This window comes from Zunongwangia sp. (assembly GCF_048269745.1).
Classification (GTDB): Bacteria; Bacteroidota; Bacteroidia; order Flavobacteriales; family Flavobacteriaceae; genus Zunongwangia.
Genome location: NZ_JBLXIB010000004.1, coordinates 57,672 through 288,357 on the forward strand (window position 1 = coordinate 57,672; position 230,686 = coordinate 288,357).

Genomic DNA, 230,686 nt, shown 5'->3' on the forward strand with positions numbered 1-230,686 from the left:
CCAGCACCTTCTGCAACTCTACCCCACCTAGGATCTCTAGAAATATCTACCATAGGAGAGAAATTCCAGTTGATACCATCTGCGGTAGCTTCTAAAGCAGCAATTTGTGCTGTTTTTTTAATCATTTCTAAATCCCAACTAGCTGAAGTTCCTAATGGAATAGGGAATGTGGTTTTATAACCATGGATAACATCAGAACCAATTAAAAGCGGAATTCCTAAACGAGTATCGTTTACTGCGTAATCTTGTGCAATTTTTATTTTATCTGGGCCGGCAACTCCAAAAAGTCCGCCTACTTCTCCATCTTTAATTTTTTGCTGTACATTATCGCTAACCACAGCACCAGTTGCTACACCGCCACCGGGATTTAATAGATTTAATTGACCTATTTTTTCGTCAATCGTCATCTTAGCTAAAATCGAATCTACAGTAGCATTCATTCGCGATTCCTGGGTCTGTGAATTTTGCGCTACTACCTGACTGCTAGGTGCAAAAAAGCATCCGGTAATAAGCGATAATGTGATTAAACTTCTCTTTATCATATTTTGTTAATTTGGGTTAGACTTTTTTTCAATAGGTTTAATTCAGTTACTATTTCTCAAAATAACTAGCTAAACTTATTATGATTTCTTCTTTTGACTAAGCAACCATTTATAAAGTTCTGGATTGTTGTAAGTTTCTGTCCAACTATTATGGTTCGCAAAAGGATATATTGTAAACTTTACGTTACTATTTCCTGCATCTCTAAGAGCTTTTACCATATTGTTACTATTTTCAGGCAACACCACATCATCCATAGCACCATGAAATACCCAAATAGGCATTTCTTTTAAATGTTGCGCATTTCTATATATAGGTCTATAAATTGCGCCGCAAACTGGAGCCATAGCTGCAAACATTTTCGGATATTTACCACCAGTTGCCCAAACTCCATAACCGCCCATACTCAAACCTGTTAAGTATACTCGAGACGGATCAATATTCTCTTTTTTTATAATTTTTTTTACTAAAGCCGCCACTTCTTCTGGTTGCCAATAAGTTTCGGCAGGACATTGTGGAGCTAGAATTACAGCCTCAATTTTATTCCCATCTTTAAGATATTGAAAAGGTCCATTTACTTTAACTTTCTGAAGATCTGTTCCACGTTCTCCGGCTCCGTGTAAAAAAACAATTAATGGATATTCCTTTTTGCTTTTTTCATAACCGTCTGGTTTATAAAGCAGGTATCCTAAATCTACTGGTATCGTTACTTCTTCTTTAAATTGATTTTCTGAAGTTTGTGCTTCTGCAGAAAAAAAGGTACTAAAGAGTAAAATAACAATTAATGGATAATATGTGAATTTCATAAGTTATTGTTGAAAATTAAAATCTAACTTTCTTAATCCATTTTGAACTTCTGGAGCACTCATAAATAAGTCCCAAATAAGTCCACTTCGATAATTTTCTATCATAACAACCATTGGACCTTGATCTATTGCTAGATATCTTTTGGCTACCCAATCACCACCATCTAAACTAAATGCATCATAAAATCCGGCAGGTCCCCAAAGTAAATCGTGTTGATCTTCATAAAAATAACGGATTGCTTTTAAAGATTTTTCAGGAGTATATGGAATAGAACTTACTGCTGCTGTTGGAGACACAACTCCTTTATCTTCATCTGGAGAGTGTGCTGCGTATCCTATACTTCCATCTTCATTTTTAGTATAACTAGCTGTTAATCCCCAACTTTCCGGACTATAAGTTTTAAAATTATTTGGATTTTCCTGCGCATACTCATAATTAATAGTGGTATGGTTTACATTTAAATCCCAATAATTTGCATATCGATCGCTCAATCCTTTTGGATTTAAGCCTAAATACGAATAATGAGCCCAAAATAATGGACCTGCTTTGTCACCCGGAGTATTATATTTCAAAATCAACGGAATCCCATATGCTTTTTTATCAGTAGTTATATTTCCGCCACGTGCCCAGCCTTGGTGATATACTTCAGGTTTAATAGCATGATTTGGAGAACTTGCCGCCATTATGTAAGTGATTAAACATTCATTATAGCCTTCAATCATAAAATTCTTTTCAAATTTATAATCGGGAGACCAATGCCAAAAAATTCCATTTTTATGATTTGTATACCAGTTCCAATCGATATCCTTCCATAATTTATCGAATTTAGACGCTACAGCTTTTTCCTCTTCATTCCCATTTTGAAGATACTGGCGTACTACTAAAAATCCTTGTGCTAAGAATGAAGTTTCTACAATATCTCCTCCATTATCTTTACTATCTGAGCCAAAATCTTGAGTTATCGCAGTTTTTCCATTAATCCAATGTGGAAATGCTCCGTGATACTTTGGTGTATTTTCAAGAAATGTAGCAATTTTATCTAAGCGTTTTACAGCTTCTTCTCTAGGAATAAACCCTCTTTCGATTCCGGCTATAATCGCCATCAATCCAAAACCAGATCCTCCAGTAGTTACAATATTAGGATTGTTTTCTCCATAATCTCCATCTGGATGGTAGCGCTCTCTGGCCATTCCACTATTAGGCTCTGCAAAATCCCAGAAATATTTTAATGTTTGTTGCTGAATAGTATCTAAAAGTTCATCTTCGTTTAGTACTATACTATTTTTCACTGTCTGTTCTTGTTCTGATTTAGTTTCTTCTTTAGCATCTTTACAAGATGTAAATGCCAGAACTGACAATAAAAATATGGTTATGTGGTTATTTAGATTCATCGGTTAATTTTAATAGAGAGAAAGGTGTTTTGAAAACAAAACACCTTTCTTATTTTTATTAATAGCCAGGGTTTTGTTTTAGTAAACCACCTGATAAATTTATTTGGTCTTGAGGAATTGGAAATACTTCATTTTTCCCAGCTTGAAAGCCTAGAGGTCCAAAAACTTCAGCTCCTCTTCCTTGACGAACAACATCAAAGAATCGATCAAATTCCATAGCTAATTCAAGTCTTCTTTCTTTCCAGATAATATCTCGAAGTTCAGACTGTGAAGTTGTTGTAATTGCAGGTAGTTCTACTCGAGATCGTACTTGATTTAAACTTTCCAATGCCGCACCTGAATTTCCTAATTCATTATTTGCTTCAGCATTCATTAGTAATACATCAGCGTATCGCAAAATAATTAGGTTTTTTTCTAATGCATTTGCGCTTTCAGGACCAAAATACATTTTCTCGCTATAGTAAGGATTCGGTGCATCTTCACTAACTACAGCTGATAAATTTGCATCATCTTCGTACAAATCGTTATCATACATTACTTCTCCTCTAAAAATAACGGTGGCATTTTTACGTATCTTATCTCCAGCTGCATCAAACGCATCTACAAGGTTTTGAGAAGGAACATCGAAACCCCAGCCCCATTGTCCTCTTACACCGTGGTGCGTTGCCATGTTGTCTATTCCTATATTTTCTGAAGCACTACCTTGTACTTCAAAAATAGACTCTTCAGTATTTTCATTCTGAATCCTCCATAATTCTGCATAATTAGGATGAAGTGCATATTGTCCTGAAGCAATAACCTCATTAGTTAAGCGTAATACTTCTTCCCAATTACCTTGATACATTTGCACTTTTGCAAGCATCGACTTTGCAGATCCCTGAGTTACTCGACCAACTTGTGCAGGTGTTATTGGTAAATTTTCAGCAGCTTCAGTTAAGTCTTTTACAATAAAATCGTAAACTTCTTGCTTAGTATTTCTTGTTAATAAAGCTTCTTGATCGTTAGGATCGGTCTCCTGAGTAATAATTGGTACACCACCAAATACTCTAACTAATGTAAAATAGTGATAAGCTCTAAAAAATTTAAATTCTGCCTGGTATTCTGCAATTGTACTTTCCTCTAAGTTATTTGCAGGATTATTTACAATATTAATACCTGAATTAGCAGTAGCTACACCTTTATAGTTAGCTCCCCATAAACCTTCTACAGAAACATCAGTAGCATCGTGTGTAAAATTATCTAATTTTGCTTTATCGGCTCCTGTATCGCCAGGAGAACTTCCTTTATCAGCATCATCAGAAGTAATACTAAATACCCCCGAATACGAAAAGGAGTGCTGACTATAGTCTAACAGATGTGCATAAGAAGCTACAATTGCTTTATTTACATTAGCACCTTGAAAGTAACCACTCCCTACAGTAGGTTGACCTTCCGGATCGACATCTAAATAATCGTCTGAACAAGATAGCGTTAACATCGCAGTACAAACAAGTGCTGCTTTTGCTATCGTTTTATAATGAGTTTTAATAGTAATCATATTATCTATTGTTTTTTAAAAGTCAATATTTAAACCTAAAAGGAATTTAGCGGTAGTTGGATAAGCATCTAATTCTAAACCACTATCTAAAACTCCTCTTGGAAGTTCAGGGTTAAATCCGCTATAATCAGTAAAAGTAAATGGATTTTGTGCTGTAGCATACACTCTAAGTTTTGATAACTTAATAGTTTCTAAAATTTTATCACTAAAATTATATCCTATAGTAATATTATTTACCCGTAAGAAGTCGCCATCTTCTAAGTAATAATCTGATGGTAACGGAATTTCATTAAAAGCAGCTGGTCCAGAATTTGGATTCTCTCCTCCTTGGTATCTGTCTGCAAATAAAGCAGCATCTATATTTTCACCACTGAAACGTTGCGCACGCAACCCGTTATACACTTTATTACCCACGTTACCAAATAATGATGTAGAGAAATCTACTTGCTTATAAGTAACACCTAAATTAATTCCGTAATAAAAATCAGGTTGATATGACCCCATAAACTGACGGTCGTTTTGATCTATAGCCCCGTTTCCATCAGTATCTACATATCTAAAATCACCAACTTTGGCATTAGGTTGTGCACTTCCATCAATATCTGATTGTTTTGTAAATACACCATTTGTTTTATACAACCAGAATGTACCTAACTCTTTTCCTTCTACAGTACGAGTGACAATTTTACCATTATTAAGACTTCCACTCTCAATAAATGGAGTAGAATTTTCTATAACCGGATTAATAGCAGTTAATTCGTTTTGATTTGAAGTTAAATTGAAACCAATATTATAAGAAAAATCACCATCTTCAGATCTATCAGACCAAGCCAAAGCAACCTCTACACCTTTATTCTCGATATCTCCGGCATTAGTTATAAAACTATCATCTCCTGAAGTTTCCGGTAAGGCTAATGGAAATAAGATATCTTCTGTTTGCTTTTTGTAATAAGTAAATTCTCCTGTTAATCTGTTATCTAAAAAAGCAAACTCTAAACCTAAATCTAATTCTTTCGTTGTTTCCCACTTCAAGTTTTGATCGTACTGTTCTATTGAAGTACCTCCAATTGCTACACCAGAAGGGAATGGATATTTTACAAAATCGATAAGCTGTAAAAACTGTCCAGAATCAATTCTATCATTTCCTACTAAACCATAACTACCTCTTAATTTTAAGTTTGATAGTACATTTTGATTATCAAAGAAATCTTCATTATCAATATTCCATGCTAAACCAAAAGAAGGATAGTATTTGATACGCTCTTTATCTGAAAATTTAGAAGAACCTTCTCTACGTATAGTTGCATTAAAGACATATCTTTTATCGAAATTATACAGTAAACGAGAGAAATAAGCTAAACGAGTTGATTTATCACCACCGTTATCTAAAGTCTGCCCTTCTTGTTCACCAATACCTAAATACAACAAATTATCTGATGGTGGAACTCCTCTTCGGGAGCCTTTTAAATATTCTGAAGTTAAACGCTCTGAAGTTAGACCTAAATTTAATTGGAAATCATGTCTTCCAAATTTTTTATCTATCGTAAAGAAATTATCCCAATTGAAACGTTCAAAATCTTTATCCTCAACCGATAATTGTTGATTTTGATTATTAATTTGAGTACTACTTTCATTTTCGATTACATATCTAGCACCATAAGCACGTATTTTTTGACGATTTACATTTACCCCTAAGCTAGATCTAAACGTTAACCAATCAAATAAATCAATTTCTCCCCAAACATTTCCTAAAATTTTAACCTGTTCATTTACAGACTGATTATTTTCAATTTCAGCTACTGGGTTTCCAACATCATTTAAAATTGTACGAGCATAATTTCCATTTTCGTTTCTTACTGAGAAAGTTGGAGCTTGTTTATAAGCATTTGTGAAAGCTGCATATGGAATTATATCCCCATCATAAGCACTGGTAGATGGATTAAACCCTCGCTCTCTAATTAAACTTAAATTATGGCCAATTCGTATTTTATCACTTAAATGATACGTATTATTTAAACGAACAGTTAATCGTTCATATTTATTTCCTTTCAAAATCCCTTCTTCATCCATATAGTTAACAGAAGCATAGTAATCTAAAGCGTCTTCTTTACTACCTGAAATAGAGAAATTATATTTCTGATAGAATCCATCTTGCGTAATTTTATCCATCCAATCAGTAGTAGATAAATTACTAATTTCTTCTGGTGTAAATGCAGGATCATTACCTCCTCTAGCTAATGCTTCATTAGTATAGGTAGCATACTGCTGTGCATTTGCCATATCTACGGAATTAACTATAGTATTAATACCCGTTGTTGTACTCAATGAGATATTCATTTTTCCTTTTCCAGATTTAGTAGTGATTATAATCACACCGTTTGCTCCACGAGCCCCATAAATAGCAGTTGAAGAAGCATCTTTTAAAACATCAAAACTCTCAATATCAGAATTATCGATCCCACTAATATCATTAGTAATAACTCCATCTACAACATATAAAGGATTTGCTCCACCTAAAACAGAAATTGACCCACGTATACGTACATTACCAACAGATCCTGGTGAACCATTATTTATAATTTGAACCCCAGGAAGTTTACCTTGAGCAGCCTGTAAGGCTGAAGTTGTAGGAGAATCATTAATTTCTTCAGCTTTTAAATTACTAATTGTTCCTGCTAAATCTCTAGATTCTGCCTGACCATAACCAATTACAACAACTTCGCTTAAAGCAGAAGCTTCTTCTTGCAATACTACGTTGTATTGAGTTTCTGAAGTAACTGGCATTTCTTTTGCCTGAAACCCTAAAAAAGTAACTCTAAAGGTATCACCTTCACTCACCCCTTCCAACGTAAAATTTCCGTCAAAATCGGTAACCGAATAAATATTCTTACCTATAATTTTAACCTGCGCACCTGGTAAAGGCACGTCACTTGTATCGATCACTACACCACTAATGGTCTTTGTGTCTTGCGCCATACCTACAACGGAAATAAGCATGACGAAAAGTGTAATTAATTTTAATTTCATACGGTTTATGTTTACATAATTTTCACGAAATATACATCTTAACACCTAATTAACGCAAACGATGTAGCACACAACAATTACATCACTATTTTTTTTCATATAAAACACTTAAATACAGCAATTTAAACACTTTTTGAAGTAAAATATCAAGGGGGTTAAAAAATGATGTAGTAGTAATGTAGTAGTATTAATTTGGCAAAAAATGGTTATTTATGATAAATTTTAGAAATTTTTGATTAGATAATTTGTCAAATTCACATTTTTATCTAAATCAATTTTCTTACGTAATCTGTAACGATGAACTTCTACTCCTCGGATAGAAATTCCCATAAGTGGAGCAATTTCTTTAGAAGAAAGATTCATCTTTAAGTACGCACAAAGTTTTAAATCTTTGTTGGTAAGTTTTGGATAAGTAGCTAATATATTTTTGAAGAAATCTTCGTGAAGCTCATTAAAATTAGTTTCAAATACTTGCCACTCATCTTTATTTTTAACTGCGGCATTAATCTTTCTTGTGATATTTTTTAATCGATATTCGTTAAATTTCCCTTTCTCTTTATTTAACTCTCCCTGAATCTCCATTAATATTTCATTTTTCTTCGCTGCAACCATGGTAGAATTAGCCAGCTCTTTACGTTTTAGTTTTATTTCATCTAATAAACGTTCTTTTTCAAGGCGACTTACACGTTCTTTATGTTCTTTTTCAAACTTATCTTCTATTTGTTTTTGATGTTGATGTAGGCGATATCGATTATAAAAATAGATTAAAACAATTCCAGCTAGGAAGATTATAAAATAACATAATTTCATCCAATTTGATAAATACCAGGGTGGCAAAACTGTAAATTGAAATTTTTCAACTTCATTTTTTTTATGATTAGTAAAAGATTCTATAAGCAACTCATAATCACCATAACTTAAATTTTGAAATTGAATATCTCCAGAGGTAACCATTCCCTTCAAAGTATCTGTACTTCTAATAAGTTCATAACTTAATTTCTTTGAATCTGAAATAGGTAAACCTACACCTATCGTTACTTTATCAGCTTCTTTAAAAGGAATAGAAAAATATTGATTTATAGGATATTTATTTTTAGATGATTCAAACTTGGAAATAAATGGTTTTGTAGTAACTAATTTTTTTTGGTCTTCTCTGTAACTATTCATATTAATTCGAGCAAAACCATCTTTCAAAGTAATTAAAAATGTAGAATCTGTTTCTCTAAAAACTTGCTCGTTACCTTTTACTAATCTGTTTTTTAAAAATTTAGAAGAAACCTTAAAAAGATCTTTTTTTAGATTAGTATAGATTAAGTTATTGGTTTTAGTATTAACAAACCAAAAGATTGTGTCTTTTTGATATAACAGTCTATGGTTATCAAAACTAGATAATTCTTTAAAGTCTTCTAATTCATCTTTAAATGGGTTATACTTATACCATTTGCCTCTTGAATAAATTGAAATTTGATTATTAATTTTATAAATCTTAGGGTTGTAATGTTGTAATGTATCTAGACTTGGTAATTTGGTAACTTTACCAAATATGCCTTTTTTTAAATTTAGCTCTGCTTTATAAATACCTTCATAGGCATGTGCTAACCAAAGCGTATTAGAATCTTCAATTACAATTTGCTTTACAGGAAACGATACTCCCGGAATTCTTTTAAAAGTATTATTCTTTAAAACACCCACTCCAGTATATGTTCCAATAAATTTGGCATTATCCTGACTCTCAACAACAGTAAAACTACCTGTAGAAGTATCTATAGGATTTACTTTTCCTTTAGAAATCTCATAAGTACCATCATTACTATTACTATAAATTGTAGTATCAAATTTTTCTAAATTCCAGGAATGGCCTTTTAAGCCATTAATTAGTTGTAAATCTTCCTCATTTAATTGATAAACTCCTGTATTACTAGCCAGTAAAAAAGTTCCATCTAACTTATTTACATCATATACAGCTCCTAATATACCACTAGGTTCTTTGTAAAAGGAAATAGGAGAATTTACATCAAGCCTATCAATACCATTATCAAGACCTAACCACAAATTACCAAACCCATAAGCCATAGAGAGTACAGTATTATTTTGCAAACCACTGTTTCTAGAAAGGTAACTTTCTGTATTATTTTTTACATCATAAATTAAAATTCCATTTTTTACAGTACCAAAAACAAGTTTCTCATTAGAAACATTTAAAAGTTTGTTCAATTCAGATTGCTGAAAAAATTCTGAATATTTTGATGCAAAAACAGCTAACTTATCATCTTGTAATTGAAAAACTTCATTTTCTGTAGCAATTAATAATGACTGCTGAAAAGGGATAATCGATTTTATAGCAGTATTATTAAAATCTGCATTAGGAAATAATAAAACAGGTTTTTCATCTTTAATTTTAAACAATCCCTTACCTACTTTTGCAAAATAAAATTCACCATTAAAGACTGTGAAACCAGTTATAACGCCATTTGTAACTTTAGTAATATGCTCACCATCGTATTTATAAAGCCCAGCGAAAGAACGAAAATAAATAGTATCATTAAAGGAGGTAATTCCCCAAAATTCCTCATCAGCTAAATCAATTTCAGAAAATAAATCCGCTAAAGAATGATATTTAAAATCTCCAAATTTAGTTCTTTTCCAATATCCAAATTCCTTATAGGAACCAGTATAAACTCTATCTTTATAGCAATATAAAGATCGTATTATAGACTCGCTATTTAGAGTATATAATTGCCAATGTAAACCGTCAAAAACTAATAGTCCCTTATTATTGGCAGAAAATAAAACGCCTTCTTCGTTTAAAGCTATATCCCAATTTTGACTAGCTGCAGAATAATTAACTGAAGAATAATTCTGTATAGGTAATTTTAAAGTTTGTGCAGTTGCACTAAAAACACTTAAAAAACTAATTAACAATACATTAAAAACTAAAACAATACAATCATTTTTCATAAATGAGCAAGTAAAAAATAAAAACTTTTGACAAAAGTACGATAATTTTACACAAAAATTAAGACATGTAAATATGTATTATTTCCTATTTATTGGATTTATTCCTATTTTTGAAATTATAGCTTTATTATAAAAAATGAATTTTGAAAAAATTAAAGAAAAATTAGAAATACTTGCAGATGCAGCAAAGTATGATGTTTCTTGCTCTTCAAGTGGTAGTAATCGAAAAAATAAAAATAATGGACTTGGTAATTCAAAGAATATGGGAATTTGCCATAGTTATACTGAAGATGGACGTTGTATTTCTTTACTAAAAATTCTTTTAACCAATCATTGTATTTTCGATTGTATTTATTGTGTTTCAAGATCTACTAATGATATAAAAAGGGCAGCATTTAAAATTGAAGAAATCGTCGATTTAACTATCAATTTTTATCGAAGAAATTACATAGAGGGCTTATTTTTAAGTTCGGGAATTTTTAAAAATCCTGACTTTACAATGGAACGCTTAGTACGAGTTGCTAAAAAATTAAGATTAGAAGAAAATTTTAATGGATATATACATTTAAAAGCAATTCCGGGTGCGAGTGATGAGCTAATGGAAGAAGCAGGTTTATATGCAGATAGGTTAAGTGTGAATATAGAAATTCCTACTAAATCTGGCTTAAAACTATTAGCTCCGGAAAAAAAACATGAAGATTTTATAAAACCTATGGCTAAGGTTAGAAATCAAATCATTCAATTTAAAAATGAAAAAAAGCATTTTAAAAGCACTCAAAAATATGCCCCAGCAGGACAGTCTACACAAATGATAGTTGGTGCAGCCGGAGAATCGGATCGTGATATTATGTATTCTGCAGCTCATTATTATAAAACATATAAAATGAAACGAGTATACTATTCTGGTTATATTCCAACAACCGTAGATTCACGACTTCCTGCCATAACTGCTAAAGTTCCATTATTGAGGGAAAATCGATTATACCAGACCGATTGGTTATTGCGATTTTATGGTTTTGATATTCGAGAAATTCTAAACTCTCAAACACCTAATCTAGACTTAGAAGTAGACCCTAAATTAGGCTGGGCACTTCGCAACTTACATATATTCCCGATAAACATCAATAAAGCTGATAAACAAGTGCTAGCTCGTATTCCTGGGTTAGGGCTTACTTCTGTAAACAAAATTATTCAGGCTAGAAAATACCGTAATCTAAATTGGGATCATTTAAAAGCTATAGGAGTCTCATTAAATAGAGCTAAATACTTTATTGTTTGCAATTCGAAAATTTATGAAAGTAAAGACTTAACTGCTGAACAGATAAAATTAAAAATTATACAAAATTCAACAAGTAAATTTCGGAAAGACTACTCTACTCAATTAAGCTTATTCTAATATGAAGAGAGTTATTTTAATTTATGATGGAACATTCAACGGTTTTTTAACAACCATATTCGATATTTACGAAGAACGAATATCAGATTTCATCATCATTCCTCAAGGAACTGATCAGAATGTATTATTCGCTGAAAAAAAATTGATATATACAGATCAGGTTAAATCTAAACGTGTACTAAATGGTATAAAAAAATATGGCACTAAAAAAACCATTTTCTATTTATATAGAGTTTGGCTTAGTGAAATAACAGGTGTAGAACAATTACTGTATAGGTTTTGTAAATACTTATTCGAGGAAAAGAAAGATATATCCACCGACTATTCCAATCCATCTATTTTAAAAATTGCTCAAATAGAAAAAAAGTACGAAGAGAAAAACATAGAATGGAGGCTTTTGTTCGATTTGAGCTGTTAAAAGATGATATTTTTTTTGCAAAAATCAATCCGGATTTTAACATTTTACCACTAATTTTAAAACATTTTAAGACTCGATTAGCCGATCAAAAGTGGATAATTTATGATTTAAAAAGAAATATTGGCAGCTATTACAATTTAAAAAAAATAAGCTACATAACGATATATTTTAAAAATAAAGCGAGCATAACTAAAAATATAATAAAAAATAACGAAAAAAATTATCAAATTTTATGGAAATCGTATTTCGAATCAACCACAATAAGTTCTAGAAAAAACACAAAATTACACTTACAACATGTACCTAAACGTTATTGGAAATTTTTAACGGAAAAGACAGTTACAATTCAATAAAAATTAGTTTAAATTTGCTTACTGAACTAATTAAACAATTAACATGAAAAAATTTATCTTATTATTCGCTGTAGCCGTAATGTCAATTTCAGTATATTCTTGTAGAGAAACTACTAAAGAAAATGCAGAAGATAACATGGAACAAATGGGCGAAGACGTTGAAGACGGTGTAGAAAATGCTGCTGATGAAACTGAAGAAGCAGTTGATAAAGCCGGAGATAAAATCGAAGAAGCTGGTGAAGAAGTAGAAGATGAAGTTAAAAATACAGATGATAACATGTAATCTGTAATTTTTTAAAATTTACTAAGCCACTTTTAAAAGTGGCTTTTTTTAGTTTGTATTACTAATTAATAGTTTTTATTATGAAAAAATATTTTTTAACTATTCTATTTGCTGGGGTATTATTCAACTTTACTGCCTGTAGAGAGACCACTGAACAAAAAACAAAGGATGCGGTTGATGCTATTGGAGATGATATTGAAGATAATGTAAAAAAAGCAGGAGAGAAAATTGAAAAAGGTGCCGATAAAGTTAAAGAAGACGTAAATAAAGAAATTAAAGACACAGATGGTGTAAATTAGGAATAGAATTTAAATCATCAAAAATAAAGAACTATTAAAAGGTTGCGAATTAGCAGCCTTTATTTTTTTCTATCTATCACATAAGTTACCATTAATTCAAGCGAATCTTTATATGGAGAATCCGGATATTCTGCTAATAATTTTAAGGCTTCCTCTTGAAAAGCTATCATTTTAGAAGTAGCATAATCTAAACCGCCTTTTTCTTTTACAAAATCAATTACTTCTTTAACTCGCTTTTTATCCTTGTTGTGATTCTTAACTGAGTTAATTACCCAAGCTTTTTCTTTTTTAGAAGAAACATTTAATGCATAAATTAAAGGCAATGTCATTTTTTGCTCTTTAATATCTATCCCTGTAGGTTTTCCTATTTTTTCATCACCATAATCAAATAAATCATCCTTTATCTGAAAAGCCATCCCTATTAATTCTCCAAATTTACGCATAATTTCTACATCTGTAGATTCTGGTTTAACTGAAGCAGCTCCCAAACTACAACATGCAGCAATTAAAGTGGCCGTTTTTTGGCGAATAATTTCATAATATACCTCTTCCGTAATATCTAAACGTCTGGCTTTTTCAATTTGCAACAATTCGCCTTCGCTCATTTCACGAACAGCTACAGATATTATTTTTAGCAAATCAAAATCGTTATTATCAATAGAAAGTAACAAACCTTTCGATAATAGATAATCACCGACTAAAACAGCTATTTTATTTTTCCAAAGTGCATTAATACTAAAAAAACCACGTCTTCGGTTACTATCATCTACAACATCATCGTGTACTAGGGTAGCTGTATGAATAAGCTCTATAACAGAAGCCCCTCTATACGTTCGTTCGTTTACTTTTCCTTCTGCTACCATTTTGGCAACTAAAAAAACAAACATAGGGCGCATTTGCTTCCCTTTTCTGTTAACAATATAATGCGTTATTCGGTTGAGTAATGCAACCTTAGAAGTCATAGATTGAAAGAACTTTTTCTCAAAAAGTTCCATTTCTTTCTCTACCGGAAGTTTTATTTGCGCTATTGGCTTCATGAAGTTTTCAAAGATAGTTTATTTCTTAGAAAAAAAGTGAGGTTTAAGAGGCAGATTTATTGGCTAATTGCCCACAAGCTGCATCAATATCTTTCCCTCTAGATCGCCTTACTGTTACGGTTATCCCATTTCTCTCTAAAGTTTTTTGATACATATCGGTAGCTTTAGAAGCTGCTTGTTGAAACTCACCATCGTCTATTGGGTTGTACTCAATTAAATTAACTTTACATGGTACATAGTTGCAAAATTTCACTAATGCCAATGCATCTTCTCTAGTATCATTTATTCCTTTCCAAACAATATATTCGTAGGTTATTCTACTTTTAGTTTTAGAGTACCAATACTCTAAAGCTTCTCGTAAATCTTGTAACGGGAAGGTTTCATTAAAAGGCATTATTTTAGTTCGAACAGCATCTGTAGCTGCATGTAATGAAACTGCTAATTTTATTTTAGTTTCATCATCTGCCAATTTCTTTATCATTTTAGGAACACCTGATGTAGAAATTGTAATTCGTTTAGGCGACATTCCTAATCCATCTTCCGAAGTAATTTTTTCAACCGCTTTCATTACATTATTATAATTCATAAGTGGCTCTCCCATACCCATAAAAACAATATTGCTCAAAGGCCTATCAAAATATAATCTGCTTTCGTTATCGATAGCCATCACCTGATCGTAGATCTCATCCGGATTTAAATTACGCATCCGTTTAAGTCTAGCAGTTGCACAAAATTGGCAATCTAGACTACAACCTACTTGTGAAGAAACACAAGCTGTAGTTCGAGTTGGTGTAGGAATAAGCACCGATTCTACAGTAAGATTATCATGAAGTTTAACGGCATTTTTTATTGTACCATCGTTACTTCGTTGCATACGATCTACCCGAATATGATTAATTACAAAGTTATCGGTAAGCATAGTTCTAGTAGTTTTAGAAATGTTTGTCATTCCCTCAAAACTATGAGCACCTTTATGCCATAACCATTCGTAAACTTGAGAACCTCTAAACGATTTATCTCCTTGTTCTACAAAAAACTCTTGTAATTGCTTTTTTGATAAAGCTCGAATATCTTTTTTCTTTTTCTCCACAGTGCAAAGTTACAAACTTTAAAATGAACTTTTTAAAATAAGAAAAAGCCACAATTAGTAATTGTGGCTTTTCTTGTTATATTATCGCTAAATACTTATAGAATTAGCATCGCATCTCCATACGAATAGAAACGGTATTTTTCTTTTACTGCTTCTTCGTAAGCGCGCATTATAAAATCATGTCCTGCAAAAGCAGAAACCATCATTAATAATGTAGATTTTGGCGTATGAAAATTAGTTACCATACAGTTAGCAATACTAAAATCGTAAGGAGGAAATATAAATTTGTTTGTCCATCCACCAAACTCATTTAAAGTTAGGTTAGAAGAAACAGAACTCTCCATTACACGCATTACAGTTGTACCAATTGCACAAACCTTACGCTTTTCAGCTTTTGCTTTGTTGATTACATTTACTGCAGGATCTTCTATAAAAGCTTGTTCGCTATCCATTTTGTGTTTGCTTAGGTCTTCAACCTCAACAGGGCTAAATGTTCCTAAACCAACGTGAAGTGTTACTTCTGCAAAGTTAATACCTTTAATCTCTAATCGCTTTAACAAATGCTTAGAAAAGTGTAATCCAGCTGTTGGAGCTGCTACGGCACCTTCTTGTTTTGCATATATAGTTTGGTAACGATCTTGATCTTCTGGCTCAACTTCTCGTTTTATATATTTAGGTAATGGTGTTTGTCCTAAATCTTGTAATTTCTTTCTGAAATCAGTGTACGAACCATCATATAAAAAACGAAGTGTTCTACCTCTAGAGGTAGTGTTATCTATAACTTCAGCAACTAGACTTTCATCATCTCCAAAATATAATTTATTACCAATTCTTATTTTTCGAGCAGGATCTACTAAAACATCCCATAACTTTGTTTCAGAGTTTAGCTCTCTTAATAAAAATACTTCTATTCTAGCACCGGTTTTTTCTTTGTTTCCATATAAACGGGCTGGAAAAACTTTTGTATTATTAAGAACCATAACATCTTCTGGTTCAAAATAATCAATTAAATCTTTAAATTTTTTATGCTCTATAGTTTGTTCTTTCCGGTTAAGAACCATTAGGCGCGCTTCATCTCGATTTTCCGAAGGATACTCAGCAAGTAATTCCTTAGGAAGTTCAAAATTGAAGTTTGAAAGTTTCATTCCCATATATGTATTTTTAAAGATTGCAAATATACAACCTCAAAACAGGCGTTGTCAAGTAATTACCCAAATATTTCCTTATTAATAATTTTAATATAAAATATCTTCCTTTTAAAAACGTTCAATTACTTCTCATATTCTTTTTTTCTCAAAAAAACTAAAACTAATTTCTAGGTATATTTTATAAATTTATTGCCCCAAAACAACTTACTAAATTATGATAAAATCAATAATCAGTCTAGTATTCATATTTTGTAGCATTTATACTAGCTTTTCGCAAACAGTCCCTAAGGATCATGTTTACAAAACCTACTGCAATCCGGTAGATATCGATTATACTTACATGTCTCATTATGCATATCTAGGAGTCTCTTATCGATCCGGAGCAGATCCTGCTGTTATAAATTTTAAAGGAAAATACTACATGTTCGTAACCAGATCTCATGGTTATTGGGTTTCTGATGATATGAGCAACTGGAAATTTATCACTCCTAAAAACTGGTATTTTAATGGAAGTAATGCTCCTGCCGCTTCAGTACAAGGAGATGAAGTTATTGTCCTTGGAGATCCTTCTGGTCATGGTGCGGTTATAAAAAGTAAAAATCCAGAAGAGGGAATTTGGCAAACAACTTACAGTGTAATTCCTTTTGAAGTACACGATCCGGATCTATTTGTAGATACCGATGGCAAAGTGTACTTATACGAAGAATCTTCTAACATAAACCCAATTAAAGGGATTGAATTAGATGCTAATAACATGTATACCCCAAAAGGAGAAGAAAAAGATTTATTCCTATTACATCCTGAAAAACATGGTTGGGAACGCTTTGGGCAAAATCATAACTCCGATATAAAGCCATATTTAGAAGGTCCTTGGATGACTAAGCATAATGGCACTTACTATTTGGAATATAGCGCACCAGGTACGCAATGGAACGTATATGGAGATGGAGTGTATACCAGCAAAAGTCCTTTTGGTCCATTTGAATATGCTGCTTATAACCCGATATCTTACAAACCAGGTGGTTTTTTAACCGGCGCTGGGCATGGTAGTACTGTAAAAGATAATCATAATAATTACTGGCATTTCGCTAGTATGCCGATTTCGGTAAACTATAAATTTGAGAGACGAATAGGAATGTTCCCAGCTGGATACGAAGAAGACGGACAAATGTATGTAAATACAGCTTATGGAGATTATCCTCATTACTTATCAGATACTAAAGTAGCCAATAACAAAAACAGATTTACAGGCTGGATGTTATTATCCTATAAAAAACCAGCTAAAACCAATTCAGTAATAAAAAATGTAAAGCGAAATTTTATAGATGAAACAGACACTGGTTTTATGCAACAACAAGAAAAACCAGATTATAGTGCTTCTAAATTAACCGACGAAAATATTAGAACGTATTGGGTTGCTGAAAATAGCAGCGATTCTTTATTTGCTGAAATTGATTTAAAAAAGAAAATGACGGTTAATGCCGTTCAGATAAACTTCCAAGATTTTAATTCTGAAATTTTTGGAAGACCAGATACTTTAAAATATCAATTTAAAATTAAAGCTTCTGTTAATGGAAAAACTTGGAAAACTATAGCAGATTATTCTAAAAATGAATACGACCAACCACACGCTTATATCGAATTAAAAACTCCTGCTGAAGCACGATATATTCGATATGAGAATGTATATATTCCACATAAATATTTAGCAATTTCAGATATTCGTGTATTCGGAAAAGGCCACGGCCGTACTCCTAGAAAACCTCGTAATTTCACAGTACAACGACAAAAAGATAAACGAAATGCAAATTTATCATGGAAATCCGATAAAAAAGCAGATGGCTATGTATTGTATTGGGGTATTACACCCGATAAATTAAATAACGCCGTCCTTATTTATGAAGAAAATAACTATGAATTGCGAGCTTTAAATATCGATACTACGTATTATTATCAGGTTGAAGCTTTTAATGAAAATGGAATTTCAGAAAAGAGCGAAATTTTAGAAACCGAATAACTAATTATAAATAATCGATATTATCAAAATAAGGGTATGTTTACAAAAAAACATGCCCTTATTATTTTATGATTATTATCGGAATTAATGCTGCTCCAATAATTGCTCTATCGGCTGTTTAAATTCCTGATAAGCTTCAGGCAATTGTAAAAAAGGTTGAAGTGTAAAACTAAAGGATTTATCAGCATTAAAAATCCAATAATTACCGACCAATTTACCGGTTTTACTACTGATATTATCTTTAGAAATATTATTTATAGAAAATTGATTTTTAGGTGAATTATACCAAATTCCTAATATCTTTAAATCGTCTTGATTAGAATATTTAAGCTTTAAATGTGGCTGAATGTTTCCTTTTTTGGTTTCTAAATTGAAACTTTCAATAGTAAAAGCATTCATTTCTTTTCGTAAACCAGTATTCGTTTTTTCTGAAAATTGTAACTTATTCCATTCTGATAAAACTACTTCAGAATTTTCATCAGACTGATAAATTGAAAATAAATCTTCTTGTACAATTTCAATTTCTTTTGAATCCGGATTTATTGTAACTGTTGCTTTCTCAGATAAGATTTGTCCATTTTCAATTCCAAAAAAAGAAGCTAATAAAAAAAATAATACTCTTATTTCTACCATTAAATATGTTGTTAATATCGATAATGACCGATTATTTTATAATTAAAAAGACAGTCTTCTAAAACCTGTCCATTACCAATATTATGAACAATTAAGTTTCTTTTTTCGTCTTTAGATTTTTTATCTACTACAATTCCAATATGAGTTAAACCATTACCCAAATTCCATGCTACAACATCACCGGGATTATAGTCAGCTGAATTTTGGGTAATACTTTTTTCAGCTCCTGCTCTTGTAAAAAAAGTCATTAAATTAGGTACTCTTCTATGGTCTATGTTTTTATCGGTGCTTGTTAAGCCCCAATTATTCGGGTATTTATCAAAATTATTCTTCATATCTTCATGCACCAATTGTTGCAAGTCGATACCTTTCTTTCTATAAGCTCGAATAACAACATCGGTACAGACTCCTTTATTAGCAGGAACATCGCCGTTCGGATAATCTATAGAAAAATAACTCGGATCGTAACTTACCTGTTGTTGGGTTAATTCTAAAGCACAATCTGATAAACTTTTTTGTAGATCTTGAGATTGCGAAACACCTACAACGTTTGAAATCAAAAATAAGATTAAAAATACTTTTTTCATAAATTCCATAATTATATAAAAAACAATTTCTTGATCAGAAATTAGAGATATGTATGAAAAAATTCTTTAATCATAAATCGAAGAAATTCGCTTTATTTTTTAACGTAGATAAATCCTTTTTTATTGGATTGAAATCTAAATTCCACCCATTTATAATCAGCTACTTCATATTTATAATCTCCTGTTCAGTTAATTCAAAAAAAGTACCTTCTACTTGATCTTTTAGATTTCCTGAATAGTCTATAATCGGATGATATTTTTCTCCACTTAACGCTAAAACTTCCGGATCGGTAATCTCAAGCATTTTTATTTCGAAAATTTAATATGTATTGAATAAAAATTAAGCTTTATATAAAATTATATATCGCTTCCTTTACTCACTTCAAAATTAAGTTTCTCTAAATCTGAATAGAAATCAGGATAACTTTTAGAAACCACCATAGCATCTTTAATGATAATTGGTACCTTTAAAGCTAACGGGGCAAATGCCATAGCCATACGGTGGTCGTTATAAGTTTCTATTTCTATATTTTGATGTATGTTTTTTGAAGGTTTTAAAAATAACTGATCTTCTGTAACTTCAATATCACCTCCTAATTTTTCAATTTCGGTTTGTAAAGCTACCAACCTATCGGTCTCTTTAATTTTTAAGGTATGTAGTCCTGAAAGGTTACATCCAATACCTAAACCTAAACAAGTAACGGCGATAGTTTGAGCGATATCGGGCGCATTTCGTAAATCTTCCATTAATATATCGGGCAAATCAGTATTTGTTTTGGTTAAAATAATACTGTTTTCTTTATAAATAGTTTCAACGCCTAATTGTTTATAAATAGTGGCCAAGCAAGAATCACCTTGTAGGCTTTCTTTTCTGTAATTCGATAATTGAATACTGGAATTCTCATTTAATGCTGCTATACTGTAAAAATAAGAAGCAGAACTCCAATCGGACTCTACTGGAATTTTTTTAGATTCTACTGCAGAACAAGCTTCAATAGTAATTGTATTTCCTTCAAATGAACCCTGAATTCCGGATCGCTGTAACATTTCTAGTGTCATTAAAATATATGGCGTACTAGTAACTTCTCCTTCTAAATTTATGGTTAATCCATTTGGGAGTGAAGCTCCAATAAGCATCAATGCTGAAATATATTGGCTACTAATATTAGCTTGCAGCGAAACTGAATTAGCCGTTAATTTTTTTCCTTGAATACGTATTGGCGGATAACCTTCATTTTTTTCATATTCAATAACTGCGCCCATACTTCTTAATGCATCTACTAATAGTTTTATAGGCCGTTCTTGCATACGCTGGCTCCCAGTAAGAATAGTTTCTCGCCCCTCGTTTACGGCAAAATAAGCTGTTAAAAAGCGCATTGCCGTACCCGCATGGTGAATATCTACTTCTGTTTCTTCAGAAGTTAAAGCTTTTTTCATAACCTGAGTATCATCACTATTTGAAAGGTTTGATATTTCTAGATTATTAAAAAGCGATTCTATAATTAAAAGCCTATTAGATTCACTTTTAGAACCAGTAATTTGAAGATCACCAATAATTGGCGAATTAGCATGTTGTAAACCAAAATTCATAGGGAAACACGGGGATTTTAGAAAACCATTATTTTTTTAATTGTTCTTTATCTCTACGTCGAAACTGACCGTAGGTTACAAACATACCATATACAATCATTCCGGCTACTTGAGTAATAATAAATTTAACTAATTTTCCGTCAGCAGTTCTATTTGCAAAATATTCTTGAAAAGCTAGTGTACCATAATCTACAAACATCATTACAACATTATAAACTACAAGAAACAGCAAGCCTAAAATGGCTACCGATTTCCAATATTGTTTGCTAGAAAGCATTTCTTTAAACTTCATTTATTGTAATTTTTCGTTATTATGGTGCCTATCGTGATCTCTTTTGGTTTTTATATCCAATTTCTTATCAAATGCTTCTTGAAGATTAACCCCTGTCTGATTGGCTAAACACAATACTACAAAAACCACATCTGCCAACTCTTCTCCTAAATCTTTATTTTTATCGCTTTCTTTTTCGCTCTGTTCTCCGTAACGACGGGCAATAATACGGGCAACTTCTCCTACTTCCTCGGTAAGTTGTGCCATATTGGTAAGTTCATTAAAATAACGAACTCCATGTTCTTTAATCCAATTATCAACGGCTTTCTGCGCTTGCTCTAGATTCATCTTCTGTATTTATTTTAGACAAAACTAGCACTTCTGATTGTTTACTCACAATTTCATCATAAAAGTTTTTTAAGCTTTTATATTCCTCCGGTAAAAAAATATTTTTTTTCAAAGTAAAAGTTGACACAATACGGACATATCCATTTCCGCCATTTACTATAAATTTAAAATCAGCATCATTTTTATTTAACACAACATGAATACTCTCAGGTAACGAAGTAATTTCATACCCCTCAGGAAGTTTCATACTTGCCGTTTTATTAAAAAAGACAGGAAATTTCATATACACAGGATATGTACGCTCATCTGCTTTAAAAGGATTCTCTTTTCGAGCTAAAAACTGCAATGGGTTTATATAAATTTGTTCACCAACTTTCTGATAAGCATTTTGCAAAGTATATTCGTAAGATTCTTTAATATCGCTACCTATATTTTTTTCATTCTTTAATGAATAGTTATCCACTAAAATTTGATCGTTTTTTTCTTGCAGTAGTTTTATATATTCGTCTCTATCTAATCCTTTATAGTTATTCCTGAAAGATTTAGCCTCAAATCCGGAATAAATAGCCCGAACTCTTCCTCTTATTTCTTTATTTTCTAGATCGAACAAAATATTAACGTTTTGCATTTTTTTAGAAACTTTATTGGGATAAAGAGAAACCCACGAAGAAGTTCCATCATCTTTAATAAGTCTTCCTTGCCAATTCCTAGCTCTTTTGGGCAACTCTCCCAATCCTGCATATTGATCTGTCGCATCTAATAAAACATACGAATTTTCTAACTTTACAGCTGCAATCAAATAGTTAAACCCACTTTGTGTTGGGTATAATGGAATTCCATGATTTACTGTACTTACCAATACAGGATAAGCCTCAAATCCTTTATAGGTTAACATTGCTGTTAATAACAGATTAATATCAGCAACATTACCAACACCCTCTTTATAGCCTTTTTTAGTCCCATTATCCGGTAAATAACCTAGATAATTATTCCAGCCTATTTTTTGTTTTACAAAGGCTAAAATTGCCTGAAGTTGTTCAGTTTTATTTTGTGTATTGGCTAAGATACTTTCTAAATCATCTTCAAAAAAATTACTCCTTTTTAATTCTTTTAACAAACCACCTTCATCATAAAGTGTTTTGGCTACATTTTCCCAAGTAGTGCTTATGTTATTTATTGGTGAGTTAGGAAATTTGGTGTATTGTAACTCCCAGCTAATTTTTGCTGCATAATTTTTTAAATAATCTACATAATCTTCGTCCTTAAGTGCAGGAATATTCTCTTTATCTATTTTGTAAACATTTTGTAAATATTCTACTTTTCGCTGTACACTTTTAGTTTTAGAAACGTAAAAACCAGATCGCTCAGTATCTATATAAGAATATCTGAAATTTTCGGAAGACTGATCCATCGGTATTACTACTTTAGCTCGCTGGTTATAATGTGGAATATACCCCAAGAATTCTGGTAATTTTAAGGTTACTTCAATCTTATCTAACGGAATTGTATATTGAAGTTCTACAGGTGCTAAACTAGCAAAGAATGGAGAAATAATTTTATATTTATATTCTATAACACTTCCTTCTTTAATAGCTGGCATTGTAAATTTTACAGATTTGCGGAAACGACTAACATCTTCTTCAAAAACTTGATCTTTATCTAATTTTTCTTTACTGATTTTTCCATCACTTAAATTATAAGTATAAGCTTTAAGTCCGCTAATGGTTTCTTTATTACTATTTTCAAAATATAATGGAATTGTTTTGCTAGCCCATTCAAAACCGGATTTTTTATAGATTTTAATACGATTGTGATAATGGGTTATCAATTGTAAACCTTGCTTACTTATATCGAAAGTAGTGTACCTGTAACGATACAAAAATGCGGCTTCTGCTTCTGGATCTTCAGCATGAGCCGTTTGTTCTATCTCTTTCTTAGATACATTACCAAATTTATAATCTTGTGCATTTGTTACTGTGGCAAGTAATAAAAAAATTACTGCTAAAAAGGAGGAATTACGCATAGTAATAAAATTATTTTTTAATAAGAACAGCCTTTTGATTACTCAAAATATTAATATTATTGAAGAATTTTCGAAAAGTCTCGTATTTAGAAGTTTCCCATTTTCCCTGAACCAATTGAACATTTCTGGTAACTACTATTTGATTCGTATTTTCTTTTGATGCCTTAACGTCTAAATCGAAATTTCCAAATTCGTTTTCAACATGTATGGGTTTGGGTAGCGCTTCAATTTTATAATCTTCTGGTATTGTAAATGTAAATATGGCTTTGTTTGAAAATCCCCGACGCACTACAATAGGATAAAGACGATCTTTTTTATGAGGAACATTACTCACATCTGCTTTCATAAAATTAAGCGGCAATAGTAAACGGGTTCCCGCTTTTGTAAAAAAAGATTTTCCTGTTATTTCTAAATCTTCAGAAAATTTGGCATTTTTTTTATCATCTTCAAAATTCATTTTTTCTATATGAATTCCACGTAGATTTCTGAATAGTTTTTTATAATGCCTATCTTGATCTTCTTCGGTAGCTACTTGAATTCTAAAATTGTTTTCATAAAAAATACCTTTATTCTCCTTTACTATTTTTGCTTCAAAAGCATCCTGTTTCAAGACTATGTTGCAAGCAATATTCTCCGTATTTTCTTCTGATGAATATTCCGGAGTCTTTACAACTTCCCCGCCATCTTCTTTTACTAAAAAAACGTATCGATTATCGGTAAAATCTCCTAAATAATTAAAAGGAAGCGTTTGGCTGGTACATTCTAACCAAACATCAGCATCGGCTATATCTGGAACATTTAAAATAACATGATTCCCTTGCATTGATACAAAATCTGGATCCATACTTTTTTGTTCTTCTCCGGCATTTACCACAGCGTAATTTGATTTTATTCCTTGTGAAGCCAAAAGAGCTTTCATATAATTAGTTAGCCCCTTACAATCGCCATATTGCATTCGGTCGACTTCTTCTGCTTCTATAGGCTGCCAACCACCAATCCCTAATTGTACACTAATATAGCGTGTACGATTTTGCATATATTTATATATTAGCCTTGCTTTATCGTAATCGGTAGCTGCATTTTTTACTAATTCATTAACTTCTTGAATGGTCTTAGCGGGTAGTTGATCTCTACCCTTCAATAAATTTTTATATTGCCATTTCCCAAATTCCTGCCATGTTTTTGCATGCCCACTTACGCCAACCAAACTAAAATCTTCTAAAGCTACTTTAACTTTTGGGACTATTTCATAAAGTCCCGGGCTATATTTCTCATAAGTAAAAGCAGGAATGTTTTCAGCTTTATAAAAAACGTCAAATTTTGATACTTTTTTCTGAATTTCTTTATCTTCTAAATTAACCTCTTTATAACGTATTGGTATATGAGAGGGGTTTATAATAGAATATGTACTTGATGCTACACTTAAATAATATCCTGAAATTGGTTGCCAAGGTTGTATAAAAGCCGTGTTATTACTTTCTATTTCGCTTTCATAAACTACAGTATATGGATATTCGTTTGGGGTATAATCTAGATAACTTACACGATCGTCAGTATATAAATTTCCTTCTTGCACATAACTTCTATCTTTAAAATGACGTCCTTTAATCTTTTTAATTTCCTCTCCTAACTTATTGTAAACAAAGGCTTCCTGATCTTTTATAGTCCTACTTTCATCATCATAAAAATCGTACGCACCTACAAATTTATCGCCATATTTATTTAAAACAGTAACTACCCGATGCGTTTTTATGTGCATCTCATCTATAGATTCTATTTCAATTTTTATACTTTGCTCACGTACTACGGCATTAGCATGATTGGTTAAGGTAGTATCCAAAAACATACTTTGATAAGAGGATTCCTGTGCATAAGTTATAATACCACAGAGCATGAGCAAGAAGCTCGTAACTATCAGTTTCATTGCAAAAATCTAGAAGAGTTTGTTTTTGCAATATACGAAATTTTAAGAGTTTTTAACTTTTATTTTTAGAATCTATTAAGATAGTTACCGGACCATCGTTAACCAATTCTACTTTCATATCAGCGCCAAATTTACCAGTTCCTACAGGCTTCCCTAACTCTTTCTCGAAGGTGTTAATAAATTCTTCATACAACGGAATTGCAATGGTAGGTTTTGCTGCTTTTATATAACTGGGTCTGTTTCCCTTTTTAGTACTAGCGTGTAAGGTAAACTGGCTTACAATTATTGCATTTCCATTTATATCGAGAAGTGAATTATTCATTACCTCATCTTCATCATTAAAAATTCGCATGTTTACAATTTTGCGACATAACCAAGCAATATCTTCAGAAGTATCTTCTGGTTCAATTCCCACTAAAATAAGTAAGCCATCAGCAATTTCAGCATTAATTTTATTAGCTATACTTACCGATGCTTTAGTTACGCGCTGAACTACTACTCTCATTTTTTATAAATATCGGTTCTGTATGGATCGTCTTCGCCTTCAATTATTTGTAAATAACTTTTGTAACGAGACCAAGCAATTTCTCCTTCTTCCAAAGCATTTTTAACGGCACAATTGGGTTCGTTTAAATGAAGACAATTGTAAAACTTACACCCTTGTTTCAGTGCAAAAAACTCCGGAAAATAGTCTCCTAATTCTTCTTTCTCAATATCAACTACACCAAATCCTTTTATTCCTGGGGTATCTATAATTCTTGCATCAAAGCTTAAATCGAACATTTCAGCAAATGTAGTGGTATGCTGACCTTGCTTATGCTGTTCTGAAATTTCTAATGTTTTTAAATTTAAAGCAGGTTCCAAATTATTGATTAAAGTAGACTTTCCTGTCCCACTATGTCCGGAAAACATCGATGTTTTTCCGAACATCATTTCTTTAACCTTATCTACGTTTTTACCTGTTTTAGCCGAAATGCCTATACATTCGTAACCAATATCTCGATATAATTTTGCCAGATATTTAATCTCCAAAATTTCATCTTCGTTATAGGTATCTATTTTATTAAATAGTAATACAGCTTTTACATCGTAAGCTTCTGCCGTTACTAAAAACCGATCTATAAAAGTGGTAAAAGTAGGTGGATTATTAAGGGTGATAACTAAAAATACCTGATCTACATTAGACGCTATAATATGGGTTTGTTTTGAAAGGTTTACCGATTTCCGAATAATATAATTATCTCGCTCTTCAATCTTTTTAATAACACCTTGTGTACCTTCTGCTACTTCTTCCAGATCAAATTCAACTACATCACCTACGGCAACCGGATTAGTACTTTTTATTCCTTTTAATCGAAATTTGCCTTTTATACGACAATCATAAAATTTACCATTATCAGATTTTACCTGATACCAACTTCCCGTCGACTTATAAACTGTTCCTTTCATTAAATAAAATTTGCTTTTTAACAAATTTTTAAGATACCTTTATACCTCTCAAATACATTAATTTTTTACAAATGAACAAAATTACTTTTAAACTATTACTAGCAACTATATTGTTAGTAGGCGTAACAGTTAAAGCTCAAACTCATTTATTTGAACATCCAGATTTTGAAACTATTGCTAAAGACCACAAAACTATTGCAATCATTCCATTTTCAGCAAAGGTAAGTCTTCGTCCTAAACAAATGAAAGAAATTACTCCTGAACAATTAAAAGAGATGGAAATTGGTGAAGGACAATCCATTCAAACGGCAATGTACTCATGGTTTTTAAAAAGAAAAAAGCGCGGAAAACTTTTAATAAATGTTCAGGATCCAAACAAAACTAATGCTATTCTAAAGAAAAATGAAATTGACATGGAAATTACAACTCCTGAAGAACTTGCTAAATTATTAAAGGTAGATGCTGTAATAACCGGTAAATTTGAAACAGATAAACCAATGTCAGAAGGTGCTTCTATTGCTTTAGGCTTTTTAGTTGGTTTTTGGGGAACCACCAATTCAGCAACTATAAATATGAGTATACATAACGCTAAAGACGGTATGTTACTTTGGAATTACAACAAGCGTGTTATTGGAAGCTTAGGAAGCTCTAACGACCAGTTAATTAACAAGCTAATGCGAAAAGCTTCAAGACGATTGGCATATACTAAATAAGAAAGTCGAAAAACCAACCAAAATAAAAAGGCTGCTCTGGTAAAACGTGAGCAGCCTTATTTATTTTTGGAAAATTAAGAATTAGTAATTATTCGTTCCAATCTAAAACCAATCTTGGCATCGTTGTTTCAGAATCTAAATTTATTGGCTGACAAGCAGCTACACTTTCTCGAAACCAATTAGAAAACTCTGAATCATCATTTTTAAAATTCATCATAAAATTTTCATCTTCAGCTTCGGTATACACTACAACTTCAAAATTTTCTTCTTTTTGCTGTAAATACCAACTTTCTTTTAGCACACCAATTCGAGCATGCATTTCAGAAAATTCTTTATTTCGATTATTGTTCACCTCATCAACAAAACTTAACCAGTCTTCAACTTTATCTGCTCTTATGGCTAAAGAATATGCAAATTTTTTCATTAGAAAATTAGCTATCTAAAATAGCTTGTTGGTGATTAATAGATTCTTGGTGAACTGCTTTAAAAAGCTTCAACACAAATTCTTCACTTAAACCATGTTGCTCACCTTCTAATACCATTTTACCCAAAATTTCGTTCCAACGTTTTGTTTGTAAAATAGCAACATTTTTAGTTTTTTTTACATGGCCTATATCTTCAGAAATTTTCATTCTCTTGGCTAATAATTCAATTAATTGATTATCAGCAACGTCGATTTTAGCACGTAAATTGGTTAATTTATTTTGGTATTCTTCATTTTCAGATACTTCTTTTCTTATTTTAAGATCTTTCATTACCTGAATTAAAGTTGAAGGAGTAATTTGCTGTTTAGCATCACTCCAAGCTTTGTCTGGATTATGATGTGTTTCTACCATTAATCCGTCAAAATTAAGATCTAATGCAGTTTGGCAAAGATCAAAAATAATATCACGACGTCCTGCGATGTGAGAAGGATCTAAAATTAAAGGAAGATCTGGAAATTTATTTTGTAATTCAATTGCAATTTGCCACTCTGGGTTGTTACGGTATTTTGTTTTTTCGTAGCTAGAAAATCCTCTATGGATAACTCCTAAATTTTTAATATCTGCGGTGTACATACGCTCTACAGCACCTAACCATAATGCTAAATCTGGATTAACTGGGTTTTTAATTAAAACTGGTTTATCTGTTCCTTTTAAAGCATCTGCAATTTCTTGAATTATAAATGGAGATACAGTAGTTCTTGCACCTATCCAAAGAATATCGATATCATGTTTCAAGGCTAACTCTACATGATGGGGATTGGCTACTTCAGTAGTTGTCAACATACCGGTTTCCTCTTTGGCTTTTTGCAACCATTTTAAACCTAAAGCACCTACACCTTCAAAGTTTCCCGGACGTGTTCTTGGTTTCCAAATTCCGGCTCTAAGTACTGTTGCATCGGTATCTTTTAACTCGTGTGCAATTTTTAAAACTTGCTCTTCAGTTTCTGCGCTACATGGCCCGGCAATCACTAACGGATGGTCTAATCCGAATGCATCCAACCAATTTCTTAATTCTTTTTTATTTTCCATGAGTAAATTTTTAGCTAATTCCTTTTAATATTGATTTTATATGATTTGTACGTTCCATTTCGTTATACACTTCGCCAAATTCATCATTAGCGATTAAATCTCTAAATGAACTTAAATTCTGAATATATTCATTTAAAGTTTCTAGTACGTTTTCTTTATTTTGTTGAAAAATAGGTGACCACATTGCCGGTGAACTTTTTGCTAATCGTACGGTTGAAGCAAAACCACTACCTGCCAAATCGAAAATATCACGCTCATTTTTCTCCTTCTCAAGAACCGTTTTCCCCAACATAAACGAGCTAATATGCGATAAATGTGATACATACGCAATATGCCGATCGTGAGACTCCGGATCCATATACCGAATACGCATTTCTAATTTCTGAAATATATTCATTGCACGTTCCTGTAGTTTAAAGGCGGTTTTTTCTACTTCGCAAACAATATTAGTTTTGCCTTTATACAAATCGGGTATTGCTGCAGAAGGTCCTGAAAACTCAGTACCCGCAATTGGATGTGCCGATAAATAATTTCTTCGTTTTGAATGATTTTTTACCGCTTCACATAATTTAAATTTCGTAGAACCAGCATCGATTACCAAAGTATCGTCTCCGGCATGGTCTAAAGCTGCTGTTAAAACATTAATACTGATATCGACGGGAACTGCAACAATAGCAACATCGCTATCGTTCAGATCTTCCATGGTACCGGCTTTATCAATAAAACCAATTGATACAGCTTCTTTTAAGTGATCGTCATTTTTATCGATACCGATAATCGTACTTTCAGGAAACGATTCTTTAATCGCTAATGCGAACGATCCACCAATAAGCCCAACTCCAATTACACTTACTTTCATTTTTTTACTCGTTTAATGGCTTCTTCTATATTTTCTTCCGCAGTACATAATGAAAAACGAATATAGCCTTCGCCTTTATCTCCAAAAATGAAACCTGGTGCAGTAAAAATGCTGTATTCATACAGTAAATTATCAACAAATTCTTCGGAAGATTTTCCTTCTGGCACTTTACACCAAATAAACATTCCGGCTTGTTCTTTTCCTGGCTTGCAATGCAATGCTTCTGCTAGTTCTAAAATTTTTGTTCTGCGGCTTTGGTAAATAGCATTTATAGAATCGAACCAGCTTTTATCTAATTTCAATGCTGCGGTTGCTCCTGCTTGCACTGGATAAAACATACCGCTATCCATATTGGTTTTTACCTTTAAAACAGTATTGATATTTTTCTCACTTCCGCTTAACATCCCAACACGCCAACCGGCCATATTGAAACTTTTACTTAAACTGTTTAGTTCTAATACCACTTCTTTAGCTCCTTCAGCTTTTAAAATGCTTTTAGGATTATTGTTTAGAATAAAACTATACGGATTATCATTAACAATTAAAATCTGATGTTTTTTTCCAAAAGCAACCAGTTGCTTAAAAACCTCATCGGTAGCCGAAGCTCCTGTAGGCATATGCGGATAATTGACCCACATTAATTTAACCTTACTTAAATCTTTTTGCGCTAATGCTTCAAAATTCGGTAGCCAATTTCCTTCTTCATTTAAATCATAATAAACGGGGTTGGCTTCTACTAATTTCGATACTGAAGTATAAGTGGGATACCCAGGATTTGGGATTAAAACTTCGTCTCCCTTGTTTAAAAATGCCATAGAAATATGTAAAATTCCCTCTTTACTTCCCATTAATGGCACTGTTTCGGTTTCGGGATTTAATGATACCTGATAATATTTCTGATAAAAATCGGCAATTGCATTTCTAAATTCAAGCGTACCTTTATAAGGCTGATATTGATGCGCTCCTTTATGAGTTAAACCTCCATTTAAAGCAGTAATAACCTGTGTAGGTGGAGCCAAATCTGGGCTACCAATTCCTAAATTGATTATAGGTTTTCCTGCTGCTTGCAAATTACGTACTTCTCGTAATTTTGAAGCGAAATAGTATTCTTTTACGTGAGCTAACCTATTGGCTGGTATCATTATACGTTATTTTTATAGGTTCCAAAAATTCTTAATTGTTCGGTCATGATGCTTAATACTTCCATAGCTTTTAAAAACTGATTATAATCGCTGAAAGTAATATCAATAAAAAATGAATATTTCCAAGGTGTTTCAATAATCGGCATACTTTGGATTTTGGTCATATTCAAATCAAAATCGCGCATGATGTTGAGTACAGAAACCAAACTACCAGTTTTACTTTCTAATTCGAATTTTAACGAAGCTTTATCTATTTTTTCTCCGTTTGGCTCCTTTTTAGTTTTACCTATTATTAAAAAACGAGTAGAATTACTCTTTTTTGTATGAATATCTGAAGCTAAAATTTCTAACCCAAAAATAGATGCCGCTGCTGTACTAGCCACTGCAGCTATTCCTTTAGATTGTTTTTCTGAAATTCGGCGAGCGACCTCTGCAGTATCGGTATCTTCAATTAATTTAATATGTGGATATTTTTTAAAGAAAGTTTTACACTGTAACAGTGCCATAGGATGCGAATACACTTTTTTAATCTTATCAATTTGTTGCCCTTCAAGTGCCATTAAATTCATCGAAATTGGTATATAATGCTCTCCAACAACACTTAGATTATTTTCATCGATTAATGCATAATTCGGCAGGATGGCACCAGCAATCGAATTTTCTATAGCCATTACCGCTTCTTCAATTTCACCGTTCACTAAACTTTGAGTTAAACTTTGAAAAGACATGCATTCTTTTATTACTACATCTTCTCCATAATATTGCTGAGCAACTAAATGATGAAAAGATCCGCGTATTCCTTGTATTCCTATTCTTTTTTCCATTAAAAATTTATAAAAAAAAAGTCTCGATTTTTAGATCGAGACTTTTATATAATGTTTAAACTTAATTACATAGCATTCTCGATCCTACTCTTTAAAAAAATAGAAGAAAAAATAAAAGAATGCGTTCCAAGTAAATAAGTGGTTCATTTATTCGCTAATTATGGTTACTAAATTATAACTATATTTTTATTTGAAAAATCATTTGTTGTCTTTTTTTAAAAACAAGAGTTTTTTTACGAATATTGCTTCAGATGTTTTTAATTAGAACAAATATTTCAGTAAAAAAACTATAATTAGAATCATTTTTAAAGGAAAATCAATAAAATTGATCCTCATTTTTAAAGGATTATATTAAAAATCTCTTTTCAATAGCTCAATTTTATATGTACTTTTGAATAAAAAGTGTTAACATGTCCATTTCAGTAGAAAATATTTCAAAATATTATGGAGCTCAAAAAGCCTTACAATCAGTTTCATTTTCTATTGAAAAAGGAGAAATTGTTGGTTTTTTAGGACCCAATGGTGCTGGAAAATCTACATTAATGAAAATTCTAACCGGTTTTTTACAACCTTCGGAAGGAAAAGCATCTGTAAATGGTTTTTCAATCGAAAATCAGTTACACGATGTACAAAAAAGTATTGGCTACCTACCAGAACACAATCCTTTATATACGGAAATGTATGTACGGGAATATTTAGTATTTAATGCTAAAATCTACGGAATCAATAAAAATCGTATAGAAGAAGTGATTCAATTAACGAATCTTACTCCTGAAGCCAACAAAAAAATCGAGCAACTTTCTAAAGGCTATCGGCAACGTGTTGGGTTGGCTGCAGCATTATTACATGATCCTGAAGTGTTAATTTTAGATGAACCTACTACAGGACTAGATCCTAATCAATTAATCGAAATTAGAAACCTAATTAAAAATATTGCAGCTAATAAGACTATTTTTCTTTCTACACATATTATGCAAGAAGTAGAAGCCATTTGTGAACGTCTTATTATTATTAATGAAGGAAGTATTATTGCTGATAAAAAATTAACCGATTTACGACAAGACCAAGAACAAATTGTTTTAGTTGAATTTGATTACCGAATTGAAGAAGTTGCTTTAAAACGAATTCCGCATATCGTAAAAGCTAAAAATACAGGCGGATTCCGTTACGAACTTACTTTTGATACTAAAGAAGATATGCGATCTGCGGTTTTTGATTTTGCACATGATAACGGTCTAAAAACACTTCAACTGAATCAAAAAACTAAAAACCTGGAGAGCTTGTTTACCGAATTAACAAAGCAACAAAACGCTTAAACTAATTTTTTGATACGAGAATTTTCTTCTCTGGCATATCAAAAGTAATTATTTCACCTATCCAGTTAATTCCCATAATCCCTTCGTAGATTAGTCCGTCGATAAATGTTGCTCCAAAATCGGTATTTTCAACATTCTTTTTTAAATCGCTAAGTCTGGATACTTCAGCAAAATAATACTGGTTTCCTTGTTCGGGCTTAAAAGAACTTGGGATATATTTAGATTCTACCTGTGTAGAATCAATCCCAAGCGCTTTCATATATCTGGAATTAAACCGATAAACATCAAAACCGGCACCGCTATCTAAACCAACATGCAATTCTAAAGAATCCAGTTTCACCATAGTCCCGATGCTTACTTTTATATTTCGATCATTATTGATTTCCAATGGCATTTCAAACTCTATATTTTTTCGCCTTTGCTGAAGTGATTCTTCAGATTCGATAATCAATTTCCTTTCAGCAAAATCAATTGTAAAAGCTTTTTGCTGAAGTGGGGTTAAAGAAATTAATCCATCTAACGGAAAATCGACATCATAAACCGCAAATTGCTCATTTTCCACACTAAAATCTCCAATTTTTAATATGTTAGAATGATACAAATCTGAAGTTATCGCTTCACCGGTGGCGCGATGACCAGTATAAAAATGTGTTGTTTTTTCGAGATTATCGATTTTATCGGCAAAATCTTTGGTGAGCAAATTCATACCAGAACCAGTATCGAAAACAAAATTACCGGGAATACCATTTACGCTTGCTTTTATCATAATATGCCCATTCGGACTCAGTTTAAACGGAATTTCAATCTTTTCTTTGGTATAATGCTGTGCGTAAAAAACAATTGAAAACAATAAAAATGTAACTAGTAAAAATCCTTTCTTCATAACTTACTCTTTATTATTCCACGAATTAAAAGAAGATTTGTTACAAAAAAAGCCTCATATTTTATGCAATATGAGGCTTTTGGCATTTCAATTTTCAGCAATTAAAGTCTTTTATTTCTTTTCTGAAAGTTTTAAAATATCACCAAATACACCACGAGCAGTTACGGCAGCACCCGCGCCAGCTCCCTGAATAACAATTGGACGATCGCCATAGGATTCGGTATAAATTTCAAAAATAGAATCGGCTCCTTTTACTTGTCCCAAACTACTTTCATCAGGCACAGAAACCAGTTTTACTTCTAACTCTCCTTTATCCTGCTGCAAGTCTCCCGATAAATCGCCTATATATCGCAAAACATGATTAGGCTTTTGCTCTTCTTTTATTTTCTGATAGGTTTCATCTAATTCTTCCAATTTCACTACAAATGTTTTTGCATCACCACCACGTAAATCTTCCGGCACCAGGTTATTTATTTTCACATCAGTAAACTCATTATGAAGGTCAAGTTCTCTGGCCAAAATCAATAATTTTCGACCAACATCATTTCCGTTTAAATCTTCCCGAGGATCTGGCTCGGTAAATCCTTTATCGATGGCCTCTTTCAACACACTACTAAAGGATCGATCTTCCGCAGAAAATGTATTAAATAAATAACTTAGCGTTCCTGAAAACACACCACGAATTCGGGTAATATTCTCCCCGGAAAGATGTAAAATCCGAATAGTATCGATCAAAGGTAGGCCTGCACCAACATTGGTTTCATATAGATATTGCTTCTGATTTTTTTCTAAATTCTCACGCAATGCTGCATAAAAATCGAAAGTTAAAGTATTCGCGATTTTGTTTGAAGACACTAAATCAAAACCATGATCTACCAGTTTATTGTAATGCTGAACAAAAGCTTCGCTCGCTGTATTATCGACTGCGATCAGATTTTCTAAATGAAATAATTTGGTGTAATTAATCACTTCGTCTAAAGAAGCTTCCTGATCTGTTTGTTCAAGCTGTTTTTTCCAATCTTCGCCAATTCCGGTAGCATGAAGCAATAGTTTTCTGGAATTGGACACCGCAAAAATATTCAGTTTTACCTTTTTACGCTCTTCTATTGAAGCAGCCGAATTTAAAATCTGATTGATCAAGGTTCCGCCAACCGTACCATGGCCAAAAATCGCAATATTGATTTTTTTACAGATCTCAAAAATCTCTCCGTGAATTACGTTTAACGCTTTGTTCAATTGCGCTTTTTTAACCACTAAACTCACGTTTTTCCCAGTTACCGTATTATTGAAAAGCAACGGTACAATCTGGTTCCTAATTAAAGCATCGTAAGGTTTATGGAAAGTACTTAGATCCTGACCAACTATTGAGATCACGGAAACATCATCTACAACAGATATCTTATTTACGTCTTTGGAATAAAAATCACTTTCAAATTCTCGTTCTAAAGCTTTTACCGCACGTACGGCATTCTCAGCATCTACCACCAAACCAATTCCACGTTCCGAAGAACCCTGCGAAATAATACTTACACTTATTTGTGCATCCCCAAGCGCGCGGAAAATCCTTGCATCCACACCAGATTTCCCGAGTAGACCACGACCTTCTAGATTTAGCAAGGCTGTATGCTCCAAAACCGAAAGGGATTTCATTCCTTCTTTATTTGGTTTTGCCGTGATCAAAGTGCCCTGATTATCATTATTAAAGGTATTTAATATCCGAAGCGGAATATTCTTTTCGATTAACGGAATTATTGTTTTTGCATGTAAAATCGTCGCTCCAAAATTTGCAAGCTCATTCGCTTCGTTATAAGACAGCTGTTCGATGCGTTGTGCACTTGGCACTAAATCTGGATTTGCTGTATAAATTCCATCTACATGCGTATAATTTTGTAACTCTTCGGCATCCAGGTAATTCGCGATTAAAGAAGCCGTATAATTACTACCATTCCTCCCCAAAGTGGTGGTTTCATTTTTAACATTCGATCCGATAAAACCAGTAACGATATTCACAGTTTTACCATTGAATTGTTCAAAATGTTTTACGACATTTTCTTTAGAAAGCGCCTCTAAAGGTTGGGCATTTCCAAAAATATCATCGGTTTTTATCAACTGGCGGCTATCGGTGAAATTGGCTTTATAACCACGTTGTTTTAAAATTTCAGTAATCAATTTAGCCGACATTAGTTCACCCTGAGAAAGTAACTGATCTTTAATTTTAGGACTGTAATCACCAAGCAAACGAACACCTTCCAGTAGTTTCTCGATACTTTTAAATTCTTCGGAAAAATCTACAAAATCATATTCTGAGATCTGATAGGCTTTAAACTTCTCGAAAGCTGAGGCAAAATCTTCGTTCTCTGATGCTTTCTCCAATAAATTTTCAAGCTGATCTGTGGTTTTTCCTCTTGCTGAAACCACTACCGCAATACGTTCTTCGTTTTGAATCTTTTCCTCTATAATTTCTAAAACCGTATTGATACCTTCTCCGTTGGCTAGAGATTTTCCACCAAACTTTACTACTTTCATTTTTTTTGTTTTTTGAAAAATGCCTGCAATTATATTTTCCAGTTGTTTAAATTCGATTAAAAATGCATCATGACCGTGCAACGAATGAATTTCGCCATAAGTCACTTTGTTACTGCTTTGCGCCAGCTGCTTATAGGTTTCCCTGTTTTCTTCCGCTGTAAAAAAGAGATCTGAATCGACCCCAATAATGCAAATATTGGCTTTGATACTTTCTAAAACCTTATCCAGCTCTGGCCTGCCACGAGAAACATCGATCGTTTTTAAAAGTTGATTCATTAATTTATAAGCTCCCACCTGAAAACGTTCCTGAAGTTTTGCGCCGTGGTGCAACAACCAGCTTTCTACATTAAAAACCTGAAGTTCCTCATTTGTGGTTCTTTTAAAGCGGGACTTAAAAGACTCAGGGGTTCGGTAACACAGCATCGCATGCATGCGCGCATCATGTACCGGATGTTTGGAATTATTTAAAAACAATTCCTGAATCTGGCAATTGGCGATAAGCCAGTCGGTCGATTTCCAATCTGTTGCTACCGTGATTAAATTATCGGTAATTTCCGGACTAAGCGCCGCCATTTCCCAGGCAATTCCGCCACCCAAAGAACCACCAACTAAGGCAAAAAGATGATCGATTTTTAATGAATCTAAGCCTAAAAGGAATATCCTGGCAATATCTCTTGCGACAAAGTCTTTATAGTTCTCGATAAGAATTCCGTCATAACCATTACCGGGTACATTAAACGCCAAAATGGTATATTTATCGGTATCGATACACTTTTCTGGGCCTACAACATCTTTCCACCAACCGGTTTCACCGGCAACCTCAGAATTTCCCGTAAGGGCGTGATTAATCGTCACGATAGGTGCCGAATGTAATGGCTGGCCGAATATATGATACGACAGGGTGATGTCTTGTGTGCTACCACTTAATGTGGTAAAATCTTTAAGCTGTAATTGTAATAGATCTTGTTTCAACTTTTCTATTTTTTAAACTTTTAAAGCCTAAAACAGACTGACATCAGCATACATCCTTGTTATAGGAGTGCGCTTTGTTATGATCAAGAAAAGTTTTTGCGATTAATTCGGTGAAGAATCTTTCTGTTATCTATCCGAAAATCGGTAGAACGTAGCACCTTCTTTGTTTGCAAAGGGTTGCTAAGGCTTCTGCGGGTCTATTCCCTCAGCCTTTCTTGATAACAATCAGTAAGTTTCTGAACTTTGTAACCACAAATTACGGTAATAATTTACGATCAACCAACATTTTTTTGGGTTTAGTTTAGTAGGTAATATAGAGAATTGAGTAGTGATACTTTTTTGTGTTCTGCCTTTAGCTATCAGCGGAAAGATTTCTCCATTCCGCTACGCTTCAGTCGAAATAATAATCGATAAAAAAGCTCTGAACCTTCATTCAAATTCAACTTTTAGAATTCAAAATAATCTAATCCTGACTTTTGGTTCAGTCTCAATTCTAACTACTGACTACTAGAAAACCGCTTCAGCAATCTTTTTAATATTCGAGCTTTTTCCCATCGAATAAAAATGCAGTACCGGTACTCCCGCTTCTTTCAATTCTTTTGTTTGTTGAATCGCCCATTCGATTCCCACTTCTCTGACTTCTTTATTATTCTTACAAGCCTCTACATTATAAATTAGATCTTGTGGAAGATCTATACTGAACACATGAGGTAGCAATTGTAAATGCTTCTTTACAGCAATAGGTTTAATTCCAGGGATTATAGGTACATTTATGCCCATTTGCTTTGCTTTCTCTACAAACTCAAAATATGCCTGATTATTAAAAAACATCTGTGTTACCACATAATCTGCACCGGCATCTACCTTTGCTTTTAATTTTTTAAGATCGGTTTCTAAAGAAGGAGATTCTAAATGCTTCTCAGGATAACCGGCCACCCCAACACAAAAATCGGCATGATTATCAGAATCAATAACTTCATTTAAATATTTCCCTTTGGATAAATCTTTAATTTGACCTACAAGCTCATTAGCATAACAATGCCCCCCAGTTGTAGGTTCAAAATAACGCTGATGTTTCATCGCATCACCTCGTAAAGCCATCACATTTTCTATTCCTAAATAATGACAATCTACTAATACATATTCGGTTTCTTCTTTTGTAAACCCACCGCAAAGAACATGCGGAATAGTATCTACATCGTACTTTTGCTTTATTGCCGCACAAATACCAACTGTACCGGGACGCATTCTGGTAATTTTACGTTCTAGCAATCCATCTTCCCGCTTAATGTAGATATGCTCTTCTCTAGAAGTCGTTACATCTATAAACGGGGGATTAAATTCCATTAAAGGATCGATATTATCGTATAATTCCTGAATATTTTTTCCCTTTTGTGGAGGAACAATTTCAAATGAAAAAAGAGTTTTTCCTTTTGCGTTTTCTATATGCTCGGTTACTTTCATTGTCTTAAGCTGCTAATCACTGATAGCTGTTAGCCGTCAGCTTATTTTTAATCTGCAATATTTGGGTTAAGCCATTTTTCGGCCTTTTTATAATCAATGTCTTTACGTTCGGCAAAATCTTTAACCTGATCTTCTTTTATCTTTCCTAGTCCGAAATACCTCGCTTCAGGATTTGAAAAATAATAACCACTTACGCTGGCTGCGGGCCACATGGCTAAACTTTCAGTAAGTTTTACGCCAATGCGCTCTTCAACCTTTAAAATATCCCAAATGGTTAATTTCTCTAAATGATCTGGACAGGCCGGATATCCGGGCGCCGGACGAATACCTTTATAATTTTCTTTAATAAGTTCTTCGTTACTTAGATTTTCTTCGGAAGCATATCCCCAATCTTCTTTTCTGATTTTTTTGTGCAAATACTCAGCAAAGGCTTCGGCAAAACGATCGGCTAGCGCTTTGATCATAATTGAATTATAATCGTCATGATTTTTCTCAAATTCGGCTGCTAATTCCTGCGTTCCGAATCCCGTAGAAACACAAAAACAACCCATATAATCTTTAATGCCGCTTTCTTTTGGCGCGATATAATCTGAAAGCGCGAAATTAGGTTTTCCTGCATGCTTTTTTAATTGTTGTCGTAACGTTCTAAAAATGGCTGTTTTTTCTTCAGAATCTTGATTATAATACACCTCTATATCATCATGATTGATGGTATTGGCTGCAAATAAACCGTAAATTGCTTTCGCCTTTAGCAGTTTTTCATCTAAAATACGCTTCAACAAAACTTTAGCATCTTCAAAAAGCGATGTTGCCTGCTCTCCTACTACTTTATCTTCTAAAATATTAGGATAAAGTCCATGTAGATCCCAACTTCTAAAAAACGGACTCCAATCGATATAAGGTACTAATTCATTTAAATCGAAATCTTCAAGAATTTGAATTCCTAAACGATTTGGTTTCGTGATATTGGTTGTTTTCCAATCTATTTTATAGTTGTTTTCTCGAGCTTCTTCAATAGACAGAAAACTTTTTACTTTACTTCGTTTTCCAAAATTGTTTCGAAAAACCTCATATTCTGTTTTTAAATTTTCTTTGTAAGCTTCTCTTGTTTTTTTATTCAATAAATCCCCAACAACCGTAACTGCTCTTGAAGCATCGTTTACATGCGCGACTGCGTGCATATATTGTGGATCTATTTTTACTGCGGTATGCGCTTTAGAAGTTGTAGCTCCACCAATAAGCAGAGGCACATTAAAATTTTGTCGTTGCATTTCTTTAGCCAAAAAAACCATTTCATCTAAAGAAGGCGTTATTAGTCCGCTTAAACCTATAGCATCTACATTATTAGCTTTTGCAGCATCAATAATTTTCTCTGGCGGTACCATTACGCCAAGATCAATAATTTCGTAATTATTACATCCTAAAACTACGCTTACAATATTTTTACCAATATCGTGAACATCTCCTTTTACGGTGGCCATCAACACCTTTCCGGCAGGTTCTCGTTTACTGGTTTTATCATTTTCAATAAAAGGTAATAGATAAGCTACGGCTTTTTTCATTACCCGTGCCGATTTTACTACCTGTGGGAGAAACATTTTCCCACTTCCAAAGAGATCTCCAACCACATTCATCCCTATCATCAACGAGCCTTCAATTACATCGATAGGCCGCTCTGCTTCCAGTCTGGCTGCTTCTACATCTTCAACAATATAAGCATCTACTCCTTTAACAAGCGCATGGGTTATCCGGTCTTGAATACTACCCTCTCGCCAACTTAAATCGACTTTACTGGTTTTTGCGGTTCCTTTTACTGTTTCAGCAAAATCCAACAAACGCTCGGTAGCATCGTCTCTACGATCTAAAATTACATCTTCTACATGCTCCAGTAAATCTTTTGGAATTTGATCGTAAACCTCCAATAATGCAGGGTTTACAATTCCCATATTCATTCCGGCCTTTATGGCATAATAAAGAAACACAGAGTGCATAGCTTCCCGTACAGGATTATTTCCCCGGAAAGAAAAAGATACATTACTTACCCCACCGCTTACGCTACAATACGGTAAGTTTTCTTTTACCCATGCCGTTGCCTCAATAAAATCTATCGCATTTCTACGATGCTCATCCATACCTGTTCCTACAGGAAAGATATTTAAGTCGAAAATAATATCCTCTGGTGGAAAATTTACTTTATCTACAAGGACGTCGTAGGAACGTTTTGAAATTTCAATTCTGCGATCGTAATTATCGGCTTGCCCAACCTCATCAAAAGCCATTACAATAACTGCCGCTCCGTAACGCTTTATTTTCCTTGCATGTTCTATGAATTGCGCTTCACCTTCTTTTAATGAAATAGAATTCACTACGCATTTCCCTTGTACCACTTGCAAACCAGCCTCGATAATTTCCCATTTAGAACTATCTATCATTATCGGAACACGAGCAATATCAGGCTCGGCTACAATCAAATTTAGGAACTTTACCATGGCTTCTTTACCATCGATAAGTCCGTCGTCCATATTAATATCGATAATCTGTGCACCGCCATCTACCTGATCTCTGGCCACATCTAAAGCTTCATCGAACTTTTCTTCTTTGATTAACCTTAAAAATCGTTTAGAACCGGCTACATTAGTACGTTCTCCTACGTTTACAAAATTGCTATCTGGAGTAATAATTAAAGGTTCCAGACCCGACAATTGTAATGGTCGATAATCGGTTTTTCCTGAAGTATTATTGGCTAAATTATGATCTAATCCTTCCATTTTTAGGCCGAAGCTTTTTTATGTTGAAGACTTTTTATAGGTCTAGGTTTGTAATCTTTAGCAATATTTGCAATTGCTTTTATATGATCTGGTGTTGTACCGCAACATCCTCCTAAGATGTTAACCAAACTTTTATCGAGATATTCTTTAGTTTGAATCGCCATTTCATCGGGAGATTCATCGTACTCTCCAAAAGCGTTTGGCAAACCGGCATTGGGATAGGCGGAAACACCATATTGTGTTTTATAAGACAATACTTCTAAATGCGGAGTTAACTGTTTTGCCCCCAAAGCACAATTAAAACCAATACTTAATAATGGAATATGTGAAACTGATATAAGAAAAGCTTCTGCGGTTTGCCCAGACAAGGTTCTACCTGAAGCATCGGTAATCGTACCGCTTACCATCACCGGAATATCTAAATCTAATTCTTCTTTAAGTTCATCTATTGCAAAAAGAGCTGCTTTAGCATTTAAAGTATCGAATACGGTCTCTACCAACAAAATATCTACTCCTCCTTTTATTAAGGCTCTTGCTTGTTGTTTATAGGCAATTCTAAGTTGGTCAAAAGAAATTGCCCGAAATCCAGGATCATTTACATCTGGAGACATACTTGCTGTTTTGTTTGTAGGTCCCATTGCTCCGGCAACAAATTTAGGTTGATCGGGATTTGCTTCAGTTAATTCTGTAGCTACTTGTTTAGCGATTTTAGCCGACTCGTAATTTAATTCATCTACAAGCTCTTCCATTTGATAATCGGCCATTGCAATAGTAGTTCCCGAAAAAGTATTGGTTTCCACAATATCGGCTCCTGCCTGAAAGTATTTCTTATGGATTGTGGCTATTGCCTCGGGTTGGGTGATAGAAAGGAGATCATTATTTCCCTGTAATGACACCGGCCAATCTTTAAAACGATCGCCACGGAAGTCTTCTTCAGTAAATTTATATTCCTGAAGCATGGTCCCCATTGCACCATCAAGGATCAATATTTTTTCGGCTAATAATTCTTCTAATTTCGACATGTTATTATGTTCTAAACGCTATCAAAAAAGAAGAAAAAGGAAGTCTTGATGTTATCTATCTACGAAAAAACCGTAGTAGAAGGTAGCACCTTCTCCATAGTAAACAGAGGGTTGCTAAGGTTTCACCGGGTCTAATCCCTCAACCTTTCTTGATAACGCTATTATGTTAATGAACTCAGCCCGCTAATATACGGTGTTCTATTATAATTACAAGAGAATCTATAAAAATGTTAATTGAAAATCACCTTTTTTGATTTAAAAAGAATAGGAAACCCGCTTAGTAGACGGGTAGGAATTTCTATGACTCTACTTTTTCTCCATTTACATTTACTTCGTAAGATATTTCAGCTGCTTTTTCTAGCATTTTTGCAACAGAACAGTATTTATCCATAGAAAGCTCTACAGCACGCAAGGCTTTTTGTGGAGTAACATCGCCTTTCAGCATAAAATTTAAATGAATCTTTTTAAAAACATTTGGTATAGCTCCATCTTCTCTAAAGCCTTCTACTTCTACCTGAAGATCTTCTAGTTCTATTTTCTGCTTTTTAAGAATCATCACCACATCAATACTACTGCAACCGGCAATACCACGAAGAATTAAATCCATCGGGCTACCTCCCTGTGGATTTTCTTCAGATTTATTATCTAAATGAACAACATCTCCACGTTCATTTTTAGTCTCAAAGTGATAGGCATCGTTAAGCCTTTTTAGAAAGATTTTCATCTATTTTAATTTTGATGTAAATGTACACTGAATTACACAATTTGAAAAGTTTTGAATAACCATTAGTTTTTAGACTTTGATCGAACAGTTTATTATAAACAGGGTGAGATGCTGAAACTAGTTTAGCATGACGTAATTTTTTATTCGATTTTGATCATCTATTTGATCTATGTAATTCAAAATTAAGTATTCAAATTAGCGAATCTTGATTCTAAAATCTGACATCGAAAAGCGTTAGCGATCTAAATTCTAACTAGCCTATACTCTGTACCACTTCTTTTTTGGCTTCTTTTTTAGATCCATCGAATCCTTCTACTCCACCTACCGTAGTATATCTAAGTACATATTTTTTATCTGGAAAAATTCTTTGGTAGGCACTCTGGCACATAATCGCTGCTTCGTGAAAACCAGATAAAATCAGTTTTAATTTTCCCTTATAAGTATTTACATCACCAATCGCATAAACACCGGGAATATTGGTAGCATAATCGTAGGAATTATCCACTTTAATGGCATTCTTTTCGATTTCTAATCCCCAATTTCCTATTGGTCCTAATTTTGGTGATAATCCAAATAGTGGAATAAAATGATCTACATCTCTAAATTCTTCGCCACGTGCTTCATCTTTATGACGAATCACTACCTGCTCTAAATCATTTTCTCCGCTTAGGCCAACCACCTCCGCATTGGTAATCATTTCGATCTTGCCAAGTTTCGATAATTCTGATACTTTTTCTACAGAATCTAAAGCGCCTCTAAATTCTTTTCTTCGGTGTACCAGCGCTACTTCTTCAGCAATATCAGCTAAGTAAATTGCCCAGTCTAAAGCAGAATCTCCACCACCGGCGATCACTACTTTCTTATCGCGATAAATCTCAGGATCTTTAATAAAATATTCCACGCCTTTATCTTCATAATCAGTAATATTCTGGATAGGTGGTTTACGCGGTTCAAATGAACCTAAACCTCCTGCAATGGCTACTACCGGAGCATGATGCTTTGTTCCTTTATTGGTAGTTACGATAAAAGTACCATCGTCTAACTTTTCTAAAGTCTCTGCACGTTCTCCTAAAGTAAATCCAGGTTCAAAAGGTTTTATTTGTTCCATCAAATTATTCACCAAGTCACCAGCATTAATTTCTGGGAATGCAGGAATATCATAAATCGGTTTCTTTGGATAAATTTCTGAACATTGCCCACCAGGCTGGGGTAAGGCATCGATTAAATGTGTTTTCAATTTTAATAATCCCGCTTCAAAAACGGTAAATAATCCTGTGGGGCCTGCTCCTATAATTAGGATATCTGTTTTAATCATTTTTATCTCTCTTTACGATTAAGGATTCGGTTATAGTATTTAATTGTTCCACCTTGGCTTCAAAATCGCCTTTAATGGTTTTTCGATATTCATTAAGATTTTCGACCATTCGGTTAACATCCTCTGGAATCACTTCTTCGAAAAACTGACGTAATCGCTTAGCCGTTGTAGGTGATTTTCCATTAGTGGAGATTGCTATTTTTACATTACCCTTATTCACGATACCTCCCATATAAAAATCACATAACTCGGGCGTATCGGCAATATTAGCCAGCAAATACCTTCGCTTTGCATGACTATGCACTCTTTTGTTTAGTTGGGCATCATTAGTCGCAGCAACTACAATATGACGTTTTCTTAAATATTTCTTTTTATACCTGCCTTTAATCAATTTTATACCATGTTTCTCAGCCAAAGCAGCGGTTTCCGGAGCAAACCATTTGGCAACTACTTCAACATTAGCATTAGGGCTTGATTTCAGTAAAAAATGAAGTTTCTCATGACCAACATTACCACCTCCAACAACAAGGATATTTAAGTTGTTTACTTTTAGAAAAACAGGATATAATTCGTTTCTTGCTTGCATATTTTTTAGCTTTTTGTAGGTAGTAATTAGTATTGAGATATGAGTGGTTAGAAGTATTTACTATGAAATGTTCATTCTGAAGCTAAATTTTAGGAACTCGCTTCGCTCAAACAGCCTAAAATTTGTACGCTTCTTTAATTTCCAATTTTACAAGCAATTTTCGATAGGCCAAATTTCAAAATTATCCTTATAAAATATCAATTATCTCTAACAGCGATAGCGGTCTAACCTCTAACTTCTAATTACGCTGCTCCGATTTTTAAAAATTTTGAATAGGCCGAAGCTGAAAATCCACTAGCTTCTTTTAATTCTTTAGACAGTTGATGACTTTCTTTTACAACCTCACCTATTACGATGATTGAAGGTGCAGTAAGTTGTTTTTCTGCAACTACTTTTTCTATAGTCTTTATAGTTCCAAAACCGGATTGCTCATTGATAGTGGTTCCATTTTGAATAATACCAACCGGTATATCTTCTTTCCCGAATTCACTAAAAATCTTTACAATTTCGGAAAGCTTACTCATTCCCATTAAAATGACAACAGTTGCTGTAGATTGCGCGGCCAGATAAACATCCCTGGATAATTTTCTAGCAGAAGTTGTCCCGGTAATTACCCAAAAACTTTCTGCAGTTCCGCGCTGTGTAAGCGGAATCCCAACATTGGCCGGAACAGAAATAGACGAGGTGATTCCTGAAACCACTGCAGTATCTAAGCCTTTACTCCGGGCGTAATTAATCTCTTCAGAACCTCTCCCAAAGATAAAAGGGTCTCCTCCTTTAAGTCGAACTACGTGACCACGCTCATTCGCATAATTCACAATAAGATCATTGATTTCATCCTGAGAATATCGATGTTTATTTTTTCGCTTCCCAACATATATATGCTCAGCTTGTGGCGCATAGTCCAATAATTCTCTATTGATAAGCGCATCGTATAAGACTACTTTAGCTGATTTTAGGGTATTTAAAGCTTTTAAAGTGATTAGCTCAGGATCACCAGGACCAGCGCCAACTACACTTAATTTTGGTAGATTATACATCTTGTACCTCCTTCGTTCTATAGGCATCTACCCTTTTTAAGAATAAACGTGCATCTTCGATATATTTCTGAGCAAACTCTTCGCCAGGTTCATGTTCATTAAGTTGATACGTGAACTCTTTAAAAGAAGTTGAAAGTTCAATTTTACCGGTTTCTACAAATAGCTCGTCAAATTGCGCTATTATTCCGGCTTGGGTATTGGTTTTTACATCATCTGCCAGTAACAGTGCTTTTGCTGAATTTACAATTGAAGTATAAGAATGGTAAATAGAGTCTGACCATGCTTTACGATCTAAAGCGCTTTGGGCATTATCAATTTTCTCTTCACTTTCAAAAAGTAAGGTGGCAATAAGATCGATCACCACACCGGCACATTCTCCTACTCCAACCGCTTTGATATACGGTTTTTCATGCCCCCAATCGATAAAATCATTCTCGCTTAGATTTGAGGTATCTGCCAGCTCTTTTAAAAGATCGTAGAAATACGTTTTCCCTTGTCGATCATAATAATGGATAAATTTCTCATCACTTTCAGCATTTGCATCAAAATCATTCAATAAAACTCTTAAGGCTTCAGGGCCGCGTTTACTTGGCACTTTTACCACTTTATCGGCAAATCGGCCGTCCCCATTTCCTAAAACACCGCCTCCAAGTAATACCTGTAATGCAGGTGCTACGGCTTTACCAGACTTAATGGACATTCCCTGAAAACCGATTTCAGCCATATTATGCTGCCCGCAAGAATTCATACAACCACTTATTTTTATAGTAATATCCTTCCCATTAATAAACTGCGGATACTCTTCTTTTAAAACATCTTCCAAAACATCTGCAATCCCGGTGCTGCTGGCAATTCCTAAATTACAGGTATCAGTACCGGGACAAGCCGTAATATCGACTGTTTTGTTATAACCGGTTTCCGCATAATCCAATTTCTTTAATTCGGTATAGAAAAATGGTAATAGTTCTTCTCGTACATGACGAATTAAAATATCCTGACGTAGACTCAGGCGAATTTCATTCCCAGCGTATCTCTTAACCAAATCGGCTAATTGTCTTGCTCCACCAGTATAAAAATCACCTAACGGAACTCGAATTCCTACGGCAAATAATCCCTCTTGTTTCTGCGGAACAACATTTGTATTTCTCCAAACTTCATATTCTTTTTGGTCTTCAATTTCTACTGAAGGAATCTCAACCTCTTGAAGGGATGGAGCAGCTTCGAATTTATCTATATGGAATTCAGCTTTTTCCTGAGATAAGGCTTTTTTCTGCTCGTCCACAAGTTCTAAGAAATCATCCAGTCCAATATCTTTTATTAAAAACTTCATTCTAGCTTTTAATCGCTTTGCACGCTCACCATGACGATCAAATACTCGAAGAACCGATTCTATAAGCGGAATAATTTCTTCCGCTTCAATAAAATCATATAATTTATCAGCGTGTCGTGGTTGTGAACCCAATCCACCGCCTAGCATCACTTTAAAGCCACGTTTTCCATCTTTCAATTTCGGAATAAACCCAAGATCATGAATATAACTAAGTGCCGTATCCTCATCTGTTGCCGAGAAAGCAATCTTAAATTTACGTCCCATTTCCTGGCAAATTGGGTTCCGTAGAAAAAATCGAAAAGCAGCATCAGCATAAGGTGAAACATCAAAAGGTTCATCAACATCAATACCGGCTGTTGGTGAAGCTGTTATATTCCTTACCGTATTTCCACAAGCCTCACGGAGTGTTATATCATCTTTTTCAAGTTGCGCCCAAAGTTCGGGCGTACGATCTAAGCTTACATAATGAATTTGGATATCCTGACGAGTAGTGATATGCAATCTTCCGGTTGAGTATTCATCAGACACATCAGCAATACGATGTAATTGTTCTGAAGTTACTTTTCCAAAAGGCAGTTTTACGCGAACCATTTGTACACCAGCCTGCCTTTGGCCGTAAACTCCACGCGCAAGGCGCAGGCTTCGGAATTTCTCTTCGTCTGCTTTGCCTTCGCGAAACAATCGAATTTTCTTTTCTAAATCGATGATGTCCTTTTCGACAACAGGATTTTCAATTTCGGTTCTAAAACTTTGCATGAGTAAAAAATTTTAATAATAATGACATTACAGTCAGAAAACAAAAAAGCCCTTTTAAGTGTAATTACACTTAAAAGGGCTTCGATATGTTTACATATAAAAATGACTTCTAAGTGCACAGCTTTATGCGCATACGCATCGATTTACACCACATCACATTTGTATTAAAAATTGTCATTTCTATTGTTTAAAGTCTAATAAATTATACGTGAAGTCCACATTCTCTGTTAGCTAACACTTTTGTCGGATCAAAATATTTATGTTCATTAGGAAGATTATGCTCTTCTAAATAAAGATCTAGTTTTTCGTCACTCCAATGGTAAAGAGGACTTACTTTTAATAAACCATCCTTACTATAACTAAGGATATCTATACTATTTCGGAAAGCAGTTTGTCCTTTTCTAAGATTGGTAAACCAAATATCGGGTTCTTGCTCTCGCATAGCTCTCTGGAAAGGTTCTAATTTTACCTGACGTGTAAACTCTTGGTGATCTGGACTATCTACCTGTGGAATTCCATTAAATATAGCATCCCTATAGGCTGCAGTTTGTTTAGGAATATAAGTTCTCACATTCAAATTCAGTAATTCAATCACCTCTTTAGCATGTCGATAAGTTTGTGGTGTGTTATATCCTGTATCACACCAAACTACCTGAACATCTCTTTTTATTTTTGAAACAGCATGTAGAATAGCTACTTCATAAGGTCTAAAATTGGTTGTTACAACTGGTTTTTTGCTATTCAAAATCACCCATTGAATAACCTCTTCTGGAGGAATACCTCTTAATTGTTGGTTAAGAATTTTTAATTCTTTTTCTGAATACCTTTTCATAATACTTACTTTCCTTTGAAGCCTTAATTTTAAAAATCTATTAACCTATAGGATTAGTGGGATTTAAAAACAAAAGTAGGCTTCATTTAATTATATACAAATATTTTCGAAACTTATTTTTATTATTTAACATTTAGATTTTCAATTTCTCAATGAAAACACATAAACATTAAGCTAAATCTGCTAACGTATTATCGCCCAGCACTTCTAAAGTGCTATCTCGTACCTGAATCATTAACGAATGTACTGCACATGTTTTTTCATCAGGACAATCTTCACATTTCTCGTAGTAATTTAAACTTACACAAGGCACTAAGGCTATAGGGCCTTCTAAAACCCGAATAACGGCAGTCATTTTTATATCGGTAGGTTCTTTTATTAAATAATAACCACCACCTTTTCCTTTTTTTGAACCTAAAAAACCGGATTTTCTTAAAATGAGTAATATACTCTCCAAAAATTTTTGCGATATATTTTCACTCTTCGCTATTTCTGAAGTTTGCACTGGACGCCTTTCAGGCTGTCGTGCTATAAAAGTTAAGGCTTTTATCCCGTATTTTGTCTTTTTTGAAAGCATAGTGCGAAGATAATTAATTTAATTGTTTTCAATCCTATTCGCATTAATGCCTTAGTCTAAATTTCTATATTTTAAATGATTCAATATTAATAATCAAAATTCATTAAAATCAAATCCGGTTTTTAAGTATTTTAATCCAATGCCTGTTTTATATCAGCAATAATATCGTCGATATGTTCTAAACCTACAGAAGTTCGTATTAGACCATCTGTAATTCCCACTTCTAATCGATCTTCCTCGCTTAATTTACTATGTGTTGTACTTGCCGGATGCGTTACTATGCTACGTGTATCACCTAGATTGGCACTCCTAGAGCACATTTTTACTGAATTTAAAAATTTTCTACCCGCATCGATTCCTCCTTTAATTTCAAAAGAAATGATATTACCTCCCAGCCGCATTTGCTTTTTAGCAATTTCATATTGAGGATGCGATTTTAAAAATGGATACTTTACAAGTTGTACCTTAGGATGCACCTCTAAAAACTCGGCTAATTTTTGTGCATTTTGACAATGCTTTTCCAAACGTACAGCTAAAGTTTCCAAGCTTTTAGAAAGAACCCAAGCATTAAACGGGCTTAATGCCGGCCCCGTATTTCTTGAAAATAAATAAATCTCTCTAATCAATTCTGAATTTCCTACTGTAACTCCGCCTAATACTCGCCCTTGACCATCGATCATTTTAGTTGCCGAATGGATTACCAAATCGGCTCCGTATTTTATCGGATTTTGAATATATGGAGTAGCAAAACAATTATCGATCACCAAAATAAGCTTATGTTTTTTAGCAATTTCACCTAAAACTTCAAGATCTATAATGTCTACTCCTGGATTTGTAGGAGTTTCTGCAAAAATAATTTTGGTCTCCGGTTTAATTAAGCTTTCAATTTTATCAGTCTCATTTACTTTAAAATAACTATGCGAAATATTCCACTTCGGAAAAAATTTGGTAAACAACGAATGCGTGCTACCAAAAACTGATCTTGCTGAAATAATATGATCTCCGGCATTTAATAAAGCTGCCAGTGAAGAAAATACCGCGCTCATTCCGGTAGCAAAAGCATAGCCTGCTTCTGCCCCTTCCATCCTGCAAATTTTTTCTACAAATTCTGAAGTATTAGGATTTGAGAATCGGCTATAAATATTCCGTTCTTTTTCTTCGGAAAACGAAGCACGCATATCTTCAGCATCTTCAAAAATATAACTAGAGGTTAAATACAAAGGTGCAGAATGTTCTAAATGTTGAGAACGTTCCATTTGCGTTCTAATAGCTTCAGTTTCAAAATTTGGGATAGCCATACCTTACAGTTTTTTTCAATATTCAATTCAGAATTGAATATTACTTATTTTATTGTTGAAAATACATTTAATAGATCATTTTTTAAATCGGAAATATCTTCTAAACCTACCGACAAACGAATTAAATCTTGAGTAACACCGGTATCGCTTTGAGCCTTTTCATCAAGCTGTTGATGCGTAGTACTCGCCGGATGTATAATTAAAGATTTGGTATCACCAATATTCGCTAATAAAGAGAATAATTTTGTGTCGTTTGCTACAATCTTAGCAGATTCGAACCCACCTTTTACCCCAAAAGTAATAATTCCACTTTGGCCATCCGGCAAGTATTCTTTTGCTAATTGATAATATGGACTGCTTGATAAACCGGGATAATTAACCCAAGTTACAACGTCTTGTTCCTGCAACCATTCAGCTAAAGCCAATGCATTTTCACTGTGCTGCTTTATTCTAATTTTCAGAGTTTCTAGCCCCTGAATAATCTGAAAAGCATTAAATGGACTTAAAGCAGCACCATGATCTCGTAATCCTTCTACTCTTGCTTTAATGATAAAAGCAGCTTTACCTACAGCTTCATGATACACCAAACCATGATAACCAGGAGAAGGCTCCGTAAATTCAGGGAAATTACCATTTGCCCAATTAAAATTTCCAGCATCTATAATTGCCCCACCTAGTGAAGTTCCATTACCACTAATATATTTAGTAAGCGATTCGATAACAATATCTGCTCCAAATTCTATAGGTTTTAATAAATAAGGCGTTGCCACTGTATTATCAACAATAAACGGAATATTATTTGCTTTTGCCTGAGCTGAAATCTTTTTTAAATCTAATACATCTAATTTTGGATTTCCTAATGATTCAGCAAAAACAGCACGGGTATTCTCTTTAACTGCTTTCCCAAAATTTTCAGGATCGGAAGGATCTACGAAAGTTGTTGTGATACCAAATCTTGGCAACGTCACGCTTAATAAATTATACGTTCCTCCGTACAAACTATTGGAAGCAACTATATGATCTCCAGCTTTTAATAATGTTAGTAAAGTAGTATTTATAGCAGCTGTTCCCGATGCGGTAACTACTGCGCCAATTCCACCTTCTAAAGCAGCTAATCGCTGTTCTAATATATCGTTCGTCGGATTATTTAAGCGAGTATAAATATATCCTGGTTCTGCTAACGAAAATACTCCAGCTGCCTGATCGGCATCTTTAAAAACATAAGAAGTGGTTTGGTAAATAGGAACTGCTCTAGTTCCTCCGTTAGTAGTTACATCGTGTCCAGCATGTAAAGCGTTTGTAGCAAATTTATTAGTACTCATATTTTATTTTTTAAAGTTAAAATTAACGATCTCCACTTTTAGCTATTACCAAGGAGATCTTATTGAAATTATTTTTTCAATTTAGGTAATAGCAGTGCATTTTTTTACGCATAGACATCGATACGTTAAGACTGAAAAATACGGATACTAAATTCATATTATCATTTTTTTGCATAAAAAAAGCCGCTGTTTTCTGCAGCGGCTTTTGATATTATAAATGTTTGAGTTTATACAATAGCGCGCACTGAGGAAGTTTTCCACATCATTAACATAAAGCGCATCATATTGTTTAAAATCATTTTTCTCACAATTCTATACCTGCAAATATAAACACAGAATTATTTCTTAGCCAAGAATATTTTATTTTTTTTAAAATTATTTTTCATAATAAACTAACAATAACACAAACATTCATTCTATTAAAAATAAATCCTTCTAATTTTTCCATCATCAAAAGAAAAAATCATAAAAAAGTCTATATTAATAGTATTCCAATTAAAAAACAGGTTAAAGAGCGCTTTATTAAAAAAACTATTTTATACATTTGTCCCTGAAATAATAACAGGGAAAGATTTGACTGATTGCAACCCTATAACTTTCTAATTTTAGATCGTTAAAAATGCTAAAGCAGTACTACTTACATAGCCTGCCTTTACGTCAAATTTTCCTCTTTTTATAATTTAAAGGATAAAGTTTATGGCTTATTTATTTACTTCAGAAAGTGTTTCTGAAGGACACCCAGATAAGATTGCAGATCAGATTAGTGATACTTTATTGGATAATTTTCTGGCTTTTGATGAAGAATCAAAAGTAGCCTGCGAAACTTTAGTAACTACAGGACAAGTAGTATTAGCCGGCGAAGTTCGTTCTAATACGTATTTGGACGTGCAGCAAATTGCCCGTGATGTGATCAATGATATTGGTTATACTGAAGGAGCTTATCAATTTAGCGGAGATTCTTGTGGCGTGATTTCTTTAATACATGAACAATCACCAGATATTAATCAGGGTGTAGATCGTGCAACAAAAGAAGAGCAAGGTGCCGGTGATCAGGGAATGATGTTTGGTTATGCCACCAAAGAGACCTCTAATTATATGCCTTTAGCTTTAGACATTTCGCACAAAATGGTTTACGAACTTGCTGAGCTGAGACGTGAAGGAAATGAAATTCCTTATTTACGCCCAGACGCTAAAAGCCAGGTAACTATCGAGTATAGTGACGACAATATTCCACAGCGCATCGTAGCTATTGTACTTTCTACACAGCATGACCAGTTTATGGAGGACGATGAGGAAATGCTGGCTAAAATCAAAAAAGATATCATTGAAATCTTAATGCCTCGGGTAATTGCACAGCTGCCCGAGTATGTCCAGAAATTATTTAACAACGATATCCAATACCATATAAACCCTACCGGGAAATTTGTAATTGGTGGGCCACATGGTGATGCCGGACTTACCGGAAGAAAAATTATCGTAGATACTTATGGTGGTAAAGGAGCTCACGGTGGTGGTGCTTTCTCTGGGAAAGATCCTAGTAAAGTAGACCGCTCTGCGGCTTACGCCTCTAGACATATTGCTAAAAACTTAGTTGCAGCTGGTGTTGCAGATGAAGTTTTAGTTCAGGTTTCTTATGCTATTGGTGTTGTTGAACCTACCTCTATTTCTGTAGATACTTACGGAACTTCTAAAGTTGAAATGAGTAATGGTGATATTGCTAAAAAAGTAAGAGAGATTTTTGATATGCGCCCATTTGCAATCGAAAAGCGCTTAAATCTTAGAAATCCTATTTATCGTGAAACTGCGGCTTATGGCCATATGGGAAAAGAAGCTAAAACGGTAACTAAAATTTTTAAAAGTCCGTATAGCGGAGAAGTAAAAAAAGAAGTAGAATTATTTACTTGGGAGAAACTAGATTACGTAGCTAAAGTTAAAGAAGCTTTCGGTTTATAGTCTTTAATATAAAAACTAATCAAAATCCTCTTAATATTCAGAGGATTTTTTTGTTTAAAAATACTCCAACAAATTACTTATTATTTTTTATCCTTTTCTTCGGAAATCTTTAACAGCAGTGGGACTTTTTAATCATTAAATTGATAATTACAACAAAAGCATTCTCATGTCCTTTTTTAAAAAAGTAAGAAACACGGTAAACCTGTTAAAGTCGGTTGATATGGATCAACTGGCAAAAATCAATAAGCAGATCGATTTATCTGAAGCAATGAAGACTTTAGGTAAATTAGATGAGCGCCAGCTAGCCGGGCTCATGAAAATGTTAAAAACAAAGCGTCACAAATCGCAAAGTGACCTCCCTCCTATCGATGGCGATTTTTACAATCTGGAATATAAGCTTACTAAAGAACAGCGTGAACTTCAGATGAAAGTTCGCAATCTTATGGAAGACGAGATTCGTCCTTTAATTAATGACCATTGGAATCGAGCCAAATTCCCTTTCGAAATTATCGAAAAGTTCAAAAAACTGAATATTGCCGGAATTCCTTATGAAGGTTATGGCTGCCCCAATCTTCCATTCTTAATGGAAGGCATTATTGCTCAAGAAATTGCGAGAGTCGATGTTTCTACCTCAACTTTTTTTGGTGTCCACAGTGGTTTGGCAATGGGATCTATTTATTTATGCGGAAGCGAGGAACAAAAGCAAAAATGGCTTCCACAGATGCAAAAATTAGAGAAAATTGGAGCCTTTGGATTAACCGAACCTAATGTAGGTTCTGGTGCTGCTGGTGGATTGGAAACTACTTGTAAATTCGATGGTGAAAATTGGGTTTTAAACGGACAAAAAAAGTGGATTGGCAATGCCACATTTGCAGATGTAATTATTATTTGGGCACGCGATGAAGATAGTAATCAAGTAAAAGGATTTTTAGTAGAAAAAGACAATCTCGGTTTTAAAACCGAAAAAATGGAAGATAAAATGGCACTTCGTATTGTTCAAAATGCCATTATTACACTTACCAATTGTAAAGTTGCTGAAAGTGACAGATTGCAAAATGCCAACTCATTTAAAGATACCGCAAATGTACTAAGAATGACGCGCGCTGGTGTAGCCTGGCAGGCAGTTGGTTGTGCCCGTGGTGCTTACGAAAGCGCATTAAAATATACGCGTAAAAGAGAACAATTTGGGCGACCAATTGCTTCCTACCAGTTAATCCAAAATCATTTAGTAGAAATGGTTTCTAATCTTACCGCTATGCAAACTTTATGTTTCCGACTTTCGGAAATGCAAGATCAAAATATGCTAACCGATGAACATGCATCTCTTGCAAAAGTATATTGTAGTATGCGTATGAGAGATGTAGTAAGCCGCGCTCGAGAGGTAATGGGTGGCAATGGAATATTGCTAGAACATGATGTTGCCCGATTTGTAGCTGATGCTGAAGCAATTTATAGCTACGAAGGAACCAAAGAGATAAACTCTCTAATTGTAGGTAGAGCTATTACCGGTTATAGTGCTTTTGTTAGTTAACTAAGTAAAATATATAGAATAATGCCTCAAAGTAGGAAAAATTAAAATTAAATGTCAGTATTAATAGTAGCCCCAGGTAAAGATGTATCCGATTGGACTGAAGAACTCAAGAATCAACATCCAGGTTTAAATGTTTATGTTTATCCTGAAGATCATGATAAAGAAGAGGTTGAATTTGCTGTTTCTTGGAAACATCCAAGGGGATTATTTAAAAATTATCCAAATTTAAAAGTAGTAGCGTCAATGGGAGCTGGTGTAGACCATATAACATCAGATCCTGAATTTCCTGAGGATGTAAAAATTACCCGTGTTATTGATAACCAATTAACTTCAGACTTAAGCGAATTTGTTTTAGCTTTAGTTATGAACCAAACACGCCATCTTGCAGCTTACAAACATCAAGAAACAGAACATAAATGGAACCTATTAAAATATTGTCGAAACAGCGATATGAAAATTGGTGTTATGGGAATGGGTGTTATTGGTACAGCCGTAGCAACACTATTAGCAAAAAACAATTTTAAAGTTTCAGGGTGGTCTCGTACCGAAAAAAATTGTGAAGATATTACATCTTATTCCGGGGATTGTGAATTAAACAATTTTCTAAAACAGTCAGAAATATTAATTTGCTTGCTACCACTTACAAAACAAACTAAAGGGATTTTAAACACAGAATTATTTGAACAATTGCCAAAAGGTGCTTATGTAATTAATGTAGGTCGCGGAGAGCATCTAGAAGAAAGCGATTTAATAGGAATGATTGATAGTGGTCACTTAGCTGGAGCTTTTTTAGATGTTTTCAAAGAAGAGCCCTTACCGGAAGATCATGCTTTTTGGGATCATAAAAGAATAAGTGTTACGCCACACACAGCAAGTATTACACAACCAAAATCGGTAGTTCCTCAAATTATCGAAAATTATAAGCGTTTACAAAATGGAGAACCTCTTAAAAATCTGGTAGAAAAAGAAAGAGGATATTGATAATAGATTTAATAGGAATTTAATGCTAAAATTGGGTAATTTTGAACTCAATTTTAGCATTATTGATTTATGGAAGTATTCACTAAAGAAAACTTATTACAGGTTCACGAACGTATAAAACCTTTTATTCACGAAACCCCAATTTTAACTTCAAGTTTGATTAATGAGATTGCTGACTGTTCAATCCATTTTAAATGTGAGAATTTCCAAAAGATGGGTGCCTTTAAAATGCGAGGCGCTACCAATGCTATTTTACAATTAAATAAAGAAAATCAGCAAAAAGGGGTGGTAACACATTCTTCAGGAAATTTCGCCCAAGCTTTATCATTAGCCGCTAAAAGCTTAGGAGTATCGGCTTATATTGTGATGCCATCTAATGCTCCACAAGTTAAAAAAAATGCAGTAAAAACTTATGGCGGAACTATTATTGAGTGCCCACCTACTCTTAAAGATCGTGAAGAAACTGCCCAAAAAATTGTTGAAGAAAGAGGAGCCTCTTTTATTCATCCTTCCAATGATATTGATGTGATTTTAGGCCAAGGAACAGCTGCTCTAGAATTACTTCAAAAAAAGCCAAATCTTGATTACGTAATTACACCTGTTGGCGGCGGTGGCCTTATTGGAGGAACGGCACTTGCTGTTAATTTATTTACTGAAGAAACAAAAACAATTGGTGCAGAACCTTTTGAAGTTGATGATGCCTATCGCTCACTTATTTCAGGGAAAATTGAAACCAATAAAACGATTAATACAATTGCTGATGGACTAAAAACACAATTAGGTGACAAAAACTTCCCAATTATTCAAAAACATGTTGAAGAAATTATCCGAGTAAGTGAAGATGAAATTATAAATGCACTAAAGTTGATTTGGGAACGTATGAAAATTATTGTTGAACCTTCTAGCGCTGTAGCTTTAGCAGCTATTTTGAAGGAACCCGTTAAATTTAAAAATCGACAAATTGGCTTAATAATTTCTGGCGGAAATGTAGATTTAAAAAACATTATATTTTAATCTTCTTAAAATTAACACATAAACTAAAATACTATTAAACTTACATTAAAGCTGAAAAATACAGCTTTAATATGATCTAAATTTGCGCTAAAAAGTAAACATGAAAAAACTATTATTTTTAGCCACAATTTTATTTTTAAGCAGTATTAATACTGCTAATGCACAAATTCAAGAAGGAAACTTAATGGTCGGTAGTGACTTTGGTAGCGGATTAGTAAATCCGGGAAATAACAGTATACTTGGTTTAAATTTTGGTTTAAATGATGGTGCTGGTTACGAGTTAGGATTAAGCCCTAAGATTGGTTATTTTGTAAGAGATAATGTTTTAATAGGTGCAGTAGCTAATTTAGGGTTTACAAAATCTCCTAAGAGCGAAGGTTCAACCGAGACTACAGTATATGGTTTTCAAGCATTATCACGTTATTACTTAAGTCCTGGTGAAAAAGGAGTTAATAATCTTTTAAAACATGGACGCTTTTTTCTAGAAGCAAATGCAGGGGTTGCAGGAGTTAATGTTGCAGGAGGAGCAACTACCAATGGTTTGGCATTTGGTGTAGGTCCAGGTTACTCTTATTTTGTTACTAATAATGTAGCTTTAGAAACAAACATAAAATATAATGGATTAGTTGGTGGAGGAAACACTACATATCAACATGCAATAGGTCTTAATTTTGGTATTCAAGTATATTTGCCCTCTTCAAAAGCTAAGGAATTAAGAGACAATCCTGATATGAGATAAGAAAATTTCATTCTATAAGTCAAAGGCTAGAAAAAATATTCTAGCCTTTTTTAGTTTTTAAAATACTACATTCTAACTTTTACTCCCCCTTTTTAAAACACTAACCGTTACTAATAATTGCCCTACATGCCTTTGGCTATGCTCAGCTGCATGAAAATATAGACCAATTACACTAGATGGTAATTTTTTCCTACCAACCGTTCGTTTCTCAGTTAAAATTACTTCAGAAGTATTTTCGAACATTTGTAAAGCATCATCTACTTTTTCTATAAAAGCATTGATTAAATCAGCAATCTTAACTTCTTCATTATAAACACCCTCATTACGAAGGTATTTAAATTGTTGTTCGGTAAGTGATTTCTTTTTCGCATATGTTAACATTCTATCCAACACACCGGTTATATGCTGTAAATGAAAAGCTACAGAGGCTCTTCCGGCTGGCTTTTCCCAAAGCAAGTCTTCCGAAAAATCTTTCGTATATTTTTTAATTTCAGCCCTTGATTGTAACAACGCATGTGCTGCAGGCTGAAGAAATGGTGATATATTTGGAATTGGACCTCGCAACCAATATTCAGGTTTGTTCATTCTTTATCATTTAAAAAATTACGACTTCTAAAAATAAGTAATTTTTAATGTCATATTGGTAATTATTTAAGAAAATAACAACTGAAAATAGCGTTACTTTGATTATTAAATCTGTTTTTATTATACAATAATTTATAGATTTTTAGCAACAAGCGACTATGGATTTAATTACCACTGCCATAATTATAAGTATAGGAATTTTCCTTTTCATAAAGGATTATTTTACTATTGATACTACTTCTATTCTTATAATGGCACTATTTATTATTACAGGTATTTTAAGCCCGGAAGAGGGTTTTTCAGGCTTTAATCATCCAGCAACAATTACGTTAGGCTGCATGTTTGTTATAAGTGCCGGAATTTTTAAATCGGGAATTTTAGAGAGCTTTAGTGATAAAATTATTGCTATTGCTAAAATTAATTATCTCTTAGCTTTAATGATATTTTGTGGTACCGCAGCACTGTTTTCAGCATTTATAAACGATACCGCTGTGGTAGCTTTATTAATCCCAATGGCCTTATTAGTTTGTAGAGAAACAAACATTACTCCGTCTAGATTATTAATTCCTATTTCCTTTTCTGCACTATTTGGAGGAACCTGTACATTAATAGGAACATCTACTAACATACTGGTTAATGGTATCGCCAAAAAAGATGGTCTTGAACCTTTCCAAATGTTTGAATTTTCGTTACCTGCATTATGCTTATTAGCTATTGGCATGGTTTATATATTTTTTGTAGCACCATGGTTATTACCTAAACGAAAAGAAGCCGGCAACCAAAATCTTCGAAAAGAGACGGAACAATACTTAGCTGAAATTATTGTAACTGCTAAAAGTGAAGATATAAATAAACCTATTGGAAAATCTAAAATTGGCACCCAATTTAATGCACAAGTTTTACATATAGAACGTAATACGCTTAACTTATATAATATAAATGCTGATACGATTTTACAAGAAGATGATATTTTAAAAGTCTTGGTAGATCCGGTTCATTTATCGGAATTAATGGAAAAAGTTGGTTATGCCTTAAAGGGAAAAGATGCTAATTTCAAAGAGCTTGAAACGAATAAAAAAAATGCAGTTACTAAAAAGATTTATGAAGTAATGATTCCATACGGTTCTTTTTTGGCCGGACGTTCTTTGAAGCAATTAAATTTCAGAAACAACTATTCAACTTCTGTTTTAGCGGTGAGGCATCGTAAAGAAGTTGTTACTCAAAACATTTCAGAAATAATATTAAAAGAAGGCGATATGTTATTAATGTACACCTCGCAAGAAAATATTGATATCCTGCGTTCTAGAAAACATATTGTGAGCCTTTCAGAATATCAATCAAAAAAAATAGATCTAAAAAAGGCAATTCCGGCTATTATTATTACAGTAGGAGTTGTATTAGCAGCGGCTCTAAATATCACTTCTATTTTAATTAGTGCGATGATTGGTAGTTTATTAATTGTTACCTTATCGATATTAAAACCTAAAGAAGCCTATGAAGCTATAGAGTGGAAAGTTATTTTTATGATGGCAGGAGTTTTATCGATGGGGGCAGCTTTAGAAAAAACTGGAGGCTCTGAACTTATTTCTACGTTTGTTTTAGAACAAATTGGAGATTTAGATCCAAAAATAATATTAAGCTTACTTTTTTTAATAACTTTTCTAACCACCAACATCCTGTCAAGCAAAGCTACAGCTGCGCTAATGGTTCCTATTGTAATAAGTTTAGCGGGTGCACTTCAATTAAGCGAAAAACCTTTTTTAGTAGCTGTTATGTTTGCCTGTTCATTAACTTTTATGACGCCAGTAAGCTACCCGACTAATACTATGGTATATGCTCCAGGAAATTATAAGTTTAATGACTTTTTAAAATTTGGAACTCCGCTAAATTTTATTATTTGGATTTCTGCTTCCTTTATCATTCCTTTATTTTTTCCTTTTGAAATATGAAAAAAGTAAAAATTAAAAATCCTTTCAAAACAAGGATTATCGATGAAAAATTGGTTCGAGAACATCTAGCATTGGAAAGAACCAAGCTAGCAAATGAGCGTACCTTGCTTTCTTATATTCGATCTTCTCTGTATTTATTACTTGGTGGATTTGCATTACTACAAATTGAAAGTTACGATCAACTAGATTGGGTTGCATATGTAGCTTTTGCTTGTAGTCTTATTTTTTTAACGATTGGCATTTCAAGATATATTTCTTTAGGAAGAAAATTAAATAAATTATTACGAACAGAAGAAAGCTCACCAGAAATTAAACCCTAACTCCTCCTTTAATTATTTTGTTACAATCCATTTTTCATTACTCACTACACTTTTTAGCTGTTGGTATAATTGCATATTTTTACGATAAAAAAAATTGGAAAAAAAACTGGCTCCTATTAATCGCTACCATGTTAGTAGATATAGATCATGTTTTTGCCACTCCACTATTCGATGCCTATCGGTGTAGTATTGGTTACCATCCACTACACTCTATATATGCTATTATTTGTTATATTTTAGGAGCTATATTTCTAAAAAAAGGTATTTTTAAACTAATTTGCATAGGATTGTGCTTCCATATGCTAACCGATTTTATAGACTGTTTATGGACATTTTATAAATGCGGAACGTGTTATGAATCTTCTGCCTTAAAACAGTCCATTAAAAAAGTTGTTTCCAATTAAGTTAATCAAAAAATAATACTTAGTTCAATAGCTATAAGTTTTATAAATGAATAGAGAGATTACAAAAACTTCAGATCCAAAACAGACATTTTATTAATTACTTACTTTTTATTTAAAATCGTAAAAAATTATTAATTTTTTTATAAAGACAAGGATTAATTTCAGTTAATATCTATTTTAGCATTGAAGTTTTAAATAAAATAGAGATCAATTTCCTTTCTAAATTTAAAAGAGTTCCAAATAATGCTATGCTTGAAATACTTTATATTTACAATCTAAAAAAAAGCATTTCAATCAAATAACATTTCAATATCATGCACGTAGCAATCGCTGGAAATATTGGGGCAGGAAAAACTACTTTAACTCGATTATTAGCCAACCACTATAATTGGGAACCACAATTTGAAGAAGTTATAGAAAACCCATATTTGGAAGATTTTTATAATAAAATGGAACGTTGGTCTTTTAATCTCCAAATCTATTTTTTAAATAATAGATTTCGACAAATTCTAGAAATAAAAGAGAGCGGTAAAAACATTATTCAAGATCGAACAATCTACGAAGATGCTCATATTTTTGCTCCAAATTTGCACGCAATGGGATTAATGACTAATAGAGATTTTGAAAATTATCGGTCGCTTTTTGAACTCATGGAACAAATAGTACAAGGTCCGGATCTTCTAATATACCTTAGAAGTAGCATCCCGAACCTTGTGGAGCAAATCCAAAAACGAGGTCGAGATTATGAAAATTCGATTTCTATAGATTATTTAAGTAGACTAAACGAACGTTACGAAGCCTGGATACACGATTATAAAAAAGGAAATTTACTAATAATTGATGTAGATAATATCAATTTTGTCGAAGAACCAGAAGATTTAGGAGATATTATAAACCGGATAGATGGAGAAATAAACGGATTATTTTAAATTTTTTAGATATGGAATCTACAAAACTAAAAAGACCAAAGCATAAAGGGTCCCCAAAATTATTTGAAAACCCTATTTTAGAAAAACTTACACATACCCATATTGCAGCTCCTTTAATTATCTTTTTTGGTACTGCTGCCGCTCTTATTTATTACGGCATTTTTGAAAAAGGATTTAGAACTCCTCAAATTTTAGCATGGTTTTTAGGCGGACTCTTCTTTTTTACTTTTGTAGAATATTTAGCCCACAGGTATTTATACCATATTCCGGCAACTACTCCACGCAGACAAAAAATTTCGTATACCATGCATGGCGTACACCACGATTATCCCAAAGATAAAAGTAGATTAGCTATGCCACCAGTATTGAGCTTAATAGTTGCATCTATACTTTTTATAATTTATAGAGCTATTTTAGGAGACTACGTATTTGGATTTTTAGCAGGATTTTTAGTGGGATATGCTGCTTATTTGGGCGTGCACTATTCTGTACATGCTTTTAAAGTGCCTAACAATTTTCTTAAAACATTATGGCATCATCATAGTATACATCATTATCGGGAACCTGATAGAGCATTTGGAGTATCATCTCCACTATGGGATCACATTTTTAGAACAATGCCAAGAAAAAATCCTGCAAGTAGCAGAACCGCAGTTGGAAAAAGCATTGACGATTAACGATTTTTAATTGCAAATAAAAAGCTGGGGTTAATAATTCAGCTTTTTATATATCTACTTTTAAATATAGCCGTGCTCTCTGGCATGAGAAACTGCTTCAGCAGAACTGTTCACTAATAATAAAGGAGTTGTCTCAAAATTATCGACAATACTTTTTACGCGTTGCATACTTTTTTTATGCGTTACACTTCGTAAATAAATAGCTAAAATCCGATCTGAATATTGAGCTGCTATTTCGGTATAAATGGTAGCATCATGCTCGCCACTATCTCCAATTAGAATAAATTGTAAATTAGGATATGTTTTTAAAATATTAACTATTTCGCGTTGTTTATGAGGTTTCTCCGGTTTTATTGTATTCTCAAAAGGCAAACGAATATCTCGAAGCAATATAGGTCCTTTTGGAAAGTTATTATAATCTAAAAAAAGTTTTAAATACTCATACATATTCCAAGGGCTGTTACTCAAATAAAAAATCGGGTTACGATTTCCGGCTTTTCTTCCTTTATGTAATAGTTTATATAATTCTGGTGCTCCTTTTAAGGGTATACGTTTATATGCGTTAGTTAATAACGAATTTTTTAGTAAACGCCATTTTAAAAAAGAAGTTACTCCTGTATGTAGAATAGTATCGTCTATATCACTAATAACTCCATATTCTGCTTGTACTGAAGGGATAAGAAATTCACCTTTAAAAGGATTTCCCAGAAGATCGGTTTTGGGTTCTAATTCTTCTTTATAATAAATATTAAAGGGTATCCATCCCTTATCATCTGCATCTTCAGAAATATTATTTTCTAAATTTTGGTTGAATAAAAAATACCCTTCATCATTGGTCGTTGTTTTTAACCTTACTTTTTCCGGTAATTCTAATTCAATTCTAGCATCAGGAATTTCGAAACTATCAAATTGTTTATAGGTATTTACAAAAGTTTTCCATGTTTTTTGGGTTTCTGTAATTTTTAAAGGTGCATTATCTAACACTCTACCCTTAACAAATAACCTAGAATGCGTGCCGTAACTTCTATAGGGTATTATAAGAATCTGATCCAGATTTCGATATCTACCTAATATTTTCTTTATTCGTTTAAACATTATTTAGATGCTTTTATAATCTGAATCTCGATTAGTTGAGTTTACAATTTAATAATTTCTTGAAGTGATTAATCAAAATTCAAAAGAATAACCAGAAATTATTTTACCCAAAATACGTAAATAAAAAAAGCAACAACTTAGTAGTTATTGCTTTTTTTATAGTGATGTATATTGATTATAATTTTAATCTATTTTTATCGCCATCATAATTTTCGAAACGTTCGATACACTGCTTAATTATCTTTTTAGCATCTTCTGAGTCTCCCCATCCACCTACATCTACTTTTTTCTTTTCAAGATCTTTATATACTTTAAAGAAATGTTCAATTTCTTTAACTAAATGACCGTTAATCTCTTTAAGATCATTTAACCTATTCCAAATTGGATCTGAAACTGGTACACAAATAATTTTTTCATCTGGCCCTTTTTCATCTGCCATATGAAATACCCCTATAGGCTTAACTTCCATTACAATTCCTGGAAAAGTAGGCTCGCTTACTAATACCAATACATCTAACGGATCGTCATCTAAAGCTAAGGTTTCTGGAATAAAACCGTAATCTGCAGGATACATCATAGAAGAAAAAATCATTCTATCGTATCGTACTTTTTTCAGTTTGAAATCGTATTCATACTTATTCCTACTTCCTTTAGGGATTTCTATGAGTACATCAAAAGTTTCTGACATCTTATTTATTTTAATTGAACTTTAATTAGATTACCAAATATAATGAATTCTGTATTTTTAATAGATACTTAAAAGTAAAATCCAAAATTTATTGTTACACCAAAAGATCGAGCATCTGGATTATCGAAATAATTCCCTCTAAAATGAGCATCTACTCGAAGTACTTTAAAAATGTTTCCGACCCCAACACTATATTCCCAATAAGCTTTATCGGTAGGTGCTCGTAGAAAAATGCCCGATGCATCTAATTGTTTATTAGATTCTGATATTTCTCCCCAAACTCCTCTTACCCCTACAATTTCACGAAGATTTAAATCTTTAAGCAACGGGATTCTAGAAAATAATCGTCCGTTAAAATTATGTTCAAAATGTGCTGCTACATACGTATCAGTTACAAACTCATAATAATCTAACAGCGAAAATGTATTATAAAGCTGGAAATACGTTTGATTACCCGGCACTACGCTGAGCAATGCTAAAGGTACATCTCCAAAAGTTTTTCCTGCTTCTATACTTGCTTTTGCCCGTCCAAATCCGCCTATCATTAATGGCTGATCGTAGAATAATTGTAGCTTTTTATAGTCGAAATCACTATTAAATATATTTTTTACTCCTAATGTATAATTTAAAAATATAGTAGGGTAATTATCATCTATAATTTCTCGCTCTACTCCATAACCTGCGGTTTTCTTTCCGGGAGTGTACATTAATAAGTTTGAAATTTCAACCTGATCTACTCCAGAAGCAATAGTTGTTTGCTCATCATCAGTATAATAATCTAGCTTAAAACCTTCAGATGCTGCTTCAATTTCACGATACGAAGCACTAGCTCTAAAAATTAAATTTTCCCAAGGTTCTATTTCCACCGATAATACGGATAAATTTATAGAACTTAAACTATTATTATTACTAGTACTTATTAATGCTGAAGAAGCTAAACTACGCCCTAAAACATCTGTTGTATTGGTTAGGTTAATACCTAATTGTTCTACATCTCTACGGTTACCTCCAGAAATAATTAATCGATTATCGGGATCTAATAATATTTTACCTTGAACTCCGTATTTAAATTTTTTATCTTTAAAACCGTAAGCACCATAGCCTTCTATTCTCCATTTATCGTGCTGCCCAAAATAGGTTCTTCCACCACCACGAATTCTAACACCTTCAACATCATTAAAACCAAAAGTTGAAAAAATTGGACCATAATCCCAACCATCAAAACTTACATAACCAGTAGCAAGAGCCGTAGTAACATTGTATAGACGTTGAAATTGTTTTACGTTTTTTAGCGTATCTAACATTTGATACACTCCTTTTTCATCTCTATTTAATGATTCTAGACGATTCTCCTCCCAAAAATTATCATCTCTATTATAAACTTCTTCTCGAAACCGGTTTACTTTTTTGTTGTAAAAAGAAGAAGGTCGTTCATTATCAAATTCATACTGATCGTACAAAACTGTTTTTTTACCGTAAACGCCACGCGCATCTTCTTTTTCTCTAATAGCAAAATCGGCTTGAAAAAAGTCTTTTTTCATTAAAAAGACAGAATCATTTAAAACATCAAACTCTTGTTCTATATAAACTCCTTTCACCCAGTTTAGGTTAGCCCCCTCACTCATTTCAAGGTTAATACTTTTTACAGCCCAAGTAGTATCGTTTACCCAAAAATCACCACTAAAAGTAAGCTCATTATCTCTACGCGGATAATACACAATTTTATAACAATACTTATCATCTCGATAAGCGGTATCGGCTAACACATAGTTATACACATTTATCCCTGTTTTAGATAACGGACTAACAAAATTCTTATCAAAAAACTTTAAGTAATTATCATAAATATCAATCTCATCATAAACATCGCGTACTGTTGAAATTAAAATTTGATTATCACTAAAGCCCGAGTTTTTATTACCTACCAGCTCAGTTAACTTATCTCCGGATTTATTATCGCCATAAACTTTAGTAACTGATTCGTTTAAGAAAATAGGCAAATATGTTTTTCCAGTAACTCGATTTGTATCTAAATCTTCAAAAATAAATTCCATTCCATTAAAAATTGGACTTTTAATTAAAGCACTATCAATTTTATTTAAATCGAATTCTAATTTTTCATATTTTCGATAGGCATATTGATCGAATTTTTTAACCCCATTATCGCGTTTATTTTTCCAAATTTTACGAAGTATATCTATTGCCGGATTATTCTTTTTAGGTGTTTTTCCTTTGTATATTTTCACTTCTGAAAGTGATTCGGAAGATGGTTCTAACCTAACTTTAATATTTTTAAGATTGGAGACATTTGCTAGTTGAATAGTCTCTGTTTTATAACCTAAAAACGAAAAATCTACAGCTTTTTGATTTTGGTTAGAAGAAAGCTCAAAAACACCATTCTCATTGGTTGTAGTTCCCTGAGTTGTATTAGAAAAAATAACATTTGCGAATGGCACCGGTTCTCCGTTCTCATCTAAAACTATCCCGCCTATTTCAGTTTGAGAAAATAAACTAATAGTTAGTAAAAAGAAAAAAGCAGTTAATGTAGTTTGCTTCATAAAAATTTAAAAAAAAACCCCCATCTGGTTAGATGAGGGTTCAAATATAGTTTATCTAAGTTACTTGTACATAACCTTTTTAACAGCTTTAACAACATCTTCACTATTTGGCAACCATTCTTTTAAAAGAACAGGAGAATATGGAGCTGGAGTATCAGCCGTGTTTATTTTTATAATCGGTGCATCTAAGAAATCAAATGCTTTTTCTTGTACTTGGTAAGTAATCTCAGTAGAGATATTTCCAAATGGCCAAGATTCTTCAAGAATCACTAATCGGTTAGTTTTCTTAACAGAGTTTACAATAGTATCGTGATCCATAGGACGGATAGTTCTAAGATCGATAACTTCTGCAGATATTCCTTCTTTTTCTAATTCATCCGCAGCTTTATACGCTTCTTTGATGATTTTACCAAAAGAAACAATAGTTACATCTGTACCTTCTCTCTTAACATCAGCTTTACCAATTTCGATTACATATTCATCTTCTGGCACTTCACCTTTATCTCCGTACATTTGTTCACTTTCCATAAAGATAACCGGATCGTCATCTCTAATTGCAGCTTTTAAAAGACCTTTTGCATCGTATGGATTAGATGGTACAATTACTTTTAAACCTGGACAGTTTGCATACCAGCTTTCGAAAGCTTGAGAGTGAGTTGCTCCTAATTGACCTGCAGAAGCTGTAGGCCCTCTAAAAACGATAGGACAGTTAAATTGCCCACCACTCATTTGGCGAATTTTAGCAGCATTGTTTATAATCTGGTCTATTCCAACTAGGGAAAAGTTAAAGGTCATGAATTCTATTATTGGACGGTTACCATTCATAGCACTTCCAATACCTATTCCAGAAAATCCAAGCTCAGAAATTGGCGTATCGATAACTCGATCCGGTCCAAATTCATCCAACATTCCTTTTGAAGCTTTATATGCACCGTTATACTCGGCTACTTCTTCACCCATCAAATAAATGGACTCATCTTTGCGCATTTCCTCGCTCATGGCCTGCTGTACTGCTTCCCTAAATTGAATTGTCTTCATTATATTATGTAATATTTTATTATAATCTTATCGAAAACAAAAATAGTAATTCAATAAAGTTTTTACCACATAAACTGATAAAAATTTCTATTTATTAATTACTACACAAAACATCAATAACTAAAACTAGATAATACTAAACAATACCTATTTTTTCGCAAAAAAATATACAAAAACCCTCTATTTTTAAGATTAAAACAAAATATTACACATTTTTTTAGAATATTTTATTATGCATGCATAGCAAAATAAATTTTATTTGTTTACCTTCGTAGAGGTAATCGTATAAAGATCAAAAAATATGAAAATATTAGTATGTATTAGCCATGTTCCTGATACAACTTCAAAAATTAATTTTGTAGAAGAAGACACGAAATTTGATACAAACGGTGTACAATTTGTAATTAACCCAAATGATGAATTTGGGCTAACTCGTGCGATGTGGTTTAAAGAAAAACAAGGTGCTCAAGTTGATGTAATAAATGTTGGCGGACCCGAAACCGAACCAACGCTTAGAAAAGCACTAGCTATTGGTGCCGATACTGCTATCCGAATTAACACTACTCCATTAGATGGATTTCAGGTAGCCAAAGAATTAGCTAAAGTTGCAGAAACAGAAAAATACGATCTTATAATCTGCGGAAGAGAATCTTTAGACTATAATGGGGGAATGGTTCCAGGAATGTTAGCGCAACTCCTAAATGTGAACTTTGTAAACACCTGCATCAATATAGAAATTGAAGATAATCTAGCTACTGCTACAAGAGAAATAGACGGAGGGAAAGAACAGCTAAAAGCAAGCTTGCCTTTAGTTATTGGCGGACAAAAAGGTCTTGTTGAAGAAAAAGATCTAAAAATACCTAATATGCGTGGTATTATGCAAGCTCGAAAAAAACCGTTAAATGTAGTTGAACCTATTTCTGCTGAAACTACTAGCACTATTACTAAATTCGAAAAACCTGCACCAAAAGGAGCGGTTAAACTTATAGATCCTGATAATTTAGATGAATTAATCAATTTACTTCATAATGAAGCTAAAGTAATTTAAGAACTCTTTATTAAAGATCTAATTAATTATAAATAAAAAAAATATGTCTGTTTTAGTATATATAGAAAGCGAAGAAGGTAAATTTAAAAAAGGAGCTTTAGAACTTGCCTCTTATGCTAAAGGAATTGCAGATGCAGCAAATACAGAACTTAATGCCATCACTTTTAATGCTGAAGATTTTTCAGAATTAGGCAAATATGGTATTTCTAGTGTAATGGCTGTATCAAACGAAAAATTGAAAAATTTTAATGCAGTAACTTATGCAAATGCAATAAGTCAAGCTGCAAAAAATAAAAATAGCGACATCGTAGTGGTTAGCCAAAGCGCTAACGGAAAATATGTTGCACCATTATTAGCAGCTCAATTAGAAGCGGGATACATACCTAATGCTATTGCGTTACCAGAAAGCATCAACCCTTTTCAAGTTAAACGAACTGTTTTTAGTAATAAAGCGTTCTCAGTTACTGAAGTTACTACAGCAACTAAAGTAGTTGGTCTTTCCAAAAATGCATATGGATTAAAAGAAGCAAACACAAAAGTTACTTCTGAAACTTTTGAACCTGCACTTTCTGAAAATGAATCTGATATTTCAGTAGTATCGGTAGATAAAGCTAAAGATAAAGTAACCATAGCTGATGCAGAAATTATTGTATCTGGCGGACGTGGACTTAAAGGGCCTGAAAACTGGGAAATGATAGAAGAAATGGCTGATATTCTTGGTGCGGCTACTGCCTGCTCTAAACCGGTAAGTGATATGGATTGGAGACCTCATAGTGAACATGTTGGACAAACCGGAAAACCAGTAGCTTCCAATCTTTACATAGCTATAGGAATTTCTGGAGCTATACAACATCTAGCAGGAGTAAATGCAGCGAAAACAAAAGTTGTTATCAATAACGATCCTGAAGCTCCCTTTTTTAAAGCTGCAGACTATGGTATTGTAGGTGATGCTTTTGAGGTTGTACCTAAGCTAAATGAAAAATTGAAGGAATTTAAAGAGAAAAACGCATAAATTTTATAACTTGCGTGCCTTAAAAGGGCGATCTAAATTTAGTAAAATGCTCTATTTAGATCGCCTTTTTTAATTTCGGTTTTTATGAGTTTAGTACGTCTGAATATCAAAGGGATATCTTATAGTCAAACCCAAAATGGCGCATATGCGCTTATTTTAAACGAAGTTAGTGGAGATAGAAAACTACCTATAGTTATTGGTGCTTTTGAAGCCCAATCAATAGCTATTGCGTTAGAAAAAGAAATTAAACCTCCCAGACCTTTAACGCATGATTTGTTTAAAAGTTTTGCAGATCAGTTTGAAATTGTGGTGAAACAAGTTATCATTCATAAATTAGTAGATGGTGTTTTTTACTCGAGTCTAATTTGTGAACGCGATAAAATTGAAGAAATTATCGATGCGCGTACCAGTGATGCAATAGCACTGGCACTACGTTTTAACGCACCTATTTTTACTTACAAAAACATTTTAGATAAAGCAGGGATTCATCTACAAGGAGAAGAAAATCCCACCCCTTCTCAGCAAACCAACCAAGAAGAGATTATAGAAGATGAATTATTATCTGATGATATCGAAATCTCTAAAAAAGATGATACTTATAAAAAACTTTCAATAACAGAATTAGAAGATTTACTTTCTCAAGCAGTTCAAAATGAAAATTACGAAAAGGCTGCCAAAATTAGAGATGAAATTTCCAAACGATAATATTTTTCAAGCTTAAAAATTTCTAATATAACTTTAAGAATGAGCATAAAAACCCGCCTAATTATCATGAATTTTCTCCAATTTGCAGTTTGGGGAGCATATTTAACTTCAATGGGTAATTATTTAGGATCTATCGGATTAGGTTCTAAAATTGGTCTCTTTTATGCCATGCAAGGTTTTGTTTCCATATTTATGCCAGCAATTTTAGGAATTGTAGCAGATAGATGGATACAGGCACAAAAACTATTAGGAATAAGCCACTTAATTGCAGGAGTATTTATGCTTGCTGCTACTTTTTATGGGTATTCGGCAGGAGATAATGTGGAGTTTTTTCCATTGTTTACCCTGTACTCTATTAGTGTTGCATTCTTTATGCCTACCATTGCACTATCTAACTCTGTAGCTTATAACGTACTAGTTACCAACGGATACGACACTATCAAAACCTTCCCTCCTATTCGGACTTTTGGTACTATTGGTTTTATTTTAGCAATGCTTTTTGTTGATTTTGCAGGATATCAAGGTTCTTATTTACAATTTTTCGTTTCGGGTATTTTAGGATTTTTATTATTCTTTTATTCGTTTACTTTACCTACATGCCCTACAGCAGAAAAAGGAGGAAAGAAAACCTTATATGAGGCGTTTGGGTTAAAAGCATTTACGCTTTTTAAGGAAAAAAAGATGGCCATCTTTTTTATATTTTCAATGTTACTTGGGGTTTCATTACAAATAACAAATGGCTATGCAAATCCTTTTATAACAAGCTTTAAACAAATACCAGAATACGCAAACAGTTTTGGTGCAAACCATGCCAATGCATTAATTTCTATTTCTCAAATTTCAGAAACAGTTTGTATTCTTCTTATTCCTTTCTTTTTAAGACGATTTGGAATTAAAACGGTTATGTTATTATCCATGTTTGCATGGGTTTTACGTTTTGGTTTATTTGGTGCTGGTAATCCCGGTAATGGAGTTTGGATGTTTGTTCTTTCAATGATTGTTTACGGAATTGCTTTTGACTTTTTTAATGTATCAGGATCTTTATTTGTAGATAAAGAAACGAAACCGGAAATTCGTTCTAGTGCACAAGGTGTATTTATGATGATGACAAATGGTTTTGGAGCATCTATAGGTACGCTAGGGGCTCAGGCAGTTGTTAACTACTTTGTATTCTCAAAAACCGATTTACAAGAACAGATGGAAGGTTGGAGCACTGCTTGGTATATTTTTGCAGGCTATGCTTTAGTAGTGGCTATCCTTTTTGCTATATTTTTTAAATATAAACATAAACCGATAGATACTTCAAAAATTCCGCAGTAAGCTAATTTTACTATCCTTTAATTTTTCAAACTAATTAGTGCTCTTCTATTGCTAAAAATTACTTTTTAGTGATTAAATTGTTGATATCTTTTTTTCAAAAGCACTGAATTAATATTATACCATGAAGCAATATCACGACTTATTACAACATATTCTAGAAGAAGGAACTCAAAAAGGAGACCGTACAGGTACCGGAACAAAGAGTGTTTTTGGTTACCAAATGAGATTCGATTTAAGCGAAGGCTTCCCACTTGTTACTACTAAAAAAGTTCATCTTAAATCCATAATCCACGAATTACTTTGGTTTTTAAAAGGAGATACAAATATTAGTTATCTTAAAGAAAATGGTATAAAAATATGGAACGAGTGGGCCGATGAGAATGGAAATCTCGGACCAATTTATGGTCACCAGTGGCGAAACTGGAATAACGAAGAAATCGACCAGATTACTGAAATTATCGAAACTTTAAAGAAAAACCCTAACAGTCGTAGAATGTTAGTTTCTGCTTGGAATCCTTCAGTTATGCCGGATACTTCAGTTTCTTTCTCAGAAAACGTAGCTAACGGTAAAGCAGCACTTCCTCCTTGCCATGCCTTTTTTCAGTTTTATGTTGCCGATGGAAAATTAAGCTGCCAATTATATCAACGAAGCGCCGATGTCTTCCTAGGCGTTCCTTTCAATATAGCATCGTATGCATTATTTACCATGATGATGGCTCAGGTTTGCGGTTACGAAGCTGGGGATTTCATTCATACATTTGGAGATGTTCATATTTACAGCAACCATATGGAACAGGTGAAACTTCAGTTGAGTAGAGATCCTCGCCCGCTACCAAAAATGGAAATTAATCCTGACATAAAAGATATTTTTGATTTTAAGTTCGAAGATTTTAAATTAGAGGGTTACAATCCTCATCCTTCCATAAAAGGAAAGGTTGCGGTTTAAAACAATCTTTTAATTAAAATATTTTAGTTTTATGAAAAAGTTATTTTTTATTGCAAGTTTTATTATTGGAGCTACAGGCATCATACAAGCACAAACAACCTCTCCGGTTTGGCCAGGCTGCGAAGGTAGCGACAATGTAAAAACTTGTTTTAACAAAAAACTTAGTAAGCACGTTCGTGACAATTATGAATATCCAAAAAATGATGCCGGCGAATATGTTCGTGGTAAAGTAACCATCAAATTTGAAGTTGATGAAACTGGAAAAGTAAATGTTTTAAATATTGAAGGCGACAAGCCCTTGGTAAATAAAGCAGCCAAAAAAATGATTGAAAAAATGCCGAAAATGAAACCGGCTACTGTAAATGGAAAACCAGATTCTAGAGAATTCACTATCCCATTTAAGTTTTAAAAATCTAGAATTATAAGCTATGAAATTACCTTCAATTCTTATCAAAAATCTAATGTTTATAAGTTGTTTTTTGACTACGATAAACAATTATGGACAAGAAAATGTAAAAGTTGAAGGTAATTCTATTACCATTTCAGAAGTTGCTCCCGTTTGGCCAGGTTGTGAAGAAGAAGCAAATAAAATCGATTGTTTCAACAAAAATTTTCTAAACCACGTAAAAACTAAATACAAATATCCGCGTAAAAACTCTGGTGATTTCATTAGAGGAAAAGCTGTGATAAAAATGCATATCGATACAACTGGAGTAGCCAGGATTGATGGTATTTCTACCAAAGAACCTAAAATAAAAGAGGCACTAACCAACATGCTTGTCAAATTACCTAAAATGACTCCGGGTAAAAAAGCGGGTAAACCAGTTTCCATTAAATACACAATACCGCTAAATCTTTAACCAAACAAATACTGTTTTTCGCAACTTATCAGTATTCTTTTTTAACTTCGGATTAACGCAAAGCAACATATTTGATTTCTAAAAAAGTGTAAATTTGAGAGATACGCACAAATCGCGACCTCTTTTTATGCTTTTACAATCTGAATTATTAGATTTTTTCAACGAAACCAGAGCGAAATCTGAACTTATCTGTTCTTTTTTAGAAACTGAAGATTACGTGGTTCAACCTATCGTAGATGTTTCTCCACCGAAGTGGCACCTGGGACACACTACATGGTTTTTCGAAGAATTTGTATTGAAACCTTACAAAATCGGATATCAACTTTTTGATGATCACTCGGCTTATGTCTTTAATAGTTACTACGAAAGTGTAGGCGAAAAGGTAATACGTACCAATCGTGGAAATCTTTCGCGCCCAACAGTTGCCTGGATTTATAAATACCGAAATTATGTTTCTAAAGCATTAAAGGATTTTATCGAATCTGAAGATCTAAGTAGTGAAATTCTTGAAGTAATCGAGATTGGTTGCCATCATGAAAAACAACATCAGGAATTACTATATACCGATATTAAATATATTTTAGGTAATAATCCGCTTTTTCCTAAATACAATGATCAATTTAAAGAAAATCCAATACAGGATTTTCCGCAAGAATGGATTTCTGTAGAAAAAGGAAATTACGAGATTGGGCATAACAGCACCGATTTCTGTTACGATAACGAGCTTGGTCGGCACACCGTTTACTTAGCCGATTACCAAATTTCAAATAAACTGGTGACTAATAAAGAGTATATAGAATTTATAGAGTCTGGAGGTTACAAAGATGTTCTGCTTTGGCATGCTGAAGCTTGGGATTGGGTAAATACCAATAAGATTTCAGCACCATCTTATTGGCATAAAATCGATGGTGAATGGCATCAATTTACCTTGCAAGGTTTACAAAAATTAATTTATGATGCACCACTAAGCCATATTAGCTATTATGAAGCTTTTGCTTTTGCCCAGTGGAAAGGTTTACGCCTACCAACCGAGCAGGAATGGGAAATCGCGAATAGCAAATTTAACTGGGGGTCGCGTTGGGAATGGACAGAAAGTGCTTATTCCCCTTACCCTGGATATACCAAAGCACCAGGCGCTTTAGGCGAATACAACGGTAAATTTATGGTAAACCAGAAAGTCCTACGAGGAGGCTCTGTAGCTACTTCAAAAAAACATACAAGACCTACGTATCGTAACTTTTTCCATGCCCCATTACGCTGGCAATTTACAGGAATTCGCCTTGCTAAATAACGATCAACTCAGATTATGAAATCCACACCAACAACCACAAAATATGACACTGCTTTTGAAGAAGATGTTGCCAAAGGTCTAACAAGCTTTCCGAAATATCTGCTTTCAAAATATATTTATGACCAAAAAGGCGATAAGCTTTTTCAGCAAATCATGAATATGCCCGAGTACTATTTAACCAATTGTGAACTCGACATTCTTCAACAACATACTGCTTCAATCGCCGATTCTTTCAATAGTAAAAAAGGTTTTGATTTAATTGAACTTGGTGCTGGTGATGGAAAAAAAACAAAAGTTCTACTGAAACATCTTGTCGCTAAAAATTATGATTTTAATTACTTACCGGTAGATATTAGCCAGCATGTGTTAGACCAACTGGAAGAAGCCCTAAAAACTGAAATCCCTGGGGTTAAGATCAAAACTCAGCAAGGTACTTACTTCAAAACTTTAGAAAAACTGGCCGATTATAATTCCCGTAAAAAAGTGATTATGGTGCTGGGGTCGAACATCGGAAACCTAATGCATGAAAAAGCCATCGATTTCTTAAAGAATATCTGTGAGGCTATGAGTGAAGAGGACATGTTGTTTATGGGATTTGATCAGAAAAAAGATCCTCAAAAAATCCTTGATGCTTATAATGATCCCAACGGAATCACCGAAGCTTTCAATAAAAATCTTCTGGTAAGGATGAATAATGAATTGGATGCCGACTTTTATATTGAGAATTTTAAACACTGGGAAACTTACAATCCTGAAACCGGAACGGCTAGTAGCTATCTGGTAAGCAGCAAAGAACAAAAGGTTAAAATCGACAAACTTGGCTTAACTATTCATTTTGATGCCTGGGAAACTATTCATACTGAAATTTCTCAGAAATACGATGATCATATTGTACAGTGGCTAGCAAAAGAATCTGGTCTTGAAGTAACTGGAGAATTTAGCGATTCGGAAAACTGCTATAAAAATTATATCTTTAGAAGGAAAGATTTTTAATGCATTTGCTAATTGATATATTCCTATGAAACTTCTTTACTCTATTACTATCCTATTATTCATGATAATGAATTCTGCGCTAGCGCAAGATTCATTATCTACGAATAAACAAGAGCCTAAGCTAGATATTTTGCAATATCCAATCCATTATTGCTCAATTAGCCCTTCCCATAAAACATTTTCTAGTCATGTAGAAATAAAAATTGATTATGGCCAAGATGACACACTAATAAAAAACACCTATATAAGAAACGAAACTGGAGAAAAAAGGGTTTTCAATTCAATAATTCAAGCTTTAAATTATATGAAAAGCTTAGGGTGGAATTTAATTAAAGCTTACCAAGTTCATAACCCTAACAATACTTTTTCTGAACGTTTTTTATTCGAAGCCGAAGAACAAGCAATTCTCCCTGAAAACGGATAAAAATTTTCATTATACTGAAAAACGCAATTTCAATTTTATTGATAATTAGTCACAAACTATCTTTATGGATAATAACTGTTGTAAAAAATTAATTTGATACCTCTTTTAGTTATTTTACTTATTTTCCCTAATACTGCTTAAAACTAAAAAAAAGAAATTTGTAAAGTAAACATGGATTTTGAATTTGATATTAAATCTCAAAAGGATTAAAAAATTGTTACTTGTAACTCTTCAGTGCGTTTACTAACACTTCCAATTCTTCTTCTGTATTAAAATAGTGGAAACTTACACGCAGTCCTTCTCCTCTTTGCGAAACAATGATGTCCTTTTCTCGTAAATATTGATATAATTTATCGTCACCTTTAATATTGAAAATCGATGAATGCTCTCCTCTTTTTAAAACGGATTCCTCCAGCAAATTCATTTCAGCAAAAACCTCTTTAGCTTTTTTTTTCAGTAAATTAATCTGCGCCTCTATAGTTGAAATCGCAATCTGTTTATTCAATTTTAAAGCTTCTCCTAAACTACCGAAATTCAATGTATCCTGATGTCCGGGTTCAAACTTGCCTAAAAAATTCCCCTCTTGAGCTTTATATTTTCCTTGTAACGAATTAAAACCTAAATGTTTTGGAGCTATCTTTCCTTCTACATTTTTATTAAAAAGAATAAAACCATTACCAAATCCAGCATTTAACCATTTATAAGTACTTGCTATTACTAAATCTATTCCACTTTCATCAAAATTGAAAGCTTCGGTTCCTAGATATTGCGTACCATCAGCAATAAAAATGACTTCAGGAAAATCTTTTTTTAACTGTGTAATAAACGCGGTGCTCAATTTAATACCGTTAATGTATTGTACAATGCTAAAGGCAAAAAAATGAGGTTGCTCTTTCTTTAAAACTTCAACTATATTTTCTTCAAGATTCTCGTTTATTTCAGCATAATAAATATCAAAATCCCTGGATTGTACCGGCCAGTTAATAGACGGATAATCATTCTTCAGCAACAATACTTTTTTAGGCTTTTCTAAACTTTCTAAAAGCGTATTAAATCCATAAGAAAAATTAGGTACTAGCCCTACTCTATTGGCGGCACAGTTAAAAAAGGAACCTACTTCTTCTCGAACACCAGCTAATAATTTACCGTGGTTTTCTTTAAAAACACTCCCTGAAATTAAAAAATCAAGATCGTGTTCCTGCCGAAATTCTAGAACTTTCTCGTTTAATAAACCAGAAGCTGCTGTATTTAAATACGTATATCGTTCTAAAACAGGAAAGCCTTTTCTTAAATTACTCATAAGCATCCATAGATTTAGTTCTAAAAATGTAAATTTGTTATATCACTAAAGTACTTTTTATTATGTTCTCTAAAAAGAAAAACACCACCAAACTAGATGCCGAGCAACGCGAATTATACGAGAATGCTAGAAAAAGAACACTTCAGAAAAAAAGATTATTTCAACATTTTATCGTTTTTCTGGTAATTTCTATTCTAGCTATTATTTTAAATGTTGTAATTGGCTTTAAAGAGAACCTGCTTATTTTAGGATATAACTGGTTTGTTTGGGTAATATTTATATTGGGCGCTATATTTTTAGTTCATTTTTTCAATGTATTTTTGGTAAACACCTTTATGGGGAAAGAATGGCAAGCAAAACATATCGAAAAACTAGTAGCCAAACAAAATGAGAAAATAGCAAAGCTTCAGCAGAAAGTAGCACAAGATCATCCGTTACCTAATACTGATTCTCAAAAAGACATTAGTAAAACAAATACCGAAAATGATAGGTTTAAACCTATCTCTCCAGATAATCCAGACCAAAACTACAATCACTAATTTATGGTTACAATGATTGCGGCCGTTGCCCAAAATAATGCACTAGGAAAAGATAACGAGCTTTTATGGAGGCTACCGGATGATTTTAAACATTTTAAAAAAACTACATCCAATCATCCCATTATTATGGGACGAAAAACTTTTGAAAGTTTAGGTGGCCCTTTACCAAACCGCACCCATTTTATAATTACTCGTAACGAAAATTATAAGCCAGATGCAGACGTATATGTTGTAAAAAGCCTATCGCTAGCTTTAAAAATTGCTCAAGATTTAGATGAAAACACATTTATTATAGGCGGTGGAGAAATTTATAAAATGGCCTTAGAAAGAACCGATAAAATAGAACTTACTCGTGTTCATGAAAGCTTTGAAAATGCCGATACTTTTTTTCCTGAAATTGATGAAAAAGAATGGAAGTTAACTAATGAAGTATTTCATGAAAAAGATGAAAAACATAAATACTCCTTTAGTTATTTAACCTATGAACGTCACTAGTAATTACCAGAATCTTTTTAAAAAAGTTGCCGAAAAAAACAATTTCGAAATTCATAATATCAGCCCCTTATCTGGCGGCGATATAAACGATGTTTTTCTTTTAGAAACTTCGGAGAAAAAAAAAGTACTTAAAGTAAATAGCGCTTCTAAATTTCCTGGCATGTTTGAAGGAGAAATGGCCGGAATGAAGAAGTTAAAAGCCGCAAAAGCAATAGATGTCCCTGAAATGATTGGTGTTTATTCTGAAGAAAACTACGCTGGCTTATTGATGGAATATCGAGAAACAAGTTCTCAAACAGAAGATTTTTGGGGAATTTTCGGAAAACAATTAGCCGATTTACACAAAAATTCTAGAGAAACCTTCGGCTTTTCTGAAGACAACTACATTGGGAGTTTACCTCAACTAAATAATAATCATAAGAATATAGTTGATTTTTATATTGAAGAACGACTTCAGCCTCAATTTAAATTAGCTAAAGAACAAGGTTATTCTTTAGGGAATACAAAACAATTTTGTTCAGCATTATACCATATTATTCCAGAAGAAAAACCAGCTCTAATTCATGGTGATTTATGGAATGGAAATTATCTTGTTAATGCAGATGGTAAACCTTGCTTAATAGATCCTGCAGTTGCTTATGCACCACGTGAAATGGATTTATCAATGATGAAATTATTTGGCGGATTTAGCACTAGTGTTTTCGAAAATTATTTTAGCAAATTCCCTGTAGAAAATGGCTTTGAAGAACGTGTACCTATTTGGCAGCTTTACTATTTATTGGTACATCTTAATTTATTTGGAACAGGTTATCTTTCTTCTTGCAAGAAAATAATTGCTCAGTTTTCTTAATTTCACAGTTATTAACAGCAAGTACTTCTCTTTTAGCAGTTTCTTAGCGCATCACGCATTTCTTCTTTAGTATCTTCATAAAAAATTGAAGATATGAGTTCAGAAAATTTAGAATATAGCGAAGCAAGAAAGAAAATGAAATCTTTAGTAGAAAGTATTAGAACCGCAATGATGGTTACTAATATTGGAAATAAACCTGTTAGTGCAATCCCAATGACAACTAAACGAGTAGATACCGAAGGTAATATTTGGTTTTTAAGCAGCATTAGCAGCGATCATAACTCCGATATTGTAAAAGATAATGATGTACAACTTCTATATAGCGATGTTAAAGATTACGAATTCATTAGTATTTTTGGGAAAGCTACTATTGTGACCGAAAAAGATATTTTAGAAGATTTATATTCTAAAGTGGATGATACTTGGTTTAAAGACGAAAACGATCCTAATTTAAGTGCTATTAAAATAAATCCTGAAGAAGCTTATTATTGGGATACAAAATCTAACAAATACGTATCCTTATTTAAAATGGGAATGGCTGCAGTATCTGGGAAAAGTCAAGACATCGGAGAAAAAGGAAAATTAGAATTATAAAAACTTGTATTTGCCTTAAAAGACCTCATAATATATTTTTTTATGAGGTCTTTTTTATTCTTGCTACTTTTACCCACGATAAAAAACAAATTATGAAAGCATATATTTTTCCTGGACAAGGAGCCCAATTTTCAGGAATGGGAGCAGATTTATATGAGAAATCAGCAAAAGCTAAAGAACTTTTCGAAAGAGCCAACGATATACTTGGCTTTTCTATAACAGAAATTATGTTTAGCGGATCTGCTGAAGATCTAAAACAAACAAAGGTTACACAACCTGCTATTTTTTTGCATAGCGTTATTCTAAGCAAAGTATTAGGCAACGATTTTAAGCCTGATATGGTGGCGGGGCATTCGTTAGGAGAATTATCTGCTCTTGTTGCTAATAACACCTTAGAGTTTGAAGATGGCTTACGCTTAGTTTCTCAACGTGCTTTAGCCATGCAAAAGGCTTGTGAAATTACTCCATCTACTATGGCCGCTATTTTAGGTTTAGAAGATGAATTAGTAGAAGCTGTATGTGCTGAAACAGAAGGTACCGTTGTAGCTGCCAATTATAACTGCCCTGGACAAATTGTAATTTCAGGAGAAACTACAGCTGTTGAAAAAGCATGCGAAACTTTGAAAGAAAAAGGAGCCAAACGTGCATTATTATTACCAGTTGGTGGGGCTTTCCATTCCCCTCTTATGGAACCAGCAAGACAAGAATTAGCAGCAGCTATTGAAGCTACTAAATTTAGCAACCCAAGTTGTGCTATTTATCAAAATGTAAGTACTACTGCTGTTACCGACCCTATAGAAATTCAGAAAAATCTAGTTTTTCAATTAACGGCACCGGTAAAATGGACGCAATCTGTTCAGAATATGTTGAAAGATGGCGCTTCTAGCTTTGTAGAAGTTGGTCCAGGCAAAGTATTACAAGGATTAGTTAAAAAAGTAGATCGAAAAATAGAAACTTCTTCAGCAGCTATTTAATTATATGCGAAGAAACTTTCCATAAAAAAAGCCCAAATTCAATGAATTTGGGCTTTTTTTCTATTCAATAAATATATAGTTATTAAGCATTTACAAATTCAATTAAAGTCTTTGTAATAAATTCTATTTGCTCTTTATCTAATTCAGTATGCATTGGTAGTGAAATAACTTCTTTTACTAACTGATTAGTTACTTCAAAATCCGCTTCATTATAACGTTCGTCGGCATACGCTTTTTGTTGGTGCAACGGAATTGGATAATATACACCGCATGGAATATTATGTTCCTGAAAATGTTTTACTAACGCATCCCGTTTTCCATTGGTAATTTTTAACGTGTATTGGTGGAATACATGTGTATCTTCCTTTCCTACTCGAACCGGAGTAACAATATGTTCCTGATTTTTTAAAGCAGCATCGTAAAGATCAGCCGATTTACGTCGAGCTTCGTTATACGAATCTAAATTTGGTAATTTAGCTCGTAACACAGCTGCCTGTAAACTATCTAACCTGGAATTTACACCCACAACGTCATGGTGGTAACGTTCATACATACCGTGGTTTACAATACCACGAATAGCATGTGCTAACTCATCATCATTTGTAAAAATAGCACCTCCATCACCATAACAACCTAAGTTTTTAGATGGAAAAAAAGAAGTTGCTCCAATGTTACCCACTGTTCCTGTTTTATAGGATTTACCTGATTTATCATGGTAAGCACCACCAATAGCTTGTGCATTATCTTCAATTACAAAAAGATTATGTGCTGTAGCAATATCCATAATCTCGTCCATATTTGCAGTTTGACCAAATAAATGAACCGGAACAATCGCTTTAGTTTTCGGTGTAATAGCCGCTTTAACTTTTTCAGGATCGATATTAAAAGTATCAGGCTCTACATCTACCAATACAGGTGTTAAGCCTAAAAGCGCAATTACCTCCACCGTTGCAGCAAAAGTAAAATCCGCTGTTATAACCTCATCACCTGGCTTTAAACCTAATCCCATCATCGAAATTTGTAAAGCGTCGGTACCATTAGCACAAGGTATTACATGCTTAGCTCCTAAATATGCTTCTAATTCTTTCTGAAAATTCTGAACTTCTGGTCCATTTATAAATGCAGTAGAAGAAAGTATTTCTTCAAAAGAAGTGTTTATTTTATCTTTTATTCCTTCGTATTGACCTTTCAGGTCGACCATTTGTATCTTTCTCATTTGTTATATCTTATTATTTCAAAATTACGAAATATCGCTTCCCTTTCCATAACTTTTTTAAGAAACACGTACTTTTGTACCTTAAATCGATTTATTTTGAAAAGTATTTACAACGGTTTTAGTTATTTGGTTAAAGCAGTACTTCCGGCAAGTACTTTTTTTAATCAGAAAATGAAATTTTTTGTTGAAGGAAGAAAAAAAGTATTTTCAGAGCTCAAAAAGCTTGATAAAAGTCAACCTTGGGCTTGGTTTCATGCGGCCTCTTTAGGAGAATTTGAGCAAGCAGTTCCAATAATGGAAGCTTTAAAAAAAGAAGCACCAAATTATCGAATTTTGGTTAGTTTTTTCTCTCCATCGGGTTTCGAAAACAAAAAAAATCATCCACTAACCGATGCTATTGTTTATTTACCGATAGACACACCCAAAAATGCTCAAAAATTCATCGAATTACTAAATCCAAAACTCGCATTTTTCATTAAATATGATATCTGGCCTAATTTTTTGGGTGAATTAAAAAAAAGAAATATTAGATCTTTTCTTATTTCAGGTGCTTTTCGAGATAATCAGATTTATTTTAAAAGTTATGGCAAACTTTTTAGAGAAGCTTTGCAGGTTTTTGAACATATTTTTCTTCAGAATAAGTCCTCTCAAGAACTTTTAAAAACTATACATATTGAAAATACCACCGTAAGTGGCGATACACGTTTTGATAGAGTTTCCAGACAGTTAGAATATGATAATAAACTCGATTTTATTGAAAAATTTAAAGGAGATAGACTTTGCATAGTTGCCGGAAGCACTTGGCCGGAAGATGAAGCACTTTTATTAGATTATATTAATAGTGCTCCACCAGAAGTTAAATTTATTATTGCTCCACATGAAATTAAAAAAGACAAAATAGAACGCTTTACAGCCAAAATCGAAAAATCTACTATTCTTTTTTCAGAAAAAATTGATGCTGAAATTAATCAACATCAAGTATTGATAATCGATACTATCGGACTACTTTCTAAAATTTATAGCTATGCTGATATTGCTTATGTAGGCGGAGCTGCTGGAAGTACAGGCCTACATAATATATTAGAACCTGCTACTTTTGGTCTTCCTATAATTATTGGAAAAAATTTCGAAAAATTCCCAGAGGCTAAACAACTTCAAAAATTAGCAGGCTTATTTTCGGCATCTTCTTCCGAAGAAACTACTCAAATTATCAAAAAACTTATCAATAATCGTCAATTTCGAGAAAAAACAGGCATGATTAGCGGGCACTTTATTAGTAGTAATACCGGAGCAACTCGATCTGTTATACAATACCTCAAAAAAACAGCTACTTTTAATGATATTTAAGAATCTGTATTAAAGTTATTTTAAATTCTATTGTTGATTTTGTTTAAATTGTACTTTAGTCCTCACTTAATTAGACAACTATATAAATTAAGAAGAACTAAAAAACAATTTATGAAACGTTATTTTATACTATTTGCTTCATTTTTAACCTTCACATTTACATTAATTTCTTGTAGGGAAACTAAAAATGAAGATAATACAGATCAAACTGAAGAAATGGCAGAAGATCAAAAAGACATGAACGATGATGTAGATGATGACAACAACAGCGTTAGTGAAGATCTCGAACAGGCAGCTGATGATACCGGTAATGCTATTAAAAATGCAGCCAATGAAACCGGTAATGCTATAGAACATGCTGCTAATGAGACTGGTGATGCAGTTGATAATGCAACCCACGAAACTGAAGATGCTGTAAATGAAGCTGCCGATGAAATTGATGGCAGTGATGATTACTAATTAACTATAAAACCAAAAAATAAAATTGTTATGAAAAAGATATTATTTGTATTGCTTTTAGCTGTAGGCGCTAGCACTATGCTCACTTCTTGTCGAGAAAAATCAGGTGTAGAAAAAGCTGCGGATAGCGTAGAAGATGCTGCTGATGACGCAGGAGATGCTGTAGAAGACGCAGTAGACTAAAAATTTAGAATATTAAAAAAACAGTAGCCCTTTCAAATTGAAAGGGCTTTTTTATTATATGAAATAAAATTTATTGATATACTTTTATATAATCAATATAGAATTTTGCGGGAAAAATAGTGTCATCTACTTCAGGGCCTCCAAAGTTTCCTCCAATAGCCATATTCAATAAAAAATAGAATTTATGTCGAAAAGGATAGTGTTCATCATCTTTAACTTCCGGTGAAAAAGTATACACTTTAGTCCCATCGATAAAATATACAATCTCATCTTTAGACCATTCTACTTTATACACATGAAAATCATCTTCCACATTATCGATTTTCGTCACTTTAGTACTGGCATGATCGCCGTGAGTTGCCGGTGTATGCAAGGTTGTATGTAGGGTATCTTTCATTCGGCCAACATATTCCATAATATCGATTTCTCCGGAAGCAGGCCAGCCCACTTCGCTAATATTATCTCCTAACATCCAAATAGCAGGCCAAATACCTTGCCCACCGGGAACTTTTGCACGGGTTTCTATAGTACCATATTGAAATTCTAATTTATCTTTAGTATTAATTCGAGAGCTAAAATAGGCATCGCCATCTTTTTCAGCAGTAATGATCGCCATACCATCTTTTATTTCAAGGTTTTCAGGTCGATAAAGCTGTCGCTCATTATTTCCCCAACCACAAATATCAGGGCAGCCATCTCCATTTTCATAGCTCCAATATTCCATATTTAAGCTATTTCCATCAAAATTTTCTTCCCATATCAATTCTTTTTCCTGATCCTCGCAGCTTTGCAAGACCAAAAACAACACGGCTAAAATCGCTAATCTTGTTTTCATACTATTTAAATTCAAAATTAGCTTTTTTAAGGTCTACAGAATTACCGCCAATCATCACCTCGAAATCACCAGGTTCAGCTTCCCATTCTTTATTAATAGTAAAATATGTGATCATTTCTTTATCGATTGTGAAATTCACCACTTTACTTTCGCCCGGTTTTAATGAAATTTTCTCAAAGGCTTTGAGTTCTAGATTTGGTCGTGTAATGCTTCCCACTAGATCATGTAAATACAGCTGAACAATTTCTTCTCCTAGCATATTACCCGTATTTTTCACTGAAATTGAAGCTTCTATTTTTCCGCCTTCTGAAAAAGAATCGGAACTTAGCTTGATATCACCATATTCAAATTCGGTAAAACCGAGTCCAAATCCAAATGGATACAATGCTTCCCTTGGTGAATCGGTATAATGTGAATAGGTAACCTGTGCACCACCATCTGGCCTACCGGTACTTTTCTCATTATAATATAATGGCTCCATTCCTGAATTCTGCGGGAAAGATACCGGCAATTTCCCGGAAGGATTATACTTTCCAAAAAGAACCTCGCCAACTGCATTACCATGCTGTGAACCTAAAAACCAGGATTCTACAATAGCTGGAATATTTTCAGAACTCCAACTTAAATCCATCGGGCGACCATTCATTAATACCATGACCACATTTTTGTTAGCTTTTTGAACCGTTTCAATCAAATCGTCCTGCAATCCGGCAAAACCAATATTGGTCTGGCTACGACCTTCCCCGGTTTGATAAGCATCTTCACCAACCACCAAAACCACTAAATCTGCCTGTTTGGCTAATTTTTCAGCTTCAGCTAAACCACTTTTATCATCTTTATTAAATGTCATAGGGTTTAAAAACGATCGATCTCCGGTTGAAAGTTTTGCCCCTTCAGCATAAGTTACCTTCACCCCTTTTGGTGCATGATTTCTAATTCCTTCTAAGACTGAAACTGCCGAATTTTCTACCGCATGTGCTCTCCAGTTTCCTAAAGGCGAATCTTTATCGTTAGCCAATGGTCCAATAACAGCGATATTTTTAATTGAATTTTGAATTGGTAAAATATCACCTTCGTTCTTTAAAAGAACGATCGATTTTCTACCTGCTTCTAAAGCCACCTGCTGATTAGCTTCAGAATATAATTCAGATTTCTCGAAGGCTTCATCACAATATTTATAAGGATCATCAAAAAGCCCTAATCTAAATTTTATACGAAGAATACGTTTTACGGAATCATCTATCAAAGCTTCATCAACTATTCCTTCTTCAACCAATTCTTTTAAAGACGACTCATAAGCGCCGCCTTCCATATCCATATCACTCCCGCCTTTTACAGCTAATGCCGCAGCTGCTTTTTTATCTTTTGCAACACCATGCGGAATAAGTTCAGTTATCGATCCCCAATCTGAAACCACAAAACCATCCCAGTCCCACTCACCTTTCAGTAAATCTCTTTGTAAATACGTGCTTGCAGTAGCGGGAACTCCGTCAATTTCGTTGAAAGAATTCATAAAAGTTGCCACTCCCGCATCTGCAGCCGCTTTAAACGGAGGCAAAATGGTATTGTTTAATTCATAAATACCAATATTTACCGTATTATAATCTCTACCACCTTCAGCAAAACCATAACCTGCAAAATGCTTGGCACAGGCAGCAATAGTTTTAGAATCTGCAAGATCGTCTCCCTGAAAGCCTTTAATTCTGGCTACTGCTATTTTAGAGTTTAGATAAGGATCTTCACCCGCACCTTCCATAATTCGCCCCCAGCGTGCGTCACGAGAAATATCCATCATTGGTGCAAAGGTCCAATGAACACCAGCCGCTGCAGTTTCTCTACCGGCAACTCTTGCCGTTTTTTCCATGAGTTCTAAATCCCAACTGGCACTTTCACCAAGTGGAACAGGAAACATAGTTTGATAACCATGAATTACATCATAACCAAAAATCAAAGGAATTTTAAGTCGGCTATTTTCCATCACCAGCTTTTGTGCTTCACGCGTATGTTTTACAGAAGTCACATTAAGCATAGAACCTACAAGTCCTTTTTTAAGGTTTTCGAGTTTCTTCTCGTTATCAGTTCCAGTCGCGGGGCCCGTAACATCCCAGCTTCCGTTATATTGTACCATCTGCCCGATTTTCTCTTCAAGTGTCATTAAAGCTAAAACCGAATCTATTTTCTGCTCGATATCTCTAGGATCCTGATCACTTTTCTTAAATACAGGCTTTTTATAGGTAGAGAATGCCAGCAAACCTAGCGACAGAAATACTCCAATTATTGCTACTCTTTTTTTCATATCCGAAAATTAAAAAGGGGCTACGAGGAAGAACAGCTTAACCTCCAGGCAACCCCTATTTTATTAAATAATAATATAATATTACGTGTTATGATTTATTGATAAACCTTCACATAATCTACTTCCATCGTATCCTGACTAAAATTAGGGTCTATCTCTCCTCCTAAGTTACCACCCATGGCAACATTTAGAATTAAGAAAAACTTTTGATTAAACGGTGTATCTTCACTGTTTTCATATTCATGAAATACTACGTTATCTACAGCAAAAAGAATATGATCTGCTGTCCATTCTAAAGTATAGGTATGGAACTCTGAGTCTATATTATCAACTTGAGTACCTTTAGAAATTCCTTCGCCTCCAGAATTCCCTGGTAAATGTAGAGTTCCTAACACATGGCCAAGGTTATTACCTACATGTTCCATAATATCAATTTCTCCAGAAGCAGGCCAGTTTACCTCGGCAAAATTTGATCCTAACATCCAGATCGCAGGCCAAGTACCAGCAGCACCAGGTAGTTTAGCTCTTACTTCTACTCTACCATATTCATACTCTTGCTTATCCATCGTAGTAATTCGAGCAGAAGAATAGTCGAATCCATTAGTGCTTTCTGCAATGGCATTTATTTTTAAAGTACCGTCATTTACAACCACATTTTCCTCTTCGTAATACTGTTTTTCGTTATTTCCCCATCCGTTATCGCCATTACCAGTTTCAAAATTCCAGCTATCGGTATCTAAAGAACTTCCATCGAATTCTTCTTCCCAAACAAGATTTTCGAATTCAGTTTTAAGCTCTTTTCCTTCTGCAGAATTATTTCCGCCACCGGCTCCACCTTCAGGATCTGTAGTAAATTTTAAATACCAGGCTTGAGCAGGATCTCCAGTAGATTGCGTTCTAACCTGCATATAATCTTCAGTAATTTCCAAAATTTCATAGGTACTATTCCCTACATAATAACTTAAGAAACCTCCGTCAGCAATCATTAGTTGCGTACCCGTAGTTTCATCTTCCGAATAAATAGTTGGTGCTGCAGACAGACTTACATTTTTAACCCCAGAAGTATCATAGCCAAAACATTCATCCCCGGTTCCGTTGGTACCACCTGCAACACTCAGGAAGTTGGTATTAAAGAATGTAGCTCCATTATTATCCAGTTCGTATAAAATATTGCCATTTTCATCAAGACTGAACGTCATACTATCATCATAGAAACATCCATCTTTCTTCTCAAAAGGAGAAGCGTTATACCAATCAGAGGTTTTAGACTCAATTGGACCAAGGGCTAAATGTGAAGGCATCGCTGCGGCGACATACCAGGTTTTTGAATCGTCTCCTGTAAGCAAAGATTTAGTTTCAGGATCATCAAACTCGCTATACACGGTAACCATAATTGTTTCTGAAGTTGTCGCACCACCTCTACCGGTAGCAAGCACTGTTACCACATAATCGTTTATTCCAGTTTTGGTGAACGTATGAATAGTGTCTCCATCTGTAATATTAGCAGAGGTATTATCACCAAATGTAAATTTATAGTTCATGGCATTTTCTGCTTGTGCACTAAAAGAAACCTTCCCACTACCATCGCCATTCGGATTTTCTTCATCTACATTCATTACCGTAGCTTCCAGAGTAAGATTTGAAGGCGCCACGACTTCTCCAAAGTCGTGATCGTCATCTTGGCAGCTTTGTAAAAAGCTACCAAGAATGATCATCAATCCTAATATATATTTAAAATTCTTCATTTTTTTAGTCATTTTTAATTTGAATATCATCAAAGTAGAACGTACCACCTTCTGTGTTTCCGAAGTCATAAAAAACAACCACAGTATCATACCCGGCATTAGGATCAAAGGCACCAAAACTTGTAAGATCAAAACTTAGTTCTTCCCACTCGCTGGCAACCGTAGTTGATTGTTGAACTTCTGCTATAACTGATGGATTTCCATTAGCATCTGGTTCTGACTTAGAATTTTCTAATTTCAATAGAATCGTTGCTCCTGTTTTAGGTGACCAAGTTTTCATAGAGATTGTTGTCCCCTGGCTAAAGTCTATCGCGCCACTCAAAAGTTGTGAAACACCTGCCCAGTCCTTAGCACCATCATTCTTTACAAGCTCAGTTACATTTGTACTTGTGTTAATTCCTGAAACATCCGGATTTTCAATAACCGAAGCGTTAGCTTCTCCAAATCCAGACCAGCTGTAATCTACTAAGGCAGATTCGAAAGTTAACGGAAGTTTTGGAGCTGTCGTTGGCTGATCGCTCACATAAGAAAGATCATCATAATAATAATCCAGTCCTTTCCCGGCATTACCAGCATCCATAAACAAAACAGCACGCTTCCAATTTTGCGAAGCATCTGCGCCGCTAAAATCAAAAGTAAGGGTTTGCCAGGTATTAGCTTCTGTTACCGTAGCACTTGCTTCGGTAGCTGTCTCTCCATCATTTGGATCTTCAAATTTTAAAGTAATAGGAATATTAGCTTCGGGAGACCATATTTTTAAACTTAACTGGTCATCTTCTGTAAAATCTACAGCATTATCTAAATCGAAGTATGAGCCGGCCCAAATATCTGAATCTGCTATTTTATTAACCTTAACTACATTTTCACTAGGGTTTCCATCACTCATATCTGGATTAGCCACTAAAACAGTAGGTGCCCCATTAAACTCTGTAAACTGATATGCATTTGCATTACCTTCAAAAGTTACCGGTAATTCGACAATTGTAGGATTTGCTAATCTGATATTATCAAAATAATATGTGTTGTCGTCACCAGAGGTATTGTAATCAAAAAACAATGCAATAACACTATAAGTTTGAGAAGGATCTATATCTGAAAGATCAAAAATCAAAGTTTCCCACTCATTTTCTTTAGTGGTAATAGCTTCAAACTGCGTAAAAATATCGGAGTTATCAGCATTCTCTACTTTAAATAATACGGGTATACCAGCTTTTGGAGAATACACATCTACCGCTATAAAAGTTGTACTATTAAAATCGATATTCTCATTTAAAGTAGCTGAAGTTCCTGCCCAAGTTTCAGAACCTGATGGTTTGGTATACGAAGCCACTGTTGTGCTTTCATTCACTTCATTAGTTGCCGGATTGGCTACCAAAGTAGTCGTTGCTGCACCTCCACCAAAGTTATAGAACGTGTAATCTACAGTCTGTGATTCGAAATTGATTGGTAATAATAACGGATCTACGATAGTAACTTCTTCAGAATATTCTGTAGTTTCAGCTCCTCCACTTAATGCAATTACCCTAATTGTGTAATCTCCAATATTACCATATTCATATTCGGCAGTCTCACTTTCCATAATAAGCGTTGGCTGCTCATCTGTATTTTCTCCAAAATAAACTTCGTAACCAGCAGCATTTTCTGCAGTTGCGGTAACGCTTATCTTAAAAGGATTCGACGAATCTTTAGTGATCGTTACTTCTAAATTTTCTGGAGCGAGGAAGGAAACATTTAAAGATTGCGAAGCTTCAGAAACCTCTCCATTTAAATTGATCGCATAAATGGTTACATCATACTGTCCTTCAGCATAAGTATGTTCTATATGATCACCTGAAGCAAATTCCTCAGAAACTTCACTGCCGTCTCCAAAATCTACACTAAACATATTTGCTCCATTTGCTGAAGGAAATATGCTTACATCACCAGAATTGTCTTGTTTTACCGTAAACTGAGCAGAAATATCTGATGGTATTGCAATGTCTACACTTTCTAAACTATCATCATCTTCACAAGAGATAACAAAAAGAATAGAAAAGCATGCTATTATTGATTTAATATAATTCTTCATAATCTATATTTTAATAACCAGCGTTTTGATCCCAGTTACCCTGAGCGAATTGTATTTCTTCTAATGGAATAGGGAACACTTCATTTTTACCCGTAGTAAATCCATCGATAACCTGTGCAGCCCTACCTGTTCTTACCAAATCAAAGAATCGATGTCCTTCTCCTATCATTTCAGACCTTCTATCCATATAAATCTGTTCGGTAAGATTTGCACCGCTATCATCTACGGGTGCTAAACCAGCGCGATCCCTAACCATATTTAAATAAGCTCTCGCCTGGCTATTATCAATACCTCCACGATTTAATGCTTCTGCTGCCATTAGCAATACATCTGCATATCGAATCGCTCTATAATTATTTGGTTGTGTTAAATTGGCATCACCAAGATTATCGTTTTGTCTCGGTAAATATTTACGGTTGTAATAACCAGTATGCCCTGTAACCTCATCCTGATTTCCAATATTATAAGAAGCACCGGTTTCTGTTACCCATGCTTCAATATCTAAAACGCTTATACCTTGCCTTAAGTCTCCATCTTCAAAAGAATTATAAGCTTCTTCAGTTGGTAGGTTAAAACCGTAACCCGATTCAAAAACAGGACCAGCATAACCTCTAACTCCACTAAAACCAACCATTACATTACCTTCACTACATTGCAAGCATTCAAACCCTGCACCTTGAGTACCAGTATACTGAATTTCAAAAACCGATTCTGCACTATTCTCTGCCGTATACTCAAAAAGGTTTTCATATTCTTCGTCACCCTGAGTTCCGTATAAATGGTACTTACCAGAGTTGATTACCTTTTGAAGTTCGGTTGCAGCTTCAGAAAATTTATCTTGGTATAAATAAACTTTACCCAATAATGCTTGTGCAGCACCTTTAGTAACACGTCCAACTTCAGGAGCATTTTCAGCTAAATTGGCTTCAGCATACTGCAAATCTTCTTCAATAAATGCATAAACATCAGCTTTTGATGCTCTTGGAATCGTTTGTGCTTCACCTAATGTAAATCTGCCTTCTGGTTTAATAGGAATGGGTCCAAAAAATTTCAATAATTCGAAATTGAAATAAGCTCTTAAAAAGTGTGCTTCAGCTAATAACTGAGATTTACCTTCAAAATCAATTTTATCGGCATTTTCTAACACAAAACTTGCACGATACACTCCCGCAAAATTCCAATCCCAAATATCATCAAGATTATCGTTTACTGGGTTATGTTGCATACGATCTACCTGTTGCCAGCCAATCACATCTGTTGCACTTTCCCCACCAGCATGAGCGTTATCTGATGCTATTTCACCTAATATTACATTCACATAGGTACTCTGTAAAATATCATAAGTACCAATTAATGCATTGTAATAATCATCTTCTGCAGTGAAGTAAGAATCAGAGTTTATTCCATATGGTGGATCTACTTCTACATAATCGTCCCCGCAAGAAGTAACTCCCAACGAAGCGGCAATTGCTGCCAAAATTATATTTCTTTTGATATTTATCTTCATCATCATTTTTTTAAAATTCAAGATTTACACCTAACATATACGTTCTTGGTAATGGATAGAAACCTATATCGATACCTCCACCAATTGGGTCACCTGTTGATGCAGTTGGATCGTAACCAGAATATTCGGTAAACGTATACACATTATCTACTTTACCATAAATCCTGAACTTATCTATAGATGCTTTTTTTGTAAATTCAGATGGAATAGTATATCCAAGGCTCACGGTTTGAATTCTTAAAAATGAACCATCCTCGATAAAGAAATCTGAGAACACCTTGTTAGCAGTAGCTGCTGTAGTCACTCTTGGCACCGTGTTACTTGTTCCTGGACCCGTCCAACGATCTAGCACATAACTCATTTTGTTTACATTAGGCTGATCTCTTTCGTAGTTGCGAACAATATCGTTCCCTAGGTTAGAAAACATATAGGTTGCGAAATCGAAATTCTTAAAATTAAATCCGAAATTAAATCCTAAGGTTACTTTTGGAATTGGGTTACCAAGGTCGGTACGATCTTTATTATCTATAACTCCATCTCCATTAAGATCTTTATATCTAATATCTCCAGGCCTGGCTTCTGCCCCTAATGCTAATTGCGATGGATGTGCATCTACTTCAGCCTGAGTTTGGAAAATTCCATCGGTTTGATACCCATAGAAATATCCAATTGGCTTTCCTTCTTCCATTCTGGAGATTAAAGGCTGTCCTACACCAAAATTCCCTCCTTCAATAAACTCGGTTCCGATTACCTCAGTTACCTCATTTTTTAGAGTACTTATATTAAATGAAGCATTTAAAGAGAAATCATCGCTAAAACTATTATTATAACTTAAGGCAAACTCCCAACCTGTATTTCTAACAGATCCCGCGTTGATTGTAGGACTGCCGGAACCAGGTGCCCCCACTCCGTAAATTCCTGATACTGGAATAGTTGTTAATAATAAGTTATCGCGATTATTAATGAAATAATCTACCGTAAACTCAAATTTACTACTTAAGAAATTAGCATCTAAACCAACATCGAACTTCTTAGCTTCTTCCCATTGTAAATTTGGATTTGCTAACTGCCCTAAAGCACGACCATTCACTAATAATTGTTCTTGCCCCAGCACGTAAGTTGCTTCACCATCTAACAAAGCTAAATAGCCAAAGTCCTCAATCTGATCGTTACCTAAAACTCCGTAACTACCACGTAGTTTTAAGAAATTAAGAAAACCATCTTCATTAAAGAAATTTTCTTCTGAAATTACCCAACCTGCAGTTGCTGATGGGAAATAAGCTAGACGATTATTTGGCCCAAATTTGGTGGAACTGTCACGACGTAACATCGCAGATAATAAGTACTTATCTTTAAAAGCATATTGAATCCTTCCAAAATAAGATAACCTTCTTATTTTATAAACATATGATGAATTCGTTTGTTCTTCTCCTGCACCGTTCGCACTGTTTAAATCTGCAAATTTCCAGCTATTAGCCTGTACCCCGGTTCTAGAGCCATAAAGACCTTCTCCTTTTGTTTCGTAGGCAGTCATACCTAGCAGAAAAGTAACATCATGTGATTCTCCAAAAGTATTCTCGTAGGTATTGAACAAATCAAACGTATAATCGTTATCATTAATTTTACCTAAGGTTACCGAGCTGTTTGAGTTGGTATAAATTTTACCAGTACCGTAATTAAATTCTGGCGTAAATTCTCGATTTTTAGTATTGCTAGTATTAAAACCGATACGTCCCTTTAGATTTAGGTTTCTAGCATAATCTAAACTTGCCTGCACCGTACCACTTAAGCGATTAGTAATATACTTATTGTAAGTATTATCCAATTGGGTTAATGGGTTTACAACCTCGTTACCAAGATTTATTTGTCCATCAAGATTGCTAACTGAAGGATCTATAGTTGGTGCAATGTTAGCTGCGTTGAATAAAACAGAACCTAAACTAAAGCTATTCACGGTACTGCTCTCAGTACTATTATAAAATAATTTAGTTTGAATGTTAAGCTTATCGGTAAGATCGGCATTTAAAGTAATTTTTGCCGTACTACGTTCAAATTTCGATTTTTCAGGAGAAATGATCCCTTCCTGTTTTAAATTTGAAGCACCAATAGAATACGTGATCTTTTCTTCTCCACCTACTATCGAAAGGTTATGACTTGTTACTAACGCTTCCTGAAACACCTCATCCTGCCAATCTGTTCCGGCTCCAAGATTGTTAATATTAGAAAAAGGTAATGGCTGCCCGGCATTGGCATAACTTTCATTTAAGATAAGCGCATATTCAGTAGCATTTAATACTGGTAATTTTCTGGTAGTTTCTTGAATACCTGTATAACCATCATAAGAAATTTTTGTTTTCTGATTTTTCTTACCTGATTTAGTGGTAACCAAAATTACACCATTTGCACCAATAGTCCCATAAATTGCAGCTTGTGCATCTTTAAGAACGGTAATATTTTCAATATCCTGAGGATTAATACTATTTAAGCCTCCTTCGTACTGAAAACCATCTAGAATAATAAGAGGCTTATTTTCTCCATTAGTAGAAACTCCACGAATCCTAATATTTGATTCTGCACCTGGCGAACCGCCTGTTGGCGTTACATTAATACCAGAAGTTGTTCCCTGGAGAGCCTGTGCTGCATTTACTGGTTTTAAATTATCAATGGTTTTTGCCCCAATGTTAGAAACCGCCCCAGTAATGTCTCGCTTTCTTTGTTCCCCATATCCTATCACTAAAACTTCGTCTAGTGATTCCGAATCCACTACCAAACTTACATCTAAGTTTTTTTGATTTGTAATAGTTATTTCTTTTTTGGCAAAACCAACATAAGAGAATACAAGTATGTCTCCATTGCCTACATCAGAAATGGTATAATTACCATCAAAATCGGTTGTTGCACCGTTTGTAGTTCCTTTCACAAAAACGTTAACTCCAGGTAATGGCATTTGGGTTTCATTATCTGAAACTATACCTGAAACCGAAAACGTTTGAGCATGTATACCCAAAGAAAGCATACAAAATAAAATAAGTAATAGTGCTCTATTCATTTGTTAATTATTTTGTTTAGTAAGCAAATTAGCTATAAGAAGAAGGTTTTACCTAATTTATCACCCTTACAAAAAGTATACAAGACATAAAAATGTTGAAAAAATTGAGAATTCATTAAAAAAACTCTGTGAAAATGGCCTTTTAAATAGATTCTTAAACATAAAATTAAATCATAGAAAATCAAGAGAATACAAGAATGTTGAGGTTATGTTGAGGCAAATTCTACACTTGTAAAGGAATTAAAATTCTAAGATGTATTCTACCAACCCTTCTCCATGTGTCAAATCCATCTTTTTACGCAAACGATATCGTTTTATTTCAACACTCCTAACCGATATGTTTAAAAGTGGTGCTATTTCTTTAGAGGATAAATTGAGTCTTAAATACGCACAAAGCTTTAGATCATTAGATGTTAGGTTAGGATGTTTGGCTTTTACTGCTTGTAGAAAATTTTTATCAGCATTATCAAAAGCTTCCTTGAAAAGATTCCAATTATCTTCTTGGTTGATATTATTGTTTATTGTTGTTAATACCTTTTTTATATCTGATAATTTAGATACTGTAGAAAGTTCATTTTTAATTGCTATAAGCATCTCATTCTTTTTAATAATACTCATAGTAGAAGCAGCTAATTCTCTATTTTTAGCAGACATATCTTGCTCTAACCTTTGATTTTTCAGAGTAATAATCTCTTGCTGAGATTCTAATTGTTGAATTTCAGCTTTTTTCTGTTCCTCTCTCAACAATTTATTCTGATGCTTTTTATAATAAATAGAATAAAAATGATTGGTCAAAATTAATATGCATGTCAGTAATAAAAAATAAAAAATAAAAGCCAAATTTGATAAATACCAAGGTCTTTCTATACTAAAAGAAAAACTTGCTTTAGATATATCATTATTATAATTGCGTGCCTTTACTTGAAATTCATATTCTCCAAATGGCAAATTTTCAAAAGATGTTTTGTTGGAAGTAAAAAATGGAGACCACTCATTTGAAAAACCTTTAAGCCTATAACTATACTTAATTGCCTTCAATTTACTATAAACCGGTATACTAAAGTAAAAATTGATAAAATTATAATCGTTTTTAAATTCTAAAAATTCTGCACCTTTCAAAGGTATTGATGCAAACTCTTTTTCCTTCTTTGCTATTTCAACCCTATTTATAGTTACAACACGCTGTTTTTTAGTTTTAACAGGCAATTTTATCGTTGTATACCCCTGATTACTTCCGATTAAATATTGATTATCTCTGATTTTTGAAACATTCTCAAAACCATTAGGAATACTTCTTAATTCAGCTGGAAAAGGAATAAATTTTAAATTAATTTTTTTCTGAAACATGTCATAAGATGTAAACACTAATTTATCGCCTGAAAATGACCAAAATGTGCCATCTGGAGTTACAGTCGGAATACCCGATCGGGAATCACCAAAAAGTAGATTTAATTTATTTTTACTAGAAAAAGATTTCTGTTCTGGTAAAAACTTATATATAGCTGCCTCTGTTGCATAATAAATTTCATTTTGAAATTTAAAAACGCTAAGCCTAGATTTGTTTTTATAGTCTACTTTAAAATTTTTGACATCAATTATATTCAAACTTTTTGGGTCTAAACTAATTTTAAATATTCCTTTATGATCATGCCCCACCCAAATTTCATTTTTTATACTATCTACAACCATATTTCTAGAAGAAAGTTCAAATCCTTCTAAAACATTAACAGCTGAAGACTCTTTATCGTTAAAATAGCTAATACTATTATAATGCCCTTGTAAAAAACCATTTTGATACGCCTTTAATTGCCAAGTACCGGAACCATTAAAAATTTGTTTTAATTGATTACCTTTCAATCTAAAAGTTCCCCGATCGTGTCCAATAAATAATTTATCGCCAAATTTATGTAAGCTCCATACCTGTCCGCTTGTTCCTTCAACAAGTTCAAAATCTTTATTATTCTTATCAACTTTATAAAGCCCCTGATTGGTACCTAGATATAAATTATTATCATAATCGGCACTGCAATATACTGTGCCAATTTCACCCATAAAATCTTTAAAAATCGAAAATGGACTAGCTATTTCAACTAAACTAACGCCATGATCTAGACCACACCAAATATTTTCATCTTGGTCTTCATAAATATCTAATACTGTATTATTTAATATATCTGGCTGAAGTATATGCTGAATTTCTCCTGAAGAAAGGTCAAGAAAATATAATCCCTCGCCTATACTCCCCAAAACTAATTTATCTGTTTGTGCAAGTGTTGCAGTAAAAAAGCTAGTAGTAAGCGGATAACCATTTACCGAAATAGATTTCCACTGTTTATCCGTAATATCAAACAAACCATTATCCCGGGTAACGGCAATATCTCTATTTTTATTTCTGAATATATAAACGATGGATTTTGTTCCAATCTGTTGCTTTGAAATTTCTTGATTAATTTGATTATTTTCAATTGAAAACAATCCTTTTTCAGCTACTTGAAAATAAAGCTTATGGGCAACTTTAAATAAATTAGATATCGTATTTTCAGCAGGAATTGTAATAACATCACCTGTTTTTTTATGATAACTAAAAAGTCGATGCAAACTCTGAAAAATAATATAATCGTCTAACTCTTCTATATGCCAAAATTGCTCTCCATCTAGAATTTCAGTATTCAATTCTGCCTTTAAAGAAGTGTATTTAAGTGTGCCATCTGAATCATTATTCCAAAACCCGAAGTCCATATAAGAACCCGTAAAAATTAAACTATCAATTACCTTTACAGATCGCATTGCATTGGCATCGGGCATTTCGTAAAGTCTCCATTGCTCACCATTATAAGTAAGCAAGCCAGAATTATTAGCTACATATAGTTGCTGATTTTTATCTTGATCTATCATCCAATTTTGATGACCTGCATGGTAGGTTTCAGCATCAAAATTAGTTATTGGAGGAAGCTCCTGTGAAGATAAGGAAAGGGAATAAAGAACAAAAAATAGAAAAATCCAACGCATTTGCAATTGTTATTTTCATAAATATATCAAATAAATACTAATTTACAGTCAATCAAATTAGTATAGATAATTAACCTAATTTTTTTGATTATAAGATAGAAACTCGAATGAAATTCAACTATATCCAATATAAGTTGATAATTAACAACAAACTATCACTTATATACACATGTTGTTTTAATGAATTTGTCAACCAAAATCTAAGCAATTAGAGCTTCTTTAATACCATGATTTTATGCATTATGGATTTATAAATAATTAAGAATTCTCTTTACGATGCGCCTTAAAGGCTTGTAATTCTTCTTTAAGCTCTTCCATAGATTGTTGTAATTGCTGAAAAAGTCCACTTTGTGAAGGATTATCTAAATTGAAGGTTAGCTTACTATTTACTTGCCACAACTCTTGAATATCGGTTACTTTAACTTCTATCGGGAGATATTCTTCATTAAAAGAAAGTAATAATATTTTTGAAGGATCAGGTAGTTTTTGAACTTTTTTGATTAAAACCGAGTCGTACATAACAACCACATAAACTCTGTTATTAGTAACATCTTGCATACTACCAATCCCTTTTGCCATAACCCAGTCTCCGGGGCTGTAATTTGGTAACATACTATCTCCTTCAACCTGAAAACCTCTGTAACTAGCATTTCTAAATTCTGGTAGTGGTAAATTAAAGCCCGGTAATTGATTATACCATTCTACATCCTGAACATTGTGAGGATATCCCGCAGCAGCTTTCTGGTTTACCATCAAAATATTTTCAGAATCTTCTTCCGGATTTAAGGTAATTACTTTTGGCATTACATCAGCATGGCCAACTTTTAAATACTTTTGCCCACTTTCACCAAAAACCCATAGTGGATTTATATTAAACTGGCTTAGCAATTCAGCAACTATCTTACCAGATAATTTAGTTCGCCCCCTTTCGATATCCGCAGTAGAGTTTTTTATTCCTAAAATTTTCGCAAATTCTGCCTGTGTAAGGTTATTTTCTTCCCTTACTTCTTTAAAATGTTTAATTTCGATAGACGGCGCTGCCATAATTTTATTTTTAGGAATATATCCATGCAAAATGCATATTTCACGGAAAAAATCCAAATTAAATGTATAAAATATATCGTAAGTTTTTAATCATTTTCATATTTTTTATCAACCTATCAACACTACAGGCTCAATTACCGGATGGCTTTGTATATCTTAAAAATTACATTCCTGATATTGTAACTGAATTACGATATGCTAGCACTAATAACTTTACCGGAAAACCGGTTCCTGGATATGAAGAAGAAATTGTTATTACTACTCGCCAAGCAGCTGAAGCATTACAAAAAATTCAAAATGAATTAGAAGAAAAAGGGTTCTGCCTTAAAATTTTTGATGCATACCGGCCGCAACAAGCAGTAACCAGTTTTATAGAATGGTCTAGAAAACCAGGTGACACGCTAAAAAAACAAGAATTTTATCCTCAAAAAAAGAAGCGCAATTTATTTAATTTGGGTTTTATAGCTACTAAAAGCGGACATTCTCGCGGCAGTACGTTCGATCTAACTTTAGTAAATGCCAATACTCTTGAAGAAGTAGATATGGGTGGCTCATTTGACTTTTTTGGAGCTATTTCTCATCATAATTATCCTGAATTGACAAAAGAGCAAATATCAAACCGGAAACTTTTGAAATCTGTAATGATAAAATATGGTTTTAGGCCCTATTATAAAGAATGGTGGCATTATACATTACGTAACGAACCTTTTCCAGATACCTATTTCGACTTTAAAGTGCAATAACTTGTGCAGAATCTAGGTTATCATTTTATAGTATTCCTATTTAAAATATATTTATATATAGAACATTTTAGATATTTCATTTTAACACTATTAATAGAAAATAAACAGTAATTAACTATTTTTTTAAGAAATTACATATTGATTTAATGCTTAAATAACTTATTTTTGTAAATAACCTAATACAAATCTAGCACATCATGAAATCAATCAAATCTTTAAAGACGGAAAAAAAGTTGCAAAGAATAAAAGATCATTTTGATTTAAGCAAATTAGATCTTCAAATTTTAGATAAACTTTTAGATTACGAAATTTACAGTATTTGCTGTACTACCGATGGAGGTTTTGACCGGGTGACTGGAGAATTTTATTGCGAAGAACGTATGATTAATTATAAAATTAAAATCATATACCGAGATAATAAGAAACCAAGTAAAGCTAAACATGTATTATTAAAACCTGAGATGGCAGATACTGTTTACTACCGCCATTCTCAAAAAAACATTTTGAATTTACAAAAAGCTAGTTAATAGGTTAACTTCGAGAATATAAATAAAAAAGCCCGGTAAAAACCGAGCTTTTTTATTTTGTATATCTTTATTATGTAATGATTCTATTTTACAACTTTAAAATAAGGCTCGAAGCTATCATTACTTGTCCAACTTAATTTATTGTTATAATAAATTTTATCCTGAATGATATATCTGTCTCCTTTTAAGAATTCACTTTTAATGGTATCTATTTCTTTTTGATTCCATTGTATAAGCGTTAATGGTGTTTCATCTTCAGAAGAATGATTTTGTAATATGCGAACTCTATATTTATCCCCTCTTTGGAATACAATTATATTTTTTTTAGGCTGCCCATCATCATCCATTTCTTCATCAGCTTCGTAAGCCTTACCATTCTCTACATAATACAGTTTAATATCTTCGGCATTTAATGCATTTTCCGTCTTCGGATTTAATAAATCCTGTCCTTTACTATTTTCAACACTAACCTCTACTGCTACATCTAGATTAAATGTCCCATCTCCAGGTCTTTCTTGACTACATCCAATAGCTAAAAAGGCTCCAACAATTCCTAAAAATATTTTTGACTTCATAACTTATTTTTTGAATTTATTTATATCAGTTTACTCTTGTTAAATTTAACATAAATAAAGCTTCAAAAAACATATTTTTTCGACAAAATACATTTTTAATACACTTTAACCCATTTTTGTAGTATTTAACCTACAAAAAACTAAGATGTATGCACTTTGTCGAAAAAAATTGAAAGAATATTCTTTCAATTTTTCTATAAAAAGCATAAAAAAGTCGCTAAAAAGCACTTTTAAATGCTTTTAAACGTAAATTTTAGCGTTTTAATCGTAAAAAATATATTGCATTTCATCGATTATTGATAGAAATATTCAATAGAGATATAGGTAATAAACAGAGGAATTGATAAGAAAATAGTGGTAAAAAAATTAAGGCTTACTCTTTGAATTTGCGATTCAAAAAATAAGCCTTCACAAAAACGAATTTTCCTAAATTCTAAAAATTAGAAAGTACACGAAACTTGCTATCTTTATTTTTTACTTGTTCAATAAATTGTTTCATCTCATCGGTAAGCAATAATTGGTTTTGGAAATTCCAAAAATTCTTCTTTATATCGCTTTCTAATTTTGAAAATATCTTTGTTAGCCGATACATTATGGCGAATTTTATCGGGATTAAACTGTTCATTTTCTAACAGATAATATCGACCCTTATAATTGGAAGTGTCTTGTTGATAGATAACGTCCTGATCAAATTGAATAATTCCTTTTGAAAGTACATATTTATCCTTCTTCTTGCTAAAAAAACTATGAAAAGTAAATAGATTGGTTTTAGAATAGGCATCTCTATTTTCAATAAAAGTTGAATCCATATTGGTTAATTTTAAATACAATTCTTCGATTGCTTTATCCTTTTTATTTACAATATAATAAGCGATATTTTCTTCATTTTCTGAAGGGACAAAGCGTAACTTTTGCCGAGTATCATCAATATTTAGAATTTCAGTTTCAGTGGAATCACTTTTAGCGATTACTCGCGATAAAAAATTAAAAACTTCTTCCAAATCAAATAGTATGAATTCTAAATCTTGTTTTCGAATTTCAGCTTTCCGAACATGCTGTATATTAACTTTATAATTTTTCTTTGGACGAGTATTCGTTTCAAGATCTCCAAAAAGTGATTTTCGACGAATTCTTCCACTTAAATCGACAAGTTTTGTAATACTATCGTTTCTTTTAATTATTCCCCGCAAAAAAAAGTTAGAATTATAAGGAGTGGTTGGACAGTTTTGGGGCAATCGATCGGTTATTTGTTAATAAAGCGTTTTATCGGCTAACCGGACTGTGGCTAAATTCTCTACAGAAGCAGTTAAAAACAATGTATCTAATTGAAAATCTGAAATTTTATAGGATATTTTTTGATATCCTAATCTATGAAATGAAACAGAATCTTTCAGCGTGGTAAATTCAAATCTTCCGTCGCCATTGGTAGCGGTATATTTTTTTGTATTAAACACATCAACGAACTCTAAGGGTTGATGATTATTTGCATCTGCAATTATAGCTGTTAGGGTATGTTGGCTCCACGTAACAAAATTTGTTAGTACAAAGGAAATCAGAAAAATATAGCGCATAAAAAACCGGAATTCGTTATTAATTAAATATAACGATTCCGGTCTAAAAATTTTATACCATCATGTTAATTATCCAAGACTACCGAATCGGTTTCCGCACCTAAATTTTCTAAAATTTCAACAATTTCATCTGTCATATTAGGTGGTCCGCAAACATAAAAATGTTTATTGAAATCGGTTATTTTCGATTTTAGAAAGTCTTTATCTAAATAAGCCTTAGTATGTTGCGTATCGTCCTGATCGGTTACTACATAGGTAGTATTTAACCCCTGCATGTTATCAAATTCATTTTTAAGAATAATATCTTTATCGGTTTTATTTGAAAATATAAGATGATTGTTATCTAATTTACCTTCTTTTTTTAGTTGTCTAAAAATAGAAATAAATGGAGTTACACCAGCTCCTCCAGCAATAAAATATCCGTCACCTTTATATTGAATAGCTCCGCCTGCCTCGCGAAGTATTAAAGTATCTCCGGCCTTTAATTTTGAGAGTTGTTCGGTAACCCCGTCATGATCGCGATAAATTTTAATTGTAAATTCTAAATCCGTCCAATCGGGTAATGAAGTAAAAGTAAATGGCCTATCTTCATCTTTCCAACCTTCCTTAGCTATAGAGATGTGAGAAGCTTGGCCTGGTTTAAATGTATACCCGTCAGGTTTTTCTACAACAAAACGTTTTACATCCGGGGTAACCTGTTCAATACTCTTAATTGCTACTATATTTTCCATTTTTATTTTTAATGTAGCCAATTATGGAGAAAACAGACTAAGGCTTAACGTTGTTTATTATGCTATTAACTAAATTTTAGCGCTTATTTGAAAGCTTTTCGGTTTTACTAAGGCAATTATATTAAACAAAAAAAGGAGACCTATGTGGTCTCCTTTTTGTAGCACATTATAAAAAGTTAATCTACATTATCGTGTAGAAAAGAATTATTTTTTCTGAAATTTATTTCGTTATTATCGTCTTCGTTTAAACTTGTTCTAGAAATTGATTGCTCTTTTTCTGAATTTTCTTCAAGTTGAATACCTGCTCTTTTGTAAGCCGGTTGCTTTTCAATTTCTTCTATTTGCGAAGCGCTACTTCTAAATTTATAATTAAATTCTTTCATTTTCGCTCTTCGCTCTGCAGCACGTTCAACCACATGTTCTGGAATTGGGTTATTAAACGGATTTTCATCTGTTTCATTTTCCTTTTCCGGAGCTGGCCGTACTGTTTTCTTTTCAAAAGTAATATTCTCATCAGGAAATTCTTTCGGTTTGGATTGCGGCTTAGAATTCTCTAATCGCTTTTCTACTTCCATATAATCGTCCAAACTATATCGCTTAACTTTTCCTTCAGTAGCACGATCTTCCCCCGGCACAATCTCTACCGGTTGATTAACCTCCATTTTTGTTACATCTTGGCTTGATTCTTCATCTTCTAAAGAATGACGCTTTACAACCGTTTCTGGATTACGATTCTCTGAACGAAATGGCTCATTATTCTGTGGTGAGTCTGTTCCGCTTTGAGGGTGAGATTCTTCATCTTTAATAGGAAAATCGAACGTAAACATTACGTCTTCATTTTCATCCTTACCTGTTGGATTTTGCGGCTCTGGATCTTCATTAGTATCATGAATTACAAAATCATTAGGATCTACAGTATCATAAAAAACATCCATATTGTAAGCCGAAGGCGGCGTATACAAATTACGATCTTTTAAATCACTTTCAGAAATTGGTTTTGGTTTTGGAGCTACATTTTCAGTAGGCTCACTTCCAAAATCTAAAGTATGAACTACTTTTTCTTCTTTTTTAGGTTCTTGATCTTTTCTATCGTTAGCAAACGGCAATTCAGTTACTGTTCCAGTATTTCTTTTATTACTGAAATCGTGCTCTGCCTTTTGTTCGTCTTCTAACGTATGTATTATTTTTTTTGTTTCTGTATTGGTTATTTCGTCTTGTTGCTCAGTATTAAAACCTGTTGCAATAATGGTTACAGAAATTGCACCATCAAGCCCTTCATCTTCACCCACACCCATAATAATATTGGCGCTGTGTCCAGCTTCAGCTTGAATATGATCGTTAATTTCTCCTATTTCATCAATAGTAATTTCTTCAGAACCAGAAACAATTAATAACAGTACATTTTTAGCTCCGGTAATTTTATTATCGTTTAATAAAGGTGAATCTAATGCCTTAACAATTGCATCCTGAGCTCTATTTGCTCCAGCTGCACTTGCCGATCCCATAATAGCTGTACCACTATTACTTAATACTGTTTTAGCATCTCGAAGGTCAATATTCTGAGTGTAATGGTGAGTAATTACCTCTGCAATACCTCTAGAAGCTGTTGCTAAAACTTCATCTGCTTTAGAGAATCCTGCTTTAAAACCAAGGTTGCCATATACTTCTCGAAGTTTATTGTTATTAATAACAATAAGTGAATCTACTTGACTTCTTAATTTCTCTACACCTATTTGTGCTTGTTCATTTCGCATTCTACCTTCAAACTGGAAAGGAATGGTTACAATACCCACGGTAAGTATATCCATTTCTTTAGCCTGTTTGGCAATAACCGGTGCTGCCCCTGTACCAGTACCACCCCCCATTCCAGCAGTTATAAATACCATTTTGGTATTTACATCAAGCATGTTTTTAATTTCATCAAAACTTTCTACTGCTGCTTGTTCTCCAATTTGTGGATTAGCTCCTGCTCCCAATCCTTCTGTTAGACTTACACCTAATTGAATTTTGTTAGGAACCGTGCTATTATCTAATGCTTGCGCGTCGGTATTGCAAATCACAAAATCAACCCCCTTGATACCTAACTGGTACATGTGATTAATTGCGTTGCTACCGCCTCCACCTACCCCAATCACCTTGATTACATTAGATTGGTTCTTGGGTAAGTCGAACGATATATTATCGAATTCTGTATTACTCATAAACTCTTTTTTATTGTGCTACTTATTTTTCTTATTCTGCGTTATCTAAAAAATCTTTGAATTTTTCTGCCCAGCGATCAAATATACTTTTTCGCTTATGGTCTTCAGATTGTTCTAAGTTAGGTTCCGGTTCGGTTTGTTCTTCTTCAGAAATTTCTTCAGGTTCTTCATCTACAAATTTTTCTTGAAATTGTTCTTCTGGCTTTTTTTCTGCAGATTTTTGATCTGAAAGCACTACTTCTTCCTGAGATTCTCGCTTCGTATTATCAAGACTATTCATTACTAAACCTACGGCTGTCGCAAAAATGGGACTAGTAGTTTCTTCATCATTACTTCCGGCTAAATGTTCGTTAGGAAAGCCTATTCGAGTATCCATACCTGTAATATATTCTACTAGTTGTTTTAAATGTTTTAGTTTTGCTCCTCCCCCTGTAAGAACTAAACCTCCAATTAATTTCTTCTTTTGTTCTTCGTGTCCGTAATTTTTTATTTCTAAATACACCTGCTCGATAATTTCAACAACTCGTGCATGTATTATTTTAGATAAATTTTTTAACGTAATTTCTTTAGGCTCTCTCCCTCTTAATCCTGGAATGGATACAATCTCGTTATCTTTGTTTTCTCCCGGCCAAGCTGAACCAAACTTTATTTTAAGCAATTCTGCTTGCTTCTCAATTATGGAACATCCTTCTTTAATATCTTCAGTAATAACATTTCCACCAAAAGGAATTACCGCAGTATGCCTAATAATACCATCTTTAAATATTGCCAAATCTGTAGTACCACCACCTATATCTATAAGTGCCACACCGGCTTCTTTTTCTTCTTGACTTAATACTGCATTAGCAGATGCTAGCGGTTCTAGTGTTATCGCTGACAAATCTAGTCCGGCACTTTTTACACAACGACCAATATTACGTATAGAAGAAACCTGACCTACAACTACATGAAAATTGGCTTCTAAACGGCCTCCATACATCCCGATAGGTTCTTTTATTTCTGCTTGCCCATCTACTTTAAATTCTTGTGGAAGGACATGGATAATTTCTTCTCCGGGAAGCATTACTAATTTATGAACCTGATTGCATAATTGATATATATCTTCAGAATCTATTACCTCTTCAGGATTAGCTCTTGTTATATAATCGCTATGTTGTAAGCTTCGAATATGTTGACCGGCAATACCTACCACTACATTTTTTATTTGAAAACCAGAATCGGTTTCAGCTTCCTGGATGGCTTGTTGTATCGACTGGATAGTTTGGGTTATATTATTAACTACTCCACGATGAACACCTAAGCTTTTGGACCTGCCAACGCCTATTATCTCTACCTTTCCATATTCATTACGTTTGCCTATCATGGCAACAATCTTGGTAGTACCTATGTCTAATCCTACTGCAATTTCTTTTTGCTCCATAACTTATTTTTTAGTGCAAACAACTTGATTTCCAAATTGTAAATTCACTTTTTTGTAGGTATCTAACTTTTTATCTTTTAAAGCTTTTTTATAAAAGGCTTTAAAATTGTTGAATTTCAAATTTATATTTTTTAATTCTCCAAAATACACCTTAAAATCTAACTTTCGTAAACTTAATTGATAACGATTGTTTTTTAAATGTGTTATTTCTGTGATATGTGTATTTAAAAATTTATCGTTTTTTATATAATTAAGCAATTCTGTAACTTTTGGAGCTAACTCTTTATCGAATCCTATTAATAATGGAACTCTAGCCGAATAATTTTTAGACAATGGCATGATTAAACCATTTCTGTCTAAGTAAAAAGAGGTGCTTCCTATTGCTCTTCCTATTGGTTTTCGTTGACTAACGATGGCTGAAAGTGTTCCATCTAATTTCACAAAAACTTCCGCATTTTCAATCATATTATTTTGATCTAATCGCTCTTCGATATTATGAAGATTAAGTAACTCATCTTTTACATTTTCTTTTTTCGGTAAAAGATTTTCAACCTCGACAGCGGTTATATATAAATTTTCATTATTTGTAAACTCTACGCTTGTTCCTATTAATTTTCGGGCATCATGCCGTTTTCCGGCAAAACCGAATAAAAAAATTACTAGAATTAATACTAATGGAAATTTTATGTAATTCGCTCTAAACTTCATCCTCTAATGCGTTTTTCACAAATTCAACTTCATTCCCAATATCTCCTGCTCCAAGCATTAAAATTACGTTAGCATTTTTCTGCTGAACTACAAGAGGTAGTTCTCCTTTACTAACAATACGTTTATTAGTATTATTAATTTTTTCTAATAGCCATGCTGAAGAAACACCTTCGATAGGTTTTTCTCTAGCCGGATAAATATCTAATAACAAAACATCATCAAATAAGCTTAATTTATCTGCAAATTCTGTTGCAAAATCACGTGTTCTGCTAAATAAATGAGGCTGAAAAATTACCAAATTCGATTTTTCAGGATACATTTCTTTAACAGCATTATACACCGCTTCAATCTCGTTTGGATGATGTGCATAATCATCTATTAAAATTCGTTTTTTAGTTTGTATTGGTATCGAAAAACGTCTTTTAACTCCTTTGAATGAATCTAAAGCCTGTGCTAATTTATCTGCTGAAATACCATAGGTTAATGCCATTGCTATTGCTGTAGTTGCATTAAAAACATTATGTCTTCCAGGTAAGCGTAAACGAAATCCTGGAATTATTTGTTTTGGTGTTTTTACATCAAATTGATAAGCTCCATCTTCTATTTTTAAATTTATTGCTGAAAAATCGGCGTTATCTTCTACTCCAATTGTTATACCTTCTAAAGGCAAGCCATTTTTAACGAAAAGTGATTCACTTACTAAATTAGCAAAAGACCGAAATGATGCTTTTAAGTGTTCATCGACTCCATAAATATCTAAATGATCGGCATCCATGCTTGTAATTGCTCCAATATTTGGAGATAAGTTTAAGAACGAACGGTCAAACTCATCAGCTTCTGCAACTATTACTTCGTTACCTAATGAGACAAAATTACTTTGTATGTCTTCACTAATTCCACCCAAAAATGCAGTAACCGGTGCTTTAGTTTCTTTTAAAAGATGTGCTAAAATAGCTGTTGTTGTTGTTTTTCCATGAGTTCCTGCTACCGCCATAGTAAATACAGAATCACTAATTAAACCTAAAACCTCAGCTCTTTTCTTTAAAATGAATCCTTTTTCTATAAAATATTGATAAATAAATGTATCTACCGGTACTGCCGGAGTATATACAATTAAAGTAGTATCAACATTTTTAAAATCTATCGATATTTTTTCTGAATCATCTTCAAAGATCACACTAATCCCCTCTTCTTCTAAAGCTTTTGTAAGTTTAGAAGAAGTTCTATCGTAACCCGCAACATTTTTGCCTTGCATGTTAAAATAGCGCGCAATAGCGCTCATTCCAATACCGCCAATTCCGATAAAATAAAAATTTTGTATGTTCTTTAAAATATTCACTATTTTTTAGTTCTTGATATTAATTTATCAATTTCATCTACAATTGCTCTGGTTGCATTAGGCAAGGCTATTTTTTTAATATTTAGACTCAATTCATTTTGTTTTTCAGCATTTCCCAATAAATTAAAAAATGTTGAATCGAATTTTTTATCTAATTCGTTTTCAGCTATTGTTATAGCTGCATTTTTACTACTTATTGCTAATGCATTTTTAGTTTGATGGTCTTCAGCAACATTTGGAGAGGGAATAAAAACGACTGGTTTGCCTACGATACTTAATTCCGAAACACTACCTGCACCAGCTCTAGATATAATAACATCTGCTGCTGCATATGCTAAGTCCATCTGATTCAAGAACTGATGAACCTGTATATCTCCTTTTTGATATTTTTTGTAATCTTCTATATATAGTTTCCCGCATTGCCAGATTACTTGAATATCTTTTTGCTGAAACTTATCAATATTTTCAGCAATTAATTCGTTAATTCGACGAGCTCCCAGGCTTCCTCCTAAAACCAATACGGTTTGCTTGTTAGGGTTCAAATGAAAGAACGTTTGTGCTTTCTCTCTTTTATCATCAATATTTAATAAATCCTGCCGAACTGGATTTCCTGTCTTACGAACTTTATCTTCCGGAAAAAACCGTTTTACTTCATCGTATGCTGCGCAAATTACATGTGCTTTTTTTGCTAATGCTTTATTGGTAATTCCTGGATAAGAGTTTTGCTCTTGTACCATTGTTGGAACACCATTATTAGCAGCTACATGTAATAAAGGCCCACTTGCAAAACCACCTGTACCAATTGCTACATCTGGTTTAAACTCCTTTATTATTTTTTTAGCGTTATACAAACTACTTAGTAATTTAAAAGGAAATATTAAATTTTTAAGGGTTAGTTTACGCTGTATACCTGTTATCCAAAGCCCTTTAATATCGTAACCTGCTTGTGGTACTTTCTCCATCTCCATTCTGTCTTTGGCACCTACAAATAGAATTTCTGCATCAGGATAACGTGACTTTACCTCATCGGCTATTGCTATTGCCGGATAAATATGTCCGCCAGTGCCTCCTCCAGATATTATAATTTTTAAGTTCTTGCTCATAATGCTTCACTTAATATATCGAGAGGATTATCTTCCTCTTGGTTCCCTTTATTAATTTCTAATTCTTTTTCTTCTTCTCTTCGTGCACTTACACTAAGAATAATACCTAATGCTAAACATGTCATCCAAATAGAAGTACCTCCACTACTTACTAAAGGCAATGTTTGCCCAGTAACTGGGAATAACTCTACAGCTACAGCCATATTTACTAATGCCTGAAATATTATTGGTAACCCTACTCCCATCACCAATAATTTACCGAATATGGTATTTGCTTTTGTTGCTACAATTATTATTCGAAAAAGAATCAATAAGTATGCTCCCATTACTGCAATTGCTCCTACAAGCCCCATTTCTTCTACAATAATTGCATATATAAAATCAGATGACGATTGTGGTAAAAAATTACGTTGTACGCTTTTACCTATACCTACACCGGCAATGCCTCCACTAGCAATAGCTATTTTAGCTTTTTCAATTTGATAATCTGATTGTGTATCATCTTCATCTACAAAACTCTCCACTCGGTTAACCCAAGTATCTACCCTGTTTGGGAAAACGCCCGGAAATGCTTTAGCAGCCAAAACAAATATTGCAAAAAACAGTATTCCAGCAACGACCAATACTGATAAATATTTTATTGGATATCCACCTAAAAACATTAACATTAATACCATTGCAAATATTATTGCTGCAGTAGAGAAGTTTGCTGGTAGAATTAAAGCTAACACTAATCCTACCGGCAACCACAGGGGTAAAATAGTCTCTTTAAATGTTATTGTTTTATCTGTTATTTTAGACATATATCTTGCTACGTATACCATCAAAACTACAGATGCAAATACAGAAGATTGAAAAGTAACCCCCAATACTGGTATTTTAATCCATCTACTTGCATTTGCCCCATCTATTACCGTACCCTGAGCCATTGTATATATTAGTAAGACAATTACCACAGGTAACATTAAAATAGAAAGTCCTCGATAATAATGATAAGGAACTTTATGTGATGCAAACAATACACAAAATCCCAATAGCAAATGAAAAAAATGAACTATTAAATATTTAAAAGTACCTCCGTCCCCATACAAATATGCCAAATTGCTACTTGCACTATATACTGGTAAAAAAGAGAATATAGCCAATAGACCTGCTGTAGCCCAAATGACCTTATCTCCTTTTATGTTAGCAAAAATACTTCTCATTCTATTTTTAATTATTAATCGTATTACAGATTTCGAACAGCATCTTTAAACTGACGTCCTCGATCTTCATAATTTTCAAACAAATCGAAACTAGCACAAGCCGGAGATAATAATACCGCATCTCCTTTTTCTGCTATTTTATATGCTAAGCTTACCGCTTCTTTCATACTTTGCGTTTCTTCAATTGTATCAATACAATTACCAAATGTTTCTTTAATTTTAGTATTATCGATACCCAAACAAATTATTGCCTTTACTTTCTCATTTACTAAAGCCAATAACTCTTCATACTCATTTCCTTTATCTACACCACCTACAATCCAAATTGTTTCTCCTTCCATGCTTTCTAAAGCATAATATGTTGCATTTACATTTGTTGCTTTAGAATCATTTATATATTGAACATTATTAATTTTCAACACTTTTTCTAAGCGATGCTCTACTCCTTGAAAGCTTTCTAAACTCTCTCGAATACTATCCTTTCTGAGATTTAGTAACTTAGCTACTGTAGCTGCTGCCATTGCATTTTTAGTATTATGTTTACCTTTTATCTTCATAGCTGATGTCACCATAGTAAATGCTTCATTTATATTCATCTCAATCTTATCCTCTTCAAGCCAAGCTCCTTTTTCTAATTTTTTTTGCACAGAGAAACCTATTAATTGCGGTTTTATACTGTTACAACTTAGCCATGCTTTAATATGTTCATCATCTGCATCATAAATAAAATAATCTGATACATCTTGGTTCATTACAATTCTAAATTTAGCTTCGATATAATTCTGTAATTTATAATTGTATCGATCTAAATGGTCGGGAGAAATGTTAGTCAAAATCGCAATATGCGGCTTAAATTCTACGATCCCGTCTAACTGAAAACTGCTTAATTCCAACACAAAAATATCCGGATTTGTTTCGGCTACTTGTTTTGCAAAACTATCGCCAATATTTCCAGCCATATTTACCGATAACCCAGCTTGTTTTAAAATATGGAATACTAATTCTGTAGTAGTTGTTTTCCCATTACTACCTGTTATTCCAATTAACAAAGCATCGGTATACCGACTTGCAAATTCAATTTCAGAAATAACCGGAATTCCTTTGTCTTGAAGTGCTTTTACTACACTTACAGAATCGGGAATTCCAGGACTTTTAACAACTACATCTGCTTTAAAAATCTCGGAATTAGTATGCTTATTTTCCTCCCAGTTTATATCAATATTTGTAAGAACTTTTTTATATTTTTCTTTTATTTCTCCTTTATCAGAAAGCCATATTTTATAGCCTTTTTTCTTAGCCAAAATAGCGGTTCCCACTCCGCTTTCTCCTCCTCCTAATATTGCTATAGTTGTAATCTTCAAAATTTATCGAAGTTTTAAAGTAACTATTGTTAAAATGGCTAAAAAAATACCAACTATCCAAAAACGAACTACTATTTTACTTTCATGATGCCCTTTTTTCTGATAATGGTGATGTAAAGGTGCCATTAAAAAAATACGTTGTCCCTGCCCAGATTTCTTCTTGGTATATTTAAACCAGCCTACTTGTAATACAACCGATAGATTTTCTATTAAAAATATACCACACAACAACGGAATTAATAACTCTTTTCTAGTTGCCAAAGCTAACACACCAATAATTCCTCCTATTGTTAAACTTCCAGTATCGCCCATAAAAATTTGAGCAGGATATGTATTATACCATAAAAATCCAACTAAGGCTCCTGCAAAAGCTGATATATAGACCGTCATCTCTCCAGAGTTTGGGATGTACATAATATTCAGATAATTTGAAAATATAATGTTTCCCGAAACCCAAGCAAAAATACCGAGTGTTAGTGCTATAATTGCCGAAGTACCGGCAGCAAGACCATCTATACCGTCGGTTAAATTAGCGCCATTAGAAACCGCCGTTACTATAAAAATAGCTACGGGAATAAAAATGACCCAAGCATATTTAGCCAATCCCGGATCTATCCAAGAAATTAAACTTGAATAGTCAAATTCATTATTTTTCACAAACGGAATAGTTGTGGTAGTACTTTTTTCTTCAGGCCCCATTTCCGGAAGATCATTCTTTCCATTTACAATATTTTCTAAATTATGTAATTTTAAATCTTCTTTAATGGTAATGCCTTCATGAAAATACATAGTACAACCTATAATTAATCCTAAACCAACCTGTCCAATTATTTTAAATTTACCAGGTAAGCCTTCTTTATCTTTTTTAAACGTTTTTATATAATCATCTATAAAACCGATAGCACCCATCCATATAGTGGTTACTATCAATAAAATCACATAAATATTTTCTAATTTTGATAATAACAGCACCGGAATTAAAGTAGCCACAATTATAATAAGGCCTCCCATAGTTGGAGTTCCTGCTTTTTCACTTTGCCCTTGTAAACCTAATTCTCGTACACTTTCTCCAATTTGCTTACGCTGTAAATACGTAATAATTCTTTTCCCGTAAATGGTAGATATAAGCAAGGATAATAGAATAGATGTAGCTGAACGGAATGAGATATACTCAAACAGTTGCGCTCCCGGCATTTGGTAGTGCTCTTCTAGATAACGAAATAAATAATATAGCATATCCTTTTTTTGCCTTTTCTAATTATCGGTTAAGTTCTTTTAAATATTCGCTCACAATTTTATAATCATCAAAATCGGAACGTTCTCCATTTATTTCCTGATAAGTTTCATGCCCTTTCCCTGCGATTAAAATAATATCATTCTTTTTAGACATTTGACAAGCCATTTTTATGGCTTGTAAACGACTAGTTATTGAAATTACTTTATTAGAATTTTGAGGTTGCACACCTTTTTCTATTTCTTTTATGATAACTTCTGGATTTTCCGTTCTTGGATTATCGCTTGTAAATATCACTTTTGAACTTAAACTAGACGCTATATTTCCCATTTTAGGACGTTTAGTTCGATCCCTATCGCCTCCACAACCAACAATAGTTATTAAATTTTCTGTGTTAGTCCGTATTGTATTAATTGTTGCTAATACATTTTTCAAAGCATCAGGCGTATGTGCATAATCAACAATAGCTGTTATTTTATCTTGTGAAGAAATAAAATACTGAAAACGTCCATTTACAGAATTAAGTTCACTAATAAGCCTTAAATTTTCAAGAGTTTCTAAGCCTAATAATTCTGCCGCTGCATAAATGGCTAAAATATTATAAGCATTAAAACTACCTATTAAACGTGACCAAACCTCTTGACCGTTTATTTTAAGCAATAGTCCTGTAAATTGATTTTCGAGAACTTGAGCTTTATAATCTGCATAGTTCTTCAATCCATAAGTAAATTGCTTCGCTTTGGTATTTTGAAGCATTACTTCTCCATTTTTATCATCTACATTAGTTAGTGCAAAAGCAGATGCCGGCAATTCGTCAAAAAATCGCTTTTTTACATCTCGATATTCTGCAAAACTGGAATGATAATCGAGATGATCATGACTTAAATTAGTAAATATACCTCCTGCAAATTCTAAACCTGTAGTTCGATGCTGATCGATACCATGAGAACTTACTTCCATGAAACAGTATTCAACTCCTTCTGTATTCATTTCAGCCAAATACTTATTTATAGTGACCGAATCTGGTGTAGTGCGTACTGTATCGTAAAATTTATCACCCACCATTACTTTTACTGTAGATAATAATCCTACGTTAAAACCTGCTTTTGTAAATAAATCGTATAATAAAGTAGCAATTGTAGTTTTACCATTTGTCCCTGTAACTCCTACTAATTTTAATTTATCAGAAGGATTACCATAAAAATTGGCTGCCATATAAGCTAAAGCTTCTTTAGAGTTAGAAACTTGTACGTAGGTAATACCATTTATTATATTTTCAGGGAGCTGCTCACAAACAATTACTAAAGCACCTTTATTAATAGCAGTTTCTACATAATTATGCCCGTCAGAGATTGTTCCTGAAATTGCAACAAAAACATCTTTTAATGTTACATTTCTAGAATCAAACTGTAAGCTATTAACAGCTATAGATGTGGTTCCGACTACCGCATCCATATGTACCTTATACAATATATCTTTAAGTGTTTTTATCAACTTAATTTCAAATTTACTTTTTGATTATTTTTTATTTTCTTACCAGCACTAACCGACTGATATTTTACTACTCCATCTCCATCAATCTTCACTTGTAAGCCCAAATTTTCTAAAAGAGAAATAGCATCCATAGCTGGCATCCCTTTTACATTTGGCATTAGCATAGTTTCTTTTTTGGCTTTGCTGTAATATTCCTGAAAATCCTCACTAACCTTTTTATCTTGAATTGTTAAAGAAGAAAGCTCATCGAGAACAGGTGTATCTGTATAAATTTTTTGAGCAATTTTTTTAAAAACCGGACCCGCTACAATATTTCCATAATATCCTTTCCTTCTATTGGGCTTATGAATAACTACTATACAAGAATATTTAGGATTGTCTGCCGGAAAATATCCAGCAAAAGAAGCAATATATCTCCCTGGTTCTATCCAATATTCTGTTTGGCAAGTCCCTGTTTTACCTGCCATCGAAAAGTTAGGTGTATAAATATTTGTTGCTGTACCGCGTTTTACAACATTTTCCATCATGGTCCGTACTTTTTTTGCTGTTTCGGGCGAACAAATTGATGGATTCATAACTTCGCGGTTCATTTTTATTACCGTTTTATCCCACTCTTTTACTTCTTTTATAAAGCGTGGTTTTACCATTTCTCCATTATTGGCAATAGCGTTGTAAAAGGTTAAAGTTTGTAAAGGTGTAATTGACACTCCATAACCAAAAGCCATCCAAGGTAAGCTTAAACCGTTCCAAGATTTATCTTTAGGATCCGGAATTTTTGGAGTTCCTTCTCCTTTTATATCTAAACCGATTCGCTTTCCTACTCCCATAGATTTTAATCTGTTTACAAATTTTTCAGGATGGTTTTTATATCCGTTAGTTATCATTTGTGTGAAAGCAGTATTCGAACTTACTTCGAAAGCCCTTGCTGCAGAAATTTTCCCAAAACCACCATGATGAGAATCGCGAACTGCTCTACCATAAAAACGTACTACTCCGTTTTTAGTATCTATAATCTGGCTAGTATCTACTACACCATCTTCTAGAGCTGCTACCATAGCCATCAACTTAAAAGTTGAGCCTGGCTCGTGAGCTTCATAAATTGCATAATTTCTTTTTTCGTAATAAGTTCCATCTTTCGTTCTACCTAGATTAGAAACCGCTTTAATTTCTCCTGTTTTAGTTTCCATAACAATTACAGTTCCATGCTCAGCTTCAAAATCTTCAAGTTGCTTCAACAGTGCATGATGTGCTATGTCTTGGATATTAACATCTATTGTTGAGATTACATCGTATCCGTCTCTAGGTTCTACTTCATTATTATCGCTAATAGGTTTCCATTGGCCTTTAGCTATTTTTTGTTTTAGTCGATGCCCATTAGTTCCTCTTAAATAAGGTCCGAAAGCTCCCTCTAAACCTACTCTCGTAAAGTAACCATGGTCGTCTTCTCGTTCGTAACCTACAGTACGTTCCGCAATTTTACCTAATGGATGCTCACGAACGGTATGCTGTTCTACAATCAAACCTCCTTTATAAGCACCTAAATTAAATATAGGAAAGCTTTTAACCTTCATATATTCAGAATAGCCAAGTCCTCTTTGAATTAATAAATACCGTTGGTTGTGAGCTCTGGCTGTTCTAAGCTTATGTACATAATAGGAGGCAGAACGCCCAAACATTCCTGATAACTTTTTGGAAAGTGCTAATACATTTTTTTCAAAAACCTCATCTGATACAGTTACTGCATCAAACCTAATATCATATTTAGGAACAGAGGCTGCCAATAAACTTCCGTTAGTATCGTACAAATTTCCTCGGTTGGCAGCAATAGTAAAGTTTTTATAAACCCTTTTTTCGGAAAGTGCTTTATAATGTTGTCCTTGTACAAACTGGATATCAACTAACTTCACAGCAACAGCAATAGCGAAGATGAACATGCATCCCGCTACAAAATATAATCTATTTAATATGCCTTTCTCTGAAGTTGCCATATAAACTATTATTCGCTAACTTTTACTTTTATTTTATGTGGAGGGTTATTAGATGGTGCTACTCCTATAGATTTCATTTCATTTATAATAGTCGACTCCATTTTTATTTTCATTAAGTTAGAACGTCCTTCTAAAAACTCACTACGTAATTCTAAAACCTCTTCATGCATATCGGCAATTTTATGTACTTTTCGTTCTGCGCTATGAGAACTAGCGATCATCACAATTGCTAAAATTGTACAGAATACTATAAATCGCCAGTTTTTAACAGCGTCTTTGTTAATTAAAAAATTCGCTCTTAAAAGATTATAAACCCCTTCCTTCATCTTCCTGCGGTTTTTATTTTTTTTCTGCTATCCTCAGTTTTGCACTTCTTGCTCGGTTGTTTTCTTTTATTTCTGTTGGTGAAGGTGTGATTAGTTTTCCTACTTTTTTAAAAGGCACCGTTATATTTCCGTAGAAATCTTTTTCTGGTTCACCTTGAAATAGTCCGCTTCTAATATATCTTTTAACAAGCCGGTCTTCTAATGAGTGGTAAGAGATTAGACTTAGTCGTCCTGCTGGTTTTAATAGGTCTTCTGTTTGGAGCAAAAAATCTTTTAATACTTCTATTTCTTGATTTACTTCTATTCTTATAGCCTGATAAATTTGAGCTAAAACTTTATTTTCTTTTCCTTTAAACAAATTAGGCTTTAACAGATTATTTAAAGTCTCACTATGTGTTATCGGATTATTTTTACGTTCAGTAACAATAATTCTTGCCAACTTTGGCGCATTTTTTAAATCTCCGTAAGCATAAAATATATTTCGAAGTTGTGCTTCATCATACTCATTTATTACCTCGTAAGCACTAAGCGAACTATTTTGATTCATTCGCATATCTAATTTGGCATTAAATCGAGTAGAAAATCCTCTTTCTGCTTCATTAAACTGGTGAGATGAAACACCAAAATCTCCTAAAATACCGTCTACTTTTTTTACACCGTAAAACCTTAAATATCGCTTTAAGTGTCTAAAATTCTCATTTATTAAAGTAAAACGAGCATCATCTATACTATTATTTAAAGCATCCTTATCTTGATCGAAGGCATATAGCTTTCCATCAGTTCCTAGCTGTGAAAGAATTTCTTTTGAATGCCCACCTCCTCCAAAGGTTACATCTACATACACACCATCGGGTTTAATATCTAAACCTTCTACAGATTCCTTTAATAATACTGGTTTATGATATTCCATCAAAATCATCGTTTCCCATTACTTCTTCTGCTAAATCAGCAAAATCATCGCTGCTAGCTTCTATCGCTGCTTCGTATTGATCCTTATCCCAAATTTCAATAATATTAATAGCTGATGAGAGTACAATTTCTTTCTGAATACCCGCAAAAGCCACTAAATCTTTTGGAATTAATAAGCGTCCATTTCCATCTAATTCAACTGTCTTTACACCAGCTGTAAATCGGCGAATAAAATCGTTATTCTTTTTTTTGAAGCGATTTAAACCATTCAACTTTCTCATAAGTTTTTCCCATTCTTCCATAGGATAAAGTTCTAAACAAGGCTGAAAAACGGATCGTTTCAAAACAAAACCTTCTTGAAACATCGGTACAAGTTGTTTTTTTAATGCTGAAGGCACCTTTAGCCGGCCTTTTGCATCAACTTTACACTCATATGTTCCTATAAGATTTACCACCAATTTTCTTTATAAAATCAAATATATTGAAAATATTACCACTTTATACCACTTTATACCACATTGTTAATAAGTTTTTTAACTGTATTCGCCTGAAAGTGTTTCAGATAGACCTATTCTATTCGGTTTCAAAGGATTGTTTTGAATATCAAAGTTTTGTTAAATTTTCAGTTTATAAATTCTCTTAACTCCTGAAATAGAATTAAACAATAGGTTTTGCTATTGTTTAAAAATGATTATACTTGTAATGAATTCGCTATATTTGCGATTGCAAACCGCAAAGGGTATCAATGAAAAATAGTTTAAGGAAAGAGGGAAAATTTACATATCTAGAGTTAGGAGAAGGTACTCCAATAGTTATTTTACACGGACTAATGGGGGGACTTAGCAACTTTGATGGTGTTATAGATTTTTTCCCGCAGAAAGGTTATAAAGTAGTACTTCCCGAACTTCCGTTATATTCGATGTCCTTACTAAAAACTAGTGTAGGAACTTTTGCCAAATACATTAAAGAATTTATAGACCATAAAGGCTATAAAGAAGTTATTTTATTAGGGAACTCGTTAGGTGGCCATATTGCTTTATTGGCTACGAAATTATATCCTGAACTTGTAAAGGGTTTAGTAATAACGGGAAGCTCTGGTTTATATGAAAATGCAATGGGAGAAAGTTACCCTAGAAGAGGTGACTACGAATTTATAAAGAAAAAAGCGCAAAACGTTTTTTACGATCCGGCTGTAGCTACTAAAGAAATTGTTGACGATGTTTACAAAACCGTAAGCGATCGTAATAAACTAATAAAAACATTAGCTATTGCTAAAAGTGCTATTCGCCACAATATGGCGAAAGATTTACCAAAAATGACAACACCAACCTGCATTATTTGGGGTAAAAACGATAATGTAACTCCTCCAGAAGTTGCTGAAGATTTTAACGAGTTATTGCCAGATTCTAATTTGTACTGGATTGATAAATGTGGCCATGCTGCTATGATGGAACACCCAGATTTATTCAATAAGTTGTTAAACGACTGGTTAGTTAAAAGAAACTTTTAAATTTCACTCCATGAAAATTAATTCGGCAGAATTTGTAATAAGCAATTCTAAGGTGGCTCATTGTCCAAAAAGCACATTGCCAGAATATGCATTTATTGGGCGAAGTAATGTTGGAAAGTCTTCATTAATAAACATGATTACGGGCCGAAAAAGCCTTGCTAAAACATCTGGAAGGCCAGGTAAAACGCAATTAATTAACCACTTTTTAATCAATAAAAACTGGCACTTAGTAGATTTACCAGGTTATGGATATGCACGAGTTTCTAAATCGGCTAAAAAAGTATTTCAAAAATTTATTACTGCTTATTTCGAAGAACGTAAACAGTTAGTATGCGCATTTGTATTGGTAGATAGTAGGCACGAGCCTCAAAAAATAGACATGGAATTTATGCAATGGTTAGGAGAACATGGTATTCCGTTTTGTATAATTTTCACAAAGACCGATAAATTAAAGCCACAAGCTATAACGCGAAATATTGCCAACTATCAAGAAAAAATGCTTGAAGATTGGGAAGAAATGCCGCATTATTTTGTGACTTCTTCTACAGCAAAAACTGGTGATGAAGAAATTCTAGATTTTATTGAAAATCTTAATAAAGAAGTCGTTAAATAATACCGTCTTCTTTTTAAATTGTAAAAAAAGAACTCCTTATAAAAATTTATAAATTTTTATAAGGAGTTTTTATTTTTTTACTTTCTGGTGATTTCTAACTTCTCTGCGAAGTAGTCGCAAAAATCGCCCATTGTCTCAGCCATTTTCTCGTCTTGAGTAGCTTTAAAATAAGTTTCTTTCATAGAAACTAGCGTCTGATGAAAAAATTTACGCATCTCATCTATAGGCATTTCTTTTGTCCATAAATCTACACGTAAGGTTTCTTGGGCTTTGCTATCCCAAACTGATAGCATCATTGCTTTTGCTTCTTCTTTATAAATATTTCCATCATCCGCACTCCAATAAATTTCTTCAGGAACTTTATTTTCGTCAGTTACTACTTCAATATTAATTTCAGATTTTTTATAAGCCATTATTTCTTTGGTTTATAGTTTGCGTTATTAAAAATTGTTTCTGCATCGGCTTTCAATAGTTCTTGTAAAGAAACTTTGTTTTTATCCATATAAGCATCTACCATTTTCCAACCGATATACTGTCCAAGTCTGTCGGGAGTTTTTGCATCTAATGACAAATAAAATTTAGAAAAAGGTGCCGGATATAAAAATCGAGGCAATAAATTATTATCTGTATCAAATATTACTTGATTATCTACAAAATACCTCCAAATCATTTCTTCATTTTTTTCGGCAAAATTCCACTGCTCTTCTGTGTATCCCATTTTTCGCCAATTGGTTTCTGAAGGAAGCAAACGATCTTTTAAATATAAAAGCTTTCCATGATACAGCATATTAGCTAAAAATGTACGTGATTTTGGTCTGGGTACGTATTTCTCAGCAATACTACCGGCTGCATCCGGAACTATTTGATCTTTTTTAAAATTCTTTTTAAAATACTCTACTACACCAACATAAAATTTATGGTCTTTACCAAGATAAGTATCTAAAGCTATAAACAAATAGTCTCCGGTATAAATTGTTTTATTTTTATAATCTACTTCAGAAGTTATTGTTATTACCTCTGGCGTTTTAAATTTCGGAAAATAATAAGTTGCATGCTGAAAAAGTGAATGTAACTCCGCTTCGGTTTCTTTAAAATCCGGATATACCTTTGCTATTTCTTTATTCATTTCGATTTGCAACGTATCCTTCAATTTATCGATCCATACAGTATCTGAATATTGCTTCGGAAATAAAAATGGATATTCTTTTTCTAACTTTGGAAGTGTTTTTGGGGTAGCCTGAGCAAAAAGTCTATCAAACCGAATAACTTTAAAATCAACATCAATTTTATCGATTTTCTGTTCTCGTTCTGAAGTTTTATCGCAAGCCACAAAAAACAATACACTAAAAAAAGCAATTAAAACTCTATTCATCTTTATCATTAATCAATTATTATTGTTTTTATCTACTTAGCCTTTTATTAGTTCTGTTTAAATATTAAATTTGTGTGCAAAGGTATTATTTAGAAACTAATTCACACAACTATTATGCAAACCACAAAAGTTATTGAGCACATTGTTAATTGGCTTAAAGAATATGCAGAAAACGCAAACATGAACGGATTTGTTATCGGTGTTAGCGGCGGTATCGATTCTGCTGTAACCTCAAGCCTATGCGCAAAAACAGGATTGCCGGTTTTAGTTTTAGAAATGCCAATCCATCAAGACCCATCTCATGTTAGCCGGGCACAAAAGCATATTAGCTTTTTAAAAGAAAACTTTTCTAATGTAACTAGTGAAAGAGTAGACCTTACTCCTGTTTTCGATAATTTTAGAAATGCACTGCCAGAAGCTAAAGAGTCTGCTAACGTAGATTTAAGTTTAGCCAATTCTCGCGCTCGTTTACGGATGACGACTTTATATTATTTTGCTGGCCTTCACAAACAATTAGTAGCAGGAACCGGGAATAAAGTTGAGGATTTTGGTGTTGGTTTTTACACAAAATATGGAGATGGCGGTGTTGATGTAAGCCCTATTTCCGATTTAATGAAAAGTGAAGTGTATGCATTAGGAAAAGAATTAAACATAATTGAACCCATTATGGATGCTGCCCCTAGTGATGGTTTATTTGGTGATAGCCGTAGCGATGAAGCTCAACTTGGTGCAAGTTACGATGAATTAGAATGGGCTATGAAAATGCAAGAAGAAGGTAAAACTGAAAAGGATTTTAAAGATCGTGAGTTAGAAATTTTCAAAATCTATACACGCTTGAATTCAGCTAATTCTCATAAAATGAATGCAATTCCGGTTTGTAACATTCCTGTTAATCTTAAAAACTAAACACTTAATCGAAATTAAGTAACAACTAGGCGAAGCTTAACTTATATCTTTATAATTTTAGGTACTATTATAAGTAGATTTTATAACCTAATTTTAAATGAGTACAGTTTTAGTAGCCGACCAGCACCCTGTTATTTCGGAAAGTATAACATCTATTCTTCGGGATAATGATTTTATAAATGTAATTAGTGCGGTACATTCAGCTCCTAAACTTTTTGAAGCATTAGAGCGAAAAAGACCGGATGTTTTAATTATTGAGATTGATTTACCGCGTTTACATGGTATAAGCGCAATTCGACAAATTAAACAAGAATTTCCGCGCTTAAAAATATTGGTTTTCAGTATACATCCTGAAGAAATGTATGCTTTAAGTGCTATAAAAGCTGGTGCATCTGGATATATTTCTAAAACAAATCCAATTGATATAGTAAAAAAAGCCATTCGGCAAGTTGCACGTGGTGGTATTTATTTGAATGATGAAATCACTCAAAAACTTAGCCATGGTGTAACCAGTAGTGGCGACGATCACCTTAGCCGATTTAAAAAACTATCTAATCGTGAAATAGAAGTTTTAAATTTATTGAGCGCTGGAAAACGGAATAAAGACATCGCGGAGTCTTTAGAAATAAACGAAAAAACGGTAAGCACCTATAAAGCTCGACTATTAAAAAAATTAGATGCTCATAGCTTAGCCGATCTAATTACTCAAGCCCGACTATTGCAAATTAACCCAGTTATATAACTCGGTTTAATTTATCTACAATTACTTTACGGAGTTTAATATAATCCATAATTTCTTCCAATTTATCGGTATTATCGATTTCAGAATTTATAGTTTCCATAGATTTTCTTAACTCTTCTATTTTATTAGTTAATAAGTTACGACGTAGATTAAGAATATTATCGGTAACTAGCCTAGGAATAAGTTCTTTTTTTGACGTTACTGGAATATCTTTACGTAACCAATCGCTTAACTGATATTGTTCCTCTTCCATTAAAATATCTGTAATAACTTTTGCCTGCTCAGGCTCAACCTCGCTAACAAATTGCTCCATTACCGGCTTTTTCTGGTTATTATAATAATCAATTAAGCGCTCGTAAATATTCTGAAAATTTTTATTTGCTAGGGCAACCTCATCTTCTTGAAGATCTAAAAATATTTTTCGCGCTACTTTTTGACTTTGTGTAGTGTTTTTTAATACTAAATCGCCTAAATCATCTGCTTCTAAATACAATTCTTCAAATTCGCATTCTTTATTTCCGTAAAGCAATAAAGAACTAATAATACCCCGTTCTAACACATGCAGTTCATTAACTTTACGAACAGGTTCTTCCGAAGTTACTTTTTTTACACCTTCAAACTTTCTAGTCTTTCTATTCGAAGAATCTCGTTCTTCTCTCTTGGTTAGCTGAGCAAGTGTAGAGAATAATACATTTTCGGAAATATCCATTATTCGGGAACATTCCTGAATATATATTTCTTGCTGAATAGTATCGGGTATTTTTGCAATACTGCTTACCATATCCCGAATTAACGCGGCTTTTTTTACTGGATCGTTCTTAGCATCTTTCATTAATAATGATGCCTTAAAACTTATAAAATCGGTTGCATTTTCAGCTAAAAACTCTTTGAGTTCTGCTTCAGAATTTTGGCGTGCAAAACTATCGGGATCTTCTCCTTCTGGAAACGTACAAACTTTTACATTCATACCTTGTTCCAAAATTAAATCTATCCCACGCAGAGAAGCTCTAATTCCGGCTGCATCTCCATCAAAAAGAACGGTTATATTTTTTGTTAACCGATTTATTAAACGAATTTGTTCTGATGTTAGAGCAGTTCCTGAAGAAGAAACCACATTCTCTACTCCGGTTTGATGAAATTGAATAACATCGGTATAGCCTTCTACTAAATAGCAGTTATCTTCTTTAGCAATAGCTTGCTTGGCATAATAAATACCATACAGCACATTACTTTTATGGTAAATATCACTTTCCGGAGAATTTAAATATTTAGCTGACTTTTTATCGGAAGTTAAAATTCTTCCACCAAATCCTAAAACCCGACCGGACATGGAATGAATGGGGAACATTACTCGCCCTTTAAAACGATCGAATTGTTGTTCACCTTTTACAATAGATAATCCGGTTTTTTCTAGATATTCTAGTTTATAACCTTCACCTAAAGCTTCTTTGGTAAATGCATCCCACTGATCTAGCGAATACCCTAACTGAAATTTTTTAATAGTTTCAGCAGTAAAGCCTCGTTCTTTAAAATAACTATAGCCAATTGCTTGACCTAAATCAGTTTTATGTAATGTTTTCTGAAAATATTTATTAGCAAATTCAGAAACCAAATACAAGCTTTCTTTAAAATCAGCTTGTTGTTTTTGCTCATCGGTTTGCTGCGTTTCTTCAACTTCAATTCCGTATTTTTTAGCTAGATATTTAATAGCTTCCGGATACGTAAAATGTTCATGCTCCATTAAAAAAGCAACTACATTTCCTCCTTTTCCACTAGAAAAATCTTTCCATATTTGTTTTACGGGCGAAACCATAAAACTTGGTGTACGCTCATCGCTAAATGGGCTTAGTCCTTTAAAATTAGAACCTGATTTTTTTAGCTGAACAAAATCTTGAATAACCTCCTCTACCCGGGCGGTCTCAAAAACACTATCTATGGTACTTTTCGAAATCAAATTTGGATGAATTTTGGAGATTTTTTTGCTATACGATAATTAAAAAGACCTCAATATAAAAATATTAAGGTCTGCAAAAATACAAATTATATAATGACTACTAGTCGATATCAAAACGAAGTCCTAACGAAAAGTTATTAAGTTCTATATTGGGACTTGAAAATATAGGGTTTAAATCGTACTTAGCATAAATTGCAGTCCCCCCAAAACTAACATAGCCACTTAAACCATATACAAAATCGTTGGTATTAAAACTGCTTTTATCTTTTCGTTTTTTGTTATCTCCGTCTACTTCATATTTTAATTTTTGACGTTCTCCTATATTAAATCCGGCATAGCCACCTAAACCAATTTTAAATTTACCTTCCGTAGAAAATTTTGATTTACCAGAAGTTTCAGAAGTTGCATAAGGGCCTATCTCAAAATGTATAGGTACTACTAAATTATCCATTCTAAACTTCGATTTATCGAGATCATATTCAAATTCCTCTAAACGTGTAATATCTCCATCCTGAACAAAATAGCGATTATCGGTTGGTTTTAGTCCATTTAGCTGGAATGAAAAACCATATTTTATGCGTAACCAATTGGTATTTTCAAAAACTCTTGTTTTCCAGGCCCATCCAATTTCAAAAAAACGACTACCGGCTAATTTAAAATCAGAGTCGTTAATATTTTGCCCGTCGCTAAGCGCGTTATTAAAACCAAAAGCCAATACCAAATCGCTTGTGGTTCTTTTATCAGGTTTACTTTCTTGGCGTTTATTATCAATATCTATGGTTGCTAGTTTCCCTTCCCCCAAAAAACGCAACTCTAAATACGTTCCAGACTCTTGATTACGTTCAGCCATATCTACTTCATTTTCGATAATTGCAATACGGTTTTTAATATTTTCAGCAGCAATTTTAGCTGCTTCCTTTTTCTTTTTTTCAGCTTCTTCGTTATCGTACCAGCCCTTTTCTAAATCTTTATTAATTTCCTGAATTTTACTTTTTAGCTTTTCTTTTTCTTCTTCGGTTGCAACTTTTATTTTTCGCTCTTTTACTTTTCGAACGCGAGCAACCGAATCTAAATTAAACGTTTGTTGTGCTCGGGCATCGTCTATTTCCTGAGCTGTTGCTTTTGATACTGCAAATGATGAAATTAAGAATGCGATGTAAATAATAATTGTTTTCATATTAGCTATTAGTTTTTAATGCTTTAGAACAAATGCTCTAAAACTGATGATTGATGAATGACCCTTTTGGGATGATGATATATTTGATTGTTACTTAATCAAGCGCTACAGCATTTTTGGCTTTGGAATAGCCTTCTTTTAGCAAATCGAAAATTTTATCGCGAAATGATCGGTCTAGCTCCCCTTCTGCTTCAGCTAACAAAGCTTCCGCGGTATAGGGATTTGCGTAGTCTTTTTTATAATCCTCTTCCAAATCGGCTGCTGCTGCTAATAGTAATTCATTTACCTCAGCATCAGTAGCATCTTGAATATTGTTAGTTTCTAAAGTTTGCAAAGCTTCTTTTAATTTTTGCTGAATTTTAGATTCATTTTTAACGATGTATTCTTTTTGAGTTTCTGTCGGATTTATAAATTCCGGATTAATTTTATCGATTTTCGGCAATTCTTTATTCGTTTTTTCTGACGAATCTTTTTGAATAAGACTAGCTACTTGAATTATTGATTGTTTCTGACTTTCGACTACTTCTTTTGAAACTTTACTAGCTTGTTCAGCAAGACTGTTTTCCTTTTGTACTTTATGCTGTTTTATTTCTGATACAATATGTATTTCTTGTTTATTTACAGGATTCTTTATTGTATTTTTAATAATCTTCGTTGGTTTTTCTGAAGGTGAATCTACTACTTGTGGTTCTATATTAATTTCTGAATTAAAATTCAATAAATATCCGCCTACCGAAAACGCTACAACTAATAAAGCTGCAATACCTAACCACCATTTTTTTGTCAATTTTTGTCGATTTTCGGTTTCGTCTAACCGGGCATTAAGTTTATCCCAACTTCCGGCTGATGGAGAAATACGACGCTCTGCTAACTGCTCCTTTATATGTTCTTCTAATTTAATGGGCGCCATAACCTGTTTCTTTTTGTGTTAATTTATTTTGTAACATTTTTCTCGCTTTAAACAGCTGAGATTTAGAAGTTCCTTCTGAAATTTTAAGCATTCTAGCTATTTCTTGATGTTTATAGCCCTCAATGGCATACAACACAAAAACCATTTTGTAACCTTCTGGCAATTCATCTATTAATTGTTGAATGTGAGATACACTTAATTGCTCATCAATATTATTTGAACTTTCTTCATAACTACTAAATTCATCTTCTTGAAATTCAGCCTTTTTTTGTTTCCGAAGAAAACTTATAGATTCGCGAATCATAATTCTTCGAATCCATCCTTCAAAACTTCCTTCATTCTTAAAATCGTTTAAATGGGTAAACACTTTTAAAAATCCGTTTAACATTACTTCTTCTGCATAATGCAAATCTTTAATATACTGCCGGCAAACGCTAAGCATTTTACCAGAGTGAATCTCATATAGCTTCTGTTGTGCATCGCGATTGTTTTTCGCGGCACGTTTAATTAATAGAGATTCGTTTTTAAAGAGTTGAATTACTTTCACCTATTTTATAGTTTCAATAAAATCTACATATTTCATAATCTTAAAAATATGAAGTCTTTGCATGCAATTTTAAATTTCTAAAAGCCTTCTATTTACATAGACGCATAAAAGTTACAAAAGGTTGCCCAAGTTTTTATTTTTTCTGATTTTTTTTCGGCATAGCCATAAAATCTTAATCTTGTATCTTTGCAGTTCACTATTTTTTATATGTCTGAAGAGAAGTTAACGAGAATTAATAAATTTTTAAGCGAGGTTGGATTTTGCTCTAGAAGAGCTGCTGATAAATTAATTGACCAAGGCCGAGTAACTATAAATGGAGAAGTCCCGGAAATGGGTACTAAAATTGCTTCTGGAGATGAAGTTCGGGTAGATGGAGACTTAATTAGCGCCAAAGAAAAAGAAAAACCCAGTGTTTATATAGCGTTTAATAAACCTATTGGCATCGTTTGTACTACCGACACCAAAAGAGAAAAAGATAATATTATTGATTATATAAATTATCCGGAACGCATTTTCCCGATTGGCCGTTTGGATAAACCTAGCGAAGGATTAATTTTATTAACAAGTGATGGTGATATTGTTAATAAAATTTTACGAGCTCGCAACAACCATGAGAAAGAGTACATTGTATCTGTAAATAAACCTATACAACCTGATTTTGCAAAAAAAATGAGTAACGGAATACCGATTTTGGATACTGTAACTCGAAATTGTTTTGTAGAACAAACCGGAGAAAAAGAATTCCGAATTATTTTAACTCAAGGATTAAATCGGCAGATTAGAAGAATGTGCGAATATTTAGGCTACGAAGTTACTAAACTTAAACGCATCCGAATTATGAATATTCCATTAGATATACCGATTGGAAAATGGCGTGATATTACCGAGAAGGAACTTCAAGATATTAATCGTTTAATTAACTCATCATCTAAAACTGAAGAAGCTTCAAAACTCTCTAAACCTTTTAAAAACACCACTCCAAAAGAGATAAAACCAAAAACAGACTTTGGAAACAGACGAAAACGGAGAAAATCTTAACAGAGAATTAGCGAAAAATAAATAGCTAAATATTAGTTATCTTTCTACTTTTAACACAAAAGAAGAAGATGGCGCAACGGATTAAAAACGAAGAACAATACGAAGCTTTAAGAGACCAAGGTTATAGCAAAGAAAAATCGGCTAGAATTGCCAATACCAATAATGCTGGTAAGAAAGGTGGAAAAGCTGAAAAATATGAAGATCGAACTAAAGATGATCTTTATGAACAAGCCAAAAAGATAGGTATTGAAGGACGCTCTAAGATGAGTAAAGAAGAATTAATAAAAGCACTAAGAAATAATTAATATGAAAGTGCAACCATTTCACCTTGCCATTCCGGTTTACGATCTTGAAAGCTGCAGAAAATTTTATGGAGAAACGCTAGGTTGCGGTGAAGGCCGCAGTAGCGATAAATGGGTCGATTTCAATTTTTTTGGACATCAATTAGTTATTCATTACAAACCAAAAGAAGAAATTGCATCAGAACATAGTAATGCTGTGGATGGAAAACAGGTTCCTGTACCACATTTTGGTGTAGTTTTAGAATGGAATGTTTTTCAAGAATTTGCTAAACTACTAAAATCGAAAAACATCAATTTTAATATAGAACCTTATATTCGATTTAAAGGAGAAGTTGGCGAACAAGCTACTATGTTCTTTAAAGATCCTTGTGGAAATGCTCTGGAATTTAAAGCATTCAGAAATATAGATCAGCTCTTTGCTAACTAAATTTTGATTACACTAACTAACATTAACAAACCAAAATATGAATAAATTAAAGCCTGCTTTAGTAAGGCAAATATTCGCTTTACTGCTCATTCTTTTATTAGCGGTTTTAATATTTAGAGAAATGATTCCTTATTTAACAGGAATATTAGGAGCCATAACATTATATGTTTTACTTTCTAACTGGATGCAAAAATTGGTGAATAAAGGTTGGAAACCTTCACTTGCTGCTGGCCTTCTCATGCTTGGCTCTTTTTTAGTAATACTTGTTCCTACCGGAGGAATTGTACTAATGCTTACTTCTAAAATAGGGAAAGCTGTTGATAATTCTGAAATGGTGATTTCTGCTGTAAAAGACCAGTTGAATAATGCCGAAAAATATGTTGGTTACGATATTAGTGGTAATATCGATACTTCTTCTATAACGGAATGGTTGTCTACAAATTTACAAAATCTTGCCGGAGGCACTTTTAATGCCTTTGTAGCCATTGGTATTATGTATTTTATACTTTATTTTATGCTGATTAATAGAGATGAAATGAAAAAAGCAATGGTTGATTATATTCCGCTAGGAAAATCAAATTTAGACACTATTGCTAAAGAAAGCTCTTTATTAGTAAAATCAAATGCCTTGGGGATTCCTCTAGTAGCCTTTGCTCAAGGTATAATTGCACTTATAGGATATTTAATATTTGGTGTACCTGATCCGTTTTTCTGGTTCGTAATAACAGCTATAGGCTCTATGATTCCATTTATTGGAACAGCTATAGGTATTGCACCAACTACTATTTTATTATTTGCAGAAGGAAATAATTGGCAAGCAATTGCATTATTAATTTATGGAATTGTAGTAGTTGGATCTACCGATAATCTAATTCGGATTATGGTTTTAGATAGATTAGCAAAAGTCCATAGCCTAATTACCCTAATAGGTGTTGTTATTGGCGTACAACTTTTTGGTTTTATAGGCTTAATATTTGGACCACTTTTAATCTCACTTTTTTTACTCTTACTAAAAATTTACAAAAAGGAATATGGCAACGAAAACGACCGCTTATAACTAAAATTAACTACTAAAACTAAAGATTATGTTCAGCAAAAAGAAGAAAGAAATTAAAGAAGAATACTTTAAAGAAGGAGTTTCTAAAATAGATGATAGTGATGTGAAGATTGCTGCAGACAGTCAAGAAGAAGTTACCGAAAAGATTACTAATTCCGGCATGTTAAAAAAATACACGGAAATAGGAAAACTGATGTATGCAATGCTAAGAGATTATCAAAAAGGAATTTATAATGATGTTCCTTGGTTTACCATTGCGGCAATTGCTTTCTCTTTTTTATATATTTTGAATCCGTTAGATATTGTTCCAGATTTTATTCCAGGCTTAGGATATATTGATGATTTTGCAATTATTACATTTGCTATTCGGTTTATTGAAACCGACATCCATAAATATCTAGATTACAAATTAGAAGAAACGAACAGCTAGTAATACTTAATGAATAACTAAAAAAAGCCTCTTCGTTTTTAGATGAAGAGGCTTTTTTTGAAATCAAAATTCGATTATTGTATTTTATTTTCCTTCTTTACTTCTAATTTTATGACGCTCTCTTGCTAACAACGTATTTTTAAGCAACATAGAGACGGTCATTGGTCCTACTCCACCTGGAACCGGTGTAATAAAAGAAGCTCGTTTACTTACATTTTCAAAATCTACATCACCTTTAATTACATAACCTTTAGCTGCATTTTCATCTGGAACTCTGGTAATACCTACATCAATAATAACAGCATCATCCTTAATCATTTCTCCTTTTAAGAAATCAGGAATTCCTACTGCTATAATAATAATATCTGCCTGAGAAGTTATTTGTGTAATATTTTTAGTAAACTCGTGAGTAAGTGTTACCGTAGAATTTCCCGGAAAACCACTTCTTCCCATTAAAATACTCATTGGTCTCCCTACAATATAGCTTCTACCAATAACAACGGTATGTTTCCCTTTAGTAGGTATATCATAACGCTCTAAAAGTTCTAATATTCCAAATGGTGTTGCTGGGATAAAAGTCGTCATATCCAACGCCATTTTCCCAAAATTAGTTGGATGAAAACCATCTACATCTTTATCAGGATCTACTGCATTTAAAACCTTTTGAGTATCAATTTGTGGCGGTAAAGGTAACTGAACTATAAAACCATCGATATCATCATTTTGGTTTAATTCTTCAATTTTATCAAGAAGTTCAATTTCGCTAATTGTAGAAGACATTCGGTAAAGAGAAGACTCAAAACCTACACGCTCGCAAGCTTTCACTTTACTATTTACATAGGTTTTACTAGCTCCGTCGTTTCCAACAATAATAGCTGCTAAATGAGGGACTTTCTCACCACGATCTTTTATTTTTTTTACCTCAGCAGCGATTTCATCTTTAATATCGTTGCTTATTTTTTTACCGTCTAAAATTGTCATTATCGTGAATATAGGGCTTTTAATAATCTTTTAGTCTGAAAATTAAAAACCAAGTTATGTTTTAGATTTTTTTCTGGTTTCTGAAAAATTTATTTCATTCCATTCATCATATTCATAAGTTGGCGACCACCGCCTCCCTGCATCATTTTCATCATTTTCCCCATTTGGTTGAATTGCTTTAATAATTGATTTACTTCTTGTACAGAAGTACCAGAACCTTTAGCAATACGCTTTTTTCTACTAGAATTAATAACCTTTGGAGTACTTCTTTCTTCAGGAGTCATTGAATGTATAATAGCTTCAATACCTTTAAAAGCATCATCATCTATATCAATATCTTTTAGCATTTTACCAGCACCAGGAATCATTCCCATAAGATCTTTCATAGATCCCATTTTTTTTATCTGCTGAATTTGCTTTAAGAAATCATCAAAACCAAATTTATTTTTAGCAATTTTTTTCTGAAGTTTTCTTGCTTCTTCTTCATCATATTGTTCTTGGGCTCTTTCCACAAGAGACACTACATCTCCCATTCCCAAAATACGATCTGCCATACGAGAAGGATAGAACACATCTATTGCATCCATCTTTTCTCCCGTACCTATAAATTTAATTGGTTTATTTACAACCGATTTAATTGAAATAGCGGCACCACCACGCGTATCACCATCTAATTTGGTTAAAATAACACCATCGAAATTTAAACGCTCATTAAAAGCTTTAGCTGTATTAACCGCATCTTGCCCTGTCATAGCATCTACTACAAACAAGGTTTCTTGTGGTTTAATAGCTTGGTGAATGTTAGATATCTCAACCATCATCGCTTCGTCTACAGCTAAACGACCTGCGGTATCAATAATCACCACATTATGTCCGTTTTCTTTTGCATGTGCAATTGCTGCTTCTGCAATAGCTACAGGATCTTGATTTCCTTTATCAGAAAAAACCTCTATACCTATTTGGTCTCCTACTACGTGTAACTGATCGATCGCTGCCGGACGATACACATCACAAGCGACCAATAAAGGTTTCTTTGTTTTTTTGTTTTTAAGGAAACTAGCCAGTTTACCAGAAAAAGTAGTTTTACCACTACCTTGCAAACCAGACATTAAAATTACCGATGGATCTCCACTAAGGTTTACTCCTTCAGCTTCACCACCCATTAATTGCGTAAGTTCGTCTTTTACCAGCTTTACCATTAACTGGCCTGGCTTTAATGCTGTTAATACGTCTTGCCCTAAGGCTTTCTCTTTAACAGTATTGGTAAAGTCTTTCGCAATTTTATAGTTAACATCGGCATCTACAAGTGCTCTACGCACTTCTTTAAGCGTTTCTGCAACGTTAACTTCAGTTATCTGTCCATGCCCTTTTAAAACATGTAAGGCATTATCTAACTTATCACTTAAATTATCAAACATAGGCTTTCCTGTGGTTTAAAATTCCCGCTTTTCTGGTAACGGATTTGCAAATTTAATGATTTGAACCTGAAGTGAAAAGTTTTTTATTTACGGCTGAATTTTAATTTTATATTATTTTCAATTTTACCGCAATTTATTACTGCTTTTTAACTGAAACTTCTCAGTAAAATCCCTTTCACCACACTACAAATTATTCATCTTATTTAAGAATAAAAGCCGAAATCATCGAATTTCGGCTTTTATTTTAATTGTTTATTATAATTACATTCTTTCCGGAACCTGAATTCCCAGCAAATTGAAAGAAGATTTTATTATAGTTGCTACTACTTGAGAAAGTTGTGTTCTTAACAATTTCTCGGTTTCTTTTTCTGCTCCTAAAATTGAAACATTCTGGTAGAAAGAATTAAATTCTTTAACTAAATCGTACGTGTAATTTGCAATTACAGCCGGACTATGATTTTCTGCGGCTACTTGAATAGTTTCTGGATATAGTTGAATTTGCTTAATTAATTCTTTTTCCTTTTCGTGGAATTGGTATTCTGCTACAACCGGAGCATCATAATCGAAATCTGCTTTTCTTAAAATGGACTGAATTCTGGCATGTGTATATTGAATAAATGGTCCGGTGTTTCCTTGAAAATCTACCGATTCTTCTGGATTAAATAAAATTCGTTTTTTCGGATCTACTTTTAAAATATAATATTTTAGCGCACCAAGACCTATCATTTTATAAAGCTCATCTTTTGCCTCATCGCTTAAACCATCAAGTTTCCCTAATTCTTCAGAAATACTTTTAGCCGTTTTCTTCATTTCTTCGATAAGATCATCAGCATCTACCACTGTTCCTTCTCTACTCTTCATTTTCCCGCTAGGTAAATCTACCATTCCGTAACTTAAATGATATAGATATTCAGCCCAAGCAAAGCCTAATTTTTTCAGAATTAAAAATAAAACTTTAAAATGATAATCTTGCTCGTTACCAACGGTGTATACCATTCCGTTAATCGCAAAATCTTCTACACGCTGAATAGCTGTACCAATATCCTGAGTCATATAAACTGCAGTTCCATCGCTACGCAAAACAATTTTTTCGTCTAATCCTTCTTCACTTAAATCAATCCAAACACTACCATCTTCTTTGCGGTAAAAAATACCATCTTCAAGACCTTTATTTACTATATTTTTACCCAGAAGATAGGTATTACTTTCGTAATAATTTTTATCGAAATCTACTCCTAGCGCACTATAAGTTTCTTTAAAACCATCGTAAACCCATTGGTTCATGGTTTTCCAAAGTTCTACTACAGCTGTATCTCCAGCTTCCCATTTACGTAGCATTTCTTTAGCTTCTAATAAAATAGGAGCTTCAGCTTTGGCTTCTTTTTCTGTTTTTCCTTCAGTTATTAATTGCCGAATTTCAGCTTTATACTCTTGGTCGAATTTCACATAATAATTTCCAACTAGCTTATCGCCTTTTAGTCCGGTAGATTCTGGAGTTTCTCCATTTCCGAAACGTTGCCAAGCCAGCATGGATTTACAAATATGTATACCACGATCATTAATAATTTGTGTTTTATACACAGTATTACCGGCAGCTTTTAAAACTTCTGCTACCGAAAATCCTAATAAATTATTACGAATATGGCCAAGGTGAAGTGGTTTATTTGTGTTTGGCGAAGAGTATTCTACCATTATCTTTCTAGAATCTTCGGTTGGTTTTACAAAACCAAACTCCGGATTATTTTTAATTTCATTAAAGAAATTTAGATAAAACACATCGCTAATCACGATATTCAAGAACCCCTTTACTACATTAAAACGAGCTACTTCCGGCACTTGTTCCTGAAGATAATTCCCAATATCTTCTCCTAATTTTACGGGGTTGGTTTTAACTTGCCGCAACATTGGGAAACATACAACGGTTACATCACCTTCAAAATCTTTACGTGTAGGCTGAAACTCTACCGTTTCTAAATCTACCTCGTAAATAGTTTTTACAGCCTCTTTAACTCGAGCAGTAAGTACTTCCTGAATATTCATTTTTTTAATTTTTCGCTATAAATTGCTGCAAAGATAATAGAAATTAGCCTTTTAGTTACAGGCTTTAGCACCAAATAGTTATATTTAAATAAAAACAGATGCTGGTAAATATCTCTTACAACCGCCCTGAACTAAATGAAAAAATAAATAAAGAGGTAGGTAAAACACTTACTTTATTAGAGCGCATAAAACTTAATGGCTCTGGTTCACCACGATTAAAAATCACCGATGTAAGTATAGATATTCACAATCTGTTAGTGTTAGATAATAATATTAACACTTGTAATATAGAAATTCGACCTAGCGGGATTATTGTCAGATTTCGATCTATTTTAGAAACGTATGCATTGGTTATTCCGTTTTGGAAATTAAAAGTATATAAAGGAAAGGCGGAAGAATATTCTATTTATCGCGATCATTATTACATAAAAGTTGAAGCAAAAGATGAAAAAGCACACAAATTCTTTAAAAAATTAATTGATTTTAAAGATGAAAATGCTTTTACCAGAATCGATGATCTTTAGAAAAGTAAGTTTGAATGTCTACTATTGAAAACCTAAAATTAACATTAAGGGTCTAAATATCTATTTTTGATAATTCAAGGGTAATTTTTCGGTAATTCCATAAATTTTAAGTCAATGCATATTTGCCGAAAAAAGTATGGAACTTTTCGTGTATGTTTTTGCGGCGCTATTTTCAGTAATTAATCCGTTAGGAACTATTCCAATATTTGTTGGTTTAACTAAAGAAGACACCGTAAAAGAGCGTTCTCGGACATCTCTTTTAACCGCTATTAATATTTTTGTAATTCTTTCTATTTGCTTCTTTACAGGACGTTATATTTTACAATTTTTCGGAATTAGTATTGAATCTTTACGAATAGCAGGCGGGTTAATAATTGTTACTTCTGGTTTCGCTTTGCTTACTGGTTCTTTCTCGAAACATAAAGGAATGAACGAGCGTGTTAAAGATGATGCATTTCAACGCGAAGGTGTTTCGTTAACTCCCTTAGCAATCCCAATGCTCGCAGGTCCAGGTTCTATTTCTTTACTAATCGGCATGTACGAAGATTATAATTTATATTCCGAAAAATTAATTACCGTTTTAGCGATTTTCGCTGTTTGTTTATCTACTTTTTTAATGCTTAAAAGCGCACATTATATTGCCAAATATTTAGGTGCTTCCGGGATAAATGCTATTTCTAGAATTATAGGTTTTATTGTAATTGCTATTGGTATTGAATATATAAGCTCGTCGGTTATGACGGTTTTAGGGATTACTTTTAACCAATATCACTAAAATTTAAATCGTAATTATTTGTACTCAACACAGCGCAAACAGTTAATTTATAGCAACTTCATTTTATAAAGTTTTATTAATCCTAAAGTGAATGAGTAATTAAATTGCTAATTTGAAAAGGTTAATCAATTTTTAGCAATACAGATATCCTGCTATTCTAAAAAGATTATTTATAAAGACCTTTTTTATGCGAATTTTACTTACCGGCGCCAATGGATATATTGGAATGCGACTATTACCTGAACTTCTTGAACAAGGACATGAAGTGGTTTGTGCTGTTCGCAATAAAAACAGATTTTCTTCTAATAAAGATTTAGCAAAACAAGTTGAAATTGTTGAAATAGATTTTCTGCAAAATTCAGAAATGCCTGAAAAAATCAAGAATATAGATATTGCCTATTATCTAATTCATTCAATGAGTGGAAATACTAAAGATTTTGATAGCCAAGAAGCTGAAGCCGCTAAAAACTTTAATAAGTTTATGGCTAAAACCAGCGTTAAGCAGGTAATTTATTTAAGCGGAATGGTTAACCAAGATGAGTTATCCAAACACTTAAAATCGAGAAAGGCTGTAGAGGATATTTTATATGATGGCAACTATCATCTCACCGTATTACGAGCTGCTATTATTGTAGGTTCCGGAAGTTCTTCATTTGAAATAATTAGAGATCTCTGCGAAAAATTACCGGTAATGATAACACCCAGATGGGTTCGTACCAAATGCCAACCTACCGCTATTCGAGATGTTATAAAGTTTCTAACCGGTGTAATTGGTCACGAGGAATGTTACGACCTATCTTTTGATATTGGCGGTCCAGATATTTTAACATATAAAGAGATGATGGAAAAATATGCTGAAATTAGAGAATTAAAACTTTGGATTTTCACTGTTCCCATAATGTCACCAAAACTTTCATCTCACTGGTTATATTTTGTAACCTCAACTTCGTACAAACTAGCACAAAATCTAGTTGATAGTATGAGTATTGAAGTAATTGCAAAAGATAATAAACTAGAAAAAATTTTAGAAATAGAAACCATTCCTTATAAAGAAGCTATAAAAATGGCGTTTTATAAGATTGAACAAAATCAGGTAATTTCAAGTTGGAAAGATTCGTTAAGTAGTGGCCGATTTAAAAAAGAATTAAATAAATATATACAAGTTCCTAAATACGGTTGCCGCTTCGATAAACAACAAAAGAAAACTGAAAATCCGGAAGAAGCTTTAAATAAAATCTGGTCTATTGGTGGATTAAATGGATGGTATTATGGAAATTGGCTCTGGAAAATTCGCGGTTATTTAGATAAAATTGCTGGAGGTGTAGGCTTACGCCGAGGTAGAACTCACCCCTCGCAATTATCACCGGGAGATTCATTAGATTTCTGGAGGGTACTTTTAGCCGATAAACAAGAAAAACGTTTGCTTCTGTTTGCTGAAATGAAAGTACCGGGTGAAGCTTGGCTAGAGTTTTGTATTGATGATGACAATATTGTTCATCAAACAGCTACATTTCGACCTAAAGGATTATTTGGACGTTTATACTGGTATTCGATGTATCCTTTTCATTATTTTATTTTTGAAGGAATGATTACGAGAATAGCAAATGCAAAACCAGAAAAAAGTTCGAGCAATTAAAAAGTTTTCGCTAAATATAGAAGTTCGGAAAAATCCGCTTTTTTATACTGCGGCTTTTATTTTATTCTTCTTTTCGGTTTTTATATTTTCTTTTACTTCAAAATTTTATTCTTTTATTGAAAGTGCTTCAATCTGGATTCGAGAAATTTTCGGAACATTCTATTTAGTATTAGGCTTAACCTGTGTCCTTTTCTTGCTAGTAATAGCATTTTCTAAGTACGGAAGAATTCGATTAGGAAATTCCCCGCCTCAGTTTGATCGCATGTCTTGGATAGCCATGCTATACAGCGCTGGAATGGGTTCCGGAATTTTACTTCGAGCAGTACAAGAACCTGCTTTTATGTTCGAAAATCCACCTCTAGAAACCAGCTACCCAAACGACATAATTGCATTAGAATTTACTTTTTACCAATGGGGATTTACCGCTTGGGCATTTTATGGAATTTTTGCGCTTTTTATTGGATATTCATTATTTGTACGGAAAAACAATATTTTGCTGGGAACAAGCTTACCTCAGCTAAAAAAAATAAGAGGAATTCCACAAAGTATCGATTTATTAACCATTCTTACTACTGTTTTTGGACTAGTAGCTGCAATTGGCTTAGGAACCACGCAAATTGAAGGCGGTATTAGTCATCTTTCAGAAACGAAATCCGGAACTTTATGGATTGTATTAGCTTTAGTTTTTTTAATTTGTTTACTTGCCTTTTTTTCAGCGTATGCAGGTGTAGAAAAAGGAATTAAAAGAATTTCGAATTTAAATATTTACTGCACTATTGCTGTATTGATTTTTGTTTTTATCCAAACCGATATTATCGAAGTTTTGCGGCAATTTTTTACAGCTTCTTGGTATTATATCACCGATTTTTTTCAACTGAGTTTAGCTACTGGAAATTTTAATCCCGGTAAAAAATTCTTAACCGATTGGACGTATTATTACTGGGCTTTTTGGTTAGCTTGGGCTCCTTTTACAGGAATTTTTATCGCCAGAATTTCGCAAGGGCGAAGTATTCGAGAAATGATTTTAGGAGTTTTACTCTTACCTTCTTTAGGAAGTTTTTTATGGTTTAGTGTTTTTGGAGGTACTTCATTCAATATAATCGAAAATATGCAACATTATAATGGAGAGTTTCGCAATGTATTTACCTCTATATTCACATTCTTTGAATATTTCCCACTATCAAACATTATCAACATTGGTATTATACTATTGTTAATAAGTTTTTTAGTAACCTCGGTAGATTCTGCTATTTATGTACTAAGCATGTTTAGTGATAAAGGAAGCGAAAATCCAAAAAAGAAATACCGCCTTATTTGGGCGGTATTACTCTTAATTTTTTCAGAAGCAATAGTTATATTAGGAAGCGTAAAGCCTGAAAATGATATTTTAGATGCAATGCAAAAATTTCTAATAATCGGCTCGTTACCTTTTGCCTTTCTAACAGCTATTATGATGCTTCTATTTATTGTGGAATTACGTCGTAATTTTTAAGCTTTTGGTAAAAATACTTCTGCAAGCATGCACCGAGCACTACCCCCACCGCAAGTTTCTATTACGTTTAAATTAGTACTCAAAATTTCTGAATACTTTTCTATTTTAGCTATTTGGGCAGGTGTTAAACTTTGATGCGCACGCTCACTCATCACTAAAAACTTTTTATCGTTATAACCTTTTAGTTGTAACATATTTCCTGCAAAATTGTGCATTTGCTCTTCAGAAATATCTATAATTTCTTTTCCGTCTTGTTTTAAATGCTTTAAAACAGTTTTTCGTTCTTTAGCATCATCTATAGACTCTAAACAAATTACAGCAAATTCTTCTGCCATACACATCATTACATTGGTATGATAGATTTGCCTTCTAGATCCGTCTACTGTTTGGTAAGCATTAAATATTACCGGAGTAAATTCAAAATCTTCACAAAATTCAATTAAAAGATCTTCGTCTGCTCTTGGTGATATAGCACAGTAAGCTTTTTCATTTTGTCGATCTAAAATTAAGCTTCCAGTTCCTTCTAAAAAAATATCATCTTCTTCTGCAGATGTATAGTCTACTAAATTCTTAATTTTGAAACCCTTTTCTTCAAGTTTTTCAAAATATTCTAAACGACGTTCTTTTCGTCTGTTTTTCGCAAACATAGGATATAGACCAATGTCTCCATTTTCATGAAAAGAAACCCAATTATTAGGAAATATAGAATCAGGTGTATTATCTTCTGCATTGTCTTTAACAACTACCACATTAATTCCTACGTTCTGTAGTTTCAACACAAAATTGTCAAATTCTTCTTGTGCCTTATCGTTTACATCCTCTCCTTGAAGATGCTTTTGAAAATAGTTATTTATGGTGGTTTCCTCGTTCATTCGGAAGGCAACCGGCCTAACCATTAATACGGTATCGGTAATTTGTTTCATAATTAATCTCTAATTAATGGCAGTGTAGAACATCGTAGCAATCCTTCTTGTTTTGCTATTTGGGAGTACGGTACCTCTTCAACAGTTATACCGTTTGTTCGCAACCAATTATTTAGTCTATCAAATTTTCTTTCTGAAATAACAACATCTTCTGCTATGGAAAATATATTCGAATTCATATTATACATTTCCTCTTTGGTAATTTCAAAAATATTTTCTTTTCCAAATAAATTTACTAGCCACTGATATTCTTCAGAATCCAAAAATCCGCCTTTATATATAATTGCTTTATTTAAACCTACCGGCTGGAAACAACAATCTAAATGAAGCGCATTTTCCTTAGCATTAGTATTACTTTTCTTTAAATTGAAAGATACTACTTTTTTGTTTGGAAATAAATCTTTAAGCGCATTAACTGCATGTATATTTGTACGTGCGGTAATGTAATTTGGATAATCATCAAGTCCATATGTTCCTACTAAAATATAATCTCCAAAAGGCATTACATCTCCTCCTTCGATATGTGCTTCTTCCGGTAAAGTAATTACATTTTCAGCAGCTATTTGTCCGATTACGTGCTGTATCGCTTTTATTTCTTTCTCTCGATCCGGAAGGATATTTGCTTTTATAAATTTATTATCTATCACAAAAGCAATATCTCTAGCAAAAATTTGATTATAATTTTCTATTAATTCCGGTCTGTAAACCGTAACATCATATTTTTTTAAAACTTCAGCTACTGCTTCTATTTCAGCAACCATATCTTCTTCTTTTGGATAGGTTCCAGCTTTTATGTGTTCTATAGATTTGGGATCGTAAGCTTCTTCAATATCAGGAGTCCCTCCATTACTTTTTGCAGTTCCTAGCACTACAGATCTTAGCCGTGAGGTTTCGTTTTGAATATTTAAACGCATATTCTAAATTAAGTTTTTCCAAATATAAAAAAAGCTCCATGTATTTAATGGAGCTTTTTAATATTATATTGTTGTAATTCTAACGTTCTTCAATTGGTTTAAACGCTCTATGTGGTTCACCAACGTAAATTTGACGCGGTCTACCAATTGGTTCGTTTTTAAGTCTCATTTCTCTCCATTGAGCAATCCAACCTGGTAAACGTCCTAAAGCAAACATTACAGTAAACATTTCTACAGGGATACCTAGTGCTCTGTAAATAATTCCTGAATAGAAATCTACATTAGGATACAATTTTCTTTCTACGAAATATTCATCTTCTAACGCTTCTTTTTCAAGACCTTTTGCAATTTCTAAAATAGGATCTTCTACACCTAACTCAGCTAATACTTCGTCTGCGGCTTTTTTAATAATCTTAGCTCGAGGATCGAAATTTTTGTATACTCTGTGACCAAATCCCATTAATCGGAAAGGATCATCTTTATCTTTGGCTTTTGCCATATACTTTTTAGTATCTCCACCATCAGCTTTAATACCTTCTAACATTTCTAACACAGCTTGATTAGCTCCGCCATGTAATGGTCCCCAAAGCGCAGAAATCCCTGCAGATATTGAAGCAAATAAACCGGCATGAGATGAACCAGCAATACGAACTGTTGATGTTGAACAGTTTTGTTCATGATCGGCATGTAATATTAATAATTTCTCTAATGCAGAAATAATTGTTTGGCTAGGTTCGTAATCACGATTAGGTTTACAGAACATCATACGAGCAAAATTCTCTACATATCCTAATTTTGCATTTCCATAATCTAATGGTAATCCTGTTCTTTTATGGTAAGTCCAAGCTACTAAAATAGGAAACTTAGCAATTAACTTAACTATTGCATGATACATTGCTTCTTCAGAACTAACCTGTACAGAATTAGGATTAAAAGCAATTAAAGCATTAGTTATAGATGCTAAAACCCCCATTGGGTGCGCATACTTAGGAAAACCATCGATGATCTTTTTCATATCTTGATCTACGATGGCTTGTTCGTCAATATCAGTTTTAAATTTATTTAGCTGCTCCGTATTGGGTAATTCTCCGAAAATAAGAAGATGAATTACTTCTAGAAAAGTAGATTTTTCAGCTAAATCTTCGATACTATAACCACGATAGCGTAAAATACCTTTTTCACCATCTAAATAGGTGATTGCACTTTCACAAGAACCTGTATTCTTAAAACCAGGATCTAACGTGATAATGCCGGCTTCTGCCCGTAGTTTTTTAATATCAATTCCAAATTCTTCTTCAGTTCCTTTTACGAGTGGAAATTCGTACTTTTTCCCTTGATATTCTAAAAAAACTTTATCTGACATTTTATTATTTTGCTAATTTTTAAATTATTTGAATCCAAATTTACTAAATATTAGTCTTTTTTTCAATTAATCCCTATTAATTATACTATTATTAACAAGAGCGTATATTTTACTTGTTCTCAGTTAAATTTATCAGGCTGGAAGCCGGTATAAAATCTTATAATAATCGTTTACAGATTTTTCCCAAGTGAAACGCTCTTTCTTAGCATTGTTTTCTATTAATTTCCATTTTGTCTTATCTTCAAAATACAACTGAAGTACTTCTTTAAAAGTTGCGACCATATTAGCTACTTTTTTCTCATAACTAGTTCCTTCAAACACAAAACCATTTTTTAAATGCTTTACCGTATCTATTAAGCCACCTGTGTTGTGTACTAAACATGGATGTCCATTACGCATCGCTAACATTTGGCTAATACCACAAGGCTCAAACAAACTCGGCATAAAATACAAATCGGTTTCTAGATATATACTATCAATTACTTCCTCGTCTTGACCGTTTATGAATAAAAAATTCTTTTTTTGATGACTTATTTTACGCAATAATTCTTCGTAGTCTGGCGCGCCGGTTCCAAGCAATATAAATATTCCGTTTACTTCGTCTAATAAATCCAAAATTTCTATAAAAGCTTCCGGAGATTTTTTAAAGAAATAAAATTTCTGCTCGGTTAATCTTGCTACACTAGAACAAATGAATGAAGGCTTAGGTTTCATTTTTAAATATGGAACTACTTTTTCTCCTGTATGCGCTAAAAAATCTGATTTATATTTTTTAGATTCTTGCTGTAACCACCTAAAAATAGCTTTTACAATATTATAGTATAAATTGTTCTTTTTAGCTCGTCTTATATTTCTGTAATTACATCCATTTAAAATACCTATAAAACGTCCTTCTTTATCAGCTTCTTGTAAATCTGATTCTAAACCTTCACCACCTATAAACTCTGGTGGATTGCTCGGAAATAGAATGTCTTTTTTATAACTAGGAGAAACAGTATGAACTGCATCAGCAAAGCGAATACCTAAAGCCATTAAGTTAATACAATCAGGATAACGATTATCCTTAAGTTCATCCCTATTAAAATCAATATTTGGAAAAAAGTTTCTAATTGAAGAATAGCTATTCTCAAAAGGACGAATTCCCTGAATAGCTAGATTATGAATACTATAAATAGTACGGATATTCTCTAAAACTTTATAATCGGGATGGTAGCGACGTAGAAATAGCATCATACTTGAATGCCAGTCATGTAAATGCATAACATCTAAATCTCCAAAAACTCCAATTTTAATGGCTTCGGCTACTGCAGTACAAAATATAATATATTTAATTGCATCTGTAAAAAAAGGTTCTTCTAAATCATTATGATAAATGTGCGCTATATCCCCTGCTTCTATTTCAGGATGATGAATTACATAATGTTGTATTCCTTCATAACATCGTTTAGGCGGAATATCGTAAATCTCGGCATGATATACCGTATTTCGAAGATTAAAGCTTAGTTTTGAAATTAAAGTTCCATCAAAATGAAGTCGAGAATAAGAAGGAACTACAACATGAACACTATCTCCTTTTTGCGAAATTTGGCGGGGAACATCTCTAATAACATCTCCCATTCCTCCGGCTTTGCAATGTGGTATAGCATCATTCTCCGCAGCAACGAACAAAAAATTATGCATGAAATTTTGGTTAGATTTTAGGTTAGCAATATCTCATGCAAAAGTTAATCAATATTATTCAAAGCTTTCTTTAAAAGAATATTAAATAATATAAAAAAAGCCCTCCGATTTAACGAAAGGCTTCATAATTAATTTTTCTATTAAAAAATTAATAATTATAATTTTACTTTAAATGCTTTTTCTTTTGGGAAATAAGCTACAGACCCTAATTCTTCTTCTATTCTTAGTAACTGATTGTATTTTGCCATACGGTCACTTCTTGAAGCTGAACCTGTTTTAATTTGGCCAGTATTAAGAGCAACTGCTAAATCTGCAATTGTATTATCTTCAGTTTCTCCAGATCGGTGAGACATTACTGAAGTATAACCAGCATTTTTAGCCATGTTTACTGCCGCAATAGTTTCTGTTAATGTACCAATTTGGTTTACTTTAATTAAGATTGAATTAGCAATACCTTCTTCAATACCACGAGAAAGACGTTCTACGTTAGTTACGTAAAGATCATCTCCTACTAATTGAACTTTATCACCAATTTTTTCGGTTAATACTTTCCAACCATCCCAGTCATTTTCATCCATACCATCTTCGATAGAGATAATTGGGTATTTAGCTACTAATTCTTCAAGGTAAGAAGCTTGTTCTTCACTTGTACGAACTACACCTTTATCACCTTCAAATTTTGCATAGTTATATTTTCCATTTTCATAGAATTCAGCAGAAGCACAATCAAGAGCGATCATAACATCTTTTCCTCCTTTATAACCTGCTTTTTCGATTGCTTTAAGAATTGTTTCTAAAGCATCTTCTGTACCATCAAGTGTTGGCGCGAAACCACCTTCATCTCCAACAGCAGTACTAAGATCTCTATCGTGAAGCACTTTTTTAAGATTATGGAAAATTTCTGTTCCCATTTGAATTGCTTGTGAAAAGCTTTCAGCTTTTACAGGCATAATCATAAATTCCTGAAATGCAATTGGAGCATCACTATGAGAACCACCATTAATAATGTTCATCATAGGTACAGGTAGTGTATTTGCACTAACTCCACCTACGTAACGGTATAATGGAAGACCTAGCTCTTCTGCAGCTGCTTTAGCTACTGCTAAAGAAACTCCTAAAATTGCGTTAGCACCAAGTTTTGATTTATTAGATGTACCATCTAAATTAATCATTTCTTGGTCAATTAAATTTTGTTCAAAAACAGAATAACCTAAAAGATGCTCTGCTAATACTTCGTTTACGTTTTCAACTGCTTTTAGTACGCCTTTACCCATAAAGTTATCTCCTCCGTCACGAAGCTCAACAGCTTCATGCTCACCAGTAGAAGCTCCAGATGGAACAGCTGCTCTTCCTAAAATTCCGTTTTCTGTGATTACATCTACTTCGACAGTTGGATTTCCTCTAGAGTCGAATATCTGACGCGCGTGAATATTTACAATAGCACTCATAGTCTAAATTCTAAATTGATTAATTAATTGATTATCTACTGCAAGATACGAATACAGTATCAAAAAAACGAGCATTTATTTAGAATATCATACTAATTTATCCTAAAACGTTTTCGGTTTTAACACTATGGTATTAGAAAAAATTGATATAAAAAATAAAGCCGAAATTTATAAAATTTCGGCTTTATTTTAAAGATAGTAATTAGGCTATGGATTTTTCGATTCTTTCTATAAATTCATCAAAAAGATAGCTTGCATCATGTGGACCTGGACTGGCTTCAGGGTGATATTGTACAGAAAAGCAATTCTTATTCGTCATTTGTAAACCACCAACTGTATTATCGTTTAGGCAAACATGTGTTATCTCTACATTGGAATTTTTTTCTGTGGAATCTCTATCTACCGCAAAACCATGATTTTGTGACGTGATTTCTCCCTTACCTGTAAGCAAATTCTTAACAGGATGATTTATTCCTCTGTGACCGTGATGCATTTTATAAGTTGAAATACCATTAGCAAGTGCTATAATTTGGTGACCAAGGCAAATACCGAATAACGGCTTATCTTTTTCAATTATAGTTTTTGCAACATCTATAGCAGTTTTTAGAGGAGCTGGATCCCCAGGACCATTAGAAATAAAATAACCATCTGGATTCCATTCTTCCATTTCTTTAAATGTTGCGTTGTAAGGAAATACTTTTACGTAAACATCTCTATCTGCTAGACAACGAAGAATATTTTTTTTAATCCCTACATCTAAAGCTGCTACTTTATATTTAGCATTTTCATTACCAAAAAAATAAGCTTCTTTTGTGGAAACTTTAGAAGCTAATTCTAGCCCATTCATATCAGGAACTTCAGCAAGCTGTGCTTTTAAAGCATCTATATTTTCTACATTAGTAGAAATAATAGCATTCATTGCTCCATTTTCACGAACATGAGTTACTAATGCTCTAGTATCAACATCTGAAATAGCAAACAAGTTACTTTTTTCTAAAAATTCTTCTAAGGTTTCTTCTGCAGCCACACGAGATTCATGATAGCTGAAATTTTTGCAGATTAAACCAGCTATTTTAGCTTGATCTGATTCCATTTCGGAATTGTTAGCTCCGTAATTACCAATATGGGCTGTAGTAGTTACCATTAATTGCCCAAAATAAGAGGGATCGGTAAATATTTCCTGATACCCTGTCATACCAGTATTAAAACATACCTCGCCTACAGCGCTTCCTTCTTTATTACCGACAGCTTTTCCGTGAAAAATTGTCCCATCTGCTAGTAATAAAACTGCCTTTCTTTTTGTTTGATATTTCATAAGTTAACTATAAAAACAATCTAAATTTAGCAATATTCAATAATATAAGTATATAAAAAAAGGATAAACTCAGTGAGTTTATCCTTTTTTAAAAATCATACTTTTAAAAGAATCATTTATGCTTCTTTTTTATCTTCTGTATTTTCCTGCGTTTGCCCTTCAGCTTGCGGCTGATCTGCCGTAGTTTCAGAAGCTTTCTTTCTACCCGCACGACGAGTAGATTTCTTTTTAGCAGGTTTATCTACATTATAAAGTTCGTTAAAATCTACCAACTCGATCATTGCCATATCAGCATTATCTCCAAGACGATTCCCTAATTTAATAATTCGGGTGTATCCACCTGGGCGATCTCCTACTTTAGGAGCTACTACTCGAAACAATTCACTTACTGCTTCTTTATCACGAAGTTTTGCAAAAACAATACGACGATTATGAGTAGTATCTAGTTTAGATTTTGTTACCAATGGCTCGATAAAAACTTTTAAAGCTTTTGCTTTAGCCACTGTTGTATTTATACGTTTATGTTCAATTAGGGAAGACGCCATGTTGGCCAACATCGACTTACGGTGTGCCGTCTTACGCCCTAAATGATTTATTTTCTTTCCGTGTCTCATTACTATTCTTTTTAAAGTAATTCACAAAAGTGAACTAGTCTTTATCCAATTTATATTTTGAAAGATCCATACCAAAGCTTAAACCTTTGTTACTTACCAATTCTTCTAATTCGGTAAGAGACTTTTTACCGAAATTTCTAAATTTCATTAAGTCATTCTTATTGTAAGAAACAAGATCTCCTAAGGTATCTACTTCAGCCGCTTTTAAACAGTTAAGTGCTCTTACTGAAAGATCCATATCTACTAATTTAGTTTTTAGTAGCTGTCTCATGTGTAACGACTCTTCGTCGTAAGTTTCAGTTTGGGCAATCTCATCAGCCTCTAATGTAATACGCTCATCAGAGAACAACATGAAATGGTGAATAAGCGTTTTAGCTGCTTCGGTTAATGCTTCTTTTGGATGTATAGAACCATCACTTACGATTTCGAAAACTAATTTTTCGTAATCTGTTTTTTGTTCTACACGGTAATTTTCGATACTATACTTTACATTTTTAATAGGTGTATAGATAGAATCAGTAAAAATTGTTCCTAAAGGAGCATTAGCTTTTTTGTTCTCTTCTGCAGGAACATAGCCTCTACCTTTTTCAATTGTAATTTCCATATTTACATTCACATTGCTTTCAAGATTACAGATTACTAAATCTGGATTTAAAACTTGAAAACCTGAAATAAACTTTTGGAAATGACCAGCAGTTAATTGCTCTTCACCTGAAACAGAAATTGTAACGGCTTCGTTATCTATTTCATCTATTTGCCTTTTGAATCTAACTTGTTTCAAATTCAAAATTATTTCTGTTACATCTTCTACAACACCTGGTATAGTGGAGAATTCGTGATCTACTCCTTCGATACGAACCGAAGTAATCGCAAACCCTTCCAGAGAAGATAACAGCACTCTTCTTAGAGCGTTACCAACGGTTAACCCATAACCAGGTTCCAAAGGACGAAATTCAAATTTCCCTTCGAAATCTGTAGAGTCAATCATTATAACTTTATCGGGCTTCTGAAAATTTAATAATGCCATATTACGACTTCTGTGAATTATTATTTCGAATATAATTCGACGATGAATTGTTCATTTATATTTTCCGGAATTTGTACTCTTCCCGGCACTGAAACAAAAGTTCCTTGTTTTGTTTCGTTATTCCAAGTAATCCATTCGTAAACACTACTATTATTAGCAAGTGAATCTTGAACTACTTGTAAAGATTTAGATTTTTCTCTTACTCCTACTACATCTCCTGCTTTCAATTGGTAAGAAGGAACATTTACTAGTTCACCATTAACGGTGATATGTCTGTGAGAAACTAACTGACGTGCAGCTCTACGAGAAGGAGCAACTCCTAAACGGAAAACTACGTTATCTAATCTAGATTCACATAATTGTAAAAGAACTTCACCAGTAATACCTTGCGATCTGGTTGCTTTTTCGAACATATTTCTGAACTGACGCTCAAGGATACCATAAGTATACTTAGCTTTCTGCTTTTCCATTAACTGGATTGCATATTCAGATTTTTTTCCTCGGCGACGGTTATTACCGTGCTGTCCTGGAGGATAATTTCTTTTTTCAAAAGATTTGTCATCTCCAAAAATTGCTTCACCGAATTTACGGGCAATTTTGGATTTAGGACCTCTATATCTTGCCATTAAAATAATTTTTTATAAAAGAGAGATTATGAATTAAGGCATACGTCCTTCGATAATCGTAATATTCTCTTTTTAATTTAATATTAATTATACTCTACGTCTTTTAGGAGCACGACATCCGTTGTGCGGAAGTGGTGTTACATCAACAATTTCTGAAACTTCGATACCACTATTGTGGATAGTTCTGATTGCTGATTCTCTACCGTTACCTGGTCCTTTAACATAAACTTTTACTTTACGTAAACCTGCTTCGTGTGCAACTTTCGAAGCATCTTCAGCAGCTAACTGAGCAGCGTAAGGAGTATTCTTTTTAGAACCTCTAAAACCCATTTTCCCAGCTGAAGACCAAGAAATAACGTCTCCATTTTTATTTGTAAGCGATACTATAATATTATTAAAAGAAGCAGTAACATGAGCTTCTCCTATAGACTCCACGTTTACTTTACGCTTCTTCTGAGCTGTTTTTGCTTTTGTCTTTGCCATATTACTTACTATTTAGTTGCTTTCTTTTTATTTGCAACTGTTTTTCTTCTACCTTTTCTCGTTCTAGAATTATTCTTAGTTCGTTGACCTCTTAAAGGTAAACCTGATCTATGACGAATACCTCTATAACATCCAATATCCATTAGACGTTTGATATTCAACTGAACTTCTGTACGTAATTCACCTTCGATTGTAAAACTTCCGACAGCTTCACGGATACGACCAATTTCCTCGTCATTCCAATCTGAAACTTTCTTACTCTCGTCAACATCAGCTTGTGCAAGTATATCCTGAGCCCTGCTTTTGCCAATTCCGAAGATATAAGTCAATGCTATAACTCCGCGCTTTTGTTTTGGTATATCTACCCCTGCAATTCTTGCCATAATTAGCCTTGTCTTTGTTTAAATCTAGGATTCTTTTTATTAATTACGTAAAGCCTACCCTTTCTGCGAACTATTTTGCAGTCGGCACTTCTTTTTTTTATTGATGCTCTTACTTTCATCTTTCTAATTTTTATTGCCTAATCATGTATAATTAATAAGGCATTTTTTTGCTCTACATTTTTTTCAGAATGCAAAAGTAATGAAAAAAATTTTAAAAGCTTAATTTACTGATTAGTATCTGTAAGTTATTCTAGCCTTCGTTAAATCGTAAGGACTCATTTCCAACTTCACTTTATCTCCAGGTAACAATTTAATGTAATGCATTCTCATTTTACCGGAAATATGTGCAGTTACTACGTGACCATTTTCAAGTTCTACACGGAACATTGCATTAGATAATGCTTCGATAATGGTTCCATCTTGTTCAATTGCTGGTTGTTTTGCCATAATTAAGCTACTGCTTTTCTATTTTTACCTGTTTTCATTAATCCATCGTAGTGACGGTTCAACAAATAAGAATTTACTTGCTGTATCGTATCAATTGCAACTCCAACTAAAATTAAAAGTGAGGTTCCTCCGAAAAACAAAGCCCAACCTTGTTGTACACCTAACAACTTAACAGTTATAGCAGGAAAAATTGCTATAATTGCCAAGAATACAGATCCAGGCAATGTTATTTGTGACATAATTCGATCCAAAAATTCAGCAGTTTCTGATCCTGGACGAATACCTGGAATAAAACCACCACTTCTTTTTAAATCGTCTGCCATTTTATTTGTTGGTACTGTGATTGCTGTATAAAAATACGTAAACACAATAATCAATAATGCAAAAACTAGATTATACCAAAATCCGAAGATATCGCTAAATGCAGCTGTTACACTCTGAGATACATCAGAATCTGACAGACCTGCAACTGCTACTGGTATAAACATTATAGCTTGTGCAAAGATTATAGGCATTACCCCAGAAGCATTAAGCTTTAAAGGAATATACTGTCTAGAACCAAAAATATTTTTCTCATAACCTCCAGTTGCTGTTCTTCTAGCATACTGAACTGGTATTTGACGTACAGCCATAACCAACATTACAGCAGCCATTATAATTGCAAACCAAATAGCTAACTCCACCAATATCATAATCATACCTCCTTGTGCCTGTTCTCCACCTACTCTAGAAATTACTTCTTGAATAAAAGATTGAGGCAATCTAGCTATAATACCTACCATAATAAGAAGTGAAATACCATTCCCAATTCCCTTATCAGTTATTTTTTCTCCTAACCACATAGCAAAAATAGTACCTGTAGTTAAAATAATAACTGAAGAAATAACAAAGCTCAAGTTATCATTTCCTAATAAAAATGCATTTGAAGGAAGTGTATTGAATAGGTTATAAATATAACCTGGTCCCTGAACTAATGTTATGGCTATGGTAAGCCATCTGGTTATTTGATTGATTTTTTTTCGTCCACTTTCTCCTTCTTTCTGAAGTTTTTGTAGATAAGGTATTGCAATACCCATTAATTGCACAACAATCGATGCGGAGATATAAGGCATAATACCTAATGCAAAGATAGAAGCATTAGAAAATGCTCCTCCTGTAAAGGCATTAAGTAGACCTAAAAGTCCGCTATCTGTTTGTTGAGATAAATTAGCTAACTGCTCAGCATCTATACCAGGCAGTACTATTTGAGTTCCAAAACGGTAAACTAATAGTAAACCGAGGGTAACTAAAATTCTGTTTTTTAGCTCCTCGATTTTCCATATGTTCTTTAATGTATTGATGAATTTCATTTGGTTTATCTATTATAAAGTAGCAACTTCTCCACCTGCAGCTTCTATAGCTTCTTTGGCTGAGGCCGTAAATTTATGAACAGATACCTTTAATTTTGCTTTCAATTCACCTCTACCTAAAATCTTAACTAGATCGTTTTTGTCTGCCAAACCTTGGTCTATTAAAACATTGATATCTACGGTATCATTAATTTTACCGTTATCTACTAGAGACTGTAAAGTATCCAAGTTAATTCCTTGGTATTCTTTACGATTTCTGTTGTTAAAACCAAATTTTGGTACACGACGTTGAAGTGGCATCTGGCCTCCTTCAAAACCTATTTTCTTAGAATAACCAGAACGTGACTTGGCACCTTTATGCCCACGAGTTGAAGTACCTCCTTTTCCAGAACCTTCTCCTCGACCAACACGTTTTGCGTTATTTTTAACCGAACCTTTTGCAGGTTTTAAGTTACTTAAATCCATGTGACCTATTATTTTGTTTCTTCTACAGAAACTAAATGTTTAACTTTATTTACCATACCAAGGATGTTTGGCGTATTGTCATGCTCAATAGTCTGACCGATTCTCTTCAAACCTAAAGACTCTAGAACTCTTTTTTGATTCTGAGATCTTTTGATAGCACTTCTTACTTTAGTTATCTTTATTTTACCCATCTTATCCTTGTTTTATCCTTTAAAAAGCTTTTCTAATGAAATCCCACGTTGCTTAGCAACAGCTTCTGGACTTCTTAGTTGCAATAATGCATCGAAAGTAGCCTTTACAACATTATGCGGGTTAGAAGAACCTTGATTCTTAGAAAGTACATCATGTACTCCTACAGATTCTAAAACTGAACGAATTGCCCCACCAGCGATAATTCCAGTACCAGTTGCAGCAGGAAGTAATAAAACTCTTGCACCACCGTACTTTCCTTTTTGTTCGTGAGGAATAGTTCCTTTATGTAAAGGAATACGCACTAAATTCTTCTTAGCATCTTCTACAGCTTTAGAAATTGCATCTGCAACTTCTTTAGACTTTCCTAAACCATGTCCTACAACGCTATTTTCATCACCTACTACTACAATAGCAGAAAAACCAAATGCTCTACCACCTTTAGTAACTTTTGTAACACGTTGTACTCCTACCAAACGATCTTTAAGTTCTAGACCTCCTGGCTTTACATGTTCTACGTTTTTATAATCTTGATACATATATTCTTAGAATTTTAGTCCTCCTTCACGAGCACCTTCTGCTAATGATTTTACTCTTCCGTGATATAAGTAACCTCCTCTATCGAAAGAAACTTTCTCTACACCTACTTTTATAGCTCTCTCTGCAATGGCTTTACCAACCAATTCAGCAATACTACTTTTATTTCCTGTAGCTTCTATTTCTTTATCCCTAGAAGAAGCGGCAGCTAAAGTTTTTCCTGCTACATCATCTATAATTTGAGCATAAATTTCATTATTGCTTCGATATACAGATAATCTAGGACGGCTTTCAGTCCCGCTTATGTTCCTACGAACACGCTTTCTTATTTTGAATCTTCTTTTTTCTTTTGAAAATGCCATAATTAAACTTTATTAAGCTGATTTACCTGCTTTTCTTCTAAGCACTTCTCCTTTATACTTAATTCCTTTTCCTTTGTAAGGTTCTGGAACTCTAAACGATCTTATTTTTGCAGCAACTTGCCCTAATAATTGTTTATCGAAAGAAGTTAATTTTATCTTTGGACTACTCCCTTTTTCTGATATTGTCTCCACTTTCACTTCTGGAGCTAAATCTATCACAATATTATGAGAAAACCCAACAGCTAAATCTAATTTTTGACCTTGATTTGAAGCTCTATAACCTACACCTATAAGTTCTAACTCTTTAGTGAAGCCATTTGAAACACCTTCAATCATATTGTTAACTAACGCACGGAAAAGACCATGCTTAGCTTTCTGATCGCTTTTGTCAGAAGAACGCTCAAAAGTAATAATTCCTTCTTCAACTTTTACGTCGATATCCCGAATCTCTTGTTTAAGTTCTCCTAATTTTCCTTTTACCGTTACAATTCCATCATTTACGCTAACTGTAACACCTTCTGGAACTGTAATTGGGCTCTTACCTATTCTTGACATGTTTTTATATTTTAAGAATTAGTAAACGTAACACAATACTTCACCACCAACATTCTTAGATCTAGCTTGCTTATCTGTCATAACTCCGTGAGAAGTTGAAATGATAGCAATACCTAAGCCATTAAGTATACGTGGCAATTCTCCAGCACTGGCATATTTACGTAAACCAGGTTTACTTATTCTTTGGATATCTTTAATAACGGAATCTTTAGTATCCTTATCGTACTTAAGTGCAATTTTGATGCTTCCTTGAGCAGAACTATCATCAAATTTGTAACTTAAAATGTATCCTTGATCGAATAAAATTTTTGTGATTTCTTTCTTGATGTTAGAAGCAGGAATTTCAACCACTCTGTGGTTTGCTGCTACTGCATTTCTAACACGCGTCAAGAAATCTGCAATCGGATCTGTATTCATTTATATTTATTTGCGGTTGTGGTTTTCATTAAAAATTAGAACCTTCAACCAATTTATAATTTACCAACTAGCTTTCTTAACTCCTGGTATAAGACCGTTATTGGCCATCTCTCTAAACATTACCCTAGAAAGACCAAATTGTCTCATATACCCTTTAGGTCTACCAGTTAATTTACAACGATTATGCAAACGAACTGGAGAAGAGTTCTTTGGTAATTTCTGTAACGCTTCATAATCTCCAGCTTCTTTCAAAGCTTCTCTTTTATCAGCGTATTTTTTTACCAATTTTTGTCTTTTTACCTCACGGGCTTTCATTGATTCTTTAGCCATCCTTATTTCTTTTTAAAAGGTAAACCTAATTCAGTTAAAAGGGACTTAGCTTCTTTATCTGTATCAGCTGAAGTCACGAAAGTGATATCCATACCTGCAATTCTATTTACAGCATCAATATCAATTTCTGGAAAAATAATTTGTTCAGTAATTCCTAAATTATAGTTTCCACGACCGTCAAAACCATCAGCTTTGATCCCACTAAAATCACGTACACGTGGTAGTGCAGAGGTTATTAATCTATCTAAAAATTCGTACATTCTATAACCACGTAAAGTAACTTTAGCACCAATTGGCATTCCTTTACGTAATTTAAATGAAGCAACATCCTTTTTAGAAATGGTAGCTACCGCTTTTTGACCGGTAATTGCAGTTAATTCATCTAATGCGTGATCGATTAGTTTTTTATCTGCAACAGCTCCACCTACACCTCGGCTTATAACTATTTTCTTAAGCTTTGGCACTTCCATTACATTACTGTAACTATATTCTTCGGTAAGAGTTGATTTTACTCTTTCATCATACTCTTTTCTAAGTCTTGGTACGTATGCCATAACTAAATTACTTCATTTGATTTTTTAGAATAACGCACCTTTTTTCCATCTTCTTCTTTATAACCTACTCTTGTAGCTTCTCCTTCTTTAGTTACTAAAGAAAGATTAGAAATATGGATAGGAGCTTCTTTCTTAACAATTCCGCCTTGTGGATTTGTAGCACTTGGTTTCTCGTGTTTAGAAATCGTGTTTACACCTTCCACGATGGCTTTATTCTTTTCTGGAAATATCTTTTGTACTTTTCCTTGTTGACCTTTATGATCACCAGCTATAACAAGCACAGTATCTCCTGATTTTATTTTAAGCTTTGCCATTTTAATAATGTATTAAAGCACCTCTGGTGCCAATGATACAATTTTCATGAATTGCTTATCACGAAGTTCTCTTGCCACTGGTCCAAACACACGTGTTCCGCGCATCTCACCAGTTGGATTTAAAAGTACACAAGCGTTATCGTCGAATCTAATATAAGATCCGTCTGGCCTACGTACTTCTTTTTTGGTACGAACAATTACTGCAGTAGAAACAGCACCTTTTTTAATGTTTCCATTAGGTGTAGCTTCTTTTACACTAACAACAATTTTATCACCTACAGAAGCATAACGCTTCTTAGTTCCTCCCAACACGCGAATAGTTAAAACCTCTTTGGCTCCAGTATTATCCGCAACTTTTAGTCTAGATTCTTGTTGTACCATAATTACTTCGCTCTTTCAATTATTTCTACTAATCTCCAACATTTAGATTTACTTAAAGGACGTGTTTCCATAATCCTTACAGTATCTCCTTCGTTGCAGTCGTTATTTTCGTCGTGCGCTACGTACTTTTTAGTTTTTAACACAAACTTTCCATACATAGGGTGTTTTACTTTTTTTACTTCAGAAACCACAACAGATTTCTCCATTTTGTTACTAGTAACAACACCTATACGCTCTTTTCTTAAATTTCTTTTTTCCATCTTTCAGCAGAATAACACTTATTGTTCTTCTCTTTTAGTTAACTCGGTTGCTAATCTCGCGATTGTTCTCCTTACAGATCTTAACTGTATTGGGTTCTCTAATGGCGAAACTGCGTGAGCCATTTTTAAATCTGCATAAGCAGCACGAGATTTATCAAGCTCTTCTTGCAATTCTGCTACAGATAATTCTTTTACTTCTGATTGTTTCATGTTTCAAAAATTATTCTTGATAATCCCTAGCTACGACAAATTTAGTTTTCACAGGAAGCTTTTGCGCTGCAAGGCGTAATGCTTCTTTAGCAGTTGCCAAAGGCACACCACCAATTTCAAACATAATACGTCCTGGTTTTACAACAGCAGCCCAATATTCTACAGCTCCTTTACCTTTACCCATACGTACCTCTAAAGGTTTTTTGGTAATAGGCTTATCTGGAAAAATCTTAATCCATAGAGATCCTTCCCTTTTCATATAACGAGTTGCAGCAATACGAGCAGCTTCAATCTGTCGAGATGTAATGAAACTAGAATCAAGTGATTTGATTCCAAATGTTCCATTTGAAAGACGATGCCCTCTTTGGGAATTACCTTTCATACGCCCCTTCTGTTGCTTACGATATTTCGTTCTTTTAGGTTGTAACATTTTCTTTTACTTTAAAATTACTTTCTACGACGTGATTTATTACCACCTCGACCGGAACCTTTACCTCCTTGTTTCTTAGATAGACCTACAAGTGGAGATAAATCTCTTTTTCCGTAAACTTCACCTTTCATGATCCACACTTTAACACCTAACCTACCATAAGTAGTATGTGCTTCAACTAAAGCATAATCAATATCGGCCCTAAAAGTTGATAATGGAATTCTCCCATCTTTGTAAGATTCAGAACGTGCCATTTCAGCACCATTTAAACGTCCGGAAATTTCTATCTTAATTCCTTCAGCATTCATTCTCATTGCAGCCGCAATAGCCATTTTTATAGCACGCCGATAAGAAATTCTATTTTCTACCTGTCTAGCTACACTTGCTGCTACTAAATGCGCATCAAGCTCTGGCCTCTTAATTTCAAAGATGTTAATTTGAACTTCCTTATCAGTAATTTTCTTAAGTTCTTCTTTCAACTTGTCTACCTCCTGACCGCCTTTACCAATAATAATACCTGGTCTAGCGGTGGTGATAGTAACGGTTACAAGTTTAAGAGTACGCTCAATAATTACTCTAGATACACTCGCTTTTGAGAGGCGAGCATGGATATACTTTCTAATCTTATCGTCTTCGGCTAATTTATCGCCGTAATCGTTACCTCCATACCAGTTAGATTCCCATCCTCTGACAATTCCAAGGCGATTTCCGATTGGATTTGTTTTTTGTCCCATACTCTTTCTTAGCTTTGTGTATTATTGTTTTCCCCAAGCACCAAAGTTACGTGATTGGATCTCTTTCTAATTCTGTGTGCACGACCCTGTGGAGCTGGACGCAGTCTTTTCAACATGCTTCCACCATCTACTCGGATCTCTTTTATAAATAACTCAGCATCTTCCAAACTAGCATCCTCATTCTTAGACTGCCAGTTAGCAATAGCTGAAAGCAACAACTTCTCTACTCGAGCAGAAGCTTCTTTCTGGCTAAATTTCAATATATGAAGCGCTTTTTCTACTTTTTCTCCTCTAACTAAATCCGCTATCAAACGCATTTTTCTAGGGGAAGTAGGGCAGTTATTTAACTTTGCAAATGCAACTTGCTGTTTAGCTTCTTTTATTTGCTTTGCTCTTTCTTTTTTTCGAACTCCCATAGCTTCAATTATTTTCTACCTTTATTTTTTGCACCTGCATGCCCTCTAAAAGAACGAGTTGGTGAAAATTCTCCTAATTTATGACCTACCATATTTTCAGTAACATAAACAGGAACAAATTGTTTCCCATTATGAACTGCTATAGTCTGCCCAACAAAATCTGGAGTTATCATTGAAGCACGAGACCAAGTTTTAATCACTGCTTTTTTTCCAGATTCTACATTCTGTGCAACCTTTTTTTCTAATTTATAATGAACAAAAGGTCCTTTTTTTAATGAACGTGCCATACTCTATTATTTCTTTCTACGTTCTACAATATATCTATTACTCGCCTTTGTTCTTGAACGGGTTTTGAAACCTTTTGCAGGTAAACCTTTTCTAGAACGTGGATGACCACCTGAAGACCTACCTTCACCACCACCCATTGGGTGATCAATAGGGTTCATTGCTACCGGTCTAGTTCTTGGTCGGATTCCTAACCAACGCTTTCTACCAGCCTTACCAGAAATCTGTAACTGATGATCACTATTAGAGACTGCACCTATAGTTGCCATACAAGTTGAAAGAACTCTTCTGATTTCCCCAGAAGGCAACTTAACAGTTGCATACTTTCCTTCTCTTGCTAACAACTGAGCAAATGCACCTGCGCCTCTAGCCATCACAGCACCTTGACCAGCGCGTAATTCTAAACAAGAAATAATAGTTCCTAATGGAACATACGCTAAAGGCATAGCATTACCAATTTCAGGAGCAACAGCCTCATGACCAGAAACTACATTTTGCCCAACTTGTAATCCATTTTGAGCAATAACGTATCTCTTTTCTCCGTCTTGATAATTTAACAAAGCGATAAAAGCAGTCCTATTTGGATCATACTCGATAGATGCCACAGTAGCTGGAACACCTTGTTTATCTCTTTTAAAATCTATAACACGATAACGTCTTTTATGACCACCACCTTTATAACGCATGGTCATTTTTCCTTGACTGTTTCTACCTCCCGACTTTTTTAACGGAGCAAGTAAACTTTTCTCCGGCTTATCAGTAGTAATGGCGTCAAACCCATTTACTACTCTAAAACGCTGACCAGGAGTGATCGGTTTTAACTTTCTTACTGACATTTTTTAATCTTAAAGATTACTATATAAATCGATAGTTTCACCTTCCGCCACCTGTACAAATGCTTTTTTATAAGCACTAGTTTTACCAGTGATCATACCAGACTTTGTAAATCTAGTTTTACGATCAGGACGGACATTAATAGTACGAACAGAAGTAACTGAAACGCCATAAGAAGATTCTACAGCATCTTTGATTTCAATCTTATTCGCCTTATTATTTACCACAAAAGTAAAGCAGTTTCCTACTTCGCTTTGTGCAGTAGCTTTTTCTGTAATAACAGGTTTTATTAAGATACTCATAACGTTTATTAACTTAAATTCGATTCTATTCCTTCTAAAGCTCCTTCTAAAAACACTATATTATCAGCGTTTAAAATTTTATAAGTACTTAATTCAGAAACACTTACAACTTCAGAGCCTTTTAAATTACGTGACGACAAATATACATTTTTATTTGACTCTCCCAACACGATTAAGGTTTTTTTCTCCTGAATACCAAGGGCTTTCAAAAATTCAATGTAATTTTTTGTCTTTGGAGCATCAAATGAAAAATTCTCAACAACACTTAATGCATTATCTGTAGCCTTTAAAGACAACACAGATTTACGCGCTAAACGTTTCAAGTTTTTATTCAATTTGAAACCATAGTTTCTTGGTCTTGGCCCAAAAATTCGACCACCACCTCTAAAAACAGGAGATTTAATACTACCTGCTCTAGCAGTACCAGTACCCTTTTGTTTTTTTATTTTTCTAGTAGAACCTACAATTTCAGCACGTTCTTTAGCTTTATGAGTACCTTGACGTTGATTAGCTAAATATTGCTTAACATCAAGATAAACAGCATGCTCATTTGGCTCTATACCAAAAACAGCATCAGAAAGAGTTACTTTTCTTCCTACTTCTTTTCCTTTAATATCTAAAACTGCTACTTCCATTACTTTCTAATGATTACGTAAGAGTTTTTGTGTCCAGGTACACATCCTTTAACAACTAAAAGATTTTTATCTGCAACAACTTTCAAAACTCTAAGGTTTTCAACTTTTACTTTATCACCACCCATTCTTCCGGCCATACGCATACCTTTAAAAACACGCGCAGGGTAAGAGGCAGCACCAATAGAACCAGGAGCTCGTAAACGGTTATGCTGACCGTGAGTAGATTGTCCAACTCCACCAAAACCGTGTCTTTTTACAACACCCTGGAAACCTTTTCCTTTAGAAACACCAGAAACATCTACAAATTCACCTTCAGCAAAATGAGCTACGTCTATAGTATCACCTAATTTAAAATCTCCTTCAAATCCTTGGAACTCGACAACTTTCTGCATAGCAGAGACTCCTGCTTTTTTAGCGTGCCCTGTAGCAGCTTTGTTAGCAGTCTTTTTGTCATCGAAACCAAGTTGAAGTGCTTCGTACCCGTCAACCTCTTTGGTTCTGACTTGGGTAATTACGCATGGACCAGCTTGTATAACGGTACATGGAATATTTTTTCCATTTTCGTCGAAAATACTAGTCATGCCTATTTTCTTTCCTATTAACCCAGACATAATTAATTAAATTATTATTTACTTATTTATAAAAAAACAGGACAGAAAAATACTTCCTGTCCTGAAAATACTTTTCCCGTTTTTCCTTTGCGAAACGCGCCGGACATTTTACCAAATTTAAAAATTTGGTTTATTAACGATCACACTTTAATCTCTACTTCAACCCCACTTGGAAGCTCTAATTTCATTAAAGCATCGATAGTTTTACTAGAAGAACTATAAATATCTAATAATCTCTTATAAGAACTTAATTCAAATTGTTCTCTAGCTTTTTTATTTACGTGAGGTGATCTTAAAACAGTAAAGATTTTTTTGTTTGTTGGAAGTGGAATTGGACCAGTTACAACAGCACCTGTAGTTTTTACTGTCTTTACAATCTTTTCAGCAGACTTATCTACTAAATTATGATCGTAGGATTTTAATTTTATTCTGATTTTTTGACTCATTACCCTAATATTATTCGTTAGCTGCTCCTTTTGCTGCTTTTATTACTTCTTCAGATATACTTGAAGGAGTTTCAGCAAAGTGAGAGAATTCCATAGTTGAAGTTGCTCTACCTGAAGAAAGTGTTCTTAATGTTGTTACATAACCGAACATTTCTGATAATGGCACTTCAGCCTTAACAATTTTTGCTCCAGATCTATCAGACATATTATTAACCTGACCTCTTCTTCTATTAAGATCACCTACTATATCTCCCATATTTTCTTCTGGAGTTACAACTTCCATCTTCATAATTGGCTCAAGAATTACAGCTCCAGCTTTTTTAGCTGCTGCCTTGAATCCCATTTTTGCTGCCAATTCAAAAGAAAGTTGATCAGAATCCACTGGGTGGAAAGATCCATCTTTTAACGTTACCTTTAAAGTATCAACTTGGAAACCAGCTAAAGGACCGTTTTTCATCGCTTCCTGAAAACCTTTTTGAACAGAAGGAACAAATTCTTTAGGTATACGACCACCTTTAATTTGATCTACAAACTGAAGTCCTTTACCTTCGAAATCTTCATCTACAGGTCCCATTTCGAATACGATATCAGCAAACTTACCACGACCACCAGATTGTTTCTTATAAACTTCTCTGTGCTCTGCAGATCTTGTTACTGTTTCTTTATATTCAACCTGAGGCTGGCCTTCATTAACTTCTACTTTAAATTCTCGTTTTAAACGATCCACAAGAATTTCAATATGTAGTTCTCCCATTCCTGATATTACTGTTTGACCAGAAGTGTCATCAGTTTTAACTTGGAAAGTTGGATCTTCTTCAGCTAATTTAGCTAAAGCCATACCCATCTTATCAACATCAGCCTTTGTTTTTGGCTCTACAGCGATACCAATTACTGGCTCAGGGAATGTCATCGATTCTAAAATAATCGGATTATTTAAATCTGTAAGTGTATCTCCAGTTTTAATATCCTTAAACCCTACAGCCGCTCCAATATCTCCAGCCTCAATTCTATCGATAGGCTCTTGTTTATTAGAGTGCATTTGATACATTCTTGAAATACGTTCTTTCTTACCAGAACGAACATTTAATACATAAGAACCCGCATCTAAAGCGCCTGAATATGTTCTAAAGAACGCTAATCTTCCTACAAAAGGATCTGTTGCAATTTTAAAAGCTAAAGCTGAAAATGGAGATTCCACATTTGGCTTACGACTTTCTTCTTCACCAGTTTCAGGATTATGCCCCACGATAGCTTCAACATCTACAGGAGATGGTAAATACCTCATTACCGCATCAAGCATAGCCTGAACACCTTTATTCTTAAAAGCAGAACCACACATCATTGGTATGATAGACATATCACAAGTAGCAGCTTTTAGCGCAGCAATAATTTCGTCTTCAGTTATAGAGCTTTCATCTTCAAAAAATTTCTCCATTAAAGCCTCATCATACTCAGCTACAGCCTCTACTAATTCAGCTCTATACTTATCCACATCAGCTTTAAGTTCCTCAGGAATATCGATAGTCTCATAAGTCATACCATGATCTTCATCATTCCAGATAACAGCTTTCTTAGAAATAAGATCAACCACCCCTTTAAAATCAACTTCATCGCCAATAGGAACCTGTAACGGTACAGGATTCCCACCTAACATCTCCCTAACCTGACGACACACGTTAAAGAAATCAGCACCTTGACGGTCCATTTTATTAACAAAACCTAAACGAGGTACATGATATTTATCAGCCTGCCTCCACACAGTTTCAGACTGAGGCTCAACCCCATCAACCGCCGAGAACAACGCAACAACACCATCTAAAACTCTAAGTGAACGCTCCACCTCTACAGTAAAATCAACGTGACCAGGAGTATCAATAATGTTAACTGTATATTCATGACCATTATAAGGCCACTTACAGTGAGTTGCTGCAGAAGTAATTGTAATACCTCTTTCTTGCTCTTGCTCCATCCAATCCATGGTAGCAGCACCATCATGAACTTCACCTATTTTGTGACTAATACCAGTATAATACAAAATACGCTCTGTAGTAGTAGTTTTACCTGCATCAATATGTGCAGCAATACCAATATTTCTTGTAAATTTTAAATCTCTTTGTGCCATTTATTTTAGAATCTAAAGTGAGAGAATGCTTTATTAGCTTCTGCCATTTTATGAGTATCAACTCTTTTCTTAACAGCAGCACCTTCTTCTTTTGCAGCAGCTAGAATTTCTGCAGCAAGTTTAGCAGCCATAGTTTTTTCATTTCTCTTACGAGCAAAACTAATTAACCACTTCATAGCCGTAGAAACTTTTCTATCCGGTCTAATTTGCATCGGAATCTGGAAAGTCGCCCCTCCAACTCTTCTACTTCTAACCTCTACATGAGGCATTACATTAGACAAAGCATCTTTCCAGATTTCTAATCCAGTTTTCTCTTCATCTTGTTTTTTCTCATCTACGATAACTATAGCATCGTAAAATATCTTAAAGGCAACCGATTTTTTCCCGTCCCACATCATCATGTTAACAAAACGCGTAACAAGTTGATCATTAAACTTAGGATCTGGTAAAAGTGGTCTTTTTTTAGCCTGTCTTTTTCTCATTTCTTTACTTTAAAAGTTTAATAAATTACTTTTTAGGGCGTTTTGCTCCATACTTAGATCGACGTTGAGTTCTCCCCTCAACACCAGCAGTATCTAACGCACCACGAACAATGTGATACCTTACACCTGGCAAATCTTTTACCCTTCCTCCTCTAACCAATACTATCGAGTGCTCTTGGAGGTTATGTCCTTCTCCAGGAATATAAGCGTTCACTTCCTTACCATTTGTCAACCTAACCCTTGCTACTTTACGCATAGCTGAATTTGGTTTTTTTGGCGTAGTTGTATAAACACGCGTACAAACCCCTCTTCGTTGAGGACACGAATCCAAAGCAGCCGATTTGCTCTTCTTAGTTATACTGGCTCTTCCTTTTCGTACTAATTGTGAAATTGTTGGCATAATTTCCTTTACATAAATTATTTAATTACAGACCTTTATCTAAAAAAGGTGTGCAAAGGTAACAATAAAATTCAAGTATTCAAATAGTTAGCTATTTTAATTATAAAAAATCAACATCTAGATATTAAAAATGCAAAAACACCACATAAAACAAAACAATCAATAAGATTAAACCTGCTTTACAGCCAAAAACAAGATATAAACATCACTAAATATGTTAATTTTTTAAAAAAAACAAATTTAACATTATCAACACATTACCTGATAATCAACAACATACCTCTTTAATACTAAAAAATCATATACTATAGCTAGTATAAACATTTGATTTCTTAACTATTTATTATCACATTTGATGTGGCTAATTCAAACAAATTTCAAATGAAAACAAAATTATGTAGTATACTAACACTACTCTTAGTGTTAGTAGTGCAATTTACATTTGCACAAAACAACAAAATTTCTGGAACAGTTACCGATGGAGATGGCTTACCATTACCAGGAGTAAATGTTATTCTTAAAGGATCTTCCACAGGTGTACAAACTGATTTTGATGGAAATTATACTATTTCTGCTCAACCAGACGATGTACTTACGTTCTCTTTTGTTGGAATGGAGACCGTAGAATACACTGTAAATAATAATGACACTATTGACGTGACATTAAAAACAGATTCTTCACAATTAGACGAAGTTGTAGTAACAGCTTTAGGTATATCTAGAGAGAAAAAATCGTTAGGTTACGCAACTCAAGAAGTAGGCGGAGAGCAAGTTTCCGATGTACCTACTCAAAATTTTGTTAATTCTTTATCAGGTAAGGTAGCCGGATTAAAAATTAATAATTCAGGAACAATTGGCGGTTCTTCTAATGTGGTTATTAGAGGTTTTTCTTCACTAACTGGAAACAATCAAGCACTTTTTGTGATTGATGGAACACCAATTAACAATGCAAATACCAACGGGACTACTCAACAAAAAGGTGGAGGCGGATATGACTACGGTAATGCAGCTTCAGACATTAATCCTAACGATATTGCTTCAATAAACGTACTAAAGGGCGCAGCAGCTACTGCTTTATATGGAGCTAGAGCATCTAATGGAGCTATTATTATCGAAACAAAAAAAGGTAAAAAAGGCAAAGGTTTAGGAGTTTCTGTTAGTTCTTCTATAATGGTTAGCGATGTAAATGACGAAACACTTCCAAAATATCAAAAACAATATGGTGCAGGTTATAGCAAAGGCTATGATGCTGGATATTTTAACCTGTACGACGTAAACGGTGATGGAACTAAAGATTTAATAACACCATTTACTGAAGATGCCTCTTTCGGTGGAGCTTTTGATGGTCAACCAATTTACCAATGGAATTCAATTTACCCACAATTAGATGGTTACCAACAAGCAACACCATGGCTAGCTGGTAAACATACTCCTAATGATATTTGGAAAACTGGACACACAGCAATCAACTCTTTTGCTTTGGATGGCGGAACAGAAAAAAGTTCATTCAGGTTAAGTGTTACTAACTTTGACCAAGAAGGGAATTTACCTAATAGTAAAGTAAAAAGAAATACAGTTAAATTCAGTGGATCTCATGATTTTACTGATAAATTTTCTGCTCAAGCTAATATAACCTATACTAAAACAGACGGTAAAGGTAGATATGGAACTGGATATGCGTCTACAAATTTAATGCAACAATTCAGACAATGGTGGCAGAACAATGTAGATGTTTACGAACAACGTGACGCCTATTTTGCAACTAGAGAAAACATAACTTGGAATCCTAAAAGCGCTTCAAATTTGTCACCAATTTACTCAGATAACCCATATTGGAGCCTATATGAAAACTACGAAACAGATACAAGAAACAGATACTTTGGTAATTTCAATTTAAACTATGAAATTAGTGATGTTTTTAGTGTATTGGGTAGATTCTCTTTCGATACATATGATGAATTAAGAGAAGAACGTATTAATGTTGGAAGCGCTGATGTTTCAAGCTATAGCCGATTTAATAATCGTGCAGCCGAATACAACTATGACCTAATACTTAACTTCAACAAAGATATTACCGAAGACTTAAATGTTGATGGAAATATAGGATTCAACTTAAGAAGAAATGAACGAAATTCTATAGACGCAGAAACAAATGGAGGTTTAAACAAAGCCGGATTCTATGCACTTAGTAATAGTTCTGGAGCTTTAGAGCCACCAATAGAAGTAGAATACGATAGAATGCTAGATGGTATATATGCCAGAGCTGGGTTTGGTTATTTAGACACTTATTTCTTGGAAGGAACAATTAGAAGAGATAGATCCTCTACTTTACCAAAAGAAAATAATACTTTCTGGTACCCTTCAATTTCAGGAAATGTTATTTTGTCAAATCTAATAGATGTAGAATGGTTAAGTTTTACTAAACTTAGAGCCAATTATGCTGAAGTAGGTAACGACACAGATCCTTACGATGTATTTTCAACTTACAATGTTTTTACTCCTTTTAGAGGAGCAGGTTCAGCAAGTAATAAAACAGATTTAGCAAATTTAAATTTAAAACCAGAAAGAATGAAGTCTTATGAGATAGGGTTAGAAGGTAGTATTCTAGACCGTCGTATAGGATTTGACGTTTCATATTATAAAGCTAAAACAGAAGACCTTATTACAAGTGTACCAGTTTCTAGAGCAACTGGATTTCAAGCTAAACTATTAAATGCAGGCACATTAGAAAACGAAGGTATTGAAGCTTCTTTAATTTTAAATCCAATAAAAACGGAAGATTTCAATTGGAACCTTAATATAAACTGGGCTAAAAATAAAAACAAGGTTGTTTCTTTAGCAGATGGAGATAATCTTGAGATAGCAAGTTTCCAAGGTGGTGTATCTGTTAATGCTACACCAGGTGAGGCTTATGGTTCTATCAGAGGAACTGCTTACGTTTATGACGACAACGGTAATAGAGTTGTTGGTAAAAACGGATATTATGCAGTAACTCCTAATTCTAACTATATCATTGGGAATATCCAGCCTGACTGGACAGGTGGCGTATCTAATACTTTTACTTATAAAAATTTAAGCCTTAATTTTCTTGTTGATATACAAAAAGGAGGAGATATTTTTTCTTTAGATACTTGGTACGGTTTTGCGACTGGTATATATGACCAAAGTGTTGGAACAAATGATCTTGGAAATCCAATTCGAAATACTAAATCCAATGGAGGTGGTGTTGTTTTAGAAGGTGTACAAGGAGACATTGAATATAATGATGACGGTAGCTATACAGTAGAAAACACTTCTCCAAATAGAACAAGAGCTAGAACAGATTATTATGGGAATCCATTTGGATACGGTAGAGATGCTAGAGAAGGACATGTTTACGATGCATCATACGTAAAATTAAGAGAAGTAAATCTTACTTATAGATTTGGCGATAAAGTTTTAGATGCAATTCCTTTCCAAAGAGCCTCATTATCTATAATAGGTAGAAACCTTTGGATTATCTATAAAAACATTCCTTATTCTGATCCAGAAGCTGGTTTAAGTTCCGGTAACATCCAAGGATATCAATCAGGAGCATATCCAGCTGTAAGAGAAATTGGAGCTAGTTTGAAATTAAACTTTTAAAAAAAAAATCATGAAAAAACATATAATTTTACTTTCATCTTTTTTAGTTCTTCTCTGGTCTTGTCAAAGTGATGACCAGTATGAAGATCTAAATCAAGACCCTAAGAATCCTTCAGAAGTATCATCTAATTTCCTATTTACATCAGCAACCGATAAATTGGCTGCTAACATGGCAACTCCAAATGTAAATGAATCAATTTATCGATTTTTAGGTCAATATTGGACAACAACAACTTATACTGATGAACCAAACTATAATTTATCTTCCAGAAATAATCCAGATAATACTTGGGAAGAATTATATACAAATGTATTATACGATTTAGAAGATGCTAAATCATATCTTGCTAATAACACAGAATTATCTGAAAGTGAAAAAAACGCAAGAATGGGTCAAATTGAAATTGTACAAGTATATGCATGGCATATATTGGTTGATACATTTGGAGATATTCCTTATACTCAAGCACTCCAACCTAATGAATATACGTTACCCGAATACGATGATGCCGCTACTATTTATGAAGATTTAATTGCTAGACTTACAGAAGCAAATACAATGCTTGCTGCAGGACAAGGGTATAGCGTGGCTGACTTAATTTATGGGGGAGATATGGATGCTTGGATTAAATTTTCTAATTCTTTAAAATTAAGATTAGGAATGAGGATTTCACAAAGTAACCCAACACTATCTAAGTCAACAGTTGAAGCAGCTGTAAACGATGGAATTATAGCTTCGAATAGTGATAATGCAACTGTAGTATTCCAAAGCAATCCTCCAAATACCAACCCTTTGTGGGAAGATTTAGTTCAAAGTGGTAGAGCAGATTTTTTAGCATCAAACACTCTTGTAGACTATATGAATACTTTTAATGATCCTAGAAGACAATTTTACTTCGACCAAAATTTAGATTCTTATATCGGAGGTATCTACGGAACAACTAATACTTACGGATCCTACACACATGTAGGAGAATTACTAAAAGATCCTACTAGAGAAGCAATTTTAATAGACTTTACGGAAGTAAGTTTTAATCTATCGCAAGCTAGTAAAATAGGCTACTCAGTTCCTGGTGATGCTGAAACTCATTATGAAAATGCTATTACAGCATCTATTTCTTATTGGGGTGGTTCTACAGATGATATTGAGAGTTATTTATCTCAGCCTTTTGTACAATACGATGGAAGTACTGAGCAGTTTGCTACACAATTTTGGATTTCTATGTATGATAATCCTTTCGAAGGTTGGTCAGTCTGGAGAAAATATGATGCTCCTACTTTAAACATTCCTGTAGATTTCGAAAATCCAGTTCCTTTGAGATTTACATATCCAATTGATGAGCAAAATCTTAATAACACAAATTACACCAAAGCCTCAAATGCAATTGGGGGTGATAATACTCAAACAGCAATCTTTTGGGATACAGAAATAGAGTAAACAATATAAAAAATTTAAAATGAAAAAAAACTTTAAATATTTAGCTTTAAGTCTAATATTGACAGGGAGCTTAATTTCATGTGATGAAGATGGCTATGATAGAGACGTAGTCGATGTTGGTGGCTATGCATCTTTAAAAGACAAATCTTTAAGCGTTTTCGATACTAATGAAGATTTGAACATTGATCTATTTACTAATGATGGTGTTTCAGTAGAAACAGTAGAAATCTATAAGGGAGATTCAATGTTAGGAGAAGCTACTATAAATGAAAATTCTGCTAGCTTTAATTCGTCTATACTAGGAGATTTTGCTTTCGGAGAAGATAATGATCCGACTGGCTCATTCAGTATATTTATAAAGAGTTATTTTTCAAATGGTGAGTTTTCAGAAGATCCTTTTAGCATAAGTGTAGATAAAGCCGTAGAAATAAGTGAAGATAATAAATCTAAAACTACATTAGATTCTTTAGATGTTCTTTCTTTAGCATATAGTGTTTCTACTTTTTCAGCTACCGTGGATGATGTTACATTAATGCTTAAAAAGAATAAAGCTGGAGAATATACTAATTCTAATGCTTCTGATATAGAAACAGAAGAAGGCACTGTAGTATTAGGCGATACCAATTATGATGAATTGAATCTCCAAAAAAACGATACGCTTTATTATAAGTTTATTGCTACAAGTGGTGAACTTACTGATGAAGCTGAATCCTATACCGTAGTAGAGCCTAAAGCTTTCGACAATATGTATTCTGAAGTGTCTTTTTCAGGTGAAGCTGATAACAGTCAATTTGATTTTGCCACTGCTGAGGCTTCCTCTAGTGGAGATATTCAATTTGTAACTCCTGCTGGTTTTACAGTAGTTGAAGGATCCAACATACAATTTGTACAAATTGAAGATGATTCTTACGAAACAGAAGATCTGTTGTCTACTAGAGATTTGTATAATGCTGGAACTAAAACCACTTCTGCAAATAATCTAGAGCAAGGCGATACTTTTGTATACAAAGTAACAAGAGATATAGATGGCACCGAAACTGATTTTTACGGAATTATGGAAGTACAAAACATCATAGAACTAAATGGAGTTATGAGTATAGAGTTTAAATATTCTGAAGGAATGCTATAATAGCTAACCTACTTTTATTAAAAAAAGTATTTTACTAAAGCCGCTCAAGTAATGAGCGGCTTTTTTATTGAATTTCTTTTAATCTAGATTCAAAAAGATTTTCTTATATATTCAAAACTTCTACTACCTTTGCAATTATGGAAGAGACTACAACAATTTTTGGAATTCGAACTGTCATTGAAGCAATTGAAAGCGGAAAATCTATTGATAAAATTTATATTCAAAAAGGACTTTCCGGCCCCTTATTTTCTGAATTAAAAGAAGTGCTTCAAAAAACGAGTTTCAATATTTCATATGTCCCTTCTGAAAAATTATACAAACTTAGCAAAGGTAATCACCAAGGTGTAGTTGCAAAAATTGCTCCGATTAATTTTGCTAACCTAGAAGAAACTATCGAAAAAACGATAAATACTATCGAAAATCCGCTATTCCTACTATTAGATCAAGTAAACGATGTTCGTAATTTTGGAGCTATTATTAGAACTGCAGAATGTTGTGGCGTTAATGCTATAATAATTCCTGAAAAAGGAGGTGCACCTATTAATGCTGACACTGTTAAAACATCCGCTGGTGCTGTTTTTAATATTCCTATTTGTAAAGTAAACCATATTAGAGATGCTATTTTTTATTTACAATCTAGTGGAGTTGAAGTAACAGCTGCTACCGAAAAAACTGAACAAACTATTTACGATATTCAGTTTAATAAACCTTGTGCTATTGTAATGGGAAATGAAGGAAAAGGAGTTTCTCCTTCTATTTTAAAAACTGTAAATCAAAAAGCAAAATTACCAATGCAAGGTACTATAGCGTCATTAAATGTATCTGTAGCTTGCGGTGCTTTTTTATATGAAGTGGTTAGGCAACGTCTATAATTCTGTTTTATTTTCAGAAGTTTTTTCTTCTAAAAAATCTTGATATAATGTAGCATTTTCGATAAAATTTCCATTTTCATCGAAATGCTTCATAAAATCATCTTGCTCTTCATCGAAATTTGGTTGTTCCCAATCATATTTTGGTACTATTGGTAGCTGTTTTTTAAAAATAAACGAAAATAATAAACCTAACAGGAAACCTGAAAGATGGCCTTCCCAAGATATCTCAGGATCTATTGGCGTGATATACCAAAACAATCCTCCATATAAAAAAGTAACCACTAAAGAAAGTGCTACTAATCTATAATACTTCGAAAAAATGCCTTTAAAAAATAAAAAAGAAGCTAATAGATAAATTATTCCACTTGCACCAATATGGTAAGATGGACGGCCAATAATCCACGTTAATAGTCCACTAAATACTAATCCGAAACCTAAAACCTTCCAACTTAACGATCGATAAAAGTAAAACAATGCAGCAGATAAAACGTATAACGGAATAGTATTATTGAACAAATGCTTTATCCCGCTATGTATAAATGGTGAAAACAAAATTCCTCGCAACCCCATTATTGTTCTCGGATAAATACCGAACGAATTAAAATTTATATTGAAATTAATCTCTATAGAATAAACTATCCAAATAAGTAATACAAAAAATAAAGGGTAAGCAATTACACCAGTGGTAAACTGAAAAGGCTCATTTTTAGTCACTATTTTTTTAGAAAAAGATAGCAAAAAAATAACCAAAAAGGAATATGTGCCGAATTGTCTTACTAATTATTAATTTTGTACTATGAATAAACCATTAGCAGAACGACTCCGACCTAAAAATTTAGATGAGTATTTAAGCCAAAGTCACCTTGTAGGCCCAAAAGGCTCTTTGAGACACCAAATTAAAAGTGGTACAATTCCTTCGCTAATATTTTGGGGACCTCCTGGAGTGGGAAAAACAACACTTGCTAATATTATTGCACAAGAAACAGAACGACCTTTTTTTACACTAAGCGCTATTAGTAGTGGTGTTAAAGATGTTCGAGAAGTAATTGAAAAAGCAAAAAAAAGTGATGGTTTATTTACCACCAAAAGTCCAATTCTGTTTATAGATGAAATCCATCGGTTTAGTAAATCTCAACAAGATTCACTATTAGGTGCTGTCGAAAAAGGTTGGATTACTTTGATAGGTGCTACAACAGAAAATCCAAGTTTCGAAGTGATTTCTGCTTTACTTTCTAGATGTCAGGTTTATGTTTTAAAGCCTTTCTCTAAAGAAGATTTATTAGCACTACTCGATAGAGCTATTCAAAAAGATAAAGAAATTGCTAGTAAAAAAGTAAACTTAAAAGAAACAGAAGCTTTATTACGATTAAGTGGTGGCGATGCCAGAAAACTACTTAATTTATTTGAAATTTTATTAAATGCTATTGAACCAGGCACACCTATAACTAACGAGTTGGTTTTTGAGAATGTACAGCAAAACACTGTTTTGTACGATAAAAACGGAGAACAACATTATGATATTATTTCTGCATTTATAAAATCAATTAGAGGTAGTGATCCTAATGCTGCTGTTTATTGGTTAGCCAGAATGATTGAAGGTGGTGAAGATGTAAAATTTATTGCTAGACGCTTGCTGATTTTAGCTAGTGAAGATATTGGTAATGCCAATCCAACTGCTCTAGTTATTGCTAATAGCACCTTTCAGGCAGTAAATACAATCGGATATCCCGAAGCTCGCATTATCCTAAGCCAATGTGTTACCTACTTAGCAACATCGCCTAAAAGCAACGCCGCATATATGGCTATTAATACAGCAATGGGAATAGTAAAGAAAACAGGCAACTTACCCGTTCCGCTAGCAATTAGAAATGCCCCTACAAAATTAATGAAAGATTTAGGCTATGGAGATAATTACCAATATGCCCATAATTACAAAGGGAATTTTGTACAAGCTGATTTCTTACCTGATGAGATTAGAAATACTATTATTTACGATCCAGGCAATAATGCCCGTGAAAACTCACAAAGAGAATTTCTTAAAAAGAGATGGAACGGAAAATACAACTATTAAGGAGCTACTTGATAAGTTGTTTTATCAGTATTCCCTGTTTGCTGATTAAAAATTTCAACCATTAAGTTTCCATTTTCATCAAAATAAGCAATTCCTTGTTTAGTTAATGAATTATAAATGAAATTACCAGATCCTCTAGAAGCTATTAAAATTGCAAAAGGCTCTGGTGCATTTTCTTGATACAAACCAAACCCCTTCGGATTTTCTTTTACAACATAGCGTTTTCCGCTATTTAAAAACACACGATCTACTATTGCTTTTTTATCCTGATTTGCAGGTTGTGCAACTTGTTTATTATTTTTAGTAACTTTTTCTTTTACTTCAGTTGATACTGTATTAGAAATAGCTGGTTCTTGTGTTTTAGGCGCGCTGGCTATTTGTGGATCTTGCTGATAATTATAATCTAACTCTTTTACAGAAGTGAATGCATCTCGTATTGCTTCGTGATAAGCTGTTTTATAATTTTTTTCACGACTTCTCCCTTCTTTTGATTCAAAAACTACATTTCCGTAGCAATCTTCTAACTTAAAAATCAATTTGGTTACAAATAAACCTGATTCATTTTCTAAATCTGCAGTTAATGCTAAACAAGGATTACTAGAAAGGTCGGCTGGTTTTTCATCAGACTTCATATACGTTTCAAAACCATATTTATCTAATAAAAATTTAGTTAACGCATTTACTTGATATTGATTGTCTTCTTTTAAGAATTCAAACTTTTTGGGAACAATTACGTATTTATAATTATTTACTGTTTTTTGGCCAAAAGTAATTGCACTAATTAAAAAAAATGCAATAAAATATATACGCTTCATAATTTAATATTTATCGCTTTAAAAGTAAGGAATTTCAGCCAACTTATAAAGGTTTTAAATTTCAGTTATAAAAATTTAGAAAGATTTGATAATGAATCGATATGCCTTTTATGGTTTACAGCATATTTCTTATAATAATCAAAATAAATAGTTTGCAAGCCTGAATCTTCAGCTCCTAAAATGTCTGCCTCATAATTATCGCCAATCATAACTGAGTTTTCTGGTTTAGCTCCTGCTTTTTTTAACGACAGCTCAAATATAGCAGGGTGTGGTTTTTTTACGCCAGCTTCTTCAGAAGAAGTTATGGTATCAAAATACTCAATAATATTAGCATTGCTCATTTTTCTATGCTGAACTTCAGAAAAACCATTTGTAATAATATGCAATTTGTATTTAGATTTTAAATAATCTAATGCCTCAAAACCACCATCTAACAAATAATTAAAACTAGAAAGATGGGTAATATAATCTGTGGAAAGTGTATCAATAATTTCGTCACTAACACTTACAGACATTGCATTGAACGTATCTTTTAAACGTCCATGGCGTAAATCTTCTTTTTCGATTAAGTTTTTCCTATAATTTTCCCAATACTTCATGTTTATAGGAATGTAAATTTCCAGAAAGTTATCCAACTCTACATCTAGTTTATTCTTTTTGAAAATATACTCAAAAGTTAATGCAGAATTTTTGTCAAAATCCCACAGTGTGTGATCTAAATCAAAAAAAACGTGGGTAATATTAGTCAATTTCATGAATCTGTTTTAAAAGTGCATAATATCGGTTACTATCATAATACTCAGAAAAGCTATGACTTTTAAAAATCCCCCTAAAAGTTCCATTTACGCTTTTCACCTTTTTAAGTACTTTTTTCACTTCTTTTCTAAGCTCTTCTCGCCCCATAGTTGGCACAATATCAGAATCAAAAATATAAGGATGAATTTTTAAAGGGGATGTTAATTCCATCGTTAAATCGTAAAACAAAAAAGGCAAACTAGTTCCAGCACGAAAACCAAAAGCATTAGGATACCCCATTGAATAATCGTTCTGAAACTCTAATTCAGCTAGAGTATTAGTACGATCGGGTAAACCAAGATCGTATGCATTATTTAACACATCTTCTAATGGATAATGAATAATATTCTCTAAACGTGATTTCTCTACCTTTAATGTATTTAATTGAAAAGCTGAATAATAACCGAGTAAAAGTCCAACTCTTGCATAATCGGACACATATTTTATATTGGCACGATATGGTGTACGGTTATAATTGATATTCCTATCATACATAGTAAAATCGGCCACCTGAAACATAAAAATAGATGAAATGTGATACTTTTTTATAAATTGAACCAAATCATCAAATACATCATAAGGATCTTTCTTAATTCGTGTCCAGGCTTTTATGCGATCGAAAAACCGATTCAGTCTGAACTTAAAAAAATCGTTCCCCCAACCTGTTATACTCCGTATTATTCCTTTATTACTAAATACAAATCCGTGGGTAACTGCAAATATCGCTTCTGCTTTAAAGGATTTCTTTTTAAATTCCATAGTAGGAAATTTTTCCTTCAGAATCTTTTTAAATTTATAGGCCCAAATATCAATAACGGGGGTTTTTAAAAAACTTTCTTTATAAGCTAAACTTTCAGTTACGGGAAATCTTCCTTCTTTATCTTTTACATGTGGTAAATATTCTTCGTAACGAGTAATTAGATAAAATGACGCAGCAAAAATGTCGAATGGAATTCCACTTTCCTGATCTACCGGAAAAAAACATAATGTTTCTTCCCAAGGTTGTACACGTATTTCTAACTCGCTAACGCCTTGCTCCAATAATAAATTTACATTTTGAACAAAAAACTCGTTACCTAAAGCTTTTTTTCCATAGGACATCTTGAAACCATCGTGAGCAACAAACTCTTCTATTTTAGAAGTAAATTTTATAGGAACGCCCAGAATGTTAGTACAAATATGTTTAAAAATATAAACAATCCTCGGAGTTACTTTTTGGGTATAAACCAGTAACATGCAATTAATTTTATAGTAATGCTTCGTCTGCAAAGCTAAAGTAGGACATTTCAGTTACAATTAAATGATCTAGAATTTTAATGTCTAAACTTTCAGAAGCTATTTTTAATTTTTGGGTAAGTTTTTTATCAGCTTCACTTGGTTTCAAGGTTCCAGAAGGATGATTATGTGCCAATATCAAAGAGGTAGCGCCTAACTCCAATGCTTTCTTTAATGTTAAGCGTACATCTACTAATGTTCCAGTTATACCCCCTTTACTTAATTGAAATTGATCAATTACTTTATTTGAATTGTTTAAATAAATAATCCAGAACTCTTCATGCGGTAATTCTCCAATAATTGGTTGCATTAATTCAAAAACCGATCTACTAGAACTTATTTTTACACGCTCTTGAGCTTCAGCTAGGCGCCTACGCCTACCAATTTCTAAAGCAGCAATAATACTAATTGCTTTAGCTTGACCAATTCCTTTGAATTTGCACAATTGCGAGACACTTAACTTTCCTAAAGTGCTTAGATTATTTTGAGATGCAGCTAAAATTCGTTTTGATAATTCTACAGCAGTTTCTTCTCTATTTCCAGAACCAATTAGAATTGCTATTAGCTCTGAATCGCTTAAAGCCAATTTACCTTTACTTAGTAATTTTTCTCTTGGCCTATCATCTTCTGCCCAAGATTTCAAATTTATACGCTGCACATTCTCTTCCATTGTATTAAAATACAATAGATTAGCAATCCTTGAAAACTTTTAACCAATTTTATAATTCAGTAACAAAATCCTCTAAAACTAATCCACCATAATCTCCGCTACTCATAAATAAATATACAGCATCGTTTATCGATAGATTTTTTAAATACGTAACAAAATCTTCATTAGAAGTTAATACCTCTAAATTATTTTGTCCAAAAGCTTCTTTTATTTTTTCTGTACTTAAAGGAGTTAATTGCTTTTGAGCAACAGCTTTCGGACTGTAATAGACTACTCCAATATCTGCTTTGTCTAATGCATTTTTATATTCTGAAATAAAAGTTTCGTTCAGGCTACTAAAAGTATGAAGCTCTAAGCAAGCTACTAATTTTTGATTTGGATATTGTTCTTTTACTGCTGCTACACTTGCCTTAACTTTAGAAGGACTATGGGCAAAATCTTTAAATACAACCGGATTTTCTGAACTAATTTTTTGCAATCGTTTAGAGGCACCTGTAAAACTTGAAATTGCTTCATAAAAATCTTCTTCATCAATTCCCATATGCTGGCAAATCCACTTTGCACCAGATAAATTACTTATATTATGTTTTCCAAAAATTTCTAATGGCATATCTCCTTCCGAAGTTACTAGCATTGTTTCCCCATCCTCTACATAATAATCCAACGTGCTATACGGATGCTTTCGAATTGGATTTTCGCTAGCTTCTGCAATTTGTTTAACCAAGGTATCCTCCTCGTTGTAAACTAAAATACCGCCATTCACAATTTGATTTACAAAAATTTCAAACTGTTTTTTATACACTTCAAAAGAGGAAAAAACATTAATATGATCCCATGCAATGCCACTCAGCAAAGCGATATTGGGTTTGTAATGATGAAATTTTGGTTGTAAATCTATTGGTGAAGAAAGATATTCATCTCCTTCTAAAACAATAAAATCGCTTTCTTCAGTAAGCTTGATAGAATTTTCTAGGCCTTCTAATTTTGCTCCAACTAAATAATCTACTGGTTTTTCATGGTAATTCATTACGTGCAAAATCATACTAGTTATAGTTGTTTTACCATGAGAACCTCCTATAACGACACGGGTTTTACTTTTAGATTGTTCAAAAATAAATTCGGGATACGAATATACTTTTAAACCTAACTCTTGTGCCTTTTGTAATTCAGGATTATCTTTTTTAGCATGCATTCCTAAAATTACAGCATCTAAATTAGCACTAATTTTATCAGGAAACCATCCTTCATTTTCTGGTAATAATCCGTTTTCTTGAAGGGAAGATTTAGAGGGTTCAAAAATAGCATCATCACTCCCTGTAATTTGCATTCCTTTATTTTTTAAAGCAATAGCTAGTGCATGCATAGCACTACCTCCAATAGCAATAAAATGAAGTTTCATAAGTAGAATTTTGGCAAAGGTACTTATTGCCTATTAATTTTTACAATTACATATTTGAAATTGCCTGTTTTAATGCTACAATCTCTGAATTTGAAGCATCAAAATGAAGTGCCTTTTGAACATAGGTAGATGCAATATCTTTTCGTCTTTGTCTATAAGCTAATTGAGCTAATCTAAAATAAGCTTCTCCAGGAGTTTTTAAATCTAAATAATTAAAATTTGAAACATAATGATTCATCAACTTGGGAATTGCAGTTATACAAACTCCATAATTCATAGCATTTTCAGCATACTCAAAATATATATAATTCCGAAGCGCTAAACTAGGTGTATTTTGTAAAATTTCAATTCCTTCTTTAATAGTTCTAGCAGCTAATTTTTCTTCATCTTGCTTTATATAAATAAGCGCCAATGCTATTTTGTAATCTAGCATATTAAGACGTTTCAGTGCCTTTACATGCCGCTTCGATTTTTTAAGACTTCCGCCTAAAACTCCTGGTAATTGCAAATACAACTCTGCTAAAGCGCGGTGACTTTCAATATGGTTAGGATTTAATGCTACAGCTTTTTCTAAATAATCTTTAATAGTAGGAATTAAGAATGCAGCTTGAAATTTATTAATTTCCAATGCTTTCATTCCCATAGCGCCACCTATTTTAAAATTATAAATCGACGAATTTGGATCGGTTTCTACTAAATCTTCATAATAACCTATCGCTAAATCCCATTTTTTTTGATGACTTGCTATATCACCTAACAATAATTTGGCTTTTTTTGAATCTTTATGTAGTAAAAAAATCTGTTGAGCTTCTTCAACTTTACCTTCTTCCAACTTATTAATACCCGAATCGATAGATTTTTGAGAAAAAAGTATATTATTTAATAAAAAAATCACAAAAAAAACTATAAATTTTAGACACAAACGTTATTTATTTTAAGAGTTATTTAGTAATTTTTAAGAGTTCTAATTGTTTTTTAACATTAGGGATTATTAAAAAAAAGAAAAATATAATGATTATCCCTAAATCTAAGCACTTTAATGAATGCTAATTTAAAAATTATTGCAATATTTGTGGTTAGAAATTTATCAATTTTAATTATTATCTTATTACAAATTAACACCTAGCCTATGCAAAATTTTACTTTGAGGTTAACTGGAATGAAAATATTCCTGTTTTCCTTTGTGCTTTTGATGGGAAGTTTATCTATGCGAGGACAGGAGGACGGATGTCCTACTGCTGATGGCACTAATTCAACTCAAGAATTTTGTTATCTTCAAAGGGTAAGCGACCTACTAACCGACGGTAATGCAATTTACCGTACTAACGACACTAACGATCCTAATTACAACAATCCAATTCCTCAGGATGAATTATTGATGGATGGAGTTTACTACGCAGGAAATTCGGAAGGAACCTGTAGCGAGCGAATTGCTATAAATGTTACTGTAAATACTTCTCCTGCTCCAACTTCTGGATTTGGGCCTAATTATTCTCCTTACTTAGATTCTCCTTCGGACACATATACTGTTGCTGATTTGGAAAATGCTATGAATGGTACAGACGGATACGAAATCGTAGTATACAGTACTGAATTCGGAACTGAAGAACTTCCAGACAATGAAGTATTGATTGAAAACCAAAATTATTTTGTTGGTGAAATTGCCGAGAATGAATGTCCGTCGCAAAGAGTTGCGATAGCATATACTCCAACTTACGTAATCGCACCTTCAGGTGAAGCTACTCAATCTTTTTGTGCTAGTGAAACTCCTACTGTTGCTGATTTAGAAGCAACTAGTACTTATGAAAATTTCCAAGCTTTCCGTTGGTATAGTACCGAAAACTCTAATCCTAATTTAGACGAGTCTACAGTACTACAAGATGGGGAAACTTATTATGCAAGTCAGATTGTTAATGATAGAGACGATCCAAACCCTCCAACCGAAAGTAAAGAACGTTTTGCTGTAACCGTTACTGTTATTCCTGAAAATTTTGCAGGAGCAGATAATAGCGTTGTATTTTGTTCTAACTCAGCTGCTGTTAATTTATTAGATTATGTTTCAGATGATGCAGATCAAAATGGAACTTTCACGATTAATGATGAAACTATAGCAGGTGGAAATTTTGATCCTTCAGCTTATGAAATTGGAGAATATACTGCTACTTATACAGTTACTAATCAGTGTGGAGAAGATTCTGCTATAATATCAATTTCGATTAATGAACAATTAGATGCTCCTACAGTTGCTAATCAATCTTTTTGTGCTAGTAACACACCTACAGTTGCTGATATTGTAGCTCCTGAAAATGTAATCTTCTATAGTGATGAAAGCTTAGAAAATGAACTTACTCCAGATCAAACGTTAACTTCTGGAACTTATTATGCAGTTGTTAAGAATGGTGGATGTGATTCTGAAGCTACTAGTTTTGAAATTACAGTAGATGAACAACCTGCTGCTCCGGTAGTTGAAAATCAAACTTTCTGTGAGACTAACACGCCTACAGTTGCCGATATTGAACCTACTGAAAATGTAACTTTCTATAGTGATTCTAATTTAGAAAATGAGCTTGCAGATGATCAAGTGTTAACTTCTGGAACTTACTATGCCGTTGCTACTAATGGCACGTGTACTTCTGAAACTACTAGTTTTGAAATTTCTATAACAGAACAAGCTACTGCACCTGTAATAGCAGATCAAGCATTCTGTGAGACTAACACTCCTACAGTTGCTGATATTGAAGCTCCCGAAAATGTAACTTTCTATAGTGATTCTAATTTAGAAAACGAACTTACTTCAGATCAAACGTTAACTTCTGGAACTTATTATGGTGTTCAACTTAGCGATGGATGTGATTCTGAAACTGCTACTTTCAATATTACAGTAGATCCGGTTGCTAATGCAGGTGATGACACTCCTATTACATTATGTGAAAGTGATGGAGTAGCAAACCTAAATGATTATATTTTAAATGGTCAAGATGGTGGTGAGTTTACTTTAGACGGAACTGTTTTAGAAAATGGATCTTTTGACCCATCTAATAGAACAGAAGACCAATACAATGTCATTTATACAGTTACTAACGAATGTGGAAATGATGAGGCTATATTTACAATAAACATTGCTAGGCAACCGGATGCTCCAGTTGTTGAAGACCAAAGTTTTTGTGCAAATACTAATCCTACCGTAGCAAATATTGCAGCTGACGAAGATGTAATGTTTTATACCGATGAAAATTTGCAAAATCAACTAGCTGAAACAGATCAATTAACTAATGAAGGTACCACTACGACGTATTATGCAGCTCGTGGAGAAGCATGTCTCTCTGAAGCAACTCCTTTCGATATTACTATTATCGCTTCAGCTAACGCTGGTTCAGATGTTAATCAACCAGAATGTTTAGAAGATGGAACTGCAACTTTAGATTTATCTTCAATATTAGCTAATGCTGATGGAGGTGGAACTTTCACATTAGATGGAAATACTGTTGCTGAAAGCTATACGTTTACTGAAGTTGGCACATTTGAATTCACTTATACAGTAACTAATGAATGCGGAGATGATAGTGCTACAATTACAATTGAAACTAGCAATACTCCTGAAGTACCACAAGTTGTTGATCAGGAATTCTGTGCAAGCGATGCACCAACAGTTACTGATTTAGTGTTGCCTGAAGGTGATATTCAAATATATGCTGATGAAGATGGTACAACTGCTTTAGCTGCTACAGATGCTTTACAATCGGGCACTTATTACGCAAACCAACAAGCCGGTACTTGTATCTCAGAATTCGATTCATTTGTTATAACAGTAAATGATCCGGATGAACCAACAATAGATGCTGCTTCATTAGAATTGTGTGAATATAATTCGTACACAATAGCAGATCTTACAGCTGCAATAACTTCAACAGATGAAGTAATTTGGTATAATGCAGCCACAGGTGGCGATATAGTTGCTGAAAACACTCCATTAGTAAATGGCACTACTTATTATGCGGCTTCTTATGATAGCGAAACAGGTTGTGAAGGAACTACTAGACTTACATTTAAAGCTGACTTTGGCGAATGTCCATTAGTTTATCCAGAAGGTATTTCTCCAAATGGAGATGGAGTAAACGATACTTTCAAAATTACTGATTTAACAGCTAAATATCCTAATTACGAAATGAAGGTATTTAACAGATGGGGTAACCTTGTTTACAAAGGAAATGCTTCAACTCCAGATTGGGATGGTACTTCAAATGAATCTTCATTAGGAGATGATTACTTACCAGTAGGGGTTTATTTCTACGTGATTGAATTTAATGACGGTTCGACTCCTGCTAAACAAGGCAAAGTATTTTTAAGCAGATAATTAGGAAAACAATAGAAAGAAATGAAAAATACAATCACAAAATATTTAATCTTGGCAGGTATACTCTTAATTTCGATTAAGGGTATAGCTCAACAAGATCCGGTGTTTACTCAATACATGTATAACATGAGTGTAGTAAACCCAGCCTATGCAACAGATGATCCTGGTATGTTACGATTAGGAGGTATCTATAGATCGCAATGGGCAGGAGTAGAAGGTGCACCAAACACCGTTAACTTTTTTGCTCACACTCCCATTAGCGAACGTATAGAAGTTGGTTTAACTGTTGTTCACGATGAAATTGGTGATGGATGGCAAAAAGAAAATAACATCACTGCTGATTTCGCATATATAATACCAGTTGGTCCTTCAAGCAAATTATCATTTGGTGTAAAAGCGGGGGTTACCACTTTCGATCAAAACACCAAGAATATAGATCAAAGTGATTTTGCTTTTGAAAATATTAGCGATTCTTATCCAGCTTTTGGTGCCGGTGTATACTGGTTTGGAGAAAATTACTATTTAGGACTTTCTACTCCTAACTTCTTTACCGCCAAACATATTGATAGAGATGATATTGAAGGTTTTGGTAAAGAACAAATTCACGGCTATCTAACCGGTGGATATGTATTTGACCTTAGCAGCGATGTAAAACTTAAACCTGCATTTATGGCTAGAGCGGTTGAAAATTCTCCAGTATCTGTAGACGTTACAGCAAACGTATTATTATACGATCGTTTAGAAGCAGGGTTAGGATATAGATTTGATGAATCTGTTACCGGAATGGTGAATTTTAAAATCACACCACAACTTCGTGTTGGATATGCGTATGATTATACCACAACAGATTTTAGAAATTACAACGACGGTTCTCATGAAATCATGGTACTCTTCGATCTAGATTTATTCGGTTTAAAAAAGGGATACGACAAGTCTCCTAGATTCTTCTAAAAACGATTAATATGAAAAACATATATAGTACATTATTTATACTTCTTGTAAGTATAACCGCTTTCGGACAACGTTCCGAAATTCGGAAAGCCGACAAGCTTTTCGAAAAGCGTGCTTACATTGAAGCAGCAGATACCTACGAAAACGTAGTTGATAAAAATCAAGAAGTACTTCAAAATCTTGGAGATGCGTATTTCTATACAAATCAGATGAAAAATGCAGCCGAAACATATCGGTTGCTTTTTCTAAGACATGAAGAAAATGTAGCTCCAGAATACGAATTTCGATTTGCACACGCACTTAGAGCAACAGGACAAAACGAAGATGCCGATAAATATTTTGCATCATACTACGATAAAGACGTAGATTTTTCTGAATTCGAAAAAACAGTGATCGATTCTAGTAATCTTTTCATTTACGAAACAGAAGAAGTTCCTGGAGCAAGAGCTGCTTCTTCCGACTTTGGAATTAGCTATTTTGGAGACAATAAGGTTGCTTTCGCTTCAACTCGAAACACAGAGCGACCAATTTATCCATGGAATGAAAAACCGACACTAGACCTTTACGAGGGAACAATTAATAGCGACGGTGAAATTACTGACATTGTTCTTTTTTCAGACAATATCAATACGGATGAGCACGAAAGCTCTGCTACTTTTAACGAAGATGGTACCGTTATGTATTTTGATAGAACTAACGAAAAAAGATTTAAAACTGAAGAAGGTGATAAAGTTGCAAATATCAGAATTTATCGTGCTGAATTAGTTGACGGAGAATGGACAAATGTAGAAGCACTTCCGTTTACTAGTGAAGAATATTCTACTGAACACCCTAGCTTAAGCAAAAATGGACGTCAATTATTTTTCTCTAGTGATATGCCAGGTGGTAAAGGTTCTTTTGATATCTACGTTGTAGATGTAAACGAAGATGGAACTTTCGGTACTCCTACAAATCTAGAAGGTATTAATACCGAGCACAGAGAACAATTTCCTTTTATAGCTTCAGATGGTGTGCTATATTTTGCATCAGATGGACATATAGGATATGGTAACTTAGATGTTTATAAATCTGAAGGAAATTATTCGGAAGCAGAAAACTTAGGAAACTCTATTAACAGTGCTTACGATGATTTTGCATTCATTATTAAAGAAAATGAAGACAAAGGTTTTGTAACCTCTAACAGAAGTGGTAACGACAATCTTTACTCATTTACACGTAAAGAATATGTGAAAGAAACAACACAAATTGATATTCCTCATGAGAATAAAATTTACTTCGGATTCGATAAATCTGAAGTTACTCCTGAGTATCAAGAAGTGTTAGATAAGGTTATCGATATTCTAAAAAACAATGAAGCAACGGAAATCGAAATTGCGTCCCATGCAGATGCTAGAGGTAGCGCTGAATATAACTTAAAATTATCGCAACGTAGAGCAGATGCTACAAAAGCGTATTTAGTTGAAAACGGAATAAACGCTAACGACATTACCACTAAAGGTTTTGGAGAATCTAGACCAGTAAACGACTGTACAAAAGCTACTGGCTGTACAGAAGCTGAATATGCTAAAAACCGTAGAAGTGTAATTACTTTTTCTACAATGAAAGAAGTAGTTAAAGAATAATTCAACTTCTTCTTATAAATTAAAAAGCTCCGATTAAAATCGGAGCTTTTTTTATGATTATAAATTTAAATAACAACTAACTATTTCCATTCAGAAGAATAGATAATCCAAAATCAATAAATTTTGACATATAAATTTCAATAGAAGTAGCTTTTAAACTAAAAGGACTAGTAATTAATTGTAAAGAATTACAAGCTAAAATCAATACTTTCACCATTTATTTTTCGGGAGGATATTTAGTTAAAGCTTTAGTTATTACTTTATCGAAAAGTTTCTGGCGAGTTTCTGGATTAGCATTCTTATTAAACTTAGTATCTATTTCGGCTTTCCAAATAAGTGCATCTTGTTTTACATCTATAAAATCGATTATAATATGCATATAGTCTTTTGGGCCTCCTATCGGAATACCTCCTGAAATGCCAAAACCTACATTACCTCCACCTCCTACTCCAACTCCTATCGAATTTGGATTTTGCTCCTGAAATTCTTCAGTATAAACATTCACATACATATCAGGATTACTTTCTGAAATTTGAAATCCTTTTTTTTGCATATTCACAGAAAGACTATTTATAATTCGCTTATCATCTAACTGACTTAAACCGGTTTTAAAATCCGGAAACAGCTGATAAGATTGGTATTCTTCAAAATTAACATTCGAATCAAAATCATATACTACTTTAGGAGCATTACATGAAGTTAACAATATTCCTATCAGAAAAAGTTTTAGTGCAACTTTCATATTAATTATTTTAAATTAGAACTAAAAAAAACTGAAATCGATTTTATACAATTTCAGTTTAAATTCTATTAAAACTACTAAAAATCAATTTCTTTTTGCTTTAAAAAAACTATAAAAACTGATGAATGGTATTAATAATAATTACTTATTATCAGGATTTTTATTCAACATTTCCCAAAGCTTATCTTTAAGCTCGGTTAAGCCTTGTTGAGCAACTGAAGAAATTAAAAGATATGGTACTGGCAAATTTTCATCTAACTCGGCTTTTAGTTCAGCTTTTAATTCATCATCTAACATATCTGTTTTAGAAATAGCAATCAAGCGATCTTTATCGAGCATTTCCGGATTATAGCGCCGAAGTTCATCCACTAAAATTTCGTACTGCTTAGCAATATCGTCTGCATCTGCAGGTATTAAAAATAAAAGCGTTGAATTTCGTTCAATATGTCTTAAAAAACGGTAACCTAAGCCTTTACCTTCTGCAGCACCTTCAATTATTCCAGGAATATCGGCAACTACAAAAGTTTTAAAATCACGGTACTTTACAATACCTAAATTAGGTTTTAAAGTTGTAAACTCATAATTAGCTATTTTTGGTTTTGCTGCCGTAATTACCGAGAGTAAAGTAGATTTTCCTGCATTCGGGAAACCTACTAAACCTACATCGGCTAAAACTTTAAGCTCTAAAGTAATATCTAATTCTTCCCCATCGATACCCGGTTGTGAGTATCGAGGTGTTTGGTTGGTTGAGCTTTTAAAATGCCAATTTCCTCGGCCGCCCATACCTCCTTCAGCAATTATTATTTCTTGCCCGTCTTCGGTAATTTCATCTATAATCTCTTCAGTTTCGGTATCTCTAATTACCGTCCCTAAAGGCACGTCTACAATTTCATCTCGACCATCAGATCCAGAACTTCGTTGCTTACTCCCGTTTCCACCATGTTCAGCTTTAACGTGTCTTTTAAAACTAAATTCAAATAATGTCCAAAGGTTTTTATTTCCACGCAAAATAACGTGTCCTCCTCGTCCACCATCACCTCCATCAGGACCGCCTTTCTCTACATATTTTTCACGGTGTAAATGCGAAGATCCAGAACCTCCTTTTCCTGAAGAAACATGTAATTTAACGTAGTCTATAAAATTTCCTTCTCTCATTACCTATTTTAGAATTATAATTTATCGATTACTTGACTAATTCTTTCGGTAATTTCTTCAACCGAACCTACTCCATCAATCCCGTAATACTTATCTTGTTTTTTATAATATTGCTTTAAAATGGCTGTTTCATCGTAATAAACTTTTATACGATTTCTAATAACAGCTTCATTAGCATCATCTTTTCTACCTGAAGTTTTCCCTCTTTCTAACAAACGTTTTACCAAAACTTCATCATCAACTTCAAGTGCAACCATTGCATTAACAGTTGTTCCTTTACTTTCAAGTAATTCAGCTAAAGCATCCGCTTGATTTTCTGTTCTTGGAAAACCATCAAAAATAAAGCCTTTAGCTTCAGGAGTTTCTTCTACTTTAGCTTTTAACATTTTAATAGTTACCTCATCAGGGACTAGCTGACCTTTATCTATAAATCCCTTTGCAGAAACACCTAATTCGGTTTGATTCTTAATATTATATCGAAAAACATCTCCGGTTGAAATATGTACTAGTTGATATTTTTCCTTTAAGACATCAGCCTGTGTTCCTTTACCCGCTCCAGGAGGGCCAAAGAGTACTAAATTTATCATGATATTTTTTTTATGATTTTAATCTATATACTGAGGTTAGATTTCTGCCTAAATCATCATAATCCAACCCATAACCTACTATAAATTCATCAGGAATTTCTATGCCTATGTAATCTATAGGAATAGTACCTTTATATACTGCAGGTTTTAAAAAAAGACTTGCTATTTTATAGCTCTTCACGTTCTTTTCTTTTAAAATTCGGTCTAACTTTTTTAAAGTATTGCCTGTATCCACAATATCTTCTAGAATTACAACATTTTTACCCGCTAAAGTTTCATTCAAACCAATAAGTTCTTGCACCTCTCCACTAGAAGAAGTCCCTTCGTAAGAAGATAATTTTACAAATTGAATAGAGCAATCACTATTAAACTTCTTCATTATCTCTGAAGAAAACATAAAAGACCCGTTTAGAACACTTAAAAAAACAGGCGTTTCATTTTTATAATCGTTGTTTAACAGATTAGAAATTTTATCAATGGCTTTATTAATTTCATCCTCGTTAATATACGGTTCAAAAACAAGATCGTGTAGTTTCACCAAAATTTTAAATTTTAAGAAAGCAAAGATAAGCAATCTCATTTACACCTCTATACCAATTTCTATAAGAATAAATAGGGCAATTTCCCTTAAAAATTTATTTTTGCACAAACAGCACGAAATATGATTAATTACTTTTCTTCAAATTTTAAACTAGGAATCCTTGGTGGCGGCCAGTTAGGAAAAATGATGCTTTACGACACTCGTAAATACGATATCCAAACTTATGTTTTAGATCCTAATAACGAAGCGCCTTCCAGAATTGCTTGTGATCATTTTGAACAAGGCGATTTAATGGATTTTGATACGGTTGTTAACTTCGGAAGAAAAGTAGATGTACTAACCTTTGAGATTGAAGGTGTAAACATCGAAGCCTTAAAAAAATTACAAGACGAAGGTATTAAAACCTATCCAAGTGCTGCTACGCTAGAAAAAATTCAGAATAAAGCTATTCAAAAGCAATTTTATACTGAAAAAGAGATTCCTACAGCTCCTTTTAAAGTATATCAAAAAATCGAATCACTTATTACTGATGTTGAATCTGGGCAGAGAACCTTACCTTTTGTATGGAAAAGTGCAACCGGTGGTTACGATGGTAAAGGAGTTTCAGTAATTAAAGATGCCGAAGCTTTAAAAAACCTACCGGATGCCGAGTGTATTGCTGAAGATATGATTCCTTTTAAAAATGAACTTTCTGTAATTGTTGCCAGAACACCAAGTGGCGAGGCAAAGACCTATCCTGTTGTAGAAATGGAATTTCATCCAACTGCCAACCAGGTAGAATATGTAATTTGTCCGGCTAGAATAGAAAACCATGTTGCTAAAAAAGCCAGAGCAATTGCACAACAAGTTTCTGAAGCTTTTGAACATGTAGGCCTTCTAGCGGTAGAAATGTTTCAAACCGAAAATGACGATATTTTAGTAAACGAAGTTGCCCCAAGACCACATAATAGCGGGCATTATAGTATCGAAGCCAGTTACACTAATCAGTTTGAACAGCATATTCGCGCTATCCTAGATTTACCTTTAGGAAATACCGATAGTAAAGTAGGCGGTATTATGGTGAACCTTGTTGGAGATAAAGATTATGAAGGTGAAGTTGTTTATAAGAATATCGATAAGATTATGAAGATGGACGGTGTAACACCACATATCTATGGAAAAAAAATAACTCGTCCTTTTAGAAAAATGGGACATGTTACCATTGTAAACGAAGATATAGATGAAGCACGTAAAATTGCAGAACAAGTAAAAGCAGAAATTAAAGTAATTAGCAGAAGTTAGAAAGCTTGCGATATCGGGTTTAATCAAAAAGTTTCTAGCAATTATTTATTAACAAAGCATAAAAAGCTGATAGCTAAAAGCACAAAAGCATATATTATGAGTAAAGTAGGAATTATCATGGGAAGTACTAGCGATCTGCCGGTAATGCAGGAAGCTGTAGATATTTTACGAGGATTTGATATTGAAGTTGAAGTAGATATTGTATCTGCACATCGTACTCCGGAAAAATTATTCGACTACGGAAAAAATGCTCATACTCGTGGTATCAATGTGATTATTGCTGGTGCTGGTGGTGCAGCGCATCTCCCTGGAATGATTGCTTCACTCTCTCCCCTACCCGTTATCGGAGTTCCTGTAAAATCTAGAAATTCTATCGATGGTTGGGATTCTGTACTTTCTATTTTACAAATGCCTGGTGGTGTACCTGTTGCTACAGTTGCTCTAGACGGAGCTAAAAACGCGGGTATTTTAGCTGCACAAATTATTGGTGCTTCCGATAAATGTGTTCAAGATAAAGTATTGGTGTATAAAGAAGGCCTAAAAGAAAAAGTAATTAAAGGCGCAGAAGAAATTAGGAAAAAATAGAAATAAAACTTTAATATTAAATGCTGGATTCTAAATGTTGAATTCAGCATTTTTTCATTTATGCTATCTCTAAAAATTCAAGATTATTTACATTGATTTTATATTCTTTTAGTTACCATTCAGTTATTCTCAATAAGCTTTCTTAATTCCTGAATCTTTACTCTCAGTTTTAATTCAAAATATATTTTCTACTTTTTAAATAGTCTTAATTCTACTGTCATACAGCATTTAATAGTCAGAATAAATAGTCTAGAATCCATATTCTGGTATCTCCACTCTCTATTCTAATAACATAGTGATCTAAACTCAAATAGATCTGCCAATTCGTCTGAATAATTTTTTGAAAATCGTCAAATCTGGCAATCAATCTTAAAAACCTGAAATTAGGTAACTAATCTTAGTTATGGCTTAGGCTTTGTACTTCATTAATTCGAAAAAATTGAATGTATATGAATAGAGATAATCCATTATTAAAGGATTTTAACTATGCTCCTTTTTCAGAAATTAAAACGGAACATTTTAAGCCTGCAATAACCGAAGCCATACAACTAGCAAAAGCTGAAATTGAAGCAATTGTTTCAGCAGCAACTGAGCCAACATTCCAGAATACTATAGAGGAATTAGAATTTTCAGGAGAAAAACTAGACCGTGTAACCAGTATTTTCTTCAACCTTAATTCTGCAGAAACCGATACAGAAATTCAAAAAATCGCTCAGGAAGTTTCTCCATTATTATCTGAATTTAGCAACGATATAATTTTAAATGAAGATTTATTTAAACGTGTAAAATCGGTTTACGACCAAAAAGATCAGCTAGATCTTACGATTGAGCAAAAAACGCTTTTAGATAAAAAATACAAGTCTTTCTCTAGAAATGGGGCTAATCTTCCAAAAGAAAAGCAAGAAGATTTACGAGAAATCGATAAGCAACTTGCTGCCTTAAGTCTAAATTTTGGTGAAAATGTATTAGCTGAAACTAATAAATTTGAGCTTCAAATCACCGACGAAAAAGATCTTGACGGTCTACCGGAAAGTTTTAAAGAAGAAGCAAAAGCGGTAGCTGAATCTAAAGAGAAAGAAGGTTGGATTTTCACGTTAGATTACCCAAGTTACATTCCATTTATGAAGTATGCGAAAAATCGTGAGCTTCGTAAAAAGATGGCATTGGCTTTTGGTGCCAAAGGATTTCATGGAGATGAACTTGATAACCAAGAAAATGTGCTTAAAATTGTTAAACTTAGGTATCAGCGAGCACAACTTTTAGGTTTTGATACGCATGCACATTTTGTGTTGCAAGAGCGAATGGCAGAAACTCCTAAAAAAGTAGATAGTTTCTTGAATGAACTTCTTGAAAAAGCCAAACCTGCAGCCGAAAAAGAATTTAAACAATTAGAAGATTTCGCGAAGGAATTAGATGGTATCAACCAACTGGAAAAATGGGATTCGGCTTACTATAGTGAAAAATTAAAGCAGAAATTATTCAATTTGGATGATGAAAAGCTAAAACCATATTTCAAATTAGAAAATGTAATCGACGGAGTTTTCACCGTAGCGAGCAAATTATACGGACTTCAATTCAACGAAACTCAGAAAGTAGAGAAATATCATCCTGATGTAAAAACGTATAATGTAACCGACGAAAAAGGTAAAGATGTCGCATTATTTTATGCCGATTTTCACCCAAGACCGGGAAAACGTGGCGGTGCCTGGATGACGGAGTACAAATCACAATTTGTAAAGAATGAAAAAGAAGAACGTCCGCATGTGTCTATCGTTTGTAATTTCACGAAACCGACAAAATCGGAACCTTCATTATTAACATTTAATGAAGTTACGACTCTTTTCCATGAATTTGGACATGCGCTTCACGGTATGTTAGCAAATACCGTGTATCCAAGTTTATCTGGACCTAATGTGTACTGGGATTTTGTAGAGTTACCAAGTCAGGTTCTAGAAAATTGGTGTTACGAAAAAGAAGCTTTACAGCTTTTTGCGAAACATTATAAAACCGGTGAAGTTATCCCAATGGAATTGGTTGAAAAAATAAAAGAATCCTCTAGCTTCCAGGAAGGAATGCAAACGGTTCGCCAATTAAGCTTCGGAATGTTAGATTTAAGCTGGCATGCTATAAATCCTTCTAAAGTCGAAGATGTAAAAGCACACGAAAAACAAGCTTTTGAGCCTACAAAACTCTATCCAGATGTTCCTGAAAATTGTATGAGTACCGCATTTTCTCATATTTTCCAAGGAGGATATTCTGCAGGATATTATTCCTATAAATGGGCAGAAGTTCTAGATGCCGATGCTTTTGAATATTTTAAAGAAAAAGGAATTTTCAATAAAGAAGTTGCCGATAAATTCAAAAATAATATTCTTTCTATGGGAGGTACCGAGCATCCTATGACGCTTTATAAACGTTTCCGAGGACAAGAGCCAAAACCCGATGCTTTATTAAAAAGAGCGGGACTAATTGCGAAGTAATTAAATTATCGTAATTCCGAATACTATTCAGGATCTCATATAATATTAAGAGTATGAGATCCTGAATTTTAATTTCGATTAAAGAATAAAAACCATCAAATTTTCATAGTATATTAATCATTATTCAGAATAAATAAGTTTTCTTATTTTTGACGGATAATCTCACGACAAATAACGATGCCAACGCATACAATTGATCCTACAAAGTGGGTAGACAAATACTCAGATTATCTCTTCAATTATACTATTGTAAGAGTAAACGATCGTGAGGTTGCCAACGATCTTATTTCTGAAACTTTTCTTGCCGGTCTTAAATCAATGGAAAATTTTAAAGGAGAAGCGAGTGAGCGAACATGGCTTATCTCAATTCTTAAACGTAAAATAATCGATCATTACCGCAAAACAAATTCAAAAAAAGGTCAAGCAGAAATTCATATCAATTATCGAGATGGGGAAAACGAAGGAGATTGGTTAGAAGAACAAGTTGCCGATCAATTTGATAAAACCGCAGAAGAAGAAATGGAAAATACCGAACTGGGTATAGCTATTTTGGATTGCTTGGAAAAAATAAACCCTAAACATGCCACTATTTTTAAAATGAAAACAATAGATGGTATAGATACCGATGTAATTTGTAAAGAATTTGATATTACTCCGTCTAACTTATGGGTAATAATCCACAGAGCTAGAACGGCTTTAGCAGCTTGTTTGGAAAAAAACTGGTTTTAACTATGCAAGAAGAAAAGAAATATATTGAGTGTGATAAGGCTGAATGCTGCTGTGATAAAGGACAGTATAATGAAGCCGATAAAGAAGAAAAAATGCAACTTTTAATGCATTTAGCAGAGTGCCCTCGTTGTAGAGAATATAGTGAGCGTAATACACGCTTAACCAAACTTATTGAGAAGGCTAAATTAGAATGCTGTTCTACAGAAGAAAAAGAATGTTGGCGCAAAGCTATTGAAGAAGAACTTAAAAAATCTCATTCAGAAGAATCAAAATAAATACCCAAAAAATTGGTGCAGCTTCAACCCAAAAAGAAGCGTAGTAATTACGTTGTATTTTTTTAGAAGCAACAACCATACCTATTGTTAGTACTGAAAATAAAGAAATACTCAAGAAATTAACCAAGTTAAAATCTGTCTTTAGTAATTCTAAAAGTACAGCAAAAAGCATTAATACACTTCCAAATATTTTTGTATTCCAAACACCTAATGTCTGCGGAATTGTCTTTAGAGAAGGATGATCAAACCTTACATCTCTTATCTCGAAAGGAAGCATCAATACTACATGAATTAATATTCGCTGAATTATAATCAAAATTTTATCTGAAAGTGAGATTTCAAAATGATGTAATAAAGGCAATAAAACTCCAGTTCCTGTAGCCGTAACTGCAATTACAAAAACTTTAATTCCCGCAATATTCCTTAAATTATGCTGTCCTTTTAAAACAGGTGTTGCATATAATAAAGTTAGAATTCCTAAAACTGAAGAGGCAAATAGTGTTTTATAATCCTGTTTTAGTGTAAACCAAGCTAAAGCTATAAAACATAAAAAAGAAAAAACCTGTATAATTTTAAGATTCTCAGTTAGGCTAGAATGATGCAACTTTGCTACACTAGCGTATTTCACGAAATTATAACTAGTAATTGTTCCAAAAAAAATGAATAAAAGTAAATTAATATTCACCGGTAAATTAAGCTCTAAGTAAGTTACCAACGTAAAGCAAACAACCGCTAAACCGGTATGGATACTTCCGTTGATATAAAGATCAAATAGATTTTTAAACAATTTCACACGGCTAAAATAGGTAATTATTTTTTTATGCTGATAATCAATAAATTAACATCATCCAAAATTTAAATCATTAAATTCCGATTATCGATTTAAGCAAACCACCTAAAGCTTAAAGCATATAACACCAATACGTTAAAAATTCTTTAAAAGTGTATCATCTAATCTTTAAATATTTACATCGAAATTATGTAATTTCGCGAGATCAAAAACACAACTATTTATTTAATGAGAACAGATTCTTTTGCCCTTCGACATATTGGTCCTAAAGAAGAAAATCTTACAGAGATGTTACAAACTATCGGTGTTGATAGTTTAGAGCAATTAATCTACGAAACAATCCCTAACGATATTCTTTTAAAGCAGCCCTTAAACTTACCAAAAGCGCTTAGCGAAAATCAGTACGCTGAACACATTGGGAAATTAGCAGCTAAAAACAAGATTTTTAAATCGTACATCGGGTTGGGTTACAACCAAGGTATTTTACCGGCTGTAATACAACGTAATATTTTAGAAAATCCGGGTTGGTATACGGCTTATACGCCTTATCAAGCTGAGATTGCTCAAGGAAGATTGGAAGCTTTACTAAATTTTCAAACCATGGTAAGCGATCTTACCGGAATGGAAATAGCTAATGCCTCTCTTTTAGACGAATCTACTGCAGCAGCAGAAGCTATGGCATTGTTGTTTGCGGTTAGAGATCGCAAGCAAAAGAAAGACGATGTAAATAAGTTTTTTGTTTCTGAAGAGGTTTTACCACAAACCATCTCATTAATAAAAACCCGAGCAGAGTTTCTAGGCATCGAGATTGTAATTGGGGATCATACCAAATTTGATTTTTCGACTGAGTTTTTTGGAGCTTTAATACAGTATCCGGGAAAATACGGACAAATTTTCGATTATGCCGATTTTGTAAATAATTGTAACGAAAACTCCATAAAAGTTGCCGTAGCTGCAGATATTTTAAGTTTAGTAAAACTACAGGCTCCTGGTGAGCTGGGTGTAGATGTTGTTGTGGGCACGACACAACGTTTTGGAATTCCATTAGGTTACGGTGGGCCGCACGCAGCATATTTTGCTACCAAAGAAGCTTACAAAAGAAATCTTCCTGGCCGTATTATCGGGGTAACAAAAGACGCCGATGGTAACCATGCATTAAGAATGGCCTTACAAACCAGAGAGCAACATATAAAACGTGATCGTGCAACCTCAAATATTTGTACCGCTCAGGTTTTACTGGCCGTAATGGCAGGAATGTATGCGGTATATCACGGACCAAAAGGATTACAATATATTGCAAATACCGTTCATTATTCTACGACAAGCTTAGCTTTTCAATTAGAAAAATTAGGCTATAAACAGGTAAACTCAGCTTATTTTGACACCCTACAGGTGAAAGCAGATGCTCAAAAAATAAAAGCGGCTGCGGAAGCTAAAGAATATAATTTCTACTATCCAGATGCTGAAACAGTTGTAATCGCTCTAAACGAAACAACCACTACAGAAGATGTAAATACTGTAGTTTCAATTTTTGCTAAAGTAGCTAATAAAGAAACTGAAGCGCTTTCAGCTTTAAAAGAAGTAAGTGCTATACCAGAAGCTGTTTCAAGAAAAACAGATTTTTTAACTCACGAAGTTTTTAACGCATACCATTCAGAAACCGAATTAATGCGTTATATCAAAAAATTAGAGCGTAAAGATCTTTCGTTAAACCACTCGATGATTTCGTTAGGATCTTGCACAATGAAGTTGAATGCAGCTTCAGAAATGCTACCACTTAGCAATCCGCAATGGGGAAATATTCACCCATTTGTTCCGCTAGAACAGGCTGAAGGTTACCAAATTTTGCTTAAAGAACTGGAGGATCAATTAACCGAGATTACAGGTTTTTCTGCAACTTCTTTACAACCAAACTCTGGTGCACAGGGAGAATATGCAGGATTAATGGTTATTAGAGCTTATCATGAATCTCGTGGAGAAGGCCATCGTAATGTATGTTTAATTCCTTCTTCTGCACACGGTACCAACCCTGCTTCTGCTGTAATGGCAGGAATGAAAGTTATAGTTACCAAAGCTACAGAAAACGGAAATATAGATGTTGACGACCTAAGAGAAAAAGCAATTGAGAACAAGGACAACCTTGCTGCTTTAATGGTTACGTATCCATCAACACACGGTGTATTTGAATCGGCTATTCGTGAAATTACTCAGATCATTCATGATAATGGAGGACAAGTATATATGGATGGTGCTAACATGAATGCCCAAGTTGGATTAACTAATCCAGGAAATATTGGAGCTGATGTTTGTCACTTAAACCTTCACAAAACCTTTGCTATTCCTCACGGTGGTGGCGGCCCAGGTGTTGGGCCTATTTGTGTTGCAAAACAACTAGTACCATTTTTACCAGGAAATCCGATAATTAAAACGGGGGGAGAACAAGCGATTGGTGCTATTTCTTCAGCCCCATGGGGATCTTCTTTAGTTTGTCTCATTTCCTATGGTTATATTAAAATGCTGGGAACTGGCGGATTACAAAAAGCTACCGAACACGCTATTCTTAACGCAAATTATATTAAAGAACGTCTTTCAGACCATTATAAAACCTTATACTCTGGTGAAAATGGACGTGCCGCTCACGAATTAATTTTAGACTGTAGACCATTTAAAGAAAATGGCATTGAAGTTACCGATATTGCTAAACGTCTTATCGATTACGGATTTCATGCACCAACAGTATCGTTTCCTGTTGCAGGAACAGTAATGGTTGAGCCTACAGAAAGTGAAAGTAAAGCAGAATTAGATCGTTTTTGTAATGCTTTAATTTCTATAAGAAAAGAGATTGAAGAATTAAGTGCAGACGATACTAACAATGTTTTGAAAAATGCACCGCATACTATTAATATGCTTACCACAAGCGAATGGAATTTACCATATAGCCGCGAGAAAGCAGCGTTCCCATTAGAGTATATTGCTGATAATAAATTCTGGCCAAGCATCCGTCGTGTAGATGAAGCTTTTGGAGATAGAAATTTAATGTGTAAATGCCCTCCTATAGAGGAATATATGGAAGCATAACATAGAGTTATTACAAATAAAAAAAGGCTATCTAATTAGATAGCCTTTTTTTATTTGTATTCTAAGTGAATAGCATAAATTTTATCATTAAGGATGTTGTGATTGGGTTTTCTTAACCAATTTCCCAACAGTTAATCCCTGAACCAAAATGGCAAAAATCACCAATATATAAGTTATCACTAAAAATAAATCTCGTTCCATGTCTTGAGTTAAGCCCAAACAAAGTGCTATTGAAATACCTCCTCGTAATCCGCCCCATGTCATAATCAAATTCGTTTTCGGAACAAATCCTAAACGCTTATCGAAAAAATGAATTGGTAAAAGCAATGATAAATAACGGCAAACCAATACAATTGGAATAGCTAATAAACCAGCAAAAATATATTCTATATCAAATGTTAGTACTAACACTTCCATACCTATAAAAACAAAAAGTATCGTGTTAAGTAAAATATCTATTAACTCCCAAAATTTGTCGACATAGGTTTCGGTAACTTCAGACATAGCCGATTGTCTAACGGTATCGTTCCCTACCAATAAACCGGCTACAACCATTGCTAAAGGAGCCGATAAATGTAGTTTTTGAGCAATACTTATACCAATCATAACAGCTGCTAAAGTTATAATTACCTCGGTATCATAATCATCTATAGATCGCATTAAATAATAGGTTATATATCCTAATGCTAAGCCAAGTGCTATACCTCCTATTACTTCTGTTCCAAATAACTCCATAATATAACCGAACGAAGAAGCTTCCTGATTCCCTTTTTCAGCAATATTAAAAATTGTAGTAAACACCACTACTCCAACTCCATCGTTAAAAAGTGATTCTCCTACTATTTTTGTTTCTAAATTTTTTGGTGCATTAGCTTTTTTAAGAATTCCCAAAACTGCAATAGGATCGGTTGGCGATATTAAAGCTCCAAATAATAAACAATAAATAAAGTCTACATTTAGACCAAAAATAGGCAATACAAAATACATTATTCCTCCTATTAGAAATGTAGATGTTAATACGCCTATAGTTGCAAAAACTAAAATAGGCCAACGCTGTACTTTTAATTGTTCAAAATTTGTATGCAATGCACCGGCAAATAATAAAAATCCTAACATTACATCTAATAATAAACTTCTAAAATCGAGCTTTGTTATTATATATTCTTCAATATTTAATAAAGTATCATCAAAATAGCTAATTCCTAAAACTGACAAACTAAAGACAATGGTTATTAGCATTAAACCAATTGTAGTAGGTAATTTTAAAAACTTAACATTGATATACCCAAAAACAGCGGCCAATAAAATAATTATTGAAATTGCTAAAAATGGACTCATATTCTGTAAGATTTCATTCAGAATAAATAAATATATACTACTTTTTACAGTAGCATAATTTAAGAAAAATAAGGGTGTATAGCTGCTTAGATTTAATCCCTAGAATAACCGAAACGTTTTAATTGACGTTCGTTGCTACGCCAGTTTTTATTAACTTTTACGTATAGTTCTACATGCACTTGTTTTCCAAAGAATTTTTCTAAATCTTTTCGTGCTTCAACTCCTACTCTTTTTAAAGCATTTCCCTTATGTCCAATAATTATCCCTTTTTGAGTTTCTCGCTCAACCATAATTATGCTACGCATCCTGATAATTTTTTCTTCTTCAAAAAATTCTTCTGTATCAATCTCCACAGAATAAGGAATTTCTTTTTTGTAATGCATCAAGATTTTTTCCCTGATAATTTCATTCACGAAAAAGCGTTCGGGCTTATCAGTTAGACTATCTTTCGGATAAAATGCAGGACTTTCCGGAAGTAATTCTACTATTCGATTAAAAACTTCAGAAATATTAAAACCTTCTAAAGCAGAAATCGGATAAATCTCAGCATTAGGTACTTTATTGGCCCAAAGTTGAACCTGAGATTCTAATTGCTCTTGATTAGATTTATCAATTTTATTTAATAATAATAAAACAGGAATTTCACTATGAATTATTTTGTTAAAAAAGGCTTCATCCTTCAATTCTTTTTCCCCTATTTCGACCATATAAATCAAAATATCAGCATCTTCGAAAGCGGTCTTTACAAAATCCATCATCGATTGCTGTAACTCGTAGGCAGGTTTAATTATACCGGGAGTATCACTCAACATTACCTGAAAGTCTTCTCCGTTTACAATTCCTAAAATACGGTGACGTGTTGTTTGTGCTTTAGAAGTGATAATTGATAAACGCTCCCCAACAAAAGCATTCATTAAAGTTGATTTACCTACGTTAGGATTTCCGATAATATTTACAAAACCTGCTTTATGTGCCATAGTCTATTTTTTTTGCAAAGGTATCTAATTTTTAAACGTTCTCGTGAAGTGGAGAATCTTTTAATAAATTTAGCTATAAAATATACATTTTAAGTATTTAAATTTAGGTAATACACTAAAATGTTTTTATTCAAATTACGATTATATTAATTCTTGCATAGAATGCGCCGTATAACTTTTCTATTCCATTATTTTATCTAATTTTGCGGCTTTTATATCCCCGATTTCCCTTAAAAGACAGGTTTTCAACATGAAACAAATTTTAAATTTATTTGATTTTAAACAAAAAGTAAACTATAAGACCGAAATTTTAGCAGGTTTAACAGTAGCAATGACTATGATTCCAGAATCATTATCATTTGCAATTTTGGCTGGTTTTCCTCCTCTCGTTGGTTTGTATGCTGCATTTATAATGGGTATTATTACTGCCGTTTTAGGTGGTAGGCCAGGATTGGTTTCCGGTGGTGCTGGAGCTACTGTGGTAGTTCTAATTGCATTAATGAAATCTCATGGATTAGATTACGTATTCGCTGCTGTAGCATTAGCAGGTGTATTTCAATTATTAATTGGTTTATTTAGGCTTGGTAAATTTATTCGCTTAGTACCTCAGCCTGTTATGTTTGGCTTTGTTAACGGACTGGCAGTTATTATATTTTCAGCTCAGTTAAAACAGTTTAAAACCATAGTCAATGGTCAAACAGAATGGTTATCAGGTTCGCCTATGCTAATTATGCTTGGTTTAGTAGCCTTAACTATTGCTATTATTTTAATACTCCCTAAAATAACTAAAGCAGTTCCTGCTTCTTTAGTGGCTATTATTGTTGTATTTGCTTTGGTTTACTTTTTAGGCATAGAGACAAGACAAGTAAAAGATATCGCTTCTGTAAGTGGTACTTTGCCTCCTTTCCATATTCCTCAAGTTCCGCTAACTTTTGAAACCTTAAAAATTATTATGCCTTATGGGTTAATAATGGCAGCTGTTGGTTTAACGGAAGGATTACTGACTTTAAATTTAGTCGATGAAATTACAGGTACTCGCGGGCGTAGCAATAAAGAATGTGTAGCTCAGGGAGCCGCAAATATTGCTAATGGTTTTTTCTACGGAATGGGTGGCTGCCCAATGTTAGCACAAACTTTAGTTAATTTATCGTCCGGATCAAGAGCTAGGTTATCAGGGATTATTGCTTCTTTAACCATATTGACCATAATTTTAGTAGGTGCTCCGGTAATCGAATTATTACCAATGGCAGCACTTACTGGAGTAATGATAATGGTGGCATTTGGTACTTTTGAATGGGCTAGTTTTAAAACCTTCAACAGAATGCCTAAACACGATATTTTCGTTATGCTAATAGTAACAATTATAACCATCGTACTTCATAACTTGGCATTAGCGGTATTAATAGGTGTTATTATTTCAGCCCTTGTATTTGCATGGGATAATGCAAAAAGAATACGTGCTAGAAAACGAATAGATTCTGAAGGGATAAAACATTATGAAATTTATGGTCCGCTTTTCTTTGGATCTACTACAGCATTCAACGAAAAATTTGATGTTTTAAACGATCCGGAAGAAGTTATTGTTGATTTCTCTGAAAGCCGAATTGTAGACATGTCGGGGATTGAAGCTGTAAATAAATTGACAGAAAGATATGCTAAACAAGGTAAAAAATTACATTTACGCCATTTAAGTGAAGATTGCCGCAGATTATTAAGTAATGCTGATGCAATTATTGAAGTAAATATTATTGAAGATCCTACCTACCGAGTAGCGACTGATAAAGCTTAAGTTTACTATTTAAAATCAATAAAAAAGCCTTTAAAATTGAGAATTTTAAAGGCTTTTTTATACCTATTTATCAGATGAAGCTTCCTCTTCTTCTAAAGAACTAAAACTTTTTATAGCCTGATTAGGAGCAATTATATTGAAACCTTTCCAGAAATCAGGATTAAATTCATTAAACTCTTTGTATTCAAAATTAATATCAGGAGTTACAGCATCGTAAGTATCTTCAGAAATAGGATTCTCATCATAGACTACTACTTGTGTTTTATAGCTATTTGTTGCTATTGCACCTACCTGAACTTTCACTTCCTTTAAGCGTTTATTCCAAATCCAGCTTCCTTTTTTGATTAAAAATTTGAAGGGCCTATCAACACCAAAAGTGTGTGCTATTTTAAATTCGATGTATTGTGGTGTATATTTTTGATCGTCATTCTTTTTAAAAATCATTTTCCCTGTATTCAATTCGTTCTTGTTACTAACGCCAAATAATTTAAAAGAACCTAATTCGTGTACATTATGATATTCTAATCGATATACTCCAAAATCGTTAACATTTACAAACATTTTTCCGGCATAATCTGCATTCTTCTTAGGAGAGAAAGTAATTACATAAGCCATTTCATCCCCAAACTGAGTAACTCCTTCAATTTCAAAATTATATTTTCTAATTTTATGGAAAACATCCAATTCCGAGTCATGTTTCCAGAAAAGCTGATTAAATGCTTTTTCTATTTTTTCATTAGCATATTCTTTTCTATTCTGAAGATTTTCAATACTATCTTTAGCTCTTTCTTCCGGAGTCATTTGGGCAGGATCAATTTTATTCATCACTTCCTCTTGATCTCTTTTAAAACCTATAAGCCCGGATTTCACTTTTATGTAAGTATTCTCTCCTAAATTCTCTTTTAATATACGCTCAATTGTATTCATCACGTCATTAAAAGCTTCATCTTCAGTAGGATTGTATAAATTAGCAACCTTAATTAGTTCTATTTTCTGATCTTTATCATCCCCATAAATATCTCCTAAATATTCGCGATAACTATCTACATACTTAGGGATCTTTCTAACCATATTATCAACAAAATCTTGATCAATTTCTTCAAAAGTACTTTTATCAAGATCTACATCTAATTTTTTAATATTATCATTAAATGAACTTCTTAAAAAGAATCTTTTCTTGGATAAAGTAGTCACATAATTTTTATCAACATTATCCATAACACGATCTATAATTACCTTAGCATCTACTTCTTTATCTGATAAAAACACTTCATCTAAAGCGATAGAAGAAGAAGAAATATATAAGGTGTCTGATAATTCACTGAATAGAAAAGATTTGTTAGTATATCCGAGAGAGGAAATTGTAATTGTATCAGAATTTTCAATATTTTCCGGTAACGTAAAAGCACCATCTCCATTTGTTAATACTCCTTGCGTTTCTCCATATTGAACAGTAGCATAAGGTACTGCATTACTTGTTTCTTGATCTAATAAAATAGATGATTTTTGAGCATTACTTGTAGTATACAAGCAGATAAAAACTATAAATAAAATTTTTTGCATTTCTATAAAGCTTAGGTTTGCTAAATTAAAATTTCAATTTGGGATTAAGCGTAAATTCTATCTATAAATTATAATTTATAAATAAAAGAATGTTGTTTTCGGATAAGTTTTTAAAATCTAACATTGTTTTATGGAAGACTATTCATAATAATTGTAATTTTAAAACTTAGAATAGTTATACATAATTTATGCCTATTAAAGTTAAAGGAGATAAAGATTTTAAGGATACCACTTCTATTCAAAATAAAGCGTATCGTATTAATCTAAACGAGAATATTTACGGAACTTTTGCTGAAATTGGGGCCGGCCAAGAAACGGTGAGAAACTTTTTTAAAGCTCCCAATCCTACCGGAACAATAGCAAAAACCATGAGTGCTTACGATAAAGATTTTAGTGATGCTATTTATGGAGCTGAACCAGCTAAACGATATGTAACCGAACCGCGATTAAAAGCTATGATGGCTTACGAGACCGGATTAATTGAAAAACGAATTTCTAGGTTAAAACATCCTAACAAACTTTTCTTTAGTTTTGCCAATACAGTGGCTACAATAGATTGGGCTAAAAAATATAAAGGTCACGGATGGATGGGTATTCGCTTTCAAACCCACCCAAAAGAAGAATATAGTGAAATTATTATGCATGTGCAGCTACATGAAAATAGTGCTGCTAAACAACAAATTTCGCTTGGAATGATGGGAGTAAATCTTATCTACGGAGCTTACTATTACTATGATGAGCCTATTTTATTACTCGACCATTTGTTCGACCATTTAAGTTTTGATAAAATAGAAATCGATACTATAAATTTCACTGGCCCTGCTTTTAAAGATGTTGATAACCGGTTAATAAGTTTGGAACTTGTAAAAAAAGGAATGACAGATGCTGTAATGTTTTCGCCTTCGGGAAATAACGTGCTATCTGCTAACATGCTTTACAAGAAAAATATACTAACTCTCCGTGGAAGTTTTAGACCGGTAACTAAAGTAAACCTTAGCATGTATGAAAAATCTTTAGAGTTATTTACTAAAGAACATGAGCTAGACCCTGCCGATGTTAAAGTTATTTTTGAAATGACTCTCTTCAACTTAAAAGCTGAAGGTGATAAAATTGACGAAGCCGATTTTCTACACCGAGCTGATTTATTATGTGCATTAGGACATACAGTAATGATTTCTAACTTTCAGGAATATTATAAAGTTGTAGATTATTTTGCCCAGTACACTAATAAAAAAATAGGGCTTACAATGGGAGGTGAAACTCTAATAGATATTTTTGACGATAAATATTATAAAGAATTAAGCGGTGGAATTTTAGAAGCTTTTGGTTCGCTTTTCGCAAGAAATGTAGATATTTATTTATATCCTATTCAAGATGAAGAAACCAAGAAACTATATACTTCAAAAAATATAAGAGTTAGTAATAACACTCGAGGCTTATTTAATTTCTTTAAACAGAATAATAGAATTATTGATATTACTGATTACGACGAAGAAACTTTGGATATTTCTTCCAGAAAAGTTCATGAAATGATTGTAAACAAAAAAGAGGGATGGCAACGTATGGTTCCAGAAAAAGTTGCTAAACTTATAGAAGCCAAAAAAATGTTTTACTAGGATTAGTAGGCTTTTTCAAAATAAATAATTCCATTTAATGTATTAAAAAAACCCGGAAATTCCGGGTTTTTTAATTGACACTATTTATTAGTTTTCTGTAGAATTCACTTTCAAAATATCGTTCGAATAATCAACATCCGGTAACATTTTATTTGGATCGATTTCTATTTGTTTTGGTTTTTTATTAGTTTTAACCAAATGGCTCCAAGTATTGCCTCTTTCCCAAATTTCCACTGGTAGGCGTACATCTTCTTTAGATCCATCTTGATAAGTTATTCTTAATTGAACAGGCATAGGAACACTTCCTTTATTTTCAAGGGTAACTATAAACCCATTTCCGTTTTTAGTTGGCACAATTTCCTTAACCCCTAAATCTATATTTCCGTTTCCGTAAAACCAGTTTCCGAAGAACCAAGATAAGTTTTCACCGGCTACGTTTTCCATATGGTTGAAAAAGTCTGACGGTTGTGGATGTTTATAAGCCCAAGTTTTTATATACGATTTAAATGCATTATCAAATCTTTCGTGTCCTAAAATATATTCTCGTAACATAAATAATCCAACAGCTGGTTTGTAATAAGCTGTCATTACTAAATTTTGCAAATTAGTTACATCAGGATATGTATCAATTCCTTCTCTACTATAGCTTTTCAACCAATTAGTTAAGTTACGAACTTGGTTAAGACTTGCTGGATATTCGCCAAACTCTTTAGTACTATAATAATTTATAAAAGTATTGAACCCCTCATCCATCCATGCATATCGTCTCTCATTAGAGCCTACAATCATTGGAAACCAGTTATGCCCAAATTCATGGTCGGTTACTCCCCATAACGATGCTCCGGTACTTTCCCAACTACAAAAACTTAGCCCTGGATATTCCATTCCACCAATTTCTGCGGCAACATTTGTAGCTACAGGGTATGGGTATTCAAACCATTTTTTAGAGTAATTTTCTATTGCATTTTTGGTGTACTCAGTAGAACGCTCCCAAGCGTTATTTCCGTTACTTTCTTTTGGATAAACCGACTGTGCGTACGCTTCTTCTCCGCTAGGTAAGTTTATTTTTGCTGCATCCCAAATAAATGCTTTTGATGAAGCAAAGGCTACATCTCTAGTATTTTCCATAGTAAAATGCCATGTTAATGTTCCTTCTTGCTTGGCACGTATAGAGGCATCGTTTACTTCTTCTGGTTTTACAATATAAACCGTTTCATTACTATTTCTAGCCTTTTTCATTCGGTCTCTCATAACAGAAGACATTACTTGACGCTCATTTTCTAGTTTACCTGAACCTACTACAATATGATTGTAAGGTGCTGTAATTTCATAATCGTAATCCCCATAATCTAAATAGAATTCTCCGGCTCCTAAATAAGGTTCAACATTCCAACCTTCAACATCATCGTAAACTGCTGCTCTTGGATACCATTGTGCCATAGCATAAATAGTTCCATCTTCAACTTTTAGTCTTCCCATTCTATCCATTCCTTTAACAGGAATATTGTATACAAAATTCATCGATACCTTTGCCTTTCCTCCATTTGGTTTTATTGGTTTATCAAACCAAACCTGCATACGGGTATCAGTAATAATGTGTTTAGTTGAAGTACTGCTTCTTGTTTTTGCTTTTAAGTTTGAAATCTCGTAACCTCCATCTGTATCACCGTTATAACGATTTCCTCCAATGGGAGTAGTTAAAGTTCCTCTTGAATTCTCTGTAAAGCGATTTTGCTCTAAATAAAGCCAAATAAAAGAAAGCGCATCAGGACTGTTATTTGTATAAGTAAGCGTAATTTCTCCACTTAAAGTATGATTTTCATCATCTAGAGTAGCCTTAATTTTATAATCGGTTTCATTTTGCCAGTAATCTGGACCTGGAACTCCGGATGCTGATCGGTACCTATTGCCCGAACGATCCATAAATTCATTAAATTCTGACTGGTTACTGCTTTTTACTTTTTCTTGTGCTGTGGCAGATATGCTAAAAGCCCCTATAAGCATAAAAAAGCACATTGCTTTTGAAATAAAATTCATTTATCTATAATTTAAATATACGGATGGCTAATTTAGAAAAAGCACCGCTTTTTTCTATAAACTATTCGGTATTTATCATAACAACCTATTACTAAAGCTGAAATTTTATGAGAAATCGTTAAAATTGTTTCGCATTCCGATCGTACATAACAATACTTCCGGCAACTGAAACATTTAAACTAAAAGTAGAACTGAATTTTACTAAAAAATGAGATTTTTCGATTGCTTTTTTAGATAAGCCGTGATCTTCTGCTCCTAATAAATATACACACCGTCTAGGATGCTTAAATTCTTCTAGAGCAGTTGCTTCTTCAGTTAATTCTACTCCTACTAGCATTGCTCCCTTGGGCAGGTGAGCATAAAAATCATCAAAAGTATCATAATGGAAATAGGGCATTGCTCCTACGGCTTTATGTGTATCGCAAGCTTGCTTTGCATATCGATTTCCGATTGTAAAAATAAAACTTGCTCCCATATTTTGGGCTGATCGCCATAAAACACCTAAATTTTCTGGAGTTTTTCCATTTTGAATACCTATTCCGTAGAATCCTTGCTTGAGATTATCAACTTTCATAATCGCAAGGTACTATTTTACTAGTATTCTTGAAAAAGCTTCAAAAAACATCCTTTTATAAAAAATAAAAAACCTCATAATATTGATATTATGAGGTTTTTTTATTTTTTTTCTTATTTAGTTAAAATAAATTGAAAGCTACCTGAATTGCTCCGTAATCTTTTACAGGATTCCATGAAGCAGTGGCTGATACAGGTAAGGTATATTTATCAAAAATATTTAAATCTCGATTATAAATTACACCTAAATTTGTAAAACCTGCTTCATCTCCATAAAAATTAGCATCAACATCTGCAAATGAGAAGGCTCCCCCTGCAAGTAATGATAGTGACCAATCACTTTCATCTAAAACTACGTAACTTGCTTCTATATAATTAGAGTATGCATTTTTTAAACTTCCATTATCGTTAATATAGGTATCTCTACCCTGTACAATTGTACTCCACGATAATTTTAAAGGAATTTGTTGAAATTGATAACCTAAAATAACATCTATAAAATGAGAGGTTGAATTTCTATCATAATCAAATATTTTAGCATCCGGATAATCGCTATAATTATTAATATCCCAGATAGCCAAAGACCAACCTTTATGCATAAACTGCACGTAATAGTCGAATTCGGTATAATCTCCATTAAAACCACGGCCTCCCCATAATCCGGCTTTAAAAAAACCATTTTTTGAAGTATAATTTAAATCGGCTGCCGTCATTGGAGCATCGGTTACATGCAAGCCTTTCCATAAGTGCATGTTTTTTATCTGTAAATTGAAATGAAATAGTTTTGCATTATCTTCAACTTCATTTTCATTCCGTTGCTGAACAATGTTTTCATCGGAAACTTGTGAAAATGCAAAATTACCAGTAAGCAAAACAACTAAAACTACAATATAATTTTTAATGTTATTCATAATACTATTTTCCTAAAATTAAAAATAAACCTGCAGCGATTGCTGCTCCTATAATGGGGCCTAAAACCGGAATCCAAGCATATCCCCAACCACTATCAGTTTTGCCTTTTATAGGCAATAAGGCATGTACAATACGTGGACCTAAATCTCTCGCAGGGTTTATGGCATAACCAGTTGTTCCTCCTAGCGACAAACCAATTCCCCACACAATAAAAGAAACTGGAATAGCGCCAATAGCACCTAATCCTACTTTAGTTGTTGCTCCGGCTTGTGTTTCAAACGATGCATCAGCAAAATAAAATACAGCAATAATTAGGACAAAAGTTCCTAAAATCTCACTTATCAAGTTCCTAAAGTTATTAGGAATGGCTGGAGCTGTACAAAACACAGCCCTTTTAGTAGCACCATCTTCAGTTGCATCAAAATGATCTTTGTACATTAAATACACACACGTAGCACCTATCATAGCGCCTATAAATTCTCCCGCCAAGTATGTTGGTACATCTTGCCATGGGAATAATCCGCCTATGGCTAAACCTATAGTTACTGCCGGGTTTAAATGTGCTCCGCTATAAGGTCCTGCCACAACAACTCCGGCAAAAACACCTAATCCCCATGCGGTAGTTACCACTATCCAATCACTTCCATTTCCTATGGTTTTCTTTAAATTTACGTTTGCTACTACGCCTCCACCTAGGAGGATTAGTAATGCCGTTCCTAAAATCTCTGCTATAAAAGGTGTCATATATTCTTCGGTTTAAAGTTTAGTCCACTCTTGTAATGCTTTTACAGCACGATACCAACCTTCTGTTTTTTCTTTAATTTTATCTTGATCTTCAGTAGGTTCGAACTTCTTATCTTCTTCCCACATTTCTTCAATCTCTTCCATACTATCCCAATAGCCAACGGCTAAACCGGCTAAGTAAGCAGCTCCTAAGGCTGTAGTCTCAGTTACTTTAGGACGAATAGTTTGTGTATTGAGTACATCGCTTTGAAATTGCATCAACATATCGTTTACTGAAGCTCCTCCATCCACACGTAGTTGTTCTATGTCAATACCGCTATCTGCTTTCATTGCTTTTAAAATATCCATAGTTTGATAGGCTATTGCTTCTAAAGATGCTCGAGCAATATGAGCGTCTTCAGTACCTCTAGTAATTCCAAATATGGTACCTTTTGCTTTTTGATCCCAATGTGGTGCTCCTAAACCTGAAAAAGCGGGAATAAAATAAACACCATCAGTATCTTCTACTGAACTAGCTAAATATTCTACATCTGCGGATCTTCTGATAATACCTAAACCATCTCTAAGCCATTGTACAACAGCTCCTGCTATAAAAATACTTCCTTCTAAACAATATTCGGTTTTACCATTAATACGCCAAGCAACAGATGTTAGTAGATTATTTTCTGAAATGATAGGTTTTTCTCCTATATTCATTAACATAAAACAACCAGTACCATACGTATTTTTAACCATCCCTTTCTTTGTACACATTTGTCCAAATAGCGCTGCCATTTGGTCTCCGGCGATACCGGCAATCGGAATTTTAGAAGCGAATACAGTTGTTTTTGTATGACCGTAAACTTCGCTAGAATCTTTTACTTCCGGAAGCATGCTTTTTGGGACTCCGAAAATTTCCAAAAGCTCATCATCCCACTCCATTGTATTAATATTAAAGAACAAAGTTCTACAAGCATTAGTTACATCGGTAACATGGAGTTCTCCTTTAGTGAAATTCCAGATAATCCAAGTATCAATAGTTCCCAATACCAAATCTCCAGCTTCTGCTTTTTCTCTTGCACCTTCTACATTATCTAAAATCCATTTTACTTTTGTCCCTGAAAAGTAAGAATCGATAACCAGACCTGTTTTTTCTTTTATAATTTCAGCAGTACCGTCTTTTTTTAATTCATCACAGTAGTCTGAAGTTCGCTTATCTTGCCATACAATTGCATTATATACAGGCTCCCCTGTATTCTTATCCCATACTATAACGGTTTCGCGTTGGTTTGTAATTCCGATTCCTGCAATGTTATTTCCGTTATTTCCGTGCTTTGTAGTAGCTTCTGCAGCTACTCCAGCTTGTGTAGACCAAATCTCTGTAGGATCATGCTCTACCCAACCTGGTTTTGGGAATATCTGATTAAACTCTTTTTGGGCTACTGACACTATTTCTCCTTTTTTGTTAAAAAGAATAGCTCTTGAACTTGTAGTCCCCTGATCTAAAGCTAACATATATTTTTCCATACTATCTATTTTTACTATATCGTTTTCGTTTTAAAGAAATACTATATCTTATTAAATTTAATAAGATATAGTGATCAATAATTAGGTTATTTAATACTATAATTTTTTGCTATTTCCTTGAAAGCTTCTATTTGTGCATTTTTCCATGCTTCATCTTTTCCTAATTCAGAAGCTAATAAATCCGCAACTACAGGTGCGCTTTCAATTGCCGCATCGGCATCCATAAATAGCATACGCACTCGTCTAGCCAAAATATCATCTACGGTTCTAGCAATTTCTTTTTGAACTGCCCAAACAACCTCAGCTTTCTTAAAGTCTAATCTTGGATGTATTTTTTCTGCTAATTCTGGTCGTGAATTTATCAGTTTTTGAATTTCATCTTGATCACTTCCGTATATGTATAAATGATTAGTTAAATCAGGATTTTCTTTAAATCCATGAATTTTTAAATCTTTTGTTTTACATACTGCATCTTGAAGTTTTCCTAAAGAAATAGCTTTATTGATAGTATCTTCAGCCATTTTTCGGAAAGTAGTCCATTTACCACCCGTAATAGTTATTAATCCGGTTTTAGAAACAATTACCTTATGACTTCTCGAAATTTCTTTTGATTTTTCTGAACCATCTTTAGGAGCTGCTAACGGACGTAAACCGGCATATACACTTCGTACATCTTTTCGAGTTACTTTTTTCTCTAAATAGTTATTGAAGGTTTTCAGAATAAATTCTATTTCTTTTTCTAACGCCTGAGGCTCTAAACTGTGATCATCTAATTGTGTATCTGTAGTTCCCACAATTACTTTATCATGCCATGGCACCGCAAATAGCACTCGACCATCTTCAGTTTTAGGAATCATAATTGCATCTTCTCCAGGAAGAAAAGATTTATCGAATACTAAATGGACTCCTTGACTAGGTTTTACCATGTTTCTAGCATTAGGATCTTCCATTTTCAGTATTTCATCAGTAAATACACCAGTCGCATTTATTACCGTTTTTCCTGAAAATGTATAATCTTCTCCGGTTTCTTGATCTTTTGCTGAAACACCTTCAATTTTATTATTATTGATAATTAAATTATTTACTTTAAAATAATTTAATACAGCAGCTCCTTTTTCTATAGCTGTTTGTGCAACATTAACTGCCAATCGAGAATCATCAAACTGTCCATCCTGATAAACAACACCACCTCTTAATTTATTTCTTCGTATTGTGGTGATTCTATCAGCAGTTTCTTTTTTATTTATATGAAATGATTTACCTAAACTTAATTTCCCTGCTAATAAATCATACATTTTAAGACCTATTGTATAAAAAGCACCTTCGTACCATCTATAATTTGGAATTATAAAACTTTGATTTTTGACTAAATGCGGTGCATTTTTACTTAGAAGACCTCTTTCATGTAAAGCCTCTCTAACTAAGTCCACATTCCCTTGTGCTAAATAACGTACACCTCCATGCACTAATTTGGTACTTCTACTTGAAGTTCCTTTAGCAAAATCTGCTTGCTCTAGCAACAGTGTTTTATATCCTCTAGTAATGCTATCTAAAGCTACTCCTAAACCGGTAGCTCCACCACCGATTACAATAACATCCCATTTACTTTCTGATTTTGCTCTATTGAGCAAACTTTCACGAGAAAAAATATTTTTAGCACTCATAGTATTCCTGTATTAGAACACTAAAGTATAAAAAAAATATCAAATCGAAACAAAACGGAATAAAAAAATTAAATAAAAAAACTAAAACGAAAGTATATCCGAAACTAAATGAAATGTAAAATATTTCAACTTTAGCTAAGTTTTTGAATCTAATTATGCATAAATATTATATTGAATTACTAAATTCGTAGCCTAAATTTTATTTTCCTCACATGAAAAGGCATCAATCTATCCTCGAAAAATTAAAAAAAGATCATCATGTAGAAGTTTCCGAGCTTTGTGAAGAATTAAAAGTTTCAGCAGTCACTATCAGAAAAGATTTAAAACTACTTGAAGATAAGGGATTATTGTTTAGAACTCACGGAGGTGCCACTTTGGAAAATCCATATATAACTGATAGACCTGTTAACGAAAAAGAAAAAATAGCGATTTCTGAGAAACAAAAAATAGCTCAAACTGCCGCTAATCTTATTAAAGATAAAGATTCTATAATGATAGCATCGGGCACAACTGTTCAGGAATTAGCCAGATGTATTACTAATAAAGGACCACTAAATGTTATTAGTTCTTCCTTACATGTCTCTTTAGAGTTGCTTAAACATCCTAATATAGAAGTAATTCAACTAGGCGGATCACTTAGGCATAGTTCTGCTTCTGTAACCGGTTATTATGGTAGACTATTATTAAAAAACATTACTTGTAATATGGTTTTTATGGGGGTAGACGGGATTGATGTAGATTACGGATGCACTACTACAAGCTTAGAAGAAGCTTTACTAAACCAAAGAATGATAACTGCATCTCAGCATACTATTATTTTGGCAGACTCTTCTAAATTCGGCAAAAAAAGCTTTGGTCGTATTTGCGCTATCGACCAGATAGACCAAATAATTACAGACAAAGGAATAAGTAATGTACAAATAAAAAAATTTAAAGCTTTAGGGGTTAAATTGACTATTGTTTAAGCGCTAATTTTTAAGCTTTCAAACTTGCTTTTCCCAGGTGATTCTTCACATTTAGTTAATGCTAAAAATACACTAATATTATTATAAATTCTTCAATTTATAGAATTAAAAGCTTAATTTAAGGGCTTAAAACCAAAGAAGAGACAACAATTAACCACAAGCATTAACATTTAAAAAGGTCTCTAAAAACCTTACTTAACCTTATTCGCTTTATGAAGCAAAATGTGCAAATTCATTCATTATTTACCGATTTTGATATCTCTTTATTTAAAGCTGGAAAGCATTTTAGAATTTATGAAAAATTAGGCGCTCATAGTATTGAAGTTAATGGAGTTAAAGGCACTTATTTTGCCGTTTGGGCTCCCTCAGCAAAAGAAGTTTCCGTAATTGGAGATTTCAATTACTGGACTGAAAATGAACATCCATTATTTGTACGTTGGGATAGCAGCGGAATTTGGGAAGGTTTTATACCCGGTGTAGCAAAAGGAACTCGTTATAAATATAAAATAACTAGTGCTAATAATAACATTAAAACTGAAAAAGCAGATCCATATGCTAAAAGGAGTGAACATCCGCCAGCAACAGCTTCTATTGTTTGGGAAGATACCTACAAGTGGAAAGACAAAAATTGGTTAAAAAACCGAATTAAAAAAAATAGCCTAGATCAACCTATTTCTATTTACGAAGTTCATTTAGGGAGCTGGCGAAAAAACACACTTGAAAACCATCGACCTTTAACGTATACTGAAATGGCTTCAGAGCTAGTCCAGTATGTAAAAGATATGGGCTTCACTCATGTAGAGTTTATGCCAATTATGGAATATCCGTACGATCCTTCTTGGGGTTATCAAATAACCGGATACTTTGCACCAACTTCTCGTTTTGGGACTCCTGAAGAATTTAAAACTTTAATAGATGCATTTCATAAAGAAGATATTGCCGTAATTTTAGATTGGGTTCCTTCTCATTTTCCAGAAGATAAACACGGACTCGGTTTTTTTGATGGTTCACACCTATATGAACATCCTGATCCTAGAAAAGGATACCATCCCGATTGGAAAAGTCTTATTTTCAATTATGAAAGAAACGAAGTACGCTCTTTCCTTATTAGCAATGCTATTTTTTGGTTAGATTATTATCACATAGATGGGTTACGAGTAGATGCCGTTGCTTCTATATTGTATTTAGACTACTCCCGCGAAGAAGGTGAATGGGAACCAAATGAAAATGGAGGTAGAGAAAATCTAGCAGCAATTTCATTTTTACAGGAATTAAATTTAGAAATATATAGAAGCTTTGAAGGCGTACAAACTATTGCTGAAGAATCTACGTCATTTTCAAAAGTATCAAAACCAATTTACGATGGAGGTTTAGGCTTCGGAATGAAATGGATGATGGGTTGGATGCACGACACCTTAGAATATTTCAAAAAAGATTGTTTTTATAGACAATACCATCAAAACGATATTAGTTTCAGTTTAACTTATGCATTTAGCGAAAACTTCACATTGCCACTTAGCCATGATGAAGTAGTACATGGTAAAAAATCACTTATTCAAAGAATGCCGGGAGATGAGTGGCAACGTTTTGCTAATTTACGCTTAATGTTTACCTATATGTTTTCTCACCCAGGAAATAACTTATTATTTATGGGTGCTGAAATTGGCCAATACAGTGAATGGAATTACGATACTAGTTTAGACTGGCATTTATTAGAATATCCACTACATAAAGGCGTGAATCTACTACTAAAAGATTTAAACAAACTTTACAAAACACAACCGGCATTATTCGAAAAACAATTTAGCCCAGAAGGGTTTGAATGGATTTCTTACGATGATTCACAAAACTCGATACTAAGTTATATCCGTAAAGGAAACGAACCCAAAAATGACCTTATCATCATTTGTAATTTTACGCCTACTCCTTTAAAAGAATATCGAATAGGAATACACCAACCCGGAATTTTAAAAGAACTAGTAAATAGTGATGATAAAAAATATGCAGGATCCGGATTGAAAAATGATAATATAATAATAGAAAATCAAACATTTCACGGTAAAAAATATTCAGCTTCTTTTGATGTCCCGCCACTAGCTGCTGTAATTTTTAAAATCATTTAATTACCGAAATGTATAAATACCTAGAAGAATGATAACAAACACTGAATTAGAAAAGAAAGGAAATTTATTCCCTAAAAAAATGGTTTCCTATGAGCAAGATGGTGACTCCATATCGTTTGTTTGTGAAAATAACGTCCATTTAATTATTACTATAGTTCGAGACAGCATGTTACGGTTTCGATATGCTACACATGGTATATTTCAAGATGATTTCTCATATGCTATAGACGAAGATCAATCACACGGATATTCTGTTCTTGAAGTTTTAGAAGATGATGAAGCCGTTTGGATTGTGACCAACCAAATAAAATGTAGAGTACTAAGAAGTGATTTAAGAATAGGCATTTACGATTTAGACGATAATACAATTTTAGAAGATGAAATTGGCTTTCATTGGGAAGAAAGTTTCGAGTTTGGAGGCAATTACGTAAAAATGAGTAAAAACACCGTTGATGGTGAAAATTTTTACGGAATGGGCGATAAACCAACGAGCTTTAATTTAAAAGGAAAGCGGTTTAGCAATTGGAATACCGATCAGTATGCTTTTAGTAAAGACACTTCTGAATTATATAAAACTATACCATTTTATATAGGTCTTCACCACGCTAAAGCTTATGGAATTTTTTTTGATAATAGTTTCAAAACACATTTCGACTTTTGCCACGAGCGCAGAAATATTACAAGCTTTTGGGCAGATGGAGGAGAAATGAATTATTATTTTATCTACGGGCCAAAAATTTCCGAAGTAGTCACTAAATATACAAACCTAACTGGTAGGCCTGAATTACCACCTATGTGGGCCTTAGGTTATCACCAAAGTAAGTGGAGTTATTACCCAGAAGATAAAGTTAGAGATTTAGCTAAGAGCTTTCGTGATAATAAATTTCCTTGCGATGCGCTCTATTTAGACATCGATTATATGGAAGGTTTTAGATGTTTTACATGGAATAAAAAATATTTTCCAAAACCTAAAAACATGATTCAAGATCTAGAAGAAGATGGCTTTAAAACTATTGCTATTATAGATCCGGGAATTAAAATTGATGAAGAATACGAAATATACAAAGATGGTCTTGATAAAGATTATTTTTGTAGACGTGCAGATGGACCTTTAATGAGAGGAAAAGTATGGCCAGGAAATTGCGTGTTTCCTGACTTTACAAACCCGGAAGTACGAGAATGGTGGGCCGAATTATATAAGACGATTATTGGTGAAACCGGAATAAAAGGAATTTGGAATGATATGAACGAACCAGCTGTAATGGAAGTTCCAGGAAAAACTTTTCCGCTCGATGTTCGTCATAATTATGATGGAAATCACTGTAGCCACCGTAAAGCTCATAATATTTATGGGATGCAAATGGCTAGAGCCACTTACGAGGGCGTTAAAAAATATATGTTCCCAAAACGTCCTTTTACAATTACCAGAGCAAGTTATTCTGGCGGACAACGATTTAGTTCTACTTGGACAGGGGATAACCTTGCCAGTTGGGAACATTTATGGCTAGCCAACATGCAAATTCAGCGTCTAGGTATAAGCGGTTTTAGTTATGCAGGAACAGATATTGGTGGATTTGCAGATCAGCCTAGCGGTGAGCTATTTGCCCGTTGGATACAACTAGGAGTATTCCATCCTTTTTGTCGTGTACACTCTTCTGGAGATCATGGAGAACAAGAACCATGGTATTTTGGAGAAGAAATACTAGATATAACTAGAAAGTTTGTAGAGTTGCGCTACCAATTATTACCATATTTGTATACAGCTTTTTATCAATACTGTGAAGAAAATATTCCTATTATAAAACCTTTGGTGTATTATGCTCAGGAAGATATCCAAACCCATTACCGTGCGGATGAGTTTATTTTTGGAGATAGCATTTTAGTTTGCCCGATACAAGAACCTAACGCTCATGGTAGAAGAATGTATTTTCCTCAAGGACGATGGTATAATTTCTGGAATGATGCCATTATTGAAGGAGGTAAAGAGCTTTGGGTAGACGCACCTTTAGATAGTATGCCCATTTTTGTAAAAGAAGGTGCCATGATCCCTAAATATCCCGTACAACAATATGTGGATGAAAAAGAAATTGACGAAATATCTTTAGATATTTATTACAAAAATGGATTAGATAATGCCATGCTTTATGAAGATTCTCATGACGGGTATGATTATAAAATGGGAATTTTTAATATAAGATCGTTCAAATTTACGGGAAAAGTACAAGAAGCCTTTATTCAGCAACATAACACAGATGCCTATAATTCTAATTTAAAAAGAATAAAAATAATTTTTCATGGTTTACCTTTTGAAATAAAATCTGCTAAAGTAAATAATGAAGAAACAGATTTACAAAACTTACAATATAACAAAGAAGAATCTTCAATTGTATTACCAGAAAACTTTGCAGATTTACACATTGTAGGTTAATAAAGTTGCTCATTAAAAGAAGAGTAGATTGGCTTGGCCGAGCCCCCACCAATCTTGCTCTTCTTTATTTTTTTATGAGCTTTAGGACAAAAAAGTGTTTACATTCAATCAATAAAACTTTAAATTAAAGCTAGCTATCAATATTATTTGCTGATAAATTTTATAATCTACTAGTATTATTTCTTGAACTTGATATAAAACTACAATGAAAAGCCATAAAACAATATCGTTTTCGTTATCTTGCAATATATCTATCGACGAATGGTTATGGCAAAAAGATGATGCGTAAGTACATAAAAACCAAATTCATTCGTAAATTGCCCCTTTTTAAAAAAATATTTCATGCTGCGGAAAATTATCGATGATGAGTCTGGTAAAAAAGTAGACGAAGAGGTGATGAATGCAATAACTATAGACTGCGTTGTATTCGGATTTAATGAAGGAAGTTTAGAAGTACTACTAGTAAAACATGCTACCGGAATTAGTAAAAATCGCTGGGGATTACCCGGTGGTTGGATAAAAGAAAAAGAATCTATAAATAATGCAGCCAAACGATTATTAAAAGAACTTACAGGACTTAATAATATTTACTTAGAACAGCTACAAGCTTTTGGAGAACCAAAACGTTTTCCACTTGGTCGCGTAATTACTATTGGCTATTATGCCCTTATAAAAAGTGATGATTATGATATTGTAGCCGGTTTTACCGCAGCAGAAGCTAAATGGTTTAAAATTTCAGAAATACCAGAACTTATTTATGACCATTCTGAAATTTATAATTTCAGCTTAAGAAAATTAAAAAGACGAGTACGCCAAGCTCCTATAGGCTTCAATTTACTTCCGGAGAAATTTACTTTGCTAGATTTAATGCATCTTTATGAAGAAATTTTGGAATTTAAAATGGACAAACCGAATTTCCGTAGAAAGTTTTTAAAAATGAAGCTTTTAATTGATACCGGTGAAAAGCAAAAAAATGTTTCTCATCGTGCAGCTAAATTGTTCAAATTCGATAAAGAAATCTATAAAAAATTAACTGAAAAAGGTTTTATATTTGAATTTTAAGAAGGTAGTTCTGTAATTTCTAGCTCTGCTTCTCCCAATACATTCATATACACATATACAGCTTGTCGCTCAAATAAAAAATGAGAAATGGAAAGCTTTTCCATATGTGCACCTACATGTACACCTTTTGTTGGATTTTTATTTTCTCGCAACTTAATATTAATTTTAGCCAATTCTTCTTGGAGTTTATGCCCTAAATCTTGTTTAGATTTAGATAGCATTTTTTTATGCAACACCGTGTTTAATATTAATTGAACTAATTTATCTTTTATCCAACTTGTATTCTCACCAACTGCTTTATATTTTTCTAAAGAAAATTTTTGAGTTTCGCGATCGAAAGAAAATTTTAAATGAATTTTTAATTCTATTTCTTTATTTTTAAACAGAAATGTTTTGGCTTTTACTCGTAAACCCAATGTAATATCGTAAGGAAGAGCTTCATTTTTTTCTAACCAGATCCATTTAACCTCAGCATAATCATTAATGCTTTTTCCACCTTCTTCGGTATCATTAATTTTAGCTTCCATTGCTTTTTCAAGAGCTGTAAATGGAATTTTTACGGGTATATTTACTATAATGCCTTTCTGATATTCATTTTCCATAAGTAAAACCTTGCTTTTGTTTAAAATTACTAAGAATATAATCGAGCTTATTTAATATTTGGTTAAAATTGAAATTAACTATAAACTTTCAATATAACACCTGCTTGTTAAAATCAAAATTCTTCCTAAATCTTATGAATTTGGATTAGACTACCTTCTATTTTTCAATAAAAAAAGCCCTTTACTTAGAAAGAGCTTTTTTTTAAAATTGAATACCATTTTAATCAAGAATTGGTAATGTACTTGCTGGAAATTCGGTAGATAAATGGAGAATTTTTGCTATAGTTGGTGCAAATTGTTCAGTGTAATACTGCGCATTGGCTTTTACTTCTCCTTTTGCTTTAATTTTATTGCCAAAAGCTATAAACCAAGTTTGATTGGCTCCTGGGATATTGGTTCCGTGATGTCGCCAAGAATTATCCTCGTCTGTCCCAGTACCTCGACCATGATCTGTAGTCATTAAAATAGTGGTTTTTCCTTTATAAAATGGATCGGAATTTACATATTCCCAAATCTCTTTAATCATTTGATCGGTTCGGTTAGCAGAATTTAAATACTGATCGTACCTACCATCATGAGCAAAATCATCAGTTTCTCCATAAGCAATATATAAAATAGATGGTTTATCATGTTTTAAGGCTTCTAGTGCGTAGTTATGGGTAAAAACATCAAATCGTACGCCGCCCCATCTTTTTGGAGTTTCTTTTTGAATTTTATCCAGAAACAAAGCTTCTTTTGATGGATTTTTAGATAACGACGAACGATAACCAGCATTTACTGGTATTCCACTTCTTTTTTCATTTAAAATAAATGGAAACACATCCCAACTTCCAAAAGCAAGCACTTTCCCATTAAATCGATTTGTAGAATTTGCTATTTCTAAAATAGTTTTATTAGGATTATAGATTTTATCGTTACTATTAATATGTTTATCATCAGCTTTACCTGTTAAAATTTCATTATATCCTGGATACGAAAATGCCATGGTATTGGTCAAGTTCACTTTATTATTCTCCCATCGGTTTCCCAATAATATTCCATTTTCAACAACATAATTCCAGAAAAAAGGGAATAGAATTTCTCGCCGCTCTATAGCTGTTTTGGCCCAAAATCGCTTTTTTAGCGCTTCTCTATTTTCAACAAAAGATTCGTTATTTATAAATAACGAATCGGCTCCACCAAATAACTCTTGCCAGCGCAATCCATCTAAAGTGATTACAATAATTTTTTCATCATTTTTATCTTGAGCTTTACTAAGTTGCCCACATAAACATGCAATAATAAAAATTGAAATTCGAAATATTTTCTTCATAATTTTTAGTTTAACCACCAAGGTGTTTGACGTATACCATCGTTACCACTAAACTGCGATTTAATAGCTGCTTCTAGGTTGGCTGTGTTATTATTATATTCGTTTGTTGGATATACAAATCGTTTAGGAGGAGTTTGCTCAGCTTTATAATCAAATTCTGGAAATCCTGTACGCAAATAATCGTAATACTGCGTCCATCCACTTTGTAAAAACGTAGTAATGTACTTCTGCGTTAAAATACTTTTCAACTGATTTTCAGTAGCTCCTATTAAACCTATTTGTGATTGATTTACATATTTTGAAATGGCTTCTTGGGTAAAGTATTCAGAATAACCATCAACATAAGTATTATAAAACTCCATATTTGCTTTGATAGCATTCTCGAAATGATTTGATGCATCATCATTAATCCAACCTCGAACAGAAGCTTCTGCAAGTATAAACTCTACTTCCCAATAACTTAAAATAGCATGTGGCTCGGTAGTTGGGTTAGAGTAATAGCGTGCATTTACTTTAGAAATATTACCATTAGCCACCAAAGTTTCGTTTATTTCTGAATAATTTGAAGTTGGACTACCTCCATTATAGGAATCAAAATCATCTATTGCTAAACCATCTGCTGCGGCTTTAGATGTTTGCTCTGCAATTATAAATAATCTAGGATCTTTTAATTCTTTAAGTAAATCAATATATGTTGAAGACATATACATGCTAGACCCATAACTACTTGAATTAAACTCGGAATATCTACTTCCTTGCTGATCTACAAATACTAATTGTGCATTGTCATCTAAAGAATTTATTAATGTTCCTCGATTATATACTTCCTGAAATTTAGAAGCCACATTTAGAGTTCCTACATTAGTTTTATTGGATAAGGTCAGTAAAATTTTAAGCTCATATGAGTTTATCAATTTTAACCATTTTGAAGCATCTCCTCCATATATAATATCACCTTCCAAACTAAGATCCTCGTCGATAAGTTCACCAGCTTCGTCTAATTCAGAAATAATTCCTTCGAATACTGCTTCTTGACTATCATAAGCAGGTTGATATACCTTTTCAGTTTCTCCTTGTAATGCTTCAGAATATGGTATATCTCCAAATTTCAAGGTTAATTGATAAAAATTGTACGCTCTAAAAAACTTCCCTAAAGCAATATAATTTGGATTATTAATACGCTCGGCTTCTTCTATCATTTTAGTAATTACCCGAAGTTTATTATAACCATCAAAACTGCCACTTCCCCACTTAAAATATTGGTAATCGTTTTCCTCTCCGGTTTGTATTAGCATTCTGGAAGCATACAACGGATCGGTCCCTTCTACTTGAAAAGTTGTTGCTGCAATTTCGGTTAACAATAATTGCGGGTGTGTCTGACTTACATTATTTGGATTTTCGTTTAATCCATCTAAATCTTGACAACTTTTGGTTACAAAGCCAAGTATTATAATGGCTATATAGATATGAATTTTTTTCATGATTAAAATTTAAAATTAAGACCTAAACCAAGGTATCTTGAAGATGGATCTTGAATATTATTATCATCGGTTGTTTTATAATCTGGGTCGGTATAAAAATCCCCTTTTGTAAGTACAAATAGATTATATCCATTAAAGCTTACTTGAGCATTTTTAATAGTTTTACTATTTAGTAGTTCCGTAAAATTATAACTCAAACTAACACTTCTTAATTTTAAGTAAGTACGATCAAACACATTAGCAAAGGTCTCGCTTTCGTCTTCTGTTACTCGTGCACGATATGGATAATTTTGAGACCAAGTTTGCCAACTGATTGGTTTCGTATGTTCTTTAAAAATACGGGTATCAGAAATTACGGTTCCGTTTACGTCTCTTACTAACTTACCACTTACTAAATTTACTCCTTCCGGAACATATACCGGATTTCCGGCGGCGTACTCTTCATCTCTATATTGTACTGATTTTGGATGTTTACCACCCCACCACATTTTTTCTACAACTTGAGATCGGAGTACTCCTCCCCAAACACCATCAACAGCAACATTTAGGTTCCAATTTTTATACTTAAATTCATTTACAAATCCAAATGTCCAATCTGGATCGAAATGCCCTAAATAAGAAGGATACGTATCTTTTGTTGGTAATCCTGTCTCTGAATTAAGAATAACCTCTCCATCAGAAGATTTCTTCCAGGTAGTATCGTAATAACTATCTAAGCGATCGTTAAGGGATAAATTACCGTATTTATTAGCTCCTCCAGCAATTTCAGTAATCTTCTGAACGCGTTTTGTCCAGTTTAATACACCAGACCATTTAAAATCTTTATTCTGAACAGGTTTAAATCGTAATGATAGTTCCACTCCATTAGTTGTATACTCATTTCCATTAATTAATCTTGAATTAAATCCTGAGGCTAATGATATTGGCTGATTGATGATTTGATGCGTATCCAAGGTATTGTAATAAGTAGCATCTAAAGCTAAACGGTTTTTCAGAAAGGAAGTATTCAAACCTATTTCAAAAGAAGTTGAGGTTTGTGGCTCAATATTAGGATTTACAATTGTTGCTCCTCCCATTGGATAACTTAAGCGTTGTATATTCGCAAAATTACCGGAACTTTTATAATATGGAGAAGTTTGGTAAGGATCTAAATCACTAGATACACGGGCCCAAGAACTGAATAATTTAATATAGCTTATAGATTCCGGTAAATCGACCATATTACTAAGTAATACACTAGCTGAAATAGATGGATAAAAATAAGATCTATTATTTTTAGGCAGTGTGGAAGACCAGTCGTTTCTAGCTGCCATAGTTAAGAAATAAGTATTAAAAAGATCTAATTCCAACGTACCATAGACACTATTAATGGCTTTTTCTGTTAATTGATTTTCAGCTTGTACAGGACCTGTAGAATTTCCCATATTATACACTCCAGGAACAGTTAGTCCATCGGTTGCTGAGAATTCTTCCTGAAATTTTCTATAGAAAGTAGAAGCTCCTGCATTTACTACAATTCCAAAATCCTTAGTGAATTTATTATCGTAAGTAGCTAGAGCATCATAATTTATATCTAAATGCCGTGTATTTGTAGTTTGGTAAGATCCTTCACGAGAAGCACTATAATTAAAATAAGATTTTGGACTTTCTAGATCTTCAAAATTCTGTTTTAACACTCCAGAACCTCTTACTTGAAGTTTTAAATGCGGATCAATATCATAAGCTAGTTTTAGCTGTGCATTTATTAAATCTGAATTGTATTCTTTTTTAAAATTATTAGCTCCAAACCAAGGATTATTATACCACGCATAATTCCAGTTTGCCTGACGGTATCCTTCTAAACCAGGAATCCATTGATGGTTTTTAAGATCTTTTCCATTTACATCTTCTCCCATCCAAATTAATAGTGTATACATATGCCCACTTGGATTATATCCGTAATTAGGATAATTTGGCGAGTACACTTTATTATAGCTTAGTTTACTTGTTAAGCTTAACTTATCGGAAAGGTTACTTAGCGATTTAAAACTTAATCCGCCTTGATATAAACTCGAGTTAGGAACTCTATCTTTATTATAGGCAAAGTTTCCATTTAGACGGTAAAAACCACTTTCACTTTTTTGACTGATACTGAAGTTAGTTTTTGAAATAACACTCGTACTTAAAAACTCATCTAAATTATCATGTCTTACCCATGGTAATGGTTTTCTTGAATATCTGGATTTATCGTCATATTGTGTTCCTTCAACATTCCCATACCAAGAAATTTCTTCTCCGGTTTGGTTATCTACAATTGGACTATTCCACTGTGGTATTAATAAATTTTTATCAAATTTTGGTCCCCATATCATATCTCCATCTGAGATTCCTCCATCAGCACCATCCCAAAATTCATATTGTCCATTAGAGCCATTTCCGTATTGATGCTGTGTTTCGGGAAATATTGCATATCCTGCAGACATCATTACATTCTGGCTAACTTCTACTGTCAATCCATCTTCAGTAGCATTTTTAGTTGTGATTAAAATAGCTCCGTTTTTCCCTCTAGAACCATATAAAGCAGAAGCAGATGTTCCTTTTAAAACATTTATAGCTGCAATATTATTTTGAGGAATATCGTAAAAATCAGTTTCAACCGGAATACCATCAATAACTACTAAAGGTTTTTTACCACGTAACGAAAAAGATGGTGCTTGGAATAATCCCGGAGGGCTGCTTACTTGTAAACCGGCTACTTTACCTGAAAATAAATTTGCTACATTAGGAACAGCTATATTATCTATACTTTCCATTTCAATTTCTTGTGTAGCATAACCTACTTTCTTTTCCGCTCTAGTAATTCCTAATGCTGTTACTACTACCTGCTCTAAAGATTCAGTATCTGGTTTTAAACTAATATTTAAATTAGACTGCTGCCTTATTAAAATTTGTTTATTCTTAAATCCTAAATACGAAAATTTTAGTGTATCTGTAGATTGAGCTTGAACTTCAAATCGACCATTAAAATCGGTAGTGGTTCCTACCTGATCACTATTAATTCGAATGTTCACACCGGGCAACGGAATACCTTCCTGATCGGTGACTGATCCTATGATATCGTTTTGTGCAGAAAGTATTTCTGACAAGCCAATAATCACAATTAGAGTTAAGTAAATATTTCTCATTTATATACATTTAATTTGACGACAAAATTAAATGCAGTTAAAAGATTCTATTTTAACTTAATTTTAAAAGAAAACTACTTAACGATTAAAAATTGAAATAGGTCACAATTAATAGCTTACTAATTATCAACAACTTAACAAAAATACTATTTCTAAAATATTAATTATCACTTAACAAAATTTGATCTTAATGTAATACTTAGTGTTAATAAAAAAGAAATTGCTAGTACGCAGATTCAATAGTCACTTTATCATAATTCTATTGGTAGTTTTAAAATATGAGCAGTTTAGTAACCGATAGATTCTCTTTAGATATCTATCTAAGTACTTTTATATAACAAATCCATAACTCGCTCGAACGAATGGGCCAATTCTTCCTGTTGTGGAAGGGATAAATGTGAAATGATACCCGCAACAGAATCGGAAGATAAATCATCGAGCTTTTGTTGCTCTTCAATGCCTTTTTCGGTTAAACTAATTTTAAAAACACGCTTATCGGCTTTTGATTTTTCTTTGGTTAATATCGAATTTGAAATCAGTTTTTTGATAATTCGGCTTAAATAACCTTCATCTAAATTCAATACCCTATTAATTTCGGTAGCGGTGGTATTGCCTTGTTCTTTAACGATATACAAAATATGAGACTCGGTAAGCGAATACCCAGTGTTTAAGAAACTTTTTTCTAACAAGCCAATACTTCTTACATAATTACGGTTGAATTTTCGAATGCTATGTATAATTTCAATCTCTTTCATAAAATTTACTTGCTTATATCAAGTATTTTTAATTATATTTGCTTTTGTCAAGTAATATACAACATCTTATACTAAAATTCAGCTATGATCCGTGTAAAAAATATAAATACCCATTCTCCGTATTATCAGGAGATGCGTGAGCTTCGCAATAAAGTATTGCTACGTCCCCTAGGGATTCCCGATCATTCCTGGGAGATGCACGACGAGCGCTCTTGGCATTTTGTAGCACTAGAGAATGACAACGTGATTGGTTGTGCGGTGCTGGTTCCTTCCAAAGAACATAAAACCTTGGCGCAATTGATACAAATGGCAGTAGATCCCGATGTTCAGGGAAAAGGTGTAGGTCAGTTATTGCTTAAGGAAATCATCACTTTTGCCAAAAGTAAATCCTTAAAAGAGATTCATTGTCATTCCCGACAATATGCGGTCGACTTTTATAAAAAAGCAGGTTTCACCATCTATGGCGAAACCTTTACAGAGGTAGGCATACCGCATAATCATATGAAATTAAAACTACACTCATGGAAATTAGACAAATAAAAAGAACCGACAATAAAGCAGTGGCCAACTTGATTAAGAGCGTGTTCGAAGAATATCATGCCCCAAAAGAAGGAACGGTATATTCTGATGCGGCCACGAATAGCCTTTATGAATGCTTCGGAATAGAAAAAGCTGAACTTTGGGTAGCTGAAGATCAAGGTGAAATCGTAGGTTGTTGCGGCGTATATCCTACCGAAGGCTTACCTGAAGGCTGTGCCGAACTGGTTAAATTCTACATCGGTAAAGAAGCCCGTGGAAAAGGTTTAGGCAAAAAATTGATGGAGGCTTCTCTGGCTTCTGCCGTGCAATTTGGGTACCGGGAACTTTACCTGGAAAGCTTGCCCGAATTCTCCAATGCGGTTTCCTGGTACACAAAACTGGGGTTTAAAAGCTTGGATGAACGTTTAGGAAATTCAGGACATTCTTCCTGTAACATCTGGATGCTGAAAATGTTGGTATAATTTTCAGCATACTATTATGAATGATTAACTAGATAGTATGGTGAATTTTATGTAGAATCACCAGGATACTTTCCTCTTGGAATACCATCGAGCTAATGCATAACTCCATTAAGCTTTAAAAGAACTTGGGGAAACGCCATATATTTTTTTAAATGCTGTAGAAAAGTGTCGGGCATTGTTATAACCTAAAGCTTCGGCAACTTCCTGA

The 230,686-nt window shown here is 33.4% G+C and carries 217 protein-coding genes and 2 riboswitches (2 of these 219 only partly in view); of the genes, 73 read left to right on the top strand and 144 right to left on the bottom strand.

Annotated features, from left to right (window positions below):
* The 6 genes from bglX (ACN0WI_RS06400) to ACN0WI_RS06425 all read right to left on the bottom strand — a co-directional run.
* Nucleotides 1–542, bottom strand: partial view of a beta-glucosidase BglX gene (gene bglX, locus ACN0WI_RS06400; RefSeq protein WP_417885822.1) — the 5' end (the start) only. It extends 1,762 nt beyond the left edge of the window; only the first 542 of its 2,304 coding nucleotides appear in the window; its start codon is at nucleotides 540–542; the stop codon falls past the left edge of the window.
* A 78-nt stretch (nucleotides 543–620) separates the two neighbouring features.
* Entirely contained in the window at nucleotides 621–1,346 is a 726-nt protein-coding gene (locus ACN0WI_RS06405) for a prolyl oligopeptidase family serine peptidase (RefSeq protein ID WP_417885823.1), read from the bottom strand.
* A 3-nt stretch (nucleotides 1,347–1,349) separates the two neighbouring features.
* Complete coding sequence (locus tag ACN0WI_RS06410; RefSeq protein ID WP_417885824.1) at nucleotides 1,350–2,738, bottom strand: glucoamylase family protein; 1,389 nt, start codon at nucleotides 2,736–2,738, stop codon at nucleotides 1,350–1,352.
* 58 nt (nucleotides 2,739–2,796) lie between these two features.
* Entirely contained in the window at nucleotides 2,797–4,275 is a 1,479-nt protein-coding gene (locus ACN0WI_RS06415) for a RagB/SusD family nutrient uptake outer membrane protein (protein ID WP_417885825.1), read from the bottom strand.
* A gap of 15 nt (nucleotides 4,276–4,290) precedes the next feature.
* Nucleotides 4,291–7,302, bottom strand: coding sequence for a SusC/RagA family TonB-linked outer membrane protein (locus ACN0WI_RS06420; protein WP_417885826.1), 3,012 nt, complete (start codon nucleotides 7,300–7,302; stop codon nucleotides 4,291–4,293).
* Nucleotides 7,303–7,524: 222 nt separating this feature from the next.
* A complete protein-coding gene (locus ACN0WI_RS06425) occupies nucleotides 7,525–10,260 on the bottom strand; it encodes a histidine kinase (RefSeq protein ID WP_417885827.1) in 2,736 nt (911 codons plus the stop codon).
* A gap of 136 nt (nucleotides 10,261–10,396) precedes the next feature.
* Here ACN0WI_RS06425 and ACN0WI_RS06430 point away from each other — a divergent pair, with 136 nt between their 5' ends.
* The 5 genes from ACN0WI_RS06430 (at nucleotide 10,397) to ACN0WI_RS06450 (ending at nucleotide 13,009) form a co-directional block, all read left to right on the top strand.
* Nucleotides 10,397–11,656, top strand: coding sequence for a putative DNA modification/repair radical SAM protein (locus ACN0WI_RS06430; RefSeq protein ID WP_417885828.1), 1,260 nt, complete (start codon nucleotides 10,397–10,399; stop codon nucleotides 11,654–11,656).
* A gap of 1 nt (nucleotide 11,657) precedes the next feature.
* Nucleotides 11,658–12,074: a hypothetical protein gene (locus ACN0WI_RS06435; protein WP_417885829.1), complete on the top strand. Its 417-nt coding sequence runs from the start codon at nucleotides 11,658–11,660 to the stop codon at nucleotides 12,072–12,074.
* Nucleotides 12,044–12,427 carry a TIGR03915 family putative DNA repair protein gene (locus tag ACN0WI_RS06440; RefSeq protein WP_417885830.1) on the top strand — a complete coding sequence of 128 codons (384 nt, stop codon included), beginning with the start codon at nucleotides 12,044–12,046 and terminating at the stop codon, nucleotides 12,425–12,427. The genes ACN0WI_RS06435 and ACN0WI_RS06440 overlap by 31 nt, the downstream gene beginning before the upstream one ends.
* A 43-nt stretch (nucleotides 12,428–12,470) precedes the next feature.
* On the top strand, nucleotides 12,471–12,710 hold the full coding sequence (locus ACN0WI_RS06445) for a hypothetical protein (RefSeq protein WP_417885831.1): 240 nt from the start codon (nucleotides 12,471–12,473) through the stop codon (nucleotides 12,708–12,710).
* A gap of 80 nt (nucleotides 12,711–12,790) precedes the next feature.
* Nucleotides 12,791–13,009 carry a hypothetical protein gene (locus tag ACN0WI_RS06450; RefSeq protein ID WP_417885832.1) on the top strand — a complete coding sequence of 73 codons (219 nt, stop codon included), beginning with the start codon at nucleotides 12,791–12,793 and terminating at the stop codon, nucleotides 13,007–13,009.
* Between the two features lie 59 nt (nucleotides 13,010–13,068).
* Here the strand turns inward: ACN0WI_RS06450 and ACN0WI_RS06455 are convergent, their stop codons facing one another.
* The 3 genes from ACN0WI_RS06455 to queA form a co-directional block, all read right to left on the bottom strand.
* Nucleotides 13,069–14,046 (bottom strand): polyprenyl synthetase family protein, encoded by a 978-nt coding sequence (locus tag ACN0WI_RS06455; RefSeq protein ID WP_417885833.1) that lies wholly within the window; start codon nucleotides 14,044–14,046, stop codon nucleotides 13,069–13,071.
* 43 nt (nucleotides 14,047–14,089) lie between these two features.
* On the bottom strand, nucleotides 14,090–15,136 hold the full coding sequence (rlmN, locus tag ACN0WI_RS06460) for a 23S rRNA (adenine(2503)-C(2))-methyltransferase RlmN (RefSeq protein WP_417885834.1): 1,047 nt from the start codon (nucleotides 15,134–15,136) through the stop codon (nucleotides 14,090–14,092).
* 95 nt (nucleotides 15,137–15,231) lie between these two features.
* On the bottom strand, nucleotides 15,232–16,281 hold the full coding sequence (gene queA, locus ACN0WI_RS06465) for a tRNA preQ1(34) S-adenosylmethionine ribosyltransferase-isomerase QueA (RefSeq protein ID WP_417886057.1): 1,050 nt from the start codon (nucleotides 16,279–16,281) through the stop codon (nucleotides 15,232–15,234).
* Between the two features lie 217 nt (nucleotides 16,282–16,498).
* Between queA and ACN0WI_RS06470 the strand changes: the two genes are divergently transcribed.
* Nucleotides 16,499–18,301, top strand: coding sequence for a family 43 glycosylhydrolase (locus tag ACN0WI_RS06470; RefSeq protein WP_417885835.1), 1,803 nt, complete (start codon nucleotides 16,499–16,501; stop codon nucleotides 18,299–18,301).
* 84 nt (nucleotides 18,302–18,385) lie between these two features.
* Here the strand turns inward: ACN0WI_RS06470 and ACN0WI_RS06475 are convergent, their stop codons facing one another.
* The 10 genes from ACN0WI_RS06475 to rsgA all read right to left on the bottom strand — a co-directional run bounded on the left by ACN0WI_RS06475 (nucleotide 18,386) and on the right by rsgA (nucleotide 27,126).
* Entirely contained in the window at nucleotides 18,386–18,934 is a 549-nt protein-coding gene (locus ACN0WI_RS06475) for a hypothetical protein (protein WP_417885836.1), read from the bottom strand.
* A gap of 11 nt (nucleotides 18,935–18,945) precedes the next feature.
* On the bottom strand, nucleotides 18,946–19,521 hold the full coding sequence (locus ACN0WI_RS06480) for a DUF1287 domain-containing protein (RefSeq protein WP_417885837.1): 576 nt from the start codon (nucleotides 19,519–19,521) through the stop codon (nucleotides 18,946–18,948).
* Between the two features lie 160 nt (nucleotides 19,522–19,681).
* Nucleotides 19,682–19,825: a hypothetical protein gene (locus ACN0WI_RS06485; RefSeq protein WP_417885838.1), complete on the bottom strand. Its 144-nt coding sequence runs from the start codon at nucleotides 19,823–19,825 to the stop codon at nucleotides 19,682–19,684.
* Nucleotides 19,826–19,878: 53 nt separating this feature from the next.
* The gene (gene aroA / locus ACN0WI_RS06490; RefSeq protein WP_417885839.1) at nucleotides 19,879–21,111 is read right to left on the bottom strand and encodes a 3-phosphoshikimate 1-carboxyvinyltransferase; all 1,233 of its coding nucleotides are present in this window, start codon (nucleotides 21,109–21,111) and stop codon (nucleotides 19,879–19,881) included.
* 28 nt (nucleotides 21,112–21,139) lie between these two features.
* The gene (locus ACN0WI_RS06495; protein WP_417885840.1) at nucleotides 21,140–21,403 is read right to left on the bottom strand and encodes a hypothetical protein; all 264 of its coding nucleotides are present in this window, start codon (nucleotides 21,401–21,403) and stop codon (nucleotides 21,140–21,142) included.
* Nucleotides 21,404–21,730, bottom strand: a complete 327-nt coding sequence (locus ACN0WI_RS06500) for a nucleotide pyrophosphohydrolase (protein WP_417885841.1) — start codon at nucleotides 21,728–21,730, stop codon at nucleotides 21,404–21,406. It abuts the gene before it with no gap.
* Nucleotides 21,699–23,753, bottom strand: a complete 2,055-nt coding sequence (locus tag ACN0WI_RS06505) for a DUF3857 domain-containing protein (RefSeq protein WP_417885842.1) — start codon at nucleotides 23,751–23,753, stop codon at nucleotides 21,699–21,701. The genes ACN0WI_RS06500 and ACN0WI_RS06505 overlap by 32 nt, the downstream gene beginning before the upstream one ends.
* 10 nt (nucleotides 23,754–23,763) lie before the next feature.
* Nucleotides 23,764–25,677, bottom strand: a complete 1,914-nt coding sequence (locus tag ACN0WI_RS06510) for a DUF3857 domain-containing protein (RefSeq protein ID WP_417885843.1) — start codon at nucleotides 25,675–25,677, stop codon at nucleotides 23,764–23,766.
* Between the two features lie 52 nt (nucleotides 25,678–25,729).
* On the bottom strand, nucleotides 25,730–26,182 hold the full coding sequence (dtd, locus tag ACN0WI_RS06515; RefSeq protein ID WP_417885845.1) for a D-aminoacyl-tRNA deacylase: 453 nt from the start codon (nucleotides 26,180–26,182) through the stop codon (nucleotides 25,730–25,732).
* Nucleotides 26,179–27,126: a ribosome small subunit-dependent GTPase A gene (gene rsgA, locus ACN0WI_RS06520; RefSeq protein ID WP_417885846.1), complete on the bottom strand. Its 948-nt coding sequence runs from the start codon at nucleotides 27,124–27,126 to the stop codon at nucleotides 26,179–26,181. The genes dtd and rsgA overlap by 4 nt, the downstream gene beginning before the upstream one ends.
* A gap of 71 nt (nucleotides 27,127–27,197) precedes the next feature.
* On the opposite strand from rsgA, the gene ACN0WI_RS06525 reads away from it, so the two are divergent.
* Nucleotides 27,198–27,839, top strand: a complete 642-nt coding sequence (locus ACN0WI_RS06525) for a hypothetical protein (protein WP_417885847.1) — start codon at nucleotides 27,198–27,200, stop codon at nucleotides 27,837–27,839.
* 88 nt (nucleotides 27,840–27,927) lie between these two features.
* Here the strand turns inward: ACN0WI_RS06525 and ACN0WI_RS06530 are convergent, their stop codons facing one another.
* The 5 genes from ACN0WI_RS06530 to ACN0WI_RS06550 are packed head-to-tail and all read right to left on the bottom strand — an operon-like array spanning nucleotide 27,928 to nucleotide 32,178.
* The gene (locus ACN0WI_RS06530; protein ID WP_417885848.1) at nucleotides 27,928–28,263 is read right to left on the bottom strand and encodes a hypothetical protein; all 336 of its coding nucleotides are present in this window, start codon (nucleotides 28,261–28,263) and stop codon (nucleotides 27,928–27,930) included.
* A 7-nt stretch (nucleotides 28,264–28,270) separates the two neighbouring features.
* On the bottom strand, nucleotides 28,271–29,353 hold the full coding sequence (locus ACN0WI_RS06535; RefSeq protein WP_417885850.1) for a chorismate mutase: 1,083 nt from the start codon (nucleotides 29,351–29,353) through the stop codon (nucleotides 28,271–28,273).
* 10 nt (nucleotides 29,354–29,363) lie between these two features.
* Complete coding sequence (locus ACN0WI_RS06540; RefSeq protein ID WP_417885852.1) at nucleotides 29,364–30,212, bottom strand: prephenate dehydrogenase; 849 nt, start codon at nucleotides 30,210–30,212, stop codon at nucleotides 29,364–29,366.
* A complete protein-coding gene (locus ACN0WI_RS06545) occupies nucleotides 30,209–31,354 on the bottom strand; it encodes a pyridoxal phosphate-dependent aminotransferase (protein ID WP_417885853.1) in 1,146 nt (381 codons plus the stop codon). The genes ACN0WI_RS06540 and ACN0WI_RS06545 overlap by 4 nt, the downstream gene beginning before the upstream one ends.
* Nucleotides 31,354–32,178: a prephenate dehydratase gene (locus tag ACN0WI_RS06550; protein ID WP_417885855.1), complete on the bottom strand. Its 825-nt coding sequence runs from the start codon at nucleotides 32,176–32,178 to the stop codon at nucleotides 31,354–31,356. Before ACN0WI_RS06550 ends, ACN0WI_RS06545 begins: the two co-directional genes overlap by 1 nt.
* Nucleotides 32,179–32,588: 410 nt before the next feature.
* Here ACN0WI_RS06550 and gldA point away from each other — a divergent pair, with 410 nt between their 5' ends.
* Nucleotides 32,589–33,494: a gliding motility-associated ABC transporter ATP-binding subunit GldA gene (gene gldA, locus ACN0WI_RS06555; RefSeq protein ID WP_417885856.1), complete on the top strand. Its 906-nt coding sequence runs from the start codon at nucleotides 32,589–32,591 to the stop codon at nucleotides 33,492–33,494.
* A gap of 1 nt (nucleotide 33,495) precedes the next feature.
* On the opposite strand, the gene ACN0WI_RS06560 is transcribed toward gldA, so the two are convergent.
* The 14 genes from ACN0WI_RS06560 to ACN0WI_RS06625 form a co-directional block, all read right to left on the bottom strand.
* Nucleotides 33,496–34,377 (bottom strand): retropepsin-like aspartic protease, encoded by an 882-nt coding sequence (locus ACN0WI_RS06560; RefSeq protein WP_417885858.1) that lies wholly within the window; start codon nucleotides 34,375–34,377, stop codon nucleotides 33,496–33,498.
* A 111-nt stretch (nucleotides 34,378–34,488) separates the two neighbouring features.
* On the bottom strand, nucleotides 34,489–37,875 hold the full coding sequence (gene thrA, locus ACN0WI_RS06565; protein WP_417885860.1) for a bifunctional aspartate kinase/homoserine dehydrogenase I: 3,387 nt from the start codon (nucleotides 37,873–37,875) through the stop codon (nucleotides 34,489–34,491).
* Nucleotides 37,876–37,998: 123 nt separating this feature from the next.
* A riboswitch (SAM riboswitch) is annotated at nucleotides 37,999–38,100 on the bottom strand.
* Nucleotides 38,101–38,382: 282 nt separating this feature from the next.
* Nucleotides 38,383–39,339: a methylenetetrahydrofolate reductase [NAD(P)H] gene (gene metF, locus ACN0WI_RS06570; protein ID WP_417885861.1), complete on the bottom strand. Its 957-nt coding sequence runs from the start codon at nucleotides 39,337–39,339 to the stop codon at nucleotides 38,383–38,385.
* 47 nt (nucleotides 39,340–39,386) lie between these two features.
* Nucleotides 39,387–42,107: a methionine synthase gene (metH, locus tag ACN0WI_RS06575; RefSeq protein WP_417885862.1), complete on the bottom strand. Its 2,721-nt coding sequence runs from the start codon at nucleotides 42,105–42,107 to the stop codon at nucleotides 39,387–39,389.
* A gap of 2 nt (nucleotides 42,108–42,109) precedes the next feature.
* Entirely contained in the window at nucleotides 42,110–43,129 is a 1,020-nt protein-coding gene (locus ACN0WI_RS06580) for a homocysteine S-methyltransferase family protein (RefSeq protein WP_417885863.1), read from the bottom strand.
* Between the two features lie 48 nt (nucleotides 43,130–43,177).
* Nucleotides 43,178–43,288, bottom strand: a riboswitch (SAM riboswitch).
* 139 nt (nucleotides 43,289–43,427) lie between these two features.
* Nucleotides 43,428–43,853, bottom strand: coding sequence for an OsmC family protein (locus ACN0WI_RS06585; protein ID WP_417885864.1), 426 nt, complete (start codon nucleotides 43,851–43,853; stop codon nucleotides 43,428–43,430).
* A gap of 253 nt (nucleotides 43,854–44,106) precedes the next feature.
* A complete protein-coding gene (locus ACN0WI_RS06590) occupies nucleotides 44,107–45,168 on the bottom strand; it encodes an NAD(P)/FAD-dependent oxidoreductase (RefSeq protein ID WP_417885865.1) in 1,062 nt (353 codons plus the stop codon).
* Nucleotides 45,161–45,754: a precorrin-2 dehydrogenase/sirohydrochlorin ferrochelatase family protein gene (locus tag ACN0WI_RS06595; protein WP_417885866.1), complete on the bottom strand. Its 594-nt coding sequence runs from the start codon at nucleotides 45,752–45,754 to the stop codon at nucleotides 45,161–45,163. Before ACN0WI_RS06595 ends, ACN0WI_RS06590 begins: the two co-directional genes overlap by 8 nt.
* Nucleotides 45,755–45,996: 242 nt before the next feature.
* Nucleotides 45,997–46,794 (bottom strand): uroporphyrinogen-III C-methyltransferase, encoded by a 798-nt coding sequence (cobA, locus tag ACN0WI_RS06600; protein ID WP_417885867.1) that lies wholly within the window; start codon nucleotides 46,792–46,794, stop codon nucleotides 45,997–45,999.
* Nucleotides 46,787–48,880, bottom strand: coding sequence for a HEPN domain-containing protein (locus tag ACN0WI_RS06605; protein ID WP_417885868.1), 2,094 nt, complete (start codon nucleotides 48,878–48,880; stop codon nucleotides 46,787–46,789). The genes cobA and ACN0WI_RS06605 overlap by 8 nt, the downstream gene beginning before the upstream one ends.
* A 202-nt stretch (nucleotides 48,881–49,082) precedes the next feature.
* On the bottom strand, nucleotides 49,083–49,712 hold the full coding sequence (locus ACN0WI_RS06610) for a phosphoadenosine phosphosulfate reductase family protein (protein WP_417885869.1): 630 nt from the start codon (nucleotides 49,710–49,712) through the stop codon (nucleotides 49,083–49,085).
* Nucleotides 49,713–49,881: 169 nt separating this feature from the next.
* Nucleotides 49,882–50,289, bottom strand: coding sequence for an RrF2 family transcriptional regulator (locus ACN0WI_RS06615; protein WP_417885870.1), 408 nt, complete (start codon nucleotides 50,287–50,289; stop codon nucleotides 49,882–49,884).
* 131 nt (nucleotides 50,290–50,420) lie between these two features.
* Complete coding sequence (locus ACN0WI_RS06620) at nucleotides 50,421–51,587, bottom strand: trans-sulfuration enzyme family protein (protein ID WP_417885871.1); 1,167 nt, start codon at nucleotides 51,585–51,587, stop codon at nucleotides 50,421–50,423.
* Nucleotides 51,588–51,631: 44 nt separating this feature from the next.
* Complete coding sequence (locus ACN0WI_RS06625) at nucleotides 51,632–52,909, bottom strand: O-acetylhomoserine aminocarboxypropyltransferase/cysteine synthase family protein (protein ID WP_417885872.1); 1,278 nt, start codon at nucleotides 52,907–52,909, stop codon at nucleotides 51,632–51,634.
* A gap of 696 nt (nucleotides 52,910–53,605) precedes the next feature.
* On the opposite strand from ACN0WI_RS06625, the gene metK reads away from it, so the two are divergent.
* From metK to ACN0WI_RS06650, 5 genes are all read left to right on the top strand, one after another.
* Complete coding sequence (gene metK, locus ACN0WI_RS06630; RefSeq protein WP_417885873.1) at nucleotides 53,606–54,862, top strand: methionine adenosyltransferase; 1,257 nt, start codon at nucleotides 53,606–53,608, stop codon at nucleotides 54,860–54,862.
* Nucleotides 54,863–55,028: 166 nt separating this feature from the next.
* Nucleotides 55,029–56,393, top strand: coding sequence for an acyl-CoA dehydrogenase family protein (locus ACN0WI_RS06635; protein ID WP_417885874.1), 1,365 nt, complete (start codon nucleotides 55,029–55,031; stop codon nucleotides 56,391–56,393).
* Nucleotides 56,394–56,444: 51 nt separating this feature from the next.
* Nucleotides 56,445–57,374 (top strand): 2-hydroxyacid dehydrogenase, encoded by a 930-nt coding sequence (locus ACN0WI_RS06640; protein ID WP_417885875.1) that lies wholly within the window; start codon nucleotides 56,445–56,447, stop codon nucleotides 57,372–57,374.
* Nucleotides 57,375–57,443: 69 nt separating this feature from the next.
* The gene (locus ACN0WI_RS06645; protein ID WP_417885876.1) at nucleotides 57,444–58,388 is read left to right on the top strand and encodes a pyridoxal-phosphate dependent enzyme; all 945 of its coding nucleotides are present in this window, start codon (nucleotides 57,444–57,446) and stop codon (nucleotides 58,386–58,388) included.
* A 100-nt stretch (nucleotides 58,389–58,488) separates the two neighbouring features.
* Entirely contained in the window at nucleotides 58,489–59,127 is a 639-nt protein-coding gene (locus tag ACN0WI_RS06650; RefSeq protein ID WP_417885877.1) for a hypothetical protein, read from the top strand.
* A 72-nt stretch (nucleotides 59,128–59,199) separates the two neighbouring features.
* Here the strand turns inward: ACN0WI_RS06650 and ACN0WI_RS06655 are convergent, their stop codons facing one another.
* Nucleotides 59,200–59,712, bottom strand: a complete 513-nt coding sequence (locus ACN0WI_RS06655) for a DinB family protein (protein ID WP_417885878.1) — start codon at nucleotides 59,710–59,712, stop codon at nucleotides 59,200–59,202.
* Nucleotides 59,713–59,870: 158 nt separating this feature from the next.
* Here ACN0WI_RS06655 and ACN0WI_RS06660 point away from each other — a divergent pair, with 158 nt between their 5' ends.
* From ACN0WI_RS06660 to ACN0WI_RS06680, 5 genes are all read left to right on the top strand, one after another.
* On the top strand, nucleotides 59,871–61,661 hold the full coding sequence (locus ACN0WI_RS06660) for an SLC13 family permease (protein WP_417885879.1): 1,791 nt from the start codon (nucleotides 59,871–59,873) through the stop codon (nucleotides 61,659–61,661).
* On the top strand, nucleotides 61,658–61,981 hold the full coding sequence (locus tag ACN0WI_RS06665) for a DUF202 domain-containing protein (RefSeq protein WP_417885880.1): 324 nt from the start codon (nucleotides 61,658–61,660) through the stop codon (nucleotides 61,979–61,981). The genes ACN0WI_RS06660 and ACN0WI_RS06665 overlap by 4 nt, the downstream gene beginning before the upstream one ends.
* A 17-nt stretch (nucleotides 61,982–61,998) precedes the next feature.
* The gene (locus ACN0WI_RS06670) at nucleotides 61,999–62,385 is read left to right on the top strand and encodes a DUF6122 family protein (protein WP_417885881.1); all 387 of its coding nucleotides are present in this window, start codon (nucleotides 61,999–62,001) and stop codon (nucleotides 62,383–62,385) included.
* Between the two features lie 314 nt (nucleotides 62,386–62,699).
* A complete protein-coding gene (locus ACN0WI_RS06675; protein WP_417885882.1) occupies nucleotides 62,700–63,314 on the top strand; it encodes a deoxynucleoside kinase in 615 nt (204 codons plus the stop codon).
* 11 nt (nucleotides 63,315–63,325) lie between these two features.
* Nucleotides 63,326–63,991, top strand: coding sequence for a sterol desaturase family protein (locus ACN0WI_RS06680; protein ID WP_417885883.1), 666 nt, complete (start codon nucleotides 63,326–63,328; stop codon nucleotides 63,989–63,991).
* 60 nt (nucleotides 63,992–64,051) lie between these two features.
* Here ACN0WI_RS06680 and ACN0WI_RS06685 read toward each other — a convergent pair whose 3' ends face one another.
* The 4 genes from ACN0WI_RS06685 to ACN0WI_RS06700 all read right to left on the bottom strand — a co-directional run bounded on the left by ACN0WI_RS06685 (nucleotide 64,052) and on the right by ACN0WI_RS06700 (nucleotide 69,370).
* Entirely contained in the window at nucleotides 64,052–65,086 is a 1,035-nt protein-coding gene (locus tag ACN0WI_RS06685) for an App1 family protein (RefSeq protein WP_417885884.1), read from the bottom strand.
* A gap of 175 nt (nucleotides 65,087–65,261) precedes the next feature.
* On the bottom strand, nucleotides 65,262–65,774 hold the full coding sequence (locus ACN0WI_RS06690) for an inorganic diphosphatase (protein ID WP_417885885.1): 513 nt from the start codon (nucleotides 65,772–65,774) through the stop codon (nucleotides 65,262–65,264).
* A 68-nt stretch (nucleotides 65,775–65,842) separates the two neighbouring features.
* The gene (locus tag ACN0WI_RS06695; protein ID WP_417885886.1) at nucleotides 65,843–68,332 is read right to left on the bottom strand and encodes a DUF5686 family protein; all 2,490 of its coding nucleotides are present in this window, start codon (nucleotides 68,330–68,332) and stop codon (nucleotides 65,843–65,845) included.
* Between the two features lie 60 nt (nucleotides 68,333–68,392).
* A complete protein-coding gene (locus tag ACN0WI_RS06700; protein WP_417885887.1) occupies nucleotides 68,393–69,370 on the bottom strand; it encodes a pyruvate dehydrogenase complex E1 component subunit beta in 978 nt (325 codons plus the stop codon).
* Between the two features lie 301 nt (nucleotides 69,371–69,671).
* Here ACN0WI_RS06700 and ACN0WI_RS06705 point away from each other — a divergent pair, with 301 nt between their 5' ends.
* From ACN0WI_RS06705 to ACN0WI_RS06750, 10 genes are all read left to right on the top strand, one after another.
* Complete coding sequence (locus ACN0WI_RS06705) at nucleotides 69,672–70,418, top strand: electron transfer flavoprotein subunit beta/FixA family protein (RefSeq protein WP_417885888.1); 747 nt, start codon at nucleotides 69,672–69,674, stop codon at nucleotides 70,416–70,418.
* A gap of 43 nt (nucleotides 70,419–70,461) precedes the next feature.
* Entirely contained in the window at nucleotides 70,462–71,430 is a 969-nt protein-coding gene (locus tag ACN0WI_RS06710; RefSeq protein WP_417885889.1) for an electron transfer flavoprotein subunit alpha/FixB family protein, read from the top strand.
* Between the two features lie 84 nt (nucleotides 71,431–71,514).
* Nucleotides 71,515–72,135, top strand: a complete 621-nt coding sequence (locus ACN0WI_RS06715) for a bifunctional nuclease domain-containing protein (protein WP_417885890.1) — start codon at nucleotides 71,515–71,517, stop codon at nucleotides 72,133–72,135.
* A 39-nt stretch (nucleotides 72,136–72,174) separates the two neighbouring features.
* Nucleotides 72,175–73,455 (top strand): MFS transporter, encoded by a 1,281-nt coding sequence (locus tag ACN0WI_RS06720; protein WP_417885891.1) that lies wholly within the window; start codon nucleotides 72,175–72,177, stop codon nucleotides 73,453–73,455.
* Between the two features lie 121 nt (nucleotides 73,456–73,576).
* Nucleotides 73,577–74,401, top strand: a complete 825-nt coding sequence (locus tag ACN0WI_RS06725) for a thymidylate synthase (protein WP_417885892.1) — start codon at nucleotides 73,577–73,579, stop codon at nucleotides 74,399–74,401.
* Nucleotides 74,402–74,432: 31 nt separating this feature from the next.
* Nucleotides 74,433–74,810 carry an energy transducer TonB family protein gene (locus ACN0WI_RS06730; RefSeq protein WP_417885893.1) on the top strand — a complete coding sequence of 126 codons (378 nt, stop codon included), beginning with the start codon at nucleotides 74,433–74,435 and terminating at the stop codon, nucleotides 74,808–74,810.
* A gap of 19 nt (nucleotides 74,811–74,829) precedes the next feature.
* Nucleotides 74,830–75,261, top strand: a complete 432-nt coding sequence (locus ACN0WI_RS06735; protein WP_417885894.1) for an energy transducer TonB — start codon at nucleotides 74,830–74,832, stop codon at nucleotides 75,259–75,261.
* A gap of 127 nt (nucleotides 75,262–75,388) precedes the next feature.
* On the top strand, nucleotides 75,389–76,552 hold the full coding sequence (egtB, locus tag ACN0WI_RS06740; RefSeq protein WP_417886058.1) for an ergothioneine biosynthesis protein EgtB: 1,164 nt from the start codon (nucleotides 75,389–75,391) through the stop codon (nucleotides 76,550–76,552).
* 15 nt (nucleotides 76,553–76,567) lie between these two features.
* Entirely contained in the window at nucleotides 76,568–77,545 is a 978-nt protein-coding gene (locus ACN0WI_RS06745) for an L-histidine N(alpha)-methyltransferase (protein WP_417885895.1), read from the top strand.
* Nucleotides 77,546–77,570: 25 nt separating this feature from the next.
* A complete protein-coding gene (locus ACN0WI_RS06750) occupies nucleotides 77,571–77,969 on the top strand; it encodes a hypothetical protein (RefSeq protein ID WP_417885896.1) in 399 nt (132 codons plus the stop codon).
* Between the two features lie 217 nt (nucleotides 77,970–78,186).
* Here the strand turns inward: ACN0WI_RS06750 and ACN0WI_RS06755 are convergent, their stop codons facing one another.
* Entirely contained in the window at nucleotides 78,187–79,269 is a 1,083-nt protein-coding gene (locus tag ACN0WI_RS06755) for an aminotransferase class V-fold PLP-dependent enzyme (RefSeq protein ID WP_417885897.1), read from the bottom strand.
* Nucleotides 79,270–79,331: 62 nt separating this feature from the next.
* On the opposite strand from ACN0WI_RS06755, the gene ACN0WI_RS06760 reads away from it, so the two are divergent.
* From ACN0WI_RS06760 to fabD, 5 genes are all read left to right on the top strand, one after another.
* Nucleotides 79,332–79,808 carry a 2TM domain-containing protein gene (locus ACN0WI_RS06760; protein ID WP_417885898.1) on the top strand — a complete coding sequence of 159 codons (477 nt, stop codon included), beginning with the start codon at nucleotides 79,332–79,334 and terminating at the stop codon, nucleotides 79,806–79,808.
* 3 nt (nucleotides 79,809–79,811) lie between these two features.
* The gene (locus ACN0WI_RS06765) at nucleotides 79,812–80,303 is read left to right on the top strand and encodes a dihydrofolate reductase (protein WP_417885899.1); all 492 of its coding nucleotides are present in this window, start codon (nucleotides 79,812–79,814) and stop codon (nucleotides 80,301–80,303) included.
* Entirely contained in the window at nucleotides 80,290–81,153 is an 864-nt protein-coding gene (locus ACN0WI_RS06770; protein ID WP_417885900.1) for a fructosamine kinase family protein, read from the top strand. Before ACN0WI_RS06765 ends, ACN0WI_RS06770 begins: the two co-directional genes overlap by 14 nt.
* A 93-nt stretch (nucleotides 81,154–81,246) precedes the next feature.
* Entirely contained in the window at nucleotides 81,247–81,747 is a 501-nt protein-coding gene (locus tag ACN0WI_RS06775) for a pyridoxamine 5'-phosphate oxidase family protein (protein ID WP_417885901.1), read from the top strand.
* A 92-nt stretch (nucleotides 81,748–81,839) separates the two neighbouring features.
* The gene (gene fabD, locus ACN0WI_RS06780; RefSeq protein ID WP_417885902.1) at nucleotides 81,840–82,721 is read left to right on the top strand and encodes an ACP S-malonyltransferase; all 882 of its coding nucleotides are present in this window, start codon (nucleotides 81,840–81,842) and stop codon (nucleotides 82,719–82,721) included.
* Nucleotides 82,722–82,803: 82 nt separating this feature from the next.
* Here the strand turns inward: fabD and ACN0WI_RS06785 are convergent, their stop codons facing one another.
* The gene (locus ACN0WI_RS06785) at nucleotides 82,804–83,937 is read right to left on the bottom strand and encodes a DegT/DnrJ/EryC1/StrS family aminotransferase (RefSeq protein WP_417885903.1); all 1,134 of its coding nucleotides are present in this window, start codon (nucleotides 83,935–83,937) and stop codon (nucleotides 82,804–82,806) included.
* 96 nt (nucleotides 83,938–84,033) lie between these two features.
* On the opposite strand from ACN0WI_RS06785, the gene ACN0WI_RS06790 reads away from it, so the two are divergent.
* The 3 genes from ACN0WI_RS06790 to ACN0WI_RS06800 all read left to right on the top strand — a co-directional run bounded on the left by ACN0WI_RS06790 (nucleotide 84,034) and on the right by ACN0WI_RS06800 (nucleotide 85,926).
* Nucleotides 84,034–85,284: a 3-deoxy-D-manno-octulosonic acid transferase gene (locus ACN0WI_RS06790; RefSeq protein WP_417885904.1), complete on the top strand. Its 1,251-nt coding sequence runs from the start codon at nucleotides 84,034–84,036 to the stop codon at nucleotides 85,282–85,284.
* Between the two features lie 111 nt (nucleotides 85,285–85,395).
* On the top strand, nucleotides 85,396–85,743 hold the full coding sequence (locus tag ACN0WI_RS06795) for a hypothetical protein (protein WP_417885905.1): 348 nt from the start codon (nucleotides 85,396–85,398) through the stop codon (nucleotides 85,741–85,743).
* Between the two features lie 30 nt (nucleotides 85,744–85,773).
* Complete coding sequence (locus ACN0WI_RS06800) at nucleotides 85,774–85,926, top strand: hypothetical protein (RefSeq protein ID WP_417885906.1); 153 nt, start codon at nucleotides 85,774–85,776, stop codon at nucleotides 85,924–85,926.
* A 70-nt stretch (nucleotides 85,927–85,996) separates the two neighbouring features.
* Here the strand turns inward: ACN0WI_RS06800 and ACN0WI_RS06805 are convergent, their stop codons facing one another.
* The 8 genes from ACN0WI_RS06805 to ACN0WI_RS06840 all read right to left on the bottom strand — a co-directional run bounded on the left by ACN0WI_RS06805 (nucleotide 85,997) and on the right by ACN0WI_RS06840 (nucleotide 101,479).
* Nucleotides 85,997–86,761, bottom strand: coding sequence for a family 16 glycosylhydrolase (locus ACN0WI_RS06805; protein WP_417885907.1), 765 nt, complete (start codon nucleotides 86,759–86,761; stop codon nucleotides 85,997–85,999).
* Nucleotide 86,762: 1 nt separating this feature from the next.
* Nucleotides 86,763–89,057, bottom strand: a complete 2,295-nt coding sequence (bglX, locus tag ACN0WI_RS06810; RefSeq protein ID WP_417885908.1) for a beta-glucosidase BglX — start codon at nucleotides 89,055–89,057, stop codon at nucleotides 86,763–86,765.
* Between the two features lie 95 nt (nucleotides 89,058–89,152).
* Complete coding sequence (locus ACN0WI_RS06815) at nucleotides 89,153–90,802, bottom strand: family 16 glycosylhydrolase (RefSeq protein ID WP_417885909.1); 1,650 nt, start codon at nucleotides 90,800–90,802, stop codon at nucleotides 89,153–89,155.
* Between the two features lie 4 nt (nucleotides 90,803–90,806).
* Entirely contained in the window at nucleotides 90,807–92,870 is a 2,064-nt protein-coding gene (locus ACN0WI_RS06820) for a hypothetical protein (protein ID WP_417885910.1), read from the bottom strand.
* A 10-nt stretch (nucleotides 92,871–92,880) separates the two neighbouring features.
* Complete coding sequence (locus ACN0WI_RS06825) at nucleotides 92,881–94,377, bottom strand: RagB/SusD family nutrient uptake outer membrane protein (RefSeq protein ID WP_417886059.1); 1,497 nt, start codon at nucleotides 94,375–94,377, stop codon at nucleotides 92,881–92,883.
* A 10-nt stretch (nucleotides 94,378–94,387) separates the two neighbouring features.
* On the bottom strand, nucleotides 94,388–97,426 hold the full coding sequence (locus tag ACN0WI_RS06830; RefSeq protein WP_417885911.1) for a SusC/RagA family TonB-linked outer membrane protein: 3,039 nt from the start codon (nucleotides 97,424–97,426) through the stop codon (nucleotides 94,388–94,390).
* A gap of 240 nt (nucleotides 97,427–97,666) precedes the next feature.
* Nucleotides 97,667–100,435, bottom strand: coding sequence for a triple tyrosine motif-containing protein (locus ACN0WI_RS06835; protein ID WP_417885912.1), 2,769 nt, complete (start codon nucleotides 100,433–100,435; stop codon nucleotides 97,667–97,669).
* Nucleotides 100,436–100,693: 258 nt separating this feature from the next.
* Nucleotides 100,694–101,479, bottom strand: a complete 786-nt coding sequence (locus tag ACN0WI_RS06840; RefSeq protein ID WP_417885913.1) for a LexA family transcriptional regulator — start codon at nucleotides 101,477–101,479, stop codon at nucleotides 100,694–100,696.
* Between the two features lie 62 nt (nucleotides 101,480–101,541).
* On the opposite strand from ACN0WI_RS06840, the gene ACN0WI_RS06845 reads away from it, so the two are divergent.
* Both ACN0WI_RS06845 and ACN0WI_RS06850 read left to right on the top strand, forming a co-directional pair.
* Nucleotides 101,542–102,222, top strand: a complete 681-nt coding sequence (locus ACN0WI_RS06845; protein WP_417885914.1) for a M15 family metallopeptidase — start codon at nucleotides 101,542–101,544, stop codon at nucleotides 102,220–102,222.
* Between the two features lie 197 nt (nucleotides 102,223–102,419).
* Nucleotides 102,420–102,749, top strand: a complete 330-nt coding sequence (locus tag ACN0WI_RS06850; RefSeq protein ID WP_417885915.1) for a hypothetical protein — start codon at nucleotides 102,420–102,422, stop codon at nucleotides 102,747–102,749.
* An 83-nt stretch (nucleotides 102,750–102,832) separates the two neighbouring features.
* Here the strand turns inward: ACN0WI_RS06850 and ACN0WI_RS06855 are convergent, their stop codons facing one another.
* From ACN0WI_RS06855 to mraZ, 17 genes are all read right to left on the bottom strand, one after another.
* A complete protein-coding gene (locus ACN0WI_RS06855) occupies nucleotides 102,833–103,324 on the bottom strand; it encodes a hypothetical protein (protein ID WP_417885916.1) in 492 nt (163 codons plus the stop codon).
* 500 nt (nucleotides 103,325–103,824) lie between these two features.
* Nucleotides 103,825–104,514, bottom strand: a complete 690-nt coding sequence (locus ACN0WI_RS06860) for a hypothetical protein (RefSeq protein WP_417885917.1) — start codon at nucleotides 104,512–104,514, stop codon at nucleotides 103,825–103,827.
* A gap of 60 nt (nucleotides 104,515–104,574) precedes the next feature.
* Nucleotides 104,575–104,895, bottom strand: coding sequence for a hypothetical protein (locus tag ACN0WI_RS06865; protein WP_417885918.1), 321 nt, complete (start codon nucleotides 104,893–104,895; stop codon nucleotides 104,575–104,577).
* A 65-nt stretch (nucleotides 104,896–104,960) separates the two neighbouring features.
* A complete protein-coding gene (locus tag ACN0WI_RS06870) occupies nucleotides 104,961–105,626 on the bottom strand; it encodes an FAD-binding oxidoreductase (RefSeq protein WP_417885919.1) in 666 nt (221 codons plus the stop codon).
* 176 nt (nucleotides 105,627–105,802) lie between these two features.
* Nucleotides 105,803–107,827, bottom strand: coding sequence for a cell division protein FtsZ (gene ftsZ, locus ACN0WI_RS06875; RefSeq protein WP_417885920.1), 2,025 nt, complete (start codon nucleotides 107,825–107,827; stop codon nucleotides 105,803–105,805).
* A gap of 31 nt (nucleotides 107,828–107,858) precedes the next feature.
* Nucleotides 107,859–109,247 carry a cell division protein FtsA gene (gene ftsA / locus ACN0WI_RS06880; protein ID WP_417885921.1) on the bottom strand — a complete coding sequence of 463 codons (1,389 nt, stop codon included), beginning with the start codon at nucleotides 109,245–109,247 and terminating at the stop codon, nucleotides 107,859–107,861.
* 3 nt (nucleotides 109,248–109,250) lie between these two features.
* A complete protein-coding gene (locus ACN0WI_RS06885) occupies nucleotides 109,251–109,955 on the bottom strand; it encodes a cell division protein FtsQ/DivIB (protein WP_417885922.1) in 705 nt (234 codons plus the stop codon).
* Complete coding sequence (murC, locus tag ACN0WI_RS06890) at nucleotides 109,945–111,294, bottom strand: UDP-N-acetylmuramate--L-alanine ligase (RefSeq protein WP_417885923.1); 1,350 nt, start codon at nucleotides 111,292–111,294, stop codon at nucleotides 109,945–109,947. Before murC ends, ACN0WI_RS06885 begins: the two co-directional genes overlap by 11 nt.
* Nucleotides 111,294–112,397 (bottom strand): undecaprenyldiphospho-muramoylpentapeptide beta-N-acetylglucosaminyltransferase, encoded by a 1,104-nt coding sequence (murG, locus tag ACN0WI_RS06895; protein ID WP_417885924.1) that lies wholly within the window; start codon nucleotides 112,395–112,397, stop codon nucleotides 111,294–111,296. Before murG ends, murC begins: the two co-directional genes overlap by 1 nt.
* Nucleotides 112,394–113,602 (bottom strand): FtsW/RodA/SpoVE family cell cycle protein, encoded by a 1,209-nt coding sequence (locus ACN0WI_RS06900; RefSeq protein ID WP_417885925.1) that lies wholly within the window; start codon nucleotides 113,600–113,602, stop codon nucleotides 112,394–112,396. Before ACN0WI_RS06900 ends, murG begins: the two co-directional genes overlap by 4 nt.
* A gap of 23 nt (nucleotides 113,603–113,625) precedes the next feature.
* On the bottom strand, nucleotides 113,626–114,966 hold the full coding sequence (gene murD / locus ACN0WI_RS06905) for a UDP-N-acetylmuramoyl-L-alanine--D-glutamate ligase (RefSeq protein ID WP_417886060.1): 1,341 nt from the start codon (nucleotides 114,964–114,966) through the stop codon (nucleotides 113,626–113,628).
* Entirely contained in the window at nucleotides 114,967–116,199 is a 1,233-nt protein-coding gene (mraY, locus tag ACN0WI_RS06910; protein ID WP_417885926.1) for a phospho-N-acetylmuramoyl-pentapeptide-transferase, read from the bottom strand.
* A 22-nt stretch (nucleotides 116,200–116,221) separates the two neighbouring features.
* On the bottom strand, nucleotides 116,222–117,688 hold the full coding sequence (locus ACN0WI_RS06915) for a UDP-N-acetylmuramoyl-L-alanyl-D-glutamate--2,6-diaminopimelate ligase (protein WP_417886061.1): 1,467 nt from the start codon (nucleotides 117,686–117,688) through the stop codon (nucleotides 116,222–116,224).
* A complete protein-coding gene (locus ACN0WI_RS06920; RefSeq protein ID WP_417885927.1) occupies nucleotides 117,688–119,679 on the bottom strand; it encodes a penicillin-binding protein in 1,992 nt (663 codons plus the stop codon). The genes ACN0WI_RS06915 and ACN0WI_RS06920 overlap by 1 nt, the downstream gene beginning before the upstream one ends.
* An 8-nt stretch (nucleotides 119,680–119,687) precedes the next feature.
* Entirely contained in the window at nucleotides 119,688–120,005 is a 318-nt protein-coding gene (locus ACN0WI_RS06925; RefSeq protein WP_417885928.1) for an FtsL-like putative cell division protein, read from the bottom strand.
* A gap of 13 nt (nucleotides 120,006–120,018) precedes the next feature.
* Nucleotides 120,019–120,915 (bottom strand): 16S rRNA (cytosine(1402)-N(4))-methyltransferase RsmH, encoded by an 897-nt coding sequence (gene rsmH / locus ACN0WI_RS06930; protein WP_417885929.1) that lies wholly within the window; start codon nucleotides 120,913–120,915, stop codon nucleotides 120,019–120,021.
* On the bottom strand, nucleotides 120,902–121,369 hold the full coding sequence (gene mraZ / locus ACN0WI_RS06935; protein WP_417885930.1) for a division/cell wall cluster transcriptional repressor MraZ: 468 nt from the start codon (nucleotides 121,367–121,369) through the stop codon (nucleotides 120,902–120,904). Before mraZ ends, rsmH begins: the two co-directional genes overlap by 14 nt.
* A gap of 290 nt (nucleotides 121,370–121,659) precedes the next feature.
* On the opposite strand from mraZ, the gene ACN0WI_RS06940 reads away from it, so the two are divergent.
* Entirely contained in the window at nucleotides 121,660–122,424 is a 765-nt protein-coding gene (locus ACN0WI_RS06940; RefSeq protein WP_417885931.1) for an alpha/beta fold hydrolase, read from the top strand.
* A gap of 10 nt (nucleotides 122,425–122,434) precedes the next feature.
* A complete protein-coding gene (gene yihA / locus ACN0WI_RS06945) occupies nucleotides 122,435–123,037 on the top strand; it encodes a ribosome biogenesis GTP-binding protein YihA/YsxC (RefSeq protein WP_417885932.1) in 603 nt (200 codons plus the stop codon).
* Between the two features lie 77 nt (nucleotides 123,038–123,114).
* Here yihA and gldC read toward each other — a convergent pair whose 3' ends face one another.
* Both gldC and gldB read right to left on the bottom strand, forming a co-directional pair.
* Entirely contained in the window at nucleotides 123,115–123,450 is a 336-nt protein-coding gene (gene gldC, locus ACN0WI_RS06950) for a gliding motility protein GldC (RefSeq protein ID WP_417885933.1), read from the bottom strand.
* On the bottom strand, nucleotides 123,450–124,409 hold the full coding sequence (gene gldB / locus ACN0WI_RS06955) for a gliding motility lipoprotein GldB (protein WP_417885934.1): 960 nt from the start codon (nucleotides 124,407–124,409) through the stop codon (nucleotides 123,450–123,452). Before gldB ends, gldC begins: the two co-directional genes overlap by 1 nt.
* Before the next feature lie 114 nt (nucleotides 124,410–124,523).
* Between gldB and nadE the strand changes: the two genes are divergently transcribed.
* Nucleotides 124,524–125,315: an NAD(+) synthase gene (nadE, locus tag ACN0WI_RS06960; RefSeq protein ID WP_417885935.1), complete on the top strand. Its 792-nt coding sequence runs from the start codon at nucleotides 124,524–124,526 to the stop codon at nucleotides 125,313–125,315.
* Nucleotides 125,316–125,412: 97 nt separating this feature from the next.
* The gene (locus ACN0WI_RS06965) at nucleotides 125,413–126,057 is read left to right on the top strand and encodes a response regulator (RefSeq protein ID WP_417885936.1); all 645 of its coding nucleotides are present in this window, start codon (nucleotides 125,413–125,415) and stop codon (nucleotides 126,055–126,057) included.
* Here the strand turns inward: ACN0WI_RS06965 and dnaG are convergent.
* From dnaG to ACN0WI_RS06985, 4 genes are all read right to left on the bottom strand, one after another.
* A complete protein-coding gene (gene dnaG, locus ACN0WI_RS06970; protein WP_417885937.1) occupies nucleotides 126,050–128,011 on the bottom strand; it encodes a DNA primase in 1,962 nt (653 codons plus the stop codon). The two genes, ACN0WI_RS06965 and dnaG, sit on opposite strands and share 8 nt — an antisense overlap.
* 100 nt (nucleotides 128,012–128,111) lie before the next feature.
* A complete protein-coding gene (locus ACN0WI_RS06975; RefSeq protein ID WP_417885938.1) occupies nucleotides 128,112–129,188 on the bottom strand; it encodes a hypothetical protein in 1,077 nt (358 codons plus the stop codon).
* Nucleotides 129,189–129,282: 94 nt separating this feature from the next.
* The gene (locus tag ACN0WI_RS06980) at nucleotides 129,283–130,098 is read right to left on the bottom strand and encodes a hypothetical protein (protein WP_417885939.1); all 816 of its coding nucleotides are present in this window, start codon (nucleotides 130,096–130,098) and stop codon (nucleotides 129,283–129,285) included.
* Nucleotides 130,085–130,645 (bottom strand): RNA polymerase sigma factor, encoded by a 561-nt coding sequence (locus ACN0WI_RS06985; RefSeq protein WP_417885940.1) that lies wholly within the window; start codon nucleotides 130,643–130,645, stop codon nucleotides 130,085–130,087. The genes ACN0WI_RS06980 and ACN0WI_RS06985 overlap by 14 nt, the downstream gene beginning before the upstream one ends.
* A 207-nt stretch (nucleotides 130,646–130,852) precedes the next feature.
* Between ACN0WI_RS06985 and rluF the strand changes: the two genes are divergently transcribed.
* The 5 genes from rluF to ACN0WI_RS07010 all read left to right on the top strand — a co-directional run bounded on the left by rluF (nucleotide 130,853) and on the right by ACN0WI_RS07010 (nucleotide 133,899).
* Nucleotides 130,853–131,683 (top strand): 23S rRNA pseudouridine(2604) synthase RluF, encoded by an 831-nt coding sequence (gene rluF / locus ACN0WI_RS06990; protein WP_417886062.1) that lies wholly within the window; start codon nucleotides 130,853–130,855, stop codon nucleotides 131,681–131,683.
* A gap of 68 nt (nucleotides 131,684–131,751) precedes the next feature.
* Nucleotides 131,752–131,988 carry a Rho termination factor N-terminal domain-containing protein gene (locus ACN0WI_RS06995; RefSeq protein ID WP_417885941.1) on the top strand — a complete coding sequence of 79 codons (237 nt, stop codon included), beginning with the start codon at nucleotides 131,752–131,754 and terminating at the stop codon, nucleotides 131,986–131,988.
* 1 nt (nucleotide 131,989) lies between these two features.
* A complete protein-coding gene (locus tag ACN0WI_RS07000; RefSeq protein WP_417885942.1) occupies nucleotides 131,990–132,412 on the top strand; it encodes a VOC family protein in 423 nt (140 codons plus the stop codon).
* A gap of 37 nt (nucleotides 132,413–132,449) precedes the next feature.
* Nucleotides 132,450–133,469 carry an AI-2E family transporter gene (locus tag ACN0WI_RS07005; RefSeq protein ID WP_417885943.1) on the top strand — a complete coding sequence of 340 codons (1,020 nt, stop codon included), beginning with the start codon at nucleotides 132,450–132,452 and terminating at the stop codon, nucleotides 133,467–133,469.
* A 28-nt stretch (nucleotides 133,470–133,497) separates the two neighbouring features.
* On the top strand, nucleotides 133,498–133,899 hold the full coding sequence (locus ACN0WI_RS07010) for a YkvA family protein (protein ID WP_417885944.1): 402 nt from the start codon (nucleotides 133,498–133,500) through the stop codon (nucleotides 133,897–133,899).
* 84 nt (nucleotides 133,900–133,983) lie between these two features.
* Here the strand turns inward: ACN0WI_RS07010 and ACN0WI_RS07015 are convergent, their stop codons facing one another.
* The 3 genes from ACN0WI_RS07015 to argS form a co-directional block, all read right to left on the bottom strand.
* A complete protein-coding gene (locus tag ACN0WI_RS07015) occupies nucleotides 133,984–134,880 on the bottom strand; it encodes a bifunctional 5,10-methylenetetrahydrofolate dehydrogenase/5,10-methenyltetrahydrofolate cyclohydrolase (RefSeq protein ID WP_417885945.1) in 897 nt (298 codons plus the stop codon).
* Between the two features lie 89 nt (nucleotides 134,881–134,969).
* The gene (ffh, locus tag ACN0WI_RS07020) at nucleotides 134,970–136,298 is read right to left on the bottom strand and encodes a signal recognition particle protein (RefSeq protein ID WP_417885946.1); all 1,329 of its coding nucleotides are present in this window, start codon (nucleotides 136,296–136,298) and stop codon (nucleotides 134,970–134,972) included.
* A gap of 261 nt (nucleotides 136,299–136,559) precedes the next feature.
* Nucleotides 136,560–138,338 carry an arginine--tRNA ligase gene (gene argS, locus ACN0WI_RS07025; protein ID WP_417885947.1) on the bottom strand — a complete coding sequence of 593 codons (1,779 nt, stop codon included), beginning with the start codon at nucleotides 138,336–138,338 and terminating at the stop codon, nucleotides 136,560–136,562.
* A 98-nt stretch (nucleotides 138,339–138,436) separates the two neighbouring features.
* On the opposite strand from argS, the gene ACN0WI_RS07030 reads away from it, so the two are divergent.
* The 4 genes from ACN0WI_RS07030 (at nucleotide 138,437) to ACN0WI_RS07045 (ending at nucleotide 142,765) form a co-directional block, all read left to right on the top strand.
* On the top strand, nucleotides 138,437–138,862 hold the full coding sequence (locus ACN0WI_RS07030) for a hypothetical protein (RefSeq protein ID WP_417885948.1): 426 nt from the start codon (nucleotides 138,437–138,439) through the stop codon (nucleotides 138,860–138,862).
* Between the two features lie 136 nt (nucleotides 138,863–138,998).
* Nucleotides 138,999–139,637: a MarC family protein gene (locus ACN0WI_RS07035; RefSeq protein WP_417885949.1), complete on the top strand. Its 639-nt coding sequence runs from the start codon at nucleotides 138,999–139,001 to the stop codon at nucleotides 139,635–139,637.
* A 187-nt stretch (nucleotides 139,638–139,824) separates the two neighbouring features.
* Complete coding sequence (locus ACN0WI_RS07040) at nucleotides 139,825–141,273, top strand: SDR family oxidoreductase (protein ID WP_417885950.1); 1,449 nt, start codon at nucleotides 139,825–139,827, stop codon at nucleotides 141,271–141,273.
* Nucleotides 141,242–142,765, top strand: coding sequence for a BCCT family transporter (locus ACN0WI_RS07045; protein WP_417885951.1), 1,524 nt, complete (start codon nucleotides 141,242–141,244; stop codon nucleotides 142,763–142,765). Before ACN0WI_RS07040 ends, ACN0WI_RS07045 begins: the two co-directional genes overlap by 32 nt.
* On the opposite strand, the gene ctlX is transcribed toward ACN0WI_RS07045, so the two are convergent.
* From ctlX to rpsL, 38 genes are all read right to left on the bottom strand, one after another.
* Nucleotides 142,762–143,688 (bottom strand): citrulline utilization hydrolase CtlX, encoded by a 927-nt coding sequence (gene ctlX / locus ACN0WI_RS07050; RefSeq protein ID WP_417885952.1) that lies wholly within the window; start codon nucleotides 143,686–143,688, stop codon nucleotides 142,762–142,764. The genes ACN0WI_RS07045 and ctlX overlap by 4 nt on opposite strands.
* Before the next feature lie 2 nt (nucleotides 143,689–143,690).
* On the bottom strand, nucleotides 143,691–144,602 hold the full coding sequence (locus ACN0WI_RS07055; RefSeq protein ID WP_417885953.1) for a dimethylarginine dimethylaminohydrolase family protein: 912 nt from the start codon (nucleotides 144,600–144,602) through the stop codon (nucleotides 143,691–143,693).
* A gap of 79 nt (nucleotides 144,603–144,681) precedes the next feature.
* Nucleotides 144,682–145,965: a citrate synthase gene (locus ACN0WI_RS07060; protein WP_417885954.1), complete on the bottom strand. Its 1,284-nt coding sequence runs from the start codon at nucleotides 145,963–145,965 to the stop codon at nucleotides 144,682–144,684.
* Nucleotides 145,966–146,097: 132 nt separating this feature from the next.
* Nucleotides 146,098–147,645 carry a glycogen synthase gene (locus ACN0WI_RS07065; protein ID WP_417885955.1) on the bottom strand — a complete coding sequence of 516 codons (1,548 nt, stop codon included), beginning with the start codon at nucleotides 147,643–147,645 and terminating at the stop codon, nucleotides 146,098–146,100.
* A gap of 155 nt (nucleotides 147,646–147,800) precedes the next feature.
* A complete protein-coding gene (eno, locus tag ACN0WI_RS07070) occupies nucleotides 147,801–149,093 on the bottom strand; it encodes a phosphopyruvate hydratase (protein WP_417885956.1) in 1,293 nt (430 codons plus the stop codon).
* A 202-nt stretch (nucleotides 149,094–149,295) separates the two neighbouring features.
* Nucleotides 149,296–150,408, bottom strand: coding sequence for a glutamine-hydrolyzing carbamoyl-phosphate synthase small subunit (gene carA, locus ACN0WI_RS07075; protein WP_417885957.1), 1,113 nt, complete (start codon nucleotides 150,406–150,408; stop codon nucleotides 149,296–149,298).
* Nucleotides 150,409–150,524: 116 nt separating this feature from the next.
* The gene (gene rplQ, locus ACN0WI_RS07080) at nucleotides 150,525–151,022 is read right to left on the bottom strand and encodes a 50S ribosomal protein L17 (protein WP_417885958.1); all 498 of its coding nucleotides are present in this window, start codon (nucleotides 151,020–151,022) and stop codon (nucleotides 150,525–150,527) included.
* Nucleotides 151,023–151,056: 34 nt separating this feature from the next.
* The gene (locus ACN0WI_RS07085; protein ID WP_417885959.1) at nucleotides 151,057–152,049 is read right to left on the bottom strand and encodes a DNA-directed RNA polymerase subunit alpha; all 993 of its coding nucleotides are present in this window, start codon (nucleotides 152,047–152,049) and stop codon (nucleotides 151,057–151,059) included.
* Nucleotides 152,050–152,069: 20 nt separating this feature from the next.
* A complete protein-coding gene (rpsD, locus tag ACN0WI_RS07090; RefSeq protein WP_417885960.1) occupies nucleotides 152,070–152,675 on the bottom strand; it encodes a 30S ribosomal protein S4 in 606 nt (201 codons plus the stop codon).
* Nucleotides 152,676–152,762: 87 nt separating this feature from the next.
* Complete coding sequence (rpsK, locus tag ACN0WI_RS07095; protein ID WP_417885961.1) at nucleotides 152,763–153,158, bottom strand: 30S ribosomal protein S11; 396 nt, start codon at nucleotides 153,156–153,158, stop codon at nucleotides 152,763–152,765.
* Between the two features lie 8 nt (nucleotides 153,159–153,166).
* Entirely contained in the window at nucleotides 153,167–153,541 is a 375-nt protein-coding gene (gene rpsM, locus ACN0WI_RS07100; RefSeq protein WP_417885962.1) for a 30S ribosomal protein S13, read from the bottom strand.
* A 2-nt stretch (nucleotides 153,542–153,543) separates the two neighbouring features.
* Nucleotides 153,544–153,660: a type B 50S ribosomal protein L36 gene (gene ykgO / locus ACN0WI_RS07105; RefSeq protein ID WP_010519235.1), complete on the bottom strand. Its 117-nt coding sequence runs from the start codon at nucleotides 153,658–153,660 to the stop codon at nucleotides 153,544–153,546.
* A 112-nt stretch (nucleotides 153,661–153,772) separates the two neighbouring features.
* Nucleotides 153,773–153,988 (bottom strand): translation initiation factor IF-1, encoded by a 216-nt coding sequence (gene infA, locus ACN0WI_RS07110; RefSeq protein ID WP_014031991.1) that lies wholly within the window; start codon nucleotides 153,986–153,988, stop codon nucleotides 153,773–153,775.
* A 2-nt stretch (nucleotides 153,989–153,990) separates the two neighbouring features.
* Nucleotides 153,991–155,337: a preprotein translocase subunit SecY gene (gene secY / locus ACN0WI_RS07115; protein WP_417885963.1), complete on the bottom strand. Its 1,347-nt coding sequence runs from the start codon at nucleotides 155,335–155,337 to the stop codon at nucleotides 153,991–153,993.
* A 12-nt stretch (nucleotides 155,338–155,349) separates the two neighbouring features.
* The gene (rplO, locus tag ACN0WI_RS07120; RefSeq protein ID WP_417885964.1) at nucleotides 155,350–155,802 is read right to left on the bottom strand and encodes a 50S ribosomal protein L15; all 453 of its coding nucleotides are present in this window, start codon (nucleotides 155,800–155,802) and stop codon (nucleotides 155,350–155,352) included.
* Between the two features lie 8 nt (nucleotides 155,803–155,810).
* Nucleotides 155,811–155,993, bottom strand: a complete 183-nt coding sequence (rpmD, locus tag ACN0WI_RS07125; RefSeq protein ID WP_417885965.1) for a 50S ribosomal protein L30 — start codon at nucleotides 155,991–155,993, stop codon at nucleotides 155,811–155,813.
* Nucleotides 155,994–156,005: 12 nt separating this feature from the next.
* Nucleotides 156,006–156,530, bottom strand: coding sequence for a 30S ribosomal protein S5 (rpsE, locus tag ACN0WI_RS07130; RefSeq protein WP_417885966.1), 525 nt, complete (start codon nucleotides 156,528–156,530; stop codon nucleotides 156,006–156,008).
* Between the two features lie 6 nt (nucleotides 156,531–156,536).
* Complete coding sequence (rplR, locus tag ACN0WI_RS07135) at nucleotides 156,537–156,890, bottom strand: 50S ribosomal protein L18 (RefSeq protein ID WP_417885967.1); 354 nt, start codon at nucleotides 156,888–156,890, stop codon at nucleotides 156,537–156,539.
* A 12-nt stretch (nucleotides 156,891–156,902) separates the two neighbouring features.
* The gene (gene rplF, locus ACN0WI_RS07140) at nucleotides 156,903–157,445 is read right to left on the bottom strand and encodes a 50S ribosomal protein L6 (protein WP_417885968.1); all 543 of its coding nucleotides are present in this window, start codon (nucleotides 157,443–157,445) and stop codon (nucleotides 156,903–156,905) included.
* A gap of 18 nt (nucleotides 157,446–157,463) precedes the next feature.
* The gene (gene rpsH, locus ACN0WI_RS07145) at nucleotides 157,464–157,862 is read right to left on the bottom strand and encodes a 30S ribosomal protein S8 (RefSeq protein WP_417885969.1); all 399 of its coding nucleotides are present in this window, start codon (nucleotides 157,860–157,862) and stop codon (nucleotides 157,464–157,466) included.
* Nucleotides 157,863–157,922: 60 nt separating this feature from the next.
* A complete protein-coding gene (gene rpsN / locus ACN0WI_RS07150) occupies nucleotides 157,923–158,192 on the bottom strand; it encodes a 30S ribosomal protein S14 (protein ID WP_417885970.1) in 270 nt (89 codons plus the stop codon).
* Between the two features lie 2 nt (nucleotides 158,193–158,194).
* The gene (gene rplE / locus ACN0WI_RS07155) at nucleotides 158,195–158,746 is read right to left on the bottom strand and encodes a 50S ribosomal protein L5 (protein WP_417885971.1); all 552 of its coding nucleotides are present in this window, start codon (nucleotides 158,744–158,746) and stop codon (nucleotides 158,195–158,197) included.
* A 2-nt stretch (nucleotides 158,747–158,748) separates the two neighbouring features.
* Nucleotides 158,749–159,060: a 50S ribosomal protein L24 gene (gene rplX, locus ACN0WI_RS07160; RefSeq protein ID WP_417885972.1), complete on the bottom strand. Its 312-nt coding sequence runs from the start codon at nucleotides 159,058–159,060 to the stop codon at nucleotides 158,749–158,751.
* Between the two features lie 12 nt (nucleotides 159,061–159,072).
* Nucleotides 159,073–159,441, bottom strand: coding sequence for a 50S ribosomal protein L14 (gene rplN / locus ACN0WI_RS07165; protein WP_417885973.1), 369 nt, complete (start codon nucleotides 159,439–159,441; stop codon nucleotides 159,073–159,075).
* A 2-nt stretch (nucleotides 159,442–159,443) separates the two neighbouring features.
* Complete coding sequence (rpsQ, locus tag ACN0WI_RS07170) at nucleotides 159,444–159,701, bottom strand: 30S ribosomal protein S17 (protein ID WP_417885974.1); 258 nt, start codon at nucleotides 159,699–159,701, stop codon at nucleotides 159,444–159,446.
* An 18-nt stretch (nucleotides 159,702–159,719) separates the two neighbouring features.
* A complete protein-coding gene (gene rpmC, locus ACN0WI_RS07175) occupies nucleotides 159,720–159,911 on the bottom strand; it encodes a 50S ribosomal protein L29 (RefSeq protein ID WP_417885975.1) in 192 nt (63 codons plus the stop codon).
* Between the two features lie 10 nt (nucleotides 159,912–159,921).
* On the bottom strand, nucleotides 159,922–160,341 hold the full coding sequence (gene rplP / locus ACN0WI_RS07180) for a 50S ribosomal protein L16 (protein WP_417885976.1): 420 nt from the start codon (nucleotides 160,339–160,341) through the stop codon (nucleotides 159,922–159,924).
* 17 nt (nucleotides 160,342–160,358) lie between these two features.
* Nucleotides 160,359–161,075: a 30S ribosomal protein S3 gene (rpsC, locus tag ACN0WI_RS07185; RefSeq protein ID WP_417885977.1), complete on the bottom strand. Its 717-nt coding sequence runs from the start codon at nucleotides 161,073–161,075 to the stop codon at nucleotides 160,359–160,361.
* Nucleotides 161,076–161,083: 8 nt separating this feature from the next.
* A complete protein-coding gene (gene rplV, locus ACN0WI_RS07190) occupies nucleotides 161,084–161,491 on the bottom strand; it encodes a 50S ribosomal protein L22 (RefSeq protein WP_417885978.1) in 408 nt (135 codons plus the stop codon).
* 8 nt (nucleotides 161,492–161,499) lie between these two features.
* On the bottom strand, nucleotides 161,500–161,778 hold the full coding sequence (gene rpsS, locus ACN0WI_RS07195) for a 30S ribosomal protein S19 (protein WP_417885979.1): 279 nt from the start codon (nucleotides 161,776–161,778) through the stop codon (nucleotides 161,500–161,502).
* Nucleotides 161,779–161,784: 6 nt separating this feature from the next.
* Nucleotides 161,785–162,612, bottom strand: a complete 828-nt coding sequence (rplB, locus tag ACN0WI_RS07200; protein ID WP_417885980.1) for a 50S ribosomal protein L2 — start codon at nucleotides 162,610–162,612, stop codon at nucleotides 161,785–161,787.
* 9 nt (nucleotides 162,613–162,621) lie between these two features.
* Complete coding sequence (rplW, locus tag ACN0WI_RS07205) at nucleotides 162,622–162,912, bottom strand: 50S ribosomal protein L23 (protein WP_417885981.1); 291 nt, start codon at nucleotides 162,910–162,912, stop codon at nucleotides 162,622–162,624.
* Between the two features lie 8 nt (nucleotides 162,913–162,920).
* Entirely contained in the window at nucleotides 162,921–163,547 is a 627-nt protein-coding gene (rplD, locus tag ACN0WI_RS07210; protein WP_417885982.1) for a 50S ribosomal protein L4, read from the bottom strand.
* Nucleotides 163,547–164,158 carry a 50S ribosomal protein L3 gene (gene rplC, locus ACN0WI_RS07215; protein WP_417885983.1) on the bottom strand — a complete coding sequence of 204 codons (612 nt, stop codon included), beginning with the start codon at nucleotides 164,156–164,158 and terminating at the stop codon, nucleotides 163,547–163,549. Before rplC ends, rplD begins: the two co-directional genes overlap by 1 nt.
* Nucleotides 164,159–164,298: 140 nt before the next feature.
* On the bottom strand, nucleotides 164,299–164,604 hold the full coding sequence (gene rpsJ / locus ACN0WI_RS07220) for a 30S ribosomal protein S10 (RefSeq protein ID WP_417885984.1): 306 nt from the start codon (nucleotides 164,602–164,604) through the stop codon (nucleotides 164,299–164,301).
* 10 nt (nucleotides 164,605–164,614) lie between these two features.
* Nucleotides 164,615–166,726: an elongation factor G gene (gene fusA / locus ACN0WI_RS07225; RefSeq protein ID WP_417885985.1), complete on the bottom strand. Its 2,112-nt coding sequence runs from the start codon at nucleotides 166,724–166,726 to the stop codon at nucleotides 164,615–164,617.
* Between the two features lie 5 nt (nucleotides 166,727–166,731).
* Nucleotides 166,732–167,208 carry a 30S ribosomal protein S7 gene (gene rpsG, locus ACN0WI_RS07230; RefSeq protein WP_417885986.1) on the bottom strand — a complete coding sequence of 159 codons (477 nt, stop codon included), beginning with the start codon at nucleotides 167,206–167,208 and terminating at the stop codon, nucleotides 166,732–166,734.
* 25 nt (nucleotides 167,209–167,233) lie between these two features.
* Nucleotides 167,234–167,608, bottom strand: coding sequence for a 30S ribosomal protein S12 (gene rpsL / locus ACN0WI_RS07235; protein WP_417885987.1), 375 nt, complete (start codon nucleotides 167,606–167,608; stop codon nucleotides 167,234–167,236).
* A 381-nt stretch (nucleotides 167,609–167,989) separates the two neighbouring features.
* On the opposite strand from rpsL, the gene ACN0WI_RS07240 reads away from it, so the two are divergent.
* The 4 genes from ACN0WI_RS07240 (at nucleotide 167,990) to rlmB (ending at nucleotide 174,671) form a co-directional block, all read left to right on the top strand.
* Complete coding sequence (locus tag ACN0WI_RS07240; RefSeq protein WP_417885988.1) at nucleotides 167,990–171,232, top strand: SusC/RagA family TonB-linked outer membrane protein; 3,243 nt, start codon at nucleotides 167,990–167,992, stop codon at nucleotides 171,230–171,232.
* Between the two features lie 10 nt (nucleotides 171,233–171,242).
* Nucleotides 171,243–172,670 carry a SusD/RagB family nutrient-binding outer membrane lipoprotein gene (locus ACN0WI_RS07245; RefSeq protein WP_417885989.1) on the top strand — a complete coding sequence of 476 codons (1,428 nt, stop codon included), beginning with the start codon at nucleotides 171,243–171,245 and terminating at the stop codon, nucleotides 172,668–172,670.
* 19 nt (nucleotides 172,671–172,689) lie between these two features.
* Nucleotides 172,690–173,799 carry a hypothetical protein gene (locus ACN0WI_RS07250; protein WP_417885990.1) on the top strand — a complete coding sequence of 370 codons (1,110 nt, stop codon included), beginning with the start codon at nucleotides 172,690–172,692 and terminating at the stop codon, nucleotides 173,797–173,799.
* A 137-nt stretch (nucleotides 173,800–173,936) separates the two neighbouring features.
* Nucleotides 173,937–174,671 (top strand): 23S rRNA (guanosine(2251)-2'-O)-methyltransferase RlmB, encoded by a 735-nt coding sequence (gene rlmB, locus ACN0WI_RS07255; protein ID WP_417885991.1) that lies wholly within the window; start codon nucleotides 173,937–173,939, stop codon nucleotides 174,669–174,671.
* On the opposite strand, the gene ACN0WI_RS07260 is transcribed toward rlmB, so the two are convergent.
* Nucleotides 174,666–175,385 carry a rhomboid family intramembrane serine protease gene (locus ACN0WI_RS07260; protein ID WP_417885992.1) on the bottom strand — a complete coding sequence of 240 codons (720 nt, stop codon included), beginning with the start codon at nucleotides 175,383–175,385 and terminating at the stop codon, nucleotides 174,666–174,668. The genes rlmB and ACN0WI_RS07260 overlap by 6 nt on opposite strands.
* Nucleotides 175,386–175,467: 82 nt before the next feature.
* On the opposite strand from ACN0WI_RS07260, the gene ACN0WI_RS07265 reads away from it, so the two are divergent.
* The gene (locus tag ACN0WI_RS07265; protein WP_417885993.1) at nucleotides 175,468–176,742 is read left to right on the top strand and encodes a replication-associated recombination protein A; all 1,275 of its coding nucleotides are present in this window, start codon (nucleotides 175,468–175,470) and stop codon (nucleotides 176,740–176,742) included.
* Here ACN0WI_RS07265 and ACN0WI_RS07270 read toward each other — a convergent pair.
* From ACN0WI_RS07270 to ACN0WI_RS07295, 6 genes are all read right to left on the bottom strand, one after another.
* Complete coding sequence (locus tag ACN0WI_RS07270; RefSeq protein ID WP_417885994.1) at nucleotides 176,739–177,557, bottom strand: hypothetical protein; 819 nt, start codon at nucleotides 177,555–177,557, stop codon at nucleotides 176,739–176,741. The two genes, ACN0WI_RS07265 and ACN0WI_RS07270, sit on opposite strands and share 4 nt — an antisense overlap.
* A 65-nt stretch (nucleotides 177,558–177,622) precedes the next feature.
* Nucleotides 177,623–178,312 (bottom strand): YjjG family noncanonical pyrimidine nucleotidase, encoded by a 690-nt coding sequence (locus ACN0WI_RS07275; protein WP_417885995.1) that lies wholly within the window; start codon nucleotides 178,310–178,312, stop codon nucleotides 177,623–177,625.
* A complete protein-coding gene (locus ACN0WI_RS07280) occupies nucleotides 178,299–179,588 on the bottom strand; it encodes a DUF7033 domain-containing protein (RefSeq protein WP_417885996.1) in 1,290 nt (429 codons plus the stop codon). Before ACN0WI_RS07280 ends, ACN0WI_RS07275 begins: the two co-directional genes overlap by 14 nt.
* A 10-nt stretch (nucleotides 179,589–179,598) precedes the next feature.
* Nucleotides 179,599–180,297 (bottom strand): RadC family protein, encoded by a 699-nt coding sequence (gene radC / locus ACN0WI_RS07285; RefSeq protein WP_417885997.1) that lies wholly within the window; start codon nucleotides 180,295–180,297, stop codon nucleotides 179,599–179,601.
* 49 nt (nucleotides 180,298–180,346) lie between these two features.
* Nucleotides 180,347–181,696, bottom strand: coding sequence for a UDP-N-acetylmuramate--L-alanine ligase (locus tag ACN0WI_RS07290; RefSeq protein ID WP_417885998.1), 1,350 nt, complete (start codon nucleotides 181,694–181,696; stop codon nucleotides 180,347–180,349).
* A gap of 46 nt (nucleotides 181,697–181,742) precedes the next feature.
* The gene (locus ACN0WI_RS07295; protein WP_417885999.1) at nucleotides 181,743–182,591 is read right to left on the bottom strand and encodes a tetratricopeptide repeat protein; all 849 of its coding nucleotides are present in this window, start codon (nucleotides 182,589–182,591) and stop codon (nucleotides 181,743–181,745) included.
* A 234-nt stretch (nucleotides 182,592–182,825) separates the two neighbouring features.
* On the opposite strand from ACN0WI_RS07295, the gene ACN0WI_RS07300 reads away from it, so the two are divergent.
* The 3 genes from ACN0WI_RS07300 to ACN0WI_RS07310 are packed head-to-tail and all read left to right on the top strand — an operon-like array spanning nucleotide 182,826 to nucleotide 188,623.
* Entirely contained in the window at nucleotides 182,826–186,050 is a 3,225-nt protein-coding gene (locus tag ACN0WI_RS07300) for a gliding motility-associated C-terminal domain-containing protein (RefSeq protein ID WP_417886000.1), read from the top strand.
* 21 nt (nucleotides 186,051–186,071) lie between these two features.
* Nucleotides 186,072–187,001 (top strand): type IX secretion system membrane protein PorP/SprF, encoded by a 930-nt coding sequence (locus ACN0WI_RS07305; RefSeq protein ID WP_417886001.1) that lies wholly within the window; start codon nucleotides 186,072–186,074, stop codon nucleotides 186,999–187,001.
* A gap of 11 nt (nucleotides 187,002–187,012) precedes the next feature.
* On the top strand, nucleotides 187,013–188,623 hold the full coding sequence (locus ACN0WI_RS07310) for an OmpA family protein (RefSeq protein ID WP_417886002.1): 1,611 nt from the start codon (nucleotides 187,013–187,015) through the stop codon (nucleotides 188,621–188,623).
* 217 nt (nucleotides 188,624–188,840) lie between these two features.
* Here ACN0WI_RS07310 and ACN0WI_RS07315 read toward each other — a convergent pair whose 3' ends face one another.
* The 4 genes from ACN0WI_RS07315 to hpt all read right to left on the bottom strand — a co-directional run bounded on the left by ACN0WI_RS07315 (nucleotide 188,841) and on the right by hpt (nucleotide 191,645).
* Nucleotides 188,841–189,365 carry a DUF4136 domain-containing protein gene (locus ACN0WI_RS07315; RefSeq protein WP_417886003.1) on the bottom strand — a complete coding sequence of 175 codons (525 nt, stop codon included), beginning with the start codon at nucleotides 189,363–189,365 and terminating at the stop codon, nucleotides 188,841–188,843.
* 141 nt (nucleotides 189,366–189,506) lie between these two features.
* A complete protein-coding gene (obgE, locus tag ACN0WI_RS07320; protein WP_417886004.1) occupies nucleotides 189,507–190,520 on the bottom strand; it encodes a GTPase ObgE in 1,014 nt (337 codons plus the stop codon).
* Between the two features lie 14 nt (nucleotides 190,521–190,534).
* The gene (locus ACN0WI_RS07325) at nucleotides 190,535–191,107 is read right to left on the bottom strand and encodes an adenylate kinase (RefSeq protein ID WP_417886005.1); all 573 of its coding nucleotides are present in this window, start codon (nucleotides 191,105–191,107) and stop codon (nucleotides 190,535–190,537) included.
* Nucleotides 191,108–191,117: 10 nt separating this feature from the next.
* Nucleotides 191,118–191,645 carry a hypoxanthine phosphoribosyltransferase gene (gene hpt, locus ACN0WI_RS07330; protein ID WP_417886063.1) on the bottom strand — a complete coding sequence of 176 codons (528 nt, stop codon included), beginning with the start codon at nucleotides 191,643–191,645 and terminating at the stop codon, nucleotides 191,118–191,120.
* A gap of 123 nt (nucleotides 191,646–191,768) precedes the next feature.
* Between hpt and ACN0WI_RS07335 the strand changes: the two genes are divergently transcribed.
* From ACN0WI_RS07335 to ACN0WI_RS07355, 5 genes are all read left to right on the top strand, one after another.
* Nucleotides 191,769–192,929, top strand: a complete 1,161-nt coding sequence (locus ACN0WI_RS07335; protein WP_417886006.1) for a 5-(carboxyamino)imidazole ribonucleotide synthase — start codon at nucleotides 191,769–191,771, stop codon at nucleotides 192,927–192,929.
* A 96-nt stretch (nucleotides 192,930–193,025) separates the two neighbouring features.
* Nucleotides 193,026–193,514 (top strand): 5-(carboxyamino)imidazole ribonucleotide mutase, encoded by a 489-nt coding sequence (gene purE / locus ACN0WI_RS07340; protein ID WP_417886007.1) that lies wholly within the window; start codon nucleotides 193,026–193,028, stop codon nucleotides 193,512–193,514.
* A gap of 449 nt (nucleotides 193,515–193,963) precedes the next feature.
* Nucleotides 193,964–195,994, top strand: a complete 2,031-nt coding sequence (locus ACN0WI_RS07345) for a M3 family metallopeptidase (protein WP_417886008.1) — start codon at nucleotides 193,964–193,966, stop codon at nucleotides 195,992–195,994.
* Between the two features lie 177 nt (nucleotides 195,995–196,171).
* On the top strand, nucleotides 196,172–196,723 hold the full coding sequence (locus ACN0WI_RS07350) for a sigma-70 family RNA polymerase sigma factor (RefSeq protein WP_417886009.1): 552 nt from the start codon (nucleotides 196,172–196,174) through the stop codon (nucleotides 196,721–196,723).
* A gap of 2 nt (nucleotides 196,724–196,725) precedes the next feature.
* The gene (locus tag ACN0WI_RS07355; protein ID WP_417886010.1) at nucleotides 196,726–196,998 is read left to right on the top strand and encodes a zf-HC2 domain-containing protein; all 273 of its coding nucleotides are present in this window, start codon (nucleotides 196,726–196,728) and stop codon (nucleotides 196,996–196,998) included.
* Here ACN0WI_RS07355 and ACN0WI_RS07360 read toward each other — a convergent pair.
* Nucleotides 196,967–197,791 carry a hypothetical protein gene (locus ACN0WI_RS07360; protein ID WP_417886011.1) on the bottom strand — a complete coding sequence of 275 codons (825 nt, stop codon included), beginning with the start codon at nucleotides 197,789–197,791 and terminating at the stop codon, nucleotides 196,967–196,969. The genes ACN0WI_RS07355 and ACN0WI_RS07360 overlap by 32 nt on opposite strands.
* A gap of 225 nt (nucleotides 197,792–198,016) precedes the next feature.
* On the opposite strand from ACN0WI_RS07360, the gene gcvP reads away from it, so the two are divergent.
* On the top strand, nucleotides 198,017–200,866 hold the full coding sequence (gene gcvP, locus ACN0WI_RS07365; RefSeq protein ID WP_417886012.1) for an aminomethyl-transferring glycine dehydrogenase: 2,850 nt from the start codon (nucleotides 198,017–198,019) through the stop codon (nucleotides 200,864–200,866).
* 87 nt (nucleotides 200,867–200,953) lie between these two features.
* Here gcvP and ACN0WI_RS07370 read toward each other — a convergent pair whose 3' ends face one another.
* A complete protein-coding gene (locus ACN0WI_RS07370; protein ID WP_417886013.1) occupies nucleotides 200,954–202,204 on the bottom strand; it encodes a cation:proton antiporter in 1,251 nt (416 codons plus the stop codon).
* Between the two features lie 92 nt (nucleotides 202,205–202,296).
* Nucleotides 202,297–203,181, bottom strand: coding sequence for a GTPase Era (gene era, locus ACN0WI_RS07375; protein WP_417886014.1), 885 nt, complete (start codon nucleotides 203,179–203,181; stop codon nucleotides 202,297–202,299).
* Nucleotides 203,182–203,431: 250 nt separating this feature from the next.
* On the opposite strand from era, the gene ACN0WI_RS07380 reads away from it, so the two are divergent.
* Nucleotides 203,432–204,970: a SulP family inorganic anion transporter gene (locus tag ACN0WI_RS07380; RefSeq protein ID WP_417886015.1), complete on the top strand. Its 1,539-nt coding sequence runs from the start codon at nucleotides 203,432–203,434 to the stop codon at nucleotides 204,968–204,970.
* A 63-nt stretch (nucleotides 204,971–205,033) separates the two neighbouring features.
* Here ACN0WI_RS07380 and ACN0WI_RS07385 read toward each other — a convergent pair whose 3' ends face one another.
* The gene (locus tag ACN0WI_RS07385) at nucleotides 205,034–206,533 is read right to left on the bottom strand and encodes a carboxypeptidase-like regulatory domain-containing protein (RefSeq protein WP_417886016.1); all 1,500 of its coding nucleotides are present in this window, start codon (nucleotides 206,531–206,533) and stop codon (nucleotides 205,034–205,036) included.
* A 188-nt stretch (nucleotides 206,534–206,721) separates the two neighbouring features.
* Here ACN0WI_RS07385 and ACN0WI_RS07390 point away from each other — a divergent pair, with 188 nt between their 5' ends.
* Nucleotides 206,722–208,149 carry a TonB-dependent receptor gene (locus ACN0WI_RS07390; RefSeq protein WP_417886017.1) on the top strand — a complete coding sequence of 476 codons (1,428 nt, stop codon included), beginning with the start codon at nucleotides 206,722–206,724 and terminating at the stop codon, nucleotides 208,147–208,149.
* Nucleotides 208,150–208,236: 87 nt separating this feature from the next.
* On the opposite strand, the gene ACN0WI_RS07395 is transcribed toward ACN0WI_RS07390, so the two are convergent.
* The 6 genes from ACN0WI_RS07395 to ACN0WI_RS07420 form a co-directional block, all read right to left on the bottom strand.
* Nucleotides 208,237–210,186: a M1 family metallopeptidase gene (locus tag ACN0WI_RS07395; RefSeq protein ID WP_417886018.1), complete on the bottom strand. Its 1,950-nt coding sequence runs from the start codon at nucleotides 210,184–210,186 to the stop codon at nucleotides 208,237–208,239.
* Between the two features lie 118 nt (nucleotides 210,187–210,304).
* Nucleotides 210,305–210,760: an RNA methyltransferase gene (locus ACN0WI_RS07400; RefSeq protein WP_417886019.1), complete on the bottom strand. Its 456-nt coding sequence runs from the start codon at nucleotides 210,758–210,760 to the stop codon at nucleotides 210,305–210,307.
* Nucleotides 210,761–210,881: 121 nt separating this feature from the next.
* Nucleotides 210,882–211,670, bottom strand: a complete 789-nt coding sequence (locus ACN0WI_RS07405) for a hypothetical protein (protein ID WP_417886020.1) — start codon at nucleotides 211,668–211,670, stop codon at nucleotides 210,882–210,884.
* 4 nt (nucleotides 211,671–211,674) lie between these two features.
* Entirely contained in the window at nucleotides 211,675–212,415 is a 741-nt protein-coding gene (locus ACN0WI_RS07410) for an MIP/aquaporin family protein (RefSeq protein ID WP_417886021.1), read from the bottom strand.
* 12 nt (nucleotides 212,416–212,427) lie between these two features.
* Nucleotides 212,428–213,921, bottom strand: a complete 1,494-nt coding sequence (gene glpK, locus ACN0WI_RS07415) for a glycerol kinase GlpK (protein ID WP_417886022.1) — start codon at nucleotides 213,919–213,921, stop codon at nucleotides 212,428–212,430.
* 86 nt (nucleotides 213,922–214,007) lie between these two features.
* On the bottom strand, nucleotides 214,008–215,585 hold the full coding sequence (locus tag ACN0WI_RS07420; RefSeq protein WP_417886023.1) for a glycerol-3-phosphate dehydrogenase/oxidase: 1,578 nt from the start codon (nucleotides 215,583–215,585) through the stop codon (nucleotides 214,008–214,010).
* Nucleotides 215,586–215,797: 212 nt separating this feature from the next.
* Here ACN0WI_RS07420 and ACN0WI_RS07425 point away from each other — a divergent pair, with 212 nt between their 5' ends.
* The 4 genes from ACN0WI_RS07425 (at nucleotide 215,798) to ACN0WI_RS07440 (ending at nucleotide 222,163) form a co-directional block, all read left to right on the top strand.
* Nucleotides 215,798–216,550, top strand: a complete 753-nt coding sequence (locus tag ACN0WI_RS07425) for a DeoR/GlpR family DNA-binding transcription regulator (RefSeq protein WP_417886024.1) — start codon at nucleotides 215,798–215,800, stop codon at nucleotides 216,548–216,550.
* A gap of 212 nt (nucleotides 216,551–216,762) precedes the next feature.
* Nucleotides 216,763–218,673, top strand: coding sequence for a 1,4-alpha-glucan branching protein GlgB (gene glgB, locus ACN0WI_RS07430; protein ID WP_417886025.1), 1,911 nt, complete (start codon nucleotides 216,763–216,765; stop codon nucleotides 218,671–218,673).
* A gap of 28 nt (nucleotides 218,674–218,701) precedes the next feature.
* Complete coding sequence (locus ACN0WI_RS07435; RefSeq protein ID WP_417886026.1) at nucleotides 218,702–221,101, top strand: TIM-barrel domain-containing protein; 2,400 nt, start codon at nucleotides 218,702–218,704, stop codon at nucleotides 221,099–221,101.
* Nucleotides 221,102–221,443: 342 nt separating this feature from the next.
* On the top strand, nucleotides 221,444–222,163 hold the full coding sequence (locus ACN0WI_RS07440; RefSeq protein WP_417886027.1) for an NUDIX hydrolase: 720 nt from the start codon (nucleotides 221,444–221,446) through the stop codon (nucleotides 222,161–222,163).
* Here the strand turns inward: ACN0WI_RS07440 and ACN0WI_RS07445 are convergent.
* From ACN0WI_RS07445 to ACN0WI_RS07465, 5 genes are all read right to left on the bottom strand, one after another.
* The gene (locus ACN0WI_RS07445; protein ID WP_417886028.1) at nucleotides 222,160–222,765 is read right to left on the bottom strand and encodes a hypothetical protein; all 606 of its coding nucleotides are present in this window, start codon (nucleotides 222,763–222,765) and stop codon (nucleotides 222,160–222,162) included. The two genes, ACN0WI_RS07440 and ACN0WI_RS07445, sit on opposite strands and share 4 nt — an antisense overlap.
* A 220-nt stretch (nucleotides 222,766–222,985) precedes the next feature.
* A complete protein-coding gene (locus ACN0WI_RS07450; protein ID WP_417886029.1) occupies nucleotides 222,986–224,077 on the bottom strand; it encodes a sulfatase-like hydrolase/transferase in 1,092 nt (363 codons plus the stop codon).
* Between the two features lie 5 nt (nucleotides 224,078–224,082).
* Nucleotides 224,083–225,558, bottom strand: coding sequence for a SusD/RagB family nutrient-binding outer membrane lipoprotein (locus ACN0WI_RS07455; protein WP_417886030.1), 1,476 nt, complete (start codon nucleotides 225,556–225,558; stop codon nucleotides 224,083–224,085).
* 2 nt (nucleotides 225,559–225,560) lie between these two features.
* A complete protein-coding gene (locus tag ACN0WI_RS07460) occupies nucleotides 225,561–228,722 on the bottom strand; it encodes a SusC/RagA family TonB-linked outer membrane protein (protein ID WP_417886031.1) in 3,162 nt (1,053 codons plus the stop codon).
* A gap of 320 nt (nucleotides 228,723–229,042) precedes the next feature.
* Nucleotides 229,043–229,477 carry a MarR family winged helix-turn-helix transcriptional regulator gene (locus tag ACN0WI_RS07465; protein ID WP_417886032.1) on the bottom strand — a complete coding sequence of 145 codons (435 nt, stop codon included), beginning with the start codon at nucleotides 229,475–229,477 and terminating at the stop codon, nucleotides 229,043–229,045.
* Nucleotides 229,478–229,561: 84 nt separating this feature from the next.
* Here ACN0WI_RS07465 and ACN0WI_RS07470 point away from each other — a divergent pair, with 84 nt between their 5' ends.
* Complete coding sequence (locus ACN0WI_RS07470) at nucleotides 229,562–230,017, top strand: GNAT family N-acetyltransferase (protein WP_417886033.1); 456 nt, start codon at nucleotides 229,562–229,564, stop codon at nucleotides 230,015–230,017.
* Nucleotides 229,999–230,478, top strand: coding sequence for a GNAT family N-acetyltransferase (locus tag ACN0WI_RS07475; RefSeq protein ID WP_417886034.1), 480 nt, complete (start codon nucleotides 229,999–230,001; stop codon nucleotides 230,476–230,478). Before ACN0WI_RS07470 ends, ACN0WI_RS07475 begins: the two co-directional genes overlap by 19 nt.
* Before the next feature lie 108 nt (nucleotides 230,479–230,586).
* Here the strand turns inward: ACN0WI_RS07475 and ACN0WI_RS07480 are convergent, their stop codons facing one another.
* Nucleotides 230,587–230,686, bottom strand: the 3' portion of a protein-coding gene (locus tag ACN0WI_RS07480) for a helix-turn-helix domain-containing protein (RefSeq protein ID WP_417886035.1). 872 nt of this gene lie beyond the right edge of the window; only the last 100 of its 972 coding nucleotides appear in the window; its start codon lies off the right edge, out of view — the gene reads right to left on this strand; it ends in the stop codon at nucleotides 230,587–230,589.

Coding starts and splice junctions, on each gene's coding strand:
- ACN0WI_RS07085 (WP_417885959.1), bottom strand. CDS start 152,049: ATGGCATTATTAAATTTTCAGAAGCCCGATAAAGTTATAATGATTGAC.
- ACN0WI_RS06975 (WP_417885938.1), bottom strand. CDS start 129,188: ATGAAAACAATTATTATTTACATCGCATTCTTAATTTCATCATTTGCA.
- cobA (WP_417885867.1), bottom strand. CDS start 46,794: ATGTATAATCTACCAAAATTAAGTGTAGTTGGCGCTGGTCCTGGTGAT.
- metK (WP_417885873.1), top strand. CDS start 53,606: ATGGCTTATTTATTTACTTCAGAAAGTGTTTCTGAAGGACACCCAGAT.
- ACN0WI_RS06870 (WP_417885919.1), bottom strand. CDS start 105,626: ATGGAAAATATAGTAGCAATTAAGAGTATTGAACAGGTTACCCCGGAT.
- ACN0WI_RS07060 (WP_417885954.1), bottom strand. CDS start 145,965: ATGTCAGATAAAGTTTTTTTAGAATATCAAGGGAAAAAGTACGAATTT.
- rpsC (WP_417885977.1), bottom strand. CDS start 161,075: ATGGGACAAAAAACAAATCCAATCGGAAATCGCCTTGGAATTGTCAGA.
- ACN0WI_RS06900 (WP_417885925.1), bottom strand. CDS start 113,602: ATGAGAAGTATTTTTGCTAACATAAAAGGAGATAAGGTCATTTGGGCT.
- ACN0WI_RS06760 (WP_417885898.1), top strand. CDS start 79,332: ATGTTCTCTAAAAAGAAAAACACCACCAAACTAGATGCCGAGCAACGC.
- glgB (WP_417886025.1), top strand. CDS start 216,763: ATGAAGCAAAATGTGCAAATTCATTCATTATTTACCGATTTTGATATC.
- obgE (WP_417886004.1), bottom strand. CDS start 190,520: ATGAGAGAAGGAAATTTTATAGACTACGTTAAATTACATGTTTCTTCA.
- ACN0WI_RS06805 (WP_417885907.1), bottom strand. CDS start 86,761: ATGAAAACAAGATTAGCGATTTTAGCCGTGTTGTTTTTGGTCTTGCAA.
- rpsK (WP_417885961.1), bottom strand. CDS start 153,158: ATGGCAAAGACAAAAGCAAAAACAGCTCAGAAGAAGCGTAAAGTAAAC.
- ACN0WI_RS07290 (WP_417885998.1), bottom strand. CDS start 181,696: ATGAAACTTCATTTTATTGCTATTGGAGGTAGTGCTATGCATGCACTA.
- ACN0WI_RS06925 (WP_417885928.1), bottom strand. CDS start 120,005: ATGAAGGAAGGGGTTTATAATCTTTTAAGAGCGAATTTTTTAATTAAC.
- ACN0WI_RS07040 (WP_417885950.1), top strand. CDS start 139,825: ATGCGAATTTTACTTACCGGCGCCAATGGATATATTGGAATGCGACTA.
- rplV (WP_417885978.1), bottom strand. CDS start 161,491: ATGGGAGTTCGAAAAAAAGAAAGAGCAAAGCAAATAAAAGAAGCTAAA.
- ACN0WI_RS06715 (WP_417885890.1), top strand. CDS start 71,515: ATGAGTTTAGTACGTCTGAATATCAAAGGGATATCTTATAGTCAAACC.
- rplE (WP_417885971.1), bottom strand. CDS start 158,746: ATGGCATACGTACCAAGACTTAGAAAAGAGTATGATGAAAGAGTAAAA.
- rpsH (WP_417885969.1), bottom strand. CDS start 157,862: ATGAATACAGATCCGATTGCAGATTTCTTGACGCGTGTTAGAAATGCA.
- ACN0WI_RS06500 (WP_417885841.1), bottom strand. CDS start 21,730: ATGAATCTAGAGCAAGCGCAGAAAGCCGTTGATAATTGGATTAAAGAA.
- ACN0WI_RS06420 (WP_417885826.1), bottom strand. CDS start 7,302: ATGAAATTAAAATTAATTACACTTTTCGTCATGCTTATTTCCGTTGTA.
- ACN0WI_RS06750 (WP_417885896.1), top strand. CDS start 77,571: ATGAAACTTCTTTACTCTATTACTATCCTATTATTCATGATAATGAAT.
- ACN0WI_RS07275 (WP_417885995.1), bottom strand. CDS start 178,312: ATGAAATTGACTAATATTACCCACGTTTTTTTTGATTTAGATCACACA.
- ACN0WI_RS06405 (WP_417885823.1), bottom strand. CDS start 1,346: ATGAAATTCACATATTATCCATTAATTGTTATTTTACTCTTTAGTACC.
- rpsQ (WP_417885974.1), bottom strand. CDS start 159,701: ATGGAAAAAAGAAATTTAAGAAAAGAGCGTATAGGTGTTGTTACTAGT.
- ACN0WI_RS06695 (WP_417885886.1), bottom strand. CDS start 68,332: ATGAAGCAAACTACATTAACTGCTTTTTTCTTTTTACTAACTATTAGT.
- ACN0WI_RS07305 (WP_417886001.1), top strand. CDS start 186,072: ATGAAAAATACAATCACAAAATATTTAATCTTGGCAGGTATACTCTTA.
- ACN0WI_RS06415 (WP_417885825.1), bottom strand. CDS start 4,275: ATGATTACTATTAAAACTCATTATAAAACGATAGCAAAAGCAGCACTT.
- ACN0WI_RS07000 (WP_417885942.1), top strand. CDS start 131,990: ATGAAAGTGCAACCATTTCACCTTGCCATTCCGGTTTACGATCTTGAA.
- ACN0WI_RS06920 (WP_417885927.1), bottom strand. CDS start 119,679: ATGGCAACTTCAGAGAAAGGCATATTAAATAGATTATATTTTGTAGCG.
- ACN0WI_RS06445 (WP_417885831.1), top strand. CDS start 12,471: ATGAAAAAATTTATCTTATTATTCGCTGTAGCCGTAATGTCAATTTCA.
- rpsJ (WP_417885984.1), bottom strand. CDS start 164,604: ATGAGTCAAAAAATCAGAATAAAATTAAAATCCTACGATCATAATTTA.
- ACN0WI_RS06785 (WP_417885903.1), bottom strand. CDS start 83,937: ATGAGAAAGATACAAATGGTCGACCTGAAAGGTCAATACGAAGGAATA.
- ffh (WP_417885946.1), bottom strand. CDS start 136,298: ATGTTTGATAATTTAAGTGATAAGTTAGATAATGCCTTACATGTTTTA.
- ACN0WI_RS06665 (WP_417885880.1), top strand. CDS start 61,658: ATGAAAAAAGTAAAAATTAAAAATCCTTTCAAAACAAGGATTATCGAT.
- ACN0WI_RS06765 (WP_417885899.1), top strand. CDS start 79,812: ATGGTTACAATGATTGCGGCCGTTGCCCAAAATAATGCACTAGGAAAA.
- ACN0WI_RS07250 (WP_417885990.1), top strand. CDS start 172,690: ATGAAAAAAAACTTTAAATATTTAGCTTTAAGTCTAATATTGACAGGG.
- ACN0WI_RS07385 (WP_417886016.1), bottom strand. CDS start 206,533: ATGCAAAAAATTTTATTTATAGTTTTTATCTGCTTGTATACTACAAGT.
- bglX (WP_417885908.1), bottom strand. CDS start 89,057: ATGAAAAAAAGAGTAGCAATAATTGGAGTATTTCTGTCGCTAGGTTTG.
- ACN0WI_RS07345 (WP_417886008.1), top strand. CDS start 193,964: ATGAATAGAGATAATCCATTATTAAAGGATTTTAACTATGCTCCTTTT.
- ACN0WI_RS06540 (WP_417885852.1), bottom strand. CDS start 30,212: ATGAAAGTAAGTGTAATTGGAGTTGGGCTTATTGGTGGATCGTTCGCA.
- ACN0WI_RS06625 (WP_417885872.1), bottom strand. CDS start 52,909: ATGAGTACTAATAAATTTGCTACAAACGCTTTACATGCTGGACACGAT.
- gldA (WP_417885856.1), top strand. CDS start 32,589: ATGTCCATTTCAGTAGAAAATATTTCAAAATATTATGGAGCTCAAAAA.
- ACN0WI_RS06450 (WP_417885832.1), top strand. CDS start 12,791: ATGAAAAAATATTTTTTAACTATTCTATTTGCTGGGGTATTATTCAAC.
- ACN0WI_RS06700 (WP_417885887.1), bottom strand. CDS start 69,370: ATGAAGACAATTCAATTTAGGGAAGCAGTACAGCAGGCCATGAGCGAG.
- ACN0WI_RS06735 (WP_417885894.1), top strand. CDS start 74,830: ATGAAATTACCTTCAATTCTTATCAAAAATCTAATGTTTATAAGTTGT.
- ACN0WI_RS07270 (WP_417885994.1), bottom strand. CDS start 177,557: ATGAAGCGTATATATTTTATTGCATTTTTTTTAATTAGTGCAATTACT.
- rplN (WP_417885973.1), bottom strand. CDS start 159,441: ATGGTACAACAAGAATCTAGACTAAAAGTTGCGGATAATACTGGAGCC.
- ACN0WI_RS06615 (WP_417885870.1), bottom strand. CDS start 50,289: ATGCTTTCAAAAAAGACAAAATACGGGATAAAAGCCTTAACTTTTATA.
- ACN0WI_RS06425 (WP_417885827.1), bottom strand. CDS start 10,260: ATGAAAAATGATTGTATTGTTTTAGTTTTTAATGTATTGTTAATTAGT.
- ACN0WI_RS06885 (WP_417885922.1), bottom strand. CDS start 109,955: ATGAAGTTTAGAGCGAATTACATAAAATTTCCATTAGTATTAATTCTA.
- purE (WP_417886007.1), top strand. CDS start 193,026: ATGAGTAAAGTAGGAATTATCATGGGAAGTACTAGCGATCTGCCGGTA.
- rplQ (WP_417885958.1), bottom strand. CDS start 151,022: ATGAGACACGGAAAGAAAATAAATCATTTAGGGCGTAAGACGGCACAC.
- rsmH (WP_417885929.1), bottom strand. CDS start 120,915: ATGGAATATCATAAACCAGTATTATTAAAGGAATCTGTAGAAGGTTTA.
- ACN0WI_RS06605 (WP_417885868.1), bottom strand. CDS start 48,880: ATGCAAAGTTTTAGAACCGAAATTGAAAATCCTGTTGTCGAAAAGGAC.
- rpmD (WP_417885965.1), bottom strand. CDS start 155,993: ATGGGTAAAATAAAGATAACTAAAGTAAGAAGTGCTATCAAAAGATCT.
- rpsL (WP_417885987.1), bottom strand. CDS start 167,608: ATGCCAACAATTTCACAATTAGTACGAAAAGGAAGAGCCAGTATAACT.
- rpsD (WP_417885960.1), bottom strand. CDS start 152,675: ATGGCAAGATATAGAGGTCCTAAATCCAAAATTGCCCGTAAATTCGGT.
- ACN0WI_RS06725 (WP_417885892.1), top strand. CDS start 73,577: ATGAAGCAATATCACGACTTATTACAACATATTCTAGAAGAAGGAACT.
- ACN0WI_RS07350 (WP_417886009.1), top strand. CDS start 196,172: ATGCCAACGCATACAATTGATCCTACAAAGTGGGTAGACAAATACTCA.
- rpsN (WP_417885970.1), bottom strand. CDS start 158,192: ATGGCTAAAGAATCAATGAAAGCCCGTGAGGTAAAAAGACAAAAATTG.
- rplD (WP_417885982.1), bottom strand. CDS start 163,547: ATGGAAGTAGCAGTTTTAGATATTAAAGGAAAAGAAGTAGGAAGAAAA.
- ACN0WI_RS06610 (WP_417885869.1), bottom strand. CDS start 49,712: ATGAAAAGGTATTCAGAAAAAGAATTAAAAATTCTTAACCAACAATTA.
- ACN0WI_RS06965 (WP_417885936.1), top strand. CDS start 125,413: ATGAGTACAGTTTTAGTAGCCGACCAGCACCCTGTTATTTCGGAAAGT.
- metF (WP_417885861.1), bottom strand. CDS start 39,339: ATGAAAGTAACCGAGCATATAGAAAACGCAAAAGGAAAAACTCTTTTT.
- ACN0WI_RS06545 (WP_417885853.1), bottom strand. CDS start 31,354: ATGATACCAGCCAATAGGTTAGCTCACGTAAAAGAATACTATTTCGCT.
- rpmC (WP_417885975.1), bottom strand. CDS start 159,911: ATGAAACAATCAGAAGTAAAAGAATTATCTGTAGCAGAATTGCAAGAA.
- ACN0WI_RS06480 (WP_417885837.1), bottom strand. CDS start 19,521: ATGAAAAAAGTATTTTTAATCTTATTTTTGATTTCAAACGTTGTAGGT.
- ACN0WI_RS06595 (WP_417885866.1), bottom strand. CDS start 45,754: ATGCAAGCAAGAAACGAATTATATCCTGTTTTTCTAAAAGTAAACAAC.
- ACN0WI_RS06560 (WP_417885858.1), bottom strand. CDS start 34,377: ATGAAGAAAGGATTTTTACTAGTTACATTTTTATTGTTTTCAATTGTT.
- ACN0WI_RS06620 (WP_417885871.1), bottom strand. CDS start 51,587: ATGGCTATCCCAAATTTTGAAACTGAAGCTATTAGAACGCAAATGGAA.
- ACN0WI_RS07425 (WP_417886024.1), top strand. CDS start 215,798: ATGAAAAGGCATCAATCTATCCTCGAAAAATTAAAAAAAGATCATCAT.
- rplW (WP_417885981.1), bottom strand. CDS start 162,912: ATGAGTATCTTAATAAAACCTGTTATTACAGAAAAAGCTACTGCACAA.
- ACN0WI_RS07300 (WP_417886000.1), top strand. CDS start 182,826: ATGCAAAATTTTACTTTGAGGTTAACTGGAATGAAAATATTCCTGTTT.
- ACN0WI_RS07475 (WP_417886034.1), top strand. CDS start 229,999: ATGGAAATTAGACAAATAAAAAGAACCGACAATAAAGCAGTGGCCAAC.
- ACN0WI_RS06770 (WP_417885900.1), top strand. CDS start 80,290: ATGAACGTCACTAGTAATTACCAGAATCTTTTTAAAAAAGTTGCCGAA.
- ACN0WI_RS06430 (WP_417885828.1), top strand. CDS start 10,397: ATGAATTTTGAAAAAATTAAAGAAAAATTAGAAATACTTGCAGATGCA.
- ACN0WI_RS06745 (WP_417885895.1), top strand. CDS start 76,568: ATGAAATCCACACCAACAACCACAAAATATGACACTGCTTTTGAAGAA.
- ACN0WI_RS06550 (WP_417885855.1), bottom strand. CDS start 32,178: ATGGAAAAAAGAATAGGAATACAAGGAATACGCGGATCTTTTCATCAT.
- ACN0WI_RS06635 (WP_417885874.1), top strand. CDS start 55,029: ATGTCCTTTTTTAAAAAAGTAAGAAACACGGTAAACCTGTTAAAGTCG.
- ACN0WI_RS06995 (WP_417885941.1), top strand. CDS start 131,752: ATGGCGCAACGGATTAAAAACGAAGAACAATACGAAGCTTTAAGAGAC.
- secY (WP_417885963.1), bottom strand. CDS start 155,337: ATGAAATTCATCAATACATTAAAGAACATATGGAAAATCGAGGAGCTA.
- ACN0WI_RS06650 (WP_417885877.1), top strand. CDS start 58,489: ATGAAAAAACTATTATTTTTAGCCACAATTTTATTTTTAAGCAGTATT.
- ACN0WI_RS07315 (WP_417886003.1), bottom strand. CDS start 189,365: ATGAAAGTTGCACTAAAACTTTTTCTGATAGGAATATTGTTAACTTCA.
- ACN0WI_RS07245 (WP_417885989.1), top strand. CDS start 171,243: ATGAAAAAACATATAATTTTACTTTCATCTTTTTTAGTTCTTCTCTGG.
- ACN0WI_RS07405 (WP_417886020.1), bottom strand. CDS start 211,670: ATGAATAACATTAAAAATTATATTGTAGTTTTAGTTGTTTTGCTTACT.
- ACN0WI_RS06580 (WP_417885863.1), bottom strand. CDS start 43,129: ATGTCGAAATTAGAAGAATTATTAGCCGAAAAAATATTGATCCTTGAT.
- ACN0WI_RS06705 (WP_417885888.1), top strand. CDS start 69,672: ATGAAAATATTAGTATGTATTAGCCATGTTCCTGATACAACTTCAAAA.
- ACN0WI_RS07465 (WP_417886032.1), bottom strand. CDS start 229,477: ATGAAAGAGATTGAAATTATACATAGCATTCGAAAATTCAACCGTAAT.
- rplO (WP_417885964.1), bottom strand. CDS start 155,802: ATGGATTTAAGTAACTTAAAACCTGCAAAAGGTTCGGTTAAAAATAAC.
- ACN0WI_RS06535 (WP_417885850.1), bottom strand. CDS start 29,353: ATGGAAAATAAAAAAGAATTAAGAAATTGGTTGGATGCATTCGGATTA.
- ACN0WI_RS06830 (WP_417885911.1), bottom strand. CDS start 97,426: ATGAATAGAGCACTATTACTTATTTTATTTTGTATGCTTTCTTTGGGT.
- ACN0WI_RS06845 (WP_417885914.1), top strand. CDS start 101,542: ATGTATAAAATATATCGTAAGTTTTTAATCATTTTCATATTTTTTATC.
- ACN0WI_RS06510 (WP_417885843.1), bottom strand. CDS start 25,677: ATGAAACTGATAGTTACGAGCTTCTTGCTCATGCTCTGTGGTATTATA.
- mraY (WP_417885926.1), bottom strand. CDS start 116,199: ATGCTATATTATTTATTTCGTTATCTAGAAGAGCACTACCAAATGCCG.
- ACN0WI_RS06685 (WP_417885884.1), bottom strand. CDS start 65,086: ATGTTTAAACGAATAAAGAAAATATTAGGTAGATATCGAAATCTGGAT.
- carA (WP_417885957.1), bottom strand. CDS start 150,408: ATGAAATATCAAACAAAAAGAAAGGCAGTTTTATTACTAGCAGATGGG.
- ACN0WI_RS06820 (WP_417885910.1), bottom strand. CDS start 92,870: ATGAAGAATTATATTAAATCAATAATAGCATGCTTTTCTATTCTTTTT.
- ACN0WI_RS07355 (WP_417886010.1), top strand. CDS start 196,726: ATGCAAGAAGAAAAGAAATATATTGAGTGTGATAAGGCTGAATGCTGC.
- ACN0WI_RS07005 (WP_417885943.1), top strand. CDS start 132,450: ATGAATAAATTAAAGCCTGCTTTAGTAAGGCAAATATTCGCTTTACTG.
- rpsS (WP_417885979.1), bottom strand. CDS start 161,778: ATGGCACGTTCATTAAAAAAAGGACCTTTTGTTCATTATAAATTAGAA.
- ACN0WI_RS07470 (WP_417886033.1), top strand. CDS start 229,562: ATGATCCGTGTAAAAAATATAAATACCCATTCTCCGTATTATCAGGAG.
- ACN0WI_RS07310 (WP_417886002.1), top strand. CDS start 187,013: ATGAAAAACATATATAGTACATTATTTATACTTCTTGTAAGTATAACC.
- ACN0WI_RS07015 (WP_417885945.1), bottom strand. CDS start 134,880: ATGACAATTTTAGACGGTAAAAAAATAAGCAACGATATTAAAGATGAA.
- ACN0WI_RS07265 (WP_417885993.1), top strand. CDS start 175,468: ATGAATAAACCATTAGCAGAACGACTCCGACCTAAAAATTTAGATGAG.
- ACN0WI_RS06495 (WP_417885840.1), bottom strand. CDS start 21,403: ATGAAGTTTAAAGAAATGCTTTCTAGCAAACAATATTGGAAATCGGTA.
- glpK (WP_417886022.1), bottom strand. CDS start 213,921: ATGGAAAAATATATGTTAGCTTTAGATCAGGGGACTACAAGTTCAAGA.
- rsgA (WP_417885846.1), bottom strand. CDS start 27,126: ATGAAAGGAACAGTTTATAAGTCGACGGGAAGTTGGTATCAGGTAAAA.
- ACN0WI_RS07240 (WP_417885988.1), top strand. CDS start 167,990: ATGAAAACAAAATTATGTAGTATACTAACACTACTCTTAGTGTTAGTA.
- ACN0WI_RS06940 (WP_417885931.1), top strand. CDS start 121,660: ATGAAAAATAGTTTAAGGAAAGAGGGAAAATTTACATATCTAGAGTTA.
- ACN0WI_RS07395 (WP_417886018.1), bottom strand. CDS start 210,186: ATGAATTTTATTTCAAAAGCAATGTGCTTTTTTATGCTTATAGGGGCT.
- gldB (WP_417885934.1), bottom strand. CDS start 124,409: ATGAATAGAGTTTTAATTGCTTTTTTTAGTGTATTGTTTTTTGTGGCT.
- ACN0WI_RS07010 (WP_417885944.1), top strand. CDS start 133,498: ATGTTCAGCAAAAAGAAGAAAGAAATTAAAGAAGAATACTTTAAAGAA.
- ACN0WI_RS06655 (WP_417885878.1), bottom strand. CDS start 59,712: ATGAACAAACCTGAATATTGGTTGCGAGGTCCAATTCCAAATATATCA.
- ACN0WI_RS07035 (WP_417885949.1), top strand. CDS start 138,999: ATGGAACTTTTCGTGTATGTTTTTGCGGCGCTATTTTCAGTAATTAAT.
- ACN0WI_RS06755 (WP_417885897.1), bottom strand. CDS start 79,269: ATGAGTAATTTAAGAAAAGGCTTTCCTGTTTTAGAACGATATACGTAT.
- ACN0WI_RS06835 (WP_417885912.1), bottom strand. CDS start 100,435: ATGCGTTGGATTTTTCTATTTTTTGTTCTTTATTCCCTTTCCTTATCT.
- rpsG (WP_417885986.1), bottom strand. CDS start 167,208: ATGAGAAAAAGACAGGCTAAAAAAAGACCACTTTTACCAGATCCTAAG.
- ACN0WI_RS07370 (WP_417886013.1), bottom strand. CDS start 202,204: ATGAGTCCATTTTTAGCAATTTCAATAATTATTTTATTGGCCGCTGTT.
- rpsM (WP_417885962.1), bottom strand. CDS start 153,541: ATGGCAAGAATTGCAGGGGTAGATATACCAAAACAAAAGCGCGGAGTT.
- ACN0WI_RS07410 (WP_417886021.1), bottom strand. CDS start 212,415: ATGACACCTTTTATAGCAGAGATTTTAGGAACGGCATTACTAATCCTC.
- gldC (WP_417885933.1), bottom strand. CDS start 123,450: ATGGCTTATAAAAAATCTGAAATTAATATTGAAGTAGTAACTGACGAA.
- rplC (WP_417885983.1), bottom strand. CDS start 164,158: ATGTCTGGGTTAATAGGAAAGAAAATAGGCATGACTAGTATTTTCGAC.
- ACN0WI_RS06470 (WP_417885835.1), top strand. CDS start 16,499: ATGATAAAATCAATAATCAGTCTAGTATTCATATTTTGTAGCATTTAT.
- rpsE (WP_417885966.1), bottom strand. CDS start 156,530: ATGTATCAAGATTATAAAAACGTAGAACATGTAAAGCCAGGAGGTCTA.
- ACN0WI_RS06590 (WP_417885865.1), bottom strand. CDS start 45,168: ATGATTAAAACAGATATCCTAATTATAGGAGCAGGCCCCACAGGATTA.
- ACN0WI_RS06815 (WP_417885909.1), bottom strand. CDS start 90,802: ATGAAGAATTTTAAATATATATTAGGATTGATGATCATTCTTGGTAGC.
- ACN0WI_RS07065 (WP_417885955.1), bottom strand. CDS start 147,645: ATGCATAATTTTTTGTTCGTTGCTGCGGAGAATGATGCTATACCACAT.
- dtd (WP_417885845.1), bottom strand. CDS start 26,182: ATGAGAGTAGTAGTTCAGCGCGTAACTAAAGCATCGGTAAGTATAGCT.
- ACN0WI_RS07445 (WP_417886028.1), bottom strand. CDS start 222,765: ATGGAAAATGAATATCAGAAAGGCATTATAGTAAATATACCCGTAAAA.
- ACN0WI_RS06795 (WP_417885905.1), top strand. CDS start 85,396: ATGAAACGTTATTTTATACTATTTGCTTCATTTTTAACCTTCACATTT.
- radC (WP_417885997.1), bottom strand. CDS start 180,297: ATGGAAGAGAATGTGCAGCGTATAAATTTGAAATCTTGGGCAGAAGAT.
- ACN0WI_RS06505 (WP_417885842.1), bottom strand. CDS start 23,753: ATGCGTAATTCCTCCTTTTTAGCAGTAATTTTTTTATTACTTGCCACA.
- argS (WP_417885947.1), bottom strand. CDS start 138,338: ATGAATATTCAGGAAGTACTTACTGCTCGAGTTAAAGAGGCTGTAAAA.
- ACN0WI_RS06840 (WP_417885913.1), bottom strand. CDS start 101,479: ATGGCAGCGCCGTCTATCGAAATTAAACATTTTAAAGAAGTAAGGGAA.
- ACN0WI_RS07400 (WP_417886019.1), bottom strand. CDS start 210,760: ATGAAAGTTGATAATCTCAAGCAAGGATTCTACGGAATAGGTATTCAA.
- ACN0WI_RS07380 (WP_417886015.1), top strand. CDS start 203,432: ATGAAACAAATTTTAAATTTATTTGATTTTAAACAAAAAGTAAACTAT.
- ACN0WI_RS06660 (WP_417885879.1), top strand. CDS start 59,871: ATGGATTTAATTACCACTGCCATAATTATAAGTATAGGAATTTTCCTT.
- ACN0WI_RS06485 (WP_417885838.1), bottom strand. CDS start 19,825: ATGCTTGAGATTACCGATCCGGAAGTTTTAGCGTTAAGTGGAGAAAAA.
- murG (WP_417885924.1), bottom strand. CDS start 112,397: ATGAGCAAGAACTTAAAAATTATAATATCTGGAGGAGGCACTGGCGGA.
- ACN0WI_RS07390 (WP_417886017.1), top strand. CDS start 206,722: ATGCCTATTAAAGTTAAAGGAGATAAAGATTTTAAGGATACCACTTCT.
- ACN0WI_RS07325 (WP_417886005.1), bottom strand. CDS start 191,107: ATGATAAATTTAGTACTCTTTGGCCCTCCTGGAGCGGGTAAAGGAACA.
- ACN0WI_RS06980 (WP_417885939.1), bottom strand. CDS start 130,098: ATGGCGCCCATTAAATTAGAAGAACATATAAAGGAGCAGTTAGCAGAG.
- ACN0WI_RS06675 (WP_417885882.1), top strand. CDS start 62,700: ATGCACGTAGCAATCGCTGGAAATATTGGGGCAGGAAAAACTACTTTA.
- rplX (WP_417885972.1), bottom strand. CDS start 159,060: ATGGCAAAGCTTAAAATAAAATCAGGAGATACTGTGCTTGTTATAGCT.
- ACN0WI_RS06440 (WP_417885830.1), top strand. CDS start 12,044: ATGGAGGCTTTTGTTCGATTTGAGCTGTTAAAAGATGATATTTTTTTT.
- ykgO (WP_010519235.1), bottom strand. CDS start 153,660: ATGAAAGTAAGAGCATCAATAAAAAAAAGAAGTGCCGACTGCAAAATA.
- yihA (WP_417885932.1), top strand. CDS start 122,435: ATGAAAATTAATTCGGCAGAATTTGTAATAAGCAATTCTAAGGTGGCT.
- ACN0WI_RS06730 (WP_417885893.1), top strand. CDS start 74,433: ATGAAAAAGTTATTTTTTATTGCAAGTTTTATTATTGGAGCTACAGGC.
- ACN0WI_RS06530 (WP_417885848.1), bottom strand. CDS start 28,263: ATGAAAAAATTTGCATATTCTTTAGCCATAAGAGCAGATAAAGTTGAA.
- rplF (WP_417885968.1), bottom strand. CDS start 157,445: ATGTCAAGAATAGGTAAGAGCCCAATTACAGTTCCAGAAGGTGTTACA.
- ACN0WI_RS07450 (WP_417886029.1), bottom strand. CDS start 224,077: ATGAAGAAAATATTTCGAATTTCAATTTTTATTATTGCATGTTTATGT.
- ACN0WI_RS07280 (WP_417885996.1), bottom strand. CDS start 179,588: ATGTTACTGGTTTATACCCAAAAAGTAACTCCGAGGATTGTTTATATT.
- rlmB (WP_417885991.1), top strand. CDS start 173,937: ATGGAAGAGACTACAACAATTTTTGGAATTCGAACTGTCATTGAAGCA.
- ftsZ (WP_417885920.1), bottom strand. CDS start 107,827: ATGAGTAATACAGAATTCGATAATATATCGTTCGACTTACCCAAGAAC.
- ACN0WI_RS06585 (WP_417885864.1), bottom strand. CDS start 43,853: ATGAAAATCTTTCTAAAAAGGCTTAACGATGCCTATCACTTTGAGACT.
- ACN0WI_RS06690 (WP_417885885.1), bottom strand. CDS start 65,774: ATGTCAGAAACTTTTGATGTACTCATAGAAATCCCTAAAGGAAGTAGG.
- ACN0WI_RS07030 (WP_417885948.1), top strand. CDS start 138,437: ATGCTGGTAAATATCTCTTACAACCGCCCTGAACTAAATGAAAAAATA.
- infA (WP_014031991.1), bottom strand. CDS start 153,988: ATGGCAAAACAACCAGCAATTGAACAAGATGGAACCATTATCGAAGCA.
- ACN0WI_RS07435 (WP_417886026.1), top strand. CDS start 218,702: ATGATAACAAACACTGAATTAGAAAAGAAAGGAAATTTATTCCCTAAA.
- ACN0WI_RS06850 (WP_417885915.1), top strand. CDS start 102,420: ATGAAATCAATCAAATCTTTAAAGACGGAAAAAAAGTTGCAAAGAATA.
- ACN0WI_RS07045 (WP_417885951.1), top strand. CDS start 141,242: ATGCAAAACCAGAAAAAAGTTCGAGCAATTAAAAAGTTTTCGCTAAAT.
- eno (WP_417885956.1), bottom strand. CDS start 149,093: ATGAGTGCTATTGTAAATATTCACGCGCGTCAGATATTCGACTCTAGA.
- ACN0WI_RS06825 (WP_417886059.1), bottom strand. CDS start 94,377: ATGAAGATAAATATCAAAAGAAATATAATTTTGGCAGCAATTGCCGCT.
- ACN0WI_RS07055 (WP_417885953.1), bottom strand. CDS start 144,602: ATGCGTTTAAATATTCAAAACGAAACCTCACGGCTAAGATCTGTAGTG.
- ACN0WI_RS06645 (WP_417885876.1), top strand. CDS start 57,444: ATGGAAGTATTCACTAAAGAAAACTTATTACAGGTTCACGAACGTATA.
- ACN0WI_RS07455 (WP_417886030.1), bottom strand. CDS start 225,558: ATGAAAAAAATTCATATCTATATAGCCATTATAATACTTGGCTTTGTA.
- rplR (WP_417885967.1), bottom strand. CDS start 156,890: ATGGCATTTTCAAAAGAAAAAAGAAGATTCAAAATAAGAAAGCGTGTT.
- metH (WP_417885862.1), bottom strand. CDS start 42,107: ATGGAAGGATTAGATCATAATTTAGCCAATAATACTTCAGGAAAAACC.
- era (WP_417886014.1), bottom strand. CDS start 203,181: ATGGCACATAAAGCAGGTTTTGTAAATATTATCGGAAATCCTAACGTA.
- ACN0WI_RS06680 (WP_417885883.1), top strand. CDS start 63,326: ATGGAATCTACAAAACTAAAAAGACCAAAGCATAAAGGGTCCCCAAAA.
- gcvP (WP_417886012.1), top strand. CDS start 198,017: ATGAGAACAGATTCTTTTGCCCTTCGACATATTGGTCCTAAAGAAGAA.
- ftsA (WP_417885921.1), bottom strand. CDS start 109,247: ATGGAGCAAAAAGAAATTGCAGTAGGATTAGACATAGGTACTACCAAG.
- ACN0WI_RS07440 (WP_417886027.1), top strand. CDS start 221,444: ATGCTGCGGAAAATTATCGATGATGAGTCTGGTAAAAAAGTAGACGAA.
- ACN0WI_RS07460 (WP_417886031.1), bottom strand. CDS start 228,722: ATGAGAAATATTTACTTAACTCTAATTGTGATTATTGGCTTGTCAGAA.
- ctlX (WP_417885952.1), bottom strand. CDS start 143,688: ATGAAACAAATTACCGATACCGTATTAATGGTTAGGCCGGTTGCCTTC.
- rplB (WP_417885980.1), bottom strand. CDS start 162,612: ATGTCAGTAAGAAAGTTAAAACCGATCACTCCTGGTCAGCGTTTTAGA.
- ACN0WI_RS06710 (WP_417885889.1), top strand. CDS start 70,462: ATGTCTGTTTTAGTATATATAGAAAGCGAAGAAGGTAAATTTAAAAAA.
- ACN0WI_RS06640 (WP_417885875.1), top strand. CDS start 56,445: ATGTCAGTATTAATAGTAGCCCCAGGTAAAGATGTATCCGATTGGACT.
- nadE (WP_417885935.1), top strand. CDS start 124,524: ATGCAAACCACAAAAGTTATTGAGCACATTGTTAATTGGCTTAAAGAA.
- ACN0WI_RS06475 (WP_417885836.1), bottom strand. CDS start 18,934: ATGGTAGAAATAAGAGTATTATTTTTTTTATTAGCTTCTTTTTTTGGA.
- queA (WP_417886057.1), bottom strand. CDS start 16,281: ATGAAACTTTCAAACTTCAATTTTGAACTTCCTAAGGAATTACTTGCT.
- ACN0WI_RS06855 (WP_417885916.1), bottom strand. CDS start 103,324: ATGAAGTCAAAAATATTTTTAGGAATTGTTGGAGCCTTTTTAGCTATT.
- ACN0WI_RS06720 (WP_417885891.1), top strand. CDS start 72,175: ATGAGCATAAAAACCCGCCTAATTATCATGAATTTTCTCCAATTTGCA.
- aroA (WP_417885839.1), bottom strand. CDS start 21,111: ATGAATTTTGGTTTACAACATGCTAATTCGCCAATTATTGGTGATCTT.
- ACN0WI_RS07420 (WP_417886023.1), bottom strand. CDS start 215,585: ATGAGTGCTAAAAATATTTTTTCTCGTGAAAGTTTGCTCAATAGAGCA.
- fabD (WP_417885902.1), top strand. CDS start 81,840: ATGAAAGCATATATTTTTCCTGGACAAGGAGCCCAATTTTCAGGAATG.
- ACN0WI_RS06410 (WP_417885824.1), bottom strand. CDS start 2,738: ATGAATCTAAATAACCACATAACCATATTTTTATTGTCAGTTCTGGCA.
- rplP (WP_417885976.1), bottom strand. CDS start 160,341: ATGTTACAACCTAAAAGAACGAAATATCGTAAGCAACAGAAGGGGCGT.
- ACN0WI_RS07335 (WP_417886006.1), top strand. CDS start 191,769: ATGATTAATTACTTTTCTTCAAATTTTAAACTAGGAATCCTTGGTGGC.
- ACN0WI_RS06525 (WP_417885847.1), top strand. CDS start 27,198: ATGAACAAAATTACTTTTAAACTATTACTAGCAACTATATTGTTAGTA.
- ACN0WI_RS06865 (WP_417885918.1), bottom strand. CDS start 104,895: ATGCGCTATATTTTTCTGATTTCCTTTGTACTAACAAATTTTGTTACG.
- fusA (WP_417885985.1), bottom strand. CDS start 166,726: ATGGCACAAAGAGATTTAAAATTTACAAGAAATATTGGTATTGCTGCA.
- egtB (WP_417886058.1), top strand. CDS start 75,389: ATGCTTTTACAATCTGAATTATTAGATTTTTTCAACGAAACCAGAGCG.
- rluF (WP_417886062.1), top strand. CDS start 130,853: ATGTCTGAAGAGAAGTTAACGAGAATTAATAAATTTTTAAGCGAGGTT.
- ACN0WI_RS06800 (WP_417885906.1), top strand. CDS start 85,774: ATGAAAAAGATATTATTTGTATTGCTTTTAGCTGTAGGCGCTAGCACT.
- ACN0WI_RS06435 (WP_417885829.1), top strand. CDS start 11,658: ATGAAGAGAGTTATTTTAATTTATGATGGAACATTCAACGGTTTTTTA.
- ACN0WI_RS06455 (WP_417885833.1), bottom strand. CDS start 14,046: ATGAAGCCAATAGCGCAAATAAAACTTCCGGTAGAGAAAGAAATGGAA.
- ACN0WI_RS06775 (WP_417885901.1), top strand. CDS start 81,247: ATGAGTTCAGAAAATTTAGAATATAGCGAAGCAAGAAAGAAAATGAAA.